212 protein-coding genes, 1 tRNA gene, 1 pseudogene, 1 CRISPR repeat array and 1 riboswitch (2 of these 216 running past the window's edge) are annotated in these 230,686 nt (G+C 50.7%); of the genes and pseudogenes, 89 read left to right on the forward strand and 125 right to left on the reverse strand.

The genetic code is table 11. The features are described from left to right. Positions 1 to 65, reverse strand: the 5' end (the start) of a protein-coding gene (locus ACEPST_RS04765; RefSeq protein WP_203642678.1) for a GyrI-like domain-containing protein. Its footprint begins 406 nt before the window's first position; 65 of the gene's 471 nt are visible here — the first part of the coding sequence; the start codon lies at positions 63 to 65; its stop codon lies beyond the left edge, outside the window. 79 nt (positions 66 to 144) lie between these two features. On the opposite strand from ACEPST_RS04765, the gene ACEPST_RS04770 reads away from it, so the two are divergent. From ACEPST_RS04770 to ACEPST_RS04780, 3 genes are all read left to right on the forward strand, one after another. Continuing rightward, positions 145 to 1,110, forward strand: coding sequence for a helix-turn-helix transcriptional regulator (locus tag ACEPST_RS04770; protein ID WP_204120501.1), 966 nt, complete (start codon positions 145 to 147; stop codon positions 1,108 to 1,110). Positions 1,111 to 1,496: 386 nt separating this feature from the next. Continuing rightward, the gene (locus tag ACEPST_RS04775; RefSeq protein ID WP_204120502.1) at positions 1,497 to 1,991 is read left to right on the forward strand and encodes a hypothetical protein; all 495 of its coding nucleotides are present in this window, start codon (positions 1,497 to 1,499) and stop codon (positions 1,989 to 1,991) included. Between the two features lie 11 nt (positions 1,992 to 2,002). Continuing rightward, the gene (locus ACEPST_RS04780) at positions 2,003 to 2,515 is read left to right on the forward strand and encodes a hypothetical protein (protein WP_204120503.1); all 513 of its coding nucleotides are present in this window, start codon (positions 2,003 to 2,005) and stop codon (positions 2,513 to 2,515) included. A gap of 133 nt (positions 2,516 to 2,648) precedes the next feature. On the opposite strand, the gene ACEPST_RS04785 is transcribed toward ACEPST_RS04780, so the two are convergent. The 5 genes from ACEPST_RS04785 to ACEPST_RS04805 form a co-directional block, all read right to left on the reverse strand. Beyond that, entirely contained in the window at positions 2,649 to 4,031 is a 1,383-nt protein-coding gene (locus ACEPST_RS04785) for a sugar porter family MFS transporter (protein WP_204120504.1), read from the reverse strand. 246 nt (positions 4,032 to 4,277) lie between these two features. After that, on the reverse strand, positions 4,278 to 4,949 hold the full coding sequence (locus ACEPST_RS04790; RefSeq protein WP_204120505.1) for an ABC transporter ATP-binding protein: 672 nt from the start codon (positions 4,947 to 4,949) through the stop codon (positions 4,278 to 4,280). 3 nt (positions 4,950 to 4,952) lie between these two features. Next, complete coding sequence (locus tag ACEPST_RS04795) at positions 4,953 to 6,014, reverse strand: ABC transporter permease (protein ID WP_395390544.1); 1,062 nt, start codon at positions 6,012 to 6,014, stop codon at positions 4,953 to 4,955. Positions 6,015 to 6,025: 11 nt separating this feature from the next. Further along, on the reverse strand, positions 6,026 to 6,535 hold the full coding sequence (locus ACEPST_RS04800; RefSeq protein WP_204120507.1) for a TetR/AcrR family transcriptional regulator: 510 nt from the start codon (positions 6,533 to 6,535) through the stop codon (positions 6,026 to 6,028). Between the two features lie 465 nt (positions 6,536 to 7,000). Further along, positions 7,001 to 8,185 carry an MFS transporter gene (locus ACEPST_RS04805; RefSeq protein ID WP_395390545.1) on the reverse strand — a complete coding sequence of 395 codons (1,185 nt, stop codon included), beginning with the start codon at positions 8,183 to 8,185 and terminating at the stop codon, positions 7,001 to 7,003. Between the two features lie 117 nt (positions 8,186 to 8,302). Here ACEPST_RS04805 and ACEPST_RS04810 point away from each other — a divergent pair, with 117 nt between their 5' ends. The 3 genes from ACEPST_RS04810 to ACEPST_RS04820 all read left to right on the forward strand — a co-directional run bounded on the left by ACEPST_RS04810 (position 8,303) and on the right by ACEPST_RS04820 (position 11,063). Then, positions 8,303 to 8,782, forward strand: a complete 480-nt coding sequence (locus tag ACEPST_RS04810) for a hypothetical protein (protein ID WP_204120509.1) — start codon at positions 8,303 to 8,305, stop codon at positions 8,780 to 8,782. A gap of 333 nt (positions 8,783 to 9,115) precedes the next feature. Next, complete coding sequence (locus tag ACEPST_RS04815; protein WP_057879063.1) at positions 9,116 to 10,288, forward strand: IS256 family transposase; 1,173 nt, start codon at positions 9,116 to 9,118, stop codon at positions 10,286 to 10,288. Positions 10,289 to 10,400: 112 nt separating this feature from the next. Continuing rightward, positions 10,401 to 11,063, forward strand: a complete 663-nt coding sequence (locus tag ACEPST_RS04820; RefSeq protein ID WP_204120510.1) for a filamentation induced by cAMP protein fic — start codon at positions 10,401 to 10,403, stop codon at positions 11,061 to 11,063. Between the two features lie 72 nt (positions 11,064 to 11,135). Here ACEPST_RS04820 and thiW read toward each other — a convergent pair whose 3' ends face one another. Further along, positions 11,136 to 11,645 (reverse strand): energy coupling factor transporter S component ThiW, encoded by a 510-nt coding sequence (gene thiW, locus ACEPST_RS04825; protein WP_204120511.1) that lies wholly within the window; start codon positions 11,643 to 11,645, stop codon positions 11,136 to 11,138. A gap of 72 nt (positions 11,646 to 11,717) precedes the next feature. Further along, positions 11,718 to 11,816, reverse strand: a riboswitch (TPP riboswitch). 131 nt (positions 11,817 to 11,947) lie between these two features. Between thiW and ACEPST_RS04830 the strand changes: the two genes are divergently transcribed. Then, the gene (locus ACEPST_RS04830) at positions 11,948 to 12,751 is read left to right on the forward strand and encodes a hypothetical protein (RefSeq protein ID WP_204120512.1); all 804 of its coding nucleotides are present in this window, start codon (positions 11,948 to 11,950) and stop codon (positions 12,749 to 12,751) included. A gap of 809 nt (positions 12,752 to 13,560) precedes the next feature. Here ACEPST_RS04830 and ACEPST_RS04835 read toward each other — a convergent pair. From ACEPST_RS04835 to sufC, 9 genes are all read right to left on the reverse strand, one after another. Next, the gene (locus ACEPST_RS04835) at positions 13,561 to 14,214 is read right to left on the reverse strand and encodes a response regulator (protein WP_204120513.1); all 654 of its coding nucleotides are present in this window, start codon (positions 14,212 to 14,214) and stop codon (positions 13,561 to 13,563) included. Next, positions 14,207 to 15,256, reverse strand: a complete 1,050-nt coding sequence (locus tag ACEPST_RS04840; RefSeq protein ID WP_204120514.1) for a sensor histidine kinase — start codon at positions 15,254 to 15,256, stop codon at positions 14,207 to 14,209. The genes ACEPST_RS04835 and ACEPST_RS04840 overlap by 8 nt, the downstream gene beginning before the upstream one ends. Before the next feature lie 226 nt (positions 15,257 to 15,482). Beyond that, positions 15,483 to 16,376, reverse strand: coding sequence for a helix-turn-helix domain-containing protein (locus ACEPST_RS04845; protein WP_203642708.1), 894 nt, complete (start codon positions 16,374 to 16,376; stop codon positions 15,483 to 15,485). Positions 16,377 to 16,387: 11 nt separating this feature from the next. Continuing rightward, positions 16,388 to 16,711 carry a metal-sulfur cluster assembly factor gene (locus ACEPST_RS04850; RefSeq protein WP_204120515.1) on the reverse strand — a complete coding sequence of 108 codons (324 nt, stop codon included), beginning with the start codon at positions 16,709 to 16,711 and terminating at the stop codon, positions 16,388 to 16,390. Between the two features lie 32 nt (positions 16,712 to 16,743). Continuing rightward, positions 16,744 to 18,150: a Fe-S cluster assembly protein SufB gene (gene sufB / locus ACEPST_RS04855; protein ID WP_204120516.1), complete on the reverse strand. Its 1,407-nt coding sequence runs from the start codon at positions 18,148 to 18,150 to the stop codon at positions 16,744 to 16,746. Beyond that, complete coding sequence (gene sufU / locus ACEPST_RS04860) at positions 18,150 to 18,617, reverse strand: Fe-S cluster assembly sulfur transfer protein SufU (protein ID WP_203642709.1); 468 nt, start codon at positions 18,615 to 18,617, stop codon at positions 18,150 to 18,152. The genes sufB and sufU overlap by 1 nt, the downstream gene beginning before the upstream one ends. After that, a complete protein-coding gene (locus ACEPST_RS04865) occupies positions 18,598 to 19,842 on the reverse strand; it encodes a cysteine desulfurase (RefSeq protein WP_204120517.1) in 1,245 nt (414 codons plus the stop codon). The genes sufU and ACEPST_RS04865 overlap by 20 nt, the downstream gene beginning before the upstream one ends. After that, positions 19,832 to 21,103: a Fe-S cluster assembly protein SufD gene (gene sufD / locus ACEPST_RS04870; RefSeq protein ID WP_204120682.1), complete on the reverse strand. Its 1,272-nt coding sequence runs from the start codon at positions 21,101 to 21,103 to the stop codon at positions 19,832 to 19,834. The genes ACEPST_RS04865 and sufD overlap by 11 nt, the downstream gene beginning before the upstream one ends. Before the next feature lie 21 nt (positions 21,104 to 21,124). Continuing rightward, positions 21,125 to 21,919 (reverse strand): Fe-S cluster assembly ATPase SufC, encoded by a 795-nt coding sequence (gene sufC, locus ACEPST_RS04875; protein ID WP_125764057.1) that lies wholly within the window; start codon positions 21,917 to 21,919, stop codon positions 21,125 to 21,127. Between the two features lie 1,240 nt (positions 21,920 to 23,159). On the opposite strand from sufC, the gene ACEPST_RS04880 reads away from it, so the two are divergent. From ACEPST_RS04880 to ACEPST_RS04890, 3 genes are read left to right on the forward strand one after another with little or no spacing between them, the layout of a single operon-like run. Further along, the gene (locus ACEPST_RS04880) at positions 23,160 to 23,387 is read left to right on the forward strand and encodes a FeoA family protein (protein ID WP_204120518.1); all 228 of its coding nucleotides are present in this window, start codon (positions 23,160 to 23,162) and stop codon (positions 23,385 to 23,387) included. 1 nt (position 23,388) lies between these two features. Beyond that, complete coding sequence (gene feoB, locus ACEPST_RS04885; RefSeq protein ID WP_204120519.1) at positions 23,389 to 25,377, forward strand: ferrous iron transport protein B; 1,989 nt, start codon at positions 23,389 to 23,391, stop codon at positions 25,375 to 25,377. 16 nt (positions 25,378 to 25,393) lie between these two features. Continuing rightward, on the forward strand, positions 25,394 to 25,564 hold the full coding sequence (locus ACEPST_RS04890; protein WP_125764051.1) for a FeoB-associated Cys-rich membrane protein: 171 nt from the start codon (positions 25,394 to 25,396) through the stop codon (positions 25,562 to 25,564). Positions 25,565 to 26,390: 826 nt separating this feature from the next. Here the strand turns inward: ACEPST_RS04890 and ACEPST_RS04895 are convergent. Next, entirely contained in the window at positions 26,391 to 27,299 is a 909-nt protein-coding gene (locus ACEPST_RS04895) for a glycosyltransferase family 8 protein (RefSeq protein WP_395390546.1), read from the reverse strand. 1,024 nt (positions 27,300 to 28,323) lie between these two features. Here ACEPST_RS04895 and ACEPST_RS04900 point away from each other — a divergent pair. The 3 genes from ACEPST_RS04900 to ACEPST_RS04910 all read left to right on the forward strand — a co-directional run bounded on the left by ACEPST_RS04900 (position 28,324) and on the right by ACEPST_RS04910 (position 31,652). Next, entirely contained in the window at positions 28,324 to 29,586 is a 1,263-nt protein-coding gene (locus tag ACEPST_RS04900) for an FAD-dependent oxidoreductase (RefSeq protein ID WP_203642715.1), read from the forward strand. After that, entirely contained in the window at positions 29,586 to 30,857 is a 1,272-nt protein-coding gene (gene preA, locus ACEPST_RS04905; RefSeq protein WP_125764043.1) for an NAD-dependent dihydropyrimidine dehydrogenase subunit PreA, read from the forward strand. The genes ACEPST_RS04900 and preA overlap by 1 nt, the downstream gene beginning before the upstream one ends. Positions 30,858 to 31,079: 222 nt before the next feature. Beyond that, the gene (locus ACEPST_RS04910) at positions 31,080 to 31,652 is read left to right on the forward strand and encodes a DUF1097 domain-containing protein (protein WP_203642716.1); all 573 of its coding nucleotides are present in this window, start codon (positions 31,080 to 31,082) and stop codon (positions 31,650 to 31,652) included. Between the two features lie 269 nt (positions 31,653 to 31,921). Here the strand turns inward: ACEPST_RS04910 and ACEPST_RS04915 are convergent, their stop codons facing one another. Next, complete coding sequence (locus tag ACEPST_RS04915; protein ID WP_204120520.1) at positions 31,922 to 32,935, reverse strand: C40 family peptidase; 1,014 nt, start codon at positions 32,933 to 32,935, stop codon at positions 31,922 to 31,924. A gap of 289 nt (positions 32,936 to 33,224) precedes the next feature. Between ACEPST_RS04915 and ACEPST_RS04920 the strand changes: the two genes are divergently transcribed. Both ACEPST_RS04920 and ACEPST_RS04925 read left to right on the forward strand, forming a co-directional pair. Beyond that, positions 33,225 to 33,647: a hypothetical protein gene (locus ACEPST_RS04920; protein ID WP_204120521.1), complete on the forward strand. Its 423-nt coding sequence runs from the start codon at positions 33,225 to 33,227 to the stop codon at positions 33,645 to 33,647. Between the two features lie 68 nt (positions 33,648 to 33,715). Beyond that, on the forward strand, positions 33,716 to 34,219 hold the full coding sequence (locus ACEPST_RS04925; RefSeq protein ID WP_204120522.1) for a DUF2798 domain-containing protein: 504 nt from the start codon (positions 33,716 to 33,718) through the stop codon (positions 34,217 to 34,219). Positions 34,220 to 34,340: 121 nt separating this feature from the next. Here the strand turns inward: ACEPST_RS04925 and ACEPST_RS04930 are convergent, their stop codons facing one another. The 4 genes from ACEPST_RS04930 to ACEPST_RS04945 all read right to left on the reverse strand — a co-directional run bounded on the left by ACEPST_RS04930 (position 34,341) and on the right by ACEPST_RS04945 (position 37,187). After that, on the reverse strand, positions 34,341 to 34,601 hold the full coding sequence (locus ACEPST_RS04930; protein ID WP_204120523.1) for a type II toxin-antitoxin system HicB family antitoxin: 261 nt from the start codon (positions 34,599 to 34,601) through the stop codon (positions 34,341 to 34,343). 818 nt (positions 34,602 to 35,419) lie between these two features. Next, entirely contained in the window at positions 35,420 to 36,133 is a 714-nt protein-coding gene (budA, locus tag ACEPST_RS04935) for an acetolactate decarboxylase (RefSeq protein ID WP_204120524.1), read from the reverse strand. A 140-nt stretch (positions 36,134 to 36,273) separates the two neighbouring features. Next, the gene (locus ACEPST_RS04940) at positions 36,274 to 36,834 is read right to left on the reverse strand and encodes a nucleotidyltransferase family protein (RefSeq protein ID WP_395390547.1); all 561 of its coding nucleotides are present in this window, start codon (positions 36,832 to 36,834) and stop codon (positions 36,274 to 36,276) included. A gap of 80 nt (positions 36,835 to 36,914) precedes the next feature. Beyond that, complete coding sequence (locus tag ACEPST_RS04945) at positions 36,915 to 37,187, reverse strand: Mor transcription activator family protein (RefSeq protein WP_203638431.1); 273 nt, start codon at positions 37,185 to 37,187, stop codon at positions 36,915 to 36,917. Between the two features lie 253 nt (positions 37,188 to 37,440). Here ACEPST_RS04945 and ACEPST_RS04950 point away from each other — a divergent pair, with 253 nt between their 5' ends. The 6 genes from ACEPST_RS04950 (at position 37,441) to ACEPST_RS04975 (ending at position 43,743) form a co-directional block, all read left to right on the forward strand. Then, complete coding sequence (locus ACEPST_RS04950; RefSeq protein ID WP_204120527.1) at positions 37,441 to 38,130, forward strand: N-acetylmuramoyl-L-alanine amidase; 690 nt, start codon at positions 37,441 to 37,443, stop codon at positions 38,128 to 38,130. 246 nt (positions 38,131 to 38,376) lie between these two features. Then, positions 38,377 to 38,700: a DMT family transporter gene (locus ACEPST_RS04955; protein WP_204120528.1), complete on the forward strand. Its 324-nt coding sequence runs from the start codon at positions 38,377 to 38,379 to the stop codon at positions 38,698 to 38,700. A gap of 208 nt (positions 38,701 to 38,908) precedes the next feature. Beyond that, on the forward strand, positions 38,909 to 39,691 hold the full coding sequence (locus tag ACEPST_RS04960) for an SDR family NAD(P)-dependent oxidoreductase (protein ID WP_204120529.1): 783 nt from the start codon (positions 38,909 to 38,911) through the stop codon (positions 39,689 to 39,691). A gap of 344 nt (positions 39,692 to 40,035) precedes the next feature. Next, positions 40,036 to 41,511, forward strand: a complete 1,476-nt coding sequence (gene aldA / locus ACEPST_RS04965) for an aldehyde dehydrogenase (RefSeq protein ID WP_204120530.1) — start codon at positions 40,036 to 40,038, stop codon at positions 41,509 to 41,511. Between the two features lie 235 nt (positions 41,512 to 41,746). Beyond that, positions 41,747 to 42,871 carry an NAD(P)-dependent alcohol dehydrogenase gene (locus ACEPST_RS04970; RefSeq protein WP_203638443.1) on the forward strand — a complete coding sequence of 375 codons (1,125 nt, stop codon included), beginning with the start codon at positions 41,747 to 41,749 and terminating at the stop codon, positions 42,869 to 42,871. Between the two features lie 149 nt (positions 42,872 to 43,020). Beyond that, positions 43,021 to 43,743 carry a MucBP domain-containing protein gene (locus ACEPST_RS04975; protein WP_204120684.1) on the forward strand — a complete coding sequence of 241 codons (723 nt, stop codon included), beginning with the start codon at positions 43,021 to 43,023 and terminating at the stop codon, positions 43,741 to 43,743. An 83-nt stretch (positions 43,744 to 43,826) separates the two neighbouring features. Here the strand turns inward: ACEPST_RS04975 and ACEPST_RS04980 are convergent, their stop codons facing one another. Further along, positions 43,827 to 44,093, reverse strand: coding sequence for a type II toxin-antitoxin system PrlF family antitoxin (locus ACEPST_RS04980; protein ID WP_204120685.1), 267 nt, complete (start codon positions 44,091 to 44,093; stop codon positions 43,827 to 43,829). A gap of 220 nt (positions 44,094 to 44,313) precedes the next feature. On the opposite strand from ACEPST_RS04980, the gene ACEPST_RS04985 reads away from it, so the two are divergent. Further along, the gene (locus tag ACEPST_RS04985; RefSeq protein WP_204120531.1) at positions 44,314 to 44,643 is read left to right on the forward strand and encodes a toxin-antitoxin system HicB family antitoxin; all 330 of its coding nucleotides are present in this window, start codon (positions 44,314 to 44,316) and stop codon (positions 44,641 to 44,643) included. 12 nt (positions 44,644 to 44,655) lie between these two features. Then, entirely contained in the window at positions 44,656 to 45,498 is an 843-nt protein-coding gene (locus ACEPST_RS04990) for an SPFH domain-containing protein (RefSeq protein ID WP_204120532.1), read from the forward strand. A 97-nt stretch (positions 45,499 to 45,595) separates the two neighbouring features. On the opposite strand, the gene ACEPST_RS04995 is transcribed toward ACEPST_RS04990, so the two are convergent. From ACEPST_RS04995 to ACEPST_RS05005, 3 genes are read right to left on the reverse strand one after another with little or no spacing between them, the layout of a single operon-like run. Then, positions 45,596 to 46,312 (reverse strand): ABC transporter permease, encoded by a 717-nt coding sequence (locus tag ACEPST_RS04995; protein WP_204120533.1) that lies wholly within the window; start codon positions 46,310 to 46,312, stop codon positions 45,596 to 45,598. Between the two features lies 1 nt (position 46,313). Further along, positions 46,314 to 47,048: a multidrug ABC transporter permease gene (locus ACEPST_RS05000; protein ID WP_204120534.1), complete on the reverse strand. Its 735-nt coding sequence runs from the start codon at positions 47,046 to 47,048 to the stop codon at positions 46,314 to 46,316. Position 47,049: 1 nt separating this feature from the next. Beyond that, positions 47,050 to 47,814, reverse strand: a complete 765-nt coding sequence (locus tag ACEPST_RS05005) for an ABC transporter ATP-binding protein (protein WP_395390549.1) — start codon at positions 47,812 to 47,814, stop codon at positions 47,050 to 47,052. A 345-nt stretch (positions 47,815 to 48,159) separates the two neighbouring features. Between ACEPST_RS05005 and ACEPST_RS05010 the strand changes: the two genes are divergently transcribed. From ACEPST_RS05010 to ACEPST_RS05030, 5 genes are all read left to right on the forward strand, one after another. Next, positions 48,160 to 48,519, forward strand: coding sequence for an MmcQ/YjbR family DNA-binding protein (locus ACEPST_RS05010; RefSeq protein ID WP_204120535.1), 360 nt, complete (start codon positions 48,160 to 48,162; stop codon positions 48,517 to 48,519). A 752-nt stretch (positions 48,520 to 49,271) separates the two neighbouring features. Further along, entirely contained in the window at positions 49,272 to 50,912 is a 1,641-nt protein-coding gene (locus ACEPST_RS05015; protein ID WP_204120536.1) for a peptide ABC transporter substrate-binding protein, read from the forward strand. A 163-nt stretch (positions 50,913 to 51,075) separates the two neighbouring features. Further along, entirely contained in the window at positions 51,076 to 51,585 is a 510-nt protein-coding gene (locus ACEPST_RS05020; RefSeq protein WP_203638453.1) for a GtrA family protein, read from the forward strand. Between the two features lie 176 nt (positions 51,586 to 51,761). Continuing rightward, positions 51,762 to 52,331 carry a cadmium resistance transporter gene (locus ACEPST_RS05025; RefSeq protein WP_204120537.1) on the forward strand — a complete coding sequence of 190 codons (570 nt, stop codon included), beginning with the start codon at positions 51,762 to 51,764 and terminating at the stop codon, positions 52,329 to 52,331. A gap of 95 nt (positions 52,332 to 52,426) precedes the next feature. After that, the gene (locus ACEPST_RS05030) at positions 52,427 to 53,131 is read left to right on the forward strand and encodes a hypothetical protein (protein WP_204120538.1); all 705 of its coding nucleotides are present in this window, start codon (positions 52,427 to 52,429) and stop codon (positions 53,129 to 53,131) included. A gap of 70 nt (positions 53,132 to 53,201) precedes the next feature. Here the strand turns inward: ACEPST_RS05030 and ACEPST_RS05035 are convergent, their stop codons facing one another. Then, the gene (locus ACEPST_RS05035; RefSeq protein ID WP_395390550.1) at positions 53,202 to 54,137 is read right to left on the reverse strand and encodes an ADP-ribosylglycohydrolase family protein; all 936 of its coding nucleotides are present in this window, start codon (positions 54,135 to 54,137) and stop codon (positions 53,202 to 53,204) included. Positions 54,138 to 54,236: 99 nt separating this feature from the next. Beyond that, entirely contained in the window at positions 54,237 to 54,854 is a 618-nt protein-coding gene (locus tag ACEPST_RS05040) for a LysE/ArgO family amino acid transporter (RefSeq protein WP_203642748.1), read from the reverse strand. Between the two features lie 425 nt (positions 54,855 to 55,279). On the opposite strand from ACEPST_RS05040, the gene abc-f reads away from it, so the two are divergent. Continuing rightward, a complete protein-coding gene (abc-f, locus tag ACEPST_RS05045; RefSeq protein WP_204120540.1) occupies positions 55,280 to 56,782 on the forward strand; it encodes a ribosomal protection-like ABC-F family protein in 1,503 nt (500 codons plus the stop codon). A gap of 123 nt (positions 56,783 to 56,905) precedes the next feature. Here abc-f and ACEPST_RS05050 read toward each other — a convergent pair whose 3' ends face one another. Next, entirely contained in the window at positions 56,906 to 58,162 is a 1,257-nt protein-coding gene (locus tag ACEPST_RS05050) for an ATP-binding protein (protein WP_395390551.1), read from the reverse strand. Positions 58,163 to 58,258: 96 nt separating this feature from the next. Next, on the reverse strand, positions 58,259 to 59,143 hold the full coding sequence (locus ACEPST_RS05055; RefSeq protein ID WP_204120542.1) for a LysR family transcriptional regulator: 885 nt from the start codon (positions 59,141 to 59,143) through the stop codon (positions 58,259 to 58,261). 444 nt (positions 59,144 to 59,587) lie between these two features. Here ACEPST_RS05055 and ACEPST_RS05060 point away from each other — a divergent pair, with 444 nt between their 5' ends. Beyond that, positions 59,588 to 61,225 carry a malolactic enzyme gene (locus ACEPST_RS05060; RefSeq protein ID WP_204120543.1) on the forward strand — a complete coding sequence of 546 codons (1,638 nt, stop codon included), beginning with the start codon at positions 59,588 to 59,590 and terminating at the stop codon, positions 61,223 to 61,225. A 910-nt stretch (positions 61,226 to 62,135) separates the two neighbouring features. Here ACEPST_RS05060 and ACEPST_RS05065 read toward each other — a convergent pair. The 5 genes from ACEPST_RS05065 to ACEPST_RS05085 all read right to left on the reverse strand — a co-directional run bounded on the left by ACEPST_RS05065 (position 62,136) and on the right by ACEPST_RS05085 (position 65,394). Next, a complete protein-coding gene (locus ACEPST_RS05065) occupies positions 62,136 to 62,498 on the reverse strand; it encodes a nuclear transport factor 2 family protein (protein ID WP_204120544.1) in 363 nt (120 codons plus the stop codon). Between the two features lie 79 nt (positions 62,499 to 62,577). Then, a complete protein-coding gene (locus tag ACEPST_RS05070; RefSeq protein ID WP_275404326.1) occupies positions 62,578 to 63,234 on the reverse strand; it encodes an NAD(P)H-binding protein in 657 nt (218 codons plus the stop codon). 28 nt (positions 63,235 to 63,262) lie between these two features. Beyond that, positions 63,263 to 64,603, reverse strand: a complete 1,341-nt coding sequence (locus tag ACEPST_RS05075) for an MFS transporter (protein WP_204120546.1) — start codon at positions 64,601 to 64,603, stop codon at positions 63,263 to 63,265. Positions 64,604 to 64,787: 184 nt separating this feature from the next. Beyond that, a complete protein-coding gene (locus tag ACEPST_RS05080; RefSeq protein ID WP_204120547.1) occupies positions 64,788 to 65,096 on the reverse strand; it encodes a type II toxin-antitoxin system YafQ family toxin in 309 nt (102 codons plus the stop codon). A 1-nt stretch (position 65,097) separates the two neighbouring features. Further along, positions 65,098 to 65,394 carry a type II toxin-antitoxin system RelB/DinJ family antitoxin gene (locus ACEPST_RS05085; RefSeq protein ID WP_204120548.1) on the reverse strand — a complete coding sequence of 99 codons (297 nt, stop codon included), beginning with the start codon at positions 65,392 to 65,394 and terminating at the stop codon, positions 65,098 to 65,100. Positions 65,395 to 65,577: 183 nt separating this feature from the next. On the opposite strand from ACEPST_RS05085, the gene ACEPST_RS05090 reads away from it, so the two are divergent. Further along, on the forward strand, positions 65,578 to 65,790 hold the full coding sequence (locus ACEPST_RS05090) for a type II toxin-antitoxin system Phd/YefM family antitoxin (RefSeq protein WP_204120549.1): 213 nt from the start codon (positions 65,578 to 65,580) through the stop codon (positions 65,788 to 65,790). 112 nt (positions 65,791 to 65,902) lie between these two features. Here ACEPST_RS05090 and ACEPST_RS05095 read toward each other — a convergent pair whose 3' ends face one another. Continuing rightward, the gene (locus ACEPST_RS05095) at positions 65,903 to 66,508 is read right to left on the reverse strand and encodes a Crp/Fnr family transcriptional regulator (RefSeq protein ID WP_395390552.1); all 606 of its coding nucleotides are present in this window, start codon (positions 66,506 to 66,508) and stop codon (positions 65,903 to 65,905) included. A gap of 66 nt (positions 66,509 to 66,574) precedes the next feature. Here ACEPST_RS05095 and ACEPST_RS05100 point away from each other — a divergent pair, with 66 nt between their 5' ends. From ACEPST_RS05100 to ACEPST_RS05110, 3 genes and pseudogenes are all read left to right on the forward strand, one after another. Then, positions 66,575 to 67,165: an NAD(P)H-dependent oxidoreductase gene (locus ACEPST_RS05100; RefSeq protein ID WP_204120551.1), complete on the forward strand. Its 591-nt coding sequence runs from the start codon at positions 66,575 to 66,577 to the stop codon at positions 67,163 to 67,165. Positions 67,166 to 67,365: 200 nt separating this feature from the next. Beyond that, entirely contained in the window at positions 67,366 to 69,174 is a 1,809-nt protein-coding gene (locus ACEPST_RS05105) for a UvrD-helicase domain-containing protein (RefSeq protein WP_395390553.1), read from the forward strand. A 159-nt stretch (positions 69,175 to 69,333) separates the two neighbouring features. Then, positions 69,334 to 70,876 (forward strand): annotated as a pseudogene (locus tag ACEPST_RS05110) (IS1182 family transposase); the annotation flags it as partial. A 144-nt stretch (positions 70,877 to 71,020) separates the two neighbouring features. Here ACEPST_RS05110 and ACEPST_RS05115 read toward each other — a convergent pair. The 13 genes from ACEPST_RS05115 to ACEPST_RS05175 form a co-directional block, all read right to left on the reverse strand. Then, complete coding sequence (locus ACEPST_RS05115) at positions 71,021 to 72,064, reverse strand: zinc-dependent alcohol dehydrogenase family protein (protein ID WP_204120553.1); 1,044 nt, start codon at positions 72,062 to 72,064, stop codon at positions 71,021 to 71,023. Positions 72,065 to 72,121: 57 nt separating this feature from the next. Beyond that, positions 72,122 to 72,598, reverse strand: coding sequence for a flavodoxin family protein (locus ACEPST_RS05120; RefSeq protein ID WP_204120554.1), 477 nt, complete (start codon positions 72,596 to 72,598; stop codon positions 72,122 to 72,124). A 71-nt stretch (positions 72,599 to 72,669) separates the two neighbouring features. Next, on the reverse strand, positions 72,670 to 73,119 hold the full coding sequence (locus ACEPST_RS05125; RefSeq protein WP_204120555.1) for a MerR family transcriptional regulator: 450 nt from the start codon (positions 73,117 to 73,119) through the stop codon (positions 72,670 to 72,672). Positions 73,120 to 73,139: 20 nt separating this feature from the next. Next, positions 73,140 to 73,793, reverse strand: coding sequence for an NAD(P)H-binding protein (locus tag ACEPST_RS05130; RefSeq protein ID WP_204120556.1), 654 nt, complete (start codon positions 73,791 to 73,793; stop codon positions 73,140 to 73,142). A gap of 709 nt (positions 73,794 to 74,502) precedes the next feature. Then, on the reverse strand, positions 74,503 to 75,147 hold the full coding sequence (locus ACEPST_RS05135) for a TetR/AcrR family transcriptional regulator (protein ID WP_204120557.1): 645 nt from the start codon (positions 75,145 to 75,147) through the stop codon (positions 74,503 to 74,505). Between the two features lie 167 nt (positions 75,148 to 75,314). After that, positions 75,315 to 77,075 carry a pyruvate oxidase gene (spxB, locus tag ACEPST_RS05140; protein ID WP_204120558.1) on the reverse strand — a complete coding sequence of 587 codons (1,761 nt, stop codon included), beginning with the start codon at positions 77,073 to 77,075 and terminating at the stop codon, positions 75,315 to 75,317. Positions 77,076 to 77,265: 190 nt separating this feature from the next. Beyond that, the gene (locus ACEPST_RS05145; protein WP_204120559.1) at positions 77,266 to 78,093 is read right to left on the reverse strand and encodes a hypothetical protein; all 828 of its coding nucleotides are present in this window, start codon (positions 78,091 to 78,093) and stop codon (positions 77,266 to 77,268) included. A 236-nt stretch (positions 78,094 to 78,329) separates the two neighbouring features. Beyond that, positions 78,330 to 79,289 (reverse strand): beta-galactosidase small subunit, encoded by a 960-nt coding sequence (locus ACEPST_RS05150; RefSeq protein ID WP_395390555.1) that lies wholly within the window; start codon positions 79,287 to 79,289, stop codon positions 78,330 to 78,332. Further along, positions 79,273 to 81,159, reverse strand: coding sequence for a glycoside hydrolase family 2 TIM barrel-domain containing protein (locus ACEPST_RS05155; RefSeq protein WP_204120561.1), 1,887 nt, complete (start codon positions 81,157 to 81,159; stop codon positions 79,273 to 79,275). Before ACEPST_RS05155 ends, ACEPST_RS05150 begins: the two co-directional genes overlap by 17 nt. A 213-nt stretch (positions 81,160 to 81,372) precedes the next feature. Beyond that, a complete protein-coding gene (locus ACEPST_RS05160) occupies positions 81,373 to 82,230 on the reverse strand; it encodes an SDR family oxidoreductase (protein ID WP_204120562.1) in 858 nt (285 codons plus the stop codon). A 166-nt stretch (positions 82,231 to 82,396) separates the two neighbouring features. Next, on the reverse strand, positions 82,397 to 82,801 hold the full coding sequence (locus ACEPST_RS05165) for a hypothetical protein (RefSeq protein WP_204120563.1): 405 nt from the start codon (positions 82,799 to 82,801) through the stop codon (positions 82,397 to 82,399). Between the two features lie 164 nt (positions 82,802 to 82,965). Further along, on the reverse strand, positions 82,966 to 83,715 hold the full coding sequence (locus ACEPST_RS05170; RefSeq protein WP_395390556.1) for a DeoR/GlpR family DNA-binding transcription regulator: 750 nt from the start codon (positions 83,713 to 83,715) through the stop codon (positions 82,966 to 82,968). Between the two features lie 184 nt (positions 83,716 to 83,899). Then, the gene (locus tag ACEPST_RS05175; protein ID WP_204120565.1) at positions 83,900 to 84,466 is read right to left on the reverse strand and encodes a helix-turn-helix domain-containing protein; all 567 of its coding nucleotides are present in this window, start codon (positions 84,464 to 84,466) and stop codon (positions 83,900 to 83,902) included. A gap of 216 nt (positions 84,467 to 84,682) precedes the next feature. Here ACEPST_RS05175 and ACEPST_RS05180 point away from each other — a divergent pair, with 216 nt between their 5' ends. Beyond that, positions 84,683 to 85,570, forward strand: a complete 888-nt coding sequence (locus ACEPST_RS05180; RefSeq protein WP_204120566.1) for a hypothetical protein — start codon at positions 84,683 to 84,685, stop codon at positions 85,568 to 85,570. Between the two features lie 19 nt (positions 85,571 to 85,589). On the opposite strand, the gene ACEPST_RS05185 is transcribed toward ACEPST_RS05180, so the two are convergent. Beyond that, on the reverse strand, positions 85,590 to 86,018 hold the full coding sequence (locus ACEPST_RS05185) for a GNAT family N-acetyltransferase (RefSeq protein ID WP_204120567.1): 429 nt from the start codon (positions 86,016 to 86,018) through the stop codon (positions 85,590 to 85,592). A 468-nt stretch (positions 86,019 to 86,486) separates the two neighbouring features. Here ACEPST_RS05185 and ACEPST_RS05190 point away from each other — a divergent pair, with 468 nt between their 5' ends. Further along, positions 86,487 to 86,618, forward strand: a complete 132-nt coding sequence (locus ACEPST_RS05190) for a hypothetical protein (RefSeq protein ID WP_263972798.1) — start codon at positions 86,487 to 86,489, stop codon at positions 86,616 to 86,618. Positions 86,619 to 86,657: 39 nt separating this feature from the next. On the opposite strand, the gene ACEPST_RS05195 is transcribed toward ACEPST_RS05190, so the two are convergent. Then, positions 86,658 to 87,548, reverse strand: a complete 891-nt coding sequence (locus ACEPST_RS05195; RefSeq protein WP_203638518.1) for an EamA family transporter — start codon at positions 87,546 to 87,548, stop codon at positions 86,658 to 86,660. Positions 87,549 to 87,640: 92 nt separating this feature from the next. On the opposite strand from ACEPST_RS05195, the gene ACEPST_RS05200 reads away from it, so the two are divergent. Next, the gene (locus ACEPST_RS05200) at positions 87,641 to 88,399 is read left to right on the forward strand and encodes a hypothetical protein (protein ID WP_204120568.1); all 759 of its coding nucleotides are present in this window, start codon (positions 87,641 to 87,643) and stop codon (positions 88,397 to 88,399) included. 62 nt (positions 88,400 to 88,461) lie between these two features. On the opposite strand, the gene ACEPST_RS05205 is transcribed toward ACEPST_RS05200, so the two are convergent. Further along, complete coding sequence (locus ACEPST_RS05205; RefSeq protein ID WP_204120569.1) at positions 88,462 to 88,974, reverse strand: hypothetical protein; 513 nt, start codon at positions 88,972 to 88,974, stop codon at positions 88,462 to 88,464. Positions 88,975 to 89,214: 240 nt separating this feature from the next. On the opposite strand from ACEPST_RS05205, the gene ACEPST_RS05210 reads away from it, so the two are divergent. Together ACEPST_RS05210 and ACEPST_RS05215 are read left to right on the forward strand one after the other, a co-directional pair. Then, the gene (locus ACEPST_RS05210) at positions 89,215 to 89,727 is read left to right on the forward strand and encodes a hypothetical protein (protein ID WP_204120570.1); all 513 of its coding nucleotides are present in this window, start codon (positions 89,215 to 89,217) and stop codon (positions 89,725 to 89,727) included. A gap of 15 nt (positions 89,728 to 89,742) precedes the next feature. Then, entirely contained in the window at positions 89,743 to 90,165 is a 423-nt protein-coding gene (locus ACEPST_RS05215; protein WP_395390557.1) for a hypothetical protein, read from the forward strand. Between the two features lie 74 nt (positions 90,166 to 90,239). On the opposite strand, the gene ACEPST_RS05220 is transcribed toward ACEPST_RS05215, so the two are convergent. Next, on the reverse strand, positions 90,240 to 91,184 hold the full coding sequence (locus ACEPST_RS05220; RefSeq protein WP_204120572.1) for a sugar-binding transcriptional regulator: 945 nt from the start codon (positions 91,182 to 91,184) through the stop codon (positions 90,240 to 90,242). A gap of 152 nt (positions 91,185 to 91,336) precedes the next feature. On the opposite strand from ACEPST_RS05220, the gene deoC reads away from it, so the two are divergent. The 4 genes from deoC (at position 91,337) to yaaA (ACEPST_RS05240) (ending at position 95,783) form a co-directional block, all read left to right on the forward strand. Continuing rightward, entirely contained in the window at positions 91,337 to 91,990 is a 654-nt protein-coding gene (deoC, locus tag ACEPST_RS05225; RefSeq protein WP_204120573.1) for a deoxyribose-phosphate aldolase, read from the forward strand. 380 nt (positions 91,991 to 92,370) lie between these two features. Beyond that, on the forward strand, positions 92,371 to 93,591 hold the full coding sequence (locus ACEPST_RS05230) for an RNA-guided endonuclease InsQ/TnpB family protein (RefSeq protein WP_395390558.1): 1,221 nt from the start codon (positions 92,371 to 92,373) through the stop codon (positions 93,589 to 93,591). A gap of 614 nt (positions 93,592 to 94,205) precedes the next feature. After that, positions 94,206 to 94,406, forward strand: coding sequence for a hypothetical protein (locus ACEPST_RS05235; RefSeq protein ID WP_395390559.1), 201 nt, complete (start codon positions 94,206 to 94,208; stop codon positions 94,404 to 94,406). Between the two features lie 630 nt (positions 94,407 to 95,036). After that, positions 95,037 to 95,783, forward strand: coding sequence for a peroxide stress protein YaaA (gene yaaA / locus ACEPST_RS05240; RefSeq protein WP_204120575.1), 747 nt, complete (start codon positions 95,037 to 95,039; stop codon positions 95,781 to 95,783). A 58-nt stretch (positions 95,784 to 95,841) separates the two neighbouring features. Here the strand turns inward: yaaA (ACEPST_RS05240) and ACEPST_RS05245 are convergent, their stop codons facing one another. Both ACEPST_RS05245 and ACEPST_RS05250 read right to left on the reverse strand, forming a co-directional pair. Then, complete coding sequence (locus tag ACEPST_RS05245; protein WP_204120576.1) at positions 95,842 to 96,000, reverse strand: hypothetical protein; 159 nt, start codon at positions 95,998 to 96,000, stop codon at positions 95,842 to 95,844. Positions 96,001 to 96,104: 104 nt separating this feature from the next. Then, positions 96,105 to 96,686, reverse strand: a complete 582-nt coding sequence (locus tag ACEPST_RS05250) for a TetR/AcrR family transcriptional regulator (protein WP_395390560.1) — start codon at positions 96,684 to 96,686, stop codon at positions 96,105 to 96,107. A 158-nt stretch (positions 96,687 to 96,844) separates the two neighbouring features. On the opposite strand from ACEPST_RS05250, the gene ACEPST_RS05255 reads away from it, so the two are divergent. After that, positions 96,845 to 99,610: a YhgE/Pip domain-containing protein gene (locus ACEPST_RS05255; RefSeq protein WP_204120578.1), complete on the forward strand. Its 2,766-nt coding sequence runs from the start codon at positions 96,845 to 96,847 to the stop codon at positions 99,608 to 99,610. 67 nt (positions 99,611 to 99,677) lie between these two features. Here the strand turns inward: ACEPST_RS05255 and ACEPST_RS05260 are convergent, their stop codons facing one another. Continuing rightward, positions 99,678 to 100,286 (reverse strand): RloB family protein, encoded by a 609-nt coding sequence (locus tag ACEPST_RS05260; RefSeq protein ID WP_204120579.1) that lies wholly within the window; start codon positions 100,284 to 100,286, stop codon positions 99,678 to 99,680. After that, positions 100,283 to 101,566, reverse strand: a complete 1,284-nt coding sequence (locus ACEPST_RS05265; RefSeq protein ID WP_204120580.1) for an AAA family ATPase — start codon at positions 101,564 to 101,566, stop codon at positions 100,283 to 100,285. The genes ACEPST_RS05260 and ACEPST_RS05265 overlap by 4 nt, the downstream gene beginning before the upstream one ends. A 297-nt stretch (positions 101,567 to 101,863) precedes the next feature. On the opposite strand from ACEPST_RS05265, the gene ACEPST_RS05270 reads away from it, so the two are divergent. Further along, the gene (locus ACEPST_RS05270; RefSeq protein ID WP_204120581.1) at positions 101,864 to 102,664 is read left to right on the forward strand and encodes a M23 family metallopeptidase; all 801 of its coding nucleotides are present in this window, start codon (positions 101,864 to 101,866) and stop codon (positions 102,662 to 102,664) included. Positions 102,665 to 102,751: 87 nt separating this feature from the next. Here the strand turns inward: ACEPST_RS05270 and pyrE are convergent, their stop codons facing one another. Beyond that, positions 102,752 to 103,387, reverse strand: a complete 636-nt coding sequence (gene pyrE, locus ACEPST_RS05275) for an orotate phosphoribosyltransferase (RefSeq protein WP_204120582.1) — start codon at positions 103,385 to 103,387, stop codon at positions 102,752 to 102,754. Continuing rightward, positions 103,384 to 104,100 carry an orotidine-5'-phosphate decarboxylase gene (gene pyrF / locus ACEPST_RS05280; RefSeq protein ID WP_204120583.1) on the reverse strand — a complete coding sequence of 239 codons (717 nt, stop codon included), beginning with the start codon at positions 104,098 to 104,100 and terminating at the stop codon, positions 103,384 to 103,386. Before pyrF ends, pyrE begins: the two co-directional genes overlap by 4 nt. A 399-nt stretch (positions 104,101 to 104,499) precedes the next feature. Between pyrF and ACEPST_RS05285 the strand changes: the two genes are divergently transcribed. Further along, positions 104,500 to 105,732: an MFS transporter gene (locus ACEPST_RS05285; RefSeq protein WP_204120584.1), complete on the forward strand. Its 1,233-nt coding sequence runs from the start codon at positions 104,500 to 104,502 to the stop codon at positions 105,730 to 105,732. A 78-nt stretch (positions 105,733 to 105,810) separates the two neighbouring features. On the opposite strand, the gene pepI is transcribed toward ACEPST_RS05285, so the two are convergent. The 9 genes from pepI to ACEPST_RS05330 all read right to left on the reverse strand — a co-directional run bounded on the left by pepI (position 105,811) and on the right by ACEPST_RS05330 (position 118,885). Continuing rightward, the gene (gene pepI / locus ACEPST_RS05290) at positions 105,811 to 106,695 is read right to left on the reverse strand and encodes a proline iminopeptidase (RefSeq protein ID WP_204120585.1); all 885 of its coding nucleotides are present in this window, start codon (positions 106,693 to 106,695) and stop codon (positions 105,811 to 105,813) included. A 196-nt stretch (positions 106,696 to 106,891) separates the two neighbouring features. After that, on the reverse strand, positions 106,892 to 107,965 hold the full coding sequence (gene rsgA, locus ACEPST_RS05295) for a ribosome small subunit-dependent GTPase A (protein WP_395390562.1): 1,074 nt from the start codon (positions 107,963 to 107,965) through the stop codon (positions 106,892 to 106,894). A 273-nt stretch (positions 107,966 to 108,238) separates the two neighbouring features. Further along, entirely contained in the window at positions 108,239 to 110,200 is a 1,962-nt protein-coding gene (locus tag ACEPST_RS05300; protein ID WP_204120587.1) for an elongation factor G, read from the reverse strand. Positions 110,201 to 110,223: 23 nt separating this feature from the next. After that, entirely contained in the window at positions 110,224 to 111,768 is a 1,545-nt protein-coding gene (locus ACEPST_RS05305) for a hypothetical protein (protein WP_204120588.1), read from the reverse strand. Positions 111,769 to 111,912: 144 nt separating this feature from the next. After that, on the reverse strand, positions 111,913 to 112,431 hold the full coding sequence (locus ACEPST_RS05310) for a hypothetical protein (RefSeq protein ID WP_204120589.1): 519 nt from the start codon (positions 112,429 to 112,431) through the stop codon (positions 111,913 to 111,915). 25 nt (positions 112,432 to 112,456) lie between these two features. Next, a complete protein-coding gene (locus ACEPST_RS05315; RefSeq protein WP_204120590.1) occupies positions 112,457 to 112,921 on the reverse strand; it encodes a hypothetical protein in 465 nt (154 codons plus the stop codon). A 268-nt stretch (positions 112,922 to 113,189) separates the two neighbouring features. Further along, entirely contained in the window at positions 113,190 to 115,115 is a 1,926-nt protein-coding gene (locus ACEPST_RS05320; RefSeq protein WP_204120591.1) for a hypothetical protein, read from the reverse strand. Between the two features lie 483 nt (positions 115,116 to 115,598). Beyond that, the gene (locus tag ACEPST_RS05325) at positions 115,599 to 117,596 is read right to left on the reverse strand and encodes an Ig-like domain-containing protein (RefSeq protein WP_204120592.1); all 1,998 of its coding nucleotides are present in this window, start codon (positions 117,594 to 117,596) and stop codon (positions 115,599 to 115,601) included. Between the two features lie 593 nt (positions 117,597 to 118,189). Further along, positions 118,190 to 118,885 (reverse strand): EAL domain-containing protein, encoded by a 696-nt coding sequence (locus tag ACEPST_RS05330; RefSeq protein WP_203646443.1) that lies wholly within the window; start codon positions 118,883 to 118,885, stop codon positions 118,190 to 118,192. Between the two features lie 98 nt (positions 118,886 to 118,983). Here ACEPST_RS05330 and ACEPST_RS05335 point away from each other — a divergent pair, with 98 nt between their 5' ends. Next, positions 118,984 to 120,339 carry an FAD-dependent oxidoreductase gene (locus ACEPST_RS05335; protein ID WP_204120686.1) on the forward strand — a complete coding sequence of 452 codons (1,356 nt, stop codon included), beginning with the start codon at positions 118,984 to 118,986 and terminating at the stop codon, positions 120,337 to 120,339. Positions 120,340 to 120,424: 85 nt separating this feature from the next. Here ACEPST_RS05335 and ACEPST_RS05340 read toward each other — a convergent pair whose 3' ends face one another. The 6 genes from ACEPST_RS05340 to ACEPST_RS05365 form a co-directional block, all read right to left on the reverse strand. Further along, on the reverse strand, positions 120,425 to 120,874 hold the full coding sequence (locus tag ACEPST_RS05340) for an MFS transporter (RefSeq protein WP_275404322.1): 450 nt from the start codon (positions 120,872 to 120,874) through the stop codon (positions 120,425 to 120,427). 155 nt (positions 120,875 to 121,029) lie between these two features. Next, complete coding sequence (locus ACEPST_RS05345) at positions 121,030 to 121,527, reverse strand: hypothetical protein (protein WP_204120593.1); 498 nt, start codon at positions 121,525 to 121,527, stop codon at positions 121,030 to 121,032. 13 nt (positions 121,528 to 121,540) lie between these two features. Then, on the reverse strand, positions 121,541 to 122,746 hold the full coding sequence (locus ACEPST_RS05350; protein ID WP_204120594.1) for a hypothetical protein: 1,206 nt from the start codon (positions 122,744 to 122,746) through the stop codon (positions 121,541 to 121,543). 221 nt (positions 122,747 to 122,967) lie between these two features. Continuing rightward, positions 122,968 to 123,465: a hypothetical protein gene (locus ACEPST_RS05355; protein WP_204120595.1), complete on the reverse strand. Its 498-nt coding sequence runs from the start codon at positions 123,463 to 123,465 to the stop codon at positions 122,968 to 122,970. A gap of 139 nt (positions 123,466 to 123,604) precedes the next feature. Further along, complete coding sequence (locus tag ACEPST_RS05360; protein WP_204120596.1) at positions 123,605 to 124,222, reverse strand: sugar O-acetyltransferase; 618 nt, start codon at positions 124,220 to 124,222, stop codon at positions 123,605 to 123,607. Positions 124,223 to 124,348: 126 nt separating this feature from the next. Further along, positions 124,349 to 125,086, reverse strand: coding sequence for an SDR family oxidoreductase (locus ACEPST_RS05365; protein WP_204120597.1), 738 nt, complete (start codon positions 125,084 to 125,086; stop codon positions 124,349 to 124,351). A gap of 102 nt (positions 125,087 to 125,188) precedes the next feature. Between ACEPST_RS05365 and ACEPST_RS05370 the strand changes: the two genes are divergently transcribed. Beyond that, a complete protein-coding gene (locus ACEPST_RS05370) occupies positions 125,189 to 125,665 on the forward strand; it encodes a MerR family transcriptional regulator (protein WP_203646464.1) in 477 nt (158 codons plus the stop codon). A gap of 170 nt (positions 125,666 to 125,835) precedes the next feature. Continuing rightward, positions 125,836 to 127,011, forward strand: a complete 1,176-nt coding sequence (locus ACEPST_RS05375) for a hypothetical protein (RefSeq protein ID WP_204120598.1) — start codon at positions 125,836 to 125,838, stop codon at positions 127,009 to 127,011. 61 nt (positions 127,012 to 127,072) lie between these two features. On the opposite strand, the gene ACEPST_RS05380 is transcribed toward ACEPST_RS05375, so the two are convergent. From ACEPST_RS05380 to ACEPST_RS05390, 3 genes are all read right to left on the reverse strand, one after another. Beyond that, positions 127,073 to 127,552 (reverse strand): GNAT family N-acetyltransferase, encoded by a 480-nt coding sequence (locus ACEPST_RS05380; RefSeq protein WP_204120599.1) that lies wholly within the window; start codon positions 127,550 to 127,552, stop codon positions 127,073 to 127,075. A gap of 160 nt (positions 127,553 to 127,712) precedes the next feature. Further along, complete coding sequence (locus ACEPST_RS05385; RefSeq protein WP_204120600.1) at positions 127,713 to 128,195, reverse strand: hypothetical protein; 483 nt, start codon at positions 128,193 to 128,195, stop codon at positions 127,713 to 127,715. Positions 128,196 to 128,231: 36 nt separating this feature from the next. Further along, positions 128,232 to 128,717, reverse strand: coding sequence for a hypothetical protein (locus ACEPST_RS05390; protein ID WP_204120601.1), 486 nt, complete (start codon positions 128,715 to 128,717; stop codon positions 128,232 to 128,234). A 620-nt stretch (positions 128,718 to 129,337) separates the two neighbouring features. Between ACEPST_RS05390 and ACEPST_RS05395 the strand changes: the two genes are divergently transcribed. Beyond that, positions 129,338 to 130,189, forward strand: coding sequence for a hypothetical protein (locus ACEPST_RS05395; RefSeq protein WP_204120602.1), 852 nt, complete (start codon positions 129,338 to 129,340; stop codon positions 130,187 to 130,189). 106 nt (positions 130,190 to 130,295) lie between these two features. After that, positions 130,296 to 130,628: a CRISPR direct-repeat array (repeat unit 28 nt; unit sequence GGATCACCCCCGCATCCGCGGGGAATAC). 252 nt (positions 130,629 to 130,880) lie between these two features. Beyond that, the gene (locus ACEPST_RS05400) at positions 130,881 to 132,050 is read left to right on the forward strand and encodes a DUF2075 domain-containing protein (RefSeq protein WP_204120603.1); all 1,170 of its coding nucleotides are present in this window, start codon (positions 130,881 to 130,883) and stop codon (positions 132,048 to 132,050) included. Between the two features lie 82 nt (positions 132,051 to 132,132). On the opposite strand, the gene ACEPST_RS05405 is transcribed toward ACEPST_RS05400, so the two are convergent. After that, entirely contained in the window at positions 132,133 to 132,297 is a 165-nt protein-coding gene (locus tag ACEPST_RS05405) for a hypothetical protein (RefSeq protein WP_204120604.1), read from the reverse strand. A gap of 163 nt (positions 132,298 to 132,460) precedes the next feature. Here ACEPST_RS05405 and ACEPST_RS05410 point away from each other — a divergent pair, with 163 nt between their 5' ends. Further along, positions 132,461 to 132,889, forward strand: coding sequence for a nuclear transport factor 2 family protein (locus ACEPST_RS05410; protein ID WP_204120605.1), 429 nt, complete (start codon positions 132,461 to 132,463; stop codon positions 132,887 to 132,889). Positions 132,890 to 132,935: 46 nt separating this feature from the next. Here ACEPST_RS05410 and ACEPST_RS05415 read toward each other — a convergent pair whose 3' ends face one another. After that, entirely contained in the window at positions 132,936 to 134,255 is a 1,320-nt protein-coding gene (locus tag ACEPST_RS05415) for a replication-associated recombination protein A (RefSeq protein WP_204120606.1), read from the reverse strand. A gap of 247 nt (positions 134,256 to 134,502) precedes the next feature. Between ACEPST_RS05415 and ACEPST_RS05420 the strand changes: the two genes are divergently transcribed. After that, complete coding sequence (locus ACEPST_RS05420) at positions 134,503 to 135,063, forward strand: hypothetical protein (protein WP_204120607.1); 561 nt, start codon at positions 134,503 to 134,505, stop codon at positions 135,061 to 135,063. Between the two features lie 81 nt (positions 135,064 to 135,144). On the opposite strand, the gene ACEPST_RS05425 is transcribed toward ACEPST_RS05420, so the two are convergent. Genes ACEPST_RS05425 through ACEPST_RS05440 form a run of 4 tightly spaced genes read right to left on the reverse strand, consistent with a single transcriptional unit; the run spans position 135,145 to position 140,720 of the window. Then, complete coding sequence (locus tag ACEPST_RS05425; protein ID WP_204120608.1) at positions 135,145 to 135,837, reverse strand: class A sortase; 693 nt, start codon at positions 135,835 to 135,837, stop codon at positions 135,145 to 135,147. Continuing rightward, positions 135,838 to 136,620, reverse strand: coding sequence for a class C sortase (locus tag ACEPST_RS05430; protein ID WP_204120609.1), 783 nt, complete (start codon positions 136,618 to 136,620; stop codon positions 135,838 to 135,840). 44 nt (positions 136,621 to 136,664) lie between these two features. Continuing rightward, complete coding sequence (locus ACEPST_RS05435) at positions 136,665 to 138,101, reverse strand: SpaA isopeptide-forming pilin-related protein (protein WP_204120610.1); 1,437 nt, start codon at positions 138,099 to 138,101, stop codon at positions 136,665 to 136,667. A gap of 3 nt (positions 138,102 to 138,104) precedes the next feature. After that, complete coding sequence (locus tag ACEPST_RS05440) at positions 138,105 to 140,720, reverse strand: SpaA isopeptide-forming pilin-related protein (protein ID WP_204120611.1); 2,616 nt, start codon at positions 140,718 to 140,720, stop codon at positions 138,105 to 138,107. Between the two features lie 722 nt (positions 140,721 to 141,442). Here ACEPST_RS05440 and ACEPST_RS05445 point away from each other — a divergent pair. Next, positions 141,443 to 143,362, forward strand: coding sequence for a hypothetical protein (locus tag ACEPST_RS05445; RefSeq protein WP_204120612.1), 1,920 nt, complete (start codon positions 141,443 to 141,445; stop codon positions 143,360 to 143,362). Between the two features lie 174 nt (positions 143,363 to 143,536). On the opposite strand, the gene ACEPST_RS05450 is transcribed toward ACEPST_RS05445, so the two are convergent. Together ACEPST_RS05450 and ACEPST_RS05455 are read right to left on the reverse strand one after the other, a co-directional pair. Next, positions 143,537 to 144,073: a plasmid pRiA4b ORF-3 family protein gene (locus ACEPST_RS05450; protein ID WP_204120613.1), complete on the reverse strand. Its 537-nt coding sequence runs from the start codon at positions 144,071 to 144,073 to the stop codon at positions 143,537 to 143,539. A gap of 212 nt (positions 144,074 to 144,285) precedes the next feature. After that, entirely contained in the window at positions 144,286 to 144,996 is a 711-nt protein-coding gene (locus ACEPST_RS05455; protein ID WP_204120614.1) for an SDR family NAD(P)-dependent oxidoreductase, read from the reverse strand. Between the two features lie 70 nt (positions 144,997 to 145,066). Here ACEPST_RS05455 and ACEPST_RS05460 point away from each other — a divergent pair, with 70 nt between their 5' ends. After that, a complete protein-coding gene (locus ACEPST_RS05460; protein WP_204120615.1) occupies positions 145,067 to 145,447 on the forward strand; it encodes a MerR family transcriptional regulator in 381 nt (126 codons plus the stop codon). Positions 145,448 to 145,941: 494 nt separating this feature from the next. Here the strand turns inward: ACEPST_RS05460 and ACEPST_RS05465 are convergent, their stop codons facing one another. The 8 genes from ACEPST_RS05465 to yycF all read right to left on the reverse strand — a co-directional run bounded on the left by ACEPST_RS05465 (position 145,942) and on the right by yycF (position 158,354). After that, on the reverse strand, positions 145,942 to 148,719 hold the full coding sequence (locus tag ACEPST_RS05465; protein WP_204120616.1) for a sigma factor-like helix-turn-helix DNA-binding protein: 2,778 nt from the start codon (positions 148,717 to 148,719) through the stop codon (positions 145,942 to 145,944). A gap of 181 nt (positions 148,720 to 148,900) precedes the next feature. After that, positions 148,901 to 149,380, reverse strand: a complete 480-nt coding sequence (rlmH, locus tag ACEPST_RS05470) for a 23S rRNA (pseudouridine(1915)-N(3))-methyltransferase RlmH (RefSeq protein ID WP_057878196.1) — start codon at positions 149,378 to 149,380, stop codon at positions 148,901 to 148,903. Between the two features lie 541 nt (positions 149,381 to 149,921). Further along, positions 149,922 to 151,268 (reverse strand): S1C family serine protease, encoded by a 1,347-nt coding sequence (locus ACEPST_RS05475; RefSeq protein ID WP_204120617.1) that lies wholly within the window; start codon positions 151,266 to 151,268, stop codon positions 149,922 to 149,924. Between the two features lie 566 nt (positions 151,269 to 151,834). Continuing rightward, a complete protein-coding gene (locus ACEPST_RS05480; RefSeq protein WP_125764977.1) occupies positions 151,835 to 152,662 on the reverse strand; it encodes an MBL fold metallo-hydrolase in 828 nt (275 codons plus the stop codon). A 908-nt stretch (positions 152,663 to 153,570) separates the two neighbouring features. Continuing rightward, entirely contained in the window at positions 153,571 to 154,428 is an 858-nt protein-coding gene (locus ACEPST_RS05485; RefSeq protein WP_125764975.1) for a two-component system regulatory protein YycI, read from the reverse strand. Between the two features lie 28 nt (positions 154,429 to 154,456). Then, on the reverse strand, positions 154,457 to 155,755 hold the full coding sequence (locus tag ACEPST_RS05490; RefSeq protein ID WP_204120618.1) for a YycH family regulatory protein: 1,299 nt from the start codon (positions 155,753 to 155,755) through the stop codon (positions 154,457 to 154,459). Next, positions 155,742 to 157,598 carry a cell wall metabolism sensor histidine kinase WalK gene (gene walK / locus ACEPST_RS05495; protein WP_204120619.1) on the reverse strand — a complete coding sequence of 619 codons (1,857 nt, stop codon included), beginning with the start codon at positions 157,596 to 157,598 and terminating at the stop codon, positions 155,742 to 155,744. Before walK ends, ACEPST_RS05490 begins: the two co-directional genes overlap by 14 nt. 39 nt (positions 157,599 to 157,637) lie before the next feature. Further along, a complete protein-coding gene (yycF, locus tag ACEPST_RS05500; RefSeq protein WP_125764968.1) occupies positions 157,638 to 158,354 on the reverse strand; it encodes a response regulator YycF in 717 nt (238 codons plus the stop codon). A 535-nt stretch (positions 158,355 to 158,889) separates the two neighbouring features. On the opposite strand from yycF, the gene ACEPST_RS05505 reads away from it, so the two are divergent. From ACEPST_RS05505 to ACEPST_RS05525, 5 genes are all read left to right on the forward strand, one after another. Beyond that, positions 158,890 to 159,129, forward strand: coding sequence for a hypothetical protein (locus ACEPST_RS05505; protein WP_395390563.1), 240 nt, complete (start codon positions 158,890 to 158,892; stop codon positions 159,127 to 159,129). 254 nt (positions 159,130 to 159,383) lie between these two features. Continuing rightward, positions 159,384 to 159,456 (forward strand) — tRNA-Lys (locus tag ACEPST_RS05510). A 172-nt stretch (positions 159,457 to 159,628) separates the two neighbouring features. Continuing rightward, positions 159,629 to 160,300 carry a hypothetical protein gene (locus ACEPST_RS05515; RefSeq protein ID WP_395390564.1) on the forward strand — a complete coding sequence of 224 codons (672 nt, stop codon included), beginning with the start codon at positions 159,629 to 159,631 and terminating at the stop codon, positions 160,298 to 160,300. 159 nt (positions 160,301 to 160,459) lie between these two features. Beyond that, on the forward strand, positions 160,460 to 160,771 hold the full coding sequence (locus ACEPST_RS05520; RefSeq protein ID WP_204120620.1) for a hypothetical protein: 312 nt from the start codon (positions 160,460 to 160,462) through the stop codon (positions 160,769 to 160,771). Between the two features lie 330 nt (positions 160,772 to 161,101). Continuing rightward, a complete protein-coding gene (locus tag ACEPST_RS05525; RefSeq protein ID WP_239064473.1) occupies positions 161,102 to 162,103 on the forward strand; it encodes a matrixin family metalloprotease in 1,002 nt (333 codons plus the stop codon). Positions 162,104 to 162,162: 59 nt separating this feature from the next. Here ACEPST_RS05525 and ACEPST_RS05530 read toward each other — a convergent pair whose 3' ends face one another. From ACEPST_RS05530 to ACEPST_RS05545, 4 genes are all read right to left on the reverse strand, one after another. Beyond that, entirely contained in the window at positions 162,163 to 162,402 is a 240-nt protein-coding gene (locus ACEPST_RS05530) for a hypothetical protein (protein WP_203646543.1), read from the reverse strand. A gap of 567 nt (positions 162,403 to 162,969) precedes the next feature. After that, positions 162,970 to 164,589 carry a peptide ABC transporter substrate-binding protein gene (locus tag ACEPST_RS05535; RefSeq protein ID WP_204120621.1) on the reverse strand — a complete coding sequence of 540 codons (1,620 nt, stop codon included), beginning with the start codon at positions 164,587 to 164,589 and terminating at the stop codon, positions 162,970 to 162,972. Between the two features lie 450 nt (positions 164,590 to 165,039). Beyond that, a complete protein-coding gene (locus ACEPST_RS05540) occupies positions 165,040 to 165,309 on the reverse strand; it encodes a hypothetical protein (RefSeq protein WP_203646547.1) in 270 nt (89 codons plus the stop codon). A 73-nt stretch (positions 165,310 to 165,382) separates the two neighbouring features. Continuing rightward, on the reverse strand, positions 165,383 to 166,558 hold the full coding sequence (locus ACEPST_RS05545; RefSeq protein WP_204120622.1) for an MDR family MFS transporter: 1,176 nt from the start codon (positions 166,556 to 166,558) through the stop codon (positions 165,383 to 165,385). A 557-nt stretch (positions 166,559 to 167,115) separates the two neighbouring features. Between ACEPST_RS05545 and ACEPST_RS05550 the strand changes: the two genes are divergently transcribed. After that, positions 167,116 to 167,652 carry a flavodoxin family protein gene (locus tag ACEPST_RS05550; RefSeq protein ID WP_204120623.1) on the forward strand — a complete coding sequence of 179 codons (537 nt, stop codon included), beginning with the start codon at positions 167,116 to 167,118 and terminating at the stop codon, positions 167,650 to 167,652. 902 nt (positions 167,653 to 168,554) lie between these two features. On the opposite strand, the gene dnaB is transcribed toward ACEPST_RS05550, so the two are convergent. From dnaB to ACEPST_RS05575, 5 genes are all read right to left on the reverse strand, one after another. Next, a complete protein-coding gene (dnaB, locus tag ACEPST_RS05555; protein WP_204120624.1) occupies positions 168,555 to 169,946 on the reverse strand; it encodes a replicative DNA helicase in 1,392 nt (463 codons plus the stop codon). A 106-nt stretch (positions 169,947 to 170,052) separates the two neighbouring features. Further along, complete coding sequence (locus tag ACEPST_RS05560; RefSeq protein ID WP_395390565.1) at positions 170,053 to 170,412, reverse strand: hypothetical protein; 360 nt, start codon at positions 170,410 to 170,412, stop codon at positions 170,053 to 170,055. A gap of 7 nt (positions 170,413 to 170,419) precedes the next feature. Then, on the reverse strand, positions 170,420 to 170,773 hold the full coding sequence (locus tag ACEPST_RS05565) for a hypothetical protein (protein ID WP_204120626.1): 354 nt from the start codon (positions 170,771 to 170,773) through the stop codon (positions 170,420 to 170,422). A 107-nt stretch (positions 170,774 to 170,880) separates the two neighbouring features. Further along, complete coding sequence (rplI, locus tag ACEPST_RS05570; RefSeq protein WP_125764948.1) at positions 170,881 to 171,339, reverse strand: 50S ribosomal protein L9; 459 nt, start codon at positions 171,337 to 171,339, stop codon at positions 170,881 to 170,883. Positions 171,340 to 171,408: 69 nt separating this feature from the next. Then, a complete protein-coding gene (locus tag ACEPST_RS05575; RefSeq protein WP_125764946.1) occupies positions 171,409 to 173,424 on the reverse strand; it encodes a DHH family phosphoesterase in 2,016 nt (671 codons plus the stop codon). 598 nt (positions 173,425 to 174,022) lie between these two features. Between ACEPST_RS05575 and ACEPST_RS05580 the strand changes: the two genes are divergently transcribed. Both ACEPST_RS05580 and ACEPST_RS05585 read left to right on the forward strand, forming a co-directional pair. Continuing rightward, entirely contained in the window at positions 174,023 to 175,906 is a 1,884-nt protein-coding gene (locus tag ACEPST_RS05580; RefSeq protein WP_204120627.1) for a DUF5776 domain-containing protein, read from the forward strand. 74 nt (positions 175,907 to 175,980) lie between these two features. Next, positions 175,981 to 176,742 carry a MerR family transcriptional regulator gene (locus ACEPST_RS05585; protein ID WP_204120628.1) on the forward strand — a complete coding sequence of 254 codons (762 nt, stop codon included), beginning with the start codon at positions 175,981 to 175,983 and terminating at the stop codon, positions 176,740 to 176,742. Positions 176,743 to 176,800: 58 nt separating this feature from the next. Here ACEPST_RS05585 and ACEPST_RS05590 read toward each other — a convergent pair whose 3' ends face one another. Beyond that, entirely contained in the window at positions 176,801 to 177,265 is a 465-nt protein-coding gene (locus tag ACEPST_RS05590; RefSeq protein ID WP_204120629.1) for a VOC family protein, read from the reverse strand. A 586-nt stretch (positions 177,266 to 177,851) separates the two neighbouring features. Between ACEPST_RS05590 and ACEPST_RS05595 the strand changes: the two genes are divergently transcribed. From ACEPST_RS05595 to ACEPST_RS05610, 4 genes are all read left to right on the forward strand, one after another. Next, entirely contained in the window at positions 177,852 to 179,459 is a 1,608-nt protein-coding gene (locus ACEPST_RS05595; protein ID WP_204120630.1) for a peptide ABC transporter substrate-binding protein, read from the forward strand. Positions 179,460 to 179,886: 427 nt separating this feature from the next. Continuing rightward, positions 179,887 to 181,074, forward strand: coding sequence for a metal-dependent hydrolase family protein (locus ACEPST_RS05600; protein ID WP_204120631.1), 1,188 nt, complete (start codon positions 179,887 to 179,889; stop codon positions 181,072 to 181,074). Between the two features lie 466 nt (positions 181,075 to 181,540). Next, on the forward strand, positions 181,541 to 183,148 hold the full coding sequence (locus tag ACEPST_RS05605; protein ID WP_204120632.1) for a peptide ABC transporter substrate-binding protein: 1,608 nt from the start codon (positions 181,541 to 181,543) through the stop codon (positions 183,146 to 183,148). Positions 183,149 to 183,425: 277 nt separating this feature from the next. Beyond that, positions 183,426 to 184,613 (forward strand): metal-dependent hydrolase family protein, encoded by a 1,188-nt coding sequence (locus tag ACEPST_RS05610; protein ID WP_204120633.1) that lies wholly within the window; start codon positions 183,426 to 183,428, stop codon positions 184,611 to 184,613. 66 nt (positions 184,614 to 184,679) lie between these two features. Here the strand turns inward: ACEPST_RS05610 and ACEPST_RS05615 are convergent, their stop codons facing one another. From ACEPST_RS05615 to dnaA, 11 genes are all read right to left on the reverse strand, one after another. Continuing rightward, a complete protein-coding gene (locus ACEPST_RS05615; RefSeq protein ID WP_204120634.1) occupies positions 184,680 to 185,522 on the reverse strand; it encodes a hypothetical protein in 843 nt (280 codons plus the stop codon). A 143-nt stretch (positions 185,523 to 185,665) separates the two neighbouring features. Further along, on the reverse strand, positions 185,666 to 185,905 hold the full coding sequence (gene rpsR, locus ACEPST_RS05620; protein ID WP_048733694.1) for a 30S ribosomal protein S18: 240 nt from the start codon (positions 185,903 to 185,905) through the stop codon (positions 185,666 to 185,668). Between the two features lie 28 nt (positions 185,906 to 185,933). Then, complete coding sequence (ssb, locus tag ACEPST_RS05625) at positions 185,934 to 186,500, reverse strand: single-stranded DNA-binding protein (protein WP_204120635.1); 567 nt, start codon at positions 186,498 to 186,500, stop codon at positions 185,934 to 185,936. Between the two features lie 35 nt (positions 186,501 to 186,535). Then, positions 186,536 to 186,832, reverse strand: a complete 297-nt coding sequence (gene rpsF, locus ACEPST_RS05630; RefSeq protein ID WP_203640007.1) for a 30S ribosomal protein S6 — start codon at positions 186,830 to 186,832, stop codon at positions 186,536 to 186,538. 468 nt (positions 186,833 to 187,300) lie between these two features. Further along, the gene (locus tag ACEPST_RS05635; RefSeq protein ID WP_395390567.1) at positions 187,301 to 187,915 is read right to left on the reverse strand and encodes a helix-turn-helix domain-containing protein; all 615 of its coding nucleotides are present in this window, start codon (positions 187,913 to 187,915) and stop codon (positions 187,301 to 187,303) included. Between the two features lie 292 nt (positions 187,916 to 188,207). Then, entirely contained in the window at positions 188,208 to 190,730 is a 2,523-nt protein-coding gene (gene gyrA / locus ACEPST_RS05640; RefSeq protein WP_203646681.1) for a DNA gyrase subunit A, read from the reverse strand. A gap of 88 nt (positions 190,731 to 190,818) precedes the next feature. Further along, a complete protein-coding gene (gyrB, locus tag ACEPST_RS05645) occupies positions 190,819 to 192,765 on the reverse strand; it encodes a DNA topoisomerase (ATP-hydrolyzing) subunit B (protein ID WP_203646582.1) in 1,947 nt (648 codons plus the stop codon). A gap of 3 nt (positions 192,766 to 192,768) precedes the next feature. After that, positions 192,769 to 193,920: a DNA replication/repair protein RecF gene (gene recF, locus ACEPST_RS05650; RefSeq protein WP_203646584.1), complete on the reverse strand. Its 1,152-nt coding sequence runs from the start codon at positions 193,918 to 193,920 to the stop codon at positions 192,769 to 192,771. After that, positions 193,920 to 194,147, reverse strand: a complete 228-nt coding sequence (yaaA, locus tag ACEPST_RS05655) for a S4 domain-containing protein YaaA (protein ID WP_203646591.1) — start codon at positions 194,145 to 194,147, stop codon at positions 193,920 to 193,922. The genes recF and yaaA (ACEPST_RS05655) overlap by 1 nt, the downstream gene beginning before the upstream one ends. A gap of 639 nt (positions 194,148 to 194,786) precedes the next feature. Further along, on the reverse strand, positions 194,787 to 195,926 hold the full coding sequence (dnaN, locus tag ACEPST_RS05660) for a DNA polymerase III subunit beta (protein ID WP_203640143.1): 1,140 nt from the start codon (positions 195,924 to 195,926) through the stop codon (positions 194,787 to 194,789). 269 nt (positions 195,927 to 196,195) lie between these two features. After that, positions 196,196 to 197,554 (reverse strand): chromosomal replication initiator protein DnaA, encoded by a 1,359-nt coding sequence (dnaA, locus tag ACEPST_RS05665; RefSeq protein ID WP_125764912.1) that lies wholly within the window; start codon positions 197,552 to 197,554, stop codon positions 196,196 to 196,198. A 535-nt stretch (positions 197,555 to 198,089) separates the two neighbouring features. On the opposite strand from dnaA, the gene rpmH reads away from it, so the two are divergent. The 8 genes from rpmH to ACEPST_RS05705 all read left to right on the forward strand — a co-directional run bounded on the left by rpmH (position 198,090) and on the right by ACEPST_RS05705 (position 205,389). Continuing rightward, entirely contained in the window at positions 198,090 to 198,224 is a 135-nt protein-coding gene (gene rpmH, locus ACEPST_RS05670; RefSeq protein ID WP_081624573.1) for a 50S ribosomal protein L34, read from the forward strand. 95 nt (positions 198,225 to 198,319) lie between these two features. Then, complete coding sequence (gene rnpA / locus ACEPST_RS05675; RefSeq protein ID WP_125583415.1) at positions 198,320 to 198,676, forward strand: ribonuclease P protein component; 357 nt, start codon at positions 198,320 to 198,322, stop codon at positions 198,674 to 198,676. Positions 198,677 to 198,687: 11 nt separating this feature from the next. After that, a complete protein-coding gene (gene yidC, locus ACEPST_RS05680) occupies positions 198,688 to 199,521 on the forward strand; it encodes a membrane protein insertase YidC (protein WP_204120689.1) in 834 nt (277 codons plus the stop codon). 326 nt (positions 199,522 to 199,847) lie between these two features. Then, positions 199,848 to 200,639, forward strand: a complete 792-nt coding sequence (jag, locus tag ACEPST_RS05685) for an RNA-binding cell elongation regulator Jag/EloR (protein WP_204120637.1) — start codon at positions 199,848 to 199,850, stop codon at positions 200,637 to 200,639. A 262-nt stretch (positions 200,640 to 200,901) separates the two neighbouring features. Beyond that, positions 200,902 to 202,296, forward strand: coding sequence for a tRNA uridine-5-carboxymethylaminomethyl(34) synthesis GTPase MnmE (gene mnmE / locus ACEPST_RS05690; protein ID WP_204120638.1), 1,395 nt, complete (start codon positions 200,902 to 200,904; stop codon positions 202,294 to 202,296). 60 nt (positions 202,297 to 202,356) lie between these two features. Next, on the forward strand, positions 202,357 to 204,267 hold the full coding sequence (gene mnmG / locus ACEPST_RS05695; RefSeq protein ID WP_203640140.1) for a tRNA uridine-5-carboxymethylaminomethyl(34) synthesis enzyme MnmG: 1,911 nt from the start codon (positions 202,357 to 202,359) through the stop codon (positions 204,265 to 204,267). A 391-nt stretch (positions 204,268 to 204,658) separates the two neighbouring features. Further along, positions 204,659 to 205,045, forward strand: coding sequence for a hypothetical protein (locus ACEPST_RS05700; protein WP_204120639.1), 387 nt, complete (start codon positions 204,659 to 204,661; stop codon positions 205,043 to 205,045). A gap of 80 nt (positions 205,046 to 205,125) precedes the next feature. Then, a complete protein-coding gene (locus ACEPST_RS05705; protein WP_204120640.1) occupies positions 205,126 to 205,389 on the forward strand; it encodes a type II toxin-antitoxin system Phd/YefM family antitoxin in 264 nt (87 codons plus the stop codon). Here ACEPST_RS05705 and ACEPST_RS05710 read toward each other — a convergent pair. The 4 genes from ACEPST_RS05710 to ACEPST_RS05725 form a co-directional block, all read right to left on the reverse strand. Beyond that, the gene (locus ACEPST_RS05710; RefSeq protein ID WP_204120641.1) at positions 205,386 to 206,069 is read right to left on the reverse strand and encodes a YjjG family noncanonical pyrimidine nucleotidase; all 684 of its coding nucleotides are present in this window, start codon (positions 206,067 to 206,069) and stop codon (positions 205,386 to 205,388) included. The genes ACEPST_RS05705 and ACEPST_RS05710 overlap by 4 nt on opposite strands. A gap of 190 nt (positions 206,070 to 206,259) precedes the next feature. After that, complete coding sequence (locus tag ACEPST_RS05715) at positions 206,260 to 206,526, reverse strand: hypothetical protein (protein ID WP_204120642.1); 267 nt, start codon at positions 206,524 to 206,526, stop codon at positions 206,260 to 206,262. A 109-nt stretch (positions 206,527 to 206,635) separates the two neighbouring features. Next, positions 206,636 to 207,952, reverse strand: coding sequence for a branched-chain amino acid transport system II carrier protein (brnQ, locus tag ACEPST_RS05720; RefSeq protein WP_374706458.1), 1,317 nt, complete (start codon positions 207,950 to 207,952; stop codon positions 206,636 to 206,638). A 111-nt stretch (positions 207,953 to 208,063) separates the two neighbouring features. Then, positions 208,064 to 208,711 carry an NAD(P)-dependent oxidoreductase gene (locus ACEPST_RS05725; RefSeq protein WP_204120644.1) on the reverse strand — a complete coding sequence of 216 codons (648 nt, stop codon included), beginning with the start codon at positions 208,709 to 208,711 and terminating at the stop codon, positions 208,064 to 208,066. Positions 208,712 to 208,819: 108 nt separating this feature from the next. Between ACEPST_RS05725 and ACEPST_RS05730 the strand changes: the two genes are divergently transcribed. Continuing rightward, a complete protein-coding gene (locus tag ACEPST_RS05730; protein WP_125764894.1) occupies positions 208,820 to 209,377 on the forward strand; it encodes a GNAT family N-acetyltransferase in 558 nt (185 codons plus the stop codon). A 119-nt stretch (positions 209,378 to 209,496) separates the two neighbouring features. Here the strand turns inward: ACEPST_RS05730 and ACEPST_RS05735 are convergent, their stop codons facing one another. After that, positions 209,497 to 210,009 (reverse strand): acyl-CoA thioesterase, encoded by a 513-nt coding sequence (locus ACEPST_RS05735; protein ID WP_204120690.1) that lies wholly within the window; start codon positions 210,007 to 210,009, stop codon positions 209,497 to 209,499. A 262-nt stretch (positions 210,010 to 210,271) separates the two neighbouring features. Here ACEPST_RS05735 and ACEPST_RS05740 point away from each other — a divergent pair, with 262 nt between their 5' ends. Further along, positions 210,272 to 211,513 (forward strand): condensation domain-containing protein, encoded by a 1,242-nt coding sequence (locus ACEPST_RS05740; protein WP_204120645.1) that lies wholly within the window; start codon positions 210,272 to 210,274, stop codon positions 211,511 to 211,513. A gap of 898 nt (positions 211,514 to 212,411) precedes the next feature. Here ACEPST_RS05740 and ACEPST_RS05745 read toward each other — a convergent pair. Beyond that, positions 212,412 to 213,608: a multidrug effflux MFS transporter gene (locus ACEPST_RS05745; protein WP_203646613.1), complete on the reverse strand. Its 1,197-nt coding sequence runs from the start codon at positions 213,606 to 213,608 to the stop codon at positions 212,412 to 212,414. Positions 213,609 to 213,961: 353 nt separating this feature from the next. Here ACEPST_RS05745 and lepB point away from each other — a divergent pair, with 353 nt between their 5' ends. The 4 genes from lepB to ACEPST_RS05765 all read left to right on the forward strand — a co-directional run bounded on the left by lepB (position 213,962) and on the right by ACEPST_RS05765 (position 217,510). After that, entirely contained in the window at positions 213,962 to 214,555 is a 594-nt protein-coding gene (lepB, locus tag ACEPST_RS05750) for a signal peptidase I (RefSeq protein ID WP_125764890.1), read from the forward strand. A 172-nt stretch (positions 214,556 to 214,727) separates the two neighbouring features. Continuing rightward, positions 214,728 to 215,186 carry a MarR family winged helix-turn-helix transcriptional regulator gene (locus tag ACEPST_RS05755; RefSeq protein ID WP_203639573.1) on the forward strand — a complete coding sequence of 153 codons (459 nt, stop codon included), beginning with the start codon at positions 214,728 to 214,730 and terminating at the stop codon, positions 215,184 to 215,186. 180 nt (positions 215,187 to 215,366) lie between these two features. After that, positions 215,367 to 216,698: a C1 family peptidase gene (locus tag ACEPST_RS05760; RefSeq protein ID WP_204120647.1), complete on the forward strand. Its 1,332-nt coding sequence runs from the start codon at positions 215,367 to 215,369 to the stop codon at positions 216,696 to 216,698. Positions 216,699 to 216,871: 173 nt separating this feature from the next. Continuing rightward, positions 216,872 to 217,510 (forward strand): HAD family hydrolase, encoded by a 639-nt coding sequence (locus ACEPST_RS05765; RefSeq protein WP_204120648.1) that lies wholly within the window; start codon positions 216,872 to 216,874, stop codon positions 217,508 to 217,510. 498 nt (positions 217,511 to 218,008) lie between these two features. Here the strand turns inward: ACEPST_RS05765 and ACEPST_RS05770 are convergent, their stop codons facing one another. The 3 genes from ACEPST_RS05770 to ACEPST_RS05780 form a co-directional block, all read right to left on the reverse strand. Beyond that, positions 218,009 to 218,371 carry a hypothetical protein gene (locus tag ACEPST_RS05770; protein ID WP_204120649.1) on the reverse strand — a complete coding sequence of 121 codons (363 nt, stop codon included), beginning with the start codon at positions 218,369 to 218,371 and terminating at the stop codon, positions 218,009 to 218,011. A 69-nt stretch (positions 218,372 to 218,440) separates the two neighbouring features. Continuing rightward, entirely contained in the window at positions 218,441 to 218,611 is a 171-nt protein-coding gene (locus ACEPST_RS05775) for a hypothetical protein (RefSeq protein ID WP_204120650.1), read from the reverse strand. Between the two features lie 58 nt (positions 218,612 to 218,669). Next, positions 218,670 to 219,212, reverse strand: coding sequence for a hypothetical protein (locus ACEPST_RS05780; RefSeq protein ID WP_204120651.1), 543 nt, complete (start codon positions 219,210 to 219,212; stop codon positions 218,670 to 218,672). 258 nt (positions 219,213 to 219,470) lie between these two features. On the opposite strand from ACEPST_RS05780, the gene ACEPST_RS05785 reads away from it, so the two are divergent. Next, positions 219,471 to 220,295 (forward strand): DNA/RNA non-specific endonuclease, encoded by an 825-nt coding sequence (locus ACEPST_RS05785; RefSeq protein ID WP_204120652.1) that lies wholly within the window; start codon positions 219,471 to 219,473, stop codon positions 220,293 to 220,295. 411 nt (positions 220,296 to 220,706) lie between these two features. On the opposite strand, the gene ACEPST_RS05790 is transcribed toward ACEPST_RS05785, so the two are convergent. Further along, positions 220,707 to 220,862, reverse strand: coding sequence for a hypothetical protein (locus tag ACEPST_RS05790; RefSeq protein WP_164511336.1), 156 nt, complete (start codon positions 220,860 to 220,862; stop codon positions 220,707 to 220,709). 118 nt (positions 220,863 to 220,980) lie between these two features. On the opposite strand from ACEPST_RS05790, the gene cls reads away from it, so the two are divergent. Beyond that, a complete protein-coding gene (gene cls / locus ACEPST_RS05795) occupies positions 220,981 to 222,438 on the forward strand; it encodes a cardiolipin synthase (RefSeq protein ID WP_373306117.1) in 1,458 nt (485 codons plus the stop codon). Positions 222,439 to 222,618: 180 nt separating this feature from the next. Next, positions 222,619 to 223,524, forward strand: coding sequence for a helix-turn-helix domain-containing protein (locus tag ACEPST_RS05800; RefSeq protein ID WP_204120653.1), 906 nt, complete (start codon positions 222,619 to 222,621; stop codon positions 223,522 to 223,524). A gap of 309 nt (positions 223,525 to 223,833) precedes the next feature. Here the strand turns inward: ACEPST_RS05800 and ACEPST_RS05805 are convergent, their stop codons facing one another. Then, the gene (locus ACEPST_RS05805; RefSeq protein WP_125764874.1) at positions 223,834 to 224,742 is read right to left on the reverse strand and encodes an ArsR/SmtB family transcription factor; all 909 of its coding nucleotides are present in this window, start codon (positions 224,740 to 224,742) and stop codon (positions 223,834 to 223,836) included. 209 nt (positions 224,743 to 224,951) lie between these two features. Between ACEPST_RS05805 and ACEPST_RS05810 the strand changes: the two genes are divergently transcribed. The 5 genes in view from ACEPST_RS05810 to ACEPST_RS05830 are tightly spaced (at most 37 nt apart) and all read left to right on the forward strand, a layout consistent with a single transcriptional unit that may run on beyond the window. Beyond that, positions 224,952 to 226,385: an alpha-N-arabinofuranosidase gene (locus tag ACEPST_RS05810; protein ID WP_125764872.1), complete on the forward strand. Its 1,434-nt coding sequence runs from the start codon at positions 224,952 to 224,954 to the stop codon at positions 226,383 to 226,385. A gap of 16 nt (positions 226,386 to 226,401) precedes the next feature. Continuing rightward, positions 226,402 to 227,823 (forward strand): MFS transporter, encoded by a 1,422-nt coding sequence (locus tag ACEPST_RS05815; protein ID WP_204120654.1) that lies wholly within the window; start codon positions 226,402 to 226,404, stop codon positions 227,821 to 227,823. A 37-nt stretch (positions 227,824 to 227,860) separates the two neighbouring features. Then, positions 227,861 to 229,669 carry a family 43 glycosylhydrolase gene (locus tag ACEPST_RS05820; RefSeq protein ID WP_395390568.1) on the forward strand — a complete coding sequence of 603 codons (1,809 nt, stop codon included), beginning with the start codon at positions 227,861 to 227,863 and terminating at the stop codon, positions 229,667 to 229,669. 35 nt (positions 229,670 to 229,704) lie between these two features. Next, complete coding sequence (locus ACEPST_RS05825; protein ID WP_204120656.1) at positions 229,705 to 230,562, forward strand: alpha/beta hydrolase; 858 nt, start codon at positions 229,705 to 229,707, stop codon at positions 230,560 to 230,562. Positions 230,563 to 230,578: 16 nt separating this feature from the next. Then, positions 230,579 to 230,686 carry the start of an alpha/beta hydrolase gene (locus ACEPST_RS05830; RefSeq protein WP_204120657.1) on the forward strand. Its footprint extends 678 nt past the window's final position, so 108 of the gene's 786 nt are visible here — the first part of the coding sequence; the start codon lies at positions 230,579 to 230,581; its stop codon lies off the right edge, out of view.

Below are 230,686 nucleotides of genomic sequence, written 5' to 3' on the forward strand. Positions count from 1 at the left end.
GTCAGGACCGTGTCGATGCCTAAAACAGTGAATGCGGGTTTCGTTTCAATCGTGTAATTTGCCATATTGTGGTGGCCTCCTTTAGATGATAGACTCAGTATAGTCACTAATGGTTTCAAAAACTGACGCTATTGGGAGAAAATCATGACAAAAACGGAACGGGTCAATACCATGATGCGGTACATCAATAATCGCCAATTTTTCACGATTCGTGAATTGATGGCCCACTTTCAGGTGTCGCGGAGCACGGTCATTCGTGATCTTGAAAATATTCAGGAGCTGGGGATGCCCCTGACGTCGAGAGTGGGCCGCGATGGCGGTTACGCCGTTCTTCAGAATACCCTGTTGCCCGCCGTGCAGTTCAACAATGAAGAACTGAAGGCCCTATTTGTCAGTTTCCTAGCGACGTTAAATACCCAGCTTCCCTACCTGCAAAACCGCAACACCTTAACGGAGAAGCTCGTGGCCATCGCCTCACAAACCCAGCAGGATGACCTCCTGACGCTCCAGGAGCTGCTAGTTTTCAGTCACACCAATCCGGCCAACACCAAATTAACCGAGCTGACCGACTTTGCGCCACCCATGCTGCGCACGCTACTAAATAACTGTCTGACCAATCGCCAGCTCTGTCTCAAACTGGCGACGACCACCCGGACCGTTTGGGTTCGCCACGTCTACAATCGTCAGGCCATCTGGTACGTCGACGCCTGGGATCTGAACGCTAGCCGCTTCTACGAACTAAAAATCACAGACATCGTGGCCATTACCCCGGTTGCGCAAGAACAGACGCTGGACCCGGACGCCATCACCGCCGCTATCAAAGCGGCCCGGCCACAGCCCAACGTTCGCTTAAAATTGACGACCGACGCCATTCAACAATTTAAGCAGCATCCCCACCCCACGGCGCCGCTTCAATACCGTGACCCGTTCCAGCAGACGGCCTTATTGGAATGCTACCTGGACCCGGCCTCGCCAGAACAACTCCAGGACTTTGCCCGCTGGTTTCTTTACCTGGGTCACGCAGCCACGCTTCAGACGGCGCCAACCGAATTGATTGCTGCCATCCGCACTGAATGTCAGGTGCAGTTGGACCAACTACCTTTAAAATAATTGTCGTTATCCACCGAATTTTGGTGGATTTTTTTGCTTTTCAGGGCGAATGTAAAAAAAAATATTGCCCGATTTATTGCTCCATTTATACATCTAATGCTCATAACAAGTGGATATTTTTCAAATTCACCATGATTACGCTAATTTAACGTTAGCGTCACTTAAAATGACAATGACTCAATTTTCAGCATTTATTCCCTTGGATTCAACTGGCACATATCCCAGTAAAATTCGTACACAGAATTGCCAATGAACGTTGATATATCAGGGACTGAAGGGGGTTGAAAGTCTCTAATCATGCTGGTACCATTAATTTTGTTAACAAGTAAGCAATTCAACGGCGCTGTTGAAAAATTATAAAAAATATAAAAAAAGAGGTTATACCTATGAACAACTTTAACGAAATCATCTTAAACATGTTAGCAAAATTCCAAGCCAAGCACCCCAACAGTGCCGTTTCTCCTATTCGATTAATCAAACGGGCCATCTACAACTATGAACACCGGCGTTGGTCCTACGACCATGAGTTCCTGGCCGCAGCCCTCGTCATGGTCGGGCCTCAAGCATTTAATTTTACGGACCTGAAGCGGGTGGCCACCAAGCTCTCCGGTGTCCAATATGAAGCCATTAATATCACGGCGGACCTCGATGCCTTCATTCGGGTCTGTGCAGATGTGTGTGGCGTCACGCCCACTGCCTTTGCGGCTCGGATGAGCAACTGTGACTTCGCCTTCGCTGACTTAGACCAAACCACCACCATTCCTATGAGTGACCGCGGCTACGATCATTATGCCAAGCAAACGGGAATTGTCTGTGGACTGCTCAAGGGCAAGTCCCTGGCTGAGGTGCAAGCACTGATTGCCACTATTCTTAGCAAATAAGGCGGTGCCCAATGACCTTACACCTCCTGACTCCAGAAACCCTAACCGTTCTCACGCACCACAATGCCGATCCACAAACGACCTACATCGACGGGCGGGCCGCCGCTAACTACGGCGTGCGCCACCGGGTTTACCGCCCGTGGACGTTTGACACCGACTTTCTCGTCGCGAGCCTGCTCTACTATGGCACGCCAATTCTACCGCCAGCGCTACTCAACCAGCGTGTGCGCCAGTTTACCAGCCAACAACATGGTCGCTACTTCTTCACCAATCAAACCGACAACATCACGCGAGGGTGCGCCCAAATCGCCGGGGTCTCAAACGACGACTTTCACCTGCGACTGGCGCAGGCCCGCCTCGCCTTCAAGGACCTAGAGCTGACCCCAAAATTTCCGCTGGACCCCGTCGCGGATGTGCATTATCCCCAACAGCTCTGGCTGCTCTGCCAGCTCGTTGCCAAAGCCGACCGCACCACGATTCAACAATTTATGACCCTTCTCCTGGGCGGTCCCGATGCCGCCTAGGAGACAGAAAAGCCGCCTAATTCAGACGGCTTTTTGACTACTCTTTTTTCACCATGTGATAACTGACATTTTCTACTTCCCATCCCAAACGAAAAGGCCCGGACCAACGCCCAAGCCTTTCGTGATTAACGTTCTATTTACCTGACATTTCAGCTTTCTTATCGTTGTGCCGCAGTTCCATTTCGATTTCTTCCAGTGACTTGCCCCGCGTTTCAGGAACCAAGTAGTGGACGAAGAACATGGATAAGACGGCGAACACGGCAAAGACGGCGAATGGGCCACCGACGTTGTTGTGGAAGTAGGCCAGCATGACCAGGAAGAATTGCGAAACTAAGAAGTTCCCGATCCAGTTGGCCGCGGACCCGATGGAAGACCCAATTCCCCGGACACTCAATGGGAAGATTTCCCCAATCGTGACCCAGGCAATGGGACCCCAAGAAATGGCGAACCCGAAGATGTAAATGGCAATCAGAATCATGGTTGGCACGGCCGTCGTGTGGATGTCCATGGTGAAGTTCATCACGGCTAAAATCCCTAAGGAAACGGCCATCACGATTGACCCAAACATCAGGAAGGTCTTCCGGTTGAATTTGTCCATGATAAACGTGGCAAGCACCGTGACCACAAAATTCACGATCCCAATCCCAACGGAAATCCAGATGGCACTGCCTTCCGCGAAGCCAAATCCCTTAATGAAGACTTGGGGCAGGAAGTAAATCACGGAGTTGATCCCAACTAATTGTTGCAGCAACATGATACCGACCGCCACAACCACGGCTGGCCGGGCAATCGTGAACAGTTCCTTGATGCCACCCTTAGGTTGATGGGCAACGGTTTCGATTTCAGCCAATTCCTTTTCAGGATCATCAGTCGTATTCTTCCGTAACATTTTTAACACGCTTAAGGCTTGTTCGCTGTCACCCTTTTCGGCCAAGAACCGTGGGGATTCGGGTAATAACAGGCCACCAATCAACAGTAAGGCCGCTGGAATCAAGGCTGACCCCAACATCCACCGCCAGTCACGGATGCCCAACAGGTTGTGGTTCAAGAACCCCAGGTTAGACACGTAGGCCAACAGAATCCCTAAGGTAATCATCAATTGGAACAAGGTCCCCAGAGACCCCCGGCGTTCAGCGGGCGCCAATTCGGCCAGGTAAGCTGGCGTCAAAGCGGAAGCAGACCCCACGGCAAAGCCCAAGATGATCCGGGCGATAACCATAGACCAGAAGCCCATGGCCACCATGGATAGCGATGACCCTAACAGGAACAGGATCGCGGCTAAAATCAGGAGCCGCTTCCGCCCATATTTGTCGGCCAACGGACCCACGCCCAGTGCCCCGACGGAAGACCCAATCAGCACGGACGACGTGATGAACCCCGTCTGGCCAATGCCTAAATTAAAGTTATTTTCGATCAATGGTGAGGCCCCAGAAATAATACCTGTATCAAATCCAAATAGGAGGCCACCTAATGCACCGAATGTGAAAATAAAGAATGTACTCAAATGTCGATTCATATTAACTTTCCTCACCCTTCATAAATAATCAGCAAATACATGATACCGCTGGTGAGTTGTGTTGTAAACGCTTACTCTAGCGTTAAATCGCCCTTTTTGTCTTCACAAAGTCCGAAACTGTTCTAGACCAAATCTGCAGCTAACGCGATAGAAAAAGGGCCGCCAGTCAGGCAGTCCTTTCCGATGGTGTAGACCAATTTTGCGTATCTTCGCACAAAATCCCACTACCTTTTTATAAAAATATTTTTAATCGAGGGTCATCCGCCCATCCATAATCGCGTAAGTCTTATCCGCAAACTCCTGGAGCCGCAAATCATGGGTCACGACCACGATGGCCTTGTTGTGCTGCTTGGCCAGGTCGTGGAGCAGTTGCCCGACCACCTTGACCCGGTCACTGTCGAGGGCCGCCGTGGGTTCGTCCGCTAAAATGATGTCGGGATTCTGGTAAAGCGCCCGCGCAATGGCAACCCGTTGCGTTTGGCCCCCAGAAAGTTCGCCCGGATACTGCTTCGTCAGGTTGGCAATACCGAGTTGGTCTAACAGATTGGCCAGTTGTGCCGCCGTCAAATTGCCGTGGGGCTTGACCCGGTCGACCAGCGTAAATTGGTCCTGGACCGACAGATACGGAATCAGGTTGTAGGCCTGCAAAATGAAGCCAATCTTGTTTAACCGCAGGGCATCCCGCGCCTTCCCAGCCAATTGTAGAAGCGACTGGTCCTGCACGTGAACCTCACCGGCTGTGGGCGTTTGAATGCCGCCCGCAATCGTCAAAAATGTACTCTTCCCGGAACCCGAAGGCCCAATCACCAGACTGACCTGGCCGGCCTCCGCCTCGAAGTTCACGTCCTTTAAGACGGTGACCTGGTTGGTGTCGTGCCCAAATTGCTTACTTACGTGTGCTAATGTCAATGCTGGCATGGTTTAACCTCCAATCACGCTGACGGGGTCAACGTGTAAAATAATCCGAACGGGAATCAAGGCGCCCAGCACACCGGTCAGGAGAATTCCCCCGGTCACACCGGCAAGTAGCGGCAGGTTAAAGCTCATCGGCAACCCGGCTGGCAGGACCAGCACCGTAGCCGCGGTCAAGGCAGCCCCGATAACCAGACCCCCAACGACCAGGATCAGCGCTTGACTGATGGTCGTCGTGACCAAAACTTTTGCCGGAATCCCCTGCGCCCGTAAAACCGCATAGTTGGGTAACTTTTGCATGGTTAAAATATATAGGAACACGGCAATCACGACCATCGCAATCACCATCAAGAAGGCAATCATAAAGGTAAAGGTCGTGTTCTGCGCCGAATAACCCGGTAACTTGTTAATGAACTGGCTCATGGTGAGCGTCTTCAGGTCGCTGGTCTTGGGCTTAAAATCAGACCGGTTCGACACGATACCGCCGGCCTTGAAATCACTGGTGACGTGGCTCAACGTCCGCCAGGTCCCTAACGTCCCGTAAACGACCGGGGCCACGCTCAGCTTGGCGTTGTGGGTGAACCCAACAATTTTAAATTTTCCGCCGGTGGCGCCGAGACTCACCTTGTCACCAAGATGGTAACCGTTAGTCTTGAAGCTATCGTCGACCAAAATTTGCCGGGCCGTGGTTGGTTTGTGGCCGCTCGTCACGGTCAGCTTGCGATAAATAAATTCGTCGCGGTTGATCCCTAAGAACTGCGCGGATAACTTGGGTTGGCCCTTGGCCTTGGCGACCACCCCGGTCTGGCCGATGTAGGCCTCGTGGCTGGTCAGGGTCACTTTATTGGCCGTCTGCTTGGTCATCAGTGACTGTGCCAGGCTATCGTTGGCATCACTGGTCACCGCAATTTTCTGGGCGTCCCAGGTCGCAATCGCCTGCGTGTTTTGTTGAGCCAGGCCGTATGCCAGCCCGCTCAACACGAAGACCAGGTAGCTGATCAGGACGACCATCCCGACGATCAACCCGTAACGCAGCTTCTCGTGGCGAATCTCCTTGAGTGCTAAAAACATGGTGGTGCCTCCTATTCTGCCAGTAACTGTAGGGCTTGCTGGAAGCGCGTCAACGCCGCATCCCGGTTAGCTGGTCGTAACATAATTTCTTTGATGGTCGCGTGACTCAGCACCATCGCCGACCAATCCGCCGCCGGTAAAGTCACGGGAACCGGATGGTCGGGCAACAGACTTTCATTCTCACTGTAGTGCCGGCGAATCAACTCATCGTATTGACTATTGGTGAACTGATCCACGAAGGCCACCACGGCATTGTAGTACGTCGCCGGCGTAAACACCCCACTCGGCGTCGTCTCAACGTCCCGGTGAACGGCGGCCAAGGCCTCGTGATACACGGTTTGGTAGGCATCCGTCAGGTCATCAAAGTATTTATAAAACGCCCCCCGGGCAATCCCGGCAGCCGTCACGATCCGCGCAACCTGTGCGTCGGCTAAGCTATGATTAGAAAATTCTGTTAGCAAGGCCGCCATCACGCGCGCCTGTTTTTTAGCATTTAAATTTTTAAAAGTTGTGGAAGGCATGTAAACGACTCCTTTCAAGTTAAAAGTGACATCATGTCACTTTATTACGAGCATCAGCATACCATGTGGGTGACACGGTGTCAACTTTGTTGTAAAAAAAAGAACTCGGCTAGGTTTCGCCGAGTTCTAACACTTCTATTGTAAGTTAAAATCCACCACTAAATAATTTCAGACACCCAACACACCAATTAGTGAGTGGGGCTCGCCTAAATTAGCCAGACCAACTTGATGGCGGGGCTAAACCCGTGTCAGCCGCAGGGATGGTGAAAATGGGCCAAGCCGTGGGAGTTGCCTTAGCGGGTTTCCCGCTTAGGCAACTGCTATCTTTGAGACGCGTTTCTCAGCGGCTCAAAGTAAGTCTGGAGACCGCCCTTCGGCTCCAGACGCGCGCCCACAGCGTCACGGCCCATTTTCACCATCCCGGAGGCGATACCCAACAACGAAAGTTTCCCCCGCCAATTCAAGTTAGTCGGTGGCTAATTTTTGCGGCTCGCCAATCACGAAGTGGCCCGCCACTGCAATGACCAGGAACACCAAAGCCACCAAGCAAACACCCAGCCAACCGGCGTGACTCCATGCCCAGGTGGCGGACAAGGTCCCAATCGACCCGCCCAAAAAATAACTGAACATGAAGACGGAGTTGTTCCGACTACTCTGTTGGCGATTCAAGGACTGCACGATGGCCTGGCAGGACACCTGACTGAATTGGGTGCCCAAGTCGAGGAGAACAATCCCCACGATGAGGCCCAGCAGCCAGTGGCCGGCCAACCAGAAAATCAGGAACGCGACGCCAGAGAAGACCATCCCCAGGCTGACCGTCAACCGCGGTGACCGCTGATCGACTAACGTCCCAATCATGGGAGCGGCTAACACTCCCGCAATTCCTAACAGGCCGAGCAATCCGGCCACGCTACTGCCCAGGTGATACTGCGCAGCGAGGTAAAAGGCTAGTGTGGACCACAGGACGTTGGACATACCAAACAGGCAAAAGCCATTGATGGCCGCGCCGCGTAACGGTTTTTGACTCGCAAATAACTTGGGTAGCGTGCGAATGACCGGCCAGTATTTCAAATACTGATGGCCCCGTTCGTCGTGGGGAAACTGGAAATGCACGATGACCAGAAAAACCAGGTCAATGGCCGCCGCTACCAGGTAGATATCCTGCCAGGGCATGATGCTCCCTAGCAATCCGCTAAAGGACCGCGACAGGAGAATCCCCGTCAATAGGCCGCTCAAAACGATGCCCAAGACCTTTCCCCGTTGGAGTCCCGGCGCCAAGTACCCGGCATACGGGATGATGATCTGAGGTGCCACCGAGGTGATGCCGACTAATCCCGTGGCGACCGCAAAGACGCCGGCGTTCGGCGCCCAATGTGCTAATAATAAGGAAAGAATAGATAATACCATCATGAATTGAATCAACCGATATCGGTCGAAAATGTCCCCCAGTGGCACGATTAGTAACAGGCCAAAGGCGTATCCCAGCTGCGTGACCATCGCCAGCGTGCCGACGACCGCCTTGGACAGGTTGAAGTCCGCTGCAATTAAATTTTCAATCGGTTGAATAAAGTTCAGGTTGGCCACAATGACCCCCGTCACGACTGCCATCAACAAGATGGTCTTTTTTGACAACGTTACTTGCTCTTTCACTCCGCAAAACCTCCTACGTAAAAGTTTAAGACTTTTACGCGGAAAAGGCCACCATCCCTCATATTCCCGGTTAATCAGTCACTCTGGTATAATAGGCGGTATCGGAGGGGATTATTTATGAATAAATTTATAACAGGAACCATCGTTGTCTTGGGGCTAGCGCTCGGTTGCGGGGAAGCCACCATGGCGCAGGCTCAGGCCAAAACCAAATGGACGCCCGGCACACCGAAACAGTTGCGCGGTGTCTGGTACGCCAAGCCACGCGTGCAGCACATGGGCCACGACACCACTGAGATTACGAACAACGCGATGATCTTGATTCCCAAGTGGTTGTACGTGATGTACGACTACGGTACGCACGACTATGGCGGCAATCGCCTGGCCTACAAGAAAGTTGGTCAAGCCTACCACTTGCGGTCCTACGACAGCGTTGAAAAAACGTGGGCCTACACCAAACTCCAGCGTCAGGGGAAGACGTTGAAGCTACAAAAGTACGGGACACGTAAGACCGGAAAAGCCTTTAAGTCGCACGCCGGCCACACCTATCAACTGCAATATAAACCAAAATTAAGTGTCAGCGTTTTGACCCGCAAGTAAGCGAAAGCGCCTGGGACAAAACTCCTAACTCACGTATTGAAAAGGACTGTTCCGAGAAATCGATGATTTCTCGGAACAGTCCTTTTTTGAATCTTATGTATACACAGAGAAGACAATCCCTGCTATTCTTAAGGCGCTGAACCCCCCAAAAAGAGATTATGAATACGTAGACTCAAGACCTATGCCTAGTTTCAACCAGGCCTAGCAGTTAAAACCCGGGAGTGTTTAAATAATTATGTGTAAATAGAAAAATAAGCAATTGAAAAGGGAAAGCCTCTCCCTTATGATAGTTAGCAACCACACTCACTTCATAGGACATAGGAGGCTTTCCCCATGACTCAGTTTAACAAAGAAATTATGGCAGCACTAGCACAAAAGCAAGATTTGGACGAAGTTTTTCGGCAACATTTGGAAACGGCCATCAATGATTTAATGCACGAGGAACTTTCATCGTTCCTCGGTTATGAACCCTACGACCGCCAAGGCTTTAACAGCGGCAATTCACGCAATGGGCATTATCTGCGAACCTTTAAAACTAAGTATGGGGAACTAAACTTGGAGGTTCCACGCGACCGAAATGGCGCCTTTAATACGCAAACTATTCCAAGCTATCAACGCCAAACGGATGGTTTAGAAGCCACGGTTGTCCAGCTCTACGAAAAAGGGATTACCACTAGTGAGATCGCGGATTTGATTGAGAAAATGTATGGTGCTCATTACACACCACAAACGGTTTCAAACCTCACGAAGGTCGTTGACCAACAGGTCAACGCCTTCAAGACGCGCCCTCTAGCGAGTCGTTACGCAGTCATTTATGTGGACGCAACATACTTACCTCTGCGCCGGGACTCAGTGGCTAAAGAAGCCGTGCATATCGCCATTGGCATTCGACCAAATGGTATGAAAGAGGTCCTAGCATACCAAGTCGCTCCAACTGAATCCAGTACCGTTTGGGAAGAGCTTCTCGTGGACATTCAGCAGCGTGGTGTAAAAGAAGTCCTCTTATTCGTGGCCGATGGCTTAGTCGGCCTTACCAACACAATTGGTGACCACTTCCCTAAGGCTAAGCTCCAGCAGTGCCTGATCCACGTCAGTCGGAACATTGAAGCTCACGTTCGAACTAAGGACCGACAAGAGGTCCTTAACGACTTCAAACTGATCCATCAAGCAGCTACCATGGACGACGCAAAACAGGCCTTAGCTGACTTCATAGACAAGTGGCAAAAGGCGTATCCAAAAGTAACGGGCAAGCTAGAAAATAATCCTCATCTCTTGACCTGTTTCACTTTTCCAGCTGCGATACGCAGTAGCATCTACAGCACAAATCTCATTGAATCATTCAACAAGAAGCTAAAACGGCAGACAAAGAAGAAAGAACAATTTCCAAATGAACCAGCACTAGAACGCGTTCTGGTCACAGTTATTCGTGACTACAACGGCCAAAATTTTGAGCGAACGCATCGAGGTTTCAAGCAAATTCAAGATACGTTAGAATCCATGTATTAGAAGCTAGCTAATGGGAGAGGACTTCCATTTACACAAAAAATTTGACACTCCCAAACCCGGGCCTAACTATGCTAATATTACTATACGAGTACGCCTTACAGGAGGTGACACCATGCAATTTACAGATAAATTTAAAATGACTAAGCAACAAGCGCAGTTCTTTGCTAAAAAGAACCTGGTCAACTTGATCTACGCGACTTCCAAGTTTGAAGGCACGCATGCCACGTTACCTCAGACGCGGACCATTGTTGAAGGGATGTCAGTGTCTGGCATCTCAACGGACGACATCACCACTATCGTTAATTTAAAACGCGGTTGGCAATTCGCTATCGACAATCAGGCCCCCTATTCACTGGCTATCAGCAATGAGATCAATCGCTTGGTCGCCCAAGCTGATTCGCTTGACCACGGTCATATCCGTACAGTCAATGTTACGTTAGATGATACGGAATACGTCCCAGACATTCCAGTTGCAGACCAAGTTCCGGAGCTGATCAACGTAACTTTAGCGCAAGACAAAACACAGACTGAATGCTTGCTGGATCTATTGCTGTTGATGATGCGTAATCAGTTTTACTGGGACGGAAATAAGCGTACAGCATTCTTGACCATCAACTATCTAGCTATTCCCATGGGTGTCGGTATCATCACCGTCAACGAACAGCAATTGGAAACCTTTAACGAGTTGTTAGCGCCATTTTACGAAACTAATGACGGTCGACAACTGAAAGACTGGTTGTACGCTAATTGCATTCACGGACTCGATTTAGCTTAAGATACGGCAAGAGTGGGGACACAAAAATCGAGTCTGGGGTTTTGTCTGTCCCAGACTCTTTTTTGCACCCATTTACTTGCCCTGAAGCTTATCCAATCGTGGTGCAATCACGGTCGACCACATGCTCTTCAAGAGCGCGTAAGCCAAGATAACCCCGACCAAGGCGCTCATGAAGAAACTGGGTAGAAACAGCCAGACGGCCCCGGTCGTCCCCATCAACCAAGCGGCCATGGGATAGGCCACGAAGGCACCAATCACGCCCGACCCCAGTAGTTCCCCGCAGACGCCGGCTAGGAGCTTCCCCGTTTTCTGGAAGAGCCAGCCGCTAAGAAACGCGCCAATCATACTGCCAGGAAAGGCCAACACTGTGCCAGTCCCCATGATATTGCGAATCACCGAGGTCAAAAATGCCTGCGCCAAAGCCCACCACGGTCCCAACAAAACGCCAGAGACCACGTCGATCAAATGCTGAACCGGGGCAACCTTGGCGACCCCAATCGTAAAGGAAAACACACTCCCACCAATCACGGCCAACGCCACCAACATGGCGGTCAGCGTTATCGGATACACTTTCTTGGACATCCTCGTCACACTCCTACTGCAAATTTACCAAAAAAGTCCCCGTTCCCCACGACGACGGCTCCCCTGGCATTTCCAGCAGACCGACCTCTTTCCTACGCGAGTCTTAGCTCAACAGGTTCAAAGGGATTGGCACGTGTCCATCTCAGCCGACTGGCACCCCTAGTGTCTTTTTCAGTTAATCCCGACTATACCGGGTGTAAAATTCAAAAGCAACTCATAATATGCTGGACTGATTGAACGTTAATTGGATTATCTCTCACATCAAACGGCAGACTGGTATACTAGGCAGTGGAGGGGATTATATGTTCAAAAAGATCGTTATCTTAACTGTTTTAACACTGTCTGCCATTCTAATATGGCCTACTGCCGCGCACGCGAGCCAGTACGTGACGACCGACAGCTACAGCCTGTCGCGGCCATCCTACTACCATAACCGGGATACTCAGACGCACTATTTGTGGAATCAACAGCACACGGCCAAATTACATAATACGAAATACTTTCCGCACACGACCTGGGTCGCCCAAAAGACGGCGCTACTCCAGCACGGCACGCACGTGGCCCGTTACTACTACGTGGTCAGTAAGAACAAACGGACTGCGGGTTGGGTCTGGCACGGCTTTCTAAAGTCCGGGACTTACCGCAAGCAAGTGCTCGCTACCGATGGACTCAGCCTATCAACGGCCCTGAACACTACTGACCAGAATCAGCTCAATCTTTTTGTCATTAAGCAGTTACAAAAGGATGGTTACGAAAACAATAACCACCTCGCAATGATGTACGATTACTACATGTCTAATCACCTGACGCCCGACCAAATGTCCATGGCCGCCGTCATCCAGCTTGTGCGGATCAAGAACTTAGACGCCGAGAAAATTACGACGGTCAATCTCCCAGCTATCACAAATCTAGCAGCGGCGATTGACCCCCAGCATCACAACGCCAAATTGGAAACGATGGGCAAGGGCCAACTGGGCCTCAAAATCGTCGCCAGCGTCGAGAAGGCACTAGTTGCCAACCACGATACGACCTACGTTTTATACCCAACGGCGAGCGGTAATCTGACAAATGGCCAGATTTCCTTCACGCTGTATCTTTACGAATGATGACTAACTAAACACACACATGACACAAACACAAAGGCCCCGAGAAAATTTCTCAGGGCCTTTACGTTTGTAAAAGATTCTAACCTTATTGACGTAAACTTCAGCAAATCAGCATCCACCACTAATCTAGGTCTATACTCTTCGTAGCGATAGCCGGAGTGGAGGCCGTTTACATGAAACCAGTTAACATTTTTGACACCTACTCTAAATGGTTTAAGCTGCTAAACGCACTCTTTATCCCTTTTGCCATATTAGAGCTGGTAGCAATCAAGCTGAACATCTTAAGCCTAATCGCCTCAATACTCAGCGGCATTTACTTTAGTCTCTGGTTTGTATCCCTTATCGGCGAGAGCATTTACAGGATCATCAGATACTTGATTCGGAATCGTCCTAAAAATTAAAGCGTGCTCAGGCTCAAACCTGAACGCGCTTTTTACATAGATAGTTATTTTAGAATATTATTCTGTCCAATCCTACCAAACCACAACCAACACCTTGACCATAACCACAAGTTTCAGTTCTAAACCCGTGCCAGCCGCAGGGATGGTAAAACTGGGCCTAGCTGTGAGCAATGTCAGTGACCAGAGGCGGGTCAAAATGCCCGGCTGTGTCGGTGGTCTTGGCTGGGGTATTCTCCCAGCCTAGCCCACGGGACAACCTTTGAGACCGCTCTTCGGCTCAAAGTTGAGGTGGAAGCCCGCCCCTCAGGCTGGAACCGGCCCCACAGCAGGGTGTTTTGAACCCACCGGCGGGAACGGACAGTCCCCACAGCGACCAGGCCCAGTTTTCACCAGCCCGGAGGCGCCAGTTTAGAACTCGATTAACTTGTGGTGGATGGCGTAGCGGACTAGCTCGACGTGCGACGTCAAATCCAATTTCCGCATAATACTAGCCTTATGCGCCTCCACCGTCTTGGTCGTGATATTCAGCTTAGCCGCCACTTCCTTGTTGGAGTACCCCAAAGCCACCAGCGGCATGACTTCCCGCTCCCGTTTGGACAACGGACTGTGGCCCCACAGATTGGTCTTGTTCACGTCCGTGAGGATATTCTTGATGTCTGACTTCAGCAAGATTACGTTCTCATCCACGTAATGCCGGCCGTTCACAATGGTCGTGATGGCATTGATGATTTCGCTATCCGGCGAACTCTTCAGGACATAACCAGACGCGCCGTTCTTAATGGCCTGGTCCACATAATCCTCTTCGCCGTGCATCGATAAAATTAAAATCCAAATTTTCGGGTACTGGCTGTGAATCCGTTTGGTCGTCACCAGGCCACTTTCACCCGGCGGCATGCTCAAATCCATGATAATCATATCAATATCGCCCTGACCGGCGCGCACAAAAGTATCATTACCATTGGCCGCCTCCGCGACGACTTGGTAATCCGGCTGATCATCCACGATAGCTTTCAGGCCCGACCGCACGATTGCGTGGTCGTCCGCTACTAAGACTTTATACATGTTGAAGGCTCCCCTTACTCGTGCAGACTGGAAACTTAACCGACACCGTGGTCCCCACGCCCGGCGTAGATTCCAACTGGAAAATCCCACTCAATGACTTGATGCGTTCGTGCATATCGCTCAAGCCTAGGGAGTGGCCGTTAAATTGGGAATGTTTAGCCACATCGAACCCGTCCCCGTCATCAATAATTTGGAGGGTAATAAAGTGGTTATGCTCAACCAATAAGAGCATAATCTCCTGCGGGTTGGCATGTTTCACGGCATTGTTGATGGCTTCCTGGGCGACCCGATACATGGCACTCTGAATCGCCGACGATAGCTGTTCCGGCTTAGCGTTGCCGCCAACCGAAATCGCAATGCCAGTCGTGCTCTGCAGGCGGGTGGCCAGCGACCGCAACGCCGCGAATAAACCAAAGTCGTCCATGACTGACGGCCGCACCGCCAGCGCCATGTTCTTGACCTCGGCCAAGGTGGCCTGGAGTTGCTGGGTAATCGCATCGGCCTGTTGTTGCCGTTCGGCCGGGCTGAGGTCACAGTTGGCCAACCGTTTGACCCCGGTCGTCGCAAAATACAGCCCCTGGGCAACGTTGTCATGGAGGTCCGCCGAAATTTGATGACGGTCTTCCTCGTTGGCCTTGACCACGTAGCGACTGATTTCTTCATTTTGGGCCAGTCGGAGTCCCCGATTGACAGAACTGCAGCTCTTTAACGTTAAGGAGGAGATATGTTGTCGCAAGTCCAAGGCCTTGTAAAACATCAAGTAGCCTGCATCCACCGAGTCATCCTCAGCGGATAGGACCGGCACCACGACTTCTCGGGCCTGTTTGGCGATTTCACAGGTTGGGCAATCCGTTACGGGTCGTCCCTGTTGATTGACCGCCGCGTGGCCAATTTCATATAAGTAATGTGGATCAAAATTCAATTTTTCTTTCAAACACCGCGCTGCCTGATTACACGCTAGCATCTCATCTTCTTGGAATAAAATAATGGCAACGGGGGCGTTTTCAAAGTAACGATCAATCCACTTTTCGTTCTCATTCAAAGCCCATCCTCCTTGTCCTATTTTGGTTCAATCTTTAAATTATGTTCACTGCCGTTAATTGGTCATGGTCACAATCATTTAGCAGGATACCTACTACAGTTGTAGTATAACATACTGTCAGTGAAGCGTTTTCAGTTTCCGGACAAACTTAATCTTCAGACACCAAAAAGGCCGACTTCTCGCAAAAAGTCGACCTTTGTTCGTTGGTTCTGACACCTAACCAACCCTATTTATTCTCCGCCAACTGCCGGTTGAATTGACACTTCAACGCCGCCAGCTTAACTTCGATGACTTCATTTTGATTGATGCGAGTGAAGGCCAGCGTCTCATCCATGAGGCGTTGAATCGTCGCCGGTTGCTTGCCCTGATTGACCGCGTTTTGCGTGGCCAAGAACTTCAGGCGGGGCAGGTAATACGTGACCCGCTCGTCGGAACACAGCTGCACGCCGGTGTCAATCAGTTGATTGCTCAGCCGATACTTTTCCTGGCCCGCATAGAATTCCGCCGTGAAGAAGATCAGCGTCAACATCCGCAGGTAATACCGATTGGGTTCATCCAGATGGTCGTCCGGGTGGTACGCCTTGATATGCTGGTAGACCTTGTCAAAGTAGAAGTCCGCCTGCTGGGTCTCCTGGTGCCGCGCGTACATGATGCCCGACCCCAGAAAGGCCAGCTGGGTAAAAATCGTTTGGTGACGTTCGTCCAGGTCGTTTAAGATCTGCGCGAAGTCGAAGAGAATCTTGTCCGGTTGTTGATTGACCAGCGCATTCACACACCCACGCAGGTAACAGAACTGCATCTTTACGTTGATCTCATCAATTTGGTTGGGTTTGAATTTCGCCAACCGTTTCAAAACGCACTGATAATTCTCCATCATCAGTTCCTTTTCAATATTGTCCAGGTCGTGCCGCAACTGCACCGCAGTCTCCGCACTTTCCTGGTAGAGGTCATCCACCGTGAGCCCCAAGCGCACGCAAAGCTTGCTAAGAATCGACAGCGACGGAACGCGGTTATTATTTTCAAATTTACTGAGCGTCGCCTGCGTGCAAATTCCCGTACACAGCTTGACCTGCGAAATCTTGAGGGCCTTGCGGCGAGCCACAAAGATGCCAATATTCATATCAACTCACCCTATTCATGAATGCCTAAAGCTACCTTGGCGTAGCGGGTCATCATGCCCATGTTCCACGCCGGTTCCCAAATCAACTTAATGTCACAGTGTTCGATGCCTTCGACGGCCGTGACCACCTGAATAATCGCTGCATCCAGCGCGTTACTCAGCGGGCAGCCCATCGTGGTCAACGTCATGTCGACCTGACAGGAATCGCCATCGACGTGCACGCCGTAGATCAAGCCTAGGTTGACCAAATCAATGCCCAGTTCTGGGTCGATCACCATTTCCAAGGCCTGCATGACGCTGACCTCAGCCGGTGACAGTTGTTTTGCTTCATCCATCTGTGGTGAACCTCCTTTGCTTGAGCTCCGGCCTAGCCGATAGCCCCTTCCATTTCAAAACTGATCAAGCGGTTCAATTCAACCGCGTATTCCATTGGCAATTGCTTGGTGAAGGGTTCCACGAAGCCCATGACGATCATTTCCGTCGCCTTGGCCTCTGAAATGCCCCGACTCATCAGGTAGTACAGCTGTTCCTCAGAAATCTTCGACACCTTGGCTTCGTGTTCCATGGAAACGTTGGCATTAGAAATTTCATTGTACGGAATCGTATCGGATGAGGACTGGTCATCCATGATGATCGTGTCACATTCCACGTGGGCCTTGGACCCGTCGGAGTGGCGGCCAAAGCGCACCGTCCCGCGGTAATCGGTCGAGCCACCGGTCTTGGAAATGGACTTAGACACGATGGTACTGGACGTGTTCTTGGCGTTGTGAATCATCCGCGCACCGGAGTCCTGGTGAATGTTGTTGCTGGCAACGGCGATGGATAACATGGTCCCCCGGGCACCCTCACCGTTCAGGTAAACGGATGGGTATTTCATGGTGACCTTGGAGCCTAAGTTACCGTCGACCCATTCCATCGTGGCGTTCTCGGCAGCTGCAGCCCGCTTGGTTTCCAGGCTGTAGACGTTGTTCGACCAGTTTTGAATGGTGGTGTAGCGGCAGTAGGCATCCTTTTCCACGTTCACTTCAACGACCGCGGCGTGCAGGCTATCCGACGAGTAGTTCGGGGCGGTACAGCCTTCCACGTAATCCACGCGAGCGCCAGGTTCAACGATGATCAGGGTCCGTTCAAATTGCCCGGAATTTTCGGAGTTCAACCGGAAGTAGGACTGGATTGGCGTCTTCGTTTGCACACCCTTGGGTACGTAAATGAAGGACCCACCAGACCAAACGGCGGCATTCAAAGCGGCAAACTTGTTGTCGGTTGGCTTGACCAATTTGCCAAACCACTTCTTGAACAGCTCGGGGTACTCCCGCAGTGCCGTGTCGGTATCGGTGAAGATGATGCCGAGCTTGGCGAAGTCGTCACGCATGTTGTGGTAGACCACTTCTGATTCGTACTGGGCTGAGGAGCCGGCCAGGTATTGGCGTTCGGCCTCGGGAACCCCTAACCGATCGAAGGTCTTCTTCAGGTCAGCGGGCACATCGTCCCAGTCCCGGTACTTCTTGTCGGTCATCTTTTGGTAGTACAGCATATCTTTCAAATCCAAGCCGGACAGGTCTGGCCCGTACTTGGGCATCGGCAATTTCTTGTAGATTTCGTAAGCCTTCAGCCGGTAATCCAGCATCCACTTGGGTTCCTTCTTGGCAGCGGAAATGTCCCGCACGGTCTGTTCCGTCAGGCCCCGGCCCGTAGAATAGGCGGGCTGAATATCATCGTGGAATCCGAATTCATAGTCCTTATCATCGACCACTTCTTCTGGCATGTCTGACATTATGCTTCCTCCTCATCTGTGGGCGCGTCTTCTTCAAGTAATGCCCGTTGTAAGGCCCACCAAGCAAGCGTTGCGCACTTGATACGAGCCGGAAAACTCATGATACTGGATAAAATGGCGGCATCCCCTAATTCATCAAGGTCTGCTTGCGGGTGCTCTGTGCCCATGACCATATCGGAAAAGGTCTTGGCCATGCGCAGCGCCGTTTCTTTGTCTTTACCCATGACGGCGTCGGTCATCATGCTGGCGGACGATTGGCTAATGGTACAGCCGTCGCCGCTGAAGCCGATGTCTGCGATTTGATCTTGGTCATCCAATTTGATGGAAAGATTGATCACATCACCACAAGTGGGATTTTTTAAGGTAATCGTATTCGTACTCGTCTGTAAATCGTGTTTGTGACGCGGATGATCCGCGTGATCCAGGATAACTTCCCGGTATAAACTGTTAAGCTTTGACAGCCCCATGGTTGAAGAACTCCTTTGTTTCGGCCAGGGCGACTAACAACCGGTCAGCGTCCTGCTGGGTATTGTAGAGATAGAAGCTAGCCCGGGCGGTCGCAACCAACCCGAGGTACGTCATCAACGGCTGTGCACAGTGGTGTCCGGCCCGAACGGCCACACCCTCCATGTCCAGCGCCGTAGCGATGTCGTGGGGGTGAATGCCCTTTACGTTAAAGGCAATCACACCGGTATGTTTAGCGGAATCGTGGGGACCGTAAACCTCGAGGTCGGGGTCCGCCACTAATTTCGGTAATAAGTAATCGACAATGGCTTGTTCGTGGGCTTCGACGTTGGTCATGCCCACGCTCGTCAGGTAATCCACCGCGGTGCCTAAACCCACGGCGCCGGCAATGTTTTGCGTGCCGGCTTCAAATTTGTAGGGCAACTGCGCCCAGGTACTGTCCTGTTGGTGCACGAAGTCAATCATTTCCCCGCCGTATTGGTAAGGTGGCATGGCTTCGAGCAGCGCCCGTTTGCCATACAGGGCCCCAATCCCGGTTGGGCCCATCATCTTGTGGCCGGAGAACGCGTAGAAATCCACGTCCAAGGCTTGAACATCGACGGGCACATGTGGGGCGGCTTGTGCCCCGTCACCCACGATGATGGCGCCGTGTTGGTGGGCCAACTTTGCCAGCTCGGCCAACGGGTTGATTACGCCCATCACGTTGCTAGCGTGAGCGATGGCCACAATCTTGGTCTTGTCGGTAATCTTGGCGGCGGCATCGACCATGTCGAGCTCACCATCAGCCGTCAAACCAATGTACTTCAGCGTGGCGTGCTTCTTGATGGCCAGCTGTTGCCAAGGAATCAGGTTGCTGTGATGCTCCATGATGGAAATCACGATTTCATCGCCCGGCTGAATGTTGGCCTCGCCATAGGTGCTGGCGACCAGGTTCAGGCCATCGGTCGTGCCCTTGGTAAAGATCACCTCTTCGGGTTCGGCGGCGTTGATAAACTTTTGCACCTTCCGCCGGGCATTCTCGTAATCTTCCGTGGCGCGTTCGGCTAACGTGTGAACGCCACGGTGAACGTTGGCGTTGTCCGTTTGGTAGAAGTGGACCAGGCTATCGGTGACTGCCGTGGGGCGTTGGGCCGTCGCGGCATTGTCCAAATAAACCAGTTGTTCATCGTTTACTTTTTGATCCAGGATTGGAAAATCTTGGCGTACATCTAAATTTTTAGCGACCATTTTCAAGTTTCCTTTCAATGATATCAACCAACTGGCTCCGAACGGCCTTGGCCGGAATCGCGCTCAAGACGGCACCCAGGAATCCCCGGATAACCAAGCGTTCCGCGGTCTCCCGCCGGATGCCCCGACTCATCAAGTAGTAGAGTTGTTGTTCGTCAACCTGACCCACACTAGCGGCGTGGCCGGCCATGACGTCATTTTCATCGATCAAGAGAATCGGGTTGGCGTTCCCGTGGGCGTTGCTAGACATCATCAGTAATCGGTTTTCCTGTTCGGCTTCGGAGCCGGCAGCGCCGTGAATGATATCGCCAATCCCGTTGTAAACCAGTTCGGAATCTTCCAGGATGACCCCGCGTTGCAGGATATTCCCATTGGTGTGCTTCCCGCGATTGGTAATCTTGGTGTTCACACCCATCCGTTGGTCGTGGTCGGTAATGGCAATCACCTTGGCATCCGCGCGGGAACCGACACCGTTCAATTCGGTATCGAAGTTTCCAATCGTATTGCCTTCGTTCATGAAGCCGACCGCCCAGTTAACGGACGCATTGTCGGCGGCGTAGGCTCGACGTTCCACGTAGGCCATCGTCTTGCGTCCCAGTTCATCCAACGTCGCAACCGTGACGTGACTGTTTTCATCGGCAATGACTTCCATCAAACAGTTGGCCAAGTTTGCGTTCTCCCCGACCGTGGTCAGGTGTTGGCTGACGGAGACTTCCGTGTTACGACCGGCAACGACCAGCACGTGCGAGTTCAACGGTTGATCCAACGTGTTGTCTTGAATCAATTGAATGTCGATGGGTTCACTGATGACAACATTGTTTGGCACGTAGAGGAAGACCCCGGCGTTCAAGTAAGCCGTGTGGTAGCTGGCCAAGCGGTTCTCGTTGGCTTTCATCGCCTTGGTCATAAAGGCTTCCTGAACCAAGTCCGGGTAGTCCTTGACCGCCGTGAAGAAGTCGGTCAGCACCACGCCTTGTTCCTGGAGCTTCTCTGGTAAATTGACCCGTACCGTGGTCTGGCCAACCTGCACGATTTGAACGGGTCCGTCTGCGACTTGTGCGAGGTCCCGTTTGGAATCGGCCCACTGCAGGTTACCGGGCATTAATTCCCAGTCACGGTAGTTGAACCGTTGGACCAACGGCATGGGTAAGTCGGCCATTTGGTCTAGCGCTGCCAACCGTTTGTTGATCAGCCAGCTGGGTTCATTGTGTTGCTGGGCAGCAGCTTGAACAGCCGTTGCTGCTTGTGTTTGCGTTTGCATGGTATCCAATCTTGCCACCCCCTAGTTTTCATCCACGAGTGCCACGTCAATGTCCAAATCGTCCCGCAAACCGGCGTAGCCTTCCTTTTCCAACCGCTTAGCCAATGAGGCATCCCCGGTCTTAACGATGCGGCCACCCATCATGATGTGGACCACGTCAGGCACAATGTAGTTCAACAGGCGTTGGTAGTGGGTGATGATCATGGAACCGAAGTTGTCGCCGCGCATGGCGTTGACCCCTTTGGAAACGACCTTCAGGGCATCGATGTCCAGCCCGGAATCAATTTCATCCAACAAAGCAAAGGATGGTTGAATCATTAAGAGTTGGAGAATTTCGTTCCGTTTCTTTTCCCCACCTGAGAAGCCTTCGTTCAAGTAACGTTCTGTCATGGCTTCACTCATGTCCAGAATGGCTAAGTTCTTATCTAACATCTTTAAGAAATCCATGACGGAAATCTGGTCGTCCTTAGCCCGCCGAGCGTTAACAGCGGCGCGCAGGAATTCAGCGTTCGTGACCCCTTGGATTTCAGCGGGGTATTGCATGCCTAAGAACAGGCCTTTCCGTGCTCGTTCATCAACTGGCATGTCCACGATGCTCTCGCCGTTCAAGAGAATATCACCTTGGGTAACGTGGTAAGATGGCTGGCCCATGATTGTCTGGGACAACGTTGATTTCCCGGTACCGTTAGGCCCCATGATGGCGTGGATTTCACCAGTCTTCATGGTTAAGTTAACCCCTTTTAAGATCTCCTTAGCCGTTTGATTTTCTTCATCGGTCACTTCAACGTGTAAGTCTTTAATTTCTAGTGTTGCCATTATCCATCAACCTCCGTTAGTTATGAAATTCACTGTTGTGGCGTTTTTCATTGCGGTCTTGTGCGGTTTTCACAAATTATGCCCGCATATTCCGGAAAGTGTGCAATTTTATGCCTGGGGCTATTCCGCTTTAGACCGCCCTTTGTAAGCGCTTGACATTATTATAGGCAGAATATTCCTGGAATAATATTAGGCATTTCCCTAATATATGTGAAAGTGCTTACATGGTAAGCTAGACCCATCAAATGCATTAACCTGCTTCTTGGTTTTGGGTCAAAGTCTTTTAACAGCGCCTCCGGGCTGGTGAAAATGGGCCGTGACGCTGTGGGCGCCCGTCCGGAGCCAAAAAGCGGTCTCCGAACTTACTTTGAGCCGCTAAGAACCGCGTCTCAAAGATAGCAGTTGCCTAAGCGGCTGACGCCACTAAGGCAACTCCCACGGCTTAGCCCATTTTCACCAGCCCTGCGGCTAAGACTTGTTTGGCCCGTCACCAAGGCGGTTTCTGCAGTTGATGGGCAGCTGACCACGCCATTGGTTGGTTGTGCTACTTCTTCTATCACTTAACCATTATTCTGGCTGTGCGCTTCTATCACATAATTTGATGGCAACTTAGCTATTACTTAATCTCGTGCGCAGCTGTTTACCTGAATGATGTAAAACATAAGCTTGCTGATTAAACCTGTCTCACCTATATGATTGCGGGAGAACCGGAAAACCAGTGACAACCAAATGACACACAAACCGGTGCCGGGTTAAACCAGTGTCAGCCGCAGGCAGGGTGAAAATGGCTTCGGCCGGGGGAATGTTCTTAGCCGCGTTCTTTGCGGGTTAAAACATTGGTGTCTTTGAAACTCGCTCCTCAGAGGTTCAAAGCATCCCAGAGACCGCCCTTTGGCTCTGGGTGTCCGCCCACCATGTTTCAAGCCAGTTTCAGCTTGCTGAAGGCGAAGCCACTGATATACCAAGTATCAACCCGGTGCTGGTTAAACCAGTGTCAGCCGCAGGCAGGGTGAAAATGAGCTCAGCCGTGGGAGTTGCCTTAGCGGTTTACCGCTTAGGCAACTGATATCTTTGAGACTCGCACCTTGAGGCTCAAAGTAAGTCTGAAGACCGCTCCTCAGGCTTCAGGCGCTCGCCCACAGCGTCACGGCTCAGTTTTCACCCTGCCGGAGGCGAAACCAACGCACAAGTTTAACCAGCAAAAACCGGCTAAAGACTTAATTTGAAAGGCCTGATAATAATGCAACTCCGTTATTCAGAATCAGCCTATCCAATCGTAACTGTCGAACAGATGGCGACCCTTGATGGCCAGACCGCTCACCGACTACATAACCTCGGCATTCACCCTGGCAGCCAGCTGACCGTGCTCCGGCAATATCCATTTCACGGCCCCGTCATCGTTGAATTCGATCAGCAGAAAGTTGGGATTCGCTACGTCGTTTTCGAAGCACTCTTAGGGGGGGACTAGCATGACAACCGTTGCCCTCTTAGGAAATCCAAATACTGGCAAGACCACGCTATTTAACGAACTGACCGATAAATATGCCTACGTTGGTAATTGGGAAGGGGTCACCGTTGACAAGAAGATGGGGAAGATTCGCCACTCAGAAATGGTGGTGGTCGACCTCCCTGGCATCTATTCCCTCACGCCAATCACCAAGGACGAGGCCGTCGCCTGCAACTATTTGCTAAACGACTCGCCCGACATGATTTTAAACGTCACCAACGCCAGTCAGCTGAAACGCAACCTGCTGCTCTCCATTGAGCTGTTGGAATTCGGCCGACCGGTGGTGCTCGCCTTAAACATGATTGATGATTTGAAAGCCAACGGGGTCACCTACGACTTCGACGAGCTGGCTAAACGCTTGGGCTGTCAGGTCCGCGCCACCAACGCTCGGAAGAAATCGGGACTGGATCAACTCCGCCAAGAATTGTTAGCCACGCCGCCGGAAACGACCGCCCCCCTGCACCTGGCCTATCCCGCCGCGGTTCAGGACGCCATTGCCACGGCCACCCAACAGCTGGTCGCCGACGATCAATTGACGCCGACCTTTGCCAACTGGCTGGCGATTCAGTTCATGAACCGTAACCAAATCGTCCGCCGCTACGCCAGCAAGCACCAACTCAAGCCCCTCCTGACGCAGCAGGACACTTACGACAAACAAGACTTTGAAGAACAAATTTTTCAAACGCGACTGGCCTTCATCGATGAAACGCTGACGGCCACGACCAAGTATCTACACGAGGTCTCCAATGCCAATTTGACGGCGAAAATTGACCGCATCGTCACCCATCCCCTGTTGGGGCTCCCCATTTTCGTGGGTATATTCCTGTTAATGTTCAAGCTGTCCTTCGATTGGATTGGAACGCCGCTGTCGGACGTGATGGACGCCTTTATCTCCGGACCCCTGTCCGCAACCGCCAGTCACTTTCTGACCAGCGTTGGGGCCATGCCCTTTCTGAAATCCCTAATTGTTGACGGCATCATTGCCGGTGTTGGGGGCGTGCTCAGCTTTATTCCCCAGATTTTCGTGTTGTTCGCGTGCATTTCCATTCTGGAAGATTCCGGTTACATGGCCCGCGCCGCGCTAGTGACCGACCGACTGATGCAGCTGATTGGCCTCAACGGTAAGGCCTTTATTCCGCTGATTATCGGCTTCGGCTGTAACGTCACGGGGATCATGGCCGCGCGCACGATTGAGCAACCCAAGGAACGGCTGGTCACCACGCTGATTTCGCCATTTATGAGTTGTTCGGCTCGGCTCCCCATCTATGGGCTGTTCGTTGCCGCCTTCTTCGACCGAAACCAGGCGCTGATTGTGCTCTCCCTCTATTTTCTGGGGATTGCGCTGGCGCTGTTCATGGCCAAAATTTATCAGTGGGTGTTTAAGGTTAAAGAAAATTCCGTCTTCATTATTGAATTGCCGAAGTACCACATGCCTCGGCCGGACATCATCGCCATGGGCACCTGGGAAAAGGGCAAGGGCTTCATCCGCAAGGCCGGCACCGTCATTTTTGGCGGAACCGTGCTCATCTGGCTGCTGTCCAACCTGGGACCAGCCGGCATGGTGACCAACATCGACCAGAGTTTCTCCGCCATGATTGGCCGCTTCGTTCTGCCCGTCTTCGCCCCTATCGGCATCACCTCGTGGCAAACGATCAGCGCGCTGATGACCGGGATTCTGGCTAAGGAAGTCATCAGTTCCAGCATGATCGTGCTCTTCCATTTAAGCGGTCAAACTGGTTTGATTGCCACCTTCAGTTCCCTGTTCACCCCGTTGTCTGCCTACGCCGTCCTGGTCTTCATCCTGATTTACGCACCCTGTTTCGCCACCTTGGCAACAATCAAGGCCGAAACCAATTCGACCAAGTGGGCCGTTTATTCCGTGGTCTCCAACACGGTGATCGCCTACCTAGTCGCGATGATCATCTTCCAGGTCGGGTCGCTATTCATTTAAAAAGGAGCGCTTATCCATGTCAATCCTGATTAATAGCGTTATCGTCATTGCCATTATTGGTGGCGCTGGGTTCGTGCTGTACCGGCATTTGAAAAAGTCCAGCCAGGGCAGCTGCCCGGCGTGCGAGTACGATTGCCCCGCCAAACAACAACTGAAAAAGCACCAAGCCGAAAAACACGTGTCGTAATGCGCTACGCCGGCGGGCGACCGGTGCTCCCAGCCTATGGGGACCGCCCGAAGCCTGAGAAGCGGTCTTCGCGCTCGCGCTAGAGCCTCAAAGTACAGAGTCTCCAGCACGTCCAGTGGCGTAAGCCGACCCAGAACGTCGACAAACGCCACGAACACAGGCTTCCGCACCGGTCACCCGCCAGCTACGCTAACCCTAGTTTTTCGGTTGTACCTTTTCATCGTTGGTGGTCAGTGCATTTGTGTTACTGTTATCACCACTTAATTTGTCTTCCTCCAAATAGTTATAGGTCGTGATTCCTCATCAAATGGAATTACGACCTATTTTTTTGATTATCCTCTGCGTGTAAGCGTTTCAAATCAAAAAATCGGCAATTTTTCAATAACCAGCGACGGTTGGACCCATACAAATCAAAATCAATCGTTTTTCCATTAATGCTACGATTAAGCTGATACCCTATCGGATGACATTCTTCCAGACAACAAAAGGTCGTGACCCCTAATTTTAAGGATCACGACCTTTTCTGTTAGTCATCAACATTCACTTAAAGTTTCTGTTCACGCAACCTGGCTAAAACTACATCAGCCGCAGCAATGGTAAAAATGAACGCATTGCATCCATGTAAGTGACCAGAGGCGGGGCAACCTGACCAGCTGTGTCGGTGGTCTTAGCTGAGTGCTTTTTCTCAGCTTAGAGCACGGGACGACCTTGGAGCCTCGCGGACCTTAGCGAGGCTTCAAGGCGAGGCGGAAGACCGCTTCACAGGCTGGAGGCGTTCCCCACAGCAGGGCAGGTTGAGCCCGCCGCCGGGAACGGACAGCCACTGTCACGACTCATTTTTACCATCTCGGAGGCAACCATTTAGCCGTTGGAGCTGTTGGAGCTGTTGCTGGTAGTTCAGGAATAGGCCGGTAAACTTGCCGTCGCTGGCCGGGTCCCATGGCTTGGGCGTCCCGCAGTAATGCAGGATCACCGTATTGGCCATGACCCAGTGAATCTCGTGCTGATTCAGGCTGCGCGTCTGGTACATCAGGTATTTTCGCGTGTCGTAGTTCCAGATTTCCTCGGGAATTTCCAAAATGTCCGGCCCGTACAGGAAGTTCAAAATATCCTGATCCGGTAAAATTAACTCACTTTCATATTTCTCAATCGTCTGCGTGATGTCGCTCAGCTTAATCTTGGTCCGCGCTTGGTCCAAATCAATGACCAGCACACCCGAGTTGAAATAACTGGTCGTCGTGCCCAGCCGCAACTGATTGACGCTGTCCATAAGATTGGTCACACCGCGGTGAACGGCGGCCGCTAACATGTGACCCGCTAAATCTAGCGTCCATAATGGCCGTAAATTGTTAATCACCAACAAGTCCGGGTCCAAATAGATGACCCGCTTCACTGATTTCGGCAAAATCTGACCGCTCAAGAGGCGGAAATACATTTCCCGCGGATACCGTTTGATCAAGGGCACCCCGGCCGTGAAGTCCGCCGTCACCCGTTCAGCGCTCAACTCCCAGCCAAACGCCGTGGTCAGTTGCCGCACAGACGCCACTTCATCAGGTGTCAGACTGGCATGCACCAACCACAAATGCATGCGTTCCCCAGGATTATTGGCGTGCGCCGAATACAACATGACCTTCAACGGCTCCAAGTATCCCGAATTGAGTGTGACCAGCAAATTAATTTCATCAGACAAGACTTCCACCGACTTCCGTTTGATTTGGTTTATTTCTACTTCCATTAAATCACGTTTACTGTCTATTTTTAGCCAGGACGACTTACAAGTTACGCCACAATCTGTGGTCACGAGTTATGAAACGTAATCTTATTGAGAAACCTAACCTGATTCAACACAACCGTGGCATAACTTGGGTTACGTGCCCTAACACAATCAAGCCGAGAGGGCGGTGAAAATGGGTTCAGCCGTGGGAATTCTCTTAGTGGCGTTCTTTGCCGCTTAGAGAATTGGTGTCTTTGAAACTCGGTTTAGGAGGTTCAAAGCATCCCGGAGACCGCCCTTTGGCTCCGGGTGTCCGCTCATAGCGTTCCGACCCATTTTCACCGTCCGGTAGAACACCGCACACTGAGAAATAGTCCCCACCATCAATACCCGAGGCACAATTTTGCTTGGAACCCGCGCCACCCCAGCCGTGAGGGCGACAAAAAAAGGGTTCAGCCGTGGGATTTACTGAGCGGTCAGCTCAGTAAATGGCGACTTTGAAACTCGGGCTGTGAGGTTCAAAGCGAGGTCGAAGACCGCTCCTCAGGCTTCGGCCGTCCTGCCCACCGCGTTCCGACCCATTTTTTGTCGCCCGGTAGGCGCTGACAACGACCATCCCCAGTCCCAAACCCAATTATGCCATTCAGGGGGAAAGGGCGCATATTGGCGGGAATAATTCGCCGCCAGTATTTTATGCCAAAATCACATGGAAAAGTTTCGCCCAACCACCATTAATTACCGCAATCGCTGGTAATTCACGTTTTCGCAAGGTTTTCGCCACCCCAACTATTAGGCAAAACCCTCAATTATGCCAAATGGCAGGTGTTTTTTCTATATACAAATGTATATAAAAACCGCTCTCAAACGCGAATATCGGCCAGAATTCCCGGGAATTTTTTACCGTCCCCCCTGGACATGGTATTCTCTAGTTGTTCAAGGCACGTGAAAGAAATAACAAGGTACATAACCAGACTTATACCGACCGTCACGCGCCTCATCATTATAGCAATCAACTAAATCAAAAAAAGATAGTGAGGGTATCAGCATGACTAAAAAATACGAAACAGAAGCCCCAGGATACACTATGACTACGGTAATGGAAGAAGCAGCTCGTTGCTTGCTCTGCCATGACGCACCATGCTCCAAGGCCTGCCCCGCTGACACTGATCCAGCACGTTTCATCCGCAGCGTGCGCTTCAACAACGTTAAGGGTGCTGCCGAAACCATTCGGGAAAACAACGCCTTGGGTGCCATTTGTGCCCGGGTCTGCCCAACTGAAAAGTACTGTGAACTGGCTTGCTCACGGACTGGCATTGACTGCCCTATCGACATCGGTGGGATTCAACGTTACGTCACCGACTTCGAACAAGCTGCCAAGATGGACATCCTGAAGCAAGGCAAGTCCAACGGCAAGCACATTGCCATCGTTGGTAGCGGCCCTGCTGGCTTGCAAGTTGCTACGACTATGCTGACCAAGGGTTACGCCGTTGACATTTACGAAAAGAACGAAAAGGCCGGCGGTTACTTAACCTACGGCATCCCAGAATACCGTTTACCAAACGATATCGTGGAATACGAAATCAAGCGGATCATCAACTTGGGTGCTAACATTCACTACAACACCACGGTTGGCGATGACATCATGATGGACGACCTAAAGGCCAACAATGACGCCGTTGTCGTTGCCGTTGGTGCTAGCGAAAGTAAAGTTCTTCCTATGTTCGCTGACAACGAAAACGTTGAAACGGCCGTTGGCTTCCTGGCTCGCGTTAAAGAAGCCAAGGGGAACATCACCGACTTACCTGAAAACGCCGTTGTTATCGGTGGTGGGGACGTTGCGATGGATGTTGCCACGACCTTACGCCGCTTAGACGTGAAGAACGTGACCGACATGGCTTACGAAGAATTTGACGAATTCAAAGCTTCCAAGAAGGAACTCAAAGGCACTCGCGAAGCCGGCGTTACTATCGTTGATGGCTACGTCCCAACTGCTGTAAACGGCAATGAAGTCACCTTCAAGCACCGTCACATTGACAGCGAAATGACCATCAAGTCCAACAAGATCATCCTCGCCGTTGGGCAACGCGTTAACGCTGCTAACCTGAACATCACCATCGACAAGCACGAAGAAGTTCCTTACGCTGGTTACGGCACTGCCGATCCAAAAGTCTTCGTTACTGGTGATATCGCTCAAGGCGACAAGACCGTTGTCTGGGCCGTTCGTAAAGGTAAAGAAGTCGCAGAACAAATCGACAAAATGATTATGGGTTCCACTAAAGAAGCAGACTTGGTAGGAGGTAACGAATAATGATTAAAAAAGACTTATCCGTAGATTTCTTAGGCGTGCATTTTGAGAATCCTTTCCTCCTATCCTCTTCTCCCGTAGGCAACTGTTACGAAATGTGTGCCAAAGCCTTTGATGAAGGCTGGGCCGGCGTTGCCTTCAAGACGATTGGACCAAAGCACTTTAAAGTTGACGAAGTTTCGCCACGGTTTGACGAATTAACCAAGGAAGGCACCCCATTCGTTGGGTTCAAGAACATGGAACAAATTGCCGAACATCCCTTGGAACAAAACCTGCATGACTTAAAGAAGTTAAAGGAAAACTACCCAACCAAGATCATCATCGCCTCCATCATGGGGACTAACGAACAAGACTGGGAAGAATTGGCCCAATTAGTCACCGAAGCCAAAGCCGACATGATTGAAATGAACCTCTCTTGCCCACAGATGACCTCTCACGACATGGGTTCCGACGTTGGGACCAACCCTGAATTAGTTAAGAAGTACTGTGCCGCCGTTCGTCGCGGATCTGATTTACCAATCTTAGCTAAGATGACGCCAAACATCACCGACATGGTTCCTGCTGCTAAAGCCAGCATGGACGGTGGCGCTGACGGGATCGCCACGATCAACACGGTCAAGTCCATCGCCAACTTGGACATCGACCGCAAGACGGCCTTACCAACGGTTGACGGCAAGGGTTCCGTCTCCGGGTTCTCTGGGAAAGCCGTTAAGCCAATCGCCTTACGCTTCATTCAACAATTACGTGAAGCTGCCGGCATGGAACAACTGCCAATCTCTGGGATCGGTGGGATCGAAACTTGGCAAGACGCAGCTGAATTCCTCCTGTTAGGTGCAACCACCCTTCAAGTTACTACGTCCGTTATGCAATATGGTTACCGGATCGTTGAAGACATGAAGAACGGGTTAATGCACTACATGGAAGAACAAGGGATCGATCACCTGTCAGAAATCATCGGCGCTGCCAACAAGAGCATCGTACCCGTTGACTCTCTGAACCGGGACTACAAAGTTTACCCTAAGATTGACTGGGACAAGTGTATCGGTTGTGGCCGTTGCTACATTTCCTGCTTCGATGGCGCGCACCAAGCTATCCAATGGAATGAAGAAGCTCGCCGCCCAACAGTCGATATTGACAAATGTGTCGGCTGCCACCTGTGCAACCTGGTCTGCCCGGTTGGCGCCATCTCAACTGGTGAAGTTGTGATGAAGCCTGGTCGGGAAGGTAATCCAGAAGACATTAAGATCGAGTCACCACGCTTGACTCATTTCTAAAAAATTAAGCGCGTCACGCCTGCTTGCCGGGGGATTTAAGAAAATGATTGAACGCGGGGTGTGACGAACCCCGAATGAGGCTGGGCCAAAACGTTATGTTTGGGTTCGGCCCCATTTTGGGTTTAAACGTTTTACCTAAAGTCCTTGCGCGGTTCTGCGTAATTCTGTACACTAGAGCAATACGTAGAATGGAAGCGCTAACTAGCAAAGGGGATTACACTCATGAAAATTAGTAAAAAAGTTTGGTTCGACTCCATTGGGGTCGGTGGCTTTACCATTGTTTACAGTCTAATCATGACGGGCTTTTCACTGTGGATGGGCGCGGCAGCCTTCATTGCCGTTTCCTATTTCTTCGGTGCCGGCTTCCCTAAGGATAAAATTTGGAATATTATGTTGAGCTTCTGCCTGGGTCTCATCTGGGGCCTGATGGCGTTCTCACTGCTGCACGTCTCTTGGATTTCAGGACTGGTCGCTTCCTCAGTGATGTTTGGGATTCTGACCTTCCTGGCACTCTTCCTGCAGGGGACCATCCTGCCGTTCACGGAAGTCCCCGCTTGGCTGATCACTTGGGGGACGACCATGCTGATCATCTCCAACATCACCATCAAGAGCTGGCCAATGTTCTGCTTTGAACTGTTGGCATCCATGTTCATGGGAATCTTCGTGATTGGGTACGCATCAGACTACTTTAACAAGATCATGTTCAAGTTCTTCCCGGAAAAGGAAGAGGATAAGAACGGTAAGCATCACGACGATACCGCGGATAAGAGTGAACCTGAGGACCAGATGGGTTAGCCTTTGATACCTGTTTCCGCAACGTAAGTGAATTAGCTTAAGTAAAAGAAGGCCTGAGAACGTGTGTGTTCTCGGACCTTCTTTTGTTTGCGCTCAATACCTTAGGAAGACGCTCAGTCGATGGACAACCCGGCTAATTATGTGTCTCTGGGCGTCTATTTCGTTTAGTGGTTCGTTAGATGGTTGCCGTACTGAGCGCCTGAGATTGACTCTCAGTACGAAAAAAGCCGCCACCAACCGGCGACGACTTTCCTTAAATCTCATTCAGTTTAGCCCACCAACCGGCGAACGCTACCGTTGAACCGGCTCTTCCAGTGGCTATCGTTTAAGCTAGAAATCCCGACACCACCAGTATCTGAGCTTGGTGAGTCGTGAAGGAAGACCTTGTTGCCCAAGTAAATGGCAACGTGACAGTTAGGCCCTTCGGCCTTGTCGTTGAAGAAGAAGATGTCCCCGCGCTTCATGTCCTTTGGCTTAATCTTTCGGCCCATGTGGATCAGCGTGTAAGTCGTGCAGCTGGACGTTGGTCCTAAGCGCACGCCGGACTTGGCGTAGATCCAGTGAATAAAGGATGAGCAGTCAAACCGACGAGCTGCGATGCTGGAGCTGGTCCGGCCGCCGCCCCACAGGTACTTGGACTGACCAACCAGTGCGGAACCCGTCTTGATGGCCTTTTCAACCTTCTTGATGTTCCCCTTGAGGGCCTTTTGGTCCATGGTCATATACTTGGCGCGAATCCAGTAATTCTTGTCGCCAACGTTGATCCGGTAGTACCCAGACTTGGATGGCGTGGTGTTCAATTCGACCCGCTTATCCACGTGGTACCAGTGGCCGACGAGGTTCTTGGTGCTGGTACTCCCAGTCACCTTGGCACCCTTCAGTCCCTTAGGCTTATTGTAGAGCAAAATATGTTTCTTGTTGACCTTCATGGTGTAATCCATTTTGTTGGAATACCGCACCCATTTGTAAAAGGCATCTTGGCGAATCCACCCCCGGTTAGTCTTGTAGAAGACCCCGTGACCGTTCTTAGCAATCCGGCTAACCTTGAAATGGTGCTTGTAATCGTATTTAGCCGAAGCGGATTTCTTCATCCCCGTCTTGTACATCTTCTTGTAGAAGCCGTACTTGGTGTGATACAACGTCTTGGTCTTGTTATAAACCTTGTTGTAAACGACTTTGTCGGCTGTGTTGCTGGCTTGGGCTGTAACTGGTTGGGCCGCAAATCCCGTGACCATCAAGCCGAGCGCGAAGAAGCCGCTCAATATGTACTTCACTTTATGCACTGTGAATCCCTCCTGAATGGTTAACTATTTAGTTATGAAACGATGAATACAGGGTAATCCTACTAAATATTCGGGTTTCGGGGTAATGCGGTTTACCTTGCAGAAATCAGGTGGGAATGCACGGGCAGACTGATTGGTAACGTCCATTTAGTTCCGGTAAACTCGAGTTAGCTCAGGTTGTATCGCCTCCAAGGTGATGAACGATTATGGGCGACCAACTTACTTAGCGTTTTATATCAATTTAAAAAGCCGCCGACGAGTTCGCCAGCGACTCTAGGAGGATGATCTTATGCGGAAAATTACGAAATTAATGGCAGCAGGTTTAATCGTCGCAACTTTTGGGGCAGGCATGCCAGGTATTTCAGCTCAGGCGGCTTATAAGCCGATACCTAAGTCACTTCGTGGAACCTGGAAGACAAAGGGCACTGCCACGTATCGTCGGCAATTACACGTTAAAAGCCATTTTATTTACGAAACGTTTTCCTCTAAATTTAGTAACCAATGGCAATCTCTTGATTTAGGAATCGCTAAAGCGCATCTGATTAAATCTAGTAAAAATACTTATTTAATCAAGGGCATCTCTACGAATTCTGGCAAAAACGGTGGTAATTTCAGTACTACCATTCACGTAAAAAAGAACGGAAAACACGTTTCGGTTAAGGGTATCGACGAAATAGGTACGGCTCATAAATATGTCTCATTCCATAAATAATCCTTACACGAATTAAAAATATATGGTACGCTAGCATCTCGTGGGAAATTTAAACGAGGAGCAACACAATGCCTAAAAATTTCAAAGAAGAATTACTTTTCACAGCCGTTATGGCGGGACTCATGGTCTTGGTCATGGCTGGCTACAACATCGCCTTAGCCGACGGATTTTCACACCACTTCATCCGTGAAGTCCTAACCGGCTACCCGCTGGCCCTTATCGTCGCCGCCATTTGCGACCTGGGAATCATCGGCCCCGGCGTCAAATATATCTTTTTCCACTTTATCATTAACGATTACATGAAAAAGAAGCAGATTCGTATCGCCCTCACCATCTCAGTGATGATGGTTGCCGGCATGGTCACCCTGATGTCTCTGTTCGGGATGGTCGTTACCCAAAACTTCGGTAGCAACTTCTTCCTCACTTACCTGCACACTTGGATTTTCAACCTGTTCATGGCCCTGCCATTACAGCTGTTGATCGTTGGGCCAATCGCCCGCGCTATCCTGGGTGCCGTGCAGAAGCGGACCGCCCCAGCCGAAACCTTAGAAACCAAATCAGTCGAAGATTAACTAACTAAACGTCGCCGCTACCAACAAGTAGTGGGGACGTTTTTCTTTTTTCGCTGTCCCACGCCAACGAAAAACTAAGCAGTGCCAACCGGAATTTTGCGGTTGGCACTGCTTTTAGTTTTTACTCGAATTTTTTTAAATCAACGGTTACCACAAATGCCCTTTCACCAATCGCCAACTTAATCGCCGATACAGGTGTTTTTGGCGGCAAATCTTTAGCATCCACCAGCAGCGAACCAATCAGGTCTTTGGTCATTGCTAACGCGTCTATATCATCTGTCCCTTGTGTAAATCCACCACGAATATCTGGCACCCTGACAAATGTATACGGACCATCTGCCCCTAAGATAACGGGGTAAGTTACGAATCGACTAGTCATCATGGTCACCGCCCTTTCCACTAGCATACGCATATCACTTAGAAATTACCAGCAACTCAGTGCTCTGCCCGCTGGACATCCCCGACGATATCGTCACCACTAAAGTCATGTTGATGGTAGGCAGTGTCCGCAATCGGCGAATGCTAGATTAGCGTGCTAAAGGACTGAACGGCCACCTCACCCATATTTATAAAAATTGACAATCGACTGCACCCTCGTAAATCATATCTGACCTACTCTTTCAAAAAGTCTTAAATAGTACATTTACAATTATATTTATATAATAAACTTGTTGACGTATATCTGCCTTGGGGATATTATCTGTTCAAGCTGGTAATAACGGCCAACTTAATTCATCAATTTCCTCTGAATTCATTCAGAGAAAATTGACCAAAACGATTGAAGGTGCTCCCATGTATCACACCAGTTTTTCTTTTCTTTCGACTGTATTCTTAATGATCGTTGGCCTATCGCTCAGGTATCTTATCCTAAAACTGTCCAAATCTAATAAGTTACTAAGAAAATTTGTAACCAGCAGTTGGCCACAGTTTATTATTATTTTCATCCTATCCGTCTTAGCCATCCTTCTAAATTTCAAGCACATCACACTAGAGGTCCTTTTTTGGTTCATTGTCTTTAATTTAATCTGTGACACACTAATTTTCTGGTTAGACACACCACCGAGTAACTAATAACTTAAGAATTCTACAGTCTGTCACATTTTCGGTTAATCATCGGTCCCACGCCAACGAAAAAGATCAGCCCCGGTTGCCGAGAATGGCAGTCGAGGCTGATTTTAGTTTCTATATTTTACTGTGAACTCAGTGCTCCGCCCGCCGAACATCCCCGGTGATATCGTCACCACTAAAGTCATGCTGGCGGTAGGCGGCGTCCGCAATCGGCAAGTGCTGGGCCAGCGTGCTAAAAGGCTGGACGGCCACCTCACCCGTGACGCTTTCGAAGTCTAGCAAATGACCACCAAAGCTGTGGTCAGTCGCCAGGAAGTGATCGTGAAATCCGGCGACCGCAATGCCATCGTAGAGTTGTGGCGCGTAGTAGCCAATCAATGTCCCCTCGACCTCACCACGGGAAAAAATCTGTTGTTGCTGCGCGGCTTGGGCCAACGTTTGATATGGGGGCTCGGATTTAGCAACGGCCCGCGTCCGGATGGCGGTGAACAGCCCCGTAATTTTAACGGAGAAGAAGGCATTGTCCAGCTGAGCCAGTGCGCGAATCTGCTGGTTGAGGTCGGCCTGACTGGCGCCCAGCACCGTCATCAACGGTTGGTAGTCGGCGTAGTGAACGTTGGCAAAGGGGAGCTTGAAGTCGCCCGCCACCTCATGGACTTCGCCTTGCGCGTTAACCTGGTACGGGTGACCATCCAGAATAATCAGCTCGCCATCGAGGCCTTCCCCAGTCCCAATGCCCGTGTCGCCATGCCGCAAGAGCTCGGCCATGGTCAGGGTGCCGGCTAACAGGCCGGGTACCAGCAGGGCCAACGTGCCGTGTTGGTAAAGTGTCGTTGTATCTTTCATTAGGTGTGCTTCCTTTCGCAGTGCTTTGCCTCTACGATACCGCGCGTGGTGGGGATTGCAAGGGGTGTGACTAGCAAAAAAGCCCATTCGTTTAACCGCGAATGGACTTAAAATCAGGTCATCTTTATTCTGACGATGTACTAGCGTTCCGCAACTTGTAGCCGCGGCCAGGTTCGTTGCCACTGTTTGGCCGCCATTCGCTGCTGATAAATCGCGAGGTGCTCGGCATCCTGTTGGTAAAAGAGAATCGGGCGACACCGCAGATTAACCAGGTCATCCACGCCATGGGGTGCAATCAGGTTGACTGCATCCCCGTCCAGGTAGGCGCCGACACAAGTGGGCACCTCAACGAAATGACCAATGGCATCGGCCACAGACGTGAACTCGGGCGTATCACTGAAATTATAATGCGCCATGTAAACCTCATTTTTCACCTGCCACTGATACTGCGGTGCCAACTGGGTCAGGTGTTCGTAAATTTTCAAGTCATCGCTGACCGGTCGTTCAGGATCAAAGAAAACCACATCAATGTCGCTAAGCAGCTGAAACGGTTGCCCACTCAGCGATTGCCAGACCGTGTTGCGAATACTCCCGGCTGCCAACGCTCCCTGCTTGAGGTGACAGTCGCGGATGAACCGTAGAATCTGCATGAGTTCTGGGTTGGCGGTGATGATGGCTTGGACTTGGGATTCGGGTGTCATTGGTGGGACCTCCTGTGGATGTTGTTCAGTCTAGTATACCGCCAAAAAAGACGCTTGGGCTCAAGTCCAAACGTCTTTTTCTATTTCTCCTCGCCATGTTCTTCGCGATGTTTCTGAATGATCTGGCGAATCCAGCGCTGCGAGTATTCATATTTTTTCGTTAGCTCAGCCAAGTTGTGACCGTCGTATTCCTCAACGATTTGTTCGGCGACCTTGTCGCGGTTGTAAAGGCGCATTGGAAATGAAATTTGCCGGCCCCGGTACATTTCATAGATCTTCTCGGTTAACTCTTCACCCACTAACTCATAGAGTTGGGCGTATGATTCCTGTAGTAAATCAACCCGCATTCCCATTGAACATTCTCCTCACCATAATGTTTTTTGCCTTTATAGCGTACCAAAGGTGTACGGCCGATAAAACTGTGTTCGACCTTACACCCATAAGGTATTATTCCAATCTGCATGCTGAGTCGCAGTGAATTTTCTCTTGTATAATTCCTTTTTCTTTAAATGAATCCTACAAATCTTACGCCATTTGGCGTATCATGAATTCAGTTAATCAGTTGAACTGATAACGATTCACATCACAACATGAGGAGTTCTACATATGAGAACCTGGAAATTGGGTTTAGCAGCAGCCCTACTCTTACTGCCATTGACTTTTGGGACCACGTCCGCTGCGGCCAAGACGACCACAGCAACTGCCAAAGCAACCACCACGAAGACCACTAAAGCGGCGAAGCGCACGACCCCGAAGAAACACTATTTAATCGTCATGGGCCATGGTGCCGGTGATCCTGGTGCCCGCGGCAATGGGACGACCGAAGCCCATTTTTTGCGGCAACACATGCTGCCCCAGCTGCGGAAGTACGCCAAGGAAGTTAAGCACAGCACCATCACCTTCTACAATCCCAAGCACAACCTGGTCAGCGACACGCTCTACCACCACAAGGGTAGCTACAAGCTAAACAAGCACACGACCGTCATCATGTTCCATCTGGACGCCCCTGCCGGTCATGGTGGCCACGTCATCATCCACAAGAAGCACCCCACGGCCCGTGACAAACGCTTGGCCAAGGTCATCAAGAAATACGTTGGCTTGAATCGGGCGTACAACGGCTACAGTTTCCGGACCAACCTACGGAACTGCAACGTGTTGCGGCGTCGGGGCATCGACTACAGTCTGGTCGAATCCGGCTTTATCACGAACAAGACTGATGTTAAGCATCTGAAGAAGCACATGGCTAAGATTGCCAAGGGCGACATCGAAGCTATCACTAATGAGAAGATCAAGTAACCTAGCTATCGGTTAACTGGTCACTCATTTCCTCTTAACATGTACTAACCATTAAGTCATCAAAATCAGACAGCCTCACACTGGAATTTTTCCAACGTGAAGCTGTCTGTTTTCGTCACGATTTTTATTAGCCTTCATCCCGTTTGCGCACTCAAATTACGAACAACAAACTTTCTCCGCCCATCCCCCAGTGAAACTGCTAAGCTAATGGCCAAGAAGTCATTGAAACTATGGGGGGGTGAGCGGATGTCATATATTTACCTAGGCACCGCAATTATCGGGGAACTCATTGGGACCAACTTACTCAAGGCAGCGGCCGGCTTCACCCGTTTTTGGCCGTCGGTGGGCGCACTGGCGGCGTACGGCATCTGCTTTTTCTTCCTATCGTTAGCCATGAAAAGTATCGACCTGAACGTCGCCTACGCCATCTGGGCCGGCATCGGGATCGTCATCACCACGATCCTCGCCGTCATCCTCTGGCGCGAGCCCATCAACTTCGCCAGCGTTCTGGGGATTACCTTGGTTGTGGTTGGCGTCGTCGTGCTCAATCTTTACGGCCCTAGTCATTGAGCTTGGATTGGCCGTGATACGCGCAAACTGCTCGACTATGGGCGGCAGCTACCTGCACCAAATTAGTTTTATCATAAGTATATTTATAAGGTGAATTAATGGCTATTCCCCCGTGGTCAAGCGTATACTGATTCTACGTTGTGTTTCCGACAGCGTCTCATGTCACGGGCTCTGTCTCGTGGCCATTTACGGAATTGGAGGCTTCACTATGACAAAAACGGTCGTCATCTTAGGTGCAGGTTCAGGGTTCGGTTTCGCCATCGCGCAGGCGTTTGGGCAACAAGGGAAGCACGTGGTCTTGGCCGCGCGCCATGAGAATGCTCTCCAGCACATGACCGCTCAGCTACGCGCCGCCGACATCAGTGCCGACTGGCTTGTGGCCGATGCCACCAATTCACAATCGACCGCCGACCTCTTTCGACAGGTCGTCCAACACTTTGGCGTGCCCGAGACCTTCGTCTACAACGTGGCCGACACCCAGCTGGACCGGCCACGAGACACACCCGCAACCCATATCGCTCAGGCCTTTGACGTAAACGTGCTTGGCGCGATTCGCACGACGCGGCAGTTTTTGGATTTAGACGATACTGACATTCCCCGCAACATTTTGATCACCGGGGGTGGTGCGGCCCTGAACCCGGTCAAGGCGACCACCACGCTGTCCCTGACCAAGGCCGCCCTGCGTAGCTACGCGTATTCCTTGGCCGACGAACTGGCCGACACCGCCGTTTACGTGGGCCTCATCACCATCCAGGGCATCTCCGGGACCAGTGACGCCATGCAACCGGCCAACGTCGCCCAGGCCTTTCTTCAGGCCGTAGCTGACCGGAATCAGACCGAACTGCGCTATCCCGTGGGAGAACAAAGTGAGTCCGAGTTTTCAGCACTCAAAGCGGTCATGAATGATTCCGACCGCCTCCAAACCTTTCTCCAGAAACATCCCGGCGTTAACGCCTTTCTGCAGCAGCATCCGGAATTTCTAACAGACTAACTCAAGTAAACATTCGAGCAACTGTGGCTACCCTGCCGCGGTTGCTCGTTTTTCTTATCAAGTCCCGAATGTTCTAGAACTTGATAAGGTCACCGACCGAACCGCCCGTCCCTACGCGCCGACTGGGTTGCCAGCATCACCACCGCTCCCGAAATAGATTATTTGTGAAAATAATCACATTAACAATCAAAACGCGGTATAACAGAGTTGAGGGATAACCTCTACACCACAGAAAATTACCTAGCCAGTTAATTGCCTACTGGGTCAGGTGCGAGTCATCACCTCGGCATCAATTTGGGGTCAAGTCAGTTTATCTTGACGATGTTGAAGGGAGTCTTATTGTTATGTCCAAGAGTTCAGTTGCTTTGAAACACTATCAAATGTATATCAACGGTGAGTTTAAGGATTCGTCATCCGGTAATCTGATCACCGTGTTAAATCCAGCCACTGGGGAACCCATTTCTACGGTTCCCAGCGCAACTTTAGACGAATGCCGGGAAGCCATCGACGCCGCCTACGAAGCACAAAAATCCTGGAAGAAAGTGCCTGCCGCAACCCGGGGCCAGTACCTGCACGACGTCGCTACTGAAGTTCGTAAGGATGCCGCCCACCTGATTGCCATGCTCCAAGAGGAACAAGGTAAGGTCAAGGCGTTAGCCACCACGGAAATTATGTTCTCCGCCGACTATTTCGACTACATGGCCAGCGCATCACGGACCTACGAAGGCGAGATTCTGCAATCCGACAACGCCAATGAAAATATCATGATTGCCAAGCAGCCCATCGGTGTGGCCGCCGGCATCTTGCCTTGGAACTTCCCATTCTTCTTAATTGCGCGGAAGATGGGGCCAGCCTTGGTTACCGGGAACACCATCGTCATGAAGCCAAGTACCGATACACCTAACTTAGGCTTGGAATTTGCCAAGATCGTTGAAAAAGTTGGGATTCCTAAGGGTGTTGTCAACATCATCACCGGTCCCGGCTCGGTCATTGGCAACGAAATGTCCCGGAACAAGAAGGTTGGGATCATTAGTTTGACCGGGTCTGTGAACTCCGGGAAGCGTGTCATGGAGGCCGCAGCCACCCACATGGCCAAGGTTTCCTTGGAATTAGGTGGCAAGGCGCCCGCTATCGTCTGCAAGGACGCCGACATCGACCTCGCTGTGCAATCCATCATCGACTCTCGGGTCGACAACAACGGTCAGCTCTGCAACAACTGTGAACGGGTCTACGTGCAAGAGGACGTTGCGGCTGAATTTACCAAGAAATTGGCTGACAAGATGGCCGCCGTTACCGTGGGCGATCCCATGAAGAACGAAGACATCGGCATGGGTCCTCTGATCAACCAAGGGGCCCTCGACAAGGTTGCCGGCATGGTCGACCGGGCCGTTGAAGCCGGCGGCAAGCTGGAAACTGGTGGCCACAAGGTTAAAATTGCCAACGGCTTCTACTACGAACCAACCGTCATTACCAACGTCAAGCAGGACTCTGAAATCGTGCAAGACGAAATCTTTGGTCCCGTTCTGCCAGTCTTGACCTTTAAGACCTTGGACGATGCCATCGACATGGCCAATGACAGTGACTTTGGCCTGACCTCTTCCATCTTCACCGAAAACATTGAGAACGCCATGCGGGCAGCTAACGAGCTCGAAGACGGCGAAACCTATATCAACCGTTTCAACTTCGAAGCCATGAACGGCTCCCACTCCGGCTGGAAGGAATCCGGTATCGGTGGCGACGACGGGAAGCACGGGATTGAAGAATTCCTGAACACCCACGTTATCTACCTGCAGGGTCACCCAGAAAAGACGCAAGCTTAGATTAACCATGAAAGAAGATAATTCCCTTTCGAATTATCTTTTTTCTGTAATTGTGAATAAAGCGTTACCATTTTTCAAATCTGGGGTCAGTCCCCCTTCAGGACCGTGACCGCAGTCCTAGCAAGCAGTTGTTAGGTTTAGCCTAAAAGTGGCGTCTACATGTAAGCGCTTGCTTTTAAGACTCATTGTGACATAATTATCAAGTGTAAATAACTTTTAAAACGAGGTGCCAATTATGAAGATTCAAGCTGCAGTTGTTGATAAGCAAAATGCTGATTTTGAAATTCGTGATGACGTTGAACTAGCTGACATGGGTGCGGACGATATCCAAGTCCACATGGTTGCCAGTGGGATCTGCCACTCCGATGAAGCTTTACGTACCGGGGTCGCCACCATTGACTACCCCATCGTCTTGGGCCACGAAGGTTCCGGGATCGTTGAAAAGGTCGGGCCAGAAGTTACCCAATTCAAGCCCGGCGACCACGTTGTCTTAAGTTTCTACGGTTGTGGGAACTGCAAGAGCTGTCTGGCCGGGATGCCAACGCAGTGTGAAAACTACGCTGCGAACAACCTGTCTGGGGTTCGTCCTGACGGGACCGCGCACTTCACTGAAAATGGCCACGATGTCGCTGACATGTTCGACCAAAGTTCCTTCACCTCGACCACGGTCGTTCGGGAACGGAACGCCGTTAAGGTCGACAAGGACCTTGACTTACGGAAGCTCGGACCGCTGGGCTGTGGCTACGTTACTGGTTCTGGGACTGTCCTCAACACCTTGAAGCCAAAGCCTGGCGACACCATCGCCGTCTTTGGGACTGGGGCCGTTGGGTTGGCTGCTATGATGGCCGGCCGCATCTCTGGTTGCACCAAAGTTATTGCCATTGACATTGTCGATTCTCGTTTGGACTTAGCCAAGGAACTCGGCGCCACCGACGTCATCAACAGCAAGAAGGTTGACGACGTGGTCAAGGCGGTTCAAGACTTGACTGGCGGCTTCGGTGTCAACTACGCGGTCGACACGACCGGTGTTTCCAGCGTCATCTCCAACTCCATCCAAGCTTTAGCACAAGGTGGGGTCTCCGCTGCCATCGCCGTTACCGACCAACACATCGACCTCGACACTTGGAACGACCTCTGTGTCAACGACAAGAGCGTCATCGGTGTTAACATGGGCGACTCCGTTCCACAGATCGACATCCCTCGTTTGATTGAATTCTACAAGCTGGGCATGTTCGACTTCGACAAGACTGAAAAGTTCTACAAGTTCAGTCAAATCAACGAAGCCAACGCTGATTCCGTTTCCGGGAAGACCATCAAGCCAGTTTTGGTCATTGATGACAGCTACGTTCCTGGTAAATAATCAGACTTAATTCTCGTTAATAAAACCGGGCTATCCTGTGAGGTAGTCCGGTTTTTTATGTGCTCGCAATTGTTTGCTCACATTTAAAAGTTTGTCCCCTTAATTAGTGGTAAGCTTAGGTTAAAGTCTATCCACGGGGAGCGCACATGATGTTAAAAAAATGGTTGAGTTTGTTAGGAATTTTTATCGTGATTGGGATTGTTGGCGGCGGTGCATTTAGTCAGTCGTCCACCGAAAACGACCAGGGAAAACTACCCAAGAATTACGGAAAAGTGGTCGTGAAATATGTGTACGGGAAAAAGGGCCATCCCGCGAATGATTTGTGGAGCAGTCAGACGTTAACGGGGCGGATTGGCACGCACTACCAAACCAAGGCCAAGGATCTCTTGAATCAGGAAGGCTATATGGTTCTCGCCGGCCACTCGAAGAACACCGCCGGCACGTTCAAGCGCCACGTGACCCACGTCACCTACACCTATTGGGACTATTCTGAAATCGAACACGAATTCAAACACGGCGCCGACCTCATGCTGGACGTCACGGCTGACCACCGCATCGGATTATTTGACCGGAACCTGCAGGATTGCGTGGAGGTCGTGATGGAACGGCCTAACTTTGCCAAACCGTACTATGACGTCACCTTTTCCACGCGCAACGATACGAATCACGGCTCCGGTCTGAAATCCTACCGCTACCGTTTCGGGACCACCACTCGCTTCAAGGATCCGCGAAATGGCAACATCTACACCACCACCCTGACCCCCAAGGGTGGCATTACCTTCAAGGCTGTGGCGACCAAACATTCTACGATGAATGAATTGGTGATTGTCAACGACCGGGGGAAATTGGTGACTGCTAAGATTACCCGTTAATCCCATTGAATATAAAAATCGGACCCGCCATTGTATGGGGCCCGATTTTTCGTCATCATCAGGTAAGAAACAACTGACTGCCGTTAATCAAAATTTTCTGTGCCTACATCTGTATGCCAGTTTAATTCCGGCGTACTAAGGTTACCATAGTCTTTTTCCTGTCTGGTGACTACCGTCCAAAAATCATCAATTTCTACGCGTTCCACAGTAACTTCCCCACTTTCGCAAATCTTAAACTTCAAGTGGTCCTGTTGCTTTAGTTGTAGTGCCTCACGAATCATTTTGGGAATCGTAATCTGATTCTTAGTTGTCATCTTAACCGTCGCCGATTCCTGTGACTTCTTCCCCATCATCTAAACATCCCCTTAGCTTCTCTAGCCAGAGTATACCAAGGGACCGTGTACTAGGCGAGCATCAAGACTCTGGCCTCGCAATTTCCTGCAAAAGCTGCTGGCACTGCTCCGCAACCTTAACGCTTTAATTCGAACATTCACCACTTTAACCGTTCAGGGGACTGGTAAAAATGATATCATCGTGATATCATTAAGCTATCATCAGGAGGGCGTTATCATGGCAAAAGAAGCTCAGAAGCGTTTTCTATTACGGCTAGATGAAAGCCTATTCAAACGGGTGGCGGACGCGGCGGACGCTGATGGTCGGAGCATCAACGCCTACATCGCGCAGGTCCTTTCGCGCGCGGCCCCAGCGGGGAACTGGGAACAGCGGCAGTTGATTGGTCGCGTTATTGCCGGAAAAGAACTGGACGTCAAATCCGGACTTGTTCTGGTCGCCGGCATTTACTATCGGTATCTGCTGGAGTCTCCGGAGAAGCCGGACAAGGACGCCAACTACACGGTCATCGAGAGTCACGGGAATATTTTAACGTTGAAAAAAATCTAGGGGGAATTGGATATGTTTGGGATTAGAATTGTTCGTCAAAATAATGAAGGATTGGTTGAGACGCTGGGGAAATACAAGCACACCGTCTTGCCCGGAATTCATTTTTACCTGCCTGGTATCCAAAAGATTCGCACCGTCAGTCTGGCAATGTCACCACTGGCTTTGCCTAACTATTCAGTTATCACCAAGGATAACGCCGACGTCTCGGCTAGCCTAACGCTGAACTACCACGTCACCAACGCCGTGAAATACCAGTACGAAAACACGGACTCCGTGGAATCCATGGCACAACTGGTGCGGGGCCACTTGCGAGACATCATCGGGCGGATGGACCTGAACCAAGCGCTGGGTTCCACGGCCAAGATCAACCAGGAACTGGCAACGGCCATCGGGGATTTGACCGACACCTATGGCATCAACGTTGACCGGACCAACATTGACGAATTAACGCCATCCAAGGCGATCCAATCCGCCATGGATAAGCAATTGACGGCCGACCGGGAACGGATTGCCGCTATCGCTAAGGCTGAAGGGGAGGCCAAGTCCATCGAATTGACCACCAAGGCCAAGAACGATGCCTTAATGGCCACCGCAACGGCCCAAGCAACCGCCACCCGGACCCGCGCCGACGCTGAAAAGTATCGGATTGACACGGTGAACTCCAGTCTGGAATCCGCGACAAAGGAATTCTTCGAAAATCAATCGATTTCGGCTTTCAGTGACCTGGCTAACTCACCGGCTAACGTGGTCGTCGTTCCAAGTGATCACGTCGCCGACCTAGGTCAAATTCCCGCCATTGGCGCGGCTTTGAAGACTGGACTGGCAACACCGTCAGCTGCACCGGTTAAGAAATAGAACCTAAAAATCAGCTTTTCACTAAACGCAAATACTGCGTTGGTGAGAAGCTGATTTTTAGATTCTAACATCCAAAGCAATCTTTCAGACTACTCTATCACCAAATTTGACTTGACTTTTTCAAAATCATACGAACTTGAACGCCATAAATAGTAAGCCCCACCACTAGCCAAATGGCATCAACCATTAAATCTTGCAATACGCCACCTTGTCCAGTAATTACAAACCGAATCGTATGGGAGAACGGAAATATAACGCTAACCATTCGTAGCCATCCAGGATACTGATCAATTAAAATTAACGCGCCTGAGACCACCATCGCAAAGGCGTTTACAATATTCAAGTAAAAGTAAGCGTTACTCTGCTGCCAAGCGGCAATGGCTGCTGCAAATCCGACAATTGTTCCTGACATGACAATTACTGGTGCAACAATCAGTGCTCTCACTAGCAAGGACAACGGTGCCCTCAGTACCCAAAGTACGCCTAAGTTAATGATAATTAAAATCACTCCCGCAAGTATCGCGGTCAAAGTCTTAGATCCCCAATATTTGACAGAAAATGGCCGATTCACGACCAATTCCCGGTCCACTCTTAAATTCCGATCCATCACAAACAGCTCGGCCATACTAGACATCGCTAATGTTCCCCCGGACAATGTGGTCGTGGCCACAGCCACAAACCATTGAAAGCGATTCGTATATTGTGCGTTAATCAAAACCAGCAGACACAAACTAATTAACGGTATCAGGAGAAAATAAACAAATCTCGTCTTCCAATTTTGCAGATAAGATAACGATGAAATTTGAATTTTCATACTACATCACCCCAATATTTCCAGTCCGCTTTGCCATTACAAGAATTTTATTCGTTGCAATCCAGGTCACCGCGAGCCACAATGCACAGCTAACTAAAAAACCTGCTAAGTTAAATCTCCCGGATTGCCCAAGCAAAGCATGCACGGGCGCCGATAATGGTATCAACCACTGAAATGGTGCGAGAAAGGGCTGAAATACTGCTGCAGAACTAAATAATCCCGAAGCCAGCAATAGCGGAATTGTAATTAACTCTTCATAAACAATCGCATTTGTCGTCAGCAAAAAGAACGCAGCAACTAAAAAGTCCATTAGCGCAGCGGCTAACCACAATGCAAAAATCAACAAGCCTAATCGGATTGAAAGATTGCCATGGGCAACTCCCAGCATAACTGCCATAACATAAGCGATTGGAAAAGCTAATAGGCCAAAACTTGACGCTGGCAGGAGTAAAGCAACCAACGATAGTCGATCATCAATCCGCGTATTAATTAAATACGGAAGGGTTCCTTGAAACCGTTGAAATCCAATACAACCTGCTGCAGTCGTGGCTGAAGACCATAGACCAAACACGCCACTTCGAACCCATAAACTAGGATCGCTCAATTGATGTGTCACATATGCCGCAACATACTGAATCAAGAAAATTGAAACCGTACTTGAAATTGTTAACCATAGAAAATACTGGTTGGCCGCATATATCTTTAAATGAAACCAAAATAACCGCAGTATTCGCATCTTAAGATCTCCTTAGTTGCGGTGCAATAGCAAGATAGGATTCCTCCAAGGTTGCTGGTCGATCAATATGGTGAACATCTGACTTTTTCACAATTTCTTCAACTGTCCCCGTAGTAAATATTTTCCCTGCACCAATCAACAGTACCTGATCCGCCAGCGATTCTACTTCGCTCATCGTATGACTAGTCAAAAGGACTGCAACTCCCTGCTTTGCTAATCCCTTAATCGTTTGATGAATATCATTGGCAATTTCAACATCCAGACCAGAAGTTGGTTCATCTAAGAGCAACAACGGTGGATTTCCAAGTAAGGCTCTAGCAATATGGAGCCGTTGCCGCATTCCTCTCGAAAAAAACTGTACTTTTTTATCAGAAACATTGCTTAGTCCAACCAGATTCAAAACACGTTCAGCCTCAGAACGCTGCTGACGATGCGGTATTCGAGACAAATCCGAAAAGAAAAGTAGATTGTCCAGCGCTGACGCACGACCATAGAAGCCTAATTCTCCTCCCAAAACAATCCCAACCCGCGGTCGATCATGGTCCGCATAACGATTTTTCCCGTTAATAATTACCTGCCCACTAGTTGGTAGCAAATATCCACCAATCATCGAAACAGTAGTTGTCTTGCCTGCACCATTAGGTCCAAGTAAAGAGACAATTTCACCGGCTTGAATATCAAAGCTAACGTCAACAACCGCCTTGAATGGCTTTTTTCCTGACATAAAAGTTTTACTAATATTTTCAACTGTTAAAACTGTTGACATCGAAACTCCCCCATCCTAAAAAACTTATATCTGGAAAGTACTTTCTATACATATTTTAGTCACTAGGTTGTTCGTCAGTAATATATAATGACGCCTAAAAAACAGCAAATCATTTTAATCGTTCTCTAATTTTACTTTCAAACCTTCTCGTTGGCTCCATACAAATAACCGTTCACTAATTAATTCCTTGAGTGAAAAGTGAACGACTATTTATTTGATTTATTTGATTCCTCTCTGCAGTCACGACTACCTGGCTAATGGCGACGTTGTGACCTAAACCTCCCAAACTACCCCTATTACGCGTAGAATAAAGACAGAACTTCTACATAGAAAGGTTATGTAATCATGGTCACCCGCAAAGACATTTTCACCTATACGGAAGATAATTACGGCGTCACGCCTGAATACACCTTCAGCTCCTACCCGAAATACGCCATCCTCAAGAATCGTCAGGGTAAATGGTTCGGGCTAGTGATGAATGTGCCCAAGGAGAAACTCGGCCTAACAGGCAAGGAAGAGGTCGATGTGTTAGACGTCAAGATTGACCCCGAGCTTGGCAGTATTCTCCGCAGTAAACCGGGCTACCTCCCCGCCTACCATATGAACAAGGAGCACTGGCTGTCCATTGCGTTGAATCAAGACACCGACACGGCTAGTCTGTTTCAGTTGTTGGACGGTAGTTATCAATCTGTTATTAAAAATTAGCTATTAATAACAGTTGGCCGTACTCTTGATTATTAATTGTTGCAAATCAAGTGTCCACACAAAATGTCACCCGAAATAAGTGGGGACAACCGGGACCCAAACTAGTATGAGCCGTGAGGGCGGCCAAAATAGGCTCAGCCAGGGGATTTACTGGTGGATTTGCGTAGCAAAAACATCAGTAAATGGCGACTTTGAAACGCGGTTTAGGCGGTTCAAAGCGAGGTAAAAGACCGCTCCTCAGGCTTTTACCGTCCTCCCCTAGCGTTCCGGCCTATTTTGACCGCCTGGTAAGGCGCCACCAACTCGCCAAATTTAAAATTACCGGTTGACACCACTTTTTTCCAGGGGTACACTAGCCTCAATTCAATAAATCGTCCGAAACAAACCATTGAGGTGGAGATCAAGATTATCGTGCACGTAAAGAGAGCCGTCGTTGCTGAGAGTACGGCCGAACGCAGGTAGTTAAATGGACCACCGAGGGCTTCCCCGAACCATTTTGCAGTACGGGAAGACGTGCGACATACGTCAGTTGTCAGGGAAATGTTAGTTTCCTGTGAAGAGGGGCGCGGTCTTTTTTTCGGGACCCGTCTAATTAAGGTGGCACCGCGGTTAAAACCGTCCTTAACACATTGGCTGTTGAGGACGGTTTTTTGTCTACACTTTTTCCGAGGGGGATTCACCTATGTTCAAACGATGGCAACGCTCATTATTCTTTCTAACCGACAAATTCAATTATTCTGGAGGAAAAAATTATGAGTTTAGCACAACACAAGAAAGCACTCGCCCTTTGCGGCGGCATTATTCTAATCGGCGCCGGCGTCTTCGCCGTGACCGGTCACTCGCAATCCACTAAGAAGGTCGCCCAACACCTGAACCTGTACGAAACGGCCACCATTTCCAGCCTCGACGTTGCCAAGATCACCGACAGCGTCTCCAGCAATACGCTCAGCCAAGTTGGCGAAGGCCTGTACCGTCTGAACGCCGACAGCGAGGCGCAAAATGCCCTGGCAACCAAGACGACCGTCAGTGATAGCGGCCACCATTACACCATTAACTTGCGGCACAACGCCAAGTGGAGTAACGGCGACCCCGTCACGGCCCAGGACTTCGTTTACTCCTGGAAGCGGACGCTAGACCCCAAGTCTAAGTCAGAGTTCACCTATCAATTTGCGAATATCAAAAACGCCAGTGCTATTGCGGCCGGGAAGAAATCCCCCGCAACGTTGGGCGTTAAGGCCGTGGGTCCCTGCCAACTGAAGATCACCCTCAGCCGGCCGGCATCCTACTTCAAGCAGATGTTGGCTAGCACCACCTACTATCCCCTGAACCAAAAGGCCGTGAAAAAGTACGGGAAGAAATACGGTTCATCCGCGGCCACGACCGTTTACAACGGGCCCTTCGTTCTGAAAAACTGGAACGGCACCAGTGACAGCTGGAACTTAAAGAAGAATCCAACCTACGTCGCTGCTAAGACCGTCAAGCTCAGCAGTATTAAATATCAGGTCATCAAGACCAGCTCGACGGCCTACAACCTGTACCAGTCCAAGCGACTGGACGCGGTCACCCTCGACGGTGAACAAACCACGCAAAACAAACACAATCCGGACCTGAAGTCGTTGGCCGCTGGCCGTATCGGCTTCATCCAATACAACGAACAGAACAAGATTGCCGCCAACCAGAACCTGCGGCGCGCCATCTCCCTGGCCATCAACCGCCAACAACTCGCGGACAAGGTCTTGAAGAACGGCTCACAACCAGCTAAAACGTTTGCCATTCACCACATGATGACCAACGCCAAGACGGGGAAGGACTTTACCACCGACGCCTACGTGAAGAACACCGCCGATGACAACCCAACCCTGGCCAAGCAGCTTTACCAAAAAGCGCTGAAACAGTTGGGCAAGAAGCAGTTGACCGTCACGATTACCTGCGGCGATGATGACACCACCAAGAACGTCGCCGAATTCATCCAGAGCACCGTCAGCAGCACGCTGGGTCTCAAGGTCAACGTGTCCGCAATGCCATTTCCATCCATGCTGAGCAACGTTTCCAAGGGGAACTTCGAGCTCAACCTGACCGGCTGGAGCATGGACAACGCCGACCCGATTCAATCCCTACAGATTTTATCCTCGACGAACAATTCCAACATGGGCCACTACAACAACAAGACCTATGATCAGGCGCTGACCAAGTCCGAAGGTGTCGACGCGCTGAAGCCATCGGCCCGGTACCAAGACCTGTTAACGGCTGCCCGGACTGCCCTGCGCGACCAAGCCGTGACCCCACTTTACGAAGCGCGGACCAACACGCTGGTCAACCCCAAAATCAAAGGGGTCGTTTATAACAAGTTCAACGGGAGTCCCGATTACCAACACGCCTACGTCACTGATTAACCATTTGAAATTGCTAGGGTATTACCATTGCAGTGCCGGCCAAATACGGTATAATTGAGCTAGTAACTACAATTACACGTTTTCATAACTCAGGTGGGGCCAGGGGATTTTCACGACGGTTTCACCCAGCTAAGTGAAACGTCACAGAAAGGTTCCGGAATCTATGGAAAGTCAACCCTTACGTCACGATCACTACCCGGCCTCGCAAGAAGAGTACGAAGCTGAGTTAACCGAAACGGAAAACGAATACGCTGCGCAACTCAAACAAGTCGAGGACAAGGTCCAAGGCCAAGCCGCTCGTTACCTGTTATTTGGGGCTATCTCTGTTGTCATCAACATCACGTTATTCTACCTGTTCTATCACACGATGGGCATTGGCTACCAATTAGCCAACTTCATCGACTGGTTGATCAGTGTCCAATGCTCCTTCTGGTTAGACCGGACATTTGTCTTCAAACACAAGTCCGACAAGCCAATGCGGGAAATGGGCACGTTCTACATGACCCGAATCGCCACGTTCCTGTTGGAAACCGTCATCCTATTCATGGGGATCTCTTGGTTGAACGCCAACGGGACCATGACCAAGGTCATCGGCCACGCGATCGCTTTGGTTTTGAACTTCTTCCTATCTAAGAAGCTCGTATTCAAGAACCAACCCGCTCCGGCTGATTAAATTTATGATTATACACAAAGGTGGTTCATTCCGGTTTATCTGGAATGAACCACCTTTTTTCATGGTCTACTCGCTTCAAATTAACTATGTTTACGTATTATCCCGTTAAAGAACCCATTCACGTCAGACTAAGCGTACAATGGACTTAATTCTACAACACTGAGGAGCCCACCATCATGCTAGTCTTCACCTTAACCGCCATTGGTATCTTCTTGGTTACCGACACCGACGACCTGGTCGTCCTGCTCCTACTGTGGTTAGCAGCGGAGACGACGCGTCAACGACACCGCATTATTCTCGGCCAATATTTGGGGATTCTCACCCTGATTCTGGTCGCCTGGTTAGCTAGCCGGGGCGTCTTACACTACAACCTAGCCGAATGGACGCGCTGGTTGGGGCTAGTTCCCCTGACTTTAGGGATTACCGGTCTATGGCGCTGGTGGCACGCCCGTCACACAACTGGCTTGCCACCAGCCCTAACCCGGGTGGTCAGCTTGCCATTAGTCTGGTCGCTGACTATTGGCAACGGTGGCGACAACCTTAGCATCTACATCCCCTACTTTACGCGGCTCAACCATCCCGAATTTGGTGGCGTCCTGGTCATTTTCCTAACCCTGATTGGCCTCTGGCTGATTGTGAGTCACCGGGTCGCCCAGTCACCCGCTGCTAGTCACTTCTTCGCGCGGTTCGGCGCCTGGTTGTCGCCACTCCTGTTCATTTGCGTGGGTCTCGCCATTTTGCTTTAGCTGTTTCACATGGAACATTTTTGCGGTTACGGCCCACCGCCTCGGCGAATTACGTTATAATTGAGGGACTAAATGCGTTTTTACGGGAGGAAAACATGGACGACGAAGGTGCACCACTCTTCACATTAGGTATCGGTCCGGACGGCGAGCCCTGGGTCAAGGCCGCAGCGGCGACGCAGACCATCAAGGACCCCGCTGCCTATAGCACGGCGCTCGGACTCTTGATCAACGAGATGCGCGACAAGCTCAACCTGACCGATGACAAGGCCTTCCATGCATTCATGGCACTGGCCCTTAAACAGACACCGGAGAGCCCAACTCCCCAGAAAAAACCAGCGACCACCCACGTGACCCTCTCTGGTAAAAACCTGCGGACGGGCCGGCGAGAAACGCATGATATTGCGTTTGCTGATCTAGTCGACGTGGCCGGCAACGAGGACGTTGTTTACCTGACGCTTAAGAACACCATGATGGGCATTATCATGAACGACGCCTATCAGGCCACCAAGCTGGCTATGGGCAAGCGCGACTTCAAGTATTTTCTCGACGAGGCCAACCTGACCTTTGCTCTCTACGCTTACCCCGCCGACATCAAGGCGCTCCACACCATTTTTGCCTACGCCCGGCACCACCAGTTATTTACCAAGCTCGCTACCGATGAGTACGCGGCAGAAGACGTGCCGGATACGCCGGCCGAGTTCGACAATTTCATGCAGTCGGTCTTCGATGACATGTCGGCCGACGACCCGGACGATGGCGGTGCGGGGGATAACGTGGTCCCATTTCGACCGAAAGATTAATTTTAAATAATCAAAGAATCCCTATTTAACGGCAATTATTCGTCGTTAAATAGGGATTTTAATTTGCCCACTAGTCGCCAAATGTAGCCGCAAAGGGCAACATCAGTTTATCCAACAGCTCATGATTCAACGTAACTTGCCACCAGTCCGTTGGCACCGGTTGGTCCGGGTGGGCGACTGACATGAGTGAGCCCGTCACCGTCGCAATCGTATCCACGTCCCCACCCAGATTGACGGCGGCCAACAGCCCGGTCCGCAAATCCTGGTAATTCAAGGCCACCCAGACGGCTGCCTCTAGAGTGTCCACCACGTAACCCGATGTTTTAATTGCAGAAACGGGTAGCTGGCCAAAGCCGCTCGTAAACAATCGCTGGTAGGCTGACAGTTCCTGTGCCATTACCGGGTCGGCAGCAAACACCGTCAGCACTCGTGCCTGCACTGTCTTTAGTGCGGTTGGTAACGCGTGTCCTTGCAATAGTTCGTGAAGGATTTCTAAATAAATGACGCTGCCAACGACTGCTCGCGGATGGCCGTGCGTGACCGTGGTCATGGCAATTGACTGTCGCATGCGCGCATCAATTGGCTGTCTCGCAAGGCTAAATGCCAACGGGGCAATTCGCATCAACGCCCCATTGCCATTGGCGTTTTCTGATGCATCCCCACACTGAACCGCGGGAACGTGGTTAATGGCATGTTGGCGAACGGCATGGGCACAGGTGCGGCCCACATCAAAGGTCACCCCCCGTGGGGTCCATTCACCAAACATCATATAACGTTCAAACTTGTTTAGCAGGTCATCAGCAGTCCCCTGTTCCAAAATATTTTGAATTAAGCACAGGGTCATCGACGTATCATCGGACCAACTCCCCATCGGTTGCGACCAGGTTCCCTCACCAGTCATGCCCAGTAGATGATACTGACCACGCTTTTTCATTTCCGCTGGGACCCCTAAAGCATCGGCAACGGCCGCAACCCGAAGACTATTTAGAATTTCTGATTTTTTCATGGCTCCTCCTTTTAATCGAGAACCTTTCTCCCTCTAATCTACACCTTAAAAAGGACAAACAAAAACGGCCCCCTAGTCTCAGGGACCGTTCACTAATTTCTAAATCACCATCAATACCACTTGGTACAACAAGTAGGCCCCGTAAAGCATCACGACGACCCCGGAAATAATGTTGACCCACATCAGGAAACGTTGTGGCAGGCGTTCCTTCAGGAGTCCCAGAATTAGGGTGATACCGAAGAACCAGATGGCCGTGGCTGAAACCACGCCCGAGATGAATGGCGTGACTTGCGTGTTGCTCAACGACCCCCGCATCGCCCCGAACATCAGACTGGTGTCGATAATGGCTTGCGGATTGGCCCAGGTCACGACCCACGCGTTGATCAAGGATTTTTTCATTGGCAACGGTGTATTGGAGCTCTCTAGCTTAAAGCTCGCCGCCGACCGCAAGATGCCAAACCCAATCCAGATGACCAGTAATCCACCCAGAAACATGATGATTAGTTTAAACATTTCGTGGGCACTGATGATTGCGCCCATGCCGAAGAAACCGGCCAGAGTCAGTGCCGTATCGGCAAACCAGACCATTAACGTGACGGGCCAGGCCCGCTTTAGTGGCTGGTTGATGGCATTGTTAAAGACGAATAAATTTTGCATCCCGATGGAGGATACCAAGGCCAGGCTCAACAGGAGGCCCCGTAAATAAATTGCTGACATATGAACCCACTTTCCCTCTAGGCCCTATGCCGCTAGTTGCCCCGAGATTTTTCCAGTATTCGACAAGCATAACAAACCTTCTGTGAAAATTAAAGAAAAACTAGAATTATCTGAGGGTTAAATAGTTGTTGACCATGCCTTCGGACCAATCCCGGCAATTATGTTATCTTTCACAATTTTCTTCCCAATTATCACGACTTCTAGTTTCCCAGTGAATTCAACTGACAGCAGCCAATTTAACCGTTTTTGCTTGATTTTAATCATTTTCTAATCTAAAATTCATTTAAGCGTTCCGTTAGTCGCTTCTTTCTAGCCGCCAGCGGAACCATCTAAACCGAGAAAGAATGCGATTAATGTGAAGAACGCAGCATCTAACACCCCATTACTGAAGACCCTTAGTCAACCTAGATGGGAAGTCCCGTTATATGCCAAAAATTGCCTTACACCACCTGACCTTCGGCTTTGATACGAATGCCAGCTTACTCTTTGATCACGTTGAGTTAACGTTAGAATCCCAATGGAAACTGGGTTTAGTCGGCCGCAATGGCCGGGGAAAGACCACGCTGTTTAACCTGTTGCGGGGACGCCTGCCTTACCAGGGCACCATCACCGGCAACCAACACTATGTGTATTTTCCCGCCACCGTCGCTGACCCTCACCAGTCGGCCACTGCCGTCCTCCAGGCCATTTCGCCGGTCGCTGATTGGCAGCTTGAACGTGAGCTCCGCCAGCTCGACCTGGACCCCGAACGGCTCACACAACCCTTTGCCTCGCTCTCGGGTGGGGAACAAACCAAGGCGCTCCTCGCCATTTTATTTGCCGACGACCAGGCCTACCCACTGATCGATGAGCCCACCAATCACCTCGACCTGCCCAGTCGCCAACGGGTCGCCGCCTATCTGCGGAGCAAGCGTCAGGGGTTCATCGTCGTCAGTCATGACCGCCACTTTCTCAATCAGGTGACCGACCACACGTTAGCCATCGAACGCCAGCAGGTCATTCTCTACCATGGTAACTTTGCCGTTTACGAGGAGCAAAAACAGCGCCGGGACGCCTTCGAAGAGGAACGCGATGCGCGCTTGAAAAAAGAAGCCGACCGCCTGCAACACGTCGCGACCGACCGCAGTAACTGGGCCAAGATCACCGAAAGCCGCACCCATGGCAATCCTCATGAGAAAAACAGCGGCTGGGGCGCCGTCGGCAGTAGTACCCTCCCCGCAAAAATGATGAAACGGGCCCGCAACCTGGAACGCCGCCGTGACCGGGAACTTAAGGCCACCGAGGGACTCCGCCAAAACATTGAACATGTGACGCCCCTCACCCTGACGCCGGTTGCGACCCACTACCAGCCACTCCTCCACGTCGCCGACTTCTCTTTGTGGTACGGCGACCGGCAGCTATTTCAACCCATCTCGTTTGACCTCGAACAGGGTGACCGGCTCGCCATCATCGGCCCCAATGGTAGCGGCAAATCTTCCTTCCTCCACTATCTGCGGGGGACCTTTACCGGGACCCATACGGGCGTTGCCGAGTTGAAGCCGCAACTGTCCTTGAGCCTGACCCGGCAACTTTCAGCGGACAATCACGGGTCACTGACGGCATTTGCCACGGCCCACCACCTGGACCGCAATGCCTTGTTGAATGCCCTCAAAAAGTTGGGCTTGCCACGTGATGTTTTCCACACCCCCCTCGAGCAAATGAGCATGGGCCAGCAGAAAAAGGTCGAGCTCGCTCAATCGCTGATCACGCCGGCCAACCTGTTCATTTGGGATGAGCCGCTCAACTACCTTGACGTCTTCAATCAGGAGCAACTGACCACCCTGGTGACCACGGCCAGTCCCACGCTATTATTCGTGGAGCACGACCAACAGTTTGTGACGGACGTGGCAACGCAGGTGATTGAATTAAACCCTAAATCTGGCAAGTAGATTCAGCCACTTGATGCAATCGCGTAAATCTAACTAGCAGAAAACGCCTGGGAGCCCTGTCCCAGACGTTTTCTTGTTTGTTCTTATTTTTACGCTGCCGATTTCGCTAGCAACAAGCATGACCTAATTCAACAGCCAATCCACGATATGGACAATCGGAATGCCGGCCACTTCACCCACATCCATCCGGTTGGCTGTAATCAATGTCTTGGGATAGTTGTCATCCAAAGCCTGTAGATTGCCAATCTCACGATTATCCTTGGTGGGCAGCTGCATTGTCACCTGGTAGTAGGCAACCTCGCTTCCCCGTTTCGCGACGAAATCAATTTCTTGATTATCATATTTGCCGACATCAACCCGGTAGCCCCGACGTAGCAGCTCCAGGTAAACAATATTTTCAATCTGGTGGCCGAAGTTATCGCGATAATTACGATTCAACGTGACATTCCGTAACCCGGTGTCAACCGCATAATACTTGGCCGTCGAACGCAGATAATTCTTGCCCCGAAGATCATAGCGCTTGGCCGGGTAAAAAATGAAGGCATCGCAGAGTAACCCCATATAGCGCAATGTTGAGGTCGGATTGACCTTCCATCCCTCATTTTGCAAAACACCTGAAATTTTATTACCAGAGATTGGATTACCGATTTCACTGAGTAAGTACGTTGCCACCTGTGTTAGCATGCCATCGTTTCTAATCGCGGCTCGCTCGTTCACATCCCGTAACAGGATTGAACTGTAAATGCCATCGAGGACACTGCGTTTGACCTCAGCATCGTCAACCAAGGCCACTGCTGGGAATCCGCCCTCTGTCACATAATCATTGAAAGCCAATTCAAGTGGCTTGGTATTTTGCGTGAATTGTAAAAACTCCTTAAAAGATAGTGGGTAAATCGGAATCTCAATCATCCGGCCAGTCAGTAAGGTCGCCAGTTCACCTGAGAGTAAGGATGCGTTTGACCCAGAGACATAGATATCTGCATCAAAATCAACCCGAAAACTATTGATGGCATCCTCCCAGCCAACCACTCGCTGAACCTCATCGAAAAACAAATACATCTTTCGGTGAGCAACCACGTGTTCCGTGACATACTGATACAACGCTTCTTTTGTGAGTAAGTGCTGATACTTCATGGATTCAAAATTGATAAAGATAATCTGATTGGACGCAATCCCGCTTTCTTGCAGGTAATCGCGAAACATCCGTAGCACAAAGGTCTTACCCGATCGACGAACACCGGTAATAACCTTAACAAATTCCGTATCTTGATATTTTTTCAATCGATCCAGGTAAAGTTGCCGAACGACCATGTGGGTCACCCCTAATCCATTTTCTTCAAGTATACTTGAAGAAAATAACAAATCAACGTATTTCTTCAAGTATACTTGAAGAAAATAGGAATTCACCATAGTTCTTCAAGTATGCTTAAAGAAGTCTCAGAAAATCTGACGTGAACAACTCTATGGGTTGCCACCCTATTCTCCCAACGTCGTGCGCAATACCGCCAACACTTGTTGCTGGGCTGGCGTCAACACGTGAGAGTCTCGGTAAACAATGCTGGCAATAAACTCCGGCTGAGCATCATCCAACAATTCCAGCTGAACCACGTCATCACGGTGCTGAGCGCCAGTCGCTGTGAGGAAGGTCACGCCAACATTTTGGGCGACCAAGTTCATGATGACGTGGGTGTCGTTGGCCCGGAAGACTACCTCCGGCCGAAAATGGTTGCGCCGCGTGAACTGGTTAAAGGCTGAGTTGTGGACAAAACTACTATTAAATAGAACAAACTTTTCGTGTTTTAATTCACTAAAGTAAATGCGCTGCCGTTTGGCCAGAGGGTGGCTCGCCGCCACAAAAATCCGAAACGGTTGCCGGTCAAACGCCTCGGCCACTAATGACTTATAGCTCAGCGGCGCCGTGGACCCCAGCAATGCTAGGTCCGCCTGACCGTCTCGCAACGCCTGCCGCAACCATACCGACCCGCCCTCCAGTGTCTGTAGATTGGCCAGCATCCCCTGCGCCTGCAAATGGGCCGCCACCCGCGGAAAGTAGTGATTTTCAATAATCGGGGGCAACCCCAACACGGTCTGATCCTGTGTCAGATGCGTGATTTCCTGGTGCGTCAGGTCGAGTTCGGCCAGAATTGTCCGCGCATGGACCGCCAGTTGCTCACCGCTAGCCGTCACGACCAAATCGTTACGCGTCCGGTCACGCAGCACCAATTTGGTCTGAAATTCCGCCTCCAACCGCTTGATGGCCATGGTAATGGTCGGCTGGGTCACCCCAAAATCTTGCGCCACTTTGGAAAAGTTTTTGGTTTGGGTTAAGTCAGAAAAATAGGCTAAGTCCTTTGTGTTCATTTTTAATCCCCCTAATGTCGGTATTTATAGCTTCATTATAAATTATTTTTATATCAATCGCTATGTTTGACTATAACTAGCCTGGCCCCCTATAGTAGAACTTGTAAGGTTGAAACGGTGATTGACGTTTAGAATCACTAACAGCTAAATTAACATTCACGAATGAATCATTATTAAATAAACAGCACACACCACTTTATGTATTAAACCTATTTCAGCCGCAGGACCGGTGAAAATGAGCTCAGCCGTGGGAGTGGCCTTAGCGGTTTACCGCTTAGACCACTGCTATCTTTGAGACGTGACTTTCGGCTCAAAGTAAGTCTGGAGACCGCCCTTTGGCTCCAGGCGGCGCCCACAGCGTTCCGGCTCAGTTTTCACCGGTCCGGAGGCGCAAACAACGACACGTTTAACCCGTTAAATTGAAATTTGGAGGAAAAATAATTTATGAATTCAGCAGCTAGTATTTTAAATAACCCCTTCTTAAACAAGGGAACCGCCTTTACCACGGCCGAACGCCAAGCCCTTGGCCTCGTCGGCACCCTGCCCAGTCATGTCCAAACGCTGGATGAGCAGGCGACTCAGGCCTATGTCCAGTATCAAAGTAAGGCCAACAACCTTGAGAAACGGCTCTTTTTGATGACCATCTTCAACGAAAACCGGACGCTGTTCTTCAAGCTGATGGCCGACCACGTGGTGGAATTCATGCCCATCGTATACGACCCCACAGTAGCCGACGCCATTGAAGAATACAGCCACCTGTTCACGGACCCACAAAATGCGGCCTTCATTTCCGTGGACGACCCTGACAGCATCGAAGCAACGTTGCAGAACGCCGCTGACGGCCGGGACATCCGCTTGGTCGTGGTCACCGATGCCGAAGGAATTCTGGGCATGGGCGACTGGGGCGTCAACGGGGTCGACATCGCCGTGGGCAAACTGATGGTGTACACCGCTGCGGCTGGTATCGACCCCGCCCAGGTTCTGCCCGTCAGCATTGATGCCGGAACCAACAATCAGAAATTGCTGGACGACCCGTTGTACTTGGGGAACCATCATCGCCGCATGGCCGGTGACGACTACCTCGCTATTATTGATAAATTTGTGACCGCCGAACGCAAGCTGTTCCCCGAATCCCTCCTACACTGGGAAGACTTCGGTCGTGGCAACGCGCAGGTCATTCTCGACAAATATCAAGACCAATTTCTCACCTTTAACGACGATATCCAGGGGACTGGGATGGTTGTACTCGCCGGTATTCTGGGCGCCCTCAACATTTCTCACGAGGCAATCACTGATCAAAAATTCGTGACGTTTGGTGCTGGGACCGCTGGCATGGGGATTGCCAACCAGATTCTCGACGAACTCATGCGGGCCGGCCTGTCCGAGGCCGAAGCTCGTAGCCATTTCTACGCCGTCGACCGTCAGGGCCTGTTGTTCACCGACACCCCTGACCTGACTGCCGCCCAACGGCCGTTCACGCGTGACCGTTCCGAATTTGCCAACGCCGACGAGCTCACGAGCTTAGCCTCCGTGGTACAAACGATTCATCCGACCGTTCTGATTGGGACGTCGACGCAGCCAGGCACGTTTACCGAGGCCATCGTCAAGGACATGGCTGCCCACACGCCACGGCCAATCATTTTCCCACTGTCTAACCCCACGAAACTCGCCGAGGCGACCGCAGCTGACCTAATCAACTGGACGGACGGCCAGGCCCTGATTGCGACCGGGATTCCCGCCGGTAACGTGGATTACCAGGGCACGACCTACCACATTGGTCAGGGCAATAACGCGCTAATGTACCCCGGCTTGGGCTTCGGCCTGATTGCCGCCACGGCCAAGGTTTTGAACGGCGAAACGCTTTCCGCCGCCTGCCATGCTTTGGGTGGCCTGGTCGACGCTAGCCAGCCCGGTGCCGCGGTCTTACCCCCCGTTGACCAACTGACGACCTTCTCCCAGACACTGGCCGAAATTGTGGCCCAAAGCGTCCTGGACCAGGGCCTGAACAAGGAGCCCATTAGTGACGCCAAACAGGCCGTGGCAGCAATGAAGTGGACCCCCGTTTACCCTGAAAATAACTAACCTTAGAAATCCACATAACCGCAACTCGGCTCTGTTCAGAGGACCGTTGTTGTAAAAAAAGATTGATCTCAGCGAACTGAGGTCAATCTTTTTTGGTGCATACCTATTCAATTGGAACAGCCAATCATTAAACTTGAGCCTTACCTATATCAACAAGAATTCATTCAGGGGCAGGACAAGTTAAGCCTATCTGGGTATCGTGAAATCGCACGACAGTTGTCAGTGACCAGAGGCGGATCAAGCTGCCCAGCTGTGTCGGTGGTCTTAGCTGAATGATTTTCTCAGTTTAGCCCACGGGACAACCTTTGAGACCGCTTCTCAGGCTCAAAGTTGAGGTGAAAGCCCGCCTCTCAGGCTGGAACCGGCCCCACAGCAGGGCAGCTTGAATCCGCCGCCGGGAACGAAAGACCAGTGCAGTTTCACCATACCAAACGAAAGGAGGTTGCCTTGTCTTGGATAGCTGTCACGTTACTTGACCTAGTCGCATTTGGCGTCGTTTTGATATCGCTCTGTACTCTGTTGGTGCAACGATTGACGAGCCTCGTTAAGGCTATCGTTAAGTTACAAAAGACGTGGCATGAGTTTAAACATCCGGACAAATAAAAAATCGCCCTCTAAACTTACGACGGTTTAGGACGATTTTTTGTTCGATTCATAACTGTCGGTCGTGAATAACGACTCTGTCATTGGCGGGGGTGGTCCAACACCTTCGCCTTTGTTGCGTTCAGTATACCATGAGAAGCTACTGATTCCTATTATTTAAAACTGAGCAATTACTATCGATCAGTTAATAAGAGACGTGAGAAATTTTCTTGCAACGTCAACAGCCATCTTCCAGTTCACCAATTCTAGTCACTAGTGACTGAGCTGGCATTGTTTCATGTGAAACATTCTGTTCTGTCGGTCAACCCTAATACGTAGTCACGACGGCTGACATGATCTGCCAGTTGCCAGCAACCTGTTGAATCACCATCTCCGTGTTCAACGGCCACGCATGCTGACCACCGCCATGAATGCTGGCAGTGACGCGGTTCTGCCCAACTAATTGCCAGCCCGTAGCGGTCGGTTGCATCGTCACGTGTTCTTCCACAGAGGAAAAGTAACGCATCGTGCCCTGGTCCAGGTCCCGTAGCCATTCCGCCCGTGGCTGAACGTAGCCGGTCATGTGAGTCAGCGTAAAGTCCGGCGCCAGCAAACGGTCCAACGCCGTTGTGTCATCGGCGGCCATGTCGGTATTGTACGCGCGGTACAAATTTAAAATTTCTTCATTCATCTAAATGACCTTCTTCTGATTGATTGCATTCAGGACAGGATTCCTCACCATTTGAAATCCGCTACCAGATATCCAGCCACTATTTCCGGTTAATGCCTAAGCTGTCACGGGAACCCAACGTTACATCATGAGCCAACCGCATCACCAAGTCGGCAATGCTCTTGCGCGACACGTCTTGGCCCCCAAATGGTTCACCCTTCTTAGTGACCTCGTAGTCGGTGTCATTACCGCCATCAAACCAACCGGGACGAATGACCGTGTAGTTCAGGTCGGAGGCTTCAATCACATCCGCCGCCGCTCGGTAACCGCGTAGCATGGGATTGCTTTGCAGGTTACCACTGGCACCCAGACTAGAGGGAATTTCGTTGTAAATGCCCATGGAGGCAATGAACAACAGCCGTTTGACACCAGCCGCATCCATCGCGGTCACCAAGCTTTGGGCCATGCCCGCCAGGTTACCGCTCAAGGCCGCGAACACCACATCTTGGCCCTGCAAGGCCGTCTTCAACGTCGCCGCATCGGTCACACTGCCAGCCAGAGCCCGCTCGCGGTCGGCATTCAGGCTACCCAACCGGTTCGTGCTCCGTGCCATCAGGGTCAGTTGATCGTCCGTATTGTCTAAAAAGTATTGCCGGGTGACACTGCCCACGGAACCCGTTGCGCCAATGATTAAGATGTTTGTCATGCTGATTTCCTCCAACTCGTTTTTGAATAACCTTAGTGTAGTGCCTTGCAGTTACTTCAAGGCAAGCACTATTTTGAAATTAGTTTTTTTGCCGTTCTCCCGGAACAATCAAGAAGATAGCTGCTAACAGCGCCAGCCCCAGCAAGGCGGCACCCATGAGGATGGCGTGCTGGAACCCAACGACTTGCCCACTAAACAAACTCTGTGTCGTCACCAAAACCGACAGCCCAACCGAGCCCCCAATTTGATGCATGACATTGACGACCCCCGAAGCGGCACCGGCGTCAGTCCCCCGCGTATGAGCAACCCCAGCTGCCGTGAAGGGACTCAGGGAAAATCCTTGGCCCACACCGATAACGACCATAGGTGCAGCAATCCCCCACCAGTAACCCGTTTCGAGTGAGAAGAAACTCAACCAGAGCATCCCCGCTGCCGTCAACGCGATCCCGGTGACCAGAAGACCCCCGTTGCCCCATTTAGCCGTCAACCGGGCAACCTGTAGTGCAATAATAAAATTAACGATGGTCAACGGGAAGAAGGCCACGCCGGCCATCAGCGCGCTGAAGCCCAATTGATTTTGCATCAACTGTGGCGTGATGAACCAGAAGCCCATCATCGCGCCCAAGTAGAGGAATCGGCCCACGTAGGCGCCAATCCGCTCACGGTCGGTGAACAATCGCAGCGGCATGATGGGTTGACCCGTCCGGTGCTCTTGGTAAATGAAGAGGGCTAAGAAGAGCACGGCTAATAGAAAGGCCGGAAATTTGGCCCAGTCACCAATGATGCTGTAGACCAAAGCGCTCATCCCAATTAAGGAACTAAAGGTCCCCAGCCAATCTAATTTTCCAGACTGACCATTGTCCTTGTTTAAATGCTTAACGGCCAAATAGAACATCCAGATGCTAATTGGCACGTTCATAAAGAAGCCCACCCGCCAGGTCAACAGACTAGCGAAGATTCCGCCAATGACCAGGCTGACGCTGGCGCCGATACCGGCCATGGCCCCGTAATACGCAATCGCCTTGGTCCGTTCGGCACCCTCGTAGGTATCCATTAAAATCGCCAGCGTGGTTGGTGCCAGAATGGCCGAACCCACGCCTTGAAATGCCCGTGAGGCAATGATCATCGGGGCGTTAACGGCTAACCCGACTAGCAGTGACCCGAGGCCAAACAGAATCAACCCCAGCTCGAAGACCCGCCGCCGGCCGAATAAATCTCCGGCCCGACCACCCAGCAACAGGAACCCACCAAACGTCAGCGAATAGGCGCTGCTAACCCAGGACAGAGTTGCCTGATTTAAGTGTAAGTCTTGGGCAATCTTGACCGTCCCCGTAAAGATGATCGAATTGTCCAAGAGAATCATGAAATAACTCATTAAGATGACCAATAAAATCCAGTCGAATCGTTTTTGCTTTGCCATAATTTTGCTCCTCGTCTTTAAGTTGATGACTAGGAGTTTAGACCTTCACCTGGACTTTAAGGCAAGGTGAAATTTGAATTTTTTACCAACAGCTATAAATTTACAGCTTAACAACCTAAATATGCCAATGATATTGCTCTAACTCGAGACAATGTCATTGGCACATTTTTTAAATCATTAGTCCTCATTTTAACTTTCCTTGAAACAGCTCTTGATGGGAACCAATTCTCATCATTCTAATCTTAGGATGTGTCTTGTGCGGTGCATACAAAACCAAAACATCCGTCTTACCATCTGCTAAGTGAAAATCAAAGTAACCGTTATAATTGCCGCCTCGGTTAACTAAGATATGAGGCTTATATATAGCAGGCACTCTCCCCGAACTTTGCAATTCCCAAAGTGCTTGCCTTAACTCACGAATTAATTCGGGATGTCGCTGTTTGAGAACTTGAAAATCTTTCAAAAACTGTGGCTCAAAGCTTAGCTGATACATCCTACTCCCCGCGATCTAAATAGCTCATCATTTTGTCCACATCTGTAAAGACTGGTGCATCATCCGGAACCAGTCCCAGCTCCTTTGCCTCAGCCAGAACCATCGCTCGTTTAGTAGTCTTATTTGGCTCTGCCTCTTCTGGTGTAATAACCTCGAAAGGTATGCGATTTTGAATCACAAATTGCTTTGCAGCCATAGTCACATAGGTATTTAAACTAATTCCGGCCGCTGACAATCGTTTATCAAGCTCTTTACGGAGATCATCATCTAGCCGTATTGTTGTAGGTGTCGAACTCATGTGAATCACCTCCCGTGACATCATTATAACATACAAATAACATCAAGTAGAGCTAGAAGCTTCCGATTACACCTTTCCTTTTAGCAAAACTCATGCGTCGCACACCACATTAGGCAGGTCATTATTGTTGTAACCAGCCGTCAAGTCCTGTACCGTTTGCTATACAAAGGACGTGATTCGGATATGCCAACCGTAACTTATACACGTTTCAGTAAAAATCTGAAAACATATCTAAAAGCCGTTTACGAGAATCCTGAACCGCTCATCGTCACAACCCCTGGCGGTAAAAATGATGTCGTTGTCCTGTCAGTCCCAGAATACGATTCCTTGATTGAGACGCTAAAAATCACCGCAAACACGTCTCTAATGGCAAAGATCAGACGTAGTGAACAGTAATTTCTCGCAGCCAAATCCAACGAACCTAACACTAACCACTAAAAAGACGTGGCTTAGATTTACCTGAACCCTCAGGATAAGTCTAAACCACGCCTTTTTGAAGCTATCATTGCTAATCTTGTGCCTTCAATCGTGTCCGAATCCGACTCAACGACACCGGCGTCATCCCCAAGTAAGACGCCACCAGGTGTAGCGGCACCCGGTCCAAAATCTCCGGGGCATCGGCTGCCAACTTCTGATAACGCTCAACCGGCGAATACTGAAGCTGGTCGAAGAAAATGTTGCGGTAGGTGATGAACCGTTCGCAAACGAACCGCGTAACAGCGGGTTCAATCGCCGGATACTTTTGTTGAATACGGTCGGCGTCCGTCCGGCTGAGCATCAGGACCTCAGTGTCTTCGAAGCTCTCAATCGAAAAGCCACTGGGCTGTCCCAGGTAGAAGCTTTCAAAGGAAGAAACCAGCTGATTCTCGAAGAAAAATTGGAGAGTTACATCCTTGCCCACACTATTGTGCCAGAGCCGTAGCGCCCCTTGGGTGATGATAAAAATTTCGGTGGCCACGTCCCCCTCCGCGAGTAGCGTCGTGCCGGCAGGAACCTTTTTAGTGACAAACAAATCCTGTAGTTCTGCCCAGTGCGCGCCAATTTCCGGAAATTTTTGGACTAAGTAGGCTGGTGCGACCATGTTGCCGTCCCCTTTCACTGACCCCGTTAACATATGTTAATGCCGATGACGGGTATCCCGTCTATACTCACTGTATTAACTAAAAACGAGGTCTTACTTATGAAAACTGTTATCGTCTTTGATCATCCCTACACCGCAACCGCTGGCAACAACGTGCCCCATCACCGCTCATTCTTAGCAGCGCTGCTACAACGCGTCATGACCCAGTTGCGTCAGGAAAAAAATGAAATTGATTTAATGGATCTCCATGCGGATGGCTTCAACCCGGTCATGTCCGCCACCGACCTCAGTAATTGGCGCCGTGGACAGGCCATTGATCCACAAGTCGCCGACTACCAGCAACGCCTGCTCGCGGCCGACCGCATCATCTTCATGTTCCCAGTTTGGTGGGAAGTCATGCCGGCCATGACCAAGGGTTTTCTCGACAAGGTCTACGCCAAGGGGCAGCTGTATCAGGTCGACACCATGAAGACCAAGCTGACCAAGCAACCGCAGATTGACATCATCACGACCATGAGCACGCCCAACCTACTTTATCGTCTGGTGTTTGGCGCACCTCTAGCCAAGCTCCTCTTCCGGGGCACCTTTTTGAAGACGCGCCTCTGGCATTTCAAATGGCACAACTTCGCCCAGGTCGAGAAGAAAACGTTGGCTCAGCGGCAACACATTCTACAGAAATTCACCATTTAATTCTTAAAAACACGTTCTAACTAATTAAAGTTACAACGTGTTTTTTGTTATTAATCATTAATTTTTACGGTTAAAGGCTGGGCACCACATTTCGGACACCCGTCCCTTTCCCCATATCTATTATACCATGGTCGTCCCACGAAAAACAGACTGGTCATTGCCGTCAAAGCGCGTAAACTAGAGGCCTCGGAGGTGATTGGATGGCACAATCAGAGGCGCACCATCTACAGGAGATTTACCAACGATTAACGACCGACAGTCAGCGACTCACCCAGCAATTGGCCGAACTGACCGCCACGGCCCGCGCCATGAAGCAACAGCTCAATGGTGAGGGCCATCTCGACCTGGGGACTTTCAGTGATCAGCTGGAGACCTTTGCCAGTATCGAGTCCGGCAACCGGCAAATTGATACCCTGAACGCCCGCCACGATACGGCCGTCACCCGTTTGGCCCACGCGCAATTGCTCTTGCCCCAGGCCTACTTTGCCAAGCTGCAACTCGACTTTGGCGACGGCGATGCGGAGGCCCTCTATCTCGGCAAGGTCGGCTACACCGATGAAAATACCAACGACTTGATTTACGATTGGCGGGCCCCCGTGGCCGACGCGTACTACGCCAACCGGACCGGCGCGACCAGCTATCAGGCTAACGGGCGCACCATCCCCGTGACGGTGACGCAACGCCAACAATTTATCATCGATCACGACCAACTCCTACAGGTCATCGACACCAACGTGGCCATCGGCGACCCGCTGTTACTGGACGTCCTCGCCAGCAATCGCAGCGGTGGCCTCCAGGAAATCACGGCCACCATTCAACAGGAACAAAACGCCATTATCCGTGAAAGTCGCCAGCCCACCGTCCTGGTCGACGGCGTGGCCGGCAGTGGCAAGACCTCCGTGCTCCTGCAGCGTGTGGCCTACCAGCTGTACCGTCACCGCGATAGCTGGACGCCGGAAGACATCCTGATTCTGACGCCTAACGTCGCCTTCAGCCGTTACATTCGTGGCGTATTGCCGGCATTAGGTGAGGCCGAACCGCTGAGCACTACCTACCTGCATTTGGTCCAATCCTGGGGTCGACGGTTTGGGATGACCATCCCAACCACCGCTGGCAACCACCTCGCCGAACTGGCCAAAATCATCCAAGACCCCTTGGTCCAAACGCCAGCCGGCCTGGCCCCAGCGGCGTACGCGCAATCCAACGACCGGACGCCGCTCCTGTCCCGCATGCAACGGGCCTGGCGCTGGCTACAGGCCGTCGACCGCGTGCCGGAAGACATCAATCAATGGCTCGACTGGCCAGCATTTGCGCAGGAACTAGGATTGGCTGAACTGACCGCCTATGACCAACTCTATCTTCTCCTTCGCTTCACCAACTTTCAACAAACCACCACCGCGGCACTCTTTGTGGACGAGGCCCAGGACTACGCCGCTGACACCTGGCTATTTCTGACGGCCCTTTACCACAACGCCGACCTCACCATCGTGGGCGACCACCGCCAACGGCTCAAGGGCCAGGCCGTCACCATTGCCGACTACTTTGACCCGGCCCAAACGGCGGTGCGCCACCTCACCACCAGCTACCGCGCAACCGGCGAGATCACGCGGTTCTTCGCCCAGTTTGCGGGTGATTGGCGAACCACGATTCAGGCTGTTCAGACCGCGGGCACAGTGCCTCGAGTCTTAGAAAATGCTGATTTAAAAGACGTGCTTGCGGACCTACCAACGACCGCCGGCCAAAGCATTGGCATCCTGACACCCTCGCCGCAACGGGCAACCGAGCTCGCCGCACAATTGCCAGCCGCCCAACTGCTTACGGGGGAAGGCACCCGAACCGTTCGCCCGGGCATCAACGTGATGCCGCTGACCGTGGCCAAGGGCTTGGAGTTTGACTTCGCCGTGGTTACCGACTGGACGGCCAACTTCTATACGGACGACCCCCTCGGCGACAATCGCCGATATGTGGCGGCTTCACGGGGAACTAAGGGTTTGATCTTGATTAAATAACTAGTTTGCAAAGAGGCTGTGACATAAGTCTCCAAAACGAAAACTGGTTGAGAAAAATCTTCGGATTTTCCTCAACCAGTTTTTTGGTATAATCAAAATAAAAAAGAGCATCGGTCGCACCCGACACTCCTCGAAACTATCCCCGAAAGGATGTTCAATATGCAAGATTATTATAACATGAACCAAACGACTTTGAGTATCGCTTTAGACTATTTGCCAGAAGAAAATCATCCGGCTCGTTACATTGATACGCTGGTTGAATCTCTAAAGTTAGACTACTCCTATCAGTTTGGTCGTCCTCGAGAATATGATTTAGCTGCCATGCTTAAACTAGTCCTACTTGCTTATACCTATGGAATTTTCAGTAGTCGTCAAATCGAGAAATTTGCCCGTGAAAATAAGCCCGCTGGTTGGCTAATCGCCGACCAGGTTCCTTCATATCGAACTATTTGTCGTTTTCGTATCTCGGATGAATTGGCTAATTTGACGCAGCAAAGTTTAAACAACTTAACGTCATTTTTAAAAGATGCCGGTGTAATTGACGATGTCACATTTATTGATGGGACTAAGATTTTAGCCGATGCCAATAAATATAGCTTTGTGTGGCGGAAGAACACCATCCGTTTTGACAAAATGAATCGGGACCAATTGGTCTCGATTTTGGGCGAACTCCACGAAGCAAAGCTCATCGGTGAAGTCCCAGCTGGTTCTGACCTTACAGTGAGCATGTTGGACGCTGTGATTGGAACAGTTGAGGATAAGTTGGTTACTTTAGATGAAAAAGTTCAGGCAACAAGAAAAATATCACCTAACCCAGCCAAGCAACAGCGACGGCTTCTTAAAACACAGCGCCGAAAATTAGACCAACGGCGGGACAAGATGATTGAACATCAGCAGCAACAAGCAACCTACGGTCAACGAAGCAGCTACTCAAAGACTGATCATGATGCCACTTTCATGAGGGTTAAGGAAGACCCCATGCAAAATGGCCAGCTGAAGCCAGCCTACAATCTTCAAATCGCAACGAGCAATCAATTTATTACCGGATTCGACCTGTTCCAAAACCCAACCGATACACGAACCTTTCCACTATTTTTAGCAAGTTTGGAATCGCAAAATGTGCTTGGTAAAGTCATTGTGGCCGATGCAGGTTATGGCTCAGAAAGTAACTACCGATATTGTGAAGACGAGCTCGATAAACACGTCGTATTAGTTCCTTACGGGACAATGCTCAAAGAAAATAGTCGGAAGTGGCAAAGTGATGATCGAAAGGTAATGAATTGGGATTACTACGAAAAAGATGACTATTTTATTGACCCGAAAGGTGTCAGATTCAACTTTAAAGCTTATCGAAAAAGCACTGACAAGTATGGCTTTACTCGTGGATTTAAAGAATACGAAGCCGAAAAATACAATGAGAATCATGAAGTGATTCCACTGGCTTTGACACCAAAGAAAAGGCTTCGCCGAATTAAAGTGAATGAGGCATGGGAATACTTTAAGGCAAAGGAACGCACCCAGCTTTCAAAGCCAGAAAACAATGCTATCTACGGACGTCGAAAGATTGATGTAGAGCCAATTTTTGGCAAGATGAAGGCTTATTTGCATTTCAATCGCTACTCGGTCCGTGGTCTAGCGAAGGTCAAAAAAGAAACTGGAATCCTCGTTCTAGCATTGAATATCCTCAAGTTAGTCTCCACCAGGAGAAGACGGCTTGAGAATCAAGAGCATGGAAATAAGGCACGAAACCAAAGTTCGGTTTCGTGCCTTATTTTTGTTCTACAGAGGCTAGTTATGTCACAGCCTCTTTTAATAATTGTATTATTAATAATTAATTCAGTCGGAATTACTCACTAATTACTAACAATGATTTAATGGCTTCCCGCTTGTCCATAGCGGCATAAGCTTCAGCCACATGATCGAGGTCGAAGCGCTTCGTGAAGACCTTCCCTGGGTGGATCTCACCTTTCAAAACGGCATCCAGCAAGACGGCACGGTCGTAAGTGGTGACGGAAGCAATCCCGCCACGCAGACCGATGTTCTTCCAGAACAAGTTGTTGGTGTTCATTTCAGCTTTCTGAGGAACCCCAACACGACCTACCACAGCCCCAGCACGAGCCACCTTCACAGCCGTCTCAACGGATTGTTCCGTCCCGACACATTCGAGCACGGCGTCAGCCCCGGCGCCATCGGTCAGGTCCATCACGCGTTTAACCGCGTCATCGCCCCGTTCGGCAACGATATCGGTCGCGCCAAATTCCGTGGCTAAGGCTTGACGGTCGGCGTGCCGGCTCATGGCGATGATGCGCTTGGCACCCCGCAATTTAGCCGCAATCACACCACACAAGCCCACGGCCCCGTCGCCCATCACAACAACCGTATCGCCGTCTTTGACTTCGGCAGTCGCAGCGGCATGATAGCCGGTGGCCATAACATCGGCCAGCGTTAACAGGTCGTTCAGTTGGGCGTCGGAGTAGTCACTGGGCTGACCCGGAACCTTGACCAGGGCCCAGTCGGCGTTCTTGAACCGTAAGTATTCGCCCTGGTAGCCCACGATTTCATCGTCGGTCCGGGCATTTTCACAGTCACCATCGAAACCAGCTAAACAGGCCGCACAATGGCCACAGCCGTGAGTGAAGGGCGCAATGACAAAGTCACCGGGCTGGATGTTGGTGACGTCACTCCCAACCGTTTCCACGATACCAATAGCTTCATGACCGACTGGCGTATTCTTTTGGCGGTCGTTAATCCCGCGGTACCACCAGAGGTCGGAGCCACAAACACAGGCGCGCACGATTTTTAAAACGGCGTCGGTGGGGTTCTTCACGGTTGGCTTGGGTAATTCTTGGGCTTCCACTTTGCCCGGTTCAACGAAGACTGCTGTTTTCATAGGTCATCCTCCAATATTTTTCTAACTGTGTTTAATCTAATCCTTCAAGACAAACGGTTACTTAAAACTTTCCCACCACGTCGTCAGCGGCTGTTCCGCCGTGGCCAAGTCACCCGCGGTCAGGCCGAGGCCTGGGACCACGTTTGCTTGTGGGGCTAGTCCAGCGAAGTCCGCTTCGTAATCACCCGGTGTCCCAGCGTCCGTGTAAAACGGCGCCAGCGTGCCAGTATAGGCGGTGAGTTGTCCTAACAGACTGCGGACCGGCGTGGCCACCTTGCCCGACCAAACGGGACCGCCAACCAGAATCGTGTCAAACTGCGTGAGGTCGGGCAGTTTGCTGGTTAATCTCGGCAAGTTACCGCTGGCAAGTTGCTGATTCGCCACGTCCGAAGTCGCGTACATATCCTGAGGAAAGGTCCCCGCTGGAACGGTCAGCTCAACCTGCGTCGCGCCCGTCACTCGTTGCAGCGCCGTTGCTAGCTTAGCGGTATTTCCGGACCATGAATAATCAACGATCAACACTTTTGTGGCCATACTAAAATCCCCTTTTTCTAATTTATTACCTCTAGCATACGACCTTACAGTTACTTGAAGGCAAGGAAAACCTAGAAGTTATGGTCAATTTCATCATCCGGTACATCATCTTGCTTAGCAACCTTATCGGCGTGCTCACGCTCCAATGCCCGCAATTCTTCCTCGGTAGATTCCATGTGGTCATAGAAGTGATTGAGCTTGTAATTCAGGTGGTCAATGGCCGCTTGGAGGTCGTCACGCTTTTCTTCCATGACCCCTAGCTGTTCCTGTAAGAGGGCCTTTTGTTCCTTGGTGTTATCTTCTTGCGCATCAAATAATTGAATGTAACGACGGAGATTCTCAATGCTCATCCCCGCGGCCCGCATCTGCGTCACGAAGCGAATCCGCCGAATGATTCGGTCGTCAATATCCCGGTTGCCCACCGGCGTCCGGTCGATGGCGGGAATCAGGGATTCCTTTTCGTAGTAACGAATGGCTGCGGAGGAGACCCCCGTTTTTTCACTGGCTTCTTTAATATTCATTTCACTTCAACTCCTTCAGCTTAGTAGACGGGCCGGTCTTGCCCCTCGGTTGCGGGGTCCGCTATCCCAATACTATCACGACTGTAGCGGGTCGGGTCCGCAATCATCTTCAAAACGACGTCGGCCACGCTGGCCCGCGAACCAGAGACGCCTCCATACGGCTGGTCCTTGGTCGTCACGGTGTAGCTGATGCCACGGTCATTCAACCAAGGCAACCGCAGCGTCGTGTAGTCCAACCCAGAATCGGCTAGAAGCGTATCAGACCGCCGTGCGGGTGCCATGCCAGCCCCAATCATGTCCAGATTCCAACGGCCAAACGCCCCACCGACTTCGTTGTAAATCCCTAGAACGTTGGTGAACAGCACCCGCTCAACGTGAGTCGCCTGCATGGCACTGATGACGTTCTTCGTCAGGCGATTTTGCCCATCGTGATCGACGACCGCCACGAAGACCAGGTCTTGCCCAGCCATAGCAGATTGCACAGCCGCTTCATCGGTAATGTCGCCGTCAATCAGGGTCACGCGGGGATTGTCCCGCAACTGACTGAGGCGGCCAGCATCGCGTAGAAACAGGGTTAGGTCAACATCTTTAAAGGTTGTTTCAGTTAAAATTCGGTTTTCAACTAACCGGGCGATCTGCCCGTTAGCAGCTAAAATCATAACATTTTTACGCATATTAAGACTCCTTTGTCTGGGCTAAACGAGGGTTAACCCGCTTGGCAACTTGGTGACTCACAACTGAATGACCCTAGGTTACCCCTTGATGTGCACTTTAAGGCAAGGGAAACGGTGAACTTTTTTCAAAATAAATGACATTTCCTTAATTATTAAGTGCAACGGTTACCGGCATTGGTCAAATTTTAAAGCGTTAAGGACACTTTGTCGTTGACGCAAAAAGCACCACAGCTCCTAACAATCTAGAGTCTGTGGTGCTTTAGCGTGTTTTTTAAGTAACAAATAGAAGGTAGCCAACTTATTGCGTAGCGGTCAAAACCAGCGTGAGCTGCAGGGTTGGTGAAAATATGGTCAGCCGTGGGAGTTATCTTTGAGACACGCTCTCCAGCGGCACAAAGTAAGCCCGGAGACCGCCCTTTGGCTCCGGGCGTTCGCCCACAGCGTCCCGCCTTATTTAAGTAATAGTAGTAAAGTAGTCAGCTTATTGCGTAGCGGTCAAAACCAGCGTGAGCCGCAGGGTTGGTGAAAATAAGGTCAGCCGTGGGAGTTATCTTAGCGGTTTACCGCTTAGATAACTGATATCTTTGAGACGCGCTCCTCAGCGGCTCAAAGTAAGTCCGGAGACCGCCTTTTGGCTCCGGGCGTTCGCTCACAGTGTCCCGCCTTATTTTCACCAACCCGAAAGCGTAGTAACCGCGCCGTTTAGCCGCTACACAATCAAAGCGTAGGTCTCGCGGAACTCGCGTAGCACCGTCGCCTCGAACCCCGCGACCTGCTTCACATCCAGTTGCGCCTGACTGCTAGGAGCCAACAAGCCGGCCAGTTGGAAATGCAGCGTAGACTCTAGGTATTCACCGGCCTGGTCCAGCGACAATTGCCGGTTGCGGACCTGATCCAGCACCCCGCGAATCAGCGTTTCCGCCTGAAAAATCACGTAGTCTGGCGTGTACAGATCATAAATAAACTGACTGGCTTGGGCCTGGCCCACGTAAATGTGCAACTGTTCAAAGTAGTCGTGATAGGCCGCCGTGAACGTGGCAGACAATTCCGGGTAGCCCTTGCGCAGGTCGGTCGTAAACGTGGTGGTCGTTGACCCCATCAGTAACAGCGAATCGAGCCAGATTGGCAGAAAGGTCGCCGGGGAAAATTGCTTGGGCACGGGATGTTCCGCGATAAATTTCAGATGGCGGTCCACCACCGCCTGGACGATGTCGTCCTTATTTTTAAAGTACAGGTAGAGGCTGGCCCGGCTGATGCCGACCGCCGTAGCGAGCTTGCTCATGGGTAGTTTTTGGAAACCTTGGATCAAGATGACGTGATTTAATTTGATGGTTAGGTCTTTCTGGTTAATCATAGGTTCAACTCCTCTATGTCTAGAATAACATTTACCAACTAGTTAGACTACTAGCTATGCTATTTGTCTAAATTTCTTAAGTAGATGATGGCGTAATTAGTGACCTAACGCAAAAAATGCGAGCCCAAACTATCTGGGAACTCGCATTTTGTCATTTCAGATTTTAATTACAGGTTGTCGCCCCGAGCCCGCAGTAATTCGCCTAAAGCGGGTTGTGCTTTCAAGTCGATGTGATTCTCCTTGGCGTAGGCATCCACGGCGTCTTGGCCGTAGAGCTTGGCATCCAGTGGCATGAAGGCCGTGCCGATAGGATCGTCGTCCTTGATCACGGCATTGACCACGATTGGCTTGCGGTTGCCCTTGGCCTGCAGGTCCTTGATTTGGTCAAAGACCGTTTCGACTTCCTGGTTGTTAGTGACCGTAAAGCCAATGGCCCCCAGGCCTTCGCCCACCTTGGCCCAGTCGGCGTCGGTCAAATCGACCCCGTACAGGTGTTGTTTCGTGTCGACCTGTTCCCGGTAAATGAAACCGAAACGCCGGTTACTGAAGACCACGTTGATGACAGGCAATTGATAACGCGCTTCGGTAATGATATCGGGCGCGACCATCGCAAAGCCCCCATCCCCGGACAATGACCAGGATTGGGCATCAGGCACGCTCAATGCCCCAGCTAACCCGGCTGGCAGACCATAACCCATCGTGGCAAATAAGCCAGATAAGGCGAAACGTTGGTCCTGATCCATTGGTAAGCCACGAACGGCCCATTCGGACACGTTCCCGGTATCGACCCCGTAAGTATCCTTGGGACCGACCATGGAAGCAATCTTTTTGGTAACGGCCTCTGGCGCCAGACCGTGACTGTCATCGGCAGCCAGTTGATCGAGCCATTGGTTCCAGTTAGCCTTGTTTTGCCGGTTGGCCGTCAGCCAAGTCGTTTCTGGCAACGTCTCACCCGTAGCAATCATGGCCTGCAGGTAACTCTTGGCGTCACTGATCACGGCGTAATCGACCGGCACCATTTTACCAATATCAAAAGAATTATCATTAACTTGAATAATCTTAATATCCTTTGGCCAGAACTGGGCGAATGGGAACTCCGAGCCCAGGAAGAGAATCAAGTCCGTGTGTTGTAAGGCTTCAAAGCCGGACTTAGATCCCAAACGGCCAAACGTCCCGATAGCATTCGGATGGTTCGTGGGAATCACCCCGGTAGCGGGCACCGTATTAATAACGGGAATATTAAATTGTTCGCTGAACTTAACCAGTTCGTCGCGCGCACCGAGTAAGCCGCGGCCCGCGTAGATCAACGGGTGCTTAGCGGCCTTGAGTAATTTCATGGTCGCAGTCACTGCGGCTGGATCGATGGTTTCGCTAAACGTGTTGGAGACAACGTTTGGCGTCTTGACGGGTTCGTAGTCAATTTCGGTGGCAGCCAGGTCTTCGGGAATGATGACCACGGCTGGGCCCTTTTGGCGGTAAGCTTCACGAATGGCTTGGTTGACCACGTAAGGCAGTTGTTCCGCCGTGGTGGCCGTACGATTGTAGACGGCCACGTCGCTAAACATTGGCGTCTCATCCATTTCTTGGAAGTAGTTCGTGTTCATCGCAGCCTGAGGAACCTGGCCGACCAGGGCCAAAACGGGCACGTGATCCATCTTGGCATCGTACAAACCGTTGAAGAGGTGCGTGGCACCAGGGCCCGCGGACCCAAAGGCCACACCAATCTTACCGGTGAACTTGGCATCAGCCGCGGCGGCTAAGGCCCCGACTTCTTCGTGACGGACCTGAATATAATCGATGTGATCCTTTTCTAAATACAGACCTTCTACAGTATGGTTAATTGACCCACCGGGAATGCCATAAATGTGGTTCACATCCCATGCTTCTAAAACCTTAACTAGCGCTTGTCCTGCAATCATTTTTGCCATAATCACTCGCACTCCTTAATGGTCATCGCGGCTAACAAATCCTGGTCGAAATGCCTCAAACTTACTTAACAGTGACATCATAGTCCACTGTTTGGGGAAAAGCCAGTAATTCTACTTACTTTTTGTTAGTGATTAATTTCACAGCAACCGCTTACAGTGAAAACCGGACAAACGCGGGTTAACTACCCGTTTAGTCTTGAATCGATGCCGTATCAAATTTTACGTTGGCGTTGGGCCCCGCAACCTTGGTCAGGGCATACCCCGAATCATTGCCCACCGCGTAATGGTAGTAGCCAAAATAGTCATGACCAATCTTGACAGCCTTGGGCGCCGTCTGCGTATACGGCCTAGGGAAGATTTTGCGGCTGGTTTTTTGGTAGTTAAGTGATTGATTGTTGGGGTTATTGACTACGCCTGTAAAAGCATAACTCTCAACCTTAATCATTTCCTGTTTGACTCGGCCAGTCTTTTTCACCACCCCTACGGCAAATGGCAAGGGTCGAGGCTTTTTAAATTTGGTCTGCGCCGTCCGCGCCAACAGCCGCTGATAATTGGCGATGATTCGTCTATCCATCTTCACCGCTGCATAACTAACAACGGTAGCGTTTTGGTCAGTCTTCAAAATCTTTTTCTCCGCAGCCATTGCCCCCTTAATTGACATGATCAGTGCTCGTCGTTTTTGGGTAAACGCTTGCTTCGCCATTGCCGTGCCCTTTTGCTTCACCTGTTTAACGGATAACTTAGCGACGTCCGCTAATGTGAACGACGCGGGGACCTGAAACGATGTGGCCTTGCCGTTCTGGGTGATCGTTATCGAGGTCAACGTCGACCTCGAACTCGGTTGCGCGGTTCCTTTAATGCCGTACCAAACCTGGCTCTTCGCCGTTTTCCCGGTTCTGCCAAACGCTATTTCATCACCGCTGGCACGCTGACTCTGCCGATTAGTCGCCTGCTGCCCACACGCCGCTAGCGTCAAAGCCAGCAAGACAATCAACCCTAACGTGATTTTTCTTTTCATTCTTACACACTCGTTTCCAGAGACCGTTTACCGTCCCACCTATTTTTCAAATTAAGGTTAATCATAAGCCCCTAAGGTTGAAATTACCATCCAACCTTGGGGGCTCACTTGCTTATTCTGAATTTATAGAAAAACCGGCCATCCACTCGTGACTTGCGGGTGATTGCCAGCCAAACAAATACAACCAAAAAGAACCGACCTCAAACATCTCGGTCGGTTCCTTCATATTTGTCTAGTTATTCAACGCCAGCAATGGCGAAACTGAAGTCGTGGTCGATATCCCCCGCAACGTGATATTGCGGTTCAACGTCGGCCCCCCAGCTATCGATACCCCCAACGCCACGGGTGGCCCCGTAAACAGTCAGGACTGTCCGCCGCGCTAACGGCAGTTCTTCGATGTGGGTCGCATTTTCCAGTTCCTCTGGCGTGTATGGCAGGCAACTAAAGGCAAATGGATGCCCATTTTGCTGGAATGTCAGACTGAACGGTTGGTGATCCGGGTCGGCGTTGTTGTGCGTCGTGGCCCGCGTCACTTTGACCCAGTCATTGCCCATGTGCATGCCACACTCCTGTGGCACCATGTAGGGCGTCACGGGCAGGCAGTCCACGTGATAGGTCCCCCGCTTGCCACCAGCCAGCCGGTCGGGATACGTTTCACCCGAGAGGCCCTGGTAGTCAAAGCCTGTCGCCGTCGTTGGCATCACGAACCGCAAGCCCAAGACGGGCAGTTCGGGTAAGCCGACAGCCCCGTTGTAGTGGGTGTTGACGGTCATTTTCCCGGTCGCGTCGACCACATATTCAACGGTCACCGTGGTTGCGGGAACGGTTGGCGTGGTGTAGGTAAAGGTGATGGCGACGGTCTCGGCCGTCTCGTGATCAGAATACTTGTTATTTTCCGGCGCGATAGGTAGCGGAATAGCTTGACCATCCACGGCCACGTCGATTTGGGTGCAGGTGCTAAACATGTCGGCCCCTAACCATGTTGCCGAGGTCGTGGAAAAGCCGTTCCCCCGGTCGTTATCGGTCGTCGCCCGCCAGAAGGCTGGCTTCGGCGTCCGGTACAGCCATTCTTTGCCATAGCGAACCAGCGACTCGAGGCCGCCACGGTCGTAGGCAAAGATATAGTGGAAACCAGGACCGCTGAGTCCTAGCGTCACGTCGCCGTAAATCACGTTTAATTTAGTCGTGTTGGCCATAGTAGTAGTCCACCTCCTGTAGTGCTGGCTTCGGTGTCCGGTCGGCAAAGAGCAGGCCGTCGCCGGAGAATTCGTAGTCGGAATGACGATCATCAAAGTCCCCACCATAGCGGAGAACGGGTTGGCCGGTCACTTCGTCTTGCGTCCAAAGTGCCTGGTCGATGTAATCCCAAATGAAACCACCCTGATACATTGGGTACTTATCGATCAAGTCAATGTAACTGTTCATCCCACCAATGGAATTCCCCATGTCGTGCATGTATTCACAGTTCACGAATGGCTTGTCGGGATCATTTTGCAGGTATTCTTCAATCGCCCGTGGCGGATCATACATCATACTTTCCATGTCGGAAATGCGGTCCGCATAGACCCGGTTACGGCAAACGCCTTCGTAGTGAGTTAACCGCGTTGGGTCGGCGTCGTGGTAGAACTTGTCCATGGCGGCAATATCATCGCCGGCATAGGATTCGTTCCCCAGTGACCAGAATAAAACGGCGGGGTGATTCTTGAACATTTCGTAATTGCTCTTGGCCCGGTCGAGGACGGCTAATTGCCATTGTGGCAGGCTGCCTGGCACGTTATAGGAAGGCTCAACGGCCCCCATTTTTTGCCAAGTGCCGTGGGTTTCCAAGTTGTTTTCGGCCATCATGTAGATCCCGTTGCGGTCACAGAGATGGTACCAAGCATCCTGGTCCGGGTAGTGGCAGGTCCGCACGGCGTTGATATGGTTGTCGTGGAAGACCTGCATGTCATGCGCCATGTCGGCAGCGGTGACGGCCCGACCACGATGGGCATCCCACTCGTGACGGTTGACCCCGTTGATGACCAGGCGTTGCCCGTTTAATTGCATAATCTTATCTTTCAGTTCAATCCGGCGGAAACCGACCTGATAAGGGACGACTTCGACCAGCTTACCCGTGGCATCGCGCAGCTCAATTTGCAACTGGTACAGGTATGGGTCGTGGTGATTCCACAGGTGAACGTGGTTGACCGTCGTGGCTAGATCAAGTTCAGCTGATGCGGCGGCCTCGGCCGTCCAGAGTGGCTGTCCACTGTCGTCCGCTAAGCTGACATGGACAGACCCCATCAGTTGATCAGCGGCGGAAAGTTTCAGGTTTAATTTAAAATTACCGGTCGTGAAGGCATCGTCGACCCCGGATTGGATCGTCATGTCTTCCACATGGAGGGCCGGCTTGGCAACCAACCGGACGCTGCGGAAAATTCCGGAGAAACGGAACATATCCTGGTCCTCGAGGAAGGCGGCCGTGCTGTGCTTAAAGACTTCGACGGCCAACACGTTGTCGCCGTCTTGCAGATACGGTGTCAGGTCGAATTCGGCCCGGCTGAAACTATCTTCCGCATACCCCACGAAGTGCCCGTTCAGCCACAGATACATGGCCTGTTCGACACCATCAAATTCAATGCTGACCCGTTGATCTTCCAGCTCAGAGTTCAGGGTAAAGTGCTTCACGTAAGCCCCCACCGTGTTTTCTGGGTCGGTACTGAACATCCCTTTTTCGGGGCGGTCGGCACCCATGCTGTAAGCGGGCCGACGATAATGCTTGCCCTCCCAAGGATAGGCCGTATTGATGTATTGAATCTGGCCGTAACCAGCGAGTTCGATGTGACCTGGAACGGCTAATCGGTCGAAATCAGAGCGGTCGTAATCGGGTTCATAGAAGCCCACGGGACGGTGCTGGGGGTCCTTCGCAAAGGCAAATTCCCAGGTACCGTCGAGGCTTTGAACCAGACTACTCTGCTGAGCAGCGGCTTCGGCGACCGTGGCGTAACCGCGGTGATCGCTGTGAGCGGGTAACTGATTGATCCGAAAAGTTTGGGGATCATCCAGCCATGAAATTTCTGCTTTCAAAAGTCTTCCTCCTTTTTAAAACGCTTACATTGGTTATTATACAACAGATATCCTCAGATGCCAGCGAAGAAAGATTTAATTGTAATTGAGGAAGTGACTGAATTGATTTTGGCGGAATTGGTTCGCGACGATACGAAAAAAGCCGACCGACCACCCGGGGCCAATCGACTTGTGTTTAACTATTTATTTGTGTCCGGGACCGAGTACCCTAGCCTAACGCCGCAGAATTTCATGGATGGCGTCGGGGAAGGTCGTCAATGGCCGGCCTAAGACGTCGGGCAGATCACTGGATTCGACATCCAATTCACCCTCGCGCATCATGGCTTGCATCGCTGACAACACCTCAACCATCTCTGGGGCCATGCCCGCTGCCGACAGGGATTCTCGGTAGGTTGCATCATCCACGCTCTTAAAGGTGAAGGACTTTCCGGTCACCTTCCACAGGGTTTCCGCCAGGTCCGCGTAAGTCCGGGGTTCCCCACCGAATTCGTATACGGCCTTGGGGTCCGCCATCGTCATGACTCGTGCGGCGCCTTCGGCATATTCCCGTTCGAGTGCGAAGCTAATCTTCCCATGACCCGCCGCGTAAACTGCGTTTTGGCCATGAACACCGGCCTTTAGGTAGTTGGTTTCATTTTCCAAGTACCAGGCGTTACGCAGAAAGCTGTAGCGCAGACCACTGGCCTTCAGAAGTTTTTCCGTGGCGACGTGATCCACGGACAGTGGCGACTTCGCCGTGTCAGCGTGGGCGAAGCTGGTGTAGGCAACGAAGTCCACCCCGGCCTTTTGCGCCGCAGTGACCACGTTGGCGTGTTGCTGTTGCCGGGAGACCTCGCCCCCAGGGACGGATGAAATGAATAAGAGCCGGTCAATACCCGTCAAGGCCTGTGCCAAAGCAGCTTCGTCGTTGTAGTCGGCTTGACGAACGGTGACTTCGGCTGGTAAGACCTGTTGCCCCTTGCTGGCGTTCCGGACGATAGCGACGATATCACTAGCATCGACGGTCTTCAACAAGTCATTGATAACTAGCTGACCAAAGCGGCCGGTTGCGGCTGAAATTGCATATTTCATAATTGATTATCTCCTTATTTATTGTTGGCTAATTTTCTTTTACTTGTAACTTTATAAATAACAGAGATTAGTATAGTTACCTGTTACTTTAAAGTCAACAAGTTTGTCTCGCCCACTTTTCCGGCCTGCTAAAAAAGACTGGAACTCCCCAGTCTTTTTTCGTTAGTTATTTGTGGTACCAGCCCAGATAATCATATTTACTAGACCAGGCATTTTTGAATTCGAGTTTTTTATTTTTCGTCACGATTTGGAGACGGGCATCCTTATCGGTCAGCTCCCCATTTTTGTAAATTCCCTTCAGTTTGTAAGTGTTCTTACCAACCTTTTGGTATTTTAGATTTGTCCAGGAGGTCTCCGCAGACTTCACCCGTGACAGGTGGATGGTCTTGGCACTTACCTTGAAGTGCATGACAATCTTCGTCCCCTGATCACGGTACTGCCGTTGCCAATTTCCCCGCAGCGCTTTGGGGGTACCGGTGTGCCAGGCCGCCGCGCTCGCCGTACTAGACGCAACACCGCCGACCATCACCGTAGTTAAGGCAACCACCATCATTTGTCCCAACTTTTTCATGTTCTCATCCTCCAAGAGAATTCAATTCAGCTTTTAGTGACTTCCGTTGACTGGTCTTCGCCATTAGTATACCCCGAGCGGTTAAAAATTTCCGTTATTAACTACCGTAAATTTCAGGCAAAAAAAACGTGTTACCCCTGAGAGGAAACACGTCGACGTGATGCTTAGACCACTGTTAAATTTAATGATTGTTGGCGGAGAAAATCAGCGGTCACGGGGGCAATCCCGTTATCCGTAATGACCGTCGTGACGGTATCCAGCGGAAACTGCTGAATCAAGCTAGGCTTTTGAAATTTGCTGGCGTCGGTCAGGACGATTAGGCTATCAGCCCGTTGTGCCATCTCTTGGGCCGCCTCAGTCCGAAGAATGTTGGCGCCCGAGAAGCCATTCGTCTGATCAAAGCCATCGGTGCCAACAAAGAGCTGTTCGACGTGGAAGGATTGGAGCAATTGCTTGGTCAATGACCCCACCACGACCTGTGATTCCGGCTGATATTTACCACCTAAAACAAAGACGTCCAGGTTCGGATAGCTCGACACAAAGTTCGCAATGTAGTAGGAATTGGTGACGATGGTCACCCGCTTTTCCTGTTGGCCTAACGTATCCGCTAGAAGTGCGCAGGCCGAACCGGATTCAATCATGATGGTCGTGTTGTCGGCGACCAACTTAGCCGCAGCTACTGCAATGCGCTGCTTCTCTTCGTGGTGCTGGGCCAACCGGTAGTTCAAATCATCCGGGTTGTTGACCACCGCAAAACCGTGTTGTCGCTGCAAGAGACCCTCCGCTTCTAATTCCGTGAGGTCCTTACGCATGGTTACCAGCGAGACCTGGGTCCGCTGAGCCAGGTCGGTCACTGCCACCTTGTGCTGCTGATTCACGATTTGAATGATCTGTTCGCGCCGTTCGTTGGCCATTAGGAAAAACTCCTTTCGATAGAAAGTAAAATTCGTCGTCTTTCCCTTTAGTCTACGCTAAAACCGACGAGAACGGTAGGCTGGATTGACCGGTACCTGTCATGCTAAGTGTCGCAAGAAATATAACCCGGGTTAATTTTCCGGACTGGCTCCCGAGATTTTAACCGTTATAACCCGGGTTAACTTACCAGCCCCCATGCTGTCCGGCGTTCCACCCAGCCCGGACGCTCCCCGGAATTGCTGCCATCGCGGCCGAAACGTCCATGCTGATCACCGGTAGAACCATTAACGCAATTAGCCCAATGCTTAACCAAATGACGGCTCGAGATAGTGGGACCCGGTGCTGCTTTTGATTGGCGTAAATGGTCAGTAGTAAGCTCACAAAGACAATCACGAGCGGCAGTTGGACCAATTCCTCAGCATCTTCATAACCAATGCCCAGCGCCCAGGTGATCAGGAAACCAATGGCTCCCCAGAATAGGCCACCATAGATAATCCGGCCCACTGGACCAATATCTTCTTCCTTTTTAACGGTCAATTGGGTCATCAACTCAGCGTCCCCACGAATCAGCTGGTCGATGGACAAGTGAAATAGGTCGCTGATGGCAACCACATTGGCAAAACTTGGTAAGGCAGCGCCCCGTTCCCATTTAGAAATCGATTGTCGAGAAATTTGGAGTTGGTCGGCGAGTTCCTTTTGTGACCAGTGCCGCTGCTCCCGTTGTTGCTTTAACGCTTCACGAATTTTCATGATGATGCCTCCTCTGAACATCTCCATCATACCAAACATTCCTAGTACGACACCGAACCGTCTGGTTGTCAGCAACATCACCCGTTATTTTGGCAAATATAACCCGGGTTAACCCGCTGATTTGGCCCGTATTTCCGGTGCATTTCGCCCATTTTTCAGGTATACTAGGCGTATTAGCATTTTCGAAAGGAGCCGGTTCCCATCCATAAAAAACTCATGAAAAGTAGTCTCGGTTTGTTAGCCTTAGGCCTGGTAATCGGCAGTGGCTTACTAGCCGCTCGCGCCCAAACTGAAAAGCCGAGTGCCTTGGTCAAGGTCGGCGACTATACGGCCAGCACAGACTTTTTGAACCTTAGTGCCTACTATCAGACGACCCGGCCGGTGACGGTCAAGGTTGCCTACTTTCCAACCTATAAGTCGGGACACCCGATTCGGCAAAAGCTCACCTTACCGGCAGGCATCACGGTGGCCGGTAACCTGACGACCACGAAGTCTGGCAGCTATCTGGTTCCTAGCCTTCAGTTATTCTTGGCACGACTAAGTTACGCGGCACTGGCCAACAGCGCCAAGGCCGGCTATACGATTGATCCCGGCGATAGCGCCTATGATCCCCAGGCCACCATCACCGATACCGCTAAGTTATCCGCGTTTAAGCGGGTCAAGGCCCCGGACTACATGCCGGGCTACAGCCACGGTGACCTCTACATCGGCGGTGCCGACGCGGCGTTGAGTCCCATTGAACCGGATAGCCAGAGTATTCGGATCACCCCGGATGGCTACCTGGAAGTCTTACAGTATGATGCCAAGGCTAACACCGGTCTGGGCTTCTACCAGAAACCCGTTGGCATGGCCAAAATCACCAAGACAGACTTTCACGACCCCTACCGGACGCTGTACTTTAGTCACGACATCCAGGGCGTCAAGACGACTCGGGTCCACCACTCGGGTAACACCCAGTACAAATTAACTTTAAAGAACCTCCACACGCCACAGCATACCAAGGGCAACCCGGAGACGGGAACCGCGGGAACGTTTGATAGTCTCTACCGCATCGGCGGCCAGGCCTACTACACGTTCATTGGCTACGATGGCGTCAGTGATTAAGCTCTCACCTGAGGGCTTTTTATTTTGCCGTCAGCCGCTTCACGAAATAGGTCGTGGTGACCCCGGCAAACGGGAGATCTGCCAGTGTGCCGTAAATCTGGTACCCGCATTTTTCGTAAAAGCCGACCGCCTGATAGCTCCGAGTAGATAGCGTGATGTTGATGATATGCCGGTCACGTGCCACTTTCTCGGCGGCCTGGATCAGTTGCGTCCCCAGTCGCTGACCCCGGTAGTCCCGAGCTACCGCCAGCTTGGCAATGTCCAAATGGTCGTAACGCCGGCGCATCAGGATTCCCCCGACCAAACGCTCGCCGTCATAGGCCCCAATAGCGAGGACCTCCCCCACCTTGCCAGTATAATCAAAATGATTCTCGGCAAACTGCTGGGTGAAGATACCTTTGAGAAAGAGGTCTAGTTCCAGTGAATCGATTCGCTTGAGTGTGGCCATGGTAGTTCCTCCTTAATAGCTGATAGTGCCCTTATTTTAACGGATTAGTCTTAATATTACGATAATGACTATCCGGGTCAGCTGTCCGAGTTGTTGACCAATTTCCGGGTAAAACGATTTTTTCCCACTGAGCCGCCGTTCGTGCTACACTCACAGCAAGAAAACTAACAAGCCTTCCTAGCCACTCGAAAGGAGCCCGATTCCATGTTGATTAAACTCATCGCGTCCTTTGCCGCTTTATTTGTCACAGTTTCCCTCGTGACGTTGGGTAGTTGTGGCAATGTGACAACCGCTAAGAAATCAAAACCAAACGCCTAGCCATCCACACAATCAAAAAGCCTCACCCCAACTTATCATTGTCGTGGTGAGGCTTTTGCGTTTCTATGACTTTAACCAATCAAAAATAGCTTTTTACCGGATACCGGTCCCTTTTCGTGGTATACTCACTGCCAAAGAAGGGCGGCCCTCATGAAACGAATCCTTAAGATCATTCTTGCTATTTTGATTCTGGGCGCCACGGCTAGTGTGGTCCTGACCCATCGAACCACCACTACCGCGGTTAGTCCCAATGACTTGACTCAAAATGAAAAGGTCGTCTGAAAAAAATTCAGACGATCTTTTGTTTCACGTGAAACACTTTTAATTAATTTGACCCCGGCGCCGCATGCTCCAAACGTTTGGTAAAATTACCGCGCCAATGATGACCAGTACCCCTACGATTTGGGGCCAATCGACCGTCTCCCCCAACAGGATGAAGGCCACCGTGATGGATGATGGCAACTCCAGCGATGACAGGATTGGGCCAATGCCCAGCTCCAAATATGGCATGAAAATGGAGTAGGCCACCAGCGGAAAGACCATTGAGAACAGGGCAATCAACACGCCCCACAAAATGGTATTGCCGGTCACCTTGGCCGTCACAATCTGTGGTCCCCAGACGATGGAAATCAGAATGAACGCCCCAATACATAACAGCCAGGTCTTGCTCAAGGCATCCAAATTATTGCCCAGGCTCGCCGTGAACTGCATGGTGCAGGCATACGCACACGCCGCTAGGAAACTGAAGAATAACCCCAGTGGGGACAATGCCTGCGTAATTGGGAAGAGTCCCGCTGCCAGGACCGTGCCAATCAGAACCAGGACAATGCTCAGCACCTGGACCCGCGATGGCCATTGCCGATGGATCACCGCGCCCAGTAGAACGGACAACCAGACCGCCTGCATCAACATGACGGCCGCGGCCGCCACCGGAATTAATTTCAACGACTGGATATAGAACGTATTGGTAAAACCGGAAGCCGTGCCGGCCGCAATCACCAGCCCAATCTGTTTCCAATTGGTGTGCTGATACCGCAGCCACTGTCGCCGCGCAAAGTGAATCACGCCTAGAATGATAACGGCACTCAGAAACGACCAGAACAGGAGTGGCCCGTTGACCACGCCTTCACGCGCCGCAATTTTAAATAATGATGCTGGAATCCCAAAGCTCACCGCGCCTAACCCGACAAACAAGGGTGCTAATTTTTTCAAAAACTCACCTCATCTAAAAAATCTCACCTATCTATTATACATCACCGGCGCCATGCTATAATGGTGGCAGAATAAGTGAAGAGGCGAGCACGATGGGTAAGATAAAAACACTATTGATTATCTGGTTCACGGCCATTGCCGGAATCTGCGGGCTACTGAACGCCCAGGCGGCTCCGGTCGTGCGGGATCAGGCGAACCTGTTATCTCCTCAGCAGAAAACCGAGATTAGACGAATCAATCATCAGTGGGCCCAGACCCGTCACCAGCCGCAGCTTTGGGTCTATACTTACAGCCACCTCAGCACGCCCCTCGCCGGTTTTGACTACCAGGATCCCTTTAACACCGCGGGCAACGAGCTGGGCGACCGCGTTTTACATCGCTTAGCCCAACAACAATTAGCCGGAAAAACGACTGATGGCGACCACCAGATTGCCGTCATCCAACGGCAACAACGATTACAGCAACGAATTTCATTTATCTTGGTCTACCCGGACAATGGCTGGCATACGGTCATCTATCCCTCGGAGGACCTCTATCATAGTGTTTCCAACCTCAATAAGACCTTTCTGACCTGGCACCTGCCGAACAAGGTCGGCACCGCGGCCTCAACCATGGCCGTCTTCAACCGCTATCAGCCCTTCATCAGCAAACACATCGCCAAGGTCAAAACGGTTAAAACCGGTCCGACCTGGGATCGGGTCACGTTCATCTTGTTTCTCCCATTTCTTATGTGGGGTTTAATTAAACTCTTCCGGCAGCCCATCTACCTGGAAACCTCGCCGTACGATTGGTTTGGCGAAGATGCCGTTTGGCGTGCGTCTGACCCGACCTATCCGCATTGGTGGTATTAATGACAAATAGACAGTCACCTAAAATTCAGGTGGCTGTCTATTTAATTATTAATAATAAAATATTAGTTATTAATTTTTAAATTAGCATATCGTTTAGCCAGCCGCTTGCTCCGAAAGGCGACCCCATCCGTCTTCAACTGTGCCCCGCTTTGAATCTCGAGGAGGGGTAGCCACTTGCCACCAACGCGCTGCTGGATTTGCCGGAAGTACCCGCCATGCCCATCCCAGGTATTCCAGCCGGTCACCCGCGTCCAACGTCTGTGCTGGTACCGCACCGGGTAAGCAATGAGCCAGGTTGGATGAGCTCGGCGTTGTGCCGCGGACATCTTTAGCGGCAACTTTTTTGCGTGAATTCCGGCCTTAAAACCGTCATCATTGAGACTGTGCGCAGCTATCTGAATCCGCCGGTACCGGTGATACTTGTACCGGTACCAGGTCCCGCGCAACGCCTGTGGAAACGTCCGCAGCGTCTGTTGCGGCTTGGCTGCGCGGGCGTGTTCCATTGACGTGGCGACCTCCAGCCCAACCACTACGGAAAAAATAATTGCTAAGATGACTAACCACTTTGCCTTCATTTCACTTGACCTCCCCGAATGTCTGTTGGAACTTCTAGCAAATCTATTACAGCATAGTGCTGACGAAAATAACAGCGATATAGCCTACAAATTTACTTATATTCACACTTATAGATTCGCTATATATCAGATTATAAGTTTGCTCATTTCTAGTGCAATCGACATCCCACCACCGTGCAACCTCCCCTTGAAACGGCGCCTCACACTCGTATACTGGAGACACATGAAAGGGGATTCATCATGAAAAAGATTGTTTATTCAACCCTGGCCATCAGCGCCGTCCTCACGGGGTTAGTGGCGCTGACACCTAGCACCACCGCTAGTGCTAAGACGAAGCTCTACACCAATAGTAAGACCCTCCGGAATCATAAGTATTGGTATTCCTATCAGAACGCCTATACTGGCACCGGTAAATGGGGCTATCGACGTCTACATTTTTCCAAACATAGCGTTCATATTGCCACAAAAACTAAACGTAACGCTAAATGGAAACATGGTAAAATTGCTGCAAAGTATTACTACGTGCGTCACCACAATGGTTGGTACGAATTTGGCACTCGTGAAAGCGATGATGTTACCTACGTCAAGCCTAGTTGGCGCTACCTCAACGGCCATAAGCACTGGACTCTCGGAGAGTTTGACCCGTCAAACGATCACGGTGGTTACGGTCAAGCGCCTTATAACGTTTGGACCTACACGACTTATATGAATAACAAAGGCTGGCACTACACAATCAATCATCAGCCTAGCTAAAGGAGCCTCTTAAAAATGAAACTAACACATCTAGCAATCACCGGTCTTGCCCTCATCACCCTCGTTCCACTTGGCATCCCCACGACGGCCAACGCGAAAAGTACCACGCTGCCTCGAACCATCCGCAACCACACCTGGTATCGCCTAACTGACGGCAGCCAAGGCGGCTTCCACGACAAGACGACGTTCAAGGGGAACCACTTCACCATCAAGGTCAAGGGGACTAACCTGCGCTACCACTGGCATTTCAGTGGGTTAAAGAAGCACACCGCCACCACTTACTATGGTCGCCTGCACTATGCCAAGAAACATTCTGCACTCGTTAAAATTAAGATTTTTAGCAAGTCACATTTCGATATCGTTCAGAAACATACGCCCAATCTCGCCGGAAATTACACGGGAAATGAAAGTTATGGCGCCACAATTTTCAAACGTTAATCAATAACCGCCATACAAAAATGGGTCACAACCCGCAATCCAAGTTGTGACCCATTTTACTATCCAATTAACTGCTACAGCGCCAGCAAGGACTTCGCCACCGCCTGATCCACGATCAACACGTTGGCGTGACCCCCGACCAAGGCGGCGTGAATCGACTGTAGTTTGGCCTGACCGCCCGCAATCAAAATGGCGTAGCGCTTCTTGGCCAATTGATCGAGCGAAATGGCGACCGTCCGGGCATCCAAGTTCGGTGCTGCCAATGCCCCATCGGCCGTAATGTAATGGGAGAGCACGTCCCCCACGGATGCGGTGCGCAACTGCGTGATCTGGTCCGCATCGAGGTAACCCGACTGAAACAGCATCGCGGTTGGCCGCGTCGTGCCGACCGTATACAGCGCGATGTCCGCGTCGTTTCCCTTGGCAACGACCTGACTGATAAATTGATCTTGCATCGCCAGTTGCTTGACCTGCGCGTCGCCAAAGATGATTGGCAACGGTAGGAGGCTCGCCTGCGTGTGAAAGGCTCGATTAAATTTCTGCGTAATGTCCGCGGAATAATTGGTTTCGCTGGAGTTGGTCACGCTTCCCTTGAGCTGCACCAACTGCACGTCGCGGTTGTGGCTCGGGTGTAGGTGATTGGCCACGGCCTCCATGGTCCGCCCCCAGTTGATGCCAATGGTGACGCCATCCGTCACGATACGGTCTAAATAATCCGCCGTCACGGCACCGAGTTGTTCCAAGATTCCCTGTTCATCGTAGTTGGCCTGTTCGGCAATCACCACGTCTTTCAGGTGATACTTTTCCTGAAGCTGCTCGCGGATGACCGCGGTATTTTCAAACGGGTCCTGAATCTTAATGGTGACGATCTGATTCTCGCGGGCTAGCTGAAGGGACTTGGACACCGTTGGCCGCGACAGGTTCATCTTCTGGGCAATCTCCTGTTGGCTGAGATCATCCTGATAGTAGTACCGGCTGACCGCGATGAGCCGTTCGATTTGTTTCTTAGACAATGCCATGTGGGTGCCTCCTGATAGTTATTTTGACCGGACTAAATACGTGTCTCTATTTTACCACACTTTACATTTGTTAAAAATAGTATTTTACATTTGTAAGAAAACGTGTTAGATTAAGAAGGTAAATTAGACAAACACGAAAAGAGGACATTCACATGGAGAATTTAAATCGTACCATCGACCACACCTTACTGGCACCCGAAGCCACCCAAACCGACATTGACCGCATTGTTCGCGAGGCCAAGGAAAACAACTTCCGCTCCGTCATGATTAATCCCTACTGGGTCGCTTACGCTCACAAGCAATTGGCCGACACCGACGTCAATACGGACACAGTGATTGGGTTCCCTCTGGGCGCGAACACTACGGCTATCAAGGTTGCCGAAGTCTTACAGGCCGTTCAAGATGGCGTCGATGAAATTGACGTGGTCATGAACATTGGCGAATTCAAGAGTGGCCATTTAGACGCCGTTACCGCGGACCTCAAGGCCGTCATCGACGCCGCTCACGCCCACAATAAACTGGCCAAAGTGATCATCGAAACGGCCCTTCTGAGCGACGAAGAAATCATGCAGGCGTCTGAATTGGTTGCCAATGCCGGGGCCGAATTTGTAAAGACCTCAACCGGCTTCTCTACCCGTGGCGCAAGCGTTAAGGACGTTGTCTTAATGAAGAAAGCCGTGGGCGACCGCATCAAGGTAAAGGCCTCCGGTGGTGTGCACTCTAAAGAAGAAGCCGAAGCCATGATTGACGCCGGCGCTTCCCGGCTGGGGACCAGCTCCGGTTTGAAAGTTATCGGCAAGGCTTAACCCAGCAAATGTTCCACGTGAAACAGCGATTAAATTTTCGCTTGACTCACCCGCAACCACGTGCGATACTACTCGTGGTGCCAAACCACGGTGGGGGTACGCGATCGGTGCGCAAGCATTCCGAAGGTCGCCGCACCTCACCACAAGCAGTCTCGAGTAGAACGCGAGACTGTTTTTTTGCGCGACAAATTATTCAGAGATTGCTAACCGTAAAATGGTTGATTTTGCAACTAATCCACCCATTTTATTAAAAACCAAGCAGAAAACCTGCGATTTTAATCGCGGGATGAATGCCAGAACTTAATAATTTTCTCGAAACATATGTTCCCCTAGAAAGCTAAATATGGTATACTAAATCCAATCTACAGGGGAGGTATCCATTGGTTAAATTAGGGCGGACAATTAAGCTGAGACTCTATCCAGACACGAATCAAGCAGAACAATTTTTGGCAATGGCCCAGGAATATCAACGATTAGCTAATATTGTCAGTCAATGGATCTTTGACCATGAGTTTCCGTTAAGTTGGTTAAAAATCAATCACCATCTGTACAAAATATTTAGACAAGAATCACCACTCAATAGTCAGATGGTCCAGTCTGTATTTCGGACAGTGGTGGCTCGTTACAAGACAGTTCAGGAACAGATGAAACAGCATCCTTCCCACTACAAGGATGAGGAAAACAAATGGGTTCAAGTTCCTAGAGACTTGGCCTGGTTAGAAAAACCCGTCCAGTTTCGTCGACCGCAAGCAGATTTAGTTCGTCAGAGTAACTATTCTTTCGTAGATAGCATGCAGGAAATCTCGATAACCACTCTAGGTAAACGAACTAAGTTAAGATTTACCGACAAGGGCTTCGAAAAATACTTTACTGACGACTGGAAACTGGGTACTGCTAGGTTGGTCCATAACCGTGGTAAGTGGTTCTTGCATATTGGTATCACGAAGGAAACTAGTGATTTCAATCCCAAGGATAACCCGCAAATCGTGGGTATCGACCGTGGATTACGCTTTTTAGCAACCACTTTTGATAGTGAAGGAAAAACGCTATTCTTTGATGGCCAAAAAATCTTACGTAAGCGGAAGAAGTTCTTAGAGATCCGTCGGCAATTACAAAGTAAGGGTACCAAATCTGCCAAGAAAAAGTTGAAACGGCTAGCGCAACGAGAGAACCGCTGGATGACCGATGTGAATCATTGGTTAGCTAAGACACTCGTTACACGATATGGCTCACACACACTTTTTGTCCTGGAAGACTTAACCAACGTAACATTCAACACCGATGATCTGCCTAAGTCCTTACGAAACAGCCATCGTTCCTGGTCTTTCTTCCAGCTAGAATCATTCTTAACGTACAAGGCTCAGGCTATTCAGAGCACCGTTGTAAAAGTGAATCCAGCATTCACTTCACAGAGATGTCCGAAGTGTGGCCTAGTTGAGAAGACTAATCGTCATCACGAAACTCACGAGTATTGGTGTGCTCAATGCCAGTATCGTTGTAACGATGACAGATTAGGAGCTATGAATATTGCAATGCTTGGGCAAAGCTGGTTGAACAGTGTCAAGCGCCCAAAGATTAAGAAGCTAACAACTGCTGGGTAAACCTGGCAGTTAAACGGGTAGCCGTCAATTACCCGATGATGTTGCCACTACGAGTAGGAGTGCCTTAACGGGTATGTTGGACTACTGTGTCGTCAGACACGTGAGCGACAAGCCTCTGAATTCATTCAGGGGCGATTGACCGTCATTCAGTCAACAAAACTAGTTTCGCCGGTATTATTCATACGTAACAGCTTAGGTATTGGATGTTTCTTGAGCTACTGACAATCCCGTGTTTAATAACCAATGAGACAATTTAATTGTGCTGTACGATCAGGCGGTCACCTTGTGGATATTGAATTTTCAACAAAATTCCACGTTCGCCTTTGTGAATGCAAAGGCGCTGACCAATGACAACAGCAGACCTGCGTCAACAGTCTCGAATAGTCTGGGGACGGCTTGGAATAAGCAGTAACGTAACAATCTTCAAACGTTTTTAATGAACTAATCATAGTCAATTTTAATTAAAACAAAATCAAGCTGAGCAAGTCAGCTAGTGCAAATATACCATGGCCAATTGACAACACAGTAAACTTGAATGTCGATACCTAAGCTTTTCCCGTTCGATTAATATCAATGTTGGTGACGAAAATAAAATCGTTAAGAAAAATGATTATGTGCATAGAAAGTTAACCTTGGGTGTGTATTCCTATGCACTTTTTTGGGGAAATTTTGCTAAACTGCGTAATGTTCCCAAAATTCCAATTCCTAAGATTAACCAATTTGAAATAGTTGATTGTATGGCTTCACCTTTAAATACAGGCCAAATTATTAATATAATAAGTCCAAGATTTAGCCAAAACGCCCACGTTTTATAAAAAAATTATTAAAAGTCAATTTCATTTTTTCATCTCCTTCAAGTGTTAAATCTGTAATCTACAATTTGATTATAATGTTATTTGTAATTGCGTATGTTCAATTAGCAACTCAAAAGTTAAGTCAACATGAAATCTGAAAACATTTAACTCAATTAGCGCTAATGAAAAGTGAGCAAATGTGGACTGCTTTTTTTGAAATTAAGTCTAAAATCAAGGCGCAAGCGCCTAGGGCCAGACATGCTCCATGAAAAGATAATGTTTGCACTTACTAAGGCAACACTTCCCAATCAACAGGCTATAAAACAGTTAAATTCATGACTCAAATTGACCGACAACGCGGCAATCAAGACCACGTGTGATAACCAAAATAACGACAACATCGCCCTATTTTCAGCGATTTTTCTAAGCTATTACAAACACGGATGCCGATACCCTACTCGCCCGTTACAACGAACAGGATGAATGCTTCTACACCGACCACTTCACCAGCAATGAAAAAAAATTAGTCCAAGACTTTATCGCTCACGCAAAGCGTAATGCTGAATATGACGTCAGATAGGTGATTCACTGCGGTATACTTACTATCAGTAATCAATCACTGGCTAATCCCGTTTTGAAAGAAGGTTCCCCATGAAAATCATCATCGCGCCCGCCAAGAAGATGGTCGTCGACCCCGATACCTTTGGCATTGACGCGCTCCCCCAGTACCTGGCACAAACCCAAGAGATTTTGGACCAGCTCCGGCAACTCGACTACCCCACGGCCAAGGCCCTGTGGCACTGTAGCGACAAGCTGGCGCGTCCCAACTATCAGTGGCTTCAGGAACTCGACCTAAAGCGCCAGCTGACCCCCGCTCTCTTGGCCTTCTCGGGCATTCAATACCAATACATGGCGCCAGACCTCTTCACCGCACCGGCATTGGCCTACGTCCGCGATAACCTGCGCATCCTCTCAGGTTTCTACGGCATTCTACGCCCATTTGACGGCGTCGTGCCCTACCGGTTGGAAATGCAATCGAAGCTTCAAGTTGCGGGCGCCCACACCCTGTACGATTTCTGGGGCGACCACCTGTATCACGCGCTGGTTACTGGTCCAGAGCCCATTATCAACCTGGCCTCGCAGGAATACGCCAAGACCATCACGCCCTACCTGCAGCACCCGGAACAACTCATCACCGTGGTCTTTGGGAGCTTGGTCAACGGCAAATTAGTGACCAAGGCGACCCTCGCCAAGATGGCCCGCGGCGAAATGGTCCGGTACCTGGCAGAACACAACGCCCAGACCGCGACCGACGTCACCGCCTTTGACCACCCTGACTGGGCCTTTGCGCCGGACCGGTCGACCGCGACGTCCTTAGTTTTCATCTATCAAAAATAAAAAAATTGAGGTCGTGGACAACTTGCCCACGGCCTCTTTCATTTGCCAAAATATTGGTTCAACGACTACCCACTAAGTACCCCTTAACGCTTTCGCCGATGATCTGGGCCACCTGTTCCCGCGCTAAATAAATTCCAACGATGCCTAAGATAACAACGCCAACAGCTAATCCGAAGTGCCAAGCCCTTGCGTGGGCTGTCATAAACTTGGAAGTCATACGCTCATCCCCCTTGATTGCTGCCAGTATACTGCGGCAATCGGCGACCGGCTGGCGACAGAGCTGCGATAGTAAAGTGGTTTCCCCAAACCTGACCATTCCGCCTACTTGCTCCCGGTCAACGCCAAGAACCCCTGCATCCCCTTTAGGTTCAGCGTCACCATTCGCTGGCGAAACTCCGCCTTCGAGATGCCTAATTGCTTGGTGATGTACAGGCGAAAGAGGGTCAGCGTGCTATCGATCAAGAAATTCACGCCTAATTTGGCATCGGTCGCACTCAGCTGATAATCCTGTTGAAAATCGGCCGCCAACCCCGCCGCCACTCGGTGCTTGACCCGCCGCGACAGGAAACTATAGTCGTCCGATGTCAGAATAAACGTGTAAAATGTCGGCGCCTCATCGAAGTAGGCACTCAGCCGATCGAACCAAACACCCGGGTGTTGGAAGGGATCATGGTTGGCGGGCTCCCGCAAGAGCAATCCCAACAACTGGTCGGAAATTTCTGCGGTGAAGCTATCCGCTAAATCATCAATCGAGTCAAAGTGTAGGTAAAAAGTCTTGCGGTTAATATTGGCCTCCGCCGTCAGCTGTTGGACCGTAATTTCACGAAACCGATACTGCTGCGCCAGCTTTCTGAAGGCCGCCCGCAGCGCTTGATTAGTTCTCACAACTCGCCTATCCGTCATCGAATCCCTCCCGTTAGACCCCAGTTGTGGCGAAAGTGCGGCTTAATCCACAGAGTGGTCCCATCTGTTGTGGACGACTCCCGGCCGACTCGGTATCCTTTAGCCACATGTGAGGCATATCCTTGCCCACAGGATACCACAGATTGGGGGCGTCGCCGATGATTCACGCAGAATGGCGATATTTATTTAAGCACAAATTACTATTGGTAGTATTGGTGGTTATCATGTTGATTCCATCCATCTACGCCGTAACTTTCTTGAAATCGATGTGGGACCCGTACGGCAAGCTTGCCGACCTCCCCGTGGCCGTGGTCAATCAGGACCAACCGGTCAGCTATCAGGGGAAGCGTTTGACGGCCGGCCACGACCTGACCCAGAATCTGAAGACATCCGACGCCATGAAATTTATGCCAGTTGCCAGTGAGACCACCGCGCAACACGGTCTGACCACCGGGAAGTACTACATGATTGTGACGATTCCTCACAATTTTTCCCACAACGCGACCACGCTAATGGCTAAGTCACCTCAGCAGATGGTGCTCCACTACCAAACCAGTGCCGGCCACAATTTTACGGCTTCTAAGATGACGGCCTCAGCTGCGCAATCCGCCGCGCAGGCCGTGGGCGCTCAAGTGACGCGGACCTACGCCCGAACGCTATTTACCGACATCCAACGCCTGGGTCACGGCCTGACCACCGCTGGCACGGGAAGCCGCAAGCTTGCAACGGGTAGTCAAAAATTGACCGCCGCTGATCGCCAGATTGCCCAGGGGCTCAATACCCTCGCCGCTAGTTCCGTCAAGCTAACCAACGGCGAGCACACCCTGACCAGCAAACTCAGTCAGTACGTCACGGGCGTCAAGCAGGCCCAGGCCGGCAGCCAACAGCTCACGACTGGCCTCGACCAGCTGCTAAGCCAGTCCCATCGCCTGATTACCGCCAGCCAGCAACTGGCCAGCGGCAGTCAACAACTCAATAGCGGCGTAACTGCCTACACCACGGGCGCGAACCACATCAATACTGCGGCAGAACAGTTAGCCAGCGGTAGTCACACCGTTCAGTCCGGCACCAGCCAATACGTGAACGGCGTCACAACCGTTAATACCGGCGCCCAAAACCTCAGCCGGCACCTAACGACGCTGAACGGCAGTACCCAGCAACTCAGTAGTAGCATCGATCAACTGGCGAGCGGTAGCCAGACCCTCGGCACCAATTTTGCCAAACTGACCACGGGTAGTGCCGCCCTGACGGCTGGTCTCAAACAGGTCCAAGCCGGCCTCAGTAGCTCGCAAAGCCAGCAGACCGCGCTAAAAACTGCCGTTAACAAATTAGCCAGCAGTGCTCAGAGCACCACCACCGTCAAAGCCGATGCAACCGCCCTCCAGACGGCGCTCACGGCCCTTGCCAGCGCCGATGACAACATGGCTTTGCAACACAAGGTGGCAACGGCGGCCGACGCGCAAAATTTAACCGCCACCCAGAAGGCTGCCATGGTCAAAGCCGTCAGCGATACCAGCGACAACACCGACCTCACCGACGTTCAAACAGCTGCTAAACAGCTCGGCAGTGACCTCGACAGTCTCGGGTCCCAAGCCAGCACTCTCGGCGACCTGCAAACGGGTTTAACTGCAGCCGCTAGCGCGCAAGCTAAGCTCGGCAATAGCCTCACCACCTTGACGACCAATGCACAAACGCTGACTAGCGGTCTCCAACAAGCGAACCAGGCACTGACCACGCTCAACACGGGCCTGCAAACGCTACACGCCAGCACGCCGACCCTGACCGACGGCGTCACGCAACTCACCAATGGTGCCGCACAACTCGCCAATGGGACGGCACAACTCACGACTCAGGGTGACCAACTGACCAGTGGTACCCATCAGCTCACCAACGGGAGCACACAACTGGCGACCGGGACGCACCAGCTAACTGCCAAGAACGCTAGCCTGACCACGGGCGCCACGACTCTCGCTGACGGACTCGCCAGCCTGAACAGTCAGACGCCACAACTCACGCAGGGCGTCACCCAACTTGCCAACGGGGCCACGACCCTGACGACCGGGCTCACCACCCTGGCGACTAATGGTCCGCAACTGACCGCTGGCCTGCAGACCGCCACCGCGGGCACCGCTCAGGTCTCGACCGGCGCGAACAAGTTGGCCTCGGGAGCCACTCGGGCGGCCAGCGGTGCAGCGAAAGTTCGGGCCGGTACCACCAAGCTCGCCACCTCGCTGAATCAGGCTGGTCAACAAGCTACGGTGCATCCGTCTCAGTTGACCTACCGCCAATTTGCCCAGCCGACCACGACCACGCACACCGATCACGACGATGCGCCCGACAACGGCACGGGCATGGCCCCCTACATGATGTCCGTTTCCCTCTTCGTGGGCGCGCTGGCGTTTAACCTGATGTTTGATATGTACACGCCCCGGAAGTATCCGCGGAGTGGCTGGCGTTGGTGGCTGGGTAAGGCCTCCATCATGAGTGCCTTCGTGCTCGGCGAAGCGCTCTTCATGACTGGCCTACTTGCAGTCATTGACGGCCTGAATCCGATTCATCCGTGGGCAACCCTGCTGATGCTCTTGGTCACCGGGGCGGCCTTCATGAGCATCGTCTACTGGCTAAATCTGACCCTCGGCAAGCCCGGCGCCTTCTTCAGTATGGTCCTGTTGGTGCTCCAGCTCGGTGGGTCGGCCGGGACCTACCCGCTACAGATGACCAACGGCTTCTTCCAGGCCATCCACCCGTACCTGCCGATGAGCTACTCGGTCGCGGGACTGCGAGAAACGCTAATGATTGGCAACTCGGCGATTCCCGACATGTTGGTCTTACTGGTCATTGCCTTGGCCTTTTCGGCGATGGGCATTCTGTTCTACGCACGGCGACACGGACGACTCAACGAGATGGATATTTCTGAAATTTAGCAAAAATAAACGACCACCCTGGATGCACATCGCTGTGCTTCTAGGGTGGTCGTTTGACTGTCACTTCTTAAAATTGGGTGACACCATAAATATCAGTCAATGCTTGATGGACATTCGTGTACGGATTGCTAATCAACCAGTTATTGCCTTTTCGATTGGTCAGCTGACAGCCATTTGCAACCGCCAAGTTAATCCGATCAAATAGATACTGATCATAGCGACGGCCCTTAAATCTCGCATAATCTTGATTGAAATACTTTTCACCAGATAATTTCAAATTAAGTTGGGTTGCCGTATACGCGCGTGAAACTGCTTCAAAATGCAGTAAGATCCACACCTCAAAATTGATGCTGGAGAAAATAATTCGTAAATTATTTTCCCGTGCCCGCTTGCCACATTGCTCCAAATCAACCCGGGTTAAGCTATCACAATCAAAAACAACGTAAGCCTGGTCAACCTGCTTATTGCGGGGAAGACGGGCTCGCTTTCTGGCAGCCTTTTCAATGAGGTCAACCCCTCGTGACTGTGTAATTGTTTCAATGCGTACCTTTTCCGTGTGAACGTTTGTGCCGCTACTGTACTTCGCCGAAAGCATTTCAAAGTACGCTTTCTCTGACTCCCCTTCACAGTAAATGACTGTGATCTTCTGATGCAGTTGTCGCGACTTCCTACTCATTCACGCTCACCGTTATTCTTGACCTCTTCTAACGCCAACAACATCTCATCCGCATTTACCGCCGGCATCGCGCCGAAACGTCCCTCAATATACCGTTTCATGAAACTCACATCTCGACGAGCAGTCGTACGGACATCACTAAAATCAAAAATTGATTTCAAGTCGCTAGTTCCTTGGAAGTTCTTTTCTACTAAGTAAATCTGATCGATTCGTAATGCAGCATTCAACAGCTGCAATTCATGGGTGGTCAAAATAAATTGATTCTTATTTGGTTCAGAATTAAAAATTTTAATTAACGCCTTAGTCAGTTCAAAATGCAGCGAGTCATCAAATTCATCAAATAACAGGGTCTTGCCATTACCGTTCAATTGCGCATTAATAATCGACAAGCCAATGACAAAAATCTTTTGGGTTCCCCGCGACTCACTGGCTAAGGGTAACTCCTCCTGTCCCACAATTTCTCCTGACGCATTATACTTCTGATGAACGGTAAATAATTGCGGCATCGTCGTTGGCAGTGTCACTGCTGAGTCGGCACTCTGTAGAAGCTGCAAAACTTCTTGTGGCACTGCCGGTGTTGCAACCCGCCGCGGGCGAATATCAACAATATTGAAGTCAGCGAAATGTAAGAAGTGTAAAAATTCTTCTTTAACTGCCGGTTGTTCCAGCATCGTCACCAGTTGATCGGAAACCTGGGCGTCATCCACAAACAAGAGGTCATTTTGAAACCACTGCATTACTGCCGTCGCGTGTGGATCATTAACTTGCTGCGCATTGAACAGAAGCAAGGTATTCTGTTTCGTGGTTGCCTTTAAAGCGCGTAAACTGGCCGGCAGAACTGGATATTCTTGACCTTCTCGTTCAAAATAAGTCTGCATCTTTTGCCCGTGTTTCACGCACAACTTTTCTGAAGTGATAGCCGTCGTTGTAAATGAAAACGTATAGGCATAGGTGGCCTGTAGGTAATTAAAGGTGACCGCAAAGCATACTGGCTGGCCGATTCCCGCTTCATCCAACGCATACGGACGGGCAGGTAATTTACTAGTCACCTTCGCTGGGTTGTCGAGTACCATTCGCTGCATCGTCCGCAATCCCATGAGCAGATTTGTTTTTCCAGAACCGTTAGGACCAAAAATCAGTAAATTTTTAAGCAGCGTATAGCCATTTTCCGTGAGCGTATTCGTTTGTTTCAACCGGCTCAACCGTTCCCCAGTCTCAGCTGAGAGCGTTGTTGCTGTCTTAAACGACGTGAAATTTTCTACCGTGAAGTCAATTAACACCAGAACCACCTCCTCTTCGATTAAACCTATCTTACCATGTAATTTAAAAGAATACGAAAAACTGTGATTTTTATCGTATTTAGCCACAAACATAGCAATAATCTTAACTAAAGAAACGAATTATCACTATTTAAGTCATCTACGAGATAACTAGGCTATCTGACTTCTGAGTCAAACGACTACTTGACTTGCTTCCTGTTTTCCGTGCCAATCAAAATCTTCACAATTTCTTAATGCATAAACCGCAAAACACTGGTACAATCTTTCTATTACGGAAAAAAGGTGGTCCCCAAAACAATGTCGTCTCTGAATCAAAAATATAATCATTTACGTTCATTAAAAAATCGCTATCAACGTCACTTACTCGTGGGGGCCATTCCGCTCCTTCTATTGTTAGGCGTCCTCTTGACCCTGCCCCTCTTCGCTGACCGCACGGCGGAAGCGGAAACCCTAACGATTGCCAATACGCCAACCGAACTAGCAACCAGCCAGCCGAAGCGGGTCGCTTATTTCCCAGCAACGGCGACTGCGGCTAGTGAAAAGGCGACCCATAAGTTGGCCCTCACCACCGCAACCACGGCAGCAGCTAGCACAACGCCTAAGACAACCGCAGCTACCCAACCAGCCAAGCAAACGGCTGAATGGGGCTGGCCCTACACGGGTGGCCAACACGTCACCTCAACCTTCGGTGACCGCGACCTAGCAGACTCCCCGTGGCATGACGGCGTGGACTTCAACGCAGGGGTTGGCAGTAAAATTCACGCCGTCCACGCTGGTGAAGTCATCTTCGTGGGTAACCCCACCAAGCGCGGCGTGACCGACGCTTATCCCTTAGGACTAGGTAAGGACGTCGTGGTCACTGAGTCCGCAGACGGTGACCAGGTTATCTACCAAGAATTTGCGATGGATCATCCGACTCACACCGTGCACATCGGCGATACGATCAAGGTCGGTCAGGTCATTGCGACCCAAGCGACCGGCCACCTGCACCTGGGCGTCACCAACCACAAGAGTTGGGTCAGTGCCCAAAATGACTGGCAGAATCCCCACGCGCATTCGTGGAAAGACCCTTTAAAACTGATTAAAGCAGCGGCCTAATTGGCCTAAAAAAGCAGTGATTTACCCGCTAGTTAGGACAAATCACTGCTTTTCGTTTAGACTTTTTTAGCTGTTTCATGTGAAACATTAGTTGCCGGGCCAGCCCCACGGGTCCTCGCGCCACTGTTGAAGTGAGACAAACTCGGCCGGGGTCATATCCCCCTCGGACCGGGCCACGTCAATCAACGCACTGTACGTGGTCAGGGGTGTCAGGGTCAAGCCGGCCGCCTGAAAGTTCACGACACTGTCGGGCAACTCGTAGGAGAAAATCGCGACAACACCCAGGACCGTGGCGCCGGTGGCTTGAACCGCCTTGGCTGCGGCCAACACGCTGCCCCCGGTCGAAATCAAGTCATCGATCAAGACGACTTGGTCTGTCGGTGTTAACTGCCCTTCAATTTGTTTGCCCCGACCGTGGTCTTTGGGTTTTGACCGCACATAATTCATTGGTAAGGCCAGCCGGTCGGCCACCAGGGCGGCATGCGGAATCCCTGCCGTTGCTACACCACCAATGACGGTCGCCGTCGGGTATTTTTCCTGAATCAACGCTGCCAGACCATCCGCAATCGCTGTGCGAACTTCCGGATAGGCAATTGTCTGCCGGTTATCCGTGTAAATGGGAGCCTGCATCCCGCTCGCCCACAGGAATGGGTCGTTGGGCGCTAGGGTCACCGCACCGATATGTAAGAGGTCTGCCGCAATTTTATCTGTTAAAGTCATCATTTTCCTCGCTCCCATTCCGTTAAGACTTGGTGATACGCCGCGACTGGGTCCGCTGCCTGGGTAATGGACCGGCCCACGACCAACCCATTACTGCCCAGAGCAGCCGCTCTAGCCGGCGTGACCACCCGCTTTTGATCATCGGCTGCGTCGGTGGCTAACCGGATGCCCGGGTTGATGCAGAGAAAATCGGAGCTCGTCGCCGCGTGAATCGCTGGGTCTTCCAGTGCCGAAGAGATCACGCCATCCGCCCCATTTGCTTGAGCGAGTTGAGCCAGGTGCGCAACAGTCGTTGGCAGGTCGGCAGTCACCAACTGTTCGGCCTGCATTTGAGCTTCGGTGGTCGAGGTCAGTTGGGTGATGGCTAATAGCTTGGCTGGCGCTACCCCGGCAGCTTGACTCCCCTGGTCCAACCCGCGACGAGCTGCCGCCAACATCGCCGCGCCACCGGCCGCATGAACCGTGACCATGGCCACGCCCTGTCGGCCCAGTTGGCGCATGGCTTGTTCAACCGTGTGGGGAATATCGTAGAGCTTCAAATCAAGAAAAATCTGGAGACCCCGTTCACGTAATGTTCGTAAAATACTAGGGCCTGCTTCATAGAACAATTCCATCCCCACCTTGACCATCACCGGTTCCGATTCTGGAAATTGATCTAAGAAGTCGGTGACGACCTGCTGATTTTCAAAATCTAGTGCCACAATGACTGGTCGCATGTTTTGTTCCTTTCTCCAGAAAAAATCCGGCTAGCCCCGTGTTGGACTAGCCGGATTTAGGCCCACTGCCAGTGTTTCTGGGGGGCATACCGTTCGTCGTTTTAGTCTCACAGGGCTAAGTTAACTGTTGTTTGTAATGAGTTTAGCCGATAAATCACCAACCGTCAACCGTAAATTTCAGGTTAGACGGTTTACCTAAAAAAATAAATTTTCACCTATCCATGTCCAAAATAATTTTTCTCCCTAATTATTTGGAAAACGTTAAACCCGTATAATTAATTTAATATCAGGATTAACGGTTGCTTTTTCCTGACGAGCATGCCATAATATTGCCAACGCCCGGGTAACCGGCAAAAATAACGAATGTCAGTGAACATTCATTTTGGAGGAACTGAATATATGGAAACCACGACGCAGAACCACGCGCTCAGTAAGCACCAGAAGTGGACGATTGCCTCAACCTCAGCAGGATTCGCCTTGGAAAATATGGACGTCATGTTTTTATCCTTTGCCCTGTCCTCAATCATCGCCGATCTACACATCAGCGGTGCGCAAGCCGGGTTGATCTCATCAATTACCAATCTGGGCATGCTGGCGGGTGGCATTTTATTCGGCATTTTGGCCGACCGCTATGGCCGGGTCCGCATCTTCTCACACACCATCTTCATCTTCGCCTTCGCAACGGCCGCTATGGCCTTCGCTAGCAATATCACCTGGATCTACATCTTCCGGTTTCTAGCCGGTGTTGGGGCCGGTGGGGAGTATGGTGTCGGCATCACGCTGATTGCCGAGAGCTTCTCACGTAACAAGATTGGGAAGATGACCTCGATTGCCGCCATTGGCGGACAGATGGGCGCCATTCTCGCCGCGGTTGCCGCTGCCATGATTATTCCAACGTTGGGTTGGAAAGCCTTGTTCGTCCTCGGCCTGGTTCCAGTCGCTTTGACCTACTTCATCCGGCGTCATCTGCGGGAAAGTGATGAATTTTTGGCAGAACAACGGGCACCCAAGTCCGAACGCAAGCCGGTTCAAATCCGTGCCCTGTTTAAGACGCCGCAACTGGCTTACCAAACACTAGCCTTGATGGTTATGGTCATCGTACAGATTGCCGGCTACTTTGGGCTGATGAACTGGTTGCCAGCCATCATGCAACAAAAGCTGGGCTTAACGGTCTCAGGCTCTTCCGTTTGGATGATTGCCACTATCCTCGGCATGAGCGTTGGGATGATGACGTTCGGGTCCATTCTCGATTACTTCGGTCCCCGGCGGGCATTTGGGATTTTCCTGATTGCCTCCGCCATCGCCGTCTTCAGCATCACCCTGGCCTTTAACCAACTGACCCTGATTCTGGCCGGCGCCATCATCGGTTTCTTCTCAAACGGCATGTTTGGTGGCTACGGCGCGGTCATCAGCCGGCTCTACCCCACGGAAATTCGCTCGACGGCCAACAACGTTATCGTTAACGTCGGCCGGGCAGTTGGGGGCTTCTCCTCAGTTGTGATTGGCTTCCTGATGGATCACTACACGCTGACCGTCGTCATGGGCTTCCTGTCCGTACTCTACATCATCAGTTTCACGGTCATGCTCACGATTCCAAGCCTCCGGAAAATGGGCAAGGTCAACGAAGACTAACCGGAAAATTTAATGCGATAACCAAATAAACCAGCAACGCCTAATATTGGCCGTTGCTGGTTTTTCATTTAAAATCCACTAATCATGAGCCGCCAACCACCGCGTCAATCGTTCAAAGTAAGCAGTCGGCTCGTCAATGAAGGCCATGTGCCGGCTGTGGGCAAACAGCGACCACTCTGCATGCGGTAGGTGATCGACCATTGTCTTGGCAACTAATGGCGTGCTCAAATCGTTGGTGCCACTGGTCACCAGTGTTGGCGTGGTGATTTCCGCTAGCTTGGCCGTGTAATCATAAGCCTGTAGCGTCCCAGTTGGGCAATACTCGTTCGGCCCCCAGGCCACACTGTAGGCCGCGGTACCAGAGCACTTAGACCGCCGCAAGAATTCGGGGGAATCGGCTGTCACAGGTCCGGCCGCATGGGCCAGCATGTACCGCTCATTCGCCGCCAGATACGCTGGTCCCGTATAGTCGCCACTAGCCTCGGCTTGGGCGATTGCCGCCTGGTCCGCCGCAGACATGAAGCGGATCATCCGGTGCTGTTCCTGTTGCCAGAGCTTGGCCGAAGAGAGTGTGCTGGCTAGAATCAGGCTTTGAATTCCCGCTGGCTGATGGTCGCACAGGTAAATAATGGCCAGCATGCCGCCCCAGGATTGCCCAAGCAAATGGACGCGTTTCAGGCCCAAATAGTTCCGCAATGCCTGTAATTCCGCCACCCAGGTTGACGCCTGCCACAGGCTGTCATCACTTGGCATAGAAGACTGGCCACAGCCCAATTGGTCATACATCACGATTGGCCGACCGGTCTTCACCGCCAGCTGATCAAACGATTCAAAATAGTTGTGCGTCGACCCTGGCCCGCCGTGTAACAGTAGCAAGGGTGTTGGCCCGGCCTGTAAGTCGCCGACCACGCGGTAATAGGTTTGGTACTCGCCAAACGGCATGAATCCTTCTTGAATGTCCATCTTAGTTCGTCAATCCCTTCTGGGCCACCGCTTATTTGGCAGCGAATCTATGTATCTCGGTAACTTAGCCTAGCTTACCACAACATTGGTCGCCCTGCCGTAGGACACCTAGCCTAAAAACGCCCCCATTTCCAGCACGGATTCTCGCTGGAAATGGGGGCGTTTAGCTATTCATTTAGATGTTTCACATGAAACATTACCGCCGGCGAATCTGTTGCATGTGGTCTCTGGCCTGTTTCATTTCCTTTTTGCCACCAAAGAACCGTTGAATCTTGGCGTTTTCCCGTTCTCTGGCACTCATGTCACTATAGCTCATTTCCAGCTGGAGCTTGCGGTAGCTGGCTAAGCGTTCGGCGTCCAGGTCACCCGCCGCAATGGCCGCCTGCACTGCACACCCCGGTTCCGTTTGGTGGGTGCAGTTACGGAACTTACACTGTCCCGCCAGCGCGGTGATATCGGCAAATGCCTTGGTCAAATCACCACCCTGGACCTGGAGTTCCCGCATTCCCGGGGTGTCAATGACCACGCCGCCACTGGGTAGCCGCAACAACTCCCGCGCCGTGGTGGTGTGCCGGCCCTTATCATCGTCCGCCCGAATCTCTCGGGTGACCAACGTCTCGTGGCCCAGCAAACTGTTGATCAGCGTGGACTTGCCAACACCAGACGACCCGATAAATGACACGGTTTGATTGCCCGTCACGTAGGCCCGCAAGTCCGCGACACCCGCTCCCGTGGTGGCGGAGCACGTAACCACGTCCACGCCCAGCGTCACGTCGGCCAACGCCGCCAATTTTTCAGCCACATCGGCACACAGATCGGCCTTGGTCAGGACGACGACCGGCACGGCCCCACTATCCCAGGCCATCGTCAGATACCGCTCGAGGCGGTGCCCGTTAAAGTTGGCATTCAGCGACATACAAATGAAGATGGTGTCGACGTTGGCCGCAATCAGCTGCCCAGCGCCGGTTTTGCCAACGGCGGCCCGTTCCAAAACACTCTGACGGGGTAAGACTTGCTGGATCACGGCCAATTGATTGTCGGGGGACCCGGTCGTCAACACCCAGTCCCCCACCGTTGGCAGGTCTGCGGCGACCTTCGTTGCGTGCCGGAATTTCCCGCCTAGTTCAGCGGTGACTGGTCCGGTGGCGCTGATGACTTGGTAGGTTTCTCTATGTTGCTCGGTCACCCGGGCCAGGGTCAACGTCGGTTCCGTCGCCGCCAGTTGAGCGATTCGCTCAGTTAAGCCATACGCGTTTAAATCAGTTTTCAACTCGTTCAAATCCTTTCGTTCATGACGGTACCCGAAAGGCTGACGACAAAAAAGGCGCAGTCGTAACTGCACCCCAAAAATTTTAAGAGGGCGCAGATGTCCATTTCGTCATTCAAGCATTTGCGGGCACACTAAAGTCAGCAGTGTTTGACCGCTTTCTTAGCAACCTGCGTAACGCCTATTGAACGACTGACATCTGGCAATTCCTCCGATATGATTAGTTGCTGGTAGATTACCACGGATTGAATTCCGCGTCAATTGACCGTTAGTTGACTACCCTAACGCCTGCAAATCCGCGGCCGAATACGCATAATCCACGTGCGCCATCCCCGGCACCTCATCCCACGGAACGGGATAGCCGGCCCCGTGCGCACAGAACACGGAGTCCGGCGTATTGGGCAGGTCGGCGACGGGCGCGTAGTCCTGGGCCGCCACGATTTCCGCCTGATTATGACACGGCCGATAGCCATCGACCAGGCATTCCAGTTGGCCCTGACCATGTGTGTAAGCCAAAACTTCCTGCGAGTACCCCTGCATTTCAGCGACGGGGGCGGTCCCGGTCAAAACGACCATGCCGTTGGCACTAGCGGTGTCGTCCGGCGTATCAAACTGCCCATGGAGCCGTTGAATATCGTTCATCGCCCGACCCACCTGGTCCTGGCCAACTTCCAAGCGGAATTGATACCAGGGCTCCAGCAGCTGGCAGGCACCTTGCTCGCGCAACATCATCAATCCCTGTCGTACGGCGCGCCACGTGGCTTCCCGAAAATCTCCACCGACCGAGTGGACGATGCTGGCCCGCCCCGTCACCAGCGTGATGTTCACGTCGGTGAGTGGCGACCCCGTCAAGACCCCCAACTGCTTCTTGGCGCGCAGGTTGGTGAGCACCTGATGTTGCCAGTTCTTGCCCAACACTTCCAGTGAGCAGTCGGCCGCAAACGTTAAGCCACTGCCCCGCGGTGCCGGCGTCATCAAGAGGTGGACCTCTGCGTAGTGCCGGAGCGGTTCGAAATGGCCAACGCCCTCGACCGCCTGAGTAATCGTTTCCTGATAGAGGATGCTCCCCTCGCCAAATCCGATATCCAGGCCAAACCGATCATGGAGCATCTGTTGCAAAATTTCTAGCTGAACGGCGCCCATGATCTGGACCCGAATTTCCTGGAGCTGGTTGGACCAGGTCACGTGAAGCTGTGGGTCCTCATCCTCTAATTCCTGCAGCACCGTCAGACAATGATGTAGGTCGGCACCCTGGGGATCCACGGTATAGGTCAGCACCGGCTGAATCTCTGGTGTCCGGGCCGCCGCCTGCTGTCCCAAGCCCTGTCCTGGATGGGTGCCCGTGAGATTGGGAATCGCACAAACTTCCCCCGCAACCACCGTGGGCTGAATGGTGAACTTGCTCCCATTGTAAACGCGGAGCTGGTTCACCTTTTGCTCGTCCAAAATGACAGCCTTGTTCGCTAGCTCACCACCGGTCACCCGGACCCAGGTCAGCCGTTCATCCTGGTCGTGAGAAATCTTAAAGACCTTAGCGCCAAATTCAGCTGGATAGGTGTTTTCCTGTGTCCAGTAAGATAATCCAGACAAAAAGTCATCTACCCCGTCTAATTTTAAAGCCGCCCCGAAGTAACAAGGAAAGACTTTTCGTTGCTGGATCATGTGACGAACCGCGTCGTCGCTAAGGTCCCCGGTCTCCAGGTAGTCCGTCAACACAGTGTCATCTTGCATAGCGACGTCTTCAGCTGACTCATCTGGCAAGCTCGTCCCCGTGAAGGCCACACAACCTGCAGAGAAGGTCTCCTGCAACTGGCTTAAAACGCGTTCGCGGTCTGCCGTGGGGGCATCCATTTTATTCACGAAGATAAACGTCGGCACCTGGTAGTGGTCAAGCAACCGCCACAGGGTCCGCGTATAGCCCTGAATGCCGTCGGTGGCTGAAACCACCAGGACCGCATAGTCCAGGACACTGAGCACTTGTTCCGTTTGCGAGGCAAAGTCCACGTGCCCCGGGGTGTCCAGCAAGGTGAGGTGCAGGTCGTCATGCGTCAAACTGGCCTGATGAGAAAAGATGGTGATGCCGCGTTGTTTTTCTAAGTCGTCCGGATCCAAGAAGGCATCCCCGTTGTCGACTCTGCCCAGTTGCCGCACCGCGCCGGACTGGTACAGTAACGCTTCCGATAGCGTGGTCTTGCCGGCATCAACGTGGGCAACGATTCCCGCTACGATGTGTTTCATGTTAGTGTTCTCCTTTTATTAGCTTAACGTTTCTTGTGTTGGCGCCGTTTGCGGGCTTCTGCAAAAGACAGCACGTTGCCGGTCTTCTTCTGTTGTTTAGGTTGCCCCGTCGTGAGGGCCGCAATCAGTTTATCTCCTGCTTGGGGTGCCATGTAGCCGGCGTCTTGCAGGACGTGAGCAATGGCGCGCATCAACTCCCGCATGCCATCTGGATCTGGCGTGGCGTCCTGAATCCATCGGCCAAACTCCTGCCAGATGGCTGGCGTCGACTGCTCCAACGTGATGAGGTGCTGACTATATAACATATCAGCAACACCGGCAACCATCGCCAGCGTATTCTCAGCTACCTGCCACTGCTGAGATAGCTGATAGTCTTGTCGACGTAACCACACTTGTAAGCCCACCACGATGCCAAAGACGTGCGCACTATCGGCATCGTCTTCCTGCCATTTTCGCCCGTCATAGGTCATAACGTGATGCTTTCGCAGGTAGTCTTGTCCTGGATCTGGCTCATACCTTTCCGCAAAGGTGTAGAGCAGATCATCGTCATCCAGCAGGAGGTTATATTCGTCAGCCGTCAGGTCAATGCCATCTGGCAGACGCATACCACCCTCGTATTTGCTATCTACCAATCCGCCTTGCGCTTTGATCTGTTCTAGAAAGGCTCTGACTGCCGCTTCGTCCTCGATGTCGATGCCCTGAGCAACCATGGCATTAAAGATTTGTTTATCCGGGCCGAAATTACTGTCATCCTTGGCCCGCTCAATCGTTTCCGGTGTAAGGTCCGTCAAATACCGTTGATACGTGCTGGCCTTCTTCGCGTTTAACCAGCCCTGCTCACCGGCGAATTCTAGCAAATGACCCATGGCCGGAATTGTCAGGGACAGTTCTGCCGCCGTCAAATCTAAATTAGCGACGACCTCGTCCAACACCCCGGCCAGCACTTTCTTACTCCAACTTTTCGGTGTCTTGCGGTATTTATCATACCCCTGCGTCACGACATACGTTAATAGTTTATCCAACTGGTCTTCTGTCACGCCTGTCGCTTGATCCTGTGCCCATGCAGGACTGGTGAGGTACGCAGTTAACCAGTCTTGCGTGTAACGCTGAATGTCGTTCGCCGTGCGCTCCTGCCATTGTGCTAGCCAAGGTTGATCCGGAATTGGATCCTGGACTGATAGGGCATCCACATCAATCGGACTCCCATCCATCCCCGTCACCACTTCGAACTCTTTTAGAAATTGACGAATCGGTTTTACCTGCAGCTGGCTTTCCTTAGCCTTCGCCCAAAACAATAAGAACGGTTTTAACACGCTGTAGTTTAGCTTCAAAATTGTCAGGGCCAGCGGATCACTATCTTGTTGGGCCTGCTGATTCAAAACAGTTAATCCTTCCGCTACCATTTGGTTATCCCATTGGCAAGCATCAACGTGATTGACCTCCTGGAGCATACTTGTAAAGGTAAACACAACTTGCTTCACAATTTGCTCCGGATATATCTCTAAGACCTTATATGCCGTGGCGGCCCGAAAAGTCGACCATACCGTTTCAATATCACTACTTGTCATACGATTCCCTCCCGAATGGTAAAACATCGTTACCGTTAAAAGTCATTACGCCAATCTTACCGTAACTACCGATAGAATGCACCTGCTAGGACCAATCTAAGAAAAAAGGACAGCCGCATCGACTGCCCTTACGAGGTTATTTGATTAGTGTTTCGCAAACTGCCGCGCCAATTTTTTGGTGGCGTAGTATTGATAGTAAACTTCTTTCTTATTCGCAGAAACCTGCTGAACGACGGTGACTTTGTGTCCTTTGATTTTCGTCGTGGTCTTCCGATAGTACCCGGCCAGCGGCAAGGTAACGTTACGATTCCAAGGTGCCACCTTTACTAAGCCGTGATGCTTTGTCGCGTAAGCCCATTCCAAATGGCCCTTCTTCGTGCCGGTGAATGGTAATTTATGGGCATGCAACGGGAATCCGACAAAATTTTTGGTCACGTTAGCTTGGAAATAGAAGTGCTTGGCCGTGAAGCGAACACCATTGTAGTAGTGATAGCCATCGATTTTCCCGGCATCCGCGTACCAGGTGCCGCGTAACTGTTTGGGAAAGGTCTTCAGAGTGATCTTCGCTTTGGCCTGGCCAGTGGTTGCTGGCGTCAGCGCTACCCCGGCAACGCCTAGCGTTAGGGTCAGGAGTGTCGCGGTCACGAGAGTCGTCAGTTTCATGGGAATTCCTCCAATATATTAATGATTATTTTTTGGTGACCTTGGTAAAGATATCTGTGCGGGCCGGATTAAACGCCGTTAGCACGAGCTGAGTCTTCCCCTTAAGCCGCCGTTGCTTGAGCCGAATACTTTGGTTGGGGAAGGCCATGTCGTTTAACCGATAATGGGCCTGCCAATGGCCACGCGTCCCCGTCAGAGTGAAGGTTCGCTGATTGATTGGCTTGGTTTGCCGCAGCTGGTACCGGAATTTATTCTTTGCGTGTAGCGCTTGGGTCTTCGTCCGTCCGATCCGTTCCCGCCAGGTCGTGGCTGTAAAAATTTCTACGCCATAGCTTTTACTGTCGCGATAGTGGGTCACCCAGGTGCCGCGCAGGGCCTTGGGCACGACGGCCAGCTTGGATGCTGCATTGGCCGGTGTTGATTGCCCCATACTGAGTCCGGCCACCATTAGGCCCGCCACGAGCAGGCCGCGTTGCCAGTTTTTTGTCATTTTCTTGTCCTCCCCATTTTCTGAAATAAATGTGCCCCTTAACTAGCTCCGGTTAGTCGTGAGGCCACGCTTAATTTTAGAATACGCTTTCAGATTTTGGCGGTCAACGCTTATCGTTCGGGAGTTTGTGGCGAATTGGCTGGTCGACATTTGCTGTCGGATGGGTAGTGTTTTATTGTGTTTTTAATTAGGAAAACATTAGTCCTACCCATCAAAAAACGCCATAAAAATAGCCGACATCCCTGTCGACCATTTCATATCATTCTTTTTATGATGGTGCCATCGTAATGGTCCAATCAAGCGTCGAAGAATAACTCCCCGTGTAGATAGCCTGACTAGCCATGTTCAATATTAATTTCTGCCCGTGATCTGAACTGAGCGAGCCCACTGTCATCCCAGGACCGGAATACTGAACGGTTTGTGCTTTGTCCGTTAACGGCATCGCCGAACTCCCATTGGAATAACTCAGGGTGGCGTCCAACGTGTGACTGCCATCACTGGTTCTAAATGGTGTTGCTTGACTCAGCGTGATCGTTGTCCCCGTCTTGGTCCGCCGATCGTCGGAAATGGCCAACAGGTCGCCTCCACCTTCAACTTGACCTTCAATGTCCTGATTGACGTTAGCGTAGGAGAGTGATCCGAAGGTAACATTCCCAGCCTTCGCCGTCAGCGTATTCGCTGAGAAGTTCATGCTTAAATCTTGACTTTGGTAAATATCCAGCATCGAACTCTTCGCATCATATCCTATCATCTGAACGTTAGTCGTAAAGTCTGTATTAGTGACCTCCGTCGATTGAAAATCAATTTGATACGTATGTGTCTGTTTTCCACTAAAGTCTATTCGCTCCGGATTTGTCACATCCCCAGGAATCAAATAATAATCATATCCTCCAGAATCATTCACTTCAGGTGTCGCAATGTTGGTAACAGACCTACCATCTAGAATGATACTTGTATTTTCAACGCCGTATGGTACCTTAAATTTCAGTTTACCACTCTTCAGCGTGGAATCTGGGTTAGAATCCGTAATGGTCCCCGAAACCTCAACTTTATCACCCGCCACAATGTTACTCAAGTAAGTGTCAGTGTTCCCAGTATTATCCGTCAAATCCGTAATTTTACTGGTAATGGACACCTTAGGAGACGTACTGAACATCACGTTAAGATTAGCCGTGTTCGTGGTAATCGTCTTTGAGTTCGAATCGGAAGCAATCGTCACGTCAGCGTAGTAGCTCGCACCATCGTCCGCTGAAGTCGTCGTTGGCGTCGTGTACGTCAGGCTGGTTCCGCTTGCGACTTTGGTTGCAGAACTACTACCAGGAGCCTTACGGTACCAAACAACAGACTTAGGTGCCGATGGGAATGTCCCTTGTACCTTGAAGGTCGCGGTCTTCCCCGCATCGACAGTTTGGTCATCCAACCCACCACCAATTTTAATATCAACTGAACCACTCTTAGTCGTGCCATCGTCGTTTTTAATGGTCCCGGTGATGGTCACTGTTCCAGACTTGCCGTCTTTATTGGCCGTCACGGTCCCATCATCCTTATCAACTGAAGCCAGGCTTGGGTTACTACTACTCCAAGTCACATTCCCAGTCGCATTGGCTGGCGTTGGTGTGGCGTGCACATTGGTTGTCGCCGCATTGGCTTGATTATTGTAGAGGTAATTGTCATCCGCCTTAACCGACAAACTTGTCGCATTGACGGGATCACCTAAAGCCGTAACCGAAGCGACTCGCGAGTAGTAATACATGCTCTGTAGCACCGGTGGAATGAAAAGGTAGTAACCAAACCGTTCCTGATAATACGTCGTTCCCGGTTTCGTCGGCGTAACTGTCAAGCTAGAACTCGTTGCCCCTTTGATTGATTGCCAACTCGCCCCTGAATCAGTTGACTGGTACCACTGGTAATGGTTATAAGCCAAGGGATTGAAGAAAGTATCCAGAAATGAATACCCAACCCCGGTCGTTAACGTCTTAGACGTCCCCGCCGCCGTATACTCATCTTGTGGCTGCAGCCGAAAGCCTGTACCCGTGTACCAAAACAAAAAACTACTAATATCTGGTGTTGGTGTGCCGTAGCCGGTGACCGCGGCTTCCGCGACCGGTGCACGTTTCGCGCTATTGAAAAATCCGCCAGCAACGAACAATGCTGCTAACATCAGCAACACACGCCCTAATTTTTTCTTTGTCATAGCATCGTCTCCCTTTACACACGCGAAGAGTGCCCTGGCAGCTTTTCCTAAATTAGCCGCCTTGACGTTTCCGTGTACCCACTATCTCAATTGACTCCATCAATTTAATTCTCAACCTAAAATTACTATGATAAAAAGTTCAACCAAATAGTGGTTAAAACCGTCACACTTTTCGGTCATTAATGCCTAGTCCATTACCCAATAAGTCCTGACGATCATTCGTTTGCCAACCTAGTTTTTAGCAAACATCTGATGTCTATGTGAGATTTCGTCAATCAGCCATTTCTGGTGTTACAAATTAACGACTCTGTCTGGTTTTATTATACTTTTTATTTTTAACAAATACCATTTTAATCGTAAAATATTTTAACAATTTAAGCACAAGATAGCCGTTATTAGTTGACAAAAATCGGCTAGCCCTACGCGTAGTAAGACTAGCCGCATTTTTAATCGCCACAGATAACGATGTTTCACGTGAAACTTTTACACACTAGGAACTGTCGCAAACGTCCAATTCAGCGTTGAAGTATAGTGACCAGCTTGGTAGGCGGCATATAGCAGCTTCAGATTCAGGTGCTCACCCTTAGCCCCAATCGACTGAACCGCAATCCCGGCCCCAGCGTTGATAACGGTTTGAGCAACGTTCGACAGCGGATAGGACAGCGAGCCACTGTCGTAGAACAGGTCTGCCGCCAAGGGTCGGTCGCCACTGTAAAAGGGGGTGCTCTGTTGGAGTTGAACGGCCACCTGGTCGCGCCGGCGTCGATTGTCCCTGACGTCGAGCAGGTTCCCACCGTCCATGACTTGACCCGCCACCGTTTTACCTAGACTGGTTGTATCCAGCGTTCCAAAGGTGATGGGATGGGCCGTTGCGTCGATAACGCCGTCCGTAAAGTTCAGTCTGAGGCTGGGCCCACTGTAAGTCCCCAGCGGTTGATTGTTCTTGTCAATTCCCCGCAACCGCACGCCGGTGGTGTAGAGCTGGTTAGTCGTGATGGGTGAGGTGAAATCAATTTCATAGTCATTCCTGCCAAAAAGGGCCTGACTGAAATCAATGCCATCCAGTGAAAATATCGTCTCTGATCCAACCGTCTGCTTAGCAACTGCCTGTAGCTCATCATTGAGTTTAAACGCTACCTGATTACTCAGACTACTAGGCAGTTCAAACGTTAATTCCCCGCTGGCCATCGTCGAATAAACCCAATTGGCATCTATGATGGTCCCTGTAATTTTGCATTCATCACCCTGCACGATATTCGTTAAATTATGGGCAGTGTCATCGTTTCGAATCGGATTAACGGACCCAGACAATTGTTGTGCAGTGGTGTTCGCTTCCGCCGCGGCCGTTAAATTTTTCATATCACTGGTGATGGTGACTCGAGGCACCGTGCTTGGATTAACTGTTAGTTCAGCTCGACGCGTCGTAATCGTCTGGGTCTGCGGTCTTTCCTGTTCATCTAACATGGTAACCGTGACCTCAGCGTAATACAGGGCGCCCTTGTCGGTTAACGTAGTCACGGGAGTCTGGTAATCCAGGCTCTGCGTGTTAGCCACAATTTTATCATCCTTAGTTTTAGCGTCAACTCGGTGCCAGGCAACGTTGTCCGGCTTCTGATCGATATTCCCTAGTACGTGGAAATCGGCGGACTGCCCCTCCGTAACCGTTTGATCTGCCAATCCACCACCAACGGTCAGCGTGACCGAATCGCTCACGTCGGCAAGACCATCATTTTGGACGGTCCCCGTGATGGTCACCTGACCATCCTTGCCTGATTTATTTGCCGTGACCTTCCCCGTTTTAGCATCCACCGTCGCGATAGTCGGATCACTACTGGTCCAGGTGATATTCCCCGTTGCGTTCGCTGGCGTCGGCTGACCGTGAACGAACGTCGAGGCCGCCACATCCTGATTGTTGTATAGATAGTTATTATCAATTGAAACTTTGACCGCACTGGCATCGATTGGCGCCGGTAGGGTTGTTACTGCGGCTACTTTAGAGAAATAAGTGTTCGTCACTGGCCAAATAGGCAAGACAGTGTAGTACTGAAACGAGGCTTGGTAATAGACGGTGCCTTCCTTGGACGGGGTCACAATCAAATCCGGCGTTGTCCCATACTTATCAGAGGCTTTATTGCCATCTTGCGCTTTGGTCCAATTTTTCCCGCCATCAACTGACTGATACCACTGAAAATGGTCTTTGGCTGTCAGATTAAATATTGCCCACATCGAGTGCGCCGTATCAGTCGTCAACAGCTTAGCATTATTGACATAGGTGAAGCGGTCCTCCGGCTGTAAACTGAATCCCGTATTCAAATAGAACCCAAATAAGCCAAACGGCGCAGCACTAGGCGTCCCCTTCCCCGGCACGGTCGTCGTCGCCGCTTCCGCTTGCACACGCGAACGTGGACGACGTAAAACTCCGATTGCCAATACCACCAATAACGCCGCCACCAGTAGCTCCTGCCATTGTTTCCTTGTCATCCATCGTCGCCCTTTCTCCCCGAACTAATTTCAATAAATCACTTGTTTTGCTGGATTATAAGTAAATATCATTGACCACTTTGTTTCAATTCAATGGTTAGTCGCCCATTATGTTTTTCGCAATAGTTACCAGTAGTCAACTTGTCTAGCCCCATTATAGTTACCGTAATCATTAAATGCCACCACTAGGTATAAAATATTTTTATTATCTACAATTAATCGTTTTACTGCACAGAAAAAACGCGTACTCAAATACGGTACGCGTTTCATTAGTCATATTTATCTTTAACTGTTCGGGGTCAATTTATTAGTAACCACTAAACCCCTGGAGTACACTCAAGGTATCAACTAAGCCAAAAGACTTAGGTGACGATGCGTTTTACGGGTTAAACCCGTGTCAGCCGCAGGGCTGGTGAAAATGGGCTAAGCCGTGGGAGTTGCCTTAGCGGGTTCCCCGCTTAGGCAACTGCTATCTTTGAGACTCGCTTCTCAGAGGCTCAAAGTAAGTCTGGAGACCGCTCTTCGGCTCCAGACGTGCGCCCACAGCGTCACGGCCCAGTTTTCACCAGCCCGAAGGCGAGGCAACAACCAGTTTACCCCGCGTCAAACGTATCGCCGGGGAGCTTGAGCAGGCGTGGCTTGCTGAAGTAGTACCCCTGCTTCAACCGAATGCCCAACCGCTTACTCAGCACACTGTCCTCGTGATCCTCAATACCTTCCAGCACCAAGCGCAACCCATACTCTGCCGTTATGGCGCGCCAGAAATGGACCTGCTGCTGAATCTTGGGGTCGCTGAAACCTTGGTTGAAGTTTTGTAACGCAAATTTAACTTCGGACGCCAGCGGCAATAAATCTTGGATGTCTGTGAAATAATTATCACCCGTGCCGACGTCATCTAGCGACAGTTCCATCCCCTGATCAATGAATTTTTTCAGCTGGGGAATCAGGTCTTGGACCGCATACTTTTGTGGTCCATCATCTTCGGTGAGTTCAACGACCAAGCGCGTCGGATAGATCTGTTCCTGGCTTTTCGTGATGGCGGACGCAATTGACGTCGTCATTAATTGCTCACGGTTAACGTTTACTGAACAATAACGCACTTTAGGCGACAGAACCTTCGTGGTTGCCACGAGTAAGTCTGCCACAATTTGTGGGTCGATAGCGGAAAAGGATTCCGGTAAACGCCAACCGTCAGGGGTCAATTGCTTCATCAAGAGTTCATAGCCAAAAACTGTTTTCGTTTCCGTATTAATCTGTGGTTGCACAAAATACCGATAGATTGGTTCCAAAAAATACTACCCCCTCATAAACAATTTGCATTGCTTTACCTTACTGAACAGTATACTATAATGAAGTCAATTAGTAATAGAAAGAAATGATTAATCTTATGAAAGTCGTCGTCATCGGCTGTACCCACGCAGGTATTGCTGCGGTCAAACAAATTTTAACTTATTATCCCGATGCTGAAATCACCGTTTATGAACGGCAAAACACAATCTCATACCTGTCCTGTGCCACGTATTTACATATTGAAGGCACCGTGGAAGCCCTTGCCGACGCCCGTTACGCCGAGCCCGCAGACTTCGTTAAGCAAGGCGTGAACATGGCCACCAATCACGACGTCATTCGCATCAACGCGAAGACCCACTGTTTGTTGGTCCAGGATTTAATTACCAAAAAAATCGAACGCGACACCTACGATAAACTCATCATGGCCACCGGCTCCGTCACGGCCATTCCCGCCATTTCCGGCGTGGAGAATCCTAAGGTCCTGCTGTGTAAAACCTACGACGAGGCCCACGACCTGTGCACCTACGCCGCTGGTCAGCAGAGTGTCGCCATCGTTGGCGGGGGCTACGTCGGCGTTGAACTGGCTGAAGGCTATGCGACCGCCGGCTATCAAGTTCTGCTGATTCAGAAGCCGGCCCACTTGCTCAACACTTACGTTGAACCAGCCATCGCGGACAAAATTACTGAGCTTCTAACGGCCAAGGGCGTCCGCGTTTTAACGAACACGGTTGTGACCTCCTTTCAAGACGCTGAAAACGACCAGCTATTGATTGAAACCAACCACGCCAATTATCACGTTGACATGGCCGCCATTAGCGCTGGCATGATTCCCCAAACGGATCTCCTAGCCGGCCAGGTTAAAATGGCCAAGAACGGCGCGATTTTGGTTGACGACTACCTACAGACCTCCGATCCCGATATTTTTGCGGCCGGCGATGCGGTGCTCAGTCGCGATAATCCGTCGACCGGTGTCACCTACGCCCCACTGGTCTCCAGCGCCGTGCGGCAAGGCACTGTCGCCGGCATCAACGTGGGTGACCGGCGTTTACGGACGCTCGGCACCCAGGTCACCACGGGCATGCAAATTTTCGATGACACTATGGCTTGCACTGGGCTGACCCTGGCACAGGCGCAGGCGGCGGAACTGAACGTCGGACACGTCGAGTATACCGGCACGTACCGACCAGGCTTCATGCCGGACTCCCACCCCATCACGGTGGAACTGCTGTACGACCGCAATAACCGTCAGATTCTTGGCGCCCAATTGCTCTGCAAGCACGACGTTTCCCAGGCAGCCAATACGGTGTCCGCGCTGATTCAAAATGGCGGGACCATTGACCAACTGGCCCTGCTGGACATGCTGTTCTCGCCTAATTTCAACGAACCGTTTAACTACCTGAACTTGGCGGGCCAAATGGCCGTGGAACAGGAGAATGGCTACTGGCGAAGCTAAACACAATTATACTGAGTTAGACTAAAAAGTCCGTCACTACTAGTACAGTCTAGTAGTGGCGGGCCTTTTTAACAGCTCAAGTAACCTAATTGTATTGTGCGGCCGAATTAAGTTTACGCCGATTGCAAAGATAAAGAATGGCCGTTAGCGGAACAATCACTAACATCACCGGGTAAAAGAAGTTGAGCGGAAAAATGGTTGGAAGGATTCCCCCAATGATGGGGCCAAGGAACATCCCAATGTCGCTGCCCAAATAGTAGGTCGCGTTCGCCAGCCCCTGTTCTTCTATGGGTGCTAACAGAAGCGATGTTGATTGGGAAACCGACACCATCACCCCAAACCCGACTGCCATTAAGCCGGCCGCAAAAATCATCTCAAAGTTATTTTGCATGATGGTGAGTAGGATGATATACCCGATTGTGGCAATGATACAGACGGAGAACCAAATGCCAAATGAAATCGTATCGAAATAATTTTTCAGTAGGATTCGAATCACAATCAACGCCAGCGAGTAGCATAAGAAAAATAGGCTCACCGTAACGTTACAGTCAAGAGAAAAGTTTCTAAAATGACGATGAACGGCCGGCTGCGTTGGGTTCTACTTGGTTATTATCACTGGTGATGCGTAAAAAAACTAGGGATAACGTTGTCCTTGCTGAACGACGTTATTCCTAGTTTTTGAGTCGACCATTACTTGTTAAAGTGAGCTGCTAATTTCTTTGTGGTGTAGTACGTGCTGTCAACGTGTCCGCGGTAGACTTCTTGAAGCACCTTAATCTTCCGGTTCTTATAAGTTTTGGTTCTAACCCGGTAGCTACCTTCTAGTGGCAGCGTCACGCTCTTATTCCACAACCCAATATGAATCGTGCCGTGTTGCTTTTTGGCGTAGATCCATAATGGCTTATATTTATTCTTATTATTAGGAAATGGTAGCTTGTGCGCATGCAGTGTAAACCGAGAAAAACTGGCAATATGATAGAATCGCATATCAACCGTTTGGGCTTTGATCTTCATAGCATTGCCGAACTTCCCCCCTGACGTATACCAGTTATGCCGAAATGCCTTGGGAAAGGTCTTCAGCGTCGACTTAGCCGCTGCCTGCGTGGTATTGCCGGGTAACGTAATGGCTCCGGCGAGACCCAAACCAGTGGTGATCGTGATGAGGGCTAGTGCTTGCGTTAATTTCATAAACGACCTCTCCTTAATAATACTTATGTGCCCGACCGTAGTAATGATTGATGCGATCATTGCTGTCCTTCATAATATCCGTTTGGTAATCCATCACCGCTAATTGAATTTCATTCCACTTTTCCATACGTTCCGTTTGATAGTCCACAGAACTCTTGACACCTTCAATGGCTTCAGTTGTCGCCGCCACTGCCTGTGTAATTTCCGTGCTAGCCTGTTTAATTGCGCGCATGATGTCACCTTTGGCCGAGCGAATCTCATCAACCAACGTGTTCTTCAGCCGGTCGATTCGTTCATCCTCATCGACCAAGACCGTTGCTTCCTTCCAGCTTGAAGCCCGCCCGTTCATGAGTAACTTGTAAATTCGAAAAGCGTGCCGAACATCCTGTAAATCATCCATCGGAAAGTAGGTGGCGTGAGTTTTCAAGGTTGCGGCATAGCCCGCCAAATAGTTTTTGGTCTGATCTGATTCACTACTCATTTGCTCAAAATAAAGTCCCCGATTGGCGTCTAAACTTTCGCCATACTTGAATCGTATGCGTAGTGATACGTCATCACAGTTATTCTCCTGACAGTACCGTTCATCTGCCCGCCGAATCCGTTTGCCTAAGGCTAGGATACGATAATTACGGTACATGGCCCAGGGTTGAGAAAAAGGCAGATGAAACTTGGCGGCTATGTATAACAGTGGGAAGCCCACCATGCCAATAATCATTAGTAGTAGCAGTGGTAGTCCGGTAACTATCCAATTCATCAAGAAATTGTTATGGAAGGTCAAAATATAGCACGCCGCAAAGCTCACAACCGTCCCAATCTTAGCCACCTTGGTGCTCCGATTGTTAATTGGCTTCGTTGTGGGTAAGCTCTTCACATGGTGAGTTCGACAATAAGCAATCTCACCTGGATGTTGATTTAAATAGGCGTATTGTTTAAATTTGTCATCTAAATCGCTCACGTGATTATTAAAGGCGTTCAAGAAGTTGTCCGTCTTTCGTTGATAGGCCGTATTTAAATTGTCCATCGCCACTTTTGTTGCGACAACCGTCTGTAAATGCTCAATCAATTCCGGCAGTGCCATTGCCTGCAGAGTTTGCAGCTTGTCGACGGTCCAATCGTGCTGGGCCATCCGCCACTCCCGTGATTTTTTAAGTTTCTCTGCCTCCTGGTAAACCTGTTGAACGTCCGCGTTAGTCCGGACCTGTGGTTTTTCTTCGCTCATATTGCTGATTCCCTTCAATCATCTTAGTTTTAACAACTCTCACTTTGTGCCAACTGATTATGCACCTATCGTACAATAATGGCATGACACATCATGTCGTTTGCTACTAGCAAGGGGATATTTTTTTATTTATGAAGTGAAAAACGACCGATACTGCCTAAAAAACTAGGAATAACGCCGCCCTTGATGAACGACGTTATCCCTAGTTTTTGGGTCGACCATTACTTGTTAAAGTGGTCTGCTAATTTCTTTGTGGTGTAGTACGTACTGTCAACGTGTCCGCCAGAAACTTCTTGAAGCATCTTAATTTTCCGGTTCTTGTAAGTCTTGGTTCTAACCCGGTAGCTGCCTTCTAGTGGCAGCGTTACGCTCTTATTCCACAACCCAATGTGAATCGTACCGTGTTGCTTTTTGGCGTATATCCATAAGCCCTTGTATTTATTCTTGTTGTTGGGAAATGGCAGCTTGTGCGCATGCAGGTTAAATTTAACAAAGTCCGTGCCCATATTGTAGCGCATATAATCTGTCTTAGCCGTAATCTTCATGGCAGTACTACGCTTTCTCGATGACGTATACCAATTATGCCGAAACGCCTTGGGAAAAGTCTTCAGAGTCGACTTGGCCGCTGCCTGCGTGGTATTGCCGGGCAACGTCATGGTCCCGGCGAGTCCCAATCCAGTGGTGACGGTGATGAGGGCTAGTGCTTGGGTTAATTTCATACTTCTCTCCTCCAGTTTATGTAATGGTTACACGATTAGCGTACACCTCCGGCATGACACATGATGTCGTTTGAAAAAATTCCCTGCATTTCATTTGAAAAACGTCAGCTCCGGCACATGACCGAAGCTGACGTCATCTCTATTTTTTAAATAGGTCTGGATCGATTCGCCGGTCCTTAAAGTAAAACTCGCGGTCATGCGCATTGACTGGCCGGAGCACGTGACACGGATTGCCCACTGCCACCACGTTGTCCGGCAGGTCCTTGGTGACGATGCTCCCTGCGCCCACGACCACGTTATCACCAATCGTGATGCCCGGGAGCACGATGACGCCGGCACCCAGCCAACAGTTTCGGCCAATGTGAATTGGCATGTTGTACTGATAATTCCGGGAACGCAGCTCAGCGTTGATGGGATGGCCAGCCGTGGCCAGCGTCACGTTGGGCCCAATCATGGTGTGGTCGCCGACGTAGATGTGGGTGTCATCGACCATGGTCAGGTTAAAATTGGCGTAGACGTTGGCGCCAAAATGAACGTGATGCCCACCAAAGTTAGCGTGAAATGGCGGTTCCACGTAGCAGTTCTCACCCAGGTCGGCAAACAGCTCACGAAGAATCTGTTGCTGCTTCGCTGGCTCGCTCGGCCGGGTATGGTTGTAGTCGTAGAGCCGGTCGAGGTAGTGCTTCTGTTCCACTTCAATGGCGGGGTCGTCCGGTAGGTACAGGTCACCGGTATGCATCTTGTCACGGTTAGTCATTAGGGTCATCCTTTCAGCTTTTGATACCGCTATCATACCATACTCCCGACCCCGGCAAAAACGCCCGGCCACAGACGAAATCCGTGTGGCCGGGCACTCATTAATTCTAGTGTTTCACGTGGAACATTAGCTATCTTGACGGGTCGCTGCCAAATCAATTTCGCGGATGTTAACCGCTTGTGGCATATCGTAGATGAACTTCACGGTCTGCGCCACGTATTTGGCATCCAACGTCAAGCCACCCATGGTCTGCTTCCAGGCCTCGTAATCCTTTAATGCCGCGGCATCGGTCACGTGGGTCAATAGTTCCGTCTCTCCCGCCCCTGGGGCTACCAATGAGATCCGGACATTATCACCGGCGACCTCCTGGCGAATCGTTTCGGACAAGCCGTGGACACCGAACTTGCTGGCAACGTAGGCCGCATGATTGGCAAACGCCTTGAAACCAGCAATCGAAGACATGTTGATGATGGTCCCGTGCTGGCGGTCAATCATGCCGGGCAAGACAATTTGGGTGCCGTTGAGCACGCCCATCACGTTGGTGTCGAGCATCGTTTGCCATTCCTTGGGATCTTGACGCGTAACGTTTCCCAGCAACATTACACCAGCATTGTTGATCAGCAGGTCGGTCGGTCCGTACTGGGCTTCGGCAGTGTGAATGGCTTCGGCCAAAGCGGCCTGGTCCGTCACGTCAACAGCAGCGGTCAGAACATTGGTGAAGTCGAGTGGTAGCGCCTGAATCTTGGCTAAACGCCGGCCCAACAGTAATAACGGGTAACCCGCTGCGTTGAATAATTTGGCATCCTCGGCCCCAAAGCCAGAACTGGCCCCGGTGATAACAACTAATGGTTTCTGTTCAGTCATGAAATGTTCCTCCTAAATATTCGCTTGTTTAATCAATGGCACAAGTATAGAATCTAGAGTTAACTCTAGGTCAAGCCTAAATTTTAAAAAGAAGGTTTTTTCATGACATACTCGATTGGGCAAGTCGCAGATAAGCTCGACATTAGCCCCTACACCCTGCGCTACTACGATAAGGAGGGTCTCCTGCCCTTCGTCGACCGCAACGCTGCTGGCCGGCGCCGGTTTAAAGATAACGATTTTAATTTTCTGGAGGTCATCGTCTGCCTCAAGGAAGCCGGCGTCCCTGTTAAGCAGATCGGCCATTTCATCGATCTGTGTATGACCGGCGACAGCACGTTACACGACCGCTACGATTTTCTAGCGGAGCACGAGGCTCAGTTGGAAGCCAAGATGGCGCGACTTCAACACACCCTCGACTTTTTGCGCTGGAAAAAGTGGTACTACAAGACGGCACTTCAAGCCGGTACCGAGAGCATTCACTACCTCCCCGGCACCAACCACGTCGACCCGGCCGTCCACGCTGAGTTCAACCGACTGGTGGCGAATGGTGCACAGCCGAAAGACTTGGGGGCACTGTAAAAATCACCTACACCGACTGAGCTCCACACACAAAATGTGAATCCGTTGAACACTCACCAGCAGAGGGCTATACTGAAAAGGCATTAACAGATTACGCGGGGAAATTAACACATCTTAGCAACAATTGGCATTAGACACATATATCCAGGGAAATAGAGGGGACTAACTAAATGCATAAAAATTGGGTTAAATTAACAGTCGCGGTCGCTTTACTGGCTGGCGGATCACTGGCTTTAACGACCACCGCTGACGCGAAAACTACTTATCAAATGACGGACACGCAAACCGTCACACCAAAGCCATATCACATTGCCAACCCACAAAAGGCTTTATATTCTTGGGACAAGACCCATACTAAACGGATGGCTAATCTGGCCACTTTGGAATATTCAAGCTGGTATGTCCTTGAAAAAGACACGATGGTGCACAGTGGCAAATCGACAACTTATTTTAAGGTTGCCGATAACTACGGTACCCAATACGGTTACGTTTACGCAAAGGGACTGACGAAGGGCTTTGATCCCAAAGACGATGAGCCTCTTCCCTACAAGCCTACGACACGGGTATCAGGAACTGCAAAAATCCAGCGCGTAAGTGAAGCAGCTTTTGCCAAAGCGACGCCTAGCTTGACCAAGAACACGTACTACCGCACCACGAAGCGGGTCAAACTCAGCACTGACTTTACAACCTACTTAGATATGGGCACTATCAAGAAAACGGTGACCCTTCCCAAGGGCACCATCGTTGAGGCGCAACATTTTAGTAACCAGTTCGAAATTGCCACCAGATATTTGAACAAAAACATTTTAATCCCCGGTTACCAACAGACTCTATGGACATCCGCTGACGGCACCTTGGCATCAAGTGCCATCCAAACGAGTGCTTTCACTAAGGTTAAACGTCCAACCTACTTGCCAAAGAACGGTAGCCATGGTGACTTTTACTTAGGTGGTGTCACGGCACTGAAGAACAAGAATAAAGCTTTATCCAAACAATCCGTCCAAATCACTTCGAACGGTTACGTTGAAGTTCGTAAAAACAATCCAGCTGGCAAGTCCACTGAGTATCGGGCAAAACCAACCGCTTCCGTAAAAATTCAGCGAACGACAGTTAAGGGACATACGCGTTACCTCTACTTGGCTAAGTCACTAAAAGGCTTTAAAACGACTAAGGTCACCTACCAAGGCAAAAAGCAGTACCGGCTGTCTCTCACTAATCAGCTCAAGACGTACGCTGAACCCAACTACAGCGAGGAATGGGATTTAGCACCTTCGTACTATGGCCTCATGTCACTAGGTGGTAAGACCTTCTATACCCCTTACGGCCCAACGCCTGAAGATCACTAATTGTCACTACTAAAAATAAGGAAGTCCAATAGTCATAATGTGTTATGACTCTTGGACTTCCTTATTTTAGTAGTTCTTGGCTCAAAACAAACTGCTCGCCGTACTGACCGTATCGCCGTCGACCTGTGTCTTCATAACCGGCTTTCTCGTAGAGCTTCTGGGCCGGTAAATTCCCATGATCCACTGACAAGGTTAAGCTGGTTGCACTCGGAAAATGGTCCTGTACAAACTGCGGTAACGCCTGTAGCATCCGACGAGCAAAACCCTGTCCCCGGTGATTCTCTGCAATTGAAAGCGAGCGAATTAAAATCGCGGTTGCCGGATCAGCCCCGACCTCTTGGACATCCTCATTTCTAATCAGAACGAAAAAACCAACCATTTCGTCATCGGCTAAAACCATCAGTGGAAACCGATCCGGATTATCCAATGCAATCGCCAAAGCTTGTTGTGGCGTGGCCGTGAAGGTGGCATCCGCTAGCTGGTAGTTGGCGATTCGGTCGCGGTCTTCTTGATTATTTTGATAAATTTCTAATTTTAGCATGCCATTCCTCCACTCAAATGTTCCACATGAAACATTCACTCTGTTTTAGTTATCTTGATTCTAGTGAAATTAGCACCTAAAAACAAGTAAGCTATTCTTCTAAAGTACATCAAAGGCCCAATCCATCTGCGTGGATTGGGCCTTTACTTAATCAAAAATGCTATTGCTTATAGAGATAAGTCGTGTGGTTATCAACTCGCGGATACATCTCTAACGCCTTTTTCCCATTATGACGAACTGGCTTCAAGTAGAGGATAGAGGCATATGCAAGCTTACTCTTCGTCTTGACCGCCGTTGGATAAATCTCGTATCGCTTGGTCTTGTAACGGTAGTCAATGTCACGAATTTCTTTCTTTAAAAAGTGAATGGTCTTGGACTTCCGCTTCCCTTGAAAATCCACTTTCTGTGAATACGTATGCTTTTTGAACGAGTAGCTCCAGCGCACCTTTTTATTACTCTCGCCATTGTACTCGGTATATCCCTTAGTCCGCCACGTCCCCCGCAATGGCTTAGGAATGGACTTGTACGTCTTGTAGTTCTTGGCATTATTAGTAGCGGCGCTGGCTGGTTGAGAGACTGAAGTAACTGCTCCAACTAGTCCTAGGCTTAAGACTACTGCCAGTACTAAATGCTTGATTTTCATGATTTCCCCTCCAATGGGTTACTTAATAGATAGAATCTACTTCCGGTAGAAATAAGTCATCTTGGTACCACCAATTGGGTAAAGGGCCAGAGCTCGTTTCCCATTACGACGGACTGGCTTTAGTGTTAAGTATGATGCGTAGGCCTTCTTGGCATCGGACATCTTCCCGCCCGGAAAAACGTCGTAAACTTTTCTTTGCTTCTCATACCACATACCACCGATTTGACTCTTTGGGAAGTGGATGGTCTTAGACTTCACACTACCACCTTTAAACTTCATGATTAGGGTATATGAGTTCTTATTAAATTGATATGTAGCATTAGACTTGATTCCCTTACGATATTTAGTGTATCCCTTGGTTTGCCAAGTACCACGCAAAGCTTTCGGCATGGTTTTATATTTACGAAAATTTTTATTACTAGTGGTCACGGCACTCGCTGGCTGTGCGGCTGATGTAGTCGTAGCCATCCCTGCAACACCAAAACACACTGCGACGGCAGCTACAAGATGTTTAATTTTCATTGTATATCCCTCCATTTAAAAATGATTGTTCTCACCAACTCACACCATAATTATAGCACAACGTTAACTGTCAAAATGTAAAAATATTTTTGTGCTCATATTCTACAAATAGATAAATACTTAGCTTTCTTACTTTTGAATGACACATTAATTCAAATAATTGGACTTACAATTAATCGCCCCCACATCCGTGGGGAATACTAAGGTTAGATGGACTTACACCTTTAAAAAGAAGGATCACCCCCGCATTCGCGGGGAATACTGAAATGTCTGCAAAAATACCGGACGAAGCGTTGGGATCACCCCCGCATCCGCGGGGAATACTTTGGCTCTTTCATATTCGGATCTGCCGGGAAAGGATCACCCCCGCATCCGCGGGGAATACACTAAACAAACGCCGTCACACCGCACTTTGAAATCACCAAAACCGGGTTTTCAATTAACTTGTATCCTAGGCATACTGTAGCCATCCCCCAACCACAATCAGTTTCTTTGCCGCTATAGCGAAAACCTTAGCCACTTTAAACCAGCGTCAATTCCCAGTGTTTAACCTCAGATTTTTTCACCTCAGCGGCGTATACTTAGAGTGGTTAAGGTACCATTTTTAGGAGGAGTTACATATGAAACTTAAGAACATTCTAGTTACCATAGGTGCACTTGGACTCGGATTAGCCCTAACCGGTGGCGTCACAGCAGCGGCCAGTACCAGCTACGTCAACGCAAAATCCGGGAATTTTTTGATAGCTAAGAAAAAAATTGTTCTTGCTAAAACCAAGTACAAAAAGGCCTTCACTATTCCCAAGGGCACCATCGTTCAAATCAGCGGTGTCACCACGCTTAAAGGAAAACGCATCATGGATATTCAAATGGATTCGCTCAGCTATCATTTGCGCAAGAGTTACGTTGGAAAAAACGAGACCTCGACGCGAAATATCGTTATGAAAAAAACTGATTTTAAAAAAGTCTCAGTTCCCCAGTATCTCCGGTACTACAGTACACAAAAATCCTATCCAGAAAACATTGGATTAAATGCGACTCAGGATGGCAGCCTCTTTGCCGGACTGAAGTATCCAGACGCTAACAACGAAAGCACAGCTAAAGCAGCTCGAATTCACGTCAGCAGTGATGGTTATCTCGAGTACTACGCAAACACCGCTGTCTTTAGTGTAGGCGTCGACCCCAAACCCACGACTTCCGTCAAAGTTACCAAAGCCGCACTCCCTTCAGGCAGTGGAAAAACCTACCTCTACACCAAGCAAGCCGTTCCTAGCGCAATTGGTAAGCGCGTCAGCAAGTCTGGTAGTGCTCAGTATCTGACGGTAATTAAGCGTCAGTATACAACTTACACGACAACTTACGCCACTGAGCGTAATAAGGACGTAACCAGCAGCATCCGAGTCTCTTGCGGCTATCTGGTAAACGGCACGCATTATTACATGCCAACTGCTATTTTCTACCCTCAAGCCAACTAATATTGTTTGTAAAAGGCCAGTTCTCACGCAGAGAACTGGCCTTTTGATTCACCCCCACACCTGTGGGGAATACATTGGCAATAAGTTCATAATCCAGGGAGGATAAGGATCACCCCCGCATCCGCGGGGAATACCAGTACTGCTTACCGACCTGTAGCTCCTCCCCAGGATCACCCCCGCATCCGCGGGGAATACTGGCTTCAATCCACTGGGATTGTGGCCTTTTTGGGATCACCCCCGCATCCGCGGGGAATACAGTTCTGGGGCGTAGCGCTCGAAAAGGTCACGGGGATCACCCCCGCATCCGCGGGGAATACTACCTCGTTCCTGTCTGGGCTAGTATACCAATAGGATCACCCCCGCATCCGCGGGGAATACCGCCGTGTTCAAAGAACTGGACGCCGATGGGTAGGATCACCCCCGCATCCGCGGGGAATACACTAAACAAACGCCGTCACACCGCACTTTGAAAATCACCAAAACCCGGTTTTCATTTAACTTGTATCCTAAGCATACAGCAGCCCTCCCCCAACCACAATCAATTTCTTTGCCGCTATAGCGAAACATTTTTTCAGTTCGCAGTTCCCCCATTTTCGACAGTTTACCAGCAAATTTAACGGTATCCGTCCACATAACTGCTATACTAATAATTGTCTTTCATAAATCCCATAACGGCATAAGGAGTTCCAGTATGAATAAAATTTTACAAGAACAGTTCTTCGTCGATGACCTTTCCGACGACCAGAAGACTGTCATCACCAATATCAACGACTACATCAAGCAAGGCCTGAATGGCGACACGGCTTCCGTTGCCGTCATCGAAGGCGCGGCTGGGACCGGGAAGTCCGTCGTTTTGATGGAATTGGTCCGTCAGTACATGACCGACCGCCACTACCGGACGTCACTGGTAGTCAACCATCCCGAGCTGTACAAGGCCTACCGGGACCTGGCCGAATCCATCCCCAACATGAAGGCCAGTGAAATTCGCCGGCCAACCTCTTTGATCAACTACGCGCAAAAGAATCACAAAAAGTACGACATCATCTTCGTGGATGAAGCTCACCTGCTTTACTCCAAATCAGAACCCTACGCGCACTACCGCGGGCAAAATCAGTTAACCGACTTGATGGCTTTGGCCAAGGTTGTCGTGGTCGTTTACGATTTCGACCAAGTCTTCCAGTCCAAGATGTACTGGGACCGGCCACTACTCGACAAGACCATTGGCAATCATCCCCACAAGCAATTTAACATGAACTTCCAATACCGGATGGTCGCCAGCGACGAGCAGGTCGCCTGGATGGACGATTTGTCGGCTGAAAAGCCCCTGAAGCCTTTCCCCAACAACAGCGACTTCGAATTTAAAATGTTCGACACCGCGGGCGAGTTATTTGAAAATATCAAGAAGCGCAACAAGGAAGTCGGCATGAGCCGGGTCGTTGCCACCTCTGGTTTCCCTCGCATCGACGGGCGCCACAACGTGGAAATGGATTCGTTCAGCCTGCCTTGGGACGAATGGGACCCCCAACGGACCCACTGGGCCAAACGGGAAGGCTCCATCACCCAGGTCGGCACGATCTACACGCTGCAAGGCTTCGACCTGAACTACGTCGGCATGATCATCGGCCCCTCATTCGGTTACGACAAAGCGACCGACACCATGACCATTATCCCCGAAAAATATTCTCACAAGGAAATTTTCAAGAAGCGTAAGGATATGAAATTCTCACGCGAAGAGTACAAGGACTTCATTGCCAACGTCCTCAACGTGTTGATGAAACGCGGGAAGTACGGCCTGTATTTGACGGCCTACGATGACGACCTGCGCCAACGGTTGTTGGAATTGGGACAAGAAACCAAGTAATTCACAGTTACCCAAATAGACCCGCTGCGTTTTTTCTACGCAGTGGGTCTATTTGATTACGGATTTAATTTTAAAACCAAGCTCATTCATCCAAGACAACAATCACAATCTCCATCGCAATCTCAAAAAACACAATTGCCAGCAGGACCACCCCCGCCAGAATAACTAGCCACCACTGTCGGTGACGCACGCCATAGACGATAGCGAGGACTAGCAGAATCAGTACAAGTACCACGACGAATATCATGGGCGACTCCCCCTTTTATTCAATCTATTATTGATTCAAATTGTACACCTATTTACCAATTATCAATCGTTATTTTTTCCGATTTCGATTACCCCACCCTTGACTGTAACGCGACGGCATAGTTTAGACTGAGTCTATCTTGAACAAACAAAGGAGAACGCTCATGACAAACGAAACCGATACCTTAACCGCTGAAATTATTGCCTTGGAAAAGGGCGCCTTAGACAAATGGTTCAAGGGGGATACCTCTGGTTACCTCACGCTGTGGTCACCAACCAACTTTTCCTACTTTGACAGCTCTAAGCCGCACCGCGTCGACACCTACGCCGAAATCAAACAGTTTGTCCTGGCTCACGTTGAGGGCAAGCTCTTCGCTGATTCCTACGACTTCGAGGATCCCCGGGTGCAGATCAACGGCGATATGGCCGTTCTGACCTACCAGCTGTACGCCAAGACCTCGCTGAACGACATGCGCTACAACTGCATTGAAGTCTACGAACGCGAGGGTGCCGACTGGAAAGTCATCCACTCCACTTGGGCCTTCATCCGGCCAATGGACATGAACTTTGGTCAAACGAAAACCTTAGTCTAAGCCCTGACAAAAGGCGTTGCAGGATTTTCTGCAACGCCTTTTGTGTCTACCCATTCTGTTGATGCCAGGCTTTAATCTGCCCCAACCGGTCCTTGAACCGTTGCTCATGACCTTCACTCGTTGGCAAATAATATTCATGCCCTTCCAAGGAAGGCGGCATGGTCTTCATCGTCGTCAATTTATCCTTGGCGTAGTGCGCCAGCTCATAACCCTTGCCATACCCTAACTCTTTCATCAACTTAGTTGGGGCGTTGCGAATCTGAAGCGGCACGGGATCATTGGCCGTCTGTTTCACGTCCTTGGCCGCCGCGAGCCGCGCTTTATAAATGGCATTGGACTTCGGCGCCAGCGACAGGTAGGTCACCGCCTCCACCAGGTGAATGTCACACTCGGGCATCCCCAGGAACTGGCAGGCCTGAAACACATTGATGGCCACGTTGAGCGCATTGGTATCCGCCAGCCCAACGTCCTCGCTGGCAAAGCGCACCAGCCGCCGTGCAATGTACAGCGGGTCCTCGCCGCCCTCCAGCATCCGCGACAGCCAGTAAATGGCCGCGTCGGTATCACTGTTACGCATCGACTTGTGCAGCGCGGAAATGATGTTGTAGTGCTCTTCCCCATTTTTATCGTAGAGCACGAACTTTTTGGTGATCAATTGGCTCAAATCGGCCATGGTGACCGTCGTGGCCTGTTCACCCTTGTCACCGTTTAAAATGGCCATTTCTAGGACGTTCAGCGCCATCCGGGCATCCCCGTCCGCAAAATTCGCGATGGCCTGAATCTCGTCGTCGCCAATTTTAATCGTTTGCTTGCCAAACCCTTCAGGATTGTGGAGCGCATTTTCAATCAGCGTGACGATGTCGGCTTGCTTCAACGCCTTGAGCACGAACACCTTGCAGCGTGAGAGCAAGGCCGAGTTGATTTCAAACGACGGGTTCTCCGTGGTCGCGCCAATCAGGATGATGCTCCCGCGTTCAACGTACGGCAAAAAAGCATCCTGCTGGGCCTTGTTAAACCGGTGGATTTCGTCCACGAAGACCATGGTCTGCTGGCCAATCTCGCGGTCCAGTTCAGCCTGTTTCATAATCTTTTTAATCTTGCTGATACTACTGTCGACGGCACTGAAGCTCAGAAAACTGGACTTCGTTTTGCGGGCAATGATCTCCGCCAGGGTCGTCTTCCCCACACCCGGTGGCCCCCAGAAAATCATGGACGACACTTGGTCATTTTCAATAATTTCACGTAAAATCTTGCCTTGACCCAGCAAATGCTGTTGCCCCACGAACTGGTCCAAGTCCTTGGGCCGCACGCGACTCGCCAGCGGCGTATTCTCCGGCTGACCGGCAAAGAGTGATTCTTGTTTCATGGCACATCCACCCCACTTTCAAACCCAGTAACTGACTCACTATCTGCCATACTAAACTATGACGTTACGTGACAGTCAATGAATTAGAAGGATTTTTTAGCTAAAAAGTTGTGACGAAACATATTTCTGCAGATTCTTATTCCGCATCAAATTTTATCACCCAATTCAAAGCAGACTTCCCGGCAATCCGCATTTTAAACAAGCACTTAACTTTCGTATACTAAAGCCACTAAGGAGGGGAACCATTTTGAAAAATTTACATATTAAGGCACTGCTTGTCTTACTTGCCGCTACAGGTCTCCTGGGGGTCGCAACGACCTCGGCCAACGCAAAAACCGTTTGGACCTTTGGCACGAAACACAGTCTGCGAACGGCGCCAAAGGCTCTGCGCGGCACGTGGTACGGGTTTGAACTTTCTCAAGATAAGCACCCCAAGAAGCTGGTCGTTAACAAAAAATCCTTCACCGTGAAGACGACTAAGGGTATCCGTACCATCAAGTACGCCAAGTCAATGATGTGGTCACGTAAAGCGAAAAACCACCCTAACGTTGATTTACGCAAACCGTTCAAAGGCTGGTACTACTTCGCCATTAATCTAAAACCCAGCTCAGATCTCAAGTCTTCGCAATTCTATTGCGGCCAAGTTCTCCCAGTTACGTACAAACATCACCCAGCCCTGGCCTATGTCCCAGTTGTCAGTGAAAACTCGTCTAGGGTCATGCTTCTAACCAAGAAGAAATATAACCATCCTGTTTACAAGAGCACTAAGCATATGACCGTCATCAATTTCTATGGCGGTAAAGGGTAAATCTTTAATTTACAATAATCCCAATATACCTCAAAAGGCCCGGCACATGCCGGGCCTTTACTGTATCCATTTAACTATCACTCAAGCCATCGTCGCCGGTCTCACCGACTGTAGTTTTCCCTGCACCACCAGCCGCTTGGGTTCACCGCGTTTCGCCGAGGCACAGGTCACCAGCGTCACTAATTTCTGACCGGGGATATCGTTGATGACGCTCACCTGGTGGCGGTCGATCACCCGGACCCGGGTCACACGATAGTGGTAGACCTGACGCTTATCCGTGAGGTAGACGCCGTTGCCCTTGCGCACGCCCTCGAGGGGCGAGAACAGGAGGCGCCGCGGCGTCATGTAGTGCCCGGCCAAGGCGTAATTTCCCTGGCCCATGCGCTGGTCCGCCTTAAGCGTTCCCGCGCCCCGGACCAGAACCGAGTTGCTCACGCCGATGCCGATTGGCAGGTCCAGTCCCACCGCGGGAACGCGTACCTGACCCACCGCACCGTACGTGCTCCTGCCGGTCAGCTCACGCAAGCCGTAACCACCTACCGTGAGGGGATTCAGCTGTGACGTCTTCGCGTAGTTGAACGCGTCCGGTTGTTTCTTCGCTTCCTGGGTCGCGCGCTGGATGCTCGCGACCGTCATTTCTCGTTTCGCCGTGTCACCCAGCTGCTCCACCGAGAAGGTCTGCGTCAGGGCCAACAGGATCAACCCGGCCCCAATCACAAACATCGCCAGCAACCAGAGGGCGCCCTTTTTGGCATGTCGTTTTCGTGTGGCCATTTAGCTTCCCTCCCTTGCTTGGCGGTAGCGGCGGTAACCCAGCCACGTGCCCCCAATGACGAGCAATGCCGCCAGAATCAGCAGGACAATTTTGTACCAGTCCCACACCGTTTTCCCTTGTGGAATCGTCTGGGTCTCATTCGGAATCCGCTGGCCGGTGACCAGGAGCCGATGGGTGTTGATCATGTACGGCGTGCAGGTCATCAGTGTGACCTGATTCTGGTTCGCCGTCCGCAGAATCGGTTGGCGGGTGGCTGCCTTCACGGTCCGAATGGTCGCGACCTCATACGTCATCAGCCCGTAGGCATTTTTTAAATAAAACCGGTCACCGCGTTGGAGCCGGGGCAGATCAGTGAAGAGTTTCGCGCTGGTCAATCCCCGGTGCGCCGTGATTAGGCTGTGCTGATTGCGCTTGCCTTGCGGGATATCCGTGCCGTGAACCAGCCCCGCATATTTTTGCAAAATGGGGTCGCTCGTGCCGGAAAATACCGGGAGTTCCACGTCAATCTTGGGAATCGCCACCAGCGCTAGGGGCGTCGAGTCAATGAAACTGCCATTTTCTTCCTTGAACGGGTCATAGGCGGTCGTCTGATTGTCCGTTGCCTGCCGCTGTAAGGTCTGTTTGAGGACTTTGCGCTGTGTCTTACTCGCCGTCCGCAACTGGCGCTTATACGCCACCAGAACCCCCTGCTGACGCCAAACGGTCACCTGGTTGCGGACGGCCGGGTAGCCAATCAGGCCCAGGCCAACGCAGAATAGTAAAATCATGAGCCATTTACGCATGAGGGGGTTCCTCCCTTCTTTAATTGTCTAAGTGGTTAACCAATCTATGCTGAACGCTTTTGCCGGTAGTACAGGTAGCCGGCGCCACCCATCAGGAGGGCCCCGATGAGCAGGAAGAGCCAGATGCCCATGCCACCAGTCGTTGGCAGCGCGTAGCTTTCGTTTTTAATTTTTTGGAGCTCTGTATTCTCACCGATTTTAAACGGTGTGGCATCCTTTAACAAGGCGTAACCAGCAGGGGCTTGCGTTTCGACCAGGTTGTAGGTCACTTCGCCCTTTCGCTGGTCGTAAGCGTAAGGGACGCCGGTGAAATTGAATTTTCCATCAGAGCCGGACGTTAATTCAGTAGCATCACCTTCGTCAGTCACCCACTTTACAAAAGTTTGGCCGTCGAATTTAGCCCAGAACCTTTTGCCCGCATTATCAATTTTTTGGACCTTAAACTTCGCACCAGACAGGCCATTCTTGCTGTTGGCGTCAATCTTTTGGAACTCGGCACCACCAAGAATCAGGTCGTTTTTGATGCCGATTTGGTCCTCTTTGATTGTGAAGTGTTCCTTATTCGGGACCATCTTTACAGGGTCGATGAACCCTCTTTTATCAACCATAAAGGTCAATGACAGGACATCATCCTTGGTATGCGTCTGTTTGTACCAGGGTTGCTCTTTATTGGAGACCTCCGTCAGCCGATACTCAGTGCTAACATCTAATTCGCCAAAGACGATATCTCCCTTATCATCGGTTGTCAGTTCTCGGGGAGTCTCACCACTACCCACTTTTTCCAAGGTGAACACCACGCCACCTAATGCGACAGGTTCCCCACTAGTTGGGTTCTCCGGGTCACTTCCCACCTTGTGAATCGTAGGGTCAACGTCCCGGGCAACCAGGTTCTTGGGGTACAGGTGAATCGTGCTCTTGTTATTCAGCGGTAAACTGATGAGCATGGGGGCGGAGATTGCCTTCAAGTTCTTAACGGGCGCCTTCGTTTCCAAAATCAGATAGAACCCCTTATTCTGGATACCTGAAAACGTTAGGATACCGCTGTTGTCACTTAATGTTTCTCTCGCGATACTCTTCAAATTATTCTTTTTCACGAAGTCGCGTTGCGCTTTGAGCACGGCTTCTGGCTCCGTACGCTCTTTGGTAATCTCGTTAACTAGTTTTTCCCGTGCTTCTTCAAAATCCACGTGACTCATTTGACCACTAACAATGTTTTTACTTTTAAGGTAGTCGGTCAAATCATAGATCTGATAGGTCACTGAACCATATTGGTCGGCATTATAGGTGCTAACGCCGGTCAGTGAGTCCAGTTCATCCCCGGTGTTTTCAATCGTTGTTGCATTGTCCATCTTGTGCAGCTTTATCGTCACTGTTTCCGGCGCTTTGGATTCGGCAGCGTTGGCGAGTGTTTGTCCCCCCAGCGCTAGCCCACAAACGGCAAAGACCGCGAGCGCCAACTTTCGTAATTTTGTAATTTTCATGGGTTATCCTCCTCTAGGATGTTTGCGCCAAATAGCAAGCGCCGATAGGGTGAACGTGAGCCCAACAATGATGAACCAGATGATGCCTTGGCCCCCAGTGATGGGTAAGCTGTATTCTGGGTCGTTTTCAATCTTGTCTAGCGTCGCCTGACCCTCGTCAGAAACTGTAAAGTTGTGTGCCGCGCCACCGACATAGCCGTCTGGGACTTTCGTTTCGATCAACTGGTAGTCGCCGTTAGGCAGTCCCATAGCCTTGAAATTACCGTTATCATCACTTTTCAACTTCGTTGCCTGACCCTCGTCGTCAACCAGTGCTTTCATCCAGCCATTGTCGTCAAACGTCAGGTATTTACCTTCATCATTTTTAACAACAAACTCAGCGTTCGCAAGGCCCTTGCCAGTTGTACCATCAACTTTTCGGAAACGGTAAGTGTCCCGTTCAAAATGCGTAACCACTTCGTTCGTGCTCTTAGGCCAAATGTAAGGGTCACCAGAGTCAAACGTCACTTGTGCCTGGTTCTTAAACGTGCCCACGAAGTCGTCGTCAAACGTCACTTCTAGTTGAAGCGCAAACGAATCACCGTTGAAGGTTAGGTCTTCAATTTCCTTGTCCGATAACGTGTAAGTCAATTTTCCTTCTGGAGAAATGGTTGCCTTACCCCCATCAGTGATGACATCACCATTCGTATTACGTAGTTGAATGTTCTCTTCCTTGACCGTCACGCCGGCTGGCAATTGATCCTCAATCATAATCTGCTTAGGCTTGGCAATTGATTCGTCCGGAATCCTGTAAGTCGGCTGGTAAATCGTGTAGTAAAAACTACTCAGGTCATCCGTATCACGATTGATGGTTTTACCATCTAGGTCGTTGTAGCTAGGACCAAAATCGTCTGTCCGGTGAACTGTTTTCTGCGGAGCACGTGGTTCCAGTGGCACCACGTACCCGCTGGAGAAAGATTGCCAAGTAAAGCCATCGTTGCTCCGTACCATAAACAGCTGCGTCTCGCCGACCATCGGGAAGGACACTGCCCCTAATTCATAGTTCGTTGAACCGAGGAAATCCCCCCACTGATTAGGACCCGTGTAATCCTTGTCCTTGTCCCAAATACCAGTGCCAGTGCCCTCATACCAACCATCATCATGTTCAATAATCATTGCCCCTTTGGCTAGAATTCCCTTCAGGCCTGAACGCGTCCCCGCCCATTCATGTCGACCCTCGTTACCATTTAATGAGCCGAAAGTGAAGACGGATTTATAGTCGTCATTGCCTTCTAGTTCTGGGAAATTAAGCGGACGTTGGCCCGTTTCATCCGTAAACGTGATGTCTAGGTAAAATTCTTTAATCCCGTTGTAAAGTGTTCCAGAGTAGAAATTGTTGGAAAGGTCAATGTAACGGTCACCTTTCGTTGCGCCATCCGTACCACCAGGAATATGGTGGCTGTACACAATGTTGGAAACCTTAACGATTGCGCCCATCTGCTGGTCTAGCTCTTCTGATTCGGAAGAAGTGGTATAGGCACCCACATTTTTGTAGTAAACCATAAAACTGTCGTCTGCTTCAGGTTCTTCGTTGAACACAACAGCAGATGCCCGCGCATTCTCACCTTGTTGGTAGGAATAGTAGTACTGGTATTTATAAAGGTCCCCTTTGTAAGTGTTGACCCAACGATTCTTTTCTCTTGGCCCGACAACAGTAGCTTTATCATCATCCAGGAGAGATCCCGAAATTTCCAACTCATCTGACCAGCTGTCGATTTGAATCCGGCCACGATGAATATCGAGTGGTGCTCCCGTTAGGTTGTGACTGCTGTCCGTCGTGTCACTAGCACTACTCACCTTAGCGGCAGGTGCCGTTACTTTCTCGGCAGCTGCCGTGTCCTCCTTGCTGCTGGAAGTTTGGTTTTTCTTTACGCGTTTACTCACGGTAGTTTTTTTCTTTGACTGTGAGTTTGAAGTGACCATGTTAGTGTCATCGTTGCTACTCACTTTTTCTGCCTGTTTGGTTGCTGTCTTGGATGTCTTTTTCGTTTCTTTATCTACGGTTTTTTCGGTTGCTTTTTCAGTTACTTTCTTGGCTTCTTTTTTAGTTGCCTCTTCAGTTAATTTCCCGTCATTTTCTTCAGCATCTACCTCAGCGGCCTCGTCTGTATCGGCGGCCACTTTGGTTTGAGCCAATTTGAACTTCTGCGCCTTGTCGACCACCAGTAACTTAAGCTGAACGTTACTAATGAGCAGCGGGTCAGTCAGCTTGATTGGCACCAGCAGCTTGACCTTTTGAACCTGTTCTTGGCTGTTGTTCAGAACCAAGTTTCTTTGTTGGTCAACCTTGGCCGTGATGTCTTCAGTTGGCTGAAGATCAGCGATTTCACCAGGCACAAATTTGGCATGGTCCTGGTCTGCCAGTGTAATTGCCGTGTCACCAACCGGAAGCTCAAGGGTCAACGCCATTTTCACGTCCTGTGGTTGGTGACTTGACAGACTTTCAACAACTCTACCGCTTTGGTCGTGGAGAGCCGCTGATTGAATGATTTTCTTGTGTCTCTGTGCTTGCGTGCCTAGTAGTGAAGTTACGCCAACCAGGCAAGTAATTAGTAAGATAATTCGTAACCATTTTTTCATCGTAAACACCTCCATATCAAAGCGGATTGCGAGTCGTCATTTTTCAGTGATTTCAGAATAACAGCGAAATTTGAATTATTTATGAATACCATATGTAAATACTAATAATATAAATACCGTTGCTATGTTACATAGTGAAATGAATGCGGTTAAAGTTAAATTGATTAAGCAGAATATCACTATATGGAAGCAAACAGGGCCAGCAGACAGGGCTAGGGCCCAACCTTAAATACAATCTCTTCCATCATTGCACTAGTCGCATAAGAGTTAACAAACAGGCTTAGCCCTGACACAACAGGGATTTGTGACACTGTTCATCTATCAACCTAACCCAAATATAGATGATTCCACTAGTTAAAAAACTTAGCATGCATCTATTAAGGGTAACAGGTGTACACTGGAGGCAAATAAGACTATCCAGACTTGCCACGCAGAAAAAATTCTCTTTGTTTTCAACCTCAGGCAGAACCATATCGCACTGGCTATCGCGGCATTATGACTAGTACACCGACGATAGTCACCCTAACTAATCACCTTAAATCGGCTTTGTTCAGGCATTCAAGTAAAACGAGGTTGTCACCGCATTAGGGTCGTTAGCTGGCTTCTATCCACTTTTCGTAACCGTTGCCACGTCAATTTAGAAATCATTTCTGGTCGGGACGATGACCATTCGTCCTATTCGTAAATTTCGGGTTCTTTTATTTCCAAGGGAGATCATCTTTATGAAAAAAGCCATTCAACTTGTCGCTGGAACTACCGCGGTGCTTGCCGGTTCCATTATGACCAACAACGTGCTCGCTAACGCTGATACAACGCCAACCAGTAATAATGCCACCACAGTTAATCAAAACTCACAGGACGATTTAAACCCGCAAGTCGAGGCCTCATCCGATGTTCAAACTGCCAGCAGTGCCGCCGCTACGGCTGACGCAGCCGCTGAGATGGCCAAAAATAACGTTGTAGCTGCCTCTTCAGCGGCTACGGCAGCTGCGGCCAAGGCTAACCAACAGTCACAGGCCGTTTCCGGTGCCGAAAAGACGCTTAGTGACGCGACCACTGCCCAGAGTTCAGCCGCGAGTTCTAAATCAGCGGCCCAGTCAGCGCTAGACACCGCTAACCAGACCGCCCAAACGGCCAACACTGCCAATAGTCAGGCCGTCACCAATAGTTCAGCGGCTCAAGTATCCATCACCGCCGCTCAAAAGGCATCAGCCGCTGCGGCAGCGGCACAAGCAGCCCTCGCCGCACATCAATCAGCACTTTCCGCAGCGACGTCATCCGATGCTGCTTATTTATTTAATAAAAATTCGTACTTAACTAATAAAATAGATCTCAGTAAAGAGACTAGTGCCTTAGAGCCAGACGTGCTTGTTGGCTTGAAACAATGGTCTGAGGACTGGGCACAAGTTGTCCACGACGACAGCGCCCATTTACAAAGAGAAAATGATGCGATTGCTTCAGGAAATGCCTACGATCTCCAAACCGAGTTGCATACAACTGACCTTAACACCGCACAAATCGTACGCAAAGGCCTGCAAGACCTACTCGCAGTGGAAGTCCCAAAATCAGCTCAGGCCCTAGCTAACTATGAAGCGTACGTAGCCCTGCTGGCATACCAAACTGCCGCCGACAGTACCGCTGCAGATAGTTCCACAGCCGCTGACGCCGCGCAATCAGCCACGGCCAGTCAGCCGAGCCTCGCTGCTACCGTTACCCAAACGCAAGCGGCGGCTTCGGACGCTAACCAGGCTGCGAGTGCCGCTCAAGAAACGTTTAACACCGCGTCAAGCGCGGCTAGTGTTGCGGATACCGCTGTCGCCACAGCCAAAAAGGCGCTTCAGGACGCCCAAACCGCCAGTGACACGGCTAACCAGAATCTGAGCGATGCCCAAGCGAAATTAAGCGCGGCGCAAGACACCCTCAATCAGGCTAATAAGACTAAGACCGCGGCTGACCAAGCGCTAGCTGCCGCTCGTCAAAAGGCACTGGATACCGTGATCACCACAGGCGATACGCACAGTGCCGGTGGCCAATCTGGTACCACGACACCTGCCCAAGTAGCTGCCACGGAAACTGACACCGACGGGACTGCTGTGACAACCACCGCGGTTAATGAGCCTTCACCTGAAAATACCCCAACGGTTGAACAAACATCTAAGCAAGCAACTACAACGTCAACCCCAACAGCGGCAAAGACGACTAACTCTTCGTTGGGAACCAATCACCGCGCAACCTTAACGACCTCACGTTCTGGGAATCATCCGGGAGCAGCTGTTCTGACCTTTATGACTAACCAGGGGCAAGCAGCCTTGGGCGCAGTGACTGCCGTTATTCCAGCTGCCACCAAAGCGTTTACCCAAGTTACTGGTGAGACCGTTGCGCAAGCTGCGACTACCGATGCCACATCATCCCCAAAGGCTAGTGAGAGCACCGCTGTTCAAACCACAACTAAGTCTGCTAAACAATCCAAGGCAGACAGCACCGGTCCAACGACGCAACAGGCAGGTGCGGCTGACGAAACCTCGATTGCTGATAAGAAGACCGACACGCAGCCATTCTACCTCTGGGGTGCCGCTATCGTTGCTGCGGGTGCCTTCGCTTGGTTCTTTGGTGAACGCCGTCGTCGGCATGATAGGGATTGATTTGGCGTTACTTGTTTAATCCGTAGATTTGAAATGAACCTTCTATAGTAAATTAAAGCGCCTCCCTAGGTAGATGTATGTCTACTTAGAGAGGCGCTTTTAATTACGACGAAAAGAGCCACCCAACCGTTGTTGAGCGATCCCGTTTCTTTCTATAATGACGGATTATTCCGCTTAGTAGAACTTAGGTATCAATCCCAAATCATCTGCCCGAATCATTTGTTCACCCGCACGAGACCACAGGGCAAGTTCCTGATTCAAACTTTGGCGATTGAATTCCAGTGCATCCTCTGCATCCTGCCCATCCTCAGCACGATTAGCTCCCCGACTCCAGGTACAGCTTGGCACCTGAACGCCCTGGAGCTCGTCAAATGTTAGCGCACGTTTTAAGGTAATCACGTGCTCCCAGTTTTCACCGAAATCATACGTGTACAAAATCTCATTATTCTGCAAGTCCGGATAGACATAGGCTTGGCTGGCTAAGATTTGTTCGCGCCCGATAGCCATATCGTCCACATAACCAACATACTCTCGGTCTTGATGCTTTGCTTGAAAACTATATAGATGCGAATTGGTCCAGCCAAAGGCCAATTGTAGCAGCACGTGTAGTTGGTCATAACGAATCGTCACGGGAACGATTAACTTCCGTGAGACAGCCGGTTTAACGTCCTTTAGTTTGATTAAAATTTCTAGTGCAGCAATTTCAGACATGTAGTCACGTCTCCTAATTTTTATATTCGCCTAATACCCGTTCCGTAATTTTCAATATATGGCATTCTATCTAGAATGCCAATTGCCTCTGGATTCATTCAGGGACAATTGACTTTAGTTTGAAGTTGTTAAGCTACCTTGTCTAAAATAGTGGTTTTTCTCTTCTGGAGATGACCTTATCTGGTTAACCTGTCGTACTTGCTTTGAGCCGGTTACCAAGGCACAATACCATCAATATCCGAAAACGTTCCGGAATCAGTTAACGCACCAGAAGTGGCCAATTCCACAGTCCGCGCCACACCCACTTGCACGGTCCGATTACCGCCACCACCGCCAAAACTGGTGTCTACCCAACCAGGATTGACGGCGTTTACCGTGACAGGAGTGCCCTCAAGTTCCGCGGCGAGTTTGATGGTAAACATATTGACCGCTGACTTAGAAGCCTGGTAGCCAGATGCTTGTAGCTTGTGGATGCTGGTGCTGGCATCGCTGGCCAGCGTCAATGACCCCACCGCACTGGAGATATTGATAATCCGGCCAGCCGGTGCTGCTTTCAAAAGTGGTAAGAAGACCTGCGTGACGTCGATCAAGCCAAAATAATTCACGTTAAAATCTTGCCGAATTGCGTCTAGTGACAGTTCTGACGGCTTAGTCTCATGATCAACGGCAATACCCGCATTATTGATTAGAATATCTAAATTAGCGATACTCATTTTCGCGGCAACAATCGACTCATGGTCGGTCACGTCTAACTGCACCGCCTGAGCTTGAACACCAGCAGCCTCGAGCTGGGCAACAGCGGCCTGGCCCCGAGCTAAATTCCTAGAACCAACATAGATAGACTGGCCTTTCAAACCAAGTTCTAGGGCTAATTCATAACCCATCCCGCGATCAGCACCGGTAATTAATGTCTTGATAGTCATATCCATAGCTTCCTTTTCTGTTATGATGGATTTACTATATCAGCCTAACGTAACGGGAGGTCAAGTCGAAATGGCTAATAATAAATTGATGCGGATCGGTGCGTTTGCGAAAGCCGCTAATGTTACTATTCGAACAGTCCGGTATTACTTAGAGTGTGGCTTATTACCACCAGAAAAGCGCAATGAAAACAATCAACGAATCTTTAATGATGAAGACCTACACTGGATAACTAATTTGCATTATTTGCGAGAAGCTGGCATGTCGATTGTTGAATTGCAACACTACACCGCCTTAGTCCGTGAAGGCGATAGCAGCTTACCGCAACGAATTGAATTAATGCGCGAACAGCGTAAGCAAGTCGTCGCTGCAATCGCTGATAAGCAGGAACAGCTGAAAGTGATTGATCATAAGCTTGAGCGGTATTTAGCTGGGGACAGCGCGGTGATGTGAGCGGTCAAAGCTTTGTTGTCAAATCCACGACTACTTCATCACTACTACCCGGAAATTAGTGATGACCATAGCTAATCTCTTGGCTGGCTGCTTCCACGTAATTCTTAACTCACACCGATGAGTCTTTGCTTTGTTGAACTTTACTGTCCTCTCAAGTTTGAAACTTACAGGACTTGTCACTGCTACTTCTGCTATAATATCGTTCTCATTTTTCTATGTTCCTATGAGCCATTACACAAAATAGGGCCAATTCATTGCTAATATAACGTGTAGTGTTTGTCATTATTTTTAAATATATCTCCATAAATAAAATTCGCCATCGATATTGAACACGATTTTCGATGAATTCATAAAAGCCTAACCAAACAACCTGGTCAGGTTGCTTGGTTAGGCTCAATGAAGTATAAAATTTAATTTTAGGTGCTCCAGTTCAAGTATCTCAAGGGCTGAAGCCTATTTGAGTACTTTCAACCTTTAGTCACAGACCTCTAACATCAGGATTTATGGTCAGTTTTGGTGCTTTCAACCTTTAATCTTTTAGGATGAACCATTTTATAATCATCGATATACAAAACGTCTGACAAAACTTCTGGAATCTGGGTTCCCTTAGGATTAATTAAAATCTGGCAGCTTTTCAGATAATTGACTACTCCTGATACGTTCCACTCACCTTGATAATGACTCATAAGCATCCGGGTTAGTGCTGTTATAGAAGTGATTGAACTATTTCTACGCACCATAATCATGGGGTCTATTGGTAAGACAACATTATCCGGTCCTTGCCACTCCAGTTTACGATAATACGAATCTTGGGTTGCAATGTAGCTTATTAGCTCAGGCGTCCATTCCAACCCAGTTAAGTGCGGTAAATTTGATGGTAGAGTAGATTGATCTACTAAAGATACGTAGGCATCTGGTTGCGAAAAAGGTAACTGTTTGCCTAAAAATCGATTTACAGCTTCGGTTACTTCTGAACGATCTAAAAGGGAGGATAAGCGGGAAGCTAACACGAGGTTATTATTACCAACCGCTATTAATCGATTACGATCTTGTAAGCGACGAATGATATCGTAAATGGAGGAATCTTTATATCCAAGATCATGATAAAATGTGCTAATTATTGATCGCGATAGAACTTGTTGTTGGAAAGAATCTGCTAATAATTGAGCATGATCAAAATTATCATTTTGATATTTTACAAAAGCGTGTCCCTTCCAACGAGGATCCAGCCAAACAACAATGTCTGCAAAGTAATTGGTGTTTGTTAAATATTTTTCTGCGAATGGTAAATGGGAAGTTGCTTCTAAAAGACGTTGTTTCCAGATAGGATCCTCTAAAAGCTGTTTTTTAATTTCATTAGTGAGAAGATATTCTGGATGCTGGTTGGTTTGCTGAGTAATTAAACCTTGCAAGTAAATCTGTAGACTTTGCGGTAATACGAAGTCCTGTTGTAAGACCCAATTATCATGAATATTTACAGTTGGACAAAAGAAAACAGTTTGATTCACGGTATAATCTGGCCAGCCGAATGCCTGACAAACCTCTTCTACTCGAGCATAACCACCATTGTTGGTTAAGTACTGTTGTAGGCTTTCCTGAATGGAAGTTATAACAGCGCCGTCCTTACGAATACTCATTGTATTTGCATGCCCAAATGTAAACTCACCGCTTAGAAAATAACGAAGTTCATAGTAAAATTCATAACGGTTTTCAATATTAGCGTAGTCGGCCTCATGTTTAAACTGTTGATACAAACTATTAAGTGACACCTCGGGGACGTCTTTCAGTCTCGCATTCAATGTAGACGCAACTCGATCACACAAGGTCGGGGATAGTTTTCGATGGTTAGCTAATCTGAACTGATTGTTTCCTAGATAAGTTAACTCGTTTGTATCGACTAGTCGTAAAAATTTACTCGTAAGGGCACGGGACTCATTCTTCACAGGATGTTGGAATAAATCATGATGAAATTGTTGCTGAAAAATCGTTTTTAGTTGGCTAATTCCTGACGTGTCACAATTAAAAACCATATTAGGATTGTCTGTAGCTAGTTTCAGGAGATAGGTTGTATCCGTCATTTTCCGTCTGCATAAAGTATCTCCGAGAAAATAAGGATAATCATACTCACTTTGAATATCACGTATCAAATTATCCGATTGAAGGTCATAGTTAGGAAGTAGTTCTCTAAAAATAGCCAATCGCTTAGTGGAAAATGTCTCAGTCGTATCAACTAGTTGCCAATCTAATCGAGTTAATTGTTGACGGATTTCATTTTCAAGATTAGGCATGACAAGTATTGGTAACCTTCCTATTGTAATTTTAGGAATTTCAAGAACGTCTATTCTAGCTTGAATATCTGCTGATAAATCTTGCCAAAGAACGGCTCTATCGGGGATAATGGCTGTTAGCGCGATAACCTCTTGAATCTGATAGATTTGGGACCACCAGTCTCGAGCACCATTAATTCGTGTTTTAATTTGACGAACTCGTTCACGTGTTAATCCTAATTGTTGACCAATTTCATTTAATGTTGGGGAGTTCAGAAGCTTATCCAATCTAATGATATCTGCCCAGTGTTTGCTATGATCTATGGCCCTTTGGAAAGCTGCGTCAAACCGTGTAAATCGATCAGCTACCGTTTCAAGGCGATATAGAACTTCATTGAGGATTTCGCCCGGACCGGTACGTACGTCAGAATCAACAATTAATTCTGTAGTATTGGCTGGTAGCCGTAATCCTAGTAAGTCTAATCGGGTTTGCAGTTGATCAATAACGAATTTCTCGCCGGCATGGATTGTTTTCCATTCTTCATAGTGGGAAACTTCTAAGGACCAAGCCCATACTAAATCTTTACTAGTGCTCCCTGTAATTCCCAATTGCTTCAAAAAAAGTTTCACTTGATAATCGTTATCCGACAAACCAGCGAGTGGCGCAGTCACATCGGTAACTATTTTTAATTTTTCAGCCAAAGTAGGTAACAAAATTTCGGGATAATAAGTTGATTGATTTATGTCTGTTTCTATAGGTATCATATCTGGAACACTTTTGGCCGCAAAATTGGGGTCTAACCAACTATTCACTAATTGAATTTTGGCAAATCCGATTCCTTTAAAGGTTTGAAGCTGTGCTAAAATCTGCGTTGTAATCTCATCAATGTAAGTAATTTTTAATTGATTCACTAAAATATCATGAATTAACTGATTATCCGTTGGAATTAATTGCCGATTAGTTACTGGGGAATCTACTTTTGGTTGGATGTTGTCTAATGACATCTTTGAAGTCACCTCATAAAAAAAACTTTTAAGATTACTATACTACAAAAATCATCGTTAACGCTGATTATTCACAAGAATAATCCATTAGATACAAAAAGGAACTCTACCCTTTATTAGGCACAAAAGGCTACTCATAACGAGTAGCCTTTTGTGTATCAACTTCTCCAAAAAAACCGCATCACTTATGATACGGACTCCCTTCATTAATCATAAACGCCCGGTAAACCTGCTCCGTCAACACCAACCGCATCAACTGGTGGGGCAACGTGAACCGGCCAAATGAAATTTGAGTATTGGCGCGCTTCAGGACGGCCGGCGTGAGGCCCAGTGAACCCCCGATGACGAACGTGATGTCTGAGTGGCCGTAGGTGGTCAAATCCTTCAGTTCTTTGGCAAACTCCTCCGACGAGCGTTCCTTGCCCAGGATGGCCAGCGCGTAGACGTATTCGCGGTCCTTGATTTTACTCAGGATGCGCTCCCCCTCCGCGGCCATGACCTGGTCCATCTCCGCTTGGGACATACTTTCTGGCGCCTTTTCATCGGGCACCTCGACGATTGAAAATTTACAGAATCGCGACAACCGCTTCGCGTATTCCGCTATTCCCTGTTTAAAATACTTTTCCTTGAGTTTACCAACAACGACAAATTTGATGTTCATAATTAGCCTCCTGTACACAGGTTGTCCACAAAGTTATCCACAGGTGCACAACCTATTTTCCTAGATATTGGGGGGTTCTGCTTGGTGACCCCCCATATTTATTTTTTGTTAAAAAGTCAATATCAAATAAGTTATCCACCGTTTTAAGACAAAACGTCCGTTCGGGCTATCCGCTTACAAACTACATGGCTGCTGGGTTTGTCACCTATAAAAGGGCGAAAAACTTTTTCTATCCACAGCCTCCCACTCAGCCTGTGGATAACTTTTGCACCGGTTCCATTGCCGGTCTGGCCCTGTTCATAACTTTTCCACTGTTCTATTATGCCATTTATCCCCCAAGTTATCCACAGTTGTCCACAGGCTTATTTTTGCCCCTGAATTACCTCCCGGCGTTCCGCCTATTTCGTTCGGGCTCCCGACCGGCGGACACGTTTTCATTTCCCCCAAGCCAGTCGGAAACTTCGGTTTTTCATTAATTTTGTTATCATTACAAAAAGCGACCACCAGAAAATTCCGGTGGTCGCTTTCATTTCAGATTCAATTAGCTTTCTGAGTTGGCTGACGTTGAGGAGCTCAACTGGGAAGACGTCTCGGTCAATTTGACGTTGGCCGTCTTCTTCTTGCCATTGTGGTAGTACGTCATCGAGACAGTATCGTTCAACTTGTACTTGTAGAGGATGTCACGCAACGTGGACTGGTCAGAAATCTGGTGACCGCCCATGGCCGTGATCACGTCGTACTTGGCCAAACCAGCCTTCTTCGCTGGTGACCCGGCGCTGGCGCTCATCACAACGACCCCGCTCTCCACACTAGATGGCAGCTTCAGGATCGACTTCTGTTGGGCGCTGGAAACGTTGGCGAGGTCCACGTAGGTAATCCCTAACGCTGGCCGCACAACTTTCCCCTTCTTGACCAATTGATTGATGATGTTGACAACTTCGTTTGATGGAATGGCAAAGCCCATCCCCTCAACACTAGTCCCTTCAGCATCGCTGGCAATCTTGGAAGAGGTAATCCCGACGACCTGGCCGCCAACATTGATCAGCGCACCACCCGAGTTCCCCGGGTTAATCGCGGCATCCGTTTGGATAACCGTGGCGTTCCCGGTCTGGGTACCCGATGAGTTCGTGGTTTCAATCGTCCGTTTCTTAGCGGAAATGATCCCTTCCGTTAACGACGTGGCGTACTGGCTGCCCAGCGGTGACCCGATTGCCAAGGCGGTCTCGCCAACCTTGATCTTATCGGAATTCCCAAAGGAAGCGACGGTCTTCAAATCAGACCCGTTGACCTTCAAGACGGCCAAGTCGGTGACGGAATCCTTCCCGACTAATTTTGCCTGCAGCTGCTTACCTGAGCTGGTCACCACACGCAGAGCGGAAGACCCGGACACCACGTGATTGTTCGTCACGATGTAGGCGGTATTGCCGTCCTTCTTGTAAACTACCCCGGACCCTTCGGACGCTTCTTCCAGTTCGGATTTCGACTTGGAATTCGAGCTAGAAGATTCGGCGCCAAAAAGTTGACCTAGCGTACTGCTACTGCTGTTTTGCTTTTGCAAATTGATCACGGAGACCATGGCCCCCTTGACCTGGTTAAAGGCCTTGGTAGACTGGCTAGACACGTTGACCGTCACGTTAGACGTCGACGCGTTGCCGCTCTTATTACTGCCGGCTGGCACCGCGGTATCATTGATGCCACTATTATTCAGGTAAGTGATTCCGCCGTAAGCGGCACCCCCACCTAACAGCCCGGCGACCAGTGCCGTCACGGCCACCTTGGTCAAGGTCAGGCCGCCCCGTTGCCGTTTCCGCGGTTCCGGAGTGGGCGTTGGAGTTGCTTGGTTTTGATCATTATTTTCAAATTGATTATTGTTGTTATTGTTATCCATCACATTGCGCTAACGCGCGAACCCTCCTCATTTATCGGCCAGGGACTTTGACGCTCTGGCCGTCGTTTTTTAATTATATTCATCTTAACGAGTGAGTATGAATTTTTTTCGATGATTCGGTGCTGAAGTCCTAAAGTTTACCAAATCTTACGATGAACCTGGGTTAAGCGCTGTTAAGTCGCCTCCGGGCGGGTGCAAATGGGACCGGAACGCGGTGGGCGCCCGTCCGGAGCCACAGAGCGGTCTCCGAACTTACTTTGAGCCTCTAAACCCGAGTCTCAAAGATAGCAGTTCCCTAAGCGGCAAAGACCGTCGCTAAGGGAACTCCCACGGCTAAGCCCATTTGCACCCGCCCTGCGGCTAACACTGGCTTAGCCCTGGTTCGTCGTTGTTTGGTAAATTAGGTGGTTACTTGTTTGGTTGTTGGTTTTGTTCTACGCATTATTGATTGGTTTGCTCGACCTTACGCAGATTGTGACATTGCGTAGTCTCTCTGTTAATCTGTCTAGTTATTCTTACTCGATTCAATTAACCCCAACCAACAATCCGCCACTCACCAATTTCCCTTACAACGCAACCAGCGGGGTGGCTTCTTCCGGATTGGTATCAATCAGCTGGAAGTCATGGCCGACGCCGAAATCACGGTTTTCCATCATGGAGGCCACGGTCAGGTGACACAGCGACTGCATGTTGTTGTGCAGGCTCCGATGGCCGAGGTAGATTTTTTTGGTCCGGTTACCCAGCACGTCCATCAACGCGTCAGCGCCCTCTTCGTTTGACAAGTGACCCTTGTCGCCCAGGATTCGCTGCTTCAGTGGCCACGAGTACTCGCCCATCCGCAACATTTCCACGTCATGGTTACACTCCAGCAAGTAGGCGTCGGCGTCCTTGATCACGCCTTCCACGTGTTCGGAAACGTAGCCGGTGTCCGTCAAAATGACAAACGTCTTCCCGTGGTAGTGAATCGCGTAAAATTGGGGTTCGGCGGCATCATGGGACACGGAGAAACTCTCCACGTCAATGTCCCCGAACGTTTGGACCGTATCCGGCGCAAATAAATGCTTTTGGGCCAACTCGACCTTGCCAATTTTACTATCCATGGCGTCCCAAGTCCCCTTGTTGGCGTACACGTTCAGCTGCTCGTACCGCCGCGCCAAAATGCCCACGGCCTGACGGTGATCCGAGTGTTCATGGGTGACCAGCAACGCGTTCACGTCGTTCATGTTCCGGTTGATATCGCCCATCAACTTTTCAATTTTCTTGCCGCTCAACCCGGCATCAATCATGATGCGTTCGTTGGGGCTCTCCACGTAGGCCACATTACCCGTGCTACCACTAGATAAAATGCTGATGCGCAGGTCATCTGCTACTGCTGTATCCGTTCGCAAATTCAATTCGACCTCTCCTTAAAATTCAATACCGTAATCATACCGCATTTCAGCTTCCTTGTAACTAATATTAATTGGGTTATACCGGAATGCCATGCGCCTTACCGGGCGGCAAAAATAGGCTGGAACGCCAAGGGGAGGACGCCCGGAGCCTGTGGTGCGGTCTTCGGCCTTGCTTTGAACCGCAAAGCCCGCGTTTCAAAGTCACCATTCTCTAAGAAAATCACTTAGAGAATCCCCTGGCTGAGCCTATTTTTGCCGCCCTCACGGCTTACATTCCGGTAACCCATTAATTCTCCAACTCGTATTTTATTACGCAACCAAACTTATCTTATACATTCTAAATTGAGCCGTGACGCGGTGGGCGCCCGTCCGAGCCACAGGGCGGTCTCCGAACTTACTTTGAGCCTCTAAACCCGAGTCTCAAAGATAGCAGTTATCTAAGCGGCAAAGCCCGTCGCTAAGATAACTCCCACGGCTGAGCTCATTTTCACCCACCCTGCGGCTTAGACTGGGTTAACCCACAACCAGTGTTTTACCATTTTTCCATCCTCGTCGACAATTCTTGGGGTGTAATCCCGATTAACAACGCACGTAAGATAACACGCCACCGTATGCCAGCGTGTTATCAAGAAAATTTTCCACCATCAACAGCGACCAGAGGCGGGGCCAGGTGGCCAGCTGTGTCGATGGCTTTAGCTGAGCGATTTTCTCAGCTTAGGCCATGGGACGACTTTTGAGACTGGCGGGCTTCCAGGCTTAAAAGCGAGGCGGAAGACCGCTTCCCAGGCTGGAGCCGTTCCCCACTAGCAGGGCACCTGGCTCCACCGCCGGGAGCGACCGTCGCAAAAAATTTCACCCCAGCAAAAAAGGCGGCTCGCGGCCGCCTTTCGTCATTTTTCAGTTAACGTGGCTTAGTTGCTGGTGGTCGAGGTCCCGCTGACTGTCTTCACGTTGCTATCGTTGGTCAGAATGGCCCCGGTGAACGCGTTGACGTGCTTCAGCTGGAGGACGCCGGCGTTGTTGCCACTGTTGGCCTTGACCGCGATGACCCAGGTTGGGATGTAGACGCTACTATTCTTCAACGTGAAGTAGCGCGTGTACGCCAGCTTGGTCCAGACAATCTTGGTGTTGTTGGCAATCTGATTGTACTGGTACAACCAGATCAGCGCCTTGCGTTCCGAAATGGTCTCGGTCTTTTCCCGCAAGGTCGCGACGTCCGTCAGATACCCTTGGGTGTAGCCGGTCACCTGGCCGTCATTGGTCAGGCTGAATCGGATTTCCCCGTAGCGCGAATAAATCTGACCGTCCGTCACGTGTTGCGTGTAGACCACCGTGTTCCGGCTCGACAACTGTTTGTTATAGAAGTAATTCGTGCCGTTTAAAATGAGCGCGCCATTATTGACCACGGTATCTAGCGTTTTATCCGGATGCTTGGGGTCAACGCCGGTGACGGCCGTCTTAAACGTCGAGGCAATCGTCCCGTCCGTTTCGTAACGCACGGTCTGATCGCTCAAACTGGTCAGGCTACTCTTGATGCTGTCGTCGTTGGTCGTGGAAATGTAGTAACCCTCGCCACTCTTCTTCGATGGCGTGTCAAACGTGATATCGTCAGAGCGCATTTCCTTAATGATCGTCGTGTCACTATCGGCCGAGCGGCTGGACGTGGTATCGGTCTCCCCGGACGTATCGCGCTGAAAGGCGGCGAACAAGAAGATATCAATAACAATGAACGCGACTAAGAATAACCACTCGATGCGGCGAAAATCCATGCCGGACCGCCCTCCTTTTTTGACCGGTTTATGACTGCTTTAGCATCTGGTCGTAAGTTTTCCAGCTTCCGTTGTAGAACACGTACCAGGTTGGCGTCAAATTGACGACCTTATCCGATGAGGACGAGGCCAACCACTGGTAGCCCAACTGCAACGTCGCCATTTTCTTCTTACTATACCCGGCCGCTACCAGTCGGTCAATGACGCTTTGCGTGCTAGGCAGTGACTCGGCTTTCTTATCGTTAGGCACAGGTACTTGCAGGCTGTACAGTGAGAAATTGTACCGCCGAACGCCCTGCGCTAACATCTGAATCCGCGCCGCCCCGTAGTTACTCTGGTTAAAAATGGGGAACCCTTCAACGAAGCTCCGGTAGGTCACGGTCGACTTCCCAGAATTGTAGCCGTAATAACGCAGGTTTTCCATGGGAATCCCGATGGACTTGACCGCGCTATAGCTGGCACTAAGCGCCTGGCTGAAGTTGAACGACGATTGTAGCGCACTGTAGTCCTCGTACAACGCCGTCCCGCTCTTGTTGTAAACGGTCAGCTGGCGCGAGGCCCCGTCGCTATAAATCGTATTATCCTTATTCTTCTTAGCCGAAACGTTGGTCGACTCCCCCTTATTAAGCAAGCGGGTGGTAAAGTAATCCGTCGACTGTTGGTTGACCAAATAGCTATACGACTGAACCGTCACACTATTCGTGACGTACGGAATCGCCGACTTGGTGAACCATTTCATCTGGACGTCGATGCGGAACAAGTTTTCCTTTAAAATCTTCTGTAGCGCGGCGAGATCACTCTTGCGCACGCTGATCCGATAGACTTCTTGATCCTTGTCGTCCAGCAAATACAGGTGTTTGGCATCGTTTAGCGGCACCATGATCCGGGAAAATTCCGCGGAGGTTCGGGCCAACTTACTGCCAAAAATCGTATTAAACATTTTAATATTGACCGGTGCCGAATAGGACATCAGTAAACTACTCTTAGTGGTTAAATAATGCATGTACGCTGAACGCGAACCCGGTTGTACCCGGCGGATACTCCCCAGGTTCCATTTAGTCAGGGCCTCGCGAATCTCCGTGGTCAGGTTAACTTTCCGGTTGTTCAGCAGTTCTTGCTTGCCACTACCGTTGGTGTACACCACCTCGGTCGGCAGGTAAATATCCTTCTGTGGCCGGGTATTCAGCTCGGTCGTCGGCGTATTGGAACTACGCTGGCGGCTACGCTCATACTGCGCGGGATTCGTCCAAATCATGGCGGATAACGTCACACTGACTGCCACGGCTAAGGTCAATCCCAGTGGTAGAAATGCTTTAGTTATCTTCATCCCAGAGATCCTCCTCATCGTACGGCTTGTAAGGCAAGGAAATGTAGAACGTGGACCCACGGCCTTCGCGACTGTCGACCCAGATTCGACCGCCCAGCATTTGGACGACTTCCTTGGAAATCGCGAGACCCAGTCCCGTTCCGCCTTGTGCTCGTGAACGGGCCTTATCTACCCGGTAGAACCGGTCAAAGATCCGCGGAATATCTGCCCGTGGAATCCCGAGTCCTTGGTCAGAAACGCTTAAAATCACGTTATTGTGCGTCTCCAGCAGGCGGGCCGTGACAATCCCACCATCAGGTGAGTACTTGATGGCGTTGTTCATCAGATTGTCCAGCACCTGCGTGAAGCGGTCCGTGTCGATTTCGACCCAGAGGTCCCGCTTAGTGAAGTCACGCTTGATGGTGTAGGTCTTTTCGGGCTTATCATCCTGCTTCAACATCATGTCAAAGCGGTCGAGCACATAGTTAAATAGTTCGTTTAAGTTGACCATTTCCAGGTCGACCTTTTGGGTCCCGGAATCCATCCGTGACAGCGTCAACAGGTCGTTGATCATCCGAATCATCCGGTCGGTTTCTTCCTGGGTGACCTTCAAGAAACGAGGCGCCACCTCGGGATCCTTCCAAGCCCCTTCGGACAGGGACTCGATGTAGGCCCGCACGGAGGTTAACGGTGTCCGCAACTCATGGGACACGTTGGAAACGAATTCCTTCCGGTCCTGATCGATTTTCTGTTGTTCGGTGACATCGTGGAGCACACAAACTAATCCGGAAATGAAGCCAGACTCCCGTTGAATCAAAGAGAAGTAGGCTTGCAGAATCAAATCATGTTCTTTAGTCGAAAAATCCAAGACTAAATCATCGGGATCTTCTAGCAGTTCGCGCAACGTATAGTCGTCACGAATATCCAGTAAGTCCAAGATGGATTTACCCACGGCATCATCGGGGTCGTGGTCGAGGAAGCTGCTAGCCGTCTCGTTAATGATGGTCACGTTACCACGCCGATCAGTGGCAATAACCCCATCGGTCATATGGGCCATGACGGAGTCGAGTCGCCGCCGTTCGGACTCGGTAGACTCTTGGGCCTCTTCCACCCGCACGGACAGGTTATTGACGGCACTGGCCAGTTGGCCCAGTTCATCGTTCCCATACACGTGCACGTGGCCAGAGTAGTCCCCTCGAGCGATCCGCAACGTTTGTTTCTTCATTTCATCGATTGGCCGGGTTATAGCCCGGGAAATAATTATCGCCATGACCAGCCCCAAAATAATCGCCACAAACGTTGCCGATACGTAGATCAGCGTGATTTGATTGATATTTTGATAGACCGAGTCCAGACTGGACCGCATGTAAATAACCCCGACTAACTCGCTGTTATTTCCCTGGGTCCGAATCAACCGCGTAATGGTGGTATAGTACCGACTATTATTCTGTGAATTATAGGTCGTCCGCACCACGTCACGGTTGTTGTAGATGGCATTCTTAATGTTATTATCAGTGGTTTTCTGGCCCACGATTCCTTGGTTATCGACTTCATTGGTCCCACGGATGGTCCCCTTGTTATCGATGACCCGAATCTGAGCGTTATTGGTGTTGTTGATTTCTGACAGCGTCGACTTGATCTGTTTGTCACTCTTGGTGGCATTCGTCGTGGTCAACTCGTCAGACAGTCGATTGACAATGTAGGTCTGCACCACCTGTTGGGCCTTGAACGTGTTTAAGTTCTGGCGTTCCAACTGACGGACAAACACAGCGCCAACGATCTCCAGCGTTAAAAGTAGGAGTAGCGCGAAGACCAGCGCGATTTTAAAATGAATCGACTGGAAAAATTTTATTTTACTATTCACGAAGTCACATACTCCTCAATGCGAGATTTAGCGTTACCGCTAGGCTTGGTCGGAATCTGGGTTGCGCAGGTAGTACCCGACACCCCGCCGTGTGACCAGCCAAGTTGGGTGGCTAGGGGCATCTTCAATCTTTTCACGGAGCCGCCGAACCGTGACGTCTACGGTCCGCACATCACCGAAGTAATCGTAGCCCCAGACCGTTTGTAGCAAGTGTTCCCGGGTCATGACTTGGCCGATGTGTTGGGCCAGGTAGTGGAGCAATTCAAACTCACGGTGCGTCAGATCAATGTTAGCGCCGCGCTTAGAAACAGAGTAGGCTTCGGGATGAATGGTTAAATCACCGATCTCAATGTCTTGGTTCTCGGGTTCTTCGGGTTGGGCGTGTGCCGCAGCACTTTGCCGCCGCAGGTTAGCCTTGACCCGTGCCACCAATTCCCGGTTAGAGAATGGCTTCGTGACGTAATCATCGGCCCCAACTTCCAGACCCACGACCTTGTCCAGTTCGGAATCCTTGGCCGTGACCATGATGATTGGCATATCATGCTTTTTCCGGATAGACTTGGCAACTTCCAAGCCATCGAGCTTAGGTAACATCAAATCCAAAATAACCAGGTCAGGGTTCCCCTCTTCGACCTGTTGGACAGCGGCTTCGCCATCGTAGGCGACGTCCACTTCGTAACCTTCTTTTTCCAAATTAAACTTCATAATATCAGTAATTGGTTTTTCATCATCGACAACGAGAATTTTCTTAGGCATAGTAAAAATTTCCTCCTTAAGGGAAATACGAGCGATCCGGTAATTGCAGGATTACCGGCAGGCCAGCCGTTGGGTGTCAAAATACCACCGACAATGGGGCCACAGCAGTTTCTTTTCAGTTTTTTCATCGTTTAAAGTCAAGGAATATCGGCGTCCCTTTGTTGAACGCCTGGTGTTTTTAAGGGGCGTTGTCCGACCCGATAAGGTTCCGGTGTCGTTGAGAGCAACGCTATCTGAATTATAACACATCATGAAGTTTCTTTCAGTCCTAGTGTATCAAGGATTTAAGGTGGTTTTAACTTTGTATTTCCCGGGAAATACACTATTTTTATTGACATAATATTGCATTTTGTCAATAAAGTTCATGAAAAACAATTGAAAGCCCCGTCCCATGCCGGCCAAGTAAGAGGTTCTTTACAATTTCAGGTCAAATCGATTACGGGTTAGTCGGCGATTCATCTGCTTTAACGACAGACTTGGGTGGGATAACCCGGAGCGTTTTTATGATCATCGGCTAAAATAATCGGTCGGTTCGTTGGCTCTCTCAGCTAACCTAATTGCTGTGCAGTTGAAAAATCGTTTCCGACCAATCTGTCATCTTCGTCAAGCGACTGATTTTTATGTTGCCGCCGATAACGACATCAACTACTACCAAATTTCTAAAGTTCTGACTGCCGTGATTTTGATTGATTTCAGTCAAAAACACGGCAATTTTCGCAAAAAGCAGCCTTTTTCAAAAAAAACTAAAAAAATTTCAACTTTTTTTGCCACGTAAACCGACTTACTTGCCCCGGATTTACCGCAATTTCGAAAAAAATGCCAAAAAATTCAAAAAACTTTTTCGCGAAATAAAAATACCTATAATCCGCATTAAACCGGGGATAAGTTTTCCTCACGTTTGATAAAATACCCAGTTTTTTTGAATAAAAATCAACTTTTTTCGGAAAAGGGGTTGCGCACCCTGCACCCGCATGATATGATAGTTCTCGTTGATATGGAAGACATACAACAGCAACAAATCAATCACATGGGCAGTTAGCTCAGCTGGCAGAGCAACGGACTCTTAATCCGTGGGTCCAGGGTTCGATCCCCTGACTGCCCATCACTTACTAATCAGCTTTCACGAGGTTAACTTCGTGGTTGCTGATTTTTTTGTATAACTAGGTAATAAATATCCGCTACATTTAATATCTATGCATAACGCCACCTGGCTTTTTCTCGCGCCGCTATCTATAGGAGGAAACGCTACGGAAACTATGTCGAGGTGAGTCGTTTTGCAACAGCAACAGAAGAAGAATCACATGTCTTATCGCGTCGTCGCCCTCATCATCGGGCTGGTCCTGAACGCCTTTGGAAACGCCCTGAGTGTCGCCGCCAATGCCGGTAGTGGGATTTGGACTGCGGCGGCCGTCAACATCGCCTATTGGATTCACGGCAACGTGGGGGTCATCCTCCTGATTGTCGGAACCTGCAGTGCCTTGTTGAACCAATTTCTGATTCATCAGGTCGATATCCCCCGATTTGTTGGTGAGGTTGTCTTCATTTCCTGTTTCAGCTACTTCATTGATTTATTTGTGGCGATGTTTACCAAATGGGGAATTCCCGACCTGAACTTAGCTTGGCGCATGCTGCTGAGCATCTTAGGGGTCACCATCTTTGCCTGCTCGATTTCCATCTACCAGCGGGCCAATCTGATTATGCATCCCAACGATGACACCTCCAATATCCTGCGTTTCATGTACCTGGGTGGTCGGGCAACGGCGTCACAGTTCGTCGACTTCATTCCACCGATCATCATGATTGCGGTCTGCTACGCGTTCACCCGGCAGATTTACTCCGTGAACGTGGGGACGCTTTACTCCATCCTCTTCAACGGGATCATCATTGCGGCATCTGACAAACATATCATGCCGCACCTGTACCACAATTTCCGCGTTTCCCATTAAAGATGAATTCACGCCGCCAATCACACCTGATTGGCGGTTTTTTTTGACAAATCATTTAATGACGCATACTAAATATTTTATCAAGTTTATTTATAAGACAATTCACTAGCTATTGTCGACGCTTTCCCGTATTCTAACAAGACAAAGGGGAGACCACATATGAACGATGCCACACTGACTCACGAATTTTTGTTGCTAGAGGTCCTGAACGCCATCTGCGCCAAGACCAAAATCAAGCCCAGCGCTCTGATACTCCTGAATTTTCACTTCACTGATTCCCAATTGCAAGTCCTAGATACCTACTTATTTGATCATGCTTTCGGTCAGGAGTCCCTGTCCACGCAAGACGTCGCCCAAAAATTACACGAAATTCGCCCCAACATGACCGCCGCCGACTACTTCTTCATCGCCCAAGACCTCGTCGCCGCCTGGAAACATGAGGAGCGTTACCATGGGCTGAATTTTATCTAGTCTACATATAGGGAGAAACACATCAAAAATTAGCCAATTACTCACCCGCTGAATCGCATGATGCCATGCCTCAGCGAGAAATATCTGCGTACAGCAGACAGAACTTTGGACCACAAGCTTAATGTTAGTGACCAGAGGCGGGCCAAAGCGCCGGGAACAACCTACACGATACTGCATCACAATTTTTGCCAGCCATCATCCCCTAATTCAGTCTGGACAAGCGCTGACTACGGGACTAAGCTTAGGTAATAAGCGGGTTGGACAGTTTAGTAACAAGGCATTTTAGTGACTGGTTCCATCCCCAGCTAATTTGGAGAGGAGTCGTTTCGTTTGCAAAAATCAGTCATCCTGCTAACGACCTGCTTAGCGCTCCTTGGCGGCGTTTCTGCGAGTGCAGCCACCAAGAACCCTACGCCGGCGAATAAGTACCGCTACGTCGCTAAGAAGGCTTCCTATTACAATAAATCGACCAGTGCCTACTACCGGTCCATCTGGACGGCTGCCCGGAAGTCCTGGAATAACTCTAAGGCCTTCAAATGGTCGGCCACCAAGAATAAAAAGTCACGCACGTTTACCACGACCGTTGCCAAGAATTCCGGTATCTGGACCAACGCTACCGGGATGGCTTACAACGGCATGTCCTATGACAAGACCGGTCACCAGACCGGCGCGGCCATGTACCTCAACCGCACCGTTCTAAAAAAATACAAATACAATAAGAAACAACGCACTAACGTTGCCATTCACGAAATGGGCCACGCGCTGGGGTTGAGCCACAATCAGTCCGGCTCCATCAGTGTGATGAATCCGGCCAATCGGGTGCATCCCCTGCGCAACGTCGATATCCGCGGTGCCAAGAAGGTCTACACGACCCCCCTCAGTACGAAAAAGGTGCTGGCTTCATCTGCCAAGCCCACGCTGACCGTCGACCACCTCAAGGATTACTCCAATGGTATCTACGGGGTTGAAGCGATTCGTAAGGACGCCGGCACCATCGTGGAGGGTACCATTACCAAAAGTGTCGCCCACCACAAGGCCCCCAAGAACTACTACACCACCCAAACACTCAAGATCGATGAACATTTCAAAGGCCTCAGCGGCAAGTCCATCACCTTTACCCAGGGTGGGACCACGAAGATGGCCGTTACCGACAGCGAAGTGCTCCATCAGGGTGAAGAAGTTGTGGTTATGCTAGCCAAGAACGCGGCTGGCAATTATTACGTCATTAATGATGGACAGGGAATGTTCGTCGATACCCACACCAGCAATGGTCACGAGCTGTTTGAACACGTCTCAGATCACACCATTTATACCGAAGATATGCTGCATTAGGCAGCAAAACCGTCGTCCCCAGCATAAGGCTTGAGACGACGGCTTTTTATGTAAAAAATCTACTCGCGATGGAAGTACCGCAGTCCGGCCTCAATCAGGTCGATCACCGCGAACAACCCGATGAAGCCTGCAATAGCCTCCAGGAAGAACCGGCCGTAATCGACCCAGAACAGTTCTCCTAGCGTCACCAGATCAACGGCCCCCTTGACCAGGAAGACAGGTACCAATAAGAACAAAAATATTTCGAATAGATCCACCGTCTGTGCAACTTGGTCCATAAATAATTTGTGAAAATGCATCCCCGTACCTCCTCCGACAATGACTACCCACCACCCCCAACTTCACGCCAATTGCGTCTCCCCAAAGTTAAGCGGTGGAATAGTTCTTGCCACTCATCATACGACAGTTTAATCAGTGAACGCCACCCTTTCGGTAAAACAAAAAGCAGCCGGTCCGCTAAAGTGCGGAGCGACTGCTTTTCTAGAGGTCGAAAATTTGAGGTTAGTCGGTGAGCCCTGTCTCACGGGGCAAGCACTCACTGATTAGTTTGTTTAAATCGGTATTATCCTTCGCCTTCTGGCCGAATATAATGGAACAGAACACGGTTAACCGTAATCCACTACTGGCCATTACTCACGGAATCACGGGGCTAAACCCATGTCAGCCGCAGGGCTGGTGAAAATGGGCTCAGCCGTGGGAGTTGCCTTGGCGGGGGACCCGCTTAGGCAACTGCTATCTTTGAGACGTGCTCTCCGGCTCAAAGTAAGTCTGGAGACCGCCCTTTGGCTCCAGGCGCGCGCCCGCAGCGTCACGGCCCATTTTCACCAGTCCGGAGGCGCTGCTAGAAACCAGTTTAGCCCATACCGTTATTTCCAGTAAGCGTACTTGTATTGCGCGTCGCTCATCATGGTGTACTTCAACCCGCCAACGGACTTGGAAACCAGGTGCGCCTTGGCTTGTTGGTACAGCGGAACTAAGCCGGCTTGCTTGGTCACGTAGGTGTCGGCTTGCTTCAACAGGTCCCACCGTTGTTGCGTGGTGTGGCTGGCCGTATCGTCGACTTGCTTCATTAAATTGCTGAAGTGGGTGTTATCCCATTTGGTAAAGTTCACGGAGCTGGTTCCATCAGCCATTTGTAAGAAGTCGGCTGGGTCCCGCCAATCCGTGGTCCACCCGTCGAGGTCGATATCAAAGTTACCGGCCGCACCCTTAGCAATCTGTTGGGCCAATGGCATCGACTTGATGGTGATGCTCAGGCCGGGCATGTACTTCTGCGCCTGTTGTTGCAGGTATTGGGCCACGTGCTTTTGTTCATCCGTGTCGGCGGTCAGGAGTTCCAAATTGGCCTTCTTGATGCCGAGTTCCTTCTTCGCTTGGTTCCACAATTCAGTAGCTTTCTTAGGGTTGTAACTCAAGAGGTTACCCACATCTTCGGAGAAGTCCTTGCCCGTGGTTGGGTCATTCCCATCACCGGAAGGAATCAGGCTCTTAGCAGCGGCGGAACCATCTTGCAGCACATTCTTGGTCAGGGCGTTCCGGTCGACCACGTAGGAGAAGGCTTGACGTACCTTGGTGTTGTGCGTCACCGTCTTTTTATCATTAAATTCCAGGAACCGCATGGAACTGTTCAGCGTCGTATTCATTTCTGGGTTATTAGCATTTTGCTTGATGTATTGCCCGGAAAGCACGGTTTCTTGAACCTTGCCAGACTTGAACAGGCTAGCTGACGTGCCCGGATCCTTCACAACTTGCACGTTGACCTTGGAAATTTTTACGTTCTTGGCATTCCAGTAATGCGGGTTCTTCACGTAAGACCAGCTGTCAGCCGCACCACTCCAGCCAACCAACTTGTAAGGCCCTTCGGAGAGCGTCTTCTCAGCGCTGGTCCCGTACTTACTGCCATATTTATTGAAGAGACTCGTCTTCATAGGGTACGCCGCCGTGGCTAGGATATCTGGCAACCAGGGTTGTGGCTTGGACAGCGTCAATTGTAACGTGCTCTTGTCCAGGGCCTTCACGCCCAACGCAGATGGAGATTTTTTTCCGGCCTGAACGGCATCATAATTCTCTAAGTATTTGAGCTTGTTGGCTACCTGCGACTTGGACTTCGGATTGACCTGCCAATCAAAAGAGGTTACGAAGTCTTGTGCCGTCACCGGATCACCGTTTGCCCATTTGGCAGCCTTTTTGATCTTAAACGTATAAACGGTGCCATTTTTCGTGGGCTTAACTACTTTTTCAGCAATCCCGGCGATGACCTTACCGTTCTTATCCAACGTGTACAGACCTTCTTCAGTCTGCGCAATCAAACTGGAACTGTTACTGTCACCCGAAATGGCGGGGTCGGCCGTGGCGGGATTCCCAACCATGGTGACGCTCAACGCCTTATCTGCCTTATCCGCACTCGTTTGCGCCTTGGTTGACCCACACCCGGCCAACGCTGCGACTGCCAATAACCCAAAACCTAATCCCATTAATTTCTTCATATAATCGACCCCTCATCTTGTTTGCCTGAACAAAAAAATCGCCCGTCCTCGTTAACCATCTCTGGCTAACAAGGGCGAACGATTCGCGGTACCACCTTGTTTTATCTCTCATGGTGCATTTCACACCCGTGCGGTAATGGGCACGACCCAGGCACGGCTACTTGATTCACCGCGCCGACCTCCAGATGCGCTTCACCCCGACCGTTTGATCCGGCTTACATCGACCCGGACTCGCTGAACAAACGGTGAAGGGCTACTCTTCTGGGCAACGTCTTCTTGATTGATACTAAATCTATCATCATCCATTTTAAATGTCAATTCTTTTATAAACATTCATTTCTTTGTATATTTTATGAATAATTGGCAAAAAAAAGAGCGAACCCGCGTCGCCGTAGGTTGGCCCTTTTGTATATTCTGGTTAAGAAACCGTTATTTTACCGATAAACTTTTTTATTTATTCATGTCCTGTTGCCGATGGCCTTGTGAGACAGTCGTCGTTTGACGGCTAACGGTCTTCCCCGCTTGACTAGTCGTTGTCTGCGTCTTGACCGCAACGTGCCCCTTACCCGTTGTGTCGAGTTGCACTGCAGTTTGGCCAGACGTTGGTTGAACAACCGAATCCGTCACAGTTGAGCTGTTTTGCGGTACCTGACTGAAGAGCAAGCCCCCAGCAACCAGGCCCAGCATAACGCCGCTGATTCCCCTGAATTTTTTTGTCATGTGCTTTCCCCTGATTTCCCTTTAGTACAGATAACTTCCTCTGCGTTAATTATACACCAAAAGGTCAAGCAGTTTACTTATAAGTTTCCACATTCTGTTGGTTGGCGTGAATCACGACGCCATTTAGCCCCAGAATCAACAGATTGGCGACCGCCGCGATGATAAACAGGAGCGTGTAGGATCCGTGGTCGATCACCAGACCGCCAAAGAGTGGGCCAAATGCCTTCCCCACATTGGCCCACGCATTGGCCATGCCTTGGTATTTCCCTTTGACCGCGTGGGGCGTTAACCCGTTAACGATCGCCGGGATGGCCGGAAACGCCGTCGCTTCGCCCATCGTCAGGATAACCATCGCAATCACAAAGTGCAGGTAGTCCTTGGCAAAGATGAGCGTGACAAACGACAACGCCACGAAGAAAATCCCGGCGTAGACCTGGAGATACAGATTGCTAAAGAAGTTGGCGAGCCAATTTAATAGCGCCTGGAACACCACAATCAAGCCGGCATTGATCGTCCACAACAGGCTGTATTCACGCATCGGAATGCCCATCCCCGTCATGTAAACGGACAGGTTGGACACCCACTGTTCGTACATCACCCAGATAATGATCAACGAGATAAAAAATGTCGCCATGATGCGTCGATTAGGCACGGCAATCGTCACGTCCTGGGCTTGTTTGGTCACCACCTGCCGTTGCATCACGGCTGGCGCGTGGTAGCAGGTCAAAACGACCGTGAAGAAGCAGATGAACAGGCTAAACGCAATCACGAAGAGTAGCGTCACGCTGGTGCTATAGACAAAGCCGACTAGCGCCGTTCCCAGCACCACCCCGAGGTTTTGCGCGAAGTAGAGCATGTTGAAAATGTATCGTCCGTCGCGGCTGTGAATCGTGGTCCCCAAGGAGTTGACCATCGTCAGCGTCCAGCCGGAAGCCAGACCCAAGAAGACCAGAGCAATCGGAAACGCCGGCCAGCTGTGGCTGAAAATCAGCGTTCCCAGGGTGACTAGCGACACGCTGATGCCTCCTAACGTGAGGTAATACGGGTTCAGGCGGTCAAACAGTCGGCCCCCAATCACACTCCCCACCACGTTCGCGGAAGAGTATAACAGTAAAACAATCCCGACCTCGGTCAACGACGCCCCCAGTCGGTTGTGCATGTAAATCGTGGTCAACGGCCAAATGAAACTCATACCGATACTGCTGAACAAGGCACCCAGCAGCAACCACCGCAAGCGAATCTCGCGCATAAGCCGCCTTCTTTCAAAGATTAAAATTCAATTAGATTAATTCTAGCATACGCTTTGCAGAAAATGAAGCTGGTGCGGGGTAAACTGGGCGTTGCCACCGCCTCCGGGACGGTGAAAATACGGATGGTCACGTTCGTTCCCGCCGGTGGGCTCAAGATAACCTGCTGTGGGGACCGGTTCCGGCCTGAGAAACGGTCCGCCACCTCGCCTTGAAACCTCGCTGAAGTTCGCGAGTTTCCAAGGTCGTCCCGTGCTCTAAACTGAGAAAATCACTCAGTTAAGACCACCGACACAGCCGGCCATCTTGGCCCACCTCTGGTCACTGACATTAACCACCCATTTTCACCATCCCTGCGGCTAACACGCGTTTAGCCCACACGCGCCAGCCTCATTTTCAGGCTGACTTTCCAGTGTAACCTGATTTCACACATTTAGCCCTTCCTGACAGGCGATTACTATCCCCATAACTACCACCCTCTTGAAGACAATACTCACTCGCCAATTAATTGTTTTTCCCCCATATTTCTCGTACACTGAAACCAAAGGAGTGATCCGACATGACCGTTTTATTTATTAATGGCAGTCCGCGACTACACGGCAATACCGTGGCCCTAGGCGAACGCTTTTTACAGGATATTCCACACGACACCGTAAACCTTGCTGAACATCCACTGAACTTTGTCCACGACCAAAGGGACACCGATCAGCCGCAACAAGATTTGACCGATGACTACGAACAACTGATGGCTACCTTTGCTCAAGCCGACGACATTGTCTTGGGCACGCCAGTCTACTGGTACGCCATGACCGGCCAGCTCAAGGTCTTCATGGACCGCTGGTTTGACAGCTATACCAACGACTTTGACTTCAGTCACAAGCACGTTTACCTCCTAGTCGTAGGCGCCGACGAGCCACAAACCAAGGCACTGGGCATCACCCAGGCCGTTCAGCATTCCTGCGAATGGTTGAAAATGAGCTTCGAAGGCACGGCCACCGTAACGGCAGATGGCCCCGATGATGTCCGAAACATGTCCGATATGCCTAGCAGCTTCTGGCAACTCGGCGGCCGGCTCCGCGCTAACGAAAACGCGTAGCGGTCAATTCTGATTTGACGTCATTTAAATAATGTTTCATGTGAAACATTCTAAATCTGAACTAACGACAAAAATCCCGATATACCGCCATTTCTGGTTGGTATATCGGGATTTGTTTTTTTTGGTTTAGATGACTTTTCTGCCGCTTACTTTCAAAATAAACAATCAACAATGACCCCACCCATTCCCCGAGCGGTGGTTGCCCCGAACCAGTGTCAGCCGCAGGGCTGGTGAAAATGGGTCACGAGGTGGCTGTTAGTGACCAGCTGTGTCGATGGTCTTAGCAGAGCGATTCTCTCTGCTTAGAGCATGGGACAACCTTTGCGACCGCTTCTCAGGCGCAAAGTTGAGGTGGAAGACCGCCCCTCAGGCTGGAACCGACCCCACAGCAGGGCGCTTTGAGCCCGCCGCCGGGAACGAATGCCACAGCGTCACGGCCCATTTTCACCAGCCCGGAGGCGCGGAAAAAAGCACAAAAAAAACCACCGCTCGGGGAAAGCGATGGTCATCGGAGTAGGGGTAACGTCACTATTATAAGAATGACGTTAACTATTTTTTCATTATTCCAGGGGAGGAGGAGTACATGAAAAAAGATTGTTAATCTTTGGTAGAAGCAACCGATTGGTTAACTTCTATGCTTCATATACTAATGGGAAAATATGATGAAACTGTGAACTTTCTGGCACACTCTTATGAATTTTAACCGGCTTGACGATGTTACTGGGTGAATCCTTAGGGGCGCAAGGGCTTTGCTGGTTAACTACTTTTGACATTTTCCACGCATACCACGTTCCGTGGGGGACGAATTTTGTCGTTTATGCACATATCTATGCATTTATTCATTAAGGCAGCAAAAAAGGCTGCGGAACACGACTGTCCACAACCCCTTCAAGACGCTATTTCTATTGATCCGGCGTGTAAGCCACTGACGAGAACTTGTTAAACGACTTCACGAATAACAGTTTAACGGTTCCCCGTGGACCCGACCGGTTCTTTTCAATAATGACTTCAACTTCCCCGACATCTTGGTCACCCTCGTCACGAGGATCACTGTCGTTGCCGCCACCGTCTTCGTCGCCGTCCCGCTCGTAATAGTCATCACGATACAGGAACGAAACGATATCGGCATCTTGTTCAATTGACCCGGATTCACGGATATCGGACAGCACGGGCCGCTTGTCTTGCCGCTGTTCCACGCCCCGAGAGAGCTGGGACAACGCAATAACGGGCACGTGCAACTCCTTGGCTAGCTTCTTCAGTTGCCGTGAAATATCGGAAACTTCTTGTTGCCGGCTTTCGTGGTTGGTCCCTTCAATCAGCTGAAGGTAATCGATCACGATCAAGCCCAGATTCCCTTTTTCCTTAGCTAATCGCCGACACTTGGCCCGAATTTCCGTAATCTTATTCCCGGCGGTATCGTCGATATAAATGCTAGCCTTGGCCAGACTGCCCATCGCAACGATGAGGTTTTGCCATTCTTCTTCGGACAATTGCCCCGTCCGCAGGTGATTAGCGTCGATGGAACCTTCCGCACAGAGCATCCGGTTGACCAACGATTCGGCACTCATTTCCAAACTGAAAATGGCGACGGTCTTGTCGGTCTTAGTCCCCACGTTTTGCGCAATGTTCAGGGCAAAGGCGGTCTTCCCGACGGCTGGCCGGGCGGCGAGAATCATCAATTCATCGTCGTGCAGACCGGTCGTCATCTTGTCCAGCTCGGCATAGCCCGTCGAGAGACCCGTGATGGCATCCCCCTGCTCGGACAACTTGTTAATCTCTTCAAAGGAACTGTTCAGCACGTCACGAATTGGCTTGAATCCCGTTTGATTCCGGGTCTCCGCCACACTCATGATGTCCTTTTCGGCGTTGTCTAACATGTCGGCAACGTCTTCGTCCTGTTGGTAACCCTGGGTAACAATGTTCGTGGCCGTTTGAATCAGGCGGCGCACGATGGCCTTCTCCTGAACGATCTTCGCGTAGTAGGTCGCGTTGGCTGCGGTCGGCACGGACCCTGCCAGTTCGGCAATGTAGGTCACGCCACCGACGTCATCCAGCTCATTTTTAGACGTTAACCGGTCGGTAATCGTGACCACATCAATGGCCTCGTCCCGGTCGTTTAAATCCATCATCGCTTGGAAAATAATCTGATGTTCCCGGCGGTAAAAGTCCTCTGGGGCCAGGTATTCCAGCGCATCCACCAACGCGTCGGCGCTCAAAAAGATCGCCCCGAGGACGGCCTTTTCGGCTTCGAGGTTCTGTGGTGGTGTGTGATCTGTTAGAACGTTATTATCCATGCTTAGTATTTACCTCTTTAAAGAAAATCCCCGACAAACTAGAGTTCCATTTTACCATGGAATGCGAGAAGTCGGTGGATTTTAGTGTGGCTTTTTTCGGCGAATTCTACGGACCCGGAGACACCTGCGGTAACGCCACATTAAAAATTAAAATCCGGTAGATTTGAAAATCCACGATAGACGTCCCGGTGTCCTCATGGAAAAAGCCCGTGTAACGCTGCGGGTAAATCGTATAGGTCGGAAAGACCCATTTGCCAATAGCCGTGCCTGGTAAAATGGTCGCACTATCCGGGTCATACTTGGGATGGCAAGACACCGCCACAGCTGGTTCCGCGTCGTTCAAAATTGAAAACCGAACCGCCAAGCTAGGACTGGTCGAGAGCAACAGCATGACCGCCACCATGATCTCGATTATTTTTCGAGCAAGTCCAATTTTGTGCCAACGCGCTTTTAATTTCGTGAGCATCTGGCCCTCACCCCTTCGTAGCCGAGCGGCGCGGCAGCCACGTGACAGCCGCCGTCAGCGCCACCAAAACTAAATAGTTGATGCCAATCACCCCGAAGTCATCGAACCAATGGTCAAACACCATCATCGCAATGATTCCGACGACTGCCGCAACCAGCCCGAAAATTTTCAACTTGCGGGACACCAAGCTAACGGTCACCACCAGTGCACCGACCACCCAAAATCCCAGGGGCACATTGCTGATGGCGGGGCTATCGTGAAAATCAATGGCTTGCGCATTCCACGCAAAATAAAAACCCAAATACGCCGTAAACAAAATACCATAAACACCAATGAGACTAGTGACTATTTTTCTGAGCATGCTAACGACTTCCTTTTCCGAATCGACTGGCAAGCCGCCGATTCCATTCCTGAAAAAAAGGCCACCCAATCAGGTGGCCTTTCATCGACTTTCAATTAGGTAATCGCTTATTTTTGCTTAGCGACCACGTGAACCCGAATCTTAGCCGTCACATCACTGTGTAGCTTAACGGGTACGTTGGTGAAGCCCAGCGTCCGAATCGGTTCTGGGAGTTCAACTTTACGCTTATCAATCTTTAAATCAAATTGCTTTTGCAAGGCTTGAACAATTTGCTTGCTAGGAATTGACCCGAATAACCGGTCGTCTTCCCCAGCCTTTGCCACGATTTCAACGACCGTCTTGTCGGCCTCTAACCGCTTTTGCAAGTCGCGCGCTTCGGCCAAATCTTCGGCCTCACGGCGTTGTTCCGCTTTACGTTCGGCACTTAACTGACTCATGGCGGATTGGTTGGCTTCCTTAGCCAGCCCCCGCTTGATCAGGAAGTTTTGGGCATAGCCATCGGGAACATTCTTGATTTCCCCGCGCTTGCCTTTACCGCGAACGTCTTTGACAAAAATAACTTTCACGTCGTTCACTCCTCACTTATTACATATCTAATAATTATCCTACGCTACCTACTGGCGAGAAGCAATTAACTAAGTCGTTGCTGGCTCGGGCTCATCGGCATGGGTCAGGATATCTAACAGTTGTTGCTTAACCTCGGCCACCGTCTTATCAGCGATTTGGGTCGCCGCGTTGGACAAATGACCGCCACCGCCCATGGCTTCCATGGTCAGCTGCACGTTGATTTCACCTAGCGAACGGGCAGAAATCCCCACCCGACCGTCTGCACGGCGGGTAATCACGAACGACGCATCCACGCCGGACATGTTCAGCAGGTCGTCGGCCGCTTGCGCCGCGGTAACGGGGTCATAGGTTTGATCCTCTTCACCGGTGATCAGGGCCATGTCCTCGTTCACGAACTCAACCATTTCAATCAAATGATTGCGTTGCAGGTAACTATCGACGTTTTCCTTCATATACTGTTGCATCTCAATGGCGTCGGCCCCGGCAGACCGCAAGTAACTGGCGGCGTCAAACGTCCGGGTCCCGGTCCGCAGCGAGAAGTGCTTGGTATCAACGAAGATCCCGGTCAACATCGCCGTGGCTTCCAGCTTGTTGATGGGCTCCCCCTCTTGTGATTGATACTCAAACATTTCAGTAATCAACTCACAAGTCGAGCTGGCATACGGTTCAATGTAGACCAGCAACGGGTTCTCGGGAAATTCTTCGCCCCGCCGGTGATGGTCAATGATCATCACGCGGTTCTCTAGGCGCTTGTACAGGTCGGCCGTGATAGAAATGGACGGCTTGGAATGGTCGACCATCAAGAGCATGCTCTGGTCGGTCGCCTTCTCCAGCGCCTCTTCTGGTGAAATGATGGCCGCATCCACGTCCGGATAGGCTTTCAAATTATCCAGCAAGCGCTGCACGTCGGAGTGGACGGTTTCCTTGTCGAGGACGATCCAACAGGTCTTGTTGTTCATCTTGGCAATCCGCCGAATCCCCAGGCAGGCCCCCAACGAATCCATATCCGGTTGGGTATGACCTTGAACGAAGATCTGGTCGGATTCGTTCATCAGCTCTTGCAGGGCTTGTGAAATCATCCGCGCCCGGACCCGCGTCCGTTTCTCCATCGGGTTGGTCTTCCCACCATAGTAGCGGGCTTCTTGGTCGGCGGCCTTGACGACAACTTGGTCGCCACCCCGGCCGAGCGCCAGGTCCAGGTTACTCTGGGCTTGGTCGGCCAGCTTATTCAGGTTGGCATCGCCGTACGCAATTCCCATACTCAGGGTCAACGGGAAGTTTTGCTTAGACGTGCTCTCCCGAATGGTGTCGAGAATTTTAAATTTATCCGCTTCGATGGCCGCCAACGACTTGGCGTAGGCCAGCACGAAGTAGTGGTCGTCGTCCAGTTGCTTGAGGTACATGTCAAACTGTTGGACCCAGGCCGATAGCTCATTGGTCACGTAGTTTCGCAGGTTGGAAATGTCTTGGTCGGTCATTGATTGCGTCACTTCATCATAGTTATCCAAGAAGACCTGGCCGATGGCAATTTTCTCGTCGTCGTACTGTTCCTGAATCAACTGATAGTGGGTGATGTCGTAGAGGTAGACCGCATGAAAATCCGGTTGGACGTACAGCGTAAAGCGGTAGTCGCGCCAGCTCACGGTGGTCATGGTCTGCGGTGGCGTCGTCGCCACGAGTTTAGCCAAGTCGGCATCCACGTCGCTTAACGTGCGGTTCAACACATCCGTATCGCCAAAGTAGTGTTGTAGATACGGGTTGACCCACTCAATCTGATCCGTGTCGCCCAGAATCATGACACCAGGCGGCATCCGAATCAGCGCCTCCTGCTCGCCCTGTTGAATCCGAAACGACAGGTCGGATATGTACTGGGTGGTGTCCGCGCCAATCTCTGCCATGGTATTGAACAGAAATAGTGTGGCCACTCCCACCAGCACCAGAATCACGATCCCGAAGATCCAGTTCAACAGGAACGACAACACGATACCCAGAATGGCCAAGACCGCCGTTAGTACCGCGATTCCCCGTAGGCGCCGATTCTGCAAAAACTCGGGCACGTTGTCTCGTGAAAATATTTTATTCATACTTGCTCCTCATCTGTTTCATCTTAAAAAGTTATGGTTACCCGCATCATTTTGACGGGGTCAGAAAGTTACAAATAATACCCTTATTTTATCACACTTCGGGGTCAGTACAAAACAACGGTCTTGGATGAAACCCCGGCATGGCGGCGTTGGGTTCGGATTCTTAGGGATGGTGAAAAGTCGTTCTGGGCTTGGTGTTTCATGGGAAACGGGGCGTTGGGTTACTTGGGCGTGGGGAATGCGGTGTTTCTGGGGACAAGGACGTTGGGTGTTGTGATAGATTACCCGAGGAAGATTGAAATTGGATGATTACTAACGCAGTGATTTTAGTTTTATACGTGGAACTATTCTACCTGACAATTTCTAAAATCATTCAATCGTATCCATTTCATCTTAATCTGGATTACCCCAGCCATATAAGGATTTTTATATTTTTATCAGTTTTCTTATCGCAGCGTATTTGCCAAATTTATGCTCAAATTATCAGCCGCACACATTAAACCATTTGTGCATTTTTCTTTAGGAAACATCTTTCTAACATGCTATACTTACCCCGACTGAAGAATCAGCTAATTGGCTCAGTTGGGGGGAGCACGTCATGGAAGCACATCGTCATTGCCAACAGCTATTCTGGGCAAGTCTCACGACCCTCACCCTAGTCTGCGGGATGCCAGTCATCTTCCCCAGTCCCGTGCTAGCCGCTGAAACGGAAGCAACCGAGACTGTGCCTAGTCCCGCCCATGCTGATCAGGACCCCGTCGCGTTCGCGGATGCCAACCTAGCCGCGTTGGTTGCCAAAGCCTTCAGCACTGAGGGCCGCCCCGTCACGTACGGGGATATCCGCCACTACCGCGGTGTTCAACCGGATATCAGCGACTATACGAGTTCTCTAGTCGCTACCTCCCTAGAAGGTCTCGAGAGTCTACGCGAATTACCCACCGGCATTGGCGTCACTCTTCAGTTTGATGTTGCTAAACGCGTCTCCTGGGCGCCACTGGCCGGGGTTCCGGTCTCGGGCAGTCTGACTGTCTTTCAGGATGGCATGCACAACACCGACTTCACCGCCCTCAACCAGGTGAACATTCTGGAAGACCCGTCGACCTTTCCCCGTCAGCTGTGTCTCACCGGGATTAGCGGCTATACGAACTATGCCGGATTGACCGATGCGGACATTCACCTGCTAGACCCCCTTCTTAGCAAATTTAGCAGTCTAAAATATCACAATCAGGACGGCCGCACGAACCTGACCATTAGTAACCAGCGGATCACCGACTTCTCCTATTTCAGAAAATTTGGCAAGGTCAATGTCCTGGGAATCGGCCAGTACGTCGACTTCAAACAGAAAGTCACCTACATTGATCCCGCCACGTTCACTCCCGAAACAATCGTCCGTCTACCGGCGCGGGTCAAGGGACTTGACGGCGAGCCCATCCAAAATAGCCTGAAGGTTTATAACAATGTCTCCAAAGCCTTGACCCTGGACGGCACGGATGCCCTGGTGAGTGGCATTTATCCCAAGACCAAGTGGCTCATCATCATGCCTAAGCATACATACGCCAATTATTCCGAAGCGGCCCCGATCGACTACGCCGATGGCAGCATCCTGCTAACCGACAGCCTCCAGTATTACCGACTGAAATGGGCGAAGGCCCCCGTGCCAGTCAAGCCGGCTCCGAAACCAAGACCTACACCTCAGCTACCGGCCAACCCCGCCCCAACTCCAGGCCCCACCACGACCAGTCACCCGCAGCCGCCACGGAAAGAGGCCGCTGCCAAGCAACATCCCCAGCATTTCCAACCCCGGGTCGTTTACGCCATCAAGTCACTCTACCTCTACCGCCACGCGACCTTTCGGGTCAAGGAGCGCCAAGCCAGATACGTCCAACAGCCGCGAGCTAATCGGCCGCTATTTATCATTATTGGCGAAACCAAATCTCACGCTGGACGCCGCCGTTACCGCGTGCGGGACATCAATCATGAGAGTCGCACGGATGGGCAAACGGGCTACATCACGGCCAGCACCGGCTACGTGACGGCGGCTTACTATCGAACGGCGCCTAGCCAGATTACGGTGATTGATCCGGCCGGAATCGATGCGCACTCGCAACCCCATCTGACGACCGCCAATCCGGTCATCCACTACGCCCAGGGGAGCGTCCTCAAGGTGGTCGCCATCCAGCACCGCCATCTCACGACGCGCTTGCAGCTCGCCAATGGGACCTACATAACAGCCAATCGTCAGCTCATCCGGGCCGGGAAACTCGTATCGCCCACCCACATTCAGACTAAAACTCGGGTGACCCGCTACGGCACGGCAAATCTCACGGAGCGGCGGCAAACCTACCGACCGGGACGGCGGCTAAAGGTTCTGGGTTGGTCCTACGCGCACCCCCACGACCTAAGTAAACCCAGCCCGCGGCGCTACCGCGTACCGGGTGGCTATGTAACCGCGAATCCGCGAGCGGTGCGGGTGATTGATTAGCGTAAATAAGTGCTTGACCTTGACGTAACGGCAACCTCTATAGTAGGTTTTAGGCAAGAAAAGGAGGTGGTCGCATGACCTACAGTGTCCAAGCCCTCAGCCAGCTCGCCGGCGTGAGTCCGCGCACCCTGCGCTACTATGATCAAATTGGCCTATTGCCAGCCCAACGCAATCCCACGAACGGGTACCGCGAATACCCAGAGACCGCTGTGGACCAGCTACAAGTGATTCGTTATTTCCAAACCTTTGGCTTTCAGCTCACCGCGATCCAAGACTTATTGGCTCAGCCTAAAGCAGCGCAAACAGCCGCCTTAGCCGACCAACGTCAGCGATTAGCCGCTGAGCGCGACCACCTGACGACCTTGCTAAATACCCTAGACCGCACCCTAGCGGCTAGAAATGGAGGTCCCCAAATGACCAATACAGAAAAATTTAGCGCCTTTAAGCAAGCACAATTAGACCAGAACGACCAGCAATTTGGCCCAGAGGTTCGGCAACGTTATGGCGCCAAAAGCTTTGCCACCAGTCAACAGAAATTTGCCAACCTGAGCGAAGCCGATTACCAGCAAATGCAGGCCACTGAGCAGGCACTCTTTCAAGCGCTCCGCACGGTGACCCGCAGTGGTGACTTAGCTAGTGAGGCAGCGCAACAGGTGTTCACGCTACACCAGCAATGGTTATGTTTCACGTGGAACAATTACACCGCAGAAGCTCACCGTGGCCTGGCCCAAATGTACGCCGCCGATAGCCGGTTTGCGGACTACTACAACGACCACGTTGGGCTGCCCGACGCCGCGCAAACACTGGTGGCCGTGATTACACGGTACGCCAAATAGTTAGAACTAAAAACGACTGATACCACCCCGCTAAAGGGACTGGTATCGGTCGTTTTGCTTACTTATTGGGGTCCTTAATCTGACTCCATTTCATCACGTGCAGCATCCAGGAAATCCCATACTTATCCGTGAAATGGCCCATTTTGCCACCCCAGAATTGTTCGGCAAACGGCATGTCAATGGTGACCTGGCCACTGGCCTGTAGGTGCTGGTAAAAGTCCTCGGCCGCCTGAACGCTGGCAGCATCATCCCCATCGATGTCTAAAATCATATCGACCTGATTGGACGATTGAACCGGGCCCCGGAAACTGTCTGCCACTTGAAAGCTCATGCCTAAGACGGTAAAGCCGCCATGGATGGTCATGCTGTCTAGATCAGCCTCAGCCGGCAGGTGAAATTGTTGCGCCTGCTCGGGTTGGGGACTGAAGCGGTACACGTCGGTCGCACCGAACACGTCTTGGTAATAGGCCAACGCCTCCTTGGCATTTTCAAACGCAAAACTAGGAATCAAACGGGATTGCATGGACAACCATCTCCTCAATTTAGATGGCTTAAGTGTACCAATCACTGGCAAAAACCGGTAGTGATTAGGCTTGATTATTTGGCAACAGCACGATCGGTGTTCATCCATATTTTTTTCTAAGCCGTTATTTCTATAAGACACCCACAAAAATCGGTTGTCTCCGCGGTCACTCTTTGCTAAATTTCCGTTGACATTCGTCGGATTCCTGCTAAACTAACAATCATTAACAATTGATTAGAAAATTAAAAAGTGATGATGAAGACTAGTAACGTCCTTGGTCCTTGTTAGCGAGCCCGGTTAAGTGCAAGCGGGTCAAGGCTGACGACGCGAACTCCCTTCTGAACTGTCAGCTGAAATTTAGTAAGCCCGACCGGTGGCAACCGTTATCCCTGCAGTGAATCGCGACCTGGCTGGCCCATCGGACCTAGCTGATGGTTACCGGCCTCTAGGAGTGTCGCCGTTCACGTTCGAGTAAAAATTAAGGTGGTACCGTGCGACAGCGCCCTTACGGAGAAGTTCTTTCCGTGGGGGCGCTTTTTGTGTCCACCACTATTTCTAAGCAATTGAAACTAGGAGGGTGTTCCACATGAAACATTTTGCAGCGCTAATTTCCGTCACCATGCTGGTGGCCATAACCTTGAGTGCCTGTGGCAGTAGTGCCGCGGGCCAAACCAATAAGAATAAAACCTTGAACGTCACTTTGGCCGATGAACCAGCCACTGTCGACCCTAACAAGGATACCGACACCAACAGTGCCAGCGTCATTTTTCAAACGATGGAAGGCCTCTACACATACAGCCGCAACAACAAAATCATCCCCGGGGTGGCCACCAAGATCGTCACGCCCACGAATCACGGCAAGACCTATACGTTTACCCTGAAGAAGACGGCCAAATGGGCCAATGGTCAGCCCGTCACCGCACAGGACTTTGTGACTTCGCTTCGACGCATGGCGGACCCCAAGACTAAGGCCCAATACGCGAGCCTCTTGTCGGCGTTTAAAAATTACAGCGCCATACAACACAGTCAGGCCGCCCCATCCAAGCTGGGAATCACTGCGCTCAGTAAAACCAAGCTGCGCATTCAGTTGACCAAGGCCGTGCCCTACTTCAATGACCTGCTGGCCAGCAAGTATTATCCGTTGAACACCGCCGCCGTGACCAAATACGGCAGTAAGTATGGGACCAGTGCCACCACGGCCGTCGCCAATGGCCCGTACAAGCTGGTCGGCTGGACTGGGAGCAATTCGACCTGGCACTACGTCAAGAATTCCCACTACTGGAACGCCAAGAACGTTAAGATCAAGCGCGTTAAGGTCGCCGTGACCAAGGACGAAACGACGGCCGCTAACCTATTCAAGGCTGGCAAGGTCCAGGAAACTACGGTCAGTGGCGAGTACGTCCGGGCCAATAGCAATGAAAAACAGCTCCACACTCACCTGCAGGGCCGCATGAACCTGTTGTATTTCAACCACAAACGGACCGTTACCGACTCCGAAAATTTGCGGCAGGCCGTTTCCTACATCGTCGACCGCAATCAATTGACCAGTCAGGTGCTCCAGGACGGGTCCAAGCCCGCGCTGAGTGCCATTCCACGTGGCGACCAAACCAATCCCCAGACGGGCGGCGATATGGCCACTGAAACCGGCAACCTGCTCCCCCACGACATCGCCAAGGCCAAGGGCTATTGGCAGAAATACCTGAAGGAGACCGGCAAATCCACCGCCACCATTAGCATTTTGACCGACGACAGTGACGACGATAAGAAGATCGGCACCTACCTCCAATCCGTGATGGAGAAACACTTCAAGGGACTGACCGTGAAAACGACCGCGCTGCCCCACGCCCAACACGTGGCCCGCGACTTCTCCGGCGACTTTGACATCAATCTGATCGGCTGGTCGACCAACTGGCTGGACGCCTCAGACTACCTGGACTTGGCGGCCAAGGATAACTCCGTCAATTTCACCCACTGGAATGACCCGACCTACAACCAGCTCCTGACGACCGCAGAAAATAAAACGGGCCAGGCGCGCTACGACGGCTTGGTCACCGCCAACAAATACCTGATGGGCGTCAAGGGCTACGTCCCCCTGTACCAGCCATCAGAGGCCAAATTGATCAGCGACAAGGTCGGCGGCTTGACGTACTCATTGATCAACGACGCCCAGTATCAGTATGCTTACTGGAAGTAGAGTGCGGAGAGAGCCGCTTAGACTCTGAGCATTAACGTCGGCTCAGTGATGCCCCCGGTCTTTGGGGGGATTACTGAACCGGGGTTAAGCGCAGGAGTCTGGCTCTCGGAGCACGTTTCCAAGGCCGCTGGTTTCCGGATAGATACGTGCAGAACAAGTCAAATGATTTAAGACACCGTAACCCTAAACGACCAAGAGTGCTTGGGCTTTCTAAGCGCAGGGCCTGCCTTGTGTAGCACGTTTCCAAGGCTGCTGGTTTCCGGATAGACACGCGCAGAACCCGTTTAACGACCTAAGACAAGATTAGGTCAATCACCGCCCAAAAGGACTGACTAAACCGTAATCAATCCCCCAAAGAAACCGCGTCATCAATCCCATCAATCCGTTACCAAACTTAAAACTCATAAAATTCAGGAGGACTCAAACTATGACGAAAAAAACATTCTACAACTTCACCCTATTTGACGGCACTGGCGATCAAAACACGCCGGACGCTTGGTTTACCGTGGACACCGACACCGGCAAGATCACGGCCAGCGGCACGGGACACCCCGATACCACCGACGAGCAAGTCGACCTCCACGGCCAATACGTCATGCCCGGCTTTATCAACGTGCATACCCACATCACTAGTAATCCCGACTCCTTTAGCGGGAGCTTCGGTGCGTCCGAATCGGAGTCCGCGGTCTTTGGCTACGAGAACCTCCAGAAGCTCCTCAAGTCAGGCGTCACCTACATTCGCCAGTGTGGCGCGACTTACGACGTCGATATCAAACTCAAGCGGCTCCAACGCGACGGGCTCCTGCCGCACACCCCACACATCATGGCATCCGGACGCGCCTTTTCAATGACCGGGGGCCACGGGGATGGCCGCAACTCAGCCTACCTGGTCGACTCCCCCGACGAAATGCGCAAGGGCGTGCGGCAAGCCTTTAAGGCCGGCGCCGAATGCATCAAGGTCATGGCGACCGGCGGGGTCATGACGCCCAACGACTTCATGGAGGACCCGCAACTCTCCGTGCCCGAGATGCACGTGGCCGTTGAGGAAGCCCATCACAAACGGCGTATTGTCGCCGCCCACGCGGAAGGCAATCCCGGAATTCAAAACGCCCTCGATGCCGGCGTTGACTCCATCGAACATGGCTTCTACGTTAACGAGGCCGAGGCGCATCAGATGATTGCCCAGGGGACCTACCTCACCCCGACACTAATTGCCGAATGGGTCATCCCCGAAAAAGGCCGCGGCGTGCTTCCCGATTGGGAGGTCAAAAAGGCTGCCGACGCCATTGATGACACCTACCACAACTTGAAGCGTGCATTTGAAATCGGCGTGAAATTCACCTGTGGCACCGATGCCGGCACCCCCTTCAACGGCTTTGACCGGACCCCCGACGAGTTCGGTTTGCTCACCAAGGTGGGGATGACCCCCGCGCAGGCTTATCAGTGTTCCAGTATCAACTCGGCCACACTTTTGGGGGTAGCCGACGACTACGGTACCCTTGAAGTTGGCAAGCACGCCGATTTCCAAGTGCTCCGGGCCGATCCATTAGCCGATACGGCCGCTGTGAAACAGGCGGATAAGGGCGTTTACGTGGGCGGCATTCAACAGTTTTAATGGTCTTCGGAATAATTAATTTAAATTTTCACGTTGACAAATAATTTTTCGGTGCTAAACTAGCAATTATTAACAATTGATTAGAAAATGAAAATGTGATGATGAAGTCCAGTAGCAGTGACCATCCTTGTCAGCGAGCCCGGTAAAGTGAGAGCGGGCCAAGCCAGTCGCCGTGAACATCCCTTCGGAGCAGTTAGCTGAAATCCAAGTAAGTGTCAACCGGGAGCATCCGTTATCAATGCAGTGAATCGCGGGAGTAGTCGCGGCTTCAATCGATCCTAGCCCTTGGGCCTCGACTCCTAGGAAGCCCGCCGTTCATAGTCAAGACGATGCGTTTTCGCGTCGCAAAAATAAGGTGGTACCGTGCGCAAGCACCCTTACAGAGAAGTATTTTCTGTAGGGGTGCTTTTTGTTTGGCCACCGCCGCTAATGTTCTAATCAATTGAATTCTAGGAGGGTGTTTCACATGAAACATTTTGTTTGGACTGCACCACTAGCTTTACTCACTGTCTTATCCCTAGCCGGTTGTGGCAGCGCGGCTGGTCACACGACCAATAAAAACCGCACGCTCAACGTGACGCTGGCCAGTGAGCCCGCCACCGCCGACCCCAACAAGGACACCGACACCAACAGTGCCAGCGTCATTTACCAGACGATGGAGGGCCTCTACACCTATAACAAAGCCAATAAAATTGTGGCCGGCGTCGCGACGAAGGTCGTCACCCCCACTAATCATGGCAAGACCTACACCTTCACCCTGAAGCAGAATGCCAAATGGGCCAACGGGCAACGCGTCACCGCCCAGGACTTCGTGACCTCGCTCCAACGGATGGCCGACCCCAAAACCAAGGCCCAGTACGCTAGTGTCCTCTCGGCATTTAAGAACTACACTGCCGTCCAAAAAGGCACCCTACCTGCTTCTAAGTTGGGCGTTAAGGCGCTGAGCACGACCAAGCTCCAATTTCAGCTGAGCAAGGCCGTCCCATACTTCGATGACCTGGTCGCCAGCAAGTATTACCCGCTGAACACGGCCGCCGTCAAGAAATATGGTCAGAAGTACGGGACCAGCGCCGCAAAATCCGTGGGCAACGGGCCCTACAAGCTGGTCGGTTGGACCGGCAGTAACGCCACCTGGCACTACGTTAAGAACCCCCACTACTGGAACGCCAAAGAGGTTCAGATCAAGCGCGTCAAGGTGGCCGTCACCAAGGACGTGAACACCGCCGCGAACCTATTTAAGAGCGACAAGGTCCAGGAGACCACGGTCACTGGTGAATACGTACGGGCTAACAGTAATGATGCGAGCCTACATACCCATTTGACTGGCCGCTTGAACTACCTGTACGTCAATAGCCGCAAGACCGCGACGAACTCCGAGAACCTGCGCCAAGCCATCTCCGCCGTCATCGACCGCAAACAATTGACCAATAAGGTGCTCCAGGATGGTTCCAAGCCAGCCCTGAGCGCCGTGCCACAAGGCGACCAGGCGAACCCGAAGACCGGGCAGGATATGGCCAAGGAAGTCGGCAACCTGCTCCCCCACAACGTCGCTCAGGCCAAGACTTACTGGGCGAAATACCTGAAGGAGACCGGTAAGACCAAGGTCACGCTGAATCTCTTGACGGATGATACCGATGACGATAAGAAGGTCGGCACTTACCTCCAATCCGAAATGGAGAAGAACCTGAAAGGCCTGACCGTTACCACGACCGCCATCCCCCACGCGCAACACGTGGCTCGCGACTTTGCCGGGACGTTTGAGCTCAACCTCACCGGCTGGTCGACTAACTGGTTGGACGCCTCCGACTACCTCAATTTGGCAGCCAAGGGCAATACCGTCAACTTCACCAACTGGAACGACAGCACTTACAACCAGCTGCTCGCAACCGCCGATGGTCAGACCGGCTTAGCTCGCTACAAGTCGCTGATGAAGGCTGACAAATACTTAATGAGTGTCAAGGGTTACCTGCCCCTCTACCAGCCATCCGAGGCCAAGCTGATCAGCAGTAAGGTCGGCGGACTCCACTACTCGCTGTTAAACGAGGCGCAGTACCAATACGCTTACTGGAAATAGGGGTAACCCCCTTGCCTCCGGGGCGGTGAAAATGAGACCGGTCCGCTGTGGGCGAACGCCCGGAGCCAAAGTTCGGTCTCCGCGCTTACTTTGAGCTGAAAGAGCACGTCTCAAAGCTATCAGTTCCCTAGGTGGCGGACCCACCAAGGGAACTCCCACGGCTAAGCTCATTTTCACCACCCCTGCGGCTGATACTGGCTTAACCCGTAATCTTTTAACTTATTAAACAGCTATGTAACCCATAACAAATGCACTTTAAATCTTAGGAGGAATTTCTATGACCAAAACCACTTTCCATAACTTCACCCTGTTCGATGGTGCTGGCGACCACAACGTGCCTGATGCCTGGTTCACCGTTGATAATGACACCCACAAATTAGTTGACCGCGGCCAAGGTACACCGGCCACCGCTGATGATCAGGTCGACCTGGGCGGCCAATACGTGATGCCCGGTTTCTTCAACGTCCACACCCACGTGACCCTGAGTCCCGACTCCTTCAGTGGTCAGTTCGGTCAATCCGAGTCCGAGGTCGCCGTCTTTGCCTACGAGAATTTACAAACACTCCTCAAATCCGGGGTCACCTACGTACGACAGTGCGGAACCACCTACGACGCCGACGTCAAGCTCAAGCGCCTGCAACAGCAGGGACTCCTGCCCCATACGCCGCACATGCTGACGTCTGGGCGCGCCTTTTCCATGACCGGGGGCCACGGGGATGCACCCCACGCCGCCTACCTAGTCGACTCTCCCGACGAAATGCGCAAGGCCGTCCGCCAAGCCTTTAAGGCCGGCGCGGAAACGGTGAAGGTCATGGCGACCGGCGGTGTCATGACGCCCAATGACTTCATGGAAGACCCGCAACTCTCCGTGGCAGAAATGCACGCGGCCGTTGAAGAGGCACATCACAAGCGTCGGTTAGTTGCCGCCCACGCGGAAGGCAACCCGGGGATCCAAAACGCCCTGGACGCCGGCGTCGATTCCATCGAGCACGGTTTCTACGTGACGGCGGATGAGGCGCGGCAAATGGTTAAGCAGGGCACCTACCTCACGCCCACCCTCATTGCCGAATGGACGATTCCCGCCTTCGGTAAGGGCGTGCTTCCGGACTGGGAAGTGAAGAAATGTGCCGACGCTTTGGACGATACCTACGTGAATTTGAAACGGGCCTTCGAGCTCGGCGTCAAATTCACCTGTGGGACCGACGCCGGCACCCCCTTCAATGGTTTTGACCTAACGCCAGACGAGTTTGGCCTGTTGACGCGCGTGGGCATGACCCCAGCGCAGGCCTACCAGTGCTCGAGTTTAAACTCGGCGGCACTGCTGGGCGTCGACCAGGAATACGGCACACTAGAAGTGGGCAAGTTTGCTGATTTCCAGGTCTTGAAAGCTGATCCGCTGGCGGACACGGCCAACGTCAAACAAGCCGACAAGCAAGTCTACTTAGGCGGCCATCGGGAATTTTAGGCAACAGAAAAGCAATGCCTCAGCGAAGGATTCGACCCCTCACGCTGAGGCATTGCTTTTTTGATTTTATTTCGTCGTTTGCGCCAAAACTACCGCGATTTGACCATTTTCAACGAGGCAAACGCCCAGTCGCCAACTACTATCGAGGCTGGCGATCTTTTCGGCGGTCCACCCCTGACTGGCTAAAGCCTCCTGCAGCTTGGCAATTCGACCAGCGACCGGTTGGCCGTAGGTAACTTGCCAATACCAGTACAGCTTGTTGCTAGAATCCAGGTTAAATTCATCGGTGTATCCTTGAATGTTCTTGAAGTCGCTTGAATCCAGCGAGAACGTGCTGACAGGTACAATATTCTTGTAGCCACTAATGCTGGTTGGGAATGAATCAAAGCGCGTTGCCGTGTACTTAGACAACTGGAAATCTAACGGAACGTTGGGAAAGACTTTCAGAACCGCTCGCGTGAGTTTTTGCGACGGATCGGTCTGAATGAATTTCGTATACGCCGCAGCGCTCTTGAAGTTCCGCGGTGTCTTCTGGCTATAGGCCGTCAGGTACTTGTTCCAGACCAGCCCCTTAATCTTCTTGTCATAGGTCGTGACCTGGTAGTAGACGCCCTTCCCCGGTTTGGTGACGGTGCCCACCAAATACCAAGACGTCTTCGGATAGTTACTCAGATTATGAATCTTCTTCGTGTGCTTTAAATTCCACATATAGGCTTTTTTCGTCGTCACGCTGGTCGCATACAGACTCGGTGAATTGGCGTCCCCATTGGGCTGCGTCAGTAACTGATGCGTTGTGGTCCCACTTAACCAACTCTTCGCGTGGGCCGTGGCCGGCTGACCGATGCCTAGCCCGACTGCCGCCCCGACTAATGCCAAACTCACACCTAACTTAAATCCCCGTTGTCTCATGTACATCATCTCCTCATACCCGCCATTTTAGCATGAATCTGTAGAATTGGGCAGATTGTTACCTATTTACATTGTAACTTTCATCTGTTGGACATAAAAAAAGACCAACCACATCTCTGTAGTTGATCTCATTTCGGTTTTAATTAACCTTCTTCACTGACGAAAGGCATTAAGCCCATGATCCGTGAACGCTTGATAGCGATGGTTAACTTACGTTGGTTCTTGGCACTAGTGCCAGTAACCCGACGAGGTAAAATCTTGCCTCGTTCGGAGATAAACCGACGTAATAAGTCAGTGTCTTTGTAATCAATGTATTCGATGTGGTTGGCTGCAATAAAGTCAACCTTCCGACGGCGACGGCCGCCACGACGTTGTCCTGCCATGTGGAATTCCCTCCTCGATAATTAGTGTTTAGAACGGTAAATCATCATCTGAAATGTCAATTGAATCGCCGGAGTTCGCAAACGGATCGGCTGAGTTATTGTTCCCAGCGTTCCCCTGATTGTTGTTGACCGGGTTCGGGTTCGTATTTTGAGTTGGGGCAGCCGAAGCTGTGTTCCCACTCGTGTACGGGTTGGCATTTTGATTCTGATTTTGCTGAGGAGCATTATTCGCGGAACCACCATTGTAGTTACCACCGTCGTTGTTGGCGTTGCGAGAACGCGGTTCAAGGAATGAAAAGTCCTCGACGACAACTTCGGTCACGTAAACACGTTGGCCTTGTTGATTTTCGTAATTCCGGGTCTGGATGCGCCCTTCAATTCCGACAAGGGAACCCTTGTGGAAGAAGTTAGCAAAGTTTTCCGCGGACTTGCGCCAGATGACGCAACTTACGAAATCAGCTTCCCGTTCACCAGATTTGTTGGTGAACCGCCGATCAACAGCCAGCGTAAAGGTGGCAACAGCAGCACCGCCTTGGGTATAACGTAAGTCAACATCCCGTGTCAGTCGGCCAGTAAGTACTACTCGGTTGATCATTGCTGAATAACTCCTCTCAATAGTTAAAGTTTAAATTAATCTTCGCGCTTAACGATCATGTGACGTAAGATGCTGTCGTTGATCTTAGCTAAACGGTCGAATTCGTTTAAAGCTGCGTCATCAGTAGCGTTTAACGTGATAACGTGGTAGATACCTTCGTTAAAGCCACCAATTTCGTATGCGAACCGACGCTTTGACCAGTCTTTCGAGTTGATCAATTCTGCACCGTTGTCAGTCAGTACCTTGTCGAAGCGTTCAACCAGAGCGGTTTTAGCGGCATCGTCAAGATCTGGACGAATGATGTAGGTGATTTCGTATTTAGTAGTTTCCATGAATGTTACACCTCCTTATGGACTTCAGGCCCCCACTGCAATGTGGAAGCAAGGAGAGACACTAGCGTAAGCCAGATACTCACAAGCTAGTAGTATAGCATAGAATGCAATCTTAAGCAAATCGGGGCCGACCGATGGGTGGTTGCTTACGTTACATAGGTTAACTCCGTAAAAGAAGGCCAAATGTTTTTTTATTTTTGAAATTTTTTCAATTAATTTGCAACTATCATGACAGAAAGCCCCGCATATCCAAAAAACGGGGCGTTTACCTCCCTCGACGTAAACGCCCCGTTGCACTCATCCCTATGATAATTCCGCTTCCACCTGACTAGGTACCATCTTCAAAGCCAACGCCAACAACAAGTAGCTGTCTGGCAGCAAATAAGCTAACCGTTGCTCCTGACTCCACTGAATGCCCGCTTGGAGCACGCGACTAGCCTCAGCGGGCGCGTTCCTCTGTAGCAGGCTCTACGCGTGCTGATAGTAAACGATTGGTAAATTGGCCGGATTGTCCAGTACTCGATCCTGCTGAATAATAGTCCACGCCCGTTCAAACCCGTCAAAATTAGGCGTCTGACGCGTCTGGACACTCACCGCATTCTCCGCTGCCATCAGCAACAAGTCCAGTGACCGGTACTGCTTCGGGTGCTGGGGCGTCATGAACATCAGGCCCGCGCGCAAATGGAGCTCGGCCGCATCGACATCCCCAATAATGGCCAGCGACCGGCCATAGTAATACAGCACGGCCTGCCGATCCGTATCCGTCGTCAACCGGTGGAGCACGTCGCCAGCGGCGATATTGGCCACCAGCTCGCTGTATTTTTGGTTTTGCCACCAAGACTGCAGTTGCTGACTAAACGTCGGCAGACGCTGAATGGGGTAGCTCTGTGGCAACGGCTGATTACGCACGATGCCCAATTGCCGGTAGAGTTGCGTCAGCTGCGCCACACTCGGGGTCTGTTGCCCCTGTTCGATGGCCGCCAACACATTTAACGGACACAACCGCGTCGCCAGGGCGGTCAACGCCAGTCCCCGTTGTTGCCGACACCTTTGTAAGTAGCTCCCAACCATTTCAAACGTCATGATTCTCCTCCAGTCTAATTTCCGTTAAGCCTCATTAAGGCTAAGATACCAAAACGACAGGAGAAAGTAAACAGATTAAACCATATACAATTATTTAAATATTTGATATCAGATTGCTGATATATAAGCAATGATTAGGTCTTTTATTTTCTACAGATACTAACTAAATGCATTAACTACTTCCGCTAATAATTGGTTAGATGCATACAAATAGTCACCCCGAATTAATCATAATCCGCAACGACAAAAAGAGCCCCACCAAATTGGCAGAGCTCTCTAAAGTTCAATTTAATTAAGCTTCTGGTGCGTCGGAATCCGGCGCCGTTGCCTGACTATCGTCCGCAACTGGCGTGGTGGCCACGTCACTAGCTGAATCTTCAGCTGGTGCAGTGGTCTCGCCGGCAGTCGTGGCGTCATCATCAGCCGTCTCGTCTTCCTTGGCAACCTTCGCCATGGTCGCAACGGCCGTGTCATCGGCCAAGCGAATCAGGTGAACCCCTAAGGTTGCCCGACCCGTTTCAGAAACGTCAGCCCCGCTAAAGCGGATCATAACGCCCTTGTTGGTCACTAACATCAGGTCTTCGTCACCATTCAAGGTGGTCAACCCAGCTAACGGACCGTTCTTGGCGGTCACGTTCACAGTCTTGATACCCTTACCGCCCCGACCCTTGATTGGGTACTCGCTGGCAGCCGTTTGCTTCCCATAACCCTTTTCGGAAATGACAAACACGTGGCTGTCCGGCTTGAGGACGCTGGCACCGATGACGTAATCGTTCTCGCGTAAACGAATCCCGCGAACCCCAGTAGCGGAACGACCCATGGACCGAACGTCCTGGGACGCAAAGCTAACGGCATAACCCAAATGGGTCCCGATGATCATGTTGGCTGCGGCATCAATGATGTCGACGTCAATCAGTTCATCGTTTTCCTTTAAGTTGATGGCCTTCAGCCCATTGCTGCGGATGTTGGCAAACTCATCAACTGGCGTCCGCTTAACCGTTCCTTGCACAGTGGTAAAGAACAGGTCGCGTTGGCCATTGTTCCCAGGGTTAGCCACGTTGATCACGGCCTGAACGTGCTCGTCGGTATTGATACCGAGCAGGTTGATGACCGGAATTCCCTTGGCAGTCCGCCCGTATTCAGGAATTTCGTACCCCTTCATCCGGTAAACTTTCCCGGTGTTGGTAAAGAACAACAGCATGTCATGAGTCGACGTTGCGACTAAGTGCTCGATGAAATCATCATCGTGCACGCCCATGCCTTGAACCCCTTTACCCCCACGGTTTTGTGCCTTGAATTCAGACGTTGGCAACCGCTTGATGTAGCCGTTGTGGGTCAAAGAAACCACGACGTCTTCTTCAGCAATCAAGTCTTCGTCTTCCAAGCTGAGGACTTCACCGACCATTAATTCAGTCCGACGGGCATCCCCAAACTTGTTTTGAATATCGAGTAATTCTTGGTAAATGATGGCTTGTTGGCGTTCCTTGGATGCCAAGATTTCCTTGTCATCCTTGATAGCTGCCATGACATCATTGTATTCCTTCTCGACCTTTTCCCGTTCCAAACCGGTCAGGCGAACCAACCGCATGTCCAAGATGGCTTGCGATTGCTTATCTGACAGGCTGTAACGCGTCATCAATTCATTCTTAGCGACCTCGGCCGTTTGTGACTGCCGAATGATCGTGATAATGGCATCGATGTGGTCCAGGGCAATCCGCAACCCTTCCAGGATGTGGGCCCGAGCTTCAGCCTTCTTCAATTCAAACTGCGTCCGCCGCCGAATAACTTCCAGTTGGAATTCCAAGTAGTATTGCAGAATAGCCTTGAGGCCCAATACCTTTGGCGCCCCGTTAACAATGGCCAGCATGTTGATCCCGAATGAGGTCTGCATCAAGGTCATCTTGTACAAGTTGTTCAAAATGACTTCAGCACTGGCGTCACGACGAACATCGATCACGATACGCATCCCAGTCCGGTCGGTTTCATCGTTGACATCGGTAATGCCTTCGATTCGCTTGTCCCGGGCCAATTCAGCGATTCGTTCAATCAGCTTAGCCTTGTTGACCATGTACGGAATTTCCGTGGCCACGATCCGTTGCTTGCCGTTCTTTTCTTCTTCGATGTCGACCTTGGCCCGCAGCGTAATGGTGCCCTTCCCGGTCTCGTAAGCCCGGCGAATGGCGGCTTTCCCCATCACAATCCCACCAGTTGGGAAATCGGGACCAGGTAAAGCCTCCATCAAGTCAGCTAAACTGGCATCTGGGTTGTCCATCAAAATGTGCAGGGCACTAATAACTTCGGTCAAGTTGTGCGGCGGAATATTCGTTGCCATCCCCACGGCAATCCCGGAAGCCCCGTTAACTAAGAGGTTTGGGAACCGTGATGGTAAGACAACAGGTTCCCGTTCGGACCCATCGTAGTTATCTTGGAAATCAATCGTATCCTTGTTGATGTCCCGCAGCATTTCCATCGCAATTTTGCTCAGGCGTGCTTCGGTATACCGCATGGCAGCGGCCCCATCACCATCGACGGACCCAAAGTTCCCATGCCCATCGACTAACATGTACCGGTATGAGAAGTCTTGCGCCATCCGCACCATGGATTCGTACACGGCGGAATCCCCATGTGGATGGTATTTCCCAAGGACATCCCCAACCATCCGGGCAGATTTCCGGAATGGCTTGTCGGGCGTAATCCCCAGTTCATGCATATCATATAAAATCCGGCGGTGGACTGGCTTCAAGCCATCCCGCACGTCCGGTAACGCCCGTTGAACAATCACACTCATTGCGTAATCCAAGAAGGATGTTCGCATGGTTTGTGAAAGGTCAACGTCGGTAATCCGACCTAAATAATCTTGATCATCAGCCAAATTTTTACCCTCCGTTCTTGCCTAACACTGACTAAACATCCAACTCAGCAAAGGTGGCATTGTCTTCAATGAATTCACGCCGGGGAGCAACCTTGTCCCCCATCAGCATGCTAAAGACTTGGTCTGCGTTGATGGCGTCATCGGCGTCAACCCGCAAGAGCCGTCGGTTGTCAGGGTTCATCGTGGTATCCCAAAGTTGTTCGGCATCCATTTCCCCTAACCCTTTGTACCGTTGAATCTGAGGCTTGGGTGCTGGTGGTAACTGCCCCAGCAATTCCTTCAATTCATCGTCGCTGTCCAGGTAACGTTGCATCTTCCCTTGACGCACCCGGTAGAGCGGTGGGCAAGCGATGTACACGTAACCGGCATCCAACAATGGCCGCATGTAGCGGTAGACCAGCGTCAGCAGGAGCGTCCGGATATGGGCGCCATCGACATCGGCATCGGTCATGAGAATTAGTTTGTGATAGTTGGCTTTAGACACGTCAAAGTCGTTACCAAAGCCGGTCCCCATGGCGGTAAACAGCGAACGAATTTCTTCGTTGGCCAGAATCCGGTCCATTGAGGCCTTTTCCACGTTCAAAATCTTCCCCCGAATTGGCAGGATGGCTTGGGTCAACCGCGAACGGCCCTGCTTAGCAGAACCACCGGCAGAATCCCCTTCGACAATGAACAGTTCGGAAATAGCGGGATCCTTAGACGTGTTATCGGCCAATTTCCCAGGCAGGTTAGAGATTTCCAACCCACTCTTCTTCCGGGTAACTTCCCGAGCCCGCTTAGCGGCAACTCGGGCTTTAGACGCCAATGTCCCCTTGTCCACGACCTTACGGGCCACGTCAGGGTGTTCCATTAAGAAACGCATGAAGTGGTCAGCAAACGTGTGATCCACGGCGGTCCGGGCATCTGAGTTCCCTAACTTGGTCTTGGTTTGACCTTCAAATTGGGGATCCGGATGTTTCACGGAAACCACGGCGGTCAAGCCTTCCCGGACGTCATCCCCGGTCAGGTTAGGTTCGTTGTCCTTCATCAGCTTGTTTTGCCGAGCGTAATCGTTCACGACCCGCGTCAAAGCACGTTTGAACCCTTCTTCATGGGTCCCACCTTCGTAGGTGTGGATATTGTTGGTAAAGGTCAACAGGTTGTTGTGGTAATCATCAGTGTATTGTAAGGCCACTTCAACCGTAATCCCGTTCTCTTCCCCTTCAACGTAGATTGGGGGTTCGAACAGGGTTTCTTTGTTTTCGTTTAAAAAGTCAACGTAGTGGCGAATCCCACCTTCATAGAGGAAATCGTCTTCGGTTGGCGTTTCCGGACGTTCATCACGGATGGTGATGCGCAAGCCCTTGTTTAAGAAAGCCAGTTCCCGGATCCGGGTCCGCAACGTCTTGATATCAAACGTCGTCGTTTCCCGGAAGATATCTGGGTCTGGCAGGAAGTGAACGATCGTGCCATGTTGTTCTTCGGGCAAGCCCTCTTCGATCACCTTCATCGGAGAGACCACGTGACCCCGGTTAAAGGTCATCCCGTACTTCTTGCCACCACGAATAACTTGGGCATCTAATTCAGTCGACAGGGCGTTCACGACGGAAGCCCCGACCCCATGCAGACCACCGGAGACCTTGTACCCGCCACCACCGAATTTACCACCGGCATGCAAGATAGTGAAAACCGTTTCTAACGCTGGTTTCCCGGTCTTCTTTTGGATATCGATAGGAATCCCCCGGCCGTTATCGGTCACGGTAATACTGTTATCCTTGTTGACCGTCACGTGAATTTCGTTGGCGAAGCCCGCTAAGGCTTCATCAATCCCGTTATCCACAATTTCCCAGACCAAATGGTGCAGGCCTTGGGCGCTGGTCGAGCCAATGTACATCCCGGGACGCTTACGAACCGCTTCCAAGCCCTCTAAGACTTGAATTTGGCTGGCATCGTATTCCTTCGCCTGTTCTGCTTTGGTTTCATGTTCGTAATCAGCCACTGCCTAATCCTCCTTTGTTGCTGCGTCGTTGTCTGGCGACGCGTCGGCCACCACGGTCCCATCAGCCACGTGAAAAATGGTTGGGTCCTTAATCAGTTGGCGGGTGATACCGCTCAAACTGGTGGTGGTAATAAACGTTTGGACTTTATCCTGAATTGCCGTCAGCAAGTGGGTCTGCCGGGCATCATCTAGTTCAGAGAGCACATCATCCAGAAGCAACACGGGATATTCCCCGGTCTCTTCCTTCATCAAATCAATCTCAGCAAGCTTGACACTAAGCGCCGTGGTGCGTTGCTGGCCCTGTGATCCGAACGTTTGGACGTTCTTGTCATTGACCTGAAAATGCAAATCATCACGATGCGGCCCCACCAGCGTTGTCCCCTGGTAAAGCTCCTTGTCGCGTTGCTTAGCGTAAAGCGCCGTCAGCGCGGCACAGATGGTCTTGGCGTCCGTTAACTGGTCGTCAGGCACCTGTGTGGCGTAGTGAAACGTCAATTCCTCACGTTGTTGTGAAATTTCCGCGTGAATCGCCTGGGCCCAATGCTCCAGCTTGTGCAGCATGGTCAAGCGTTGCGCGATAATCTCAGCCCCGTACGCCGCTAATTGATCCGATAACACCGACAAAAAAAGGAGGTCCTTTTTTTGCTTGTGCTGGAGATCCTTTAGGTAGCGGTTCCGTTGTTTTAACAACGTGCGGTACTGACTTAGGTTGTAGAGGTAACGCGGATTCATTTGACCAAATTCCATGTCCATGAAGCGGCGACGCACGGACGGCGCCCCCTTAACAATGGCCAGGTCTTCCGGCGCAAATAGAATCACATTGAGCTGGCCCACGTACTGTGACAACCGGGCCTGCTCCAGGTGATTCACCTTGGCGCGTTTCCCCTGCCGCGAAAAAGTCAGCTCCAACGGTACCGACCCGGCAGCTTTGACCACCCGGCCACTGACCTTCGCCGTTTTGGCTTGCCAGTTGACCAAATCATGGTCGTTAGCCGTTCGGTGGCTGCGCGTCAGCGCCAACACGTAAATGGCCTCTAATAGATTGGTCTTGCCCTGCGCATTTTCTCCCAACAAAACGTTGATTCCCTTGCCCAGCTGCAGATCAGCAGTCGGGTAGTTGCGAAAATGCTGCAACTGCAACTCTTGCAAATACATTATTCACCCTGCTTTGAGCGTATAAAAAATAATCCTACCTCAGGTACGTCGACCGTATCGCCTGGATACAGCTTGCGGCCCCGCCGATTATCTGGCTCGTCATTGACGTTTACGGTGTTTTCCCGCAAATACCATTTGGCTTGGCCACCCGTACTGATAACGGATTCTTCTTTGAGCATCTGGCCCAAAGTCATGTAGGGCGTCTCAATGAAAACTTCTTTTTTCACAATTTCACCCCTTAATTTTCTTCTCTTATATTATACCGCTTTTTAACGAAAAGGTACAGATGAACAACCTTATTTTTGCCGTCTGAGACGATTTATACCATTCTTGATATTTTTGCTAAAAAACCGGTAAATTTGCTCAGAATCAAAAATAGCCCGGTTATGGCCGAAATCCCATAATTTTTAGCTTTAATTTCAATAAAAATCGTTATGTAACGTCTGACTCCGGTCAAATGCGCACGCAATGGGCTATTTTTGCCGCGAATTTAGCTTGGTTTCACGAGAAGTCTGACAGAAAATCGGTGGGCCTAACAACCTAATCGTCGGGCCGTCTCTCGTGAGGTGCACCAATCAGATTAGGAGGAACAGATTCTATGTTCAGGGCACCTAACCAGGCACCAGACCGTGGTCCACAAATTTTAGAAGCACTGGCCGACATTTTGGGAAACCACAGGCTGTGGCCAACAAAATAGGCCCTAATTAGAACATCTGCCTGATTGTTTCAACCTCTTGTCTCAGGATACCGCCTGCTCGCCACCCCACTTTCCTTTTCTCTTCATCACGAGCAGCGCACAGAAAAACGCCGTCTCCTCAACGGGAAACGGCGCTTGTGAATTGGCTTGTGAAACTGCTTGTGAAATTTTAGAACGTCCGCACTGGCGTGATCAACTGAATAAAGTTGCTGGTATCTTCAGTTGGCACCAACGTGAATGGCCGCAAGGCTGAGGTGAAGGCCACGCGAATCGTGCTTTGGCCAAATGACCGCAGCGCATCCTTCATGTAATCAGGGTTGAAGGAAATTTCGAGGTCTTCCCCATCAAGCGCTTTGGGGGCTAATTCTTCTTCAACATTCCCGACATCAGGTGAGTTACTGAAGATGGTCACTTGGTTATCGGCTGGCGTCAACGTTAACTTAACCACGTTGTTCCGGGATTCGTGAGACAACAGAGAGGCCCGTTCAACGGCGGACAACAATTCTGGTGCTTCGAATTCAACAGTCGTGGAGGCTTCCTTGGGAATCAACCGCGACGTGTCAGGGTAATTGCCTTCCAGTAAGCGTGAGTAGAAGGACGTGTCGCCCAACAAGAAGAGGACTTGGTTTTCTGAGAATTGCATCTTCACGTCAGCCTTGTCATCCCCGATCATCCGGGACAATTCGGTCAGACTCTTCCCAGGAATAATCACGTCGAAGGTGGCATCACTGTGCGTTGGCAACGCAATTTGGCGTTGGCTCAACCGGTGACTGTCTGTGGCAACGGCTAAGAACTGGTCCTCAGACAAGACGAAATGAACCCCGGTCAGGATTGGCCGACTTTCTTGGTTGGAAACGGCAATGACCGTTTGCCCAATTAATTCTTTGAAGACGGCTCCGGATAAGACCACGGAATCAGCCGCGTCAATTTCTGGTAAATGCGGATAGTTGTTGGCATCTTGGCCGTTGATGTTAAAGGCAGCGGCACCAGAAGTGATTTCGGTTTGGAACCCGTCTTTAACTTCTACGGTCATTTCCTTTTCGGGCAACCGTTTGACGATTTCACTGAAGAACCGGGCAGTTAACACGATGGAACCAGGTTCATCAATGCTTAACCCAATATCAGGATCATCGGCCCGAATCAGGGTTTCAATAGAAATATCGGCATTGGATCCCGTTAAAAGTAACCCTGCGTCACTCGCAACGATTTTTAACCCCGTCAAAATGGGAATCGTGGTCTTCGATGAGATAGCACGGGAGACGTTGTTCAGTTCCTTAATGAACGCAGCCCGGTTGATGGTGAATTTCATAAACTGACACTCCTTTTCGTGGTGCGGGTAGTTTAACTTAATTAAAAGAAAAAAATAGTAGCCGTAGTAGAGCGGTGTATTCTGTGGATAACTTTGAGGAACATCCTGTGTTACTAGTCTTTCCACCTGTGGATAACTTGTGGATAACTTTGATGTTTTTAGAATCTTATCCACACCATGGTCGGTGCGACCCAATTAATCATACCGCAGTTGGTCACAAAAAGACCGTCGCGAGTCTGCCAAAATTGGGTGACCCGGGACGATCCGTCCTAGCGCCGCAGTTCATCTTTGAGACTATCAATATCTTTTTGAAGCTCGGCGTCGGTCTTCAACGATTCGGTAATTTTATCGTAAGCGTGGATGACCGTGGTGTGGTCCTTGCCGCCAAACTCGTTTCCAATGCGGGGCAGCGATGCCTCGGTCAGTTCACGAGAAAGGTACATGGCAATTTGCCGGGGCATCACGATGGCTTTCTTCCGTTTCTTCCCCTTTAAATCCTTGAGGGAAACGTTAAAGTAGTCGGCCACGCGGTCTTGGATCACGGGAATCGTGATGGCATCACTGGCATTAGCCAGGTTCAAACTCTTCAGGGCTTCTGCGGCCAAGTCAGTGGTAATTGGCTGGTGCATCAACTGCGAATAAGCCTGAACGCGGGCCAGTGCGCCCTCTAATTCACGGACGTTGGAATCGATTTGCCCGGCAATATAGCTGAGCGTGTCGTCGGGGATGTCAATTTGATCGGCATCGGCCTTGTTCCGTAAGATAGCGATTCGCGTTTCCAAGTCTGGCGGCGTGATATCCACGGACAATCCCCAGGCAAACCGCGAAACGAGGCGGTCTTGCAGCTTAGGAATTTCGTTGGGTAAGCGGTCAGACGTCAGCACGATTTGCTTGCCGTCGTCATAGAGGGCATTGAATGTATGGAAGAACTCTTCTTGCGTTCCTTCCTTATTAGCAAAGAACTGAATATCATCGACCAGTAGCAGATCAACGTTGCGGTACTCCTGACGAAACTGCTCCTGCGTCCGAGTTTGAATCGCATTAATAAAGTCATTCGTGAAAGCCTCGCTAGTCACGTATTTGACCTTGGTGTCTGGGCGATCTTCTAGCATTTTGTTGCCAATCGCGTGCATCAAGTGGGTCTTGCCCAACCCAACGCCACCATAGAAGAACAGCGGATTGTACATCACGCCGGGTTCTTCGGAGACCACCAAGGCCGCAGCATGGGCCATTTGGTTGCCTTTTCCGATGACGAAAGTGTCAAACGTGTAGCGGGAGTTCAGCGCCGTTTCCTTCATAAAGGTTGGCGTGGGTTCGGTTGGGACGGCTTCCCCTGGGGTCGCGGTCTTGGCCTTGAGCGTCGCTTGTTGCTGACGCTCCCCTTCCAAAATAAGAACGGGCTGAATATCTTCGTGAGCGGCTTGGTATGCGTATTCTACCAATTGCTGGTCCAGGTGTTGATGGGTCCAGTAATCACGATGCAGGGGTGATGGGAGTTCCAACGTTAATTTGTTGCCGTTCAGGGCAATCGGCTTGGCTGTTTCAATCCAAGTCGCGTAGGCTGTCGTCTGGCTGTTTTCTTTAAACAGCTTTTTGATGTCAGCCCACAAAGTTAACATATCTGGCACTGATGTATCCCCCTATTTTAGTTTAGATGCTCATTTGACGTTTGGACGGACTCCGACCAAACGAAAACGTAAGTCCAGTGTAGCATGAAGAAAAAAAGTTTTCCACAGGGTATTGTGGGGTGTGCATAATTGTTTCACAGGAAGTGAATAGAGTTATCCACAGGGTTGTGAGAAACTGTGGATAAAACTCGTTTAATATAGTTATGCACAGCCATCTGTGGACTTGAAACACGACAGTAACAAGTGTTTCACAAGTTATCCACAGAACACACAAATCCTAATTTTTAGAAATAAACAGGCTGTGGAACAGTGGATAACTCGGTTGGCAAGTCCGGAATAACTTTTTCGAAAAAGTTGAGTTATCCACAAGCAAAGTGCATGAAACAAATTTTAGTGGGCACAACTTTTTTTATGAAATGCCAAGTTGCTGTTTCATTTCTCCTTTCTTTATGCTATTATGTTCAGGAAATGCATTTAGTATTTGTCTGGCAACACCAGATAAAAAATAGTCATAGATAAGAGAGGAGATTTTACGATGAAGCGCACTTTCCAACCAAAGAAACGTCACCGTTCCCGTGTCCACGGCTTCCGCAAGCGCATGAGCACTAGCAATGGCCGTCAAGTATTAGCACGTCGCCGTCAAAAGGGACGTAAAGTATTGTCTGCATAGGCCGCTGAAGCTTCAGTGGTCTTTTTATTTTATCTGCGGGGAGACTGGAACACCAATCCCGCGCGGACTGTAAATCGAGAATTTTGGAGATGCACATGCGAAAATCTTACCGCATTAAGAAAGAAGCGGAATTTCAGCAGGTCTTTGAAACCAGGAATTCAGTCGCAAACCGGCAATTCGTGGTCTACTCAATGGAAAAACCTAACCAGAAGCACTTTCGGGTCGGCATTTCCGTCGGGAAAAAGATTGGTAACGCCGTTCACCGTAACTGGGTGAAGCGCCGGATCCGGCAGAGCCTTCTCGAGTTGAAGCCATACCTGAAACAGGATGTGGATTTTCTCGTGATTGCGCGGCCCCGAGCGGACGGTATCAGTATGCCCGATGCGAAAAGCAGCATGATTCACGTGTTAAAGTTAGCGAAACTACTGGATTCCAACTATAGCGAGGAATAAACGTGAAAAACGTGAAAAAGTACAAACGTACCCTACTTATGCTGGGCATTGTGAGTTTGGTCTTTATCCTCTCTGCTTGTAGCAACAAGCCAATCACCAATCAAAGTACCGGGATCTGGGACGGTTTAATCGTCTTAAACTTCTCGCGGGCGATTATCTGGTTGGCCAACTTGTTCGGCGGCAGTTACGGTGTCGGGATCATCGTCTTCACCATTATCATTCGGGTGATCTTGTTACCATTGATGATCTTCCAAACGCGCAGCATGCGGAAGACCCAAGAGGTTCAACCTCAACTGAAGGCCCTCCAAAAGAAATATTCGTCTAAAGACCGCGAAACCATGGCTAAGTTGCAGTCCGAACAACAGAAGTTGTATTCGGAAGCCGGCATCAACCCCGTGATGGGGTGCTTGCCAGCCTTGGTTCAACTGCCAATCATCTGGGCTTTGTACCAGGCCATTTGGCGGACGGCCGTTCTGCGGTCCGGGACCTTCCTGTGGTTACAATTGGGCCACAAGGACCCGTACTTCATTTTGCCAATCTTGGCGGCCTTGGCCACGTTCGCAAGTTCGTGGTTAACCACCAAGTCAGCACCGGAAACCAACTCCATGAACATGATGATGGTTGTCGGAATGCCCGTGGTGGTGTTCTTCACCGCCTTAAACGTGGCTTCGTCACTGTCCCTGTACTGGACGGTTTCCTACATTTTCCAAGTGGGCCAGACCTTACTCATTCAAAATCCGTGGAAGATTCAAGCGGAACGCGATGAGAAACAAAGAGAAGCGTCCAAGCATGACCGTGCCGTTAAGAAAGCTGTTCGGCGGGCCAAGCAAAGTAAACGTAAGTAAATCAATTAAAAATGCATTTCTGAGTCGTCCTGGCAATTTGCTAGGGCGGCTTTTTTGTCGTTGTTAGTGAAACCGGGTAATGGTCATTCGTTCCCGACGGCGGATTCAACCTGCCCAGCTATGGGGCCGGTTCCACTAATGTTGTAGCTGACACTTATCCGACGCATCGCAGTGTTTCTTGCGAACCCCCAGCGTCCACTTAACAATCTCAGGTTCACCTCCTTTCAGTGGGGTGTGCGTGGCTCTGCAACGAACATCCGAGTAACGGGGACCTGACGCGTTATGGTATACTAGTGCTTAGCGAAAAAGACATGGAGGAATGGACGATGACGATCTACACGGGGAAAACGGAAGAGGCAGCGATTGCGGCGGGACTGGCCGCACTGAATACGAGTCGCGACCAAGTCGTAACCAAGGTGGTCACCGCTCCACGAAAGGGCTGGCTGGGAATCGGCCGGCGTGATGCCATGGTTGACGTGACGTTGAAGCCCGTTGCCAAGGAAATGGCCGCAGAAAAGGCAGCACCAGTAAAAGCAGCGCCACGGTCAGCGGGCACCGAACCCAAGACTAAGCCGGCGCCTGTCACGGCCAAAACGGCGACTGAGCCAGCACAACCGGTTGCCCCTAAACCGGAACCGGTCGATCCCGCTAAACGCCGTCAGCAGCGTCAGGCGGCCATAGACGGTGTCCAGGATTACCTGGCGACCATCGTTGAACAGCTCGGCATCGACGCTACCCTCGAGGTCGAAAGCACGGCGCACCGGCAGATTCACTTGTCCTTTACGACCGACAAGGAAGGCCTACTGATTGGGAAGCATGGTCGGACCATCAACGCCCTGCAGAGCCTGGCCCAGCTGTACTTGAATCATCATGGCGCCGCTCACGTGGACGCTGTGTTGGACGTGGCGGGTTACCGCGAACGGCGGACGATTACGCTATCTCGGCTGGCAGAAAACACGGCCCGCGAGGTTGTGGCGACTGGTAAGCCCATCTATTTGGACCCGATGCCCTCATTTGAACGCAAACAGATTCATGCCGTCCTGGCAAAGAACCGTTACGTCACGACTTATTCGGCAGGGAAAGAACCCCACCGCGCCGTTGTGATCGAGCCAGCTTAGTTTCTGTTTGACAAATGAGGCGTTAGCCCTTATAGTGAAGACAATCATTCTTATCAAGTTTACGATAAAGTAGTGAAAGTACTTTATCCACGCACAGTTAGGTGGCGTGGAGTAGGTGCTTTTTTTTATGGCGTTAAATGATACGCCCGGTGCGTTAAGGTTTGATAAGAAAACAAGCATGTAACCAATACAAGGATAATCAAGCCAGGTCAAACGGGTGGTTAGCACCTGCTTGACCCGCAGATAAAAAGGAGGATGGCTCATGGCAGTCACCGCAACAGAATTTGATACGATTGCAGCAATTTCTACCCCGCCTGGTGAAGGGGGCATTTCCATCATTCGGTTGAGTGGAGAAGAGGTCTTCGCCGTTGCCAGCAAGCTATTTAAGGGGGCCGATTTGACCCAGGTTGGGAGTCACACGATTCACTACGGTCACATCATGGACCCCGAAACCAATGAAGAGGTCGATGAGGTCATGGTCACCGTGATGCGGGCGCCTAAGACCTACACCAAGGAAGATATCATCGAGATCAACTGTCACGGGGGTATTGTGGCCACGAACCGGATCTTACAGCTGTGCCTGAGCTATGGCGCACGGTTGGCCGAACCCGGTGAATACACCAAGCGGGCCTTCTTAAATGGCCGAATCGATTTGACTCAGGCCGAGTCCGTGATGGACTTGATCCGGGCCAAAACGGATAAGTCGATGAAGGTGGCTTTAGACCAACTGGACGGGGATTTGTCTAAATTGATTCGAAATTTACGGCAAGACATCCTCGATGCCCTGGCCCAAGTCGAAGTTAATATCGACTATCCCGAATACGATGACGTGGAAACCATGACCACCAGAATGCTGCTAGAGAAGGCCCAAGAGGTCCAAAAGCAGATCAAGGTGCTCCTGTCCACGGCTAAGCAAGGGAAGGTCTTACGCGAAGGGTTAGCCACGGCAATCGTTGGCCGGCCTAACGTCGGGAAGAGCAGTCTGTTGAACCACCTGTTGCATGAGGACAAGGCCATCGTGACCGACGTTGCCGGGACCACGCGTGACGTGATTGAGGAATACGTCAACGTCAAGGGTGTCCCGCTCAAGCTGATCGATACGGCTGGGATTCGGGATACACAGGACAAGGTCGAAAAGATCGGGGTTGAACGCTCGCGGAAGGCCATTAACACCGCCGATTTGGTGATGCTAGTGCTGAACGCCAGTGAACCGTTGACCGCCGAAGACCGTGAGCTGTTAACCGCCACGGCTGACACCCAACGTATCCTTATTTTAAACAAGACGGACCTGCCAAAACAACTTGATATGACCGCAGTGAAGGCTGCGGCCGGTGATAGCCCGATTATTGAGACGTCCATTTTACAAAGTACCGGGATGGATCAATTGGAATCCACTATCGCGCATCTGTTCTTTGATGAAGGCATCGAGTCCAGCCAAAACACCGTGATGGTCACGAACGCCCGGCACATCGGTCTGTTACATCAGGCCAATGACGCCCTGGATGACGTGCAACACGGTATCGCGGCGGGGATGCCCGTCGATCTGGTACAAATCGATATGACGCGGGCTTGGGATCTGCTCGGTGAAATCACCGGGGATAGTTACCAAGACGAGTTGCTCGACCAGTTGTTTAGCCAATTCTGTTTAGGCAAATAAAACCATAAAAGAGACCGCTTGGCCGCTCCCATCAGCGACTAGGCTTGGAGGGAAAGAAGCATGACTGAAGTAATTGCATATCCCGGTCAGGACTACGACGTCATCGTCGTGGGTGCCGGCCACGCTGGTAGCGAAGCCGCATTGGCCGCTGCTAGAATGGGCAACAAGACCCTGTTAATGACGATCAACCTGGACATGGTGGCCTTTATGCCATGTAACCCGTCCGTCGGGGGTCCAGCTAAGGGTATCGTCGTCCGTGAAATTGATGCTTTGGGTGGCGAAATGGGCCGTAACATTGACAAGACCTACGTCCAAATGCGGATGCTCAACACGGGTAAGGGCCCAGCCGTCCGCGCTTTGCGGGCACAGGCTGACAAGCACGCCTACCATGCTGAAATGAAGCACACCATCGAACGCGAGCCCAATTTGACCTTGCGTCAGGGCATCGTGGACGACCTGATTGTGGAAGATGGCGTCTGCAAAGGAGTCATCACCAACACCGGGGCCCACTACAGCGCCAAGGCTGTGGTCATTGCGGCCGGTACCGCTGCTCGCGGGAAGATTATCATCGGGGAACTGATGTATTCTTCCGGCCCGAATAACTCCCAACCAGCCACCAAGCTGACGGCTAACCTGCCTAAGTACGGCTTTGACCTGGAACGGTTCAAGACTGGGACGCCACCACGGGTCGATGGGAACACGATTCATTACGATGAAACCGAGGAACAGCCGGGTGACGTGGAGCCGAACCACTTTAGCTTCACCACGCCAGACAGTGCCTATTTGGACCTGAAAAACCAGCTCTCTTGCTGGTTGACCTACACCAACCAAAAGACGCATGAAATCATCAAGGCCAACCTGGACCGCGCCCCTATGTTTACCGGCGTGATCGAAGGGGTCGGCCCCCGTTACTGCCCATCCATCGAAGACAAAATCGTCCGGTTCGCTGACAAGCCCCGGCACCAACTCTTCTTGGAGCCAGAAGGCCGGAACACCGACGAATGGTACGTTCAGGGCCTTTCAACTTCGATGCCTGAAGAAGTGCAACAGAAGATTTTGCACTCCATCAAGGGGTTAGAGGATGCCCAGATGATGCGGCCAGGCTACGCCATCGAATACGATGTCGTGTCGCCTTACCAATTGCGGCCAACGCTGGAAACGAAGCCGTTGAAGAACCTGTTTACCGCTGGTCAGACCAACGGGACGTCCGGGTACGAAGAGGCGGCGGGCCAAGGACTGTTAGCCGGTATCAACGCCGGTTTACGGGCCCTGGGCAAGCCAGGCTTCACGTTGAAACGTTCTGACGCCTACATTGGGGTCATGGTCGATGACCTGGTTACCAAGGGAACGAACGAACCTTACCGTCTGTTGACGAGTCGGGCCGAATACCGGTTGATCTTGCGGCACGATAACGCTGACCTGCGTTTGACGGCCAAGGGCCACGAATTAGGCCTGATCAGCGACGAGCGCTATGCAGATTTCTTAGCCAAGAAGGCTGCCTTGAAGGCTGAACTGGACCGGTTAAACAGCATTCGCATCAAGCCAAGCGCTGAGATCAACGCCTTCATTGAGAGCCATGGCGACAAGCCGTTACAAGACGGGGTTCTCGCTGCTGTCTTCCTGCGGCGGCCATACGTTGACTACCAAACGTTGGCACAGTTCATTCCAGCACCTGAACAGCCGTTAGACCGCCACATCATTGAGGAAATCGAGATTTCCCTGAAGTACGCCGGCTACATCAAGAAGGCTGAGGACAACGTGGTTAAATTGAAGCGGATGGAAGCCAAGGCCATCCCTGCTAAGATCGACTACGATGCCATCGACGGGCTCGCAACGGAAGCCCACCAAAAGTTGAAGAAGATCCAACCCGAGACGTTGGCCCAGGCCAGCCGAATCAGTGGGGTCAACCCCGCCGATATCGCCATCCTGAGCGTGTACATCGAACAGGGGAAGATTGCCAAAGTTGACTAGTTAACCCGGAACTAGCGAGTCGTGTGGGCGGTTTTCTGGGTAAAAGCCTAGTCACCCGAGTGATTCGTTAGTAAATAAAAATAGGACCCACATTGGTTAGAAGTTTAGCCAATGCGGGTCCTATTTGTTATTAATAATTAATTATTGAATATAGATATTGATAATTAAAAGTATAGTATACAAGACCTTTACCAATTCTTTGCAGAAACACAACAGTCGTCCGGTAAAGTGGGGGATGTAGTGAGACAACCAAGAGAGTGGCGCACTGATGCGGGTGACTTGGTCGACTCGGTTTGTGCGACCCCCCTTAATCTTTGAAAAATAGCCTGGGGCAACACCATTTAGGGGCAATCGGTGGGAAGCTGCTGGTTGAAAACAAGGGGCGTTTTAGATGCAAACGAGTCTGTTGATCATCGGCATCATCTTGGCGTTAGCCAGTCATTGGCAGCATCATCGATTAATTGCGCAGTTACACCAACGCGGCAGCCAGCTCAAAGGACAGCTGGCCCGCAACCATACGATTTACCACGGATTGCTGTACCTAGGCGTCCTGTACGTGGCACTGGGACTCTGGCACCCCACGTGGCTGAATGCACGGGTACTGGGCCTGCTGTCGATTGTCAACGCCGTGGCTATCGTCATTGGCTGGTATCAGCGGCGGCAACACCACTATCCAGCGGCTTCGCGTCGATTATGGCACCAACAGGCTTGGTACCTCCTCGGCAGTCAGCTCCTACTGGCCGCTGTTTTGCTGGGGACGCTGCTAAGCCGCACCTAAAATAAATGAGATTGCCGTCCGTTAGCGGGTTGGAGTGCCGACGCTAACGGGCGCTTTTTTACCCCAGAGGAGGCGTTTTCGTGAAACACTATACACCGTTAGCTGCACAACAAGATTTAGATGTCATTCTGGCCGCCGTTCACCGGCTTCAGGAGACCGTCGTCATTACCCCCACGGATGGGGATGATACGCAAGCCGCCGTCCTGTTACCCAAACGTGAGTGGGAAGCGATGGCCGAGCTGGCGTTTTTGGTACAACCCAGCGTAACCGACACCACGCCCAAGCTCACACCGACACCCCGGCGCTTTGAGCACGTAGATATGGAAAATATGGAGTGGGGCTAGTCGAGAATTAAAGGCGTGAGTCCGGCGTAGGAATCCACCTCAAAGGTGGGCCGGAACGCTGCTGGATTGGCGGTGTGGTGGGGATTGAACCAGACGTTGGCCAAGCCAGCGTTGATAGCGCCCTGGATGTCAGAGCGCAGACTGTCGCCGACCATGAGCGTGTTCGTCGCCGTCATCGCTGGATAGGCGGCCTTGATGGGCGCGAAGAACCGTTGGTCGGGCTTGTCGTAGCCGACGTCTTCGGAGATGTAGATTTGATCAAAGAACGTGGCAATGCCAGATCCCGCTAACCGGCTTTCTTGCACGGACTTGGTCCCATTAGTCCCCGCAATCAGCGTCACGCCGGCCTGGGCTAGTTGCGTCAGCAAGACCGTGGCACCGGGCAGCGTGTAGTAGTTATGGTTGAGCATGCTCTTGTACTGGGCCTCGATGGCGGGGCCATCCACGATCATGCCAAATGCAGCGAAGGTCCGGGCAAACCGGGTGTCCAGTAAAGGACCACGGTCGGCGCCCTGTTCGATGCGCTGCCAGATGCCGTGATTGATGGTCAGGTAGGTGTTCATGGCGGCCGGCACGTCGGGGGCACCATACTGGTTGAGAATGGCCGTCACACCTTCCGTTTCGCCACGCGTAAAGTCGAGAAGGGTATCGTCGAGGTCAAAGATTGCGTATTTTTTCATGAGGAGCCGCCTTTCGAAACGTTTTTTTGAGTTTAGCATAGATTCAGGGATTCGCAAGGCACGGCCAATTTAAAAGGCAGCGGACCGGTTGCCATGACTGAAGCAGTTCAGTCGTGGCGACCAGTTCGCTGTTTTTTGTGATTCCAAAAGAAAAAGGCCTCATCATCGTGGGGATGACGGGACCTGGTGGTTAGGCGCCGCTACCAAGGGCGAACGCCTTAACGATAGAGAGAACCAAAAACGTAATTTGAACGCCGAGGTCAATACGGTTAAGCGAGTGGCTGTCGGCTGTGCTTTCAAAGACATTGAAGTGAAGCATCGCCGTAATCAACGAACTGAAACAAAGAAAGGCGGCTAAAATGGGATTGCTAGCGAGTAACATCGCGACTAGCATCACCAATGTTAGGATCATAACGCCAATCTTGAGTGGGGTAGCTGGGTAACGTACGTGAGTCATCCGAAACACCTCGTTTCACTTAATGAGAATATGGCCATACGATTAGAACTTACGTCTATTTTACCAGATTTTCTCATTTAATGGGAGTGAAACGACGATAATTTTTTCGTTAATTGGTGTGACGGTCCAAAAGACGGCTCATCAGCCAGCCGAGAAGACAGCCAATCAGTGCCGGAACCGCCCAGCTAAACCCTTGTGCAGCCAGTGGTAGGCGATTATTTAACGCCAGAATCCCCTGGGCCCAGTCGGCTCGTTGCCAGGCGGCAGGCAGAGCGGCCACGGCGGAGAAAATAGCCGGAATCAGGGTGAAGAGCATCCCCAGGCCAAAGAGCCAGCGGCTGGTGCCCAGAATCGGTGAGCACACGGCCAAGATGATCAGGACGATGGCCAGTGGATAGAGGAACATCAACACGGGTGTCGAATAGCTGATCAGCTTGGTCAGGCCAACGTTGGCAAATAAACAGGGGAGTGCCGCAGCGAAAATGGTCAGACTCACGTAAGATAGCCGAGGAAACAGGCCGTGAAGCGTGTCGCCAAAGGCTGAAATCAGGCCAATCGCCGTCTTCAGGCAGGCAATGATCACAATCAGTGCGAGCAGGAGATTCCCGAACGTCCCGAAGTAGTAGTCGGCAATCTGGGCGAGGGTGATGCCCCCATTTTCCGCAACGGCAAACTGGCCGAGGCTCATGGTCCCCATCAGGGCTAGCAGCGAGTAGATGATCCCCATGAGGACCACGCAGATGATGCCGGCCTTGATGACGTCCCTGGCAATCTGACCGGGCTCAGTCACACCCAGTTGGCGAATGCTATCGATGACGACGATGCCAAAGGCCAGGGAGGCCAAGGCGTCCAGCGTGTTGTAGCCCTCCGTGAAGCCGGTTGCTAGGGGGCTGGCCACGTACGCCCCGCGCGCCGCCGCGTGAAAGCCGCCCATGGGTTTGATGAAGGCCGCCAGCATCAGGAGACCCAGCAGCACGAGAAAGGTCGGTGTGAGCCATTTGCCAATGTAGACCATTAGCTTACCGGGATTCCGGGCCAGGACCCAGGCGACCAGGAAGAAGAGTACGGAGAAAATTGCCAACGCCCACCCCTGTTGCGCGGGATGGACGAACGGCGCCAGACCAATTTGAAAGGAGGTCGTGGCGAGCCGGGGGAGCGCAAAAAATGGACCCACGGTGAGGTACAGCAGGATGGTGAAGGTGTAGGCAAACGGCCGGTTGACCTTGGTTGCCAGGTCGAAGACGCCCTCGCTACGGGTCAACCCAATGCCGGCGACCCCCAGGAGTGGCAAGCCAATCCCCGTGAGCAGAAGGCCGACGATGGCCGCCCCCACGTGGCTACCAGCCTGTTGGCCTAGAAAGACGGGGAAAATTAAGTTGCCGGCACCGAAGAACAGCCCGAACAGCATCATGCCGATGAACAACATTTCTCGCCAATTTAATTTTGTTTTCAAAGTAATCGCAACTTTCTATGTCAGAGTTTTACCGCAGACTAGCATACCAAAAAACGCCGCCAGATGATATGGCGGCGTAGCGGTTTAGTTATCTGCTACCGTAAAACGGGTCTGGTGGTGTTGGGGGTTCTCAAGCTCATCCAAGATGGCAACGGCCATGGTGCCGGCACTAGTGCCGCTTTCGCCTTGGTCATTGGCCAACAGCTCATCGGTGCCTAATTTGGCTGCTGTGGCCTCGCCGGGATGGAAGTTGGCGGCAGGAGAGACGCCAAACCAGTTCACGTTGTCGACGTCGCGTAAGAAGGTTAATTCCTTCAACTGGTTCTGGGGAACACTAATGAAGCTAGCGGCCTCAGGTGCCTGTTCCAGATCGTGCACGAACAGGTGATGGTCGTCGCCGGTCAGCAGGCTGCCTGCGCCCAAAATGAAGGCTAGACGGGGCATCGTGGTTTCCCGCAACTGACTGACCAGATGAGTGGCCAAGTCTACGTGCAGGTAAGCCTGAGCGGGGGCGGTCGCAAATGCATCAACCACCACATCACTGGCGGTGAGGTCAGCGGTCGTCAGTTGAAAGGCGTCTTGGGTGCGCGTCGTCAGGTTCGGGTTGGCCGGAAGCTTCGCCAATTTTTCCTCTGAGCGGGCCAGGGCCGTGACACTGTGACCACGTTTTAAGGCTTCGGCAACAATGGCAGAGCCGGCCATCCCGGTGGCACCAATAACAGTAATTTTCATAGATGAAAGTCCTCCTTTTTTCGTTGCGTTTAGTATAGGCTAGTTGGTCGGTAGCGACAACGATTTTAACCTGTGGTAGAGTAAAAGAAAACAGAGGGGGTCACGACCATGAAGGACGTGGTACAAGGTAGCTTGGTACACTTAACAGAAATGCGGGACGGGGATGCCGAATGGCTCCAGGATACGCAGTGGGAGCCCGGCCTGCTACGTAATTTATCGGCGGACGCCTTTCACCCGTTTACAGCGGCGGAATACAGTGAATTGGCCGCGGAACCCGACAACAATGAGCGCTTCTTTTTCATGGTGCGGGCCAACGCCGATGACGGGTTGCTGGGCTGGGTCATGCTAGACGACGTGTATTTTAAAAATCGGCGGGCAACGTTGGGTATCGCCCTGCCAGTCGCCAGTGATCGTGGCCAGGGGTTCGGTGAAGATACGCTGAACACGGTGCTGGCATTTGCGTTCAACGAACTCGGCCTGCACAAGGTCACGCTGGAGGTCAACGCCAATAACGTGCCGGCCATCCACGCCTATCAGGCGGTCGGCTTTGTGCGTGAAGGCATCAATCGCGAGGGTGTCTACCAGGATGGCCGCTGGCTGGACCTGTATTCGTACGGCATCCTCGCCAGTGAGTGGCAGGATGTTTCACGTGAAACAGAAGAATAAGTGCTGAAAAATGGTCGACAGTCCCTGGATTATGGGGATGTCGGCCATTTGGTTTGTGATTAAATTGGAGATGAATTCTGTACGAGGGACTTAGTCAGAATGTTTCATGTGGAACATCCTTAAATGGGCCACGGGGACTCGATGGAGACGTGGGCATTCAAGTCCGTCTGTTCGCTCCGCCGTTCCTTCCGTTGGGCATTTCGTTTGGCGTAGCCGGCACAGATGTAGCGTTGTTCATCGGTCACGGGCGTCATTGGTGGCAGTGGATAAGTGGATGTCGTGTCCTCAATCACGTAGGTGATGAAGCAGGTGAAGCCGACGAAGCGTTTGCCGGTCGTCAGGTTCTCGCCGATGATCTTCACGAAGACTTCTAGCGAACGAGTCCCCGTGCCACTAACATAGGCTTCTAGGCACATGGAGTCGTCCAAATGGAACGGTTTGAGGAAGCTGACGTGGTCGAAAGAAGCAGTTACAACGGTCTTGTGGGTCAGGCGGACGGCTGCTACGGAAGCGCTATCATCTACCAGCGACAAGATTTTACCGCCAAAGACGGATTCGTGTTCGTTTAAATCTGGTTGAAAGACCCGGTGGCTGGTCACGATGAGCGTGGCATTGCAGGAAACGGGCGTCATTACATTAGTCAAATTGGTTCACCTCATTAATAGAATAACCTTTGGCTGGGACCCGGCGAGCGGAGTCGGTGCTCGTGGTGGATGGTTAATCGCCCAGCCAAATGGCGTTGCACTTCCTCCATTCTAACAGAGTGGGCTGTAAACGGCGATAGGGGCCGCAAGTTACAGCTTTATTAATTTTTATCAATATCTATGTGAAATAGGCGAATGACGCCGGCCGGCTTGCTATACTGAACGTAAATTAGTAAGGAGGGGTGTTTTCATGATCTATCATGGTGAACCGTTGGACTTGATGCCAACGCTGGATTTGGCGGAAACGTACCCGTTACTCGAGTGCACACTGAGCCTGACGCACCCCATTGACGTTGCGCGGCTAAAAGCAGCCGTTGCGACCACCCAAACAGTGGTCCCTCAAGTGTTGGGCCGCTACAACTTACGCTGGAACCGCTTTGAAGATGCGGCGGATTCCCTAGACCAAGTGATTGAAGAAATCCCGGCGATTCACGACCCGGGGCGGGGCAACCTGGACGTTTTGACCGGGCCCCAATTAAAAATTCAGGTCATTCACCATCCGGCTTACGACGCCCTGCGCCTGTCAATGAGCCGCCTGTTAACGGATGGCGAGGGCTTTAAGCATTACCTGTACCTGTTGGCTGCGGCCTACGATGGCGAGGACCTGGCTAACTTTATCAATGAGCGTAGCGTGCGCAAAATTTTAGCCCATCTGCGCCATCCCCATCGGGCACTGCCAACGTTGAATGGCAACTCGGACGAGACCTTTCCGAGTCTCCAAGGGGACGTGCACCATCACCGTGGCGAGGCGACCATCCCCCGGGTGGTGAGTCGGCGACTGCGGCAACGGACCCAGACGGAAAATGTGACAATGAATGCCATGCTCCTGTCGGCTTACGCGCTGTCGCTCTTTGCTTTAACTGGTGAAAAGCAGCTGATTATTCCCTATCAGGTCGACCTACGTTTACACGGCCCAGTGGCCGCCAGCAACGTGGTTCAGGTCGCCAACCTGACTAGCGAAATGCCCATCCCGATTACGGTTGAAGATGGCGACCGGCTAGGCGACGTGGTCCAACGCACGCAAGCCACCATCAGTCGGCTACGTGACGAGTTGGCCTACCTGCCACCACTGGTCGAGTTGAATCGCATGAGTCGGGCGCTGCCACCGCAACTGGTGCGGCGATTGGCCGAAAAGCACCGCCCGCAAGCGGCCATTTCGTTTGCTAACTTCGGTCATATTGATCACACCCGCTTGGACTTTGGTGGCGTGGCGGTCACGCAGATTTACTTTGCTGGGGCTTACCGCACGATGCCGCATTTCCAGCTGACCGTGAGCGTGTATCATGATGCCTGGACGTTAGCCTTCCGCATGTTGGGGTCCGAACCGGACTATCAATTAGGCATAAAAATTTTAAAGAACGTCGTTGCCCAGCTGACACAGTGGGGGCGCGAGGATCTGCCGGACAACTGCCGACTAGCTGACGAAGGCTAGGTAGTGGTTATGCAGACACGAAAAGGGACTGTGACGGTTGTCACAGCCCCTTTTGTCAATCCAATTAAGGTGAGTGCCGCTAGTAACGCCACGTCCTTTGGGGGGAGTGCGATTCGTTAACTGGCGTGATCTGCATTTTTAGTGGACGGCCTTAATACGTTGTTTCACTTGCAGTGTAGCATAGGTCGCTGGTTGGCTGGTGGTGAGTGACTTGGCTGTGACCCAGAGTGGCCGAAGTGGCTAAAAAACGCCCACAGTTAACCTAATCACCTAACCAACGGGGTTAAAATGAGCTGGAACGCGGTGACAGTCGTTCCCGGCGGCGGATTCAAAGTGCCCTGCTGTGGGGCCGGTTACAGCCTGAGGGGCGGGCTTTCACCTCGACTTTGAGCCGAAGGGCGGTCTCAAAGGTCGTCCCGTGCTCTAAGTAGAGAAAATCGCTCTACTAAGACCACCGACACAGCTGGTCGCCTTGGCTCGCCTCTGGTCACTGCCACGACTGGTTCATTTTCACCGGCCCTGCGGCTGACACTGGTTTAACCTCGTGGCTTGGTGGTTGGCTTACTGGTGGGGTGTTTGACGGCGGTAGGGCTGCGGTTGGGATTAGATGTAGATATTTAAAAAGGACTCAACCGTAAATTTGGTTGGGCCCTTCGTATCAACTAGAGTCATATAGCTGTTTTAAAAAGTTAACGGCGATTCGAGCTAAATTTCCCCAGCTAAATCAACGTTAGTGACCAGAGGTGGGCCAAGGTCCCAGCTGTGTCGGTGGTCTTGGCTGAGGTTTCTCACTCAGCCTAGTCCACGGGGCAACCTTTGAGACCGTTTCTCAGGCTGGGACCGCCCCCACAGCAGGGGCCCTTGAGTCCACCGCCGGGAACGACTGGTTTAGCAAATCCTATTTAGCCACCGCAGTTTTGGCTTGGTAGCGGACCAGGCCCAGGGCGCCCACGTTGCAGACCAGCAACATGGTGGCCATGGCAGCGTAGGAGCTACCGGATAGGCCGACCAATGGGGATGCCAGGCCACCACAAGCGTTTTGCGCCAGACCGATGACGGCTGAAGCCCCGCCGGCGTTGCTGGTGGCTTGGTCCATGATGATGGTGACGGTCAGTGTGAGCAGCGCCCCAATCAGAATGACGAGAGCCAAAACGAGCACGCTGACGACCCAGACGTTAGCTGGGAACAGGAGCGTCACCAGTAAGACGGCGCTGACCCCGGCCGCTAGAGTCAGGAGGCTGGTGACCTGCTGGCGATTGGTGAAACGACTCGCGAGTTGGCCGGGTAAGTTACTGCCGACCACGATGCCCAGGCCATTGAAGGCGTAGAGTAGGCTAAACGTTTGCGGTGCCAGACCAAAGCCCGTTTGGAAGACGAAGGTCGAGGCGGAAATGTAGCTGAAGAGTCCGCCGTAGACCAGCCCAGTGGCCAGAATCAACGGCCAGAAAGCGGGTTGGACCACCAATTTACCCATGGTTGCCAAGGAAGCGGTGAAGCCGCCCGTTTGCCGTTGGTCGACTGGTAGGGATTCGTGGAGGCCAAACGCCACGGCCAGGGCGATGACCCACCCGATGATGGCCAGCAGGATGAAGATGGCTTGCCAGTCAACGTAGTGAATCATGAAGCCCCCAATAATGGGCGCGATGATGGGGAAGACCCCGTTGACGGTATTCAGCAGCGCGTAGAAGCGTGTCAATTTTTTACCGGAAAATAGGTCCCGCGCCACGGCTCGGGCCAACACCTGGCCGGTCGCGCCCGCCAGTCCCTGAATGAACCGCAGGATGATCAGGAGCGTGATCGAATGGATGAAAGCCATGGCCAGGGAGACCAGGCCGAAGATGATAAAGCCTAGTACCAGCGGCTTGTGGCGGCCATACTGGTCGGAGAGGGGGCCGGCAATCAATTGGCCCAGCGCCAGCCCAATCAAGCAGGCCGTGATACTCAATTGCATCAGCGAGGCGCTGGTGGCAAATTGAATTTTCATTTGGGGGAGGGCCGGTAAGTAAAGGTCAATGGCCAGGGGCCCGGTCGCACTCACGGTCCCCAAGAGTAACGTCAGCCAAATTTGACGACGTCGAGAAAGCGTAGGATTCAAAAACAGTCAGCCCTTTCATAAATAATAGAATAATTAGTGCTAGAAACACTACTGGACCGCTACTCTGCCGGGCAGAATGGCGGTCCAGAACATCAGTTACTGACGTAAGTTCGTTTCCTTATTATTGCTGGAAACGTGTCAATTTGCAAGCGGCATTTGAAAAATATTCGGGTTGTTAGCCCCCTTCAGCCAACAAAAACGTTACACGCGGATTAAATTACGGGAAAACGTGGGACTTTCAGTCAGTAAATGGTAAGATGATACTTGACCCTCACTGATAGAAAAAGTTTTCCTAAGGGCAGTCGGGGTGTATGATAAAAATATATTAATATCTGAAAATAAGGAGCTCAATCATGAAAGCATTAAAGGAAGTCATGAGTTGGATCATCCCTGTGATCATTGGGTTAGCCATCGCATTTGCGATTAAGTCGTTCGTCTTCACCCGGGTCCGGGTCGACGGGCCATCCATGGAACCGAACCTCCAAAACAATGAAAAGGTCTTTGCTTGGAAACAGGCTAGCGTCAAGCACCTGAGCGTCATCGTCTTTGATGCCCATGGCGAAGATCCTTCCGCTAAGCCCAACACCAACTACGTCAAGCGGGTCATTGGCCTGCCTGGCGATACGGTGACGAGCAAGAACGGCTACATCTACGTCAACAAGAAGAAGGTTGACCAGGGCTTCATTTCCACCAGTGAACGGACTGCTGGGACGGGAAACTGGACGCTGGCTAGCCTGCAAAAGACGCAGAAGTGGAATGACGGTAAGAAGATCACCACGGTCGTGCCTAAGGGCAAGTACTTCGTGCTGGGGGACCACCGGAGTGTTTCTAACGACAGTCGGTACTGGGGCTTCGTCGATAAGGACAAGGTCTTAGGGGTCGTTAAGGTGCCATTCTGGACGTCTAGCAAGACGCGCCGGGCCAATGTGAATAGCTTAGCTTACTAGTTAAAATGGGAGCGTGGAACCGTTATGGGGCCACGCTTTTTTACTGTCTTCAGACGGCATAGTGGCCGCTGTCCTTCGGGTTCTGCGAAGGCGGGCATCCGGCGTGTTTGCTTGACAATCGCGATAATTTAGTATATGCTTGCGCACGTAATTTTAGAGAAGGAGGCGGCTTATGGTCACCAGTAGCAATGATCCCGACATTTTAAAGTGGTTGTCGATTGCCAACCGTTACACGCGTATCGCGCTTGACCGGCGCCTCCAACCGTACCGGTTAAACGCCAGCATGTATTACTATATTTTACGGATTCACGAACAACCGCGGTTGACGCAGGATAAGTTGATCAGCTTAACTTACCTGAACCCCAGCAACGTGACCCGGGCGGTCAATCAGTTGGTCAACCTGGGTTACGTGCGCAAGCGCCAATCCAAGGCGGACAAGCGCGTCTACGAGCTGTCGTTGACCAAGCGGGGCGAGGCGTTGTATCCCGATATTGTTAAATTGCGGCAGGAAGTGGCCGACAGCTTGCTCGCAGACGTGCCGGCAGATCAGCACGATGCGTTGGTTGCTCAGATTCGGCAGTTGGCCTTGCGGGCCGTGGGAAACGAGACTGGGCCGGCTGATCAGGCGTAGGGTTGGTTTAAAAGTATACATAGGTTGATTGACGTGGTTAGGCGAGTGGGTCTGGTCACGTTTTTTCGTGTCGCCAAAAATTAATTGCCTTTCTAAAGCGAAAGGGCTAGAATGAATCTATGTAAATTATGAGATTTTCATGAGAGTTCTCATGAAGTCATCGCGAGAGGAGTTCGTTCTATGCCAGAAACCAAGACCAATCATGAATTAACCGCTGCTGAGACGGCGGATTTACGTGCTGATTTACAAAAACAACCCGCCCACAACGTTGTGAGCCGGGCCGTCATCAAAAACGGGGTCCTCGCAGCGTCTGAAGATCCGCAAGCTGCCGTGCGTTTGAACCGCACGTTCTCCGTGGAATTACCAACGGGGAAGGTCTCCAACCAGAAGCATTCCGGCCGTTGCTGGCTGTTTGCCACGTTGAACACGATTCGCCATCAATTTGCGGCGAAGTACGACGTGAAGGATTTTGAATTGTCCCAAAGCTATCTGTTCTTCTGGGACCGCGTGGAACGGGCCAACATGTTCTTCGACAATATTTTACGCACGGCCGACCAGCCACTCGATGACCGCGAAGTCGCTTACTACTTGGGCCATCCCGATAATGACGGTGGCCAGTGGGCCATGGGCGCGGCCCTCGTGCAGAAGTACGGGGTCGTTCCGGTGAGTGCCATGCCAGAATCATTCAACAGTAACGATACGACTGGTATTGGTGCCGCGTTGAATCTGAAATTACGTAAGGATGCACTGGCGCTACGCCAATTGGTCGCGGACGGTGCGGACGAGGACGCCATTGCGGAAACGCGTGCCCAAGCCTTAAAGGAAGTTTACCGGATGGCCGCCTACGCCTTCGGTGAACCACCAACCACGTTTGACCTGGAATTCAAGGACGACAAGCAAAAGGTTCACCGCGCCGAAGGGTTAACGCCACAAGGCTTCTTCCACGATTACTTTGACGTCGATCTTGATGACTATGTCGTGATTGCTAACTCGCCAGACAAGGCGTTTAACCAACACTACAGCCTGCCTAGTCAGGACAACATCGTCGGTGGCAAGCATATCAGCTTCATCAACTTACCACTGGCCGACATGAAGCAGGCCGCGATTGCCCAACTCCAGAGTGGTGAATCGGTCTGGTTCGGCAACGACGTCCTGCAACAAATGAGTCGGGAACGCGGCTTCTTAGACAGCCACTTGTTCCAAGTTAGCGACCTATTCGGTGTCGACCTGAGCTTGACCAAGGCGCAACGGCTCGCCACGGGTGAGGCCAGTGTGTCTCACGCCATGACGCTGACTGGGGTCAACCTGGTTAATGACGAACCCAACCGTTGGAAGGTTGAAAACAGCTGGGGCGAGAAGAACGGCGACAAGGGGTACTTTGTGATGACCGACGACTGGATGGATGATTTCGTCTACGAAGTGGTCGTGCACAAGCGCTTCTTAACGCCAGAACAACAAGCCGTCTTAGCCACGACACCACAGGCTTTGGCGCCTTGGGATTCCTTAGCATAAACGATAAAATCAGTCGTGCACCTTGGCGGCTGATTTTTTAGTGTCGCGAATGTTTCATGTGAAACATTGCCGGCGGCTTTTTTCAAAAAGATAGGCGTTAACGCTAGCCAGTAGGCACCCGCAACGCGTAAAATAAAAGAGACGTTGGCAAGACAAATTGATGAGGTGATCTGATGCACAATTTTTTGTTTGATTTTGATAGTACGCTGGCCGATACCCGTGACGTGGCCGTGCTGGCGACCCAGCAGGCATACGCTGTTAAAGGCTTGACCCAACCCAGTCGGGAGGCGGTCGTGAGCTATATGGGCGTGCCGATTGAGGTGTCCTTTGCGAAAATGGCAACGGAAACGCTCAGTGACACGGAACTGGCCGAACTCTATACAGAGTTTCGCGCCCAGTATCACGAAGCCGAAAAGCTCGGCATCACCTTATTTGATGGGATTGCGGACACCTTAACAGCCTTGAAACAGCGGGGGGACCATTTGTACGTGGTTTCCAGCAAGCACTCGGTTCCGCTGCAACGCAACCTTGACCAACTTGGCCTGGGTCAAACCTTTGAGGCCATTAGTGGCTCCGATACGGTGAGCCACTACAAGCCGGCACCGGATGGCATCTTAAGCTTGCTGGACCGGTTTGACTTGGCGGCCGATGAGAGCGTTATGATCGGGGATGCCAAGTACGACATGCAAATGGGGAATAATGCGGGTGTGGCCACCGCTGCAGCTATGTGGGGCGCCGCCGACCCAGCCTCAGTGAAAGCCGAAAAGCCGACGTACTTGTTAAGTACCCCGGCGGAATTATTAACGATTTGATGTTAGGTAGGAACGTTCGTCAGTGATGGTGGACGTTCCTTTTTAGTTCCCGAGAAAACAAAAAACCGTCCCTGGTTAGAGGACGGTCAGGCCACATACTTGGTTAGGGTAAGTGGATCATTTTATTGATAAATAAAATGAAAAAAGGTTGGTTAATAGGTTTTTATTGGTATGCTTGTATCCTAACTGGTAATTGTGAAGAAAGTGTGAAGAGAATTTATCGATTAGTAATGCAACTCATTAGATATTGCTAACTGGTCGGTGTAATAGGGACGTTTTAGGGATTGAAAGGGGGTTGGATTACTTTTATCTAATAGTTTACACACTGTTTTTATGTGATTTCATAGAATTTGACGTCACTTATTTGTTTAAAATTCATAAAACTAATTGTATTTATAACTTCATACATATGTTACATTTCGATAAAATTTTACTAAGAAGGCAAAAAATCACTTCCCGCCCGTGAGCTGGAGGTGATTTTTAAGTTAATTCTTTGGATTAGCCCATGTGGTGATGGCAATGACCCATGGGTGCGTGTTCAGGGGCGTCATCCGCTAGCATTTGGGGCTTGCCGCCTGGATGGTGGTGACAGTGACCGCCCTTATCACCGTGGCAATGACCGTGTTGGCAGCCGCCACCTAACTGGAGTTGCTTGGTTTTTTCGCGTTCAATTTGGAGTTGTTTCTTGAGCTGGCGATTCTTCCAGAAGCCGTGTAGCATGGTGGTCACCGGGATGATCTCAAGAGAAATCACCGTCGGAATCAGCCAAGGGTTTTCGGAAACCAGTGTGCTGAAGCGTTCACGGTGTTCCTTGAATTCTGCGGGGTCCATAGTGTCCATGGTAAACTTGTGTTTCAACATCAGTATCACACTCCTTTGGCCCTATCATACCCCAAAGAGAAAGCGCTGTCAGCCATTCTCTGCGACGGGTTAACGGCGGTTACGCCAGAGGCTGATTAGGTGGAGAATTCCCAGGACCACGGCGATTCCCAGTACGCCCGTTTCTAGGAGGACGATGGCGGGGAGGTGACGGTGTCGTTGATAGACCAAGACACCGCCCACGACCAGAATTGCTCCGATCCAGGGACCCAATTTCTTCATAAAAATTTCCTCCAAACAAAAAACGGCTCTGCCAGCGCAGCGCCGTTTCGCGGATAGTTTATTCAGCGACCTTAACCAAAACGGCCTGCGTCACGTCATCATCGACGTCACGAGAAATGTGGTAACCGGCGACCTTTAATTTAGCGGCGTCATTCTTACCAGTGACCGTTTTCTTGACCGTGAACTTTTGCGTCATCGGAATGTCCGACAGCTTACCCTTAAAGTTGATGACGGTATTGTCACCCTTGGTCTTAAAGGTCGTGTTCAGGGTCCCAATCTTGTTTAAGGCGTTGTCCTGTTTGGCAGCGCTAAGTGACTTGTAGTACTTGCTAACGTTGTAGACGGTCGCCTTACCGTTAGCGTCGAAGCTGTAGGCTTCCAGACCCGAATTACTTTTGGCATTGATGGCGCCGTTGACGTACCAAAGTTGCTTGGAACCCGTCAACGTGGACTTCACGTCAGCCTTTTTCGTGGTCTTGTTTTTAAAACTAGCTTGTTGGTTGCTCCCCGACTTACTGCTGGAGCTACTGCAGCCGGCCAAGCCGATGGCAAATACAGCCAAAAGGCTCAGAGCGGCGGCAATCGTACGGGATTTCTTCATATCTCAATCACCTCATCGCAAATGATAACAGTTTTATGTTGTTCACACAAACCGCCTACTTCTCCCCTATAGTATAGCATGGTGACACGCTAGAAAAGGGGGACGCGCAGTTAAAAAAGTGTTAAGTTGGCGTGACTGACCGTAATAATCAATTATTAATAATTAAAAATAGTGATTAATAGTTAATAAAGGCAGACAAACGTATGTTCCTTTGCTAAAATAGAGGGTAACACTATGAGAGCTGAGAGGAAGAGAAAAATGAGCAAACGTTATCGGGGACGCCGCCGGGGTGGGCGCGTGTCCATTTACACCGCCATCGCGGTGATTTTGATTGGGGTCGTAGGTACCTTGAGCAGTCAGGGCAATCCGACCGCCCGTAAAATTACCAATGTGGCCACGAGTTTAGTGGGGAGTACCAGCCATCAGGAAACGAATTCAAGCACCACGGCCACGGCGCCCAAGCAATCGATCGCGACGAAGGCCCTAGCAGATCAAAAATACACCGGTACGCAAATCGTGGCGGTCAACCACAATAAGCCAACGTTTACCGCGGCCCAATTGTCCACAAAGAAGGGACCTTGGGCAACGTATGGCGAGCTGGATACCTTGAACCGAGTGACCACGGCCAATGCTCTGTTGAGCAAGAGCACGATGCCCACGGCCAAACGGCAACCGCTCAACGTCAACCCGACTGGGTGGAAAAACAAGGAATACACGGTCAATGGCAAGCGAGGTTACCTGTACAACCGAAGTCATTTAATCGGCTACCAACTGACCGGGCAAAATAATAACCTGAAGAACTTGATGACCGGGACCCGTTCACTGAACGACCCCGGCATGACGGCTTATGAAAATCCGGTGGCCAGTTACCTGAAGAGCCATCCTAGTGATTACATTCGCTACCAGGTTCAACCGGTCTTCCGGGGTAACGAGCTAGTCGCCCGCGGCGTCCACATGCAGGCCAAGTCGGTCAACAACACCGGCGTTTCCTACAACGTCTACATCTTCAACATCCAGGCCGGCGTCAAAATCAATTACACAACCGGGACCAGCCAATACGGCGACCCGGCTAGCAGCTTTTAAAGTGAAAAATTAAAATCACCCAGTCCACTGATTTGTGGCTGGGTGATTTTTTTGATGTGGATGAAAAAGTTCATTAAGCTGGGCGGAATTTTGAAAAATATAAACCTACAAGTGGTAGAACAACACCAATACATTGAACGGGCTAAACAAGTATTGCCATGGGAACAATGATCGTTCAAAGGACTCGACGAAAAACGAGTCAGAAAATTAATGCGCTAACGTGAGTGACCAGAGGCGGGGCAAGGTGGTCAGCTGTGTCGGTGGTCTTAACTGAGTGAATTTCTCAGTTTTAGACCACGGGACGACCTTTGAGACCGGTTTTGGGGCTCAAAGTCGAGCTGGAAGACCGTTTCTCAGGCTGGAAGCGACCCCATAGCAGGCCACCTTGAACCCGCCGGCGGGAACGACATGTTAGCGCCGGTTCATGTAGCGGTAGATGCTGTACAAAATAATGCCCGCCAACAGAATGATCCCGATGGTCGGGTTGTCCCGGAAAATCCAGTGTAAAACGCGAAAGGGGCTGGTGCCGTGTAAGCCGCCAATTAATGTGGTCAAGTGAGAAAACATGGAAACGCCTCCTGGTCGATTTAGGGTGAATTAATTGAAAAAAGTTAAGGAAAACTAAAGACATTTTGATGATTTAGCGTATCATAAAATCACAGAGAGTTAGAGGAGGGGATTACCCGTGAACGTGAATTACATGCTCATCCTGGAAATCATTGTGCTTGTCAACTCGACGTTGGCTTTTATAACGGTCTTCCGCGAGAAACGTGATATTGCCGCGACGTGGGCTTGGATGTTGGTGCTGGTCTTACTGCCTGTCGTCGGGTTTATCGCTTACGCCTTTATTGGGCGGAAACTGCCCAAGGGCCGGATGTTTCGACTGAAGCGACAAGTCGCGGTTCAGTTAGAGGAACGGCTCAACCAGCAACGTGAAGAAATTGGCGACAAAATTATGCCGGCTGACCAAATTAGTCACTCGGTCATCAACATGGTTAATATGTTTATGGAGACCGACCACGCCTTCTTAGCCCGAAAGAACCGGGTGCGGGTGATTACGGATGGTCACGACCTGTTCCATCTCATGATGGAGGACATTGAGCGGGCCCACTCCAGTATTCACATTGAATTTTACACCTTTTATAACGATAAGATTGGAAATGACATCCTGGACCTGTTGGTAAAAAAGGCCCAGGACGGCGTCGAGGTTCGGGTGATCTATGATCCATGGGGGTCGATGGGGACCTGGAAACGGTTCTTCAAGCCTTTGATCGACGCTGGTGGCCACGTGGAGGCCTTCCTGGGCACCCGTTCGGCCGTGATCGACTTCCGGCTGAACTTCCGTGATCACCGGAAAATCGTGACGATTGACGGCCAGGTCGGGTACGTCGGGGGCTTTAACATCGGTGACCAGTACCTTGGTCGCAAGGAAAAGTTTGGCTACTGGCGCGACACCCATTTACGCATCGTGGGCTCCGGGGTCTTCTCCCTGCAAGCGCGCTTCATGCTGGACTGGAACGCCACCGACCGCGACCATCCGTTCAAGGACGACCGCATCGAGCACAAATATTTCCCACTGACCAAGGTTAAGGGGGAAACCAGTTTGCAGATTGTCTCTAGTGGGCCGGATTCCGACCTGCAACAGATTAAGATGGGGTACATGCGGCTGATTCAGACGGCGGAGAAGCGCCTGTGGATTCAGACGCCGTACCTGATTCCGGACGATAGTGTCTTGGACTCCCTGCGGATTGCGGCCATGGCCGGCGTTGATGTGCGGATCATGATTCCGGACAAGCCGGACCACGCCTTCGTTTATCGGGCAACCCAGTACTATGCCCGCCAGCTTGCCGATGATGGCGTGAAGATCTACTTCTACCACAATGGGTTCATCCACGCCAAGACCATGGTCGTCGACGGCCGGATTGCCTCCGTGGGCTCGGCCAACATGGATTACCGGAGTTTCAAGTTAAACTTCGAAATCAACGCGTTCATTTACGACCCAGCCGTCGCCACGCAGTTGGAAGAGATTTACGAGGCTGACATGCGGCACAGTGAGCTGATTACACCAGAGAAATTCAAGCAGCAGTCGGCCTACCTGCGCTTTAAGCAGACGGCTTCACGGCTGTTATCACCAATTCTATAAACAATCAGAACGGCTTACGCAACTTGGTGAGCCGTTTTTGTATGGGCGCAAATGAGAACGACTTATTCCAGGTAAAGCCGAGTTGGTTGCTTTCGACAACTAAGTTGCTATAATGGATGTATGATAGTAAACCGCTTTCATTTTTAAGGGGTTGACCGTTAGCGAAAGGGGGAGCTGGGGATGAAGCCATTTATACCCATTCCGGTTGTTGATTCAAGCCTATATTTATTTGGAGGTCACCAGCGAACCGTTCCTGGTGGTTGGCAATTTTTTGAACAGAAGCACCAAGCTTTTGAGTTGATGTGTGTTGTGGATGGCCGTCAGACCACGACCATCAAAGATTTAGGCGCCTATGATTATGGGGCTGGGGATGTCATGATTATTTCACCGGGCACACTCCATACGAACCAAAATTCCAGTCAAGATGCAGAAATGACCTATATTTGTTTTCACTTCAGCATTGAGAGCCTCGAATTGAAGTCAGAATTGTTGCGTAACATTGTAAATGCTGTGATTCCAGCAGACCAGCCACTGGCGCAAGCTGCGATGACAGCGGCAACGACCATTGTGGCGGCCAGTGCAGATCGGACCCTGAACAAGGAACAGGCCAATCTTAAGATTCAGATTGCAGTATTAACCTTCTTCTACGCAATCTCAGCGAACTTACAAAGTCGGCCATCAAAAGAGGCGGCCAAGTATAGTGAGAGTGAGGCGAAGACCAGTCGGCTGATTGCCTCACTGATTAAGAAAAACATTTCGCAGCAGGAAATCCCGTCGTTTTCGTTTGAAACAATTTGTCAGCAGGTAGGGGTTAGTAGCGGCTATGGTCACCGAACGTTCAAGAAGGTTTATGGGGTCACGCCCCTGCATTATATTGAAGGACAGAAATATAATCGGGCAAAACGCCTGTTGGGCTCGCCTGATCATTCAATTGAGTGTGTCGCCTACCAGATGGGAGCCAGTAGTATATCCAATTTTAGTAAGCAATTTAAAAAGTGGTCTGGCATCACACCCAGCCGTTATCAGCACCAATTGAAGCAGAAACGTCGGGTCCGAACGGTTAAGGACAGTGGCTATTTTGAATAAGTTTGGTTAGAAAAAGACAACTAACCCCGTCAAATGTTGATTTGGCGGGGTTTTATTTTGCCTTATAGGTCATAATTTAACTAAAAACAGTCATGAACGAAGATGGTCAGTATTTGTGAAAACGAATACAATTCAAATTGTAAGTTAGCTAACAGAAAATGGTGGCTCGTCGGCCAACGAGGCCATCGCCAAAATTGTGGTAACGTATTTGCCAATTTGAAAGGGGGGATTTGCACCTGGCTTCCAAGACACAGGCGACTGCCACGGAGGTTCAGGCACCGAAAGACGTTTGGTTTCTCCGCACCTGAGTTAGTCGCTCTTAATCTTTTCCTGGTAGTAGGTCCGGAAACTAATATCCTGATTGTAATTACCAAAATGTTTGCCAAAGATCGTGCAGCCGCCGCAGTGTTCAGCGGTTTTAGGAACGGAGAACCGTAGCGTCCAGTTGTCACGCTTGGCATCGATATCTGAAATAGTTACATCGGAGAAATGGTGGCCATCGATAAATGTGCCATACTCAGAGATTCGAATCGTTTTTAGTAAACCATATTGATTCATGTCGCTGTAGACCCATTCGGGCGTGAATTTCCCCCGAACGTCGGAGAAGTCACCAGGGCTGGTCCAGGTTCCCAGTGTCTTGCCCGCCAAGGAAAGGGTAATATCGGATAACCAATTGTTATTTGAGAACGGAAATTCTGAACTCAGCTCAACGTTAAATTCGATCATCTTGATTTGTTGATCGGGAGCCAGGTAGTTGGGTACCGTGTACTCAACGAAGCCGTTGGAGAACCACAGCATCCCAGCATCGGTTCGTTCAGGGTTCATAAAGTATTTGGGATTGTCAACCTTGCCAATGAAGCCGGTTTGCCCAGCTAGCCCACACGTTGGGGCAACTTGGTAATGGGTGTATTGCCCAATGGGAATATTGAATTCGTATTTTTCATAGGGGACGTAAAGCTGTTGAGGAAAATGAATGGTAATGTTGTCGACCGTTAAGATGGAAATTCGCTGATTCCCGTGTTTTTCGGTGCGAATAATATGTGCAGCTTCTAACTTGTTCAAATGCATGATGGTGATGGTACTGCTGAGGCCTACAGCCGTCGCAATTTCCTTCACGTTCATCTTTGATTTTGACAGTAAATTGATGATTTCTAGTCTGACCGGATTATCTAACGCCGAGAACGCCGGCAATGAATTATTTGTAAGTGATAAATCCATGAATACATCTCCTAAGTAGTCTATATGTTACTAAGCCATCTTACCGATAGTTCAATTATACTCCCTTGATAACGAAAATGATTAGTAGATTCAAATAAAGTTAAACAATCAACAAAAACGATATTGACTTCGGTTTTGCAAGCGCTAACATAGGGTTGTGCACAGGAATACAAGATATCTTAACTATTACTTATTTGGAGAGTGAGCCCATGAAGGCGAAAGTTACGGATGAGTCAAATGACAAGATTCTGATTAGTAAGTATTTACAAGGACAATTTGCAGAGCATTTGGGGCATGGGATTTACGATGGTATCTGGGTTGGCAAGGACAGCCCAATTGAAAATGTCAATGGACTGCGGAGCGACGTAGTCAATGCGCTGAAAGACTTACATATTCCAGTGCTACGTTGGCCCGGCGGTAGCTATGCTGATGAGTACCATTGGGAAAATGGGATTGGGCCAGTCGATCAACGGCCAAAGACCATCAACCATAGTTGGGGTGCCGTTGTGGAAGACAACTCCTTCGGGACGGACGAGTTCTTTGAACTTTGCCGACAACTTGGGTGTGAAGCCTACATCAACATTAACTTGGGTAGTGGGACCGTCAAGGAAATGGTTGATTGGATCGAATACATGACGGCCGATGGCGATTCTTACTTCGCTAACTTACGGCGGCAAAATGGTCATGCAGCGCCTTACAAGATTAAGTTCTTGGGATTAGGTAACGAAGCCTGGATGGGCGGCGGCTTCATGAGCGCCGAGTACTACTCAGACGTTTACCGGCGCTTCCAGACCTACGTTTCAGAATACAACGGTCCAATGTACAAGGTTGCCAGTGGTCCTAGCGATGACGATTATGCCTGGACCAAGGAAGTCACGGAACGTGCTGAACCCTTTATGGATGGCTTAGCCTTACACCATTACGCCTTAACCAATGGGTGGAACGACAAGGGTGATGCGGTCGACTTTAACGCTGAAGATTGGACGAGCCTATTGAATAGTGCTCGTCAAATTGACGACATGATCTCCCGTCACCTGGAATTGATGCCTAAGTCCACGGACCTGGTCGTTGACGAATGGGGGACCTGGTTCCAGCCGCTGAAGGGCACGAACCCCGCCTTCCTGATTCAACAAAACACGATGCGGGATGCCGCTGTTGCTGCCACGTCACTGAACATCTTTAACAAGTATGCTGGCCGAATTAAGATGGCGAACATTGCGCAGATGATCAATGTTTTGCAGAGCATGGTGATGACTGAGGGCGACAAGATTATTTTGACGCCAACCTACTACGTCTTCAAGATGTACCAGTTACATCAAGATGCCCGGTTGTTACAAGCATTCCATGAAATGAACAATGACTTAAACTACACCGTTTCAGAAAAGGATAATAACTACATCGTTTCTGTATGTAATGTTAATCCTGATAAAGCACACGAATTAACCCTGACTTTGCCTAAAGCAATTGGCGACATCACCTACACGAAGTGCTTGAACCCAGCTGAAATGAATGCGCACAACGATCTTGATCATCCAGATGCCGTCGTCGACAAGGATTACGCAGACTACACGGTCACTGGTAATGAACTCAAGATGAACTTGGATCCACGAGAAATTGTGACGATGAAACTTCCTATCAAATAGAGTGGGGGAAAATCTTTTGGAAAATAATGAAGCGCAAAGCGTACAAGCTCAGGCAATGCCAAAGCTGAAATTCACAGAAAAGTTGGGTCAAGGGATTGGCTCGATGTCCGTCAACCTGATCTTTAACGTGGTCAGTACTTATCTGTTATTCTTCTACACCAACGTTTATGGGTTGAAGCCAGCAGATGCCGCGTTAATGTTCTTACTCGTTAGAATTATTGATGCGGTTGCCAGCCCAGTTTATGGTACTTGGGTCGACAAGCGAACGACTAAATTTGGTAAATATCGTGGGTACTTACTTTACTTAGCAATTCCATATGCGGTTCTATCCGTTCTTTGTTTCTACTCAGTTGGTGGCGCTTACACGTTCAAACTCGTTTATGCGTACACGACTTACGTTGGGTTATCCTTACTGAACACGTTCCTGTCACCATTAGGTGCGATGCCAGCTGCCATGACGCGGGACAACGATGAAATTGCCCAACTGAACGCTTACAGCATGTTCTGCTCAAACGTTGGTGGGATGTTGATCTCATTTGGGGTACCCTTCTTAGTTACTGGTTTCTCTGGTGCATACACCGGCCAAGCTTCTCAAAAAGGTTGGTTCCTGACGATGGGTATCTTCGCCATCATGGGTCTGATCGGGTTACTCTTTGCTTTCACCATGATTCACGAACACTACCACATGTCTGCTGAAGCAACGGACGATGTTTCCTTTAAAGATATCTTTGTTCAAATGAAAGTCAACAAACCATTTGCTATTTTACTGGCCTACCTCATCTTGGCCTTCATTTTCATGAGTATTGTTAACTCATCCGGTTCTTACTACGTCACTTACAACATGGGCCGTCCTGATTTACTGAAGTACTTTAACTTGTTAGGGTCACTTCCTTCATTTATCTTAGTTCCATTATTCCCATGGTTTAAGCGTCACATGGGTCGTAAAGGTTTGATGCTCGGTTTCAGTGGCGTCTTAATGTTAGGTCTCTTGATCATGTACTTTGGTAACGCCCACAGCGTTGGCTTGGTTATGACTGGTAAATTATTAGCCTCCATCGGGATGATCGTTACCACTGGTTACATGTGGGCCTTCGAAACCGAAGTTGTTAACTACGGTGACTGGAAGTTAGGTAAACGTGAAAACGCTATCATCAGTTCCGTTTGTTCCTTTGCCGTTGCCTTAGGTTTGGCTTTAGGTGGTGTGGTTCCTGGTTACTTCTTGAAGTTTATCGGCTTCAACGCTAGCTTGAAGATGCAAACCGCAAGTACCTTACACGGTATCTTGACCATGCAATCCTTATTGCCACTGATCTTCATCATCGCCGGGATGATTCTGTTTATCTTCTACCCAATCACCGACAGCAGCATGGACAAAATGAGTGCTGAAATTGATGCTCGTAACAAAAAGGCTGAACAAGAACAAGCAGCTGAAGACTAGTCTATCAATCCAGGAGAACTTACGAGGTGGTTAGCTTATGAAAAATTATCAATTACTTTGTTATGAACGCGATCCGTGGAACGATGAGGGCTATGACGCCAAGTTATCTCATTCAATGCATTTAGGGATTTCCCAAAATGGGTCAGCCTTTAAAGCGTTGAATCACAATTATGGGGTGCTCTTCCCTAAGGGCATTGAAAAGGACGATGGCAGTATCGACGCGAAAACGTTGATTCAACCCTGCATCTTTCAAATCAATGACACCACATTTGGTATCTTTGCGATTCAAACAGGTTCAAAAGCTGAGAATGACTTAACCAGCAAAGGTGAGCTCCTGTGCTTCACGACCGAAGATTTTGTCCACTATCAACAATTGTCGTCAATTAAGGTTGGCAACGACGTGATCTTAGAGGTCAGAGTCGATGGTCAGATGGCGCAGAAGGTCTTCTGGCGGGAAGTTTCCGGCAAGTGTTACGCCGCCAGCTTCTGGTTTAATGCAGACACCCAGGCATTTGAAATCAGTGGTAACGAACAAAGTGAAGTTGCCACGATTCCGAACCAGCCTAAGGTTGCTGCCGAAAATATTGATGGCTGCATTCCTCGCGGTGAGATTAGTATTAGTGATGACATCGGTGATTATCTACTGAACAAGTTGGATGAACCGTACAACACAGCTAATGAACTGCCTAAGGAAGTCACAGTCGGTAGTCAGCAAGAATTAGAAGAGGTTAAGGCTGTCGCGAAGTATAGCGATGGGACCGAAACCAACAAACGCGTCGACTGGTACAGTCGCAACATTGATTTTACCAAGCCACAAAGCCTCACTATCAAGGGGCGGATTCACCAAGATCACTTTATCTTCCCAATGGCGTTAGACCGTGCGGACCCTTGCATTGGACGCTGGCAGGACAAGTATTACTTCATTGCGACGAATGATGCGGACCGGAACCACAGTTTGTACATTCGGGAAGCCGATTCGGTTCCTGAATTAGTGACGGCACAGGAAGTTAAAATCCTGGACAGTAACATGTATGATACGATTGGCAATCTGCTTTGGGCGCCAGAATTTCATATCATCGATGGCCAACTGTTCGTGTTCCATTCAGCCACCATCGACCGGTTTGAAGACGTGCAGTCGTATGTCATGGCCTTGAAGCCAAACGGCAATCCTATGTTAGCTAGTGACTGGTGTGAACCCAAACGGGTGGTTAAGCCTGACGGGGACCCACTGATCAAGCAAGGGATAACGCTTGATATGACAGAATTTCAAGTGGATGACCACATTTACGTGACCTGGTCACAACGGCAGTTTGTACCCAATGATTTAGGTGCTTGGCTCTACATTGCTGAAGTAGACGCCGCTCATCCTTGGCAAATGATTTCGGACCCCGTCGTGATTGCGAAACCCATCTATGGTTGGGAAAACAACCGCGCACCAGTTAATGAAGGCCCATTTGCGATTCAACGAAACGGCAAGATTTACTTGACCTATTCCGGGGCGTTGATCGATGACAGCTACGTGGTTGGTCTGATGCAAATTGATCGGGAGTTATCCCCGTTAGACCCAGAGAATTGGCAGAAGAGTAATTACCCAATCCTGACGTCTAACACGGTTGCCGGCGAATTTGGCCCCGGCCATAATGCCTATGTCATTGATGATGACGGTCATTACTGGAACAGTTACCATGCGCACCCAGGCAAAGAGGGGCCACGGAGTTCTGGTATTCGGCGCGTGCACTTCGATGTTGATGGCGAGCCAGACCTAGGGATGACCGAGGACCTGGACCTCAAGCCACAACTGGTCAATGTTGCCTTACAAGTGAAGATTGACCCGAAGAAAGACTAAATTGTTTAGAGAACCAAGAACAAGGGGTTGAGTGAATGATTAGCAGTTACTTGTCATCGAATGACCATTACACCGGGATGTACTCGGTGATGCCAAACATTTCCTACTGCGAAGACGGCGGAGAAGCCAACCAAGTGTTGGATTTGATTGTGCCGTGGCGCCTGTCCTTAGAGGGCCCAACGGATCAAACATTCCCCGTGGTGGTCTTTGTTCAAGGAAGTGGCTGGCAAACCGGTGATAATGGCTTTGAAGTCATCCAATTAGCAAACCTGGCAAAGCAGGGCTACGTGGTGGCAATGGTCAAACACCGTAATGCATTTGAAGGGCATCCGTTCCCAGCGTTTCTTCAAGACGTCAAATGTGCCATTCGATTTTTGCGGGCCCATGCCGCGCAGTATGCGATTGATGCGGATAAGGTTATTGGACTGGGCACCTCTTCCGGAGGCAATGCGATGCAATTGGTTGGGTTGACCGCGGATGATCCGCGCTACGAAACGGCTGATTACGCAGGATTTTCGGACAAGGTTGACGTGGTTGTTAGCTGTTTCGGCGTGTCAAATGTCGTTGCTTTGAAGAATCAAAAGGAATTTGTCGAAGTGACCCAACACTTGGAAAACACCGCGTTTCCCAAGACGCTCGAACAAATGAGTCCCGTCTATCAAGTCCGGCCCGACCAAAGTTACCCGCCATTCCTGTTAATGCACGGGTCCAAGGATACCTTGGTTCCGTACCAGCAGATGCCGGAAATGGCCGAGTGCCTCGACCGCAACGGCTATGAAGTAGAAGCCGTTACGGTATCGGGTGCCGACCACGAGAGTAACTTTTGGAGCGCGGCTGTTTGGGATAAGATTGCCAGATTTATCACGAAGCATCTGCCAACCGACAGTCAGTAGCGGGAGGAGATAGGCAATGATTAAACAGTTAGCAACGGAAATCGATGGGTTGACCCTGCGCGGAACGGCGCACATTCCTGACGGTGCGACGGGGCAACAGCCAACCGTCCTGATGTTTCATGGA

The sequence above is a fragment of the Levilactobacillus sp. FUA 3915 genome (assembly GCF_044053135.1).
GTDB lineage: Bacteria > Bacillota > Bacilli > Lactobacillales > Lactobacillaceae > Levilactobacillus > Levilactobacillus lanxiensis.

Excerpts from the sequence above, each read along its gene's own strand:
- ACEPST_RS05820 (WP_395390568.1), top strand. The coding sequence starts at position 227,861 with ATGAAAAATTATCAATTACTTTGTTATGAACGCGATCCGTGGAACGAT.
- rpsR (WP_048733694.1), bottom strand. The coding sequence starts at position 185,905 with ATGGCAGGACAACGTCGTGGCGGCCGTCGCCGTCGGAAGGTTGACTTT.
- ACEPST_RS05465 (WP_204120616.1), bottom strand. The coding sequence starts at position 148,719 with ATGTCATTAGACAACATCCAACCAAAAGTAGATTCCCCAGTAACTAAT.
- ACEPST_RS05595 (WP_204120630.1), top strand. The coding sequence starts at position 177,852 with ATGAAACATTTTGCAGCGCTAATTTCCGTCACCATGCTGGTGGCCATA.
- ACEPST_RS05065 (WP_204120544.1), bottom strand. The coding sequence starts at position 62,498 with ATGAATGAAGAAATTTTAAATTTGTACCGCGCGTACAATACCGACATG.
- ACEPST_RS05790 (WP_164511336.1), bottom strand. The coding sequence starts at position 220,862 with ATGTTTTCTCACTTGACCACATTAATTGGCGGCTTACACGGCACCAGC.
- ACEPST_RS05710 (WP_204120641.1), bottom strand. The coding sequence starts at position 206,069 with ATGAAAAAATACGCAATCTTTGACCTCGACGATACCCTTCTCGACTTT.
- ACEPST_RS05035 (WP_395390550.1), bottom strand. The coding sequence starts at position 54,137 with ATGAAAAAATCAGAAATTCTAAATAGTCTTCGGGTTGCGGCCGTTGCC.
- lepB (WP_125764890.1), top strand. The coding sequence starts at position 213,962 with ATGAAAGCATTAAAGGAAGTCATGAGTTGGATCATCCCTGTGATCATT.
- ACEPST_RS05600 (WP_204120631.1), top strand. The coding sequence starts at position 179,887 with ATGACGAAAAAAACATTCTACAACTTCACCCTATTTGACGGCACTGGC.
- ACEPST_RS04780 (WP_204120503.1), top strand. The coding sequence starts at position 2,003 with ATGACCTTACACCTCCTGACTCCAGAAACCCTAACCGTTCTCACGCAC.
- ACEPST_RS05185 (WP_204120567.1), bottom strand. The coding sequence starts at position 86,018 with ATGGCCACACTCAAGCGAATCGATTCACTGGAACTAGACCTCTTTCTC.
- ACEPST_RS05260 (WP_204120579.1), bottom strand. The coding sequence starts at position 100,286 with ATGAGTAGGAAGTCGCGACAACTGCATCAGAAGATCACAGTCATTTAC.
- ACEPST_RS05310 (WP_204120589.1), bottom strand. The coding sequence starts at position 112,431 with ATGAAACTGACGACTCTCGTGACCGCGACACTCCTGACCCTAACGCTA.
- ACEPST_RS05425 (WP_204120608.1), bottom strand. The coding sequence starts at position 135,837 with ATGGCCACACGAAAACGACATGCCAAAAAGGGCGCCCTCTGGTTGCTG.
- ACEPST_RS05025 (WP_204120537.1), top strand. The coding sequence starts at position 51,762 with ATGCTAGTCTTCACCTTAACCGCCATTGGTATCTTCTTGGTTACCGAC.
- ACEPST_RS05160 (WP_204120562.1), bottom strand. The coding sequence starts at position 82,230 with ATGAAATATGCAATTTCAGCCGCAACCGGCCGCTTTGGTCAGCTAGTT.
- ACEPST_RS04810 (WP_204120509.1), top strand. The coding sequence starts at position 8,303 with ATGAATAAATTTATAACAGGAACCATCGTTGTCTTGGGGCTAGCGCTC.
- ACEPST_RS04865 (WP_204120517.1), bottom strand. The coding sequence starts at position 19,842 with ATGGTCGCTAAAAATTTAGATGTACGCCAAGATTTTCCAATCCTGGAT.
- ACEPST_RS05200 (WP_204120568.1), top strand. The coding sequence starts at position 87,641 with ATGGGTAAGATAAAAACACTATTGATTATCTGGTTCACGGCCATTGCC.
- ACEPST_RS05485 (WP_125764975.1), bottom strand. The coding sequence starts at position 154,428 with ATGGATTTTCGCCGCATCGAGTGGTTATTCTTAGTCGCGTTCATTGTT.
- ssb (WP_204120635.1), bottom strand. The coding sequence starts at position 186,500 with ATGATCAACCGAGTAGTACTTACTGGCCGACTGACACGGGATGTTGAC.
- rlmH (WP_057878196.1), bottom strand. The coding sequence starts at position 149,380 with ATGAACATCAAATTTGTCGTTGTTGGTAAACTCAAGGAAAAGTATTTT.
- ACEPST_RS04790 (WP_204120505.1), bottom strand. The coding sequence starts at position 4,949 with ATGCCAGCATTGACATTAGCACACGTAAGTAAGCAATTTGGGCACGAC.
- ACEPST_RS05565 (WP_204120626.1), bottom strand. The coding sequence starts at position 170,773 with ATGCTCAGAAAAATAGTCACTAGTCTCATTGGTGTTTATGGTATTTTG.
- ACEPST_RS05255 (WP_204120578.1), top strand. The coding sequence starts at position 96,845 with ATGATTCACGCAGAATGGCGATATTTATTTAAGCACAAATTACTATTG.
- ACEPST_RS05115 (WP_204120553.1), bottom strand. The coding sequence starts at position 72,064 with ATGAAAACAGCAGTCTTCGTTGAACCGGGCAAAGTGGAAGCCCAAGAA.
- ACEPST_RS05250 (WP_395390560.1), bottom strand. The coding sequence starts at position 96,686 with ATGACGGATAGGCGAGTTGTGAGAACTAATCAAGCGCTGCGGGCGGCC.
- ACEPST_RS05575 (WP_125764946.1), bottom strand. The coding sequence starts at position 173,424 with ATGAATAAAATATTTTCACGAGACAACGTGCCCGAGTTTTTGCAGAAT.
- ACEPST_RS05010 (WP_204120535.1), top strand. The coding sequence starts at position 48,160 with ATGGTCACCCGCAAAGACATTTTCACCTATACGGAAGATAATTACGGC.
- ACEPST_RS05080 (WP_204120547.1), bottom strand. The coding sequence starts at position 65,096 with ATGTATCAGCTAAGCTTTGAGCCACAGTTTTTGAAAGATTTTCAAGTT.
- ACEPST_RS05360 (WP_204120596.1), bottom strand. The coding sequence starts at position 124,222 with ATGACTAACCGTGACAAGATGCATACCGGTGACCTGTACCTACCGGAC.
- ACEPST_RS04880 (WP_204120518.1), top strand. The coding sequence starts at position 23,160 with ATGCAACTCCGTTATTCAGAATCAGCCTATCCAATCGTAACTGTCGAA.
- ACEPST_RS05740 (WP_204120645.1), top strand. The coding sequence starts at position 210,272 with ATGATCTATCATGGTGAACCGTTGGACTTGATGCCAACGCTGGATTTG.
- ACEPST_RS05120 (WP_204120554.1), bottom strand. The coding sequence starts at position 72,598 with ATGGCCACAAAAGTGTTGATCGTTGATTATTCATGGTCCGGAAATACC.
- ACEPST_RS05385 (WP_204120600.1), bottom strand. The coding sequence starts at position 128,195 with ATGAAAATCAAGCATTTAGTACTGGCAGTAGTCTTAAGCCTAGGACTA.
- ACEPST_RS05405 (WP_204120604.1), bottom strand. The coding sequence starts at position 132,297 with ATGATATTCGTCGTGGTACTTGTACTGATTCTGCTAGTCCTCGCTATC.
- ACEPST_RS05130 (WP_204120556.1), bottom strand. The coding sequence starts at position 73,793 with ATGCGTAAAAATGTTATGATTTTAGCTGCTAACGGGCAGATCGCCCGG.
- rpsF (WP_203640007.1), bottom strand. The coding sequence starts at position 186,832 with ATGGAAACTACTAAATACGAAATCACCTACATCATTCGTCCAGATCTT.
- ACEPST_RS05315 (WP_204120590.1), bottom strand. The coding sequence starts at position 112,921 with ATGACAAAAAACTGGCAACGCGGCCTGCTCGTGGCGGGCCTAATGGTG.
- ACEPST_RS05180 (WP_204120566.1), top strand. The coding sequence starts at position 84,683 with ATGAAAAGTAGTCTCGGTTTGTTAGCCTTAGGCCTGGTAATCGGCAGT.
- sufB (WP_204120516.1), bottom strand. The coding sequence starts at position 18,150 with ATGTCAGACATGCCAGAAGAAGTGGTCGATGATAAGGACTATGAATTC.
- ACEPST_RS05345 (WP_204120593.1), bottom strand. The coding sequence starts at position 121,527 with ATGAAATTAACGCAAGCACTAGCCCTCATCACGATCACCACTGGTTTG.
- ACEPST_RS05780 (WP_204120651.1), bottom strand. The coding sequence starts at position 219,212 with ATGAAGAAATCCCGTACGATTGCCGCCGCTCTGAGCCTTTTGGCTGTA.
- sufC (WP_125764057.1), bottom strand. The coding sequence starts at position 21,919 with ATGGCAACACTAGAAATTAAAGACTTACACGTTGAAGTGACCGATGAA.
- ACEPST_RS05530 (WP_203646543.1), bottom strand. The coding sequence starts at position 162,402 with ATGCATTTTCACAAATTATTTATGGACCAAGTTGCACAGACGGTGGAT.
- ACEPST_RS04800 (WP_204120507.1), bottom strand. The coding sequence starts at position 6,535 with ATGCCTTCCACAACTTTTAAAAATTTAAATGCTAAAAAACAGGCGCGC.
- ACEPST_RS05825 (WP_204120656.1), top strand. The coding sequence starts at position 229,705 with ATGATTAGCAGTTACTTGTCATCGAATGACCATTACACCGGGATGTAC.
- recF (WP_203646584.1), bottom strand. The coding sequence starts at position 193,920 with ATGTATTTGCAAGAGTTGCAGTTGCAGCATTTTCGCAACTACCCGACT.
- sufD (WP_204120682.1), bottom strand. The coding sequence starts at position 21,103 with ATGCAAACGCAAACACAAGCAGCAACGGCTGTTCAAGCTGCTGCCCAG.
- ACEPST_RS05560 (WP_395390565.1), bottom strand. The coding sequence starts at position 170,412 with ATGCTCACGAAATTAAAAGCGCGTTGGCACAAAATTGGACTTGCTCGA.
- ACEPST_RS05055 (WP_204120542.1), bottom strand. The coding sequence starts at position 59,143 with ATGAACACAAAGGACTTAGCCTATTTTTCTGACTTAACCCAAACCAAA.
- ACEPST_RS04785 (WP_204120504.1), bottom strand. The coding sequence starts at position 4,031 with ATGAATCGACATTTGAGTACATTCTTTATTTTCACATTCGGTGCATTA.
- pepI (WP_204120585.1), bottom strand. The coding sequence starts at position 106,695 with ATGGACATTCAAGAAGGATTCATGCCGTTTGGCGAGTACCAAACCTAT.
- pyrE (WP_204120582.1), bottom strand. The coding sequence starts at position 103,387 with ATGATGACTTTAACAGATAAAATTGCGGCAGACCTCTTACATATCGGT.
- ACEPST_RS04995 (WP_204120533.1), bottom strand. The coding sequence starts at position 46,312 with ATGAAAATTCAAATTTCATCGTTATCTTATCTGCAAAATTGGAAGACG.
- ACEPST_RS05715 (WP_204120642.1), bottom strand. The coding sequence starts at position 206,526 with ATGACTCACGTACGTTACCCAGCTACCCCACTCAAGATTGGCGTTATG.
- ACEPST_RS05805 (WP_125764874.1), bottom strand. The coding sequence starts at position 224,742 with ATGGATTTATCACTTACAAATAATTCATTGCCGGCGTTCTCGGCGTTA.
- ACEPST_RS05380 (WP_204120599.1), bottom strand. The coding sequence starts at position 127,552 with ATGCTAAAATTAGAAATTTATCAAAATAATCAAGAAGACCGCGACCGA.
- ACEPST_RS04815 (WP_057879063.1), top strand. The coding sequence starts at position 9,116 with ATGACTCAGTTTAACAAAGAAATTATGGCAGCACTAGCACAAAAGCAA.
- ACEPST_RS05370 (WP_203646464.1), top strand. The coding sequence starts at position 125,189 with ATGACATACTCGATTGGGCAAGTCGCAGATAAGCTCGACATTAGCCCC.
- yycF (WP_125764968.1), bottom strand. The coding sequence starts at position 158,354 with ATGCCTAAGAAAATTCTCGTTGTCGATGATGAAAAACCAATTACTGAT.
- aldA (WP_204120530.1), top strand. The coding sequence starts at position 40,036 with ATGTCCAAGAGTTCAGTTGCTTTGAAACACTATCAAATGTATATCAAC.
- ACEPST_RS04985 (WP_204120531.1), top strand. The coding sequence starts at position 44,314 with ATGGCAAAAGAAGCTCAGAAGCGTTTTCTATTACGGCTAGATGAAAGC.
- ACEPST_RS05430 (WP_204120609.1), bottom strand. The coding sequence starts at position 136,620 with ATGCGTAAATGGCTCATGATTTTACTATTCTGCGTTGGCCTGGGCCTG.
- ACEPST_RS04850 (WP_204120515.1), bottom strand. The coding sequence starts at position 16,711 with ATGGATGAAGCAAAACAACTGTCACCGGCTGAGGTCAGCGTCATGCAG.
- ACEPST_RS04925 (WP_204120522.1), top strand. The coding sequence starts at position 33,716 with ATGCCTAAAAATTTCAAAGAAGAATTACTTTTCACAGCCGTTATGGCG.
- ACEPST_RS05215 (WP_395390557.1), top strand. The coding sequence starts at position 89,743 with ATGAAACTAACACATCTAGCAATCACCGGTCTTGCCCTCATCACCCTC.
- ACEPST_RS04980 (WP_204120685.1), bottom strand. The coding sequence starts at position 44,093 with ATGGGGAAGAAGTCACAGGAATCGGCGACGGTTAAGATGACAACTAAG.
- sufU (WP_203642709.1), bottom strand. The coding sequence starts at position 18,617 with ATGGGGCTGTCAAAGCTTAACAGTTTATACCGGGAAGTTATCCTGGAT.
- ACEPST_RS05220 (WP_204120572.1), bottom strand. The coding sequence starts at position 91,184 with ATGGCATTGTCTAAGAAACAAATCGAACGGCTCATCGCGGTCAGCCGG.
- ACEPST_RS05125 (WP_204120555.1), bottom strand. The coding sequence starts at position 73,119 with ATGAATATTAAAGAAGCCAGTGAAAAAACGGGGGTCTCCTCCGCAGCC.
- ACEPST_RS05755 (WP_203639573.1), top strand. The coding sequence starts at position 214,728 with ATGGTCACCAGTAGCAATGATCCCGACATTTTAAAGTGGTTGTCGATT.
- yaaA (WP_204120575.1), top strand. The coding sequence starts at position 95,037 with ATGAAAATCATCATCGCGCCCGCCAAGAAGATGGTCGTCGACCCCGAT.
- gyrA (WP_203646681.1), bottom strand. The coding sequence starts at position 190,730 with ATGCGAACATCCTTCTTGGATTACGCAATGAGTGTGATTGTTCAACGG.
- ACEPST_RS05535 (WP_204120621.1), bottom strand. The coding sequence starts at position 164,589 with ATGAAGAAATTAATGGGATTAGGTTTTGGGTTATTGGCAGTCGCAGCG.
- ACEPST_RS05205 (WP_204120569.1), bottom strand. The coding sequence starts at position 88,974 with ATGAAGGCAAAGTGGTTAGTCATCTTAGCAATTATTTTTTCCGTAGTG.
- ACEPST_RS05580 (WP_204120627.1), top strand. The coding sequence starts at position 174,023 with ATGGAAGCACATCGTCATTGCCAACAGCTATTCTGGGCAAGTCTCACG.
- ACEPST_RS04990 (WP_204120532.1), top strand. The coding sequence starts at position 44,656 with ATGTTTGGGATTAGAATTGTTCGTCAAAATAATGAAGGATTGGTTGAG.
- ACEPST_RS05175 (WP_204120565.1), bottom strand. The coding sequence starts at position 84,466 with ATGAAAATTCGTGAAGCGTTAAAGCAACAACGGGAGCAGCGGCACTGG.
- ACEPST_RS05700 (WP_204120639.1), top strand. The coding sequence starts at position 204,659 with ATGCAAACGAGTCTGTTGATCATCGGCATCATCTTGGCGTTAGCCAGT.
- ACEPST_RS05520 (WP_204120620.1), top strand. The coding sequence starts at position 160,460 with ATGAACGATGCCACACTGACTCACGAATTTTTGTTGCTAGAGGTCCTG.
- ACEPST_RS04770 (WP_204120501.1), top strand. The coding sequence starts at position 145 with ATGACAAAAACGGAACGGGTCAATACCATGATGCGGTACATCAATAAT.
- ACEPST_RS05590 (WP_204120629.1), bottom strand. The coding sequence starts at position 177,265 with ATGCAATCCCGTTTGATTCCTAGTTTTGCGTTTGAAAATGCCAAGGAG.
- mnmE (WP_204120638.1), top strand. The coding sequence starts at position 200,902 with ATGGCAGTCACCGCAACAGAATTTGATACGATTGCAGCAATTTCTACC.
- brnQ (WP_374706458.1), bottom strand. The coding sequence starts at position 207,952 with ATGTTGTTCATCGGCATGATGCTGTTCGGGCTGTTCTTCGGTGCCGGC.
- ACEPST_RS05585 (WP_204120628.1), top strand. The coding sequence starts at position 175,981 with ATGACCTACAGTGTCCAAGCCCTCAGCCAGCTCGCCGGCGTGAGTCCG.
- jag (WP_204120637.1), top strand. The coding sequence starts at position 199,848 with ATGACGATCTACACGGGGAAAACGGAAGAGGCAGCGATTGCGGCGGGA.
- ACEPST_RS05800 (WP_204120653.1), top strand. The coding sequence starts at position 222,619 with ATGAAGCCATTTATACCCATTCCGGTTGTTGATTCAAGCCTATATTTA.
- ACEPST_RS05165 (WP_204120563.1), bottom strand. The coding sequence starts at position 82,801 with ATGAAAAAGTTGGGACAAATGATGGTGGTTGCCTTAACTACGGTGATG.
- ACEPST_RS04845 (WP_203642708.1), bottom strand. The coding sequence starts at position 16,376 with ATGAATATTGGCATCTTTGTGGCTCGCCGCAAGGCCCTCAAGATTTCG.
- ACEPST_RS05490 (WP_204120618.1), bottom strand. The coding sequence starts at position 155,755 with ATGAAGATAACTAAAGCATTTCTACCACTGGGATTGACCTTAGCCGTG.
- ACEPST_RS05410 (WP_204120605.1), top strand. The coding sequence starts at position 132,461 with ATGACAAACGAAACCGATACCTTAACCGCTGAAATTATTGCCTTGGAA.
- ACEPST_RS05545 (WP_204120622.1), bottom strand. The coding sequence starts at position 166,558 with ATGCGCGAGATTCGCTTGCGGTGGTTGCTGCTGGGTGCCTTGTTCAGC.
- ACEPST_RS05395 (WP_204120602.1), top strand. The coding sequence starts at position 129,338 with ATGAAACTTAAGAACATTCTAGTTACCATAGGTGCACTTGGACTCGGA.
- ACEPST_RS05475 (WP_204120617.1), bottom strand. The coding sequence starts at position 151,268 with ATGGATAACAATAACAACAATAATCAATTTGAAAATAATGATCAAAAC.
- ACEPST_RS04950 (WP_204120527.1), top strand. The coding sequence starts at position 37,441 with ATGAGAACCTGGAAATTGGGTTTAGCAGCAGCCCTACTCTTACTGCCA.
- ACEPST_RS05440 (WP_204120611.1), bottom strand. The coding sequence starts at position 140,720 with ATGAAAAAATGGTTACGAATTATCTTACTAATTACTTGCCTGGTTGGC.
- ACEPST_RS05325 (WP_204120592.1), bottom strand. The coding sequence starts at position 117,596 with ATGACAAGGAAACAATGGCAGGAGCTACTGGTGGCGGCGTTATTGGTG.
- ACEPST_RS04890 (WP_125764051.1), top strand. The coding sequence starts at position 25,394 with ATGTCAATCCTGATTAATAGCGTTATCGTCATTGCCATTATTGGTGGC.
- ACEPST_RS05005 (WP_395390549.1), bottom strand. The coding sequence starts at position 47,814 with ATGTCAACAGTTTTAACAGTTGAAAATATTAGTAAAACTTTTATGTCA.
- ACEPST_RS04945 (WP_203638431.1), bottom strand. The coding sequence starts at position 37,187 with ATGGGAATGCGGGTTGATTTACTACAGGAATCATACGCCCAACTCTAT.
- ACEPST_RS04795 (WP_395390544.1), bottom strand. The coding sequence starts at position 6,014 with ATGTTTTTAGCACTCAAGGAGATTCGCCACGAGAAGCTGCGTTACGGG.
- feoB (WP_204120519.1), top strand. The coding sequence starts at position 23,389 with ATGACAACCGTTGCCCTCTTAGGAAATCCAAATACTGGCAAGACCACG.
- ACEPST_RS05245 (WP_204120576.1), bottom strand. The coding sequence starts at position 96,000 with ATGACTTCCAAGTTTATGACAGCCCACGCAAGGGCTTGGCACTTCGGA.
- ACEPST_RS05725 (WP_204120644.1), bottom strand. The coding sequence starts at position 208,711 with ATGAAAATTACTGTTATTGGTGCCACCGGGATGGCCGGCTCTGCCATT.
- ACEPST_RS05075 (WP_204120546.1), bottom strand. The coding sequence starts at position 64,603 with ATGGCAAAGCAAAAACGATTCGACTGGATTTTATTGGTCATCTTAATG.
- ACEPST_RS05210 (WP_204120570.1), top strand. The coding sequence starts at position 89,215 with ATGAAAAAGATTGTTTATTCAACCCTGGCCATCAGCGCCGTCCTCACG.
- ACEPST_RS05030 (WP_204120538.1), top strand. The coding sequence starts at position 52,427 with ATGGACGACGAAGGTGCACCACTCTTCACATTAGGTATCGGTCCGGAC.
- ACEPST_RS05730 (WP_125764894.1), top strand. The coding sequence starts at position 208,820 with ATGAAGGACGTGGTACAAGGTAGCTTGGTACACTTAACAGAAATGCGG.
- ACEPST_RS04895 (WP_395390546.1), bottom strand. The coding sequence starts at position 27,299 with ATGGAAGTAGAAATAAACCAAATCAAACGGAAGTCGGTGGAAGTCTTG.
- ACEPST_RS05190 (WP_263972798.1), top strand. The coding sequence starts at position 86,487 with ATGAAACGAATCCTTAAGATCATTCTTGCTATTTTGATTCTGGGCGCC.
- ACEPST_RS04940 (WP_395390547.1), bottom strand. The coding sequence starts at position 36,834 with ATGACACCCGAATCCCAAGTCCAAGCCATCATCACCGCCAACCCAGAA.
- ACEPST_RS04955 (WP_204120528.1), top strand. The coding sequence starts at position 38,377 with ATGTCATATATTTACCTAGGCACCGCAATTATCGGGGAACTCATTGGG.
- ACEPST_RS05445 (WP_204120612.1), top strand. The coding sequence starts at position 141,443 with ATGAAAAAAGCCATTCAACTTGTCGCTGGAACTACCGCGGTGCTTGCC.
- ACEPST_RS05020 (WP_203638453.1), top strand. The coding sequence starts at position 51,076 with ATGGAAAGTCAACCCTTACGTCACGATCACTACCCGGCCTCGCAAGAA.
- ACEPST_RS05015 (WP_204120536.1), top strand. The coding sequence starts at position 49,272 with ATGAGTTTAGCACAACACAAGAAAGCACTCGCCCTTTGCGGCGGCATT.
- deoC (WP_204120573.1), top strand. The coding sequence starts at position 91,337 with ATGGAGAATTTAAATCGTACCATCGACCACACCTTACTGGCACCCGAA.
- ACEPST_RS04820 (WP_204120510.1), top strand. The coding sequence starts at position 10,401 with ATGCAATTTACAGATAAATTTAAAATGACTAAGCAACAAGCGCAGTTC.
- ACEPST_RS04970 (WP_203638443.1), top strand. The coding sequence starts at position 41,747 with ATGAAGATTCAAGCTGCAGTTGTTGATAAGCAAAATGCTGATTTTGAA.
- ACEPST_RS05285 (WP_204120584.1), top strand. The coding sequence starts at position 104,500 with ATGGAAACCACGACGCAGAACCACGCGCTCAGTAAGCACCAGAAGTGG.
- mnmG (WP_203640140.1), top strand. The coding sequence starts at position 202,357 with ATGACTGAAGTAATTGCATATCCCGGTCAGGACTACGACGTCATCGTC.
- ACEPST_RS05335 (WP_204120686.1), top strand. The coding sequence starts at position 118,984 with ATGAAAGTCGTCGTCATCGGCTGTACCCACGCAGGTATTGCTGCGGTC.
- ACEPST_RS05305 (WP_204120588.1), bottom strand. The coding sequence starts at position 111,768 with ATGACAAGTAGTGATATTGAAACGGTATGGTCGACTTTTCGGGCCGCC.
- ACEPST_RS05150 (WP_395390555.1), bottom strand. The coding sequence starts at position 79,289 with ATGGCCAACACGACTAAATTAAACGTGATTTACGGCGACGTGACGCTA.
- ACEPST_RS05100 (WP_204120551.1), top strand. The coding sequence starts at position 66,575 with ATGAAAACTGTTATCGTCTTTGATCATCCCTACACCGCAACCGCTGGC.
- ACEPST_RS04830 (WP_204120512.1), top strand. The coding sequence starts at position 11,948 with ATGTTCAAAAAGATCGTTATCTTAACTGTTTTAACACTGTCTGCCATT.
- ACEPST_RS05375 (WP_204120598.1), top strand. The coding sequence starts at position 125,836 with ATGCATAAAAATTGGGTTAAATTAACAGTCGCGGTCGCTTTACTGGCT.
- ACEPST_RS05770 (WP_204120649.1), bottom strand. The coding sequence starts at position 218,371 with ATGTTGAAACACAAGTTTACCATGGACACTATGGACCCCGCAGAATTC.
- pyrF (WP_204120583.1), bottom strand. The coding sequence starts at position 104,100 with ATGCGACCAGTCATTGTGGCACTAGATTTTGAAAATCAGCAGGTCGTC.
- rpmH (WP_081624573.1), top strand. The coding sequence starts at position 198,090 with ATGAAGCGCACTTTCCAACCAAAGAAACGTCACCGTTCCCGTGTCCAC.
- ACEPST_RS05435 (WP_204120610.1), bottom strand. The coding sequence starts at position 138,101 with ATGAAAATTACAAAATTACGAAAGTTGGCGCTCGCGGTCTTTGCCGTT.
- ACEPST_RS05105 (WP_395390553.1), top strand. The coding sequence starts at position 67,366 with ATGGCACAATCAGAGGCGCACCATCTACAGGAGATTTACCAACGATTA.
- ACEPST_RS05765 (WP_204120648.1), top strand. The coding sequence starts at position 216,872 with ATGCACAATTTTTTGTTTGATTTTGATAGTACGCTGGCCGATACCCGT.
- ACEPST_RS05460 (WP_204120615.1), top strand. The coding sequence starts at position 145,067 with ATGGCTAATAATAAATTGATGCGGATCGGTGCGTTTGCGAAAGCCGCT.
- ACEPST_RS05390 (WP_204120601.1), bottom strand. The coding sequence starts at position 128,717 with ATGAAAATTAAACATCTTGTAGCTGCCGTCGCAGTGTGTTTTGGTGTT.
- ACEPST_RS04960 (WP_204120529.1), top strand. The coding sequence starts at position 38,909 with ATGACAAAAACGGTCGTCATCTTAGGTGCAGGTTCAGGGTTCGGTTTC.
- ACEPST_RS05735 (WP_204120690.1), bottom strand. The coding sequence starts at position 210,009 with ATGACGCCCGTTTCCTGCAATGCCACGCTCATCGTGACCAGCCACCGG.
- ACEPST_RS05170 (WP_395390556.1), bottom strand. The coding sequence starts at position 83,715 with ATGGCCAACGAACGGCGCGAACAGATCATTCAAATCGTGAATCAGCAG.
- ACEPST_RS05775 (WP_204120650.1), bottom strand. The coding sequence starts at position 218,611 with ATGAAGAAATTGGGTCCCTGGATCGGAGCAATTCTGGTCGTGGGCGGT.
- ACEPST_RS04930 (WP_204120523.1), bottom strand. The coding sequence starts at position 34,601 with ATGATGACTAGTCGATTCGTAACTTACCCCGTTATCTTAGGGGCAGAT.
- ACEPST_RS05635 (WP_395390567.1), bottom strand. The coding sequence starts at position 187,915 with ATGACGTTTGAAATGGTTGGGAGCTACTTACAAAGGTGTCGGCAACAA.
- ACEPST_RS04975 (WP_204120684.1), top strand. The coding sequence starts at position 43,021 with ATGTTAAAAAAATGGTTGAGTTTGTTAGGAATTTTTATCGTGATTGGG.
- ACEPST_RS05615 (WP_204120634.1), bottom strand. The coding sequence starts at position 185,522 with ATGAGACAACGGGGATTTAAGTTAGGTGTGAGTTTGGCATTAGTCGGG.
- ACEPST_RS05610 (WP_204120633.1), top strand. The coding sequence starts at position 183,426 with ATGACCAAAACCACTTTCCATAACTTCACCCTGTTCGATGGTGCTGGC.
- ACEPST_RS05090 (WP_204120549.1), top strand. The coding sequence starts at position 65,578 with ATGCCAACCGTAACTTATACACGTTTCAGTAAAAATCTGAAAACATAT.
- budA (WP_204120524.1), bottom strand. The coding sequence starts at position 36,133 with ATGAAAGATACAACGACACTTTACCAACACGGCACGTTGGCCCTGCTG.
- ACEPST_RS05040 (WP_203642748.1), bottom strand. The coding sequence starts at position 54,854 with ATGTCAGCAATTTATTTACGGGGCCTCCTGTTGAGCCTGGCCTTGGTA.
- ACEPST_RS05365 (WP_204120597.1), bottom strand. The coding sequence starts at position 125,086 with ATGACTGAACAGAAACCATTAGTTGTTATCACCGGGGCCAGTTCTGGC.
- ACEPST_RS05300 (WP_204120587.1), bottom strand. The coding sequence starts at position 110,200 with ATGAAACACATCGTAGCGGGAATCGTTGCCCACGTTGATGCCGGCAAG.
- thiW (WP_204120511.1), bottom strand. The coding sequence starts at position 11,645 with ATGTCCAAGAAAGTGTATCCGATAACGCTGACCGCCATGTTGGTGGCG.
- dnaN (WP_203640143.1), bottom strand. The coding sequence starts at position 195,926 with ATGAAATTCACCATCAACCGGGCTGCGTTCATTAAGGAACTGAACAAC.
- ACEPST_RS05145 (WP_204120559.1), bottom strand. The coding sequence starts at position 78,093 with ATGAAAAGAAAAATCACGTTAGGGTTGATTGTCTTGCTGGCTTTGACG.
- ACEPST_RS05355 (WP_204120595.1), bottom strand. The coding sequence starts at position 123,465 with ATGAAATTAACCCAAGCACTAGCCCTCATCACCGTCACCACTGGATTG.
- ACEPST_RS05810 (WP_125764872.1), top strand. The coding sequence starts at position 224,952 with ATGAAGGCGAAAGTTACGGATGAGTCAAATGACAAGATTCTGATTAGT.
- ACEPST_RS04835 (WP_204120513.1), bottom strand. The coding sequence starts at position 14,214 with ATGTATAAAGTCTTAGTAGCGGACGACCACGCAATCGTGCGGTCGGGC.
- dnaB (WP_204120624.1), bottom strand. The coding sequence starts at position 169,946 with ATGGATAATAACGTTCTAACAGATCACACACCACCACAGAACCTCGAA.
- ACEPST_RS05350 (WP_204120594.1), bottom strand. The coding sequence starts at position 122,746 with ATGAGCGAAGAAAAACCACAGGTCCGGACTAACGCGGACGTTCAACAG.
- ACEPST_RS05000 (WP_204120534.1), bottom strand. The coding sequence starts at position 47,048 with ATGCGAATACTGCGGTTATTTTGGTTTCATTTAAAGATATATGCGGCC.
- ACEPST_RS04920 (WP_204120521.1), top strand. The coding sequence starts at position 33,225 with ATGCGGAAAATTACGAAATTAATGGCAGCAGGTTTAATCGTCGCAACT.
- ACEPST_RS05085 (WP_204120548.1), bottom strand. The coding sequence starts at position 65,394 with ATGAGTTCGACACCTACAACAATACGGCTAGATGATGATCTCCGTAAA.
- ACEPST_RS05270 (WP_204120581.1), top strand. The coding sequence starts at position 101,864 with ATGTCGTCTCTGAATCAAAAATATAATCATTTACGTTCATTAAAAAAT.
- ACEPST_RS05060 (WP_204120543.1), top strand. The coding sequence starts at position 59,588 with ATGAATTCAGCAGCTAGTATTTTAAATAACCCCTTCTTAAACAAGGGA.
- ACEPST_RS05400 (WP_204120603.1), top strand. The coding sequence starts at position 130,881 with ATGAATAAAATTTTACAAGAACAGTTCTTCGTCGATGACCTTTCCGAC.
- ACEPST_RS05550 (WP_204120623.1), top strand. The coding sequence starts at position 167,116 with ATGACCGTTTTATTTATTAATGGCAGTCCGCGACTACACGGCAATACC.
- ACEPST_RS05095 (WP_395390552.1), bottom strand. The coding sequence starts at position 66,508 with ATGTTAACGGGGTCAGTGAAAGGGGACGGCAACATGGTCGCACCAGCC.
- ACEPST_RS05320 (WP_204120591.1), bottom strand. The coding sequence starts at position 115,115 with ATGACAAAGAAAAAATTAGGGCGTGTGTTGCTGATGTTAGCAGCATTG.
- ACEPST_RS05605 (WP_204120632.1), top strand. The coding sequence starts at position 181,541 with ATGAAACATTTTGTTTGGACTGCACCACTAGCTTTACTCACTGTCTTA.
- ACEPST_RS04910 (WP_203642716.1), top strand. The coding sequence starts at position 31,080 with ATGAAAATTAGTAAAAAAGTTTGGTTCGACTCCATTGGGGTCGGTGGC.
- abc-f (WP_204120540.1), top strand. The coding sequence starts at position 55,280 with ATGCCAAAAATTGCCTTACACCACCTGACCTTCGGCTTTGATACGAAT.
- ACEPST_RS05785 (WP_204120652.1), top strand. The coding sequence starts at position 219,471 with ATGAGCAAACGTTATCGGGGACGCCGCCGGGGTGGGCGCGTGTCCATT.
- ACEPST_RS05415 (WP_204120606.1), bottom strand. The coding sequence starts at position 134,255 with ATGAAACAAGAATCACTCTTTGCCGGTCAGCCGGAGAATACGCCGCTG.
- ACEPST_RS05450 (WP_204120613.1), bottom strand. The coding sequence starts at position 144,073 with ATGTCTGAAATTGCTGCACTAGAAATTTTAATCAAACTAAAGGACGTT.
- ACEPST_RS04900 (WP_203642715.1), top strand. The coding sequence starts at position 28,324 with ATGACTAAAAAATACGAAACAGAAGCCCCAGGATACACTATGACTACG.
- spxB (WP_204120558.1), bottom strand. The coding sequence starts at position 77,075 with ATGGCAAAAATGATTGCAGGACAAGCGCTAGTTAAGGTTTTAGAAGCA.
- ACEPST_RS04775 (WP_204120502.1), top strand. The coding sequence starts at position 1,497 with ATGAACAACTTTAACGAAATCATCTTAAACATGTTAGCAAAATTCCAA.
- ACEPST_RS05455 (WP_204120614.1), bottom strand. The coding sequence starts at position 144,996 with ATGACTATCAAGACATTAATTACCGGTGCTGATCGCGGGATGGGTTAT.
- ACEPST_RS05135 (WP_204120557.1), bottom strand. The coding sequence starts at position 75,147 with ATGATTAACCAGAAAGACCTAACCATCAAATTAAATCACGTCATCTTG.
- ACEPST_RS05760 (WP_204120647.1), top strand. The coding sequence starts at position 215,367 with ATGCCAGAAACCAAGACCAATCATGAATTAACCGCTGCTGAGACGGCG.
- rnpA (WP_125583415.1), top strand. The coding sequence starts at position 198,320 with ATGCGAAAATCTTACCGCATTAAGAAAGAAGCGGAATTTCAGCAGGTC.
- ACEPST_RS05540 (WP_203646547.1), bottom strand. The coding sequence starts at position 165,309 with ATGACAAAAAAATTCAGGGGAATCAGCGGCGTTATGCTGGGCCTGGTT.
- preA (WP_125764043.1), top strand. The coding sequence starts at position 29,586 with ATGATTAAAAAAGACTTATCCGTAGATTTCTTAGGCGTGCATTTTGAG.